The organism is Bradyrhizobium sp. CCBAU 51753, from assembly GCF_015291565.1.
GTDB classification, from domain to species: domain Bacteria; phylum Pseudomonadota; class Alphaproteobacteria; order Rhizobiales; family Xanthobacteraceae; genus Bradyrhizobium; species Bradyrhizobium ivorense.
Genome location: NZ_CP030037.1, coordinates 7,920,362 through 8,146,052, shown reverse-complemented (window position 1 = coordinate 8,146,052; position 225,691 = coordinate 7,920,362). Strand labels below are relative to the sequence as shown.

Below are 225,691 nucleotides of genomic sequence, written 5' to 3'. Positions count from 1 at the left end.
GGGGAGAGGTCGGCGCATAGCGCCGGGTGAGGGGCCTCTCTCCGCTCACGCTGGCGTTGGTGGCCGCCCCTCACCCCGACCCTCTTCCCGTAAGAACGGGGAGAGGGAGAAGTGATCAGAGACTTCACCCCGTTGGTCCAGGACGCCCGCGCGCTGCAGGGCGAAGGAACATCCAAATGTCAAAACCCAAAGTTCTCATTTCCGACGCGCTGTCCCCGGCCGCCGTGCAGATCTTCAAGGATCGTGGCATCGAGGTCGACTTCCAGCCCAACCTCGGCAAGGACAAGGAAAAGCTTGCCGAGATCATCGGCAACTATGACGGGCTGGCGATCCGCTCGGCCACCAAGGCGACCGCCAAGCTGATCGAGAAGGCGAACCGGCTGAAGGTGATCGGCCGCGCCGGCATCGGCGTCGACAATGTCGAGATCCCGGCGGCGACCGCCAAGGGCATCATCGTGATGAACACGCCGTTCGGCAATTCGATCACGACCGCCGAGCATGCCATCACCTTGATGCTGGCGCTGGCGCGCGAGATCCCGCAGGCCGACGCCTCGACCCAGGCCGGCAAGTGGGAGAAGAACCGCTTCATGGGCGTCGAGATCACCGCCAAGACGCTGGGCGTGGTCGGCTGCGGCAATATCGGCTCGATCGTCGCCGACCGCGCGCTCGGCCTGCGCATGAAGGTGATCGCGTTCGACCCGTTCCTGTCGCCGGAGCGCGCCAAGGACATCGGCGTCGAGAAGGTCGAGCTCGACGAGCTGTTGAAGCGCGCCGATTTCATCACGCTGCACACGCCGCTCACCGAGAAGACCAAGAACCTGATTGACGCTGCCGCGATCGCCAAGATGAAGCAGGGTGTGCGCATCATCAACTGCGCCCGCGGCGGCCTGGTCGACGAGCAGGCGCTGGTCGACGCGCTGAACTCCAAGCATGTCGCGGGCGCCGCCTTCGACGTGTTCGTCGAGGAGCCGGCGACCTCGAACGTGCTGTTCGGTCATCCCAACGTGATCTGCACCCCGCATCTCGGCGCCTCCACCACGGAAGCGCAGGAGAACGTCGCGCTGCAGGTCGCCGAGCAGATGTCGGACTATCTGCTGTCCGGCGCGATCTCGAACGCGGTGAACTTCCCCTCGATCACGGCGGAAGAGGCGCCGAAGCTGAAGCCGTTCATCGAGCTCGCCGAGAAGCTCGGCTCGTTCGCCGGCCAGCTCACCGAGAGCGGCATCATCAAGACCCAGATCACCTATGAGGGCCACGTCGCCGAGATGAAGATCAAGGCGATCACCTCGGCGGTGCTGTCCGGCCTGCTGCGGCCGATGCTCGGCGAGGTCAACGTGGTGTCGGCGCCGGTCGTCGCCAAGGAGCGCGGCATGGTGGTGGACGAGATCGTCCGCGCCGCGCAGAGCGACTATGAGAGCCTGATCACGGTCACCGTCACCACCGAGCGGCAGGAGCGTTCGGTGTCGGGCACCGTCTATGCCGACGGCAAGCCGCGCCTCGTCGACATCAAGGGCATCCGCATCGACGCCGAGTTCGGCAAGTCGATGATCTACGTGACCAACGAGGACAAGCCGGGCTTCATCGGCGCGTTCGCGGGCCTGCTCGGCGATGCCAAGATCAACATCGCGACCTTCCATCTCGGCCGCGTCAAGCAGGGCGGCGACGCCATCGCGCTGGTCGAGGTCGACGGCTCCGTGCCGGCCGATGTGCTCGCCAAGGTGCAGGCGCTGCCGCAGGTGAAGCAAGCCAAGGCGCTGACGTTCTAACCCGGATCGTAGGGTGGGTTAGCGCAGCGTAACCCGCCGTTCCAACATCGAAGAGGTGGGTTACGCCTTCGACTAACCCACCCTACGAAAACGGAGAGCGTTTCAAACAGACCGATATTCCGATCTGCGGAACACGACGCCGTCTCCGGCCCCGGAGGCGGCTTTTGCCGTTCCGGGGCCGCTGGTATTCCTGTTGTGCCGGCCGAAATTAGGTGTACGAAGGCGTCAAGACGCGCCACTATCCGGCGATCTCAGAGGGAGAAAACAATGCGTGAAGCCGTAATCGTTTCCTATGCGCGCACCGGCCTGGCGAAGTCCGGCCGTGGCGGATTCAACATCACCGCGCCGATGTCGCTGGCCGCGCACGCGATCCATCATGCCGTCGATCGCGCCGGCGTCGCCAAGGACTATGTCGAGGACTGCTATCTCGGCAATTGCGCGCATGGCGCGCCGAACATCGGCCGCCAGGCCGCGCTGCTCGCCGGCCTGCCGAAGACCACCGCCGGCGTCTCGGTCAATCGCTTCTGCTCGTCGGGCCTGCAGACCATCGCGATGGCCGCCAACAGCATTCGCTCCGACGGCTCCGACTGCATCGTCGCCGGCGGCGTCGAGAGCATCTCGATCCCGGGCGGCGGCACGCCGAAGGAATCGATCGATCCGGACCTGCTGAAGACCGCGCCCGACATCTTCATGGCGATGATCGACACCGCCGATATCGTCGCCGAGCGCTACAAGGTCTCGCGCGAATACCAGGACGAGTATTCGCTGGAGTCGCAGCGCCGCATGGCCGCCGCGCAGCAGGCCAACAAGTTCACGGACGAGATCGTCCCGATGAAGACCAAGATGAAGGTGGTCGACAAGGCGACCAAGGCCGAGTCGATCGTCGACTACGTGGTCGATCGCGACGAGTGCAACCGTCCCGAGACCACGCTGGAGGGCCTCGCCAAGCTCGAGCCGGTGAAGGGTCCGGGCAAGTACATCACCGCCGGCAATGCCAGCCAGCTCTCCGACGGCGCCGCCGCTGTGGTGCTGATGGAAGCCAAGGACGCCGAGAAGCGCGGCCTCAACCCGATGGGCCGTTTCGTGGCCTGGGCCTCGGCCGGCTGCGAGCCCGACGAGATGGGCATCGGCCCGGTGTTTGCCGTGCCGAAGCTGTTGAAGCGCCACGGCCTGAAGATCGACGACATCGACCTCTGGGAGCTCAACGAGGCCTTCGCCAGCCAGTGCCTCTATTCGCGCGACCAGCTCGGCATCGATCCGGAGAAGTACAACGTCAACGGCGGCTCGATCGCGATCGGCCACCCCTTCGGCATGACCGGCGCCCGGCTCACCGGCCACCTGCTGCAGGAAGGCCGTCGCCGCAAGGCCAAGTGGGGCGTCGTGACCATGTGCATCGGCGGTGGCCAGGGCGGCGCCGGCCTGTTCGAGATCTACAGCTGAGCGCCTGACCGCGCCTGTTGTCTGAGACGTTGCGGCCCGGCGGATCACGCCGGGCCGTTTTCATTGTCACAGGGTGACGAGATTAGGTTGAGCCGGAGCGACATCGGAGGTTTACCTCTCCCCGCCGGGGAGAGGTGGACCGAACCCGCGGTCAAACAGATTCAACCTAACTTCATCCCGCCTTGGTCGTTATGATGCCGGCTCTACCCGGCCGGAGCTGCCGGCGGCAGCTCGCCGAATTCGAGCGCGGCGACCAGCTCGAGCGTCTGCCGCAGTTCGGCCGCCTGCCGCGCACCAAAGGCGGCCTCGAACCGGTCCTGGGCCTGCCGCCAGGCGTCCTGCGACTCCGCAAGTTTGCTCTCGCCGCGTTTGGTCAGCCGAACCCGCTTGCTGCGGCGGTCATCCTTGTCGGCAGCAACGGTGACGAGGCCGTCGCGCTGCAGCGGCTTGAGATTGTGGGTGAGGGCGGTGCGGTCGAGCACCAATGCAGCGGCGAGCTCGCCGATCGTCGACGATTGCGATCGCGCAACATGGACCAGAATGGCCCGCTGCGTACCGCGCAGCCCTGACGGCGCAAGGATCTCGTCATAAAGCTGCGACACCCGCCGCGTCGCCTTGCGGAACGCGGTCAGATTGCACCTGGTCGTGTCCATCCTTGCCATCGATTGTCTCCAAAGCGTGCTTGACAATTACATGCATATGCACCTATTGGCAATAGATGCATATGCACATAAATTGGAGGCCGTGATGTCGGAAGTGGATGCGGAGACGATCGAACTGCCGGCGGCTCCCGCGGAACGGCCGCGCCGGCGTAGAGCAACGGCATCCCCGCGGCTGGTGCTCGCCATCGTCTCGGTCGGCATCTGCCTCGCCAACCTCGACCTCTTCATCGTCAATGTCGGGCTGCCGAACATCGCCCAGGAGTTCCGCGCTGCCTCGCTGGAGGACCTGTCCTGGATCCTCAACGGCTATGCGATCGCCTATGCCGCGCTGCTGGTGTTCTTCGGCCGGCTCGCCGAGCGGCACAGCCGCAACTTAAGCTTTCTGCTCGGCGTTGCGCTGTTCACGGCCGCGTCCGCGGCGTGCGCGCTGGCGCGCAATGTCGAATTTTTGGTGATCGCGCGGGTCGCGCAGGCCGCCGGCGCGGCGTTGATGACGCCGACGTCGATCGGCCTCTTGCTGGCCTCATTCCCCGCCGAGCAGCGTGCCGGCGCGGTGCGCACCTGGACCGCGATCGGCGGGCTTGCGGCGGCGCTCGGACCGCTGGTCGGCGGGCTGCTCGTGACCTTCGACTGGCGCTGGATCTTCATCGTCAACGTTCCGATCGGCATTGTTGCGATCGTAATCGGCTGGCTGAAACTGCCCGAGGTGCCCGGCCACGACGTGCCGCGGCCGAACCCATGGGCGGCGCTGCTGGTGACCTGCGGCATCGGTGCGCTGACCTTTGCGATCGTGAAGGCGAACGACTGGGGATGGGGCTCGCGCGGCATTGTTCTTGGCTTTGCCGTTGCGGCAATCTGCCTCGCCGCGTTCATTCGGCACTGCTTCAGCTCGAAGAATCCGTTCGTCGATCCTGCGCTGTTCGCGGTGCGGCCGTTCACTGGCGCGTCGCTGGTGATGGCGCCGTATTCGGCGGCGTTCGGCGCCATGCTGTTCTCCGTCGCGTTGTGGGATCAGACGGTGTGGGGCTGGTCGGCGCTGCAGACCGGGCTTGCGATCGCGCCGGGTCCGCTGCTGGTGCCGGTCACCTCGCTGCTGTTTGCCGGGCGCCTGATCGCGCGATTTGGCGCGGCCGCCGTGGTTGCCGCCGGCATTTTCTCCTTCGCGACCGGCGTCGTCATCTGGGCCACCCTGATGGGCGCGGAGTCCAACGTGCCGGCGGTTGTCGTGGGCATGATGCTGATCGGCGTCGGCGTTGGATTGACCTTCCCGACCCTGATGGGCGTCGGTGCCGGATCGCTGCCGCCTTCCTCGTTTGCGACCGGCTCCGGCGTGATCAACATGATCCGGCAGGCGGCGCTGGCGATCGGCGTCGCGATCGCGGTCGCGATCCTGGCGACACCGGTCACGATGACTGACCGGATCGCCGCATTCCAGCGCGGCTGGTGGATCATGGCGGCCATCACCATTGCCGCCCTCGTGCCGAACTATCTCTTCATCCGGCGCAAAACGGGACACTGACCGGCAAAACCATCGCGGCGCCACGCCGCGGCCGCGGCGCCGCCTTGCCGGCGCCGCACGGAATCCTCAATCGAACCAGTTCCTTCCTCGCCGCGTCTCACGCACGAGAAGCGGTGCGCCTGCGCAGCCGGCGCATCCCGACATCTCGCGCGATGCGTACTTCGGAGGGATATCATGCGATTGATTGCCAACTGTCTCGTGACCACCAGCCTGGCGCTGGTGACTGCGCTGGTTGCCGGCCCGCTGCAGGCGGCCGATCTCGATGCGGCGTCGCAGGTCGACGCCGTGACCGTCTATCCCGATGGCGCGAGCGTCACCCGCGTCATCACCCTCGACCTGCCCGCCGGCGACAACACGCTCGTCGCCAGGGATTTTCCTGTCGGTCTCGATCCGTCCTCGCTGCGCGTCGAAGGTGACGCGGGCGCAAGGCTCACGATCGGCGCGATCGACGCGCGCCCGCCGCGTCCAGTACCGCCGGCGAACCTGCCCGAGATCGACAAGCGCATCGAGGCGCTGAAGGATCAGCGCGATGATCTTGAAGGCATCATCAAGTCGGCAGAGGCGCGCCGCAAATTCGCCGAGCGCTTTGCCGAGGTCTCGCCGGTCGGCATCGGCGAGAAGGGCGAGGCGCGCCCGGTGAGCGAGTGGCGTGCCGCGTTCTCCGCCGTCGGCGACGAGGTCGCCGCCGCCGACAATGCGATCCGCGACGCCCGGCGCAAGCAGCGCGAGATCGACCGCGACGTTCAGCGGCTCGAAGCCGATCGCGCCGCCAAGCCGTCGAGCAAGTTCGAGGTCAGGATCGAGCTCGCTTCCGCGGCTGCGACCCGCGCGAACCTGCGCGTGACCTATGCGGTACGCGGCGCCCGCTGGGTCCCGCTCTACGACGCCCGCCTCGATACCGGCGCGAAGGATCGCAAGCCTGCGATCGAGTTGGTGCGCCGCGCCGAGATCACCCAGTCGACCGGCGAGGACTGGTCGAATGTGGCGCTCGCCGTTTCCACCGTGCGCGTCGCGCGCGGCGGCAACGCGCCGGAGCTCGGCTCGCTGGTCGTGCAGTACCCGCAGGTGCCGCGGCCGATGGCGGCGGGCAAGCTCCTCGACAGCGTGCCGCAGCGGGCCATGCCGATGTCGGCAGCCGAGCCGGCCGAGAACGCCATGGCGAAGCGCGCGGACGAACGCGAGGCGGTGGCCGAGGTCGGCGCGTTCCAGGCCACCTTCAAGATTCCGGGCCGCGTCAGCGTCGCGGCCAATATGGGCCCGAAAAACCTGCGCATCTCCACCGCGACGATCACCCCCGATCTCGCGATCCGTGCCGCGCCGGCGATCGATCCGACCGCGTTCCTCGAAGCCAGCTTCGTGCAGGCCGACGACGTGACACTGCTGCCGGGGCAGGTGTCGATCTACCGCGACGGCATCTTTGTCGGCCGCAGCCGGATGGCCGCGACCGCCAAGGACGAGACGGTGCGGCTCGGCTTCGGCGCCGACGACAAGGTCAAGATCGAGCGCACGGTGGTGAAGCGCAACGAGGGCTCAGCCGGGCTGATCGTGACGACGTCGAAGACCGACGAGCGCGCGTTCAAAACCACGGTGCGCAACGGCCACGATTTCCCGATCAAGGTCGCGATCCAGGACCAGCTGCCGGTCAGCGAGAGCGAGGAGATCGTAGTCGAGATGCTGTCCTCGTCGACGCCTGCAACCAGCACCAACCTGCGCGACAAGCGCGGCGTGCTGGAATGGGCATTCGAGGCCAAGCCGGGCGAGGTCAAAGAGATCAATTTCGCCTGGCGGATGCGCTGGCCCAAGGACAAGGGCGTCGTGATGGTGCCGGCGGGCTAGAGGGGCGCCCTCAGACGCCGTCATTGCGAGGAGCGATGAGGCAATCCATGTCTGCGCTTGCAGCGAGATGGATTGCTTCCGCCTTCGCCAAGGCTACGGCGAACAAGTCGCTTCGCTCGCAATGACGTGGATGGAGCCGCGTAAGAACTCCATCACCGTCATCCTGAGGTGCGAGCCTCTTCGGCGAGCCTCGAAGGATCGACGGCCACCAGCCGGGCCGTGCATCCTTCGAGGCTCGCCCAGCGGCGCAAGTGCGCCGCAAGGCTCGCACCTTCAGCGACAGAGGCGACGCCTTTTGCGCGGGGATGACGGGTTTGGTAGTGGAGCGCTTAGTTTGCACCGCGTGACGGGATGTGGACGAGGTGGCGCGATTCACCTCGCCCCGCTTGCGGGGAGAGGTCGGATCGCATCGTCAGATGCGATCCGGGTGAGGGGGAGTCTCCGCGAGTCCGTCCGGCAGTATTGTTGCGGAAGTAGCCCCTCACCCCGACCCTCTCCCCGTGAAGAACGGGGGAGAGGGAGTGGAGAGAGCGAACCTCACTTCGCCTTCAGGAAATCGCCGACCTCGAGCAGCACGAACTCGTCGTCATCGGCCTTGTTGGGATCGCGGCTCGAGGAGAACGGCAAGTTGTTGTCGTTGCCGACGATAATGTGGGTGTCGTCGACCCGGTCGACGTTCTCGATGGTGAAGAACGGGAAGGTGTAGACGCCGTCGTTGAGCGGCTTCTTCGCCTTGTGGTCGGGATCGCGGATCTTCAGGAGGTCGATATAGGCGATCTTGCGCACCGGCTTGCCGACATTGGCGTCGGACAGCTCGATCTTGTAGACGCGCTTGAATTTGGCGAGATCGGGAAAGCAGCTCTCGCCGCGCTGGCCTTGCGGGCACGCCTTGTCGGCGGTGCCTTCGCCATTGTCGCGCTCGATCACCAGGCCCGCCGTCGGATCGATCATGTTGAAGTCGCCGATCGCATTGCCGTTCTGCTCGAACACATACTGCCAGTAGCGGCCGGTGAATTTTTCCGCGGCGACGTCGAATTCGAGGATGCGCGAGGCTTCCTTGCCGTCGACCTTCTCCCAGTCCTTCTTCTCGGCATCCCACAGCGGTCCTTCAAGAAGACCGTACAGGAACTTGCCGTCCTTCGAGGCGGCAAAGCCCTCATAGCCCTTGGAGCGGCGCAAATTGACGTTGGTGTAGCTGGCGCCCGGCGCACCGGGCGACTGCACCGCCCAGTGATCCGGCGAGCGCACCGGCTTGCCGTCGGCGACGGTCTCGAACACGGCGAGGATCTTGCCGGTCTTGTCCGCCTTCAGCACGTAGGGCCCGAACTCGTCGCCGATCCAGAACGTGTCGTTGATGATCTGGAATCCTTCGGTGTCGAAATCGGCGCCGGTGAGGTAACGCTTGGCGGTGTCCTCATGCACGATGCGGAACGGCACCTTCTTGTCGGGATCGTGCAGGAACACGGTCTCCTGGCGCTCGATCTTGCCGCTCGCCCAGTCGATCTTGTGCCGGTTGAGATACAGCATCGAGTCGGCCGAGTTGTAGCGCGAGCCCATGCCGTTGTCGGTGATCACCCAGAACGAGCCGTCGGGCATCACCTTGATGCCGGAATGGCCCTGCAGCGGCTGGCCCTTGAACGGCAGCGACACGCCGGTCGGCCGCTCATAGGATTTGCCCATCACGGTGCCGATCGTGTCGACGCGCTTGCCGGTGGTGTATTTGCCCGACGTCTTCAGGTCCGCGGGCGCGTCCGCCGGCGCCTCGATGAAGCTCTCGGCCGGCATCACGGCGTGTCCCGCCAGCGTCGCCGGAAATTCGCCTTCGCCTTGCGCGAACGCGGCGGTGGCAAGCAGCACGGATGCGACGGAGCAGAGCAGTGACAGGCGCATGGTTGATCTCCCCAGAGGATAAACGATGCGGTGTTCTCGGAGGTGGCTGTGACAGCCGCCTGACAGATTTATGAACGGCGCCGCTTGTCACCGAATAAGGGTTGCGGCGTTAGGTCGCCTCCCATCTATCCAACGTGGGTTGGGGATTCAGACCGGCCGCATGGTCTGCGGCAGCAAGAACGGCACTCCCTGCTCGGTGTGCGCGATCGCAGCGTCGATCTCGAAGATCTGCCGGATGGTTTCCGGCCGCATCGCGGCGGCGCGGTCGCCGTCGATGGCGAGCCGGCCGCGATGCAAGAGCAGGATGCGGTCGGCAAACCGCATCGCCAGGTTGAGGTCGTGCAGGATCGCGATCACGGCGGTGCCTTGGGCGGCGCGCCGTCGCGCAGTCTCGACCAGATCGATCTGATACCGCAGATCGAGGCTCGACGTCGGCTCGTCCAGCAGCAGCAGGCCCGGACCGTGGCGCGCCTCGCCGCAGGCCAGCTGCACCAGCACGCGGGCGAAGTGCGCGCGCTGCTGCTCGCCGCCCGACAGCGTCGGCAATTGCCGCGCGCGAAAATCTGCAAGCCCGACCTCGTCGAGCGCCGCCTCGACCAGCCCGCGCGCCGCGGCGCGTGAACGCTCGCCGGCGCCCATCGTGACGATTTCTTCCACCGTGAACGGGAAGCTGACGTGGACATGTTGCGACAGCATGGCGCGATGCTGCGCCAGCTCGCGCGGCCGATAGGCGTGGAGCTCGCGCTGCTTGAGCCGGATCGTGCCGCGCGAAGGTCTGAGATCGCCGGACAGCATCCGCAGCAAGGTCGACTTGCCGGCGCCGTTCGGTCCCACAATTGCGACCATCTCGCCGGCGCCGACCTGCAGCGAGATGTCATCGACCAGCGTGGCGCCGCCGACCGTCATCGATACCGATTGCGCCGCGAGCAGCGCGCTCATAGCGCGACCAGGGTGCGCTGGCGCAGCAGCATGGCGAGGAAGAACGGGGCGCCGATCGCCGCGGTCAAAATGCCGATCGGCATTTCCGCGGGCGCCACGATGGTGCGGGCCACCGTGTCGGCGCCGACCAGCAGGATCGCGCCAAGAATCGCGGAGGCCGGCAGCAGCAGGCGATGCGCCGGCCCGATCACCAGCCGCAACAGATGCGGCACCACGATGCCGACAAAGCTGATCACGCCGCAGACCGAGACCGCGACGCCGGTCATCGTCGACACCAGCACGATCGAGATCCGCTTCAACCGCTCGACGTCGACGCCGCTGTGAAACGCTTCGGCCTCGCCGAGCACCAGCACGTCGAGCCCGCGCGCGATCGAGAGGCAGGCGATCAGCGCGATCGCCAGCACCGGCGCCAGCGTCGTCAGCTTGCTCCAGGTCGCGCCGCTCAGCGAGCCCAGCAGCCAGAAGGTGATGTCGCGGAGCTGGCGGTCGTCGGCGACGAACACCAGAAGCCCGATGCCGGCATTGGCGATCGCGGCGAGCGCGAGGCCCGCCAGCAGGAAGATCGCGATCGAGGTGCGCCCGCCGCGGCTGGCGATGCCATACAGCACGATGGTGGTGATCAGCGAGCCGGCGCAGGCGGCGACCGGCAGCAACTGGTGCTGGATGAACTGCAGGCTTGCGCCGAGGTGGCTGTCGGTGAGCACGATCGCCGCTGCCGCGGCAAACGCGCCGCCGGAGGAGACGCCGACCAGCGCGGGATCGGCGAGCGGATTGCGGAACAGGCCCTGCATGATGGCGCCCGACATCGCCAGCAGCCCGCCGACCATCGCGGCGGCCGCGATGCGCGGGATGCGGATCGACCACACCACGAGCTGGTCGCGCGCCAGCAGCGGGCCCGCCGCGCCATCGCTCCACAGCCCGAGCGCGGCCGGCAGCCGCGCCAGCGGAATGCCGGCGGCGCCGACAGTCAGCGCAATCAGCGCGGTGCCGATGAGTGCCGCAAGCAGGCAGAGCAGGGTGAGCGCCGCCGCCGGCCGCAGCGATAGTCCGGCCCGGCGGTGTCCCTCGTGCGCGCCGCGCTCGGCCACCACGCTCATTGCCGGCAGTTCGCGGTCAGCGCGGCCGGCCTGAAACTTTCAGCCTGCGACGCCAGCGCCGGATAGAGCTTGATCGAGAGGTCGCGCGCCGCGGCGGCGGTGCGCGGGCCGAAGCCGAGCAGATAAAGTCCTTCCATCGAGATGAAAGCCTTGTTGGCCGCGACCGGCGTCAGCGCAAAGGCCGGATGCGCGAACACCGCATCGGCATTGAGCGAATCCTTGCCGCGCTCGATCGACAGCACGACGTCGGGCTTCGCCGCCACGATGGCCTCGTCGTTGAGCGGCTTGTAGCCGTCATAACCGTCGATGGCGTTGACGGCGCCGGCGAGCTGGATGATTTCGTCCGCCGCGGTCTTGTGGCCCGCCGCCATCGCGCGGCCGCCCACCATCGACATCACGAACATCACCCGCACCGGTTGTGTCACTCTGGCGCGCAGCGTGCGCAGCTGCGCGAGATCGCCTTCGACTGCCGCGGAGAGACAGGCGGCGCGCGGATCGGCGCCCATCGCGTGGCCGACCAGCCTGATCTTCTCGATCAGCCCGGCCTCGGAGAATGTCTCGGGCACCAGCACCAGCGGCACCTTGGCGGCCTCCAGCACGTCCATGGTCTCTTTCGGCCCGGAGCCCTGCACTGCCAGCACCAGCGAGGGATGCAGCCCGAGCACGCCCTCCGCCGAGAGCTGGCGCATGTAGCCGACGTCCGGCTTGTCGCGCAGCGCCGACGGCGGATAGAGGCTGGTCGCATCGACGCCGGCGATGCGGTCCGCGAAGCCGAGCGCATAGAGGATCTCGGTGATCGCGCCGCCGATCGAGACGATCCGCGACGGGTCGTTGATCACGACGTCGCGGTCGCGTGCATCGTGCACCGTGATGCCTTCGGCGATGGCCGTGCCTGGTGGCAGCAGGCAGAGAGCGAGCAAAGCGAGCGTGCGGCAAATTGTCATCGATGATGTCACTTGGTCAGGATCAGCTTGTTTTGCGAGGTCAGCCGCAGCCGGTAGCTTTCCTCGCCATGTGCGATGATGATCTCGCGCTCGGTCGTGAACAGGTCGCGGCTGTCGAGACGATTTCCCCGCATGATGAGCGTCTTGGTTGCCTCGGATGGGTTCTCCGCATGGCCGCCGGCTGCGCCGATATTGTCTCCGGAAGTGGCCGACATTGTGCTGGTGCTGCGCCTTGAAATCTTCAAATGTTGCCTGCTTGTATAAGCGGGCAACGCCGCATTCCAACGGCCGCACTTTACAATCGATGTAAACAGCGCCGCCGCATTCTTGACCGTTCTGTTGCCGGCCCGTAACCAATCATGACGCAATGCGGGCGGGTGGCTCGCACTGCAACGCGGTAGCCAGCAAGCCGCTCGTGAGAGCGCCAGCCAGCCAGACCAGAAGTGTGATCATCGGGTTGGGGCTATGGCTGACGGGGCTAGGTATTCGCGCGCCTTGATTTTGGGCGCGTCGGTGTTTTCATTTGCGGCAATGTCGGAGAGCGCTCTTGCGCAGACCGCCGATCCCTCCGCCGCGCGTTCCACTTCCGAACGGCCGAAGCAGGCCAAGCGCAAACCGAAGCCGCAAGCCGAACAGGCGGCCGCAGCAGTGCCGGCGACGAGTGCGCGCGCACAGATCGGCGCGGTGCCGGTGCAGTCGCTCGACACCATCACGGTGGTGGCGACCAAGACCGAGGAGCGCGCGATCGATGCGCTGGCGCCGGTCAGCACGGTGACATTGGAAAAGATCCAGGGCCTGCAGCCTAATCGGCTCTCCGACATCTTCTACAACGTGCCCGGCGTCTCGTTCCAGGAGCGCGGCGACGATCCGTCGACCGTGATCAACATCCGCGGCCTGCAGGATTTCGGCCGGGTCGCGGTCGTGGTCGACGGCGCGCGGCAGAACTATCAGCGCACCGGCCATAATGCCAACGGCTCGTTCTTTCTCGATCCCGAGCTGATCGGCGGCGTCGACGTGGTGCGCGGCCCGACCGCGAACATCTACGGCTCCGGCGCGATCGGCGGCGTGGTCTCGTTCCGCACCAAGGACATCGACGACGTGCTGCGTCCCGGCGAGCGCTGGGGCGTCGACACCTCGGGCTCCTATGGCTCGAACAAGGATCGCGGCATGGCCTCGATCTTCGGCGGCGTACGCGTCGATCCCAATGTCGACGTGTTCGGCGGCGCGGTCTATCGCACTCAGAGCAACTACAAGGACGGCGCCGGCACCGAGATCGGCAACACCGGCAACGACATCGCCGCCGGCCTGATGAAGGTGACGGTGCGTCCGGCCGAAGGCCACGAATTCAAGCTCGGCGCGATCTTCCAGGACTACCAGTACAATATCGGCCAGCAGAACCGCGGCCCGACCACGACCGCGGCGCCGCTGGCAGCGATCGCCGGCTCCTCGGTCTACGCCTCCGATGCCAAGAACTACACCGGCACGCTGACCTGGAAATACGCCAAGCCCGACGACATGCTGTTCGACTGGAACATCTCGGTCTACGGCAACCGCACCGACAACGACCAGGTCAAGACCTACAACAACCGCATCACCACCGGCGGCGGCGTCTGCACGCTGGCCAATCCCGGCAACAACATCTCCGGCTGCGTCGGCGACAAGCGCGGCTACTCGCTCGACACCGTCGGCCTCGACGTCAACAACACCACGCGCTTCAACTTCGGCGACTGGCGCAACGCCGTGACTTACGGCTTCGATGCCTTCCGCGACGATGTCCAGACCTTCGATGCGCGCGGCAATTCCAACATCACGACGCCGGGCGGCCAGCGCACGGTGTCGGGCGGCTTCGTGCAGCTGAAGCAGAACTATTCGAGCTGGCTCGAGATCGTCAGCGCGCTCAGATACGACCGCTACGAGCTCGACTCAGTCAAGACGTCGACCGACGGCGATCGGCTGTCGCCGAAGATCACCGTCGGCGTCACGCCGATTGCGGGCTTCACGCCCTATCTGAGCTATGCCGAGGGCTATCGCGCGCCGTCGATCACCGAGACGCTGATTGCCGGCGGCCATGCCACCGGCGGCGGACCTGCGCTGTTCAACTGCCCCGACGGCACCTCCGGCCTGTTCTGCTTCCTGCCCAATGCGGGCCTGCGGCCCGAGGTCGGCAAGAACAAGGAAGCCGGCGTCAACCTGAAGTATGACGGCATCTTCTCCGCGAGCGACTCGTTCCGCGGCAAGATCAACGTGTTCCGCAACGACGTCGACGGCTATATCGATCTCGTGGCGTCGGCGCCGACCTTGACGCCGTTCGGCCGCTTCAGCCAGTTCTACCAGTACCAGAACATCGCCCATGCCCAGATCGAGGGCGTCGAGCTGGAGACGATGTACGACGCGGGCGACTGGTTCCTCGGTGTTGCCGGCCATCTGATGCGCGGCAAGAACACCCAGACCAATGTTGGCCTCGCCACCATCACGCCGCGCAAGGTGACGGCCACCGCCGGCGTGCGGCTGCTCGACCGCACGCTGATCCTGTCGATGCAATGGGCCTCGTTCGGCGCCAACAACGACCTGCCGGCGGGCTATCTGCCCTCGACCGCCTATGATCTCGTCAACCTCTATCTGACCTGGAACGCCACCAAGGACATCACCTTCACGGCATCGGTCGACAACCTCCTGAACCAGTACTACCGGCCCTATGCGATCCCGGGCTCCTCGACCGACGGCACGACGCAGAACGACGTGCTGTTCTCGAGTCCCGGTCCGGGCACCGTCTACAAGGCCGGGCTGAAAATTCACCTAGGTGGAGCGTAACGCGACGAGCCGATCATTCCATCCAGGTTGCTCCGGCCGCGCTGGTGCCCCCAGCGCGGCCTTGGCGCGTTCATGCTATCAACGAGATCAGCCGGCAGGATCAAAAGTCCGCCGCCAACAGGAGAAGACATTCATGTTCATCGCAATGAACCGGTTCCAGGTGATCAAGGGCAAGGAGCAGGCGTTCGAGACCGTGTGGAAGACCCGCGAATCCTATCTCGGCGACCTGCCGGGCTTCATCGAGTTTCACCTGGTGAAGGGGCCCGAGGCCGAGGACCACACGCTCTATGCGACGCACACGGTGTGGGCCAGCAAGACCGCGTTCGAGGACTGGACCAGGTCGGAAGCGTTCCGCCGCGCCCATTCCCGCGCCGGCAACGAGACCGGCGGCAGCCTCTATCTCGGCCATCCCAAATTCGAGGGATTTGAGGTGCTGATCACCGAGCGGGCAAAGAGCGCCGCATGACCGAGGCTGCCATGCTCAACCCGGCGCTCGCCGAGCTCAAGGCCACCATGGCCGACAATCCCGGTGCGGTGATCGAGGATGTCGCGCGCGAGCGCCAGGTGACGCCGCGCGCGGTGCTCGAGGCGCTGCCCGCGAGCATGGTGCGGATCGGGCCGGGTGAGTTCGCGGATGCGATGGGCGACATCGCGGAGTGGGGCGAGGTGACGCTGATCGTGCACACCATTGATGCGATCTTCGAATTCACCGGCGCCATTCCGAACGGCGAGGTCGGCCGCGGCTATTTCAACCTGATGCAGCCGAAGGGCCTGCACGGCCATCTCCGCCATGAGCGCTGCGCTGCGATTGCGTTCGTCGAGCGGCCGTTCATGGGCAAGGTGTCGGCGTTCATCGCGTTCCTCAACCGCGACGGCGGCATCATGTTCAAGGTGTTCGTCGGCCGCGACGAGACGCGTGCACTGCGCGGCGATCAGCTGGCGCGCTTCCACGCGCTGGCCGACCGCCTCGCGCCGAAGGCGGCTTGACAGTCTTCTCCCTCTCCCCCGCCTGCGGGGAGAGGGTTCGGGGTGAGGGGGACTCTCCGCGAGCGCGGTGCCTGGAGAGTCCCCCTCACCCGGATCGCATCTAACGATGCGATCCGACCTCTCCCCGCAAGCGGGGCGAGGTGACACAGGTGCGTGGAGGCGAATATGCTTGGCAGGACGTTCGACAGGGGGAGCGGGCTATCGATCGCGATCGCTTCGTTCGCAATTGCATTTCTCCCAACCGCCAGCCTCGCCGCATCGGACCACGCCCTGTTGCCGCACAACCTGTCGCCCTGGGGCATGTTCCAGAGCGCCGACATCGTCGTGAAGGCTGTCATGGTCGGGCTCGCCATCGCCTCGCTCGTGACCTGGACGGTCTGGCTCGCCAAGACCATCGAGCTGCGCCGCAAGACCGCGCTCGCGCGGCGGCGGATCTCTCTGCTCGAGCGCGACACAGAGCTTGCCGAGGTCGAGCAGGCGAGCCGCGAGGCCAGCGATGCGGTGGCGCAGATCATCCAGTCGGCGTCGCGCGAGGCCGCGCTGTCCGGCGGCATGTTTGACGACGGCTTCAAGGAGCGGATCGCGCTGCGGCTCGAGCGGGTCGAGGCGGCGATGTCGCGGCAGATCGCGCACGGCACCGGCGTGCTCGCCACCATCGGCGCCACCGCGCCGTTCGTCGGCCTGTTCGGCACGGTGTGGGGTATCATGAATTCCTTCATCGGCATCTCCGAGGCCCACACCACCAACCTCGCCGTGGTCGCGCCCGGCATCGCGGAGGCGCTGCTCGCGACCGCGCTCGGCCTCGTCGCCGCGATCCCGGCGGTCGTGATCTACAACCATCTGACGCGATCGATCGCGGCGTATCGCGCGCTGCTCGGCGATGCTTCGGTCATGGTGATGCTGTTGGTCAGCCGCGAGGGCGATCGCAGCCTGTTCCGCCTGGCGCGGGCCGCGGAGTAGGCGATGGGCGCAAAGCTCGGCTCAGGCGGCGGGTTCGGCGGGCGGCGCCGCGGCGACGACGATCTGGTCGAGGCGCATGAGATCAACGTCACGCCGTTCATCGACGTGATGCTGGTGCTGCTGATCATCTTCATGGTGGCGGCGCCGCTCGCCACCGTCGATCTGGGCGTCGATCTGCCAGCCTCGACCGCCGAGCCGCCGCCGCGGCCGGACAGGCCGGTGTTCGTTACCGTGAAGCCCGATCTGTCGGTCGCAATCGGCGAAGACGTGATCGCGCGCGACACGCTGAGCTCGGCGCTCGACGGCGCCACCCAGGGCAAGAAGGACGAGCGCATTTTCCTGCGCGCCGACAAGGCGGTCAGCTATGGCGAGCTGATGGAGGTGATGAACCTGTTGCGCAACGCCGGCTATCTCAAGATCGCGCTGGTCGGCCTCGACGGCCGAAGCTAGCAATGAAGTGGAGAAGCCGCCACGTCGGAGATTCACCTCTCCCGCTTGCGGGGGAGGTCGCAGCGCATCGAAGATGCGATGCGGGTGGGGGCTCTTTCCACACGATCGGTCCGACTCGCGGTGATACCCCCACCCTAACCCTCCCCCGCAAGCGGGAGAGGGAACGCGATCTATCGTCATGAGCGACTATGCGCTTCATCATGCGGGCGACGAGGTTCGGCTGCGGCGCTGGGGCCTGTCGGCGGCGGCGATCCTCGCGGCGCATGCGGCACTGCTCGCGCTCGGCATGACCTGGGTCGCGGCGCCGATGCCGGGCGTCGCGGTGCCGGCGGTGCTGGTCGATCTGGCGCCGATCACCTCCGCGCCTGCGATTTCGCAGACCGAGGCGCCGCCGGGGCCGGCGATGCAGGAAGCGGATGCGGCGCCGCCGCAGCCGGTCGCCGCCCAGCCGGTGCAGGACGAGATTGCGCCGACGCCGCTGCAAGAGAAGCCTGAAGTCGTGGCGCCGCCGGAGCAGAAGCAGCAAGCCGTGCCGTCGAAGGAGGAGCCCGCAAACGTCGTTCCTGAGCGCAAGGTGGAGCCGGTCAAGCCCAAGGTGGTTCGCCGTGAGGCCAAAAAGCCATCGGAGGCGACGCCGGCGCCGCGCACCAGCGCGCCGAGCCGCGCCGAACGGCAGGCACCGGTCGCCTCCGCGATCAGCGCCGGCGCGTCCGCCTCGGCGCTCGCGGCCTACAATGCGCGGGTCCGCGCGCATCTGATGCGCTTCCAGTCCTATCCGCCGGAGGGCCGCGGCCAGCGCGGCGTGGCCCGGCTGACCTTCACGCTCGGCCGCGGTGGCCAGGTGCTGGCGAGCCACATCAGTGGCTCCTCGGGCAACCCCGCATTCGACGCCCGCGCGCTGGCGATGGTGCGCCAGGCCCAGCCGTTCCCGCCGATTCCGCCGGAGGTCACCCAGGGCGCGATCGGCTTCAGCGTCCCGGTCGCATTCGTGCCGCGGTAGGGACCATCCGTCATTGCGAGGCGCCAACGGGTCGCGCGAACGCGCGCCCGATGACAGGCTCCGCGACGAAGCAATCCATGCTTCAGCGTGTGCGGGGCGATGGATTGCTTCGCTTCGCTCGCAATGACGGGGAAAGAGCGACGCGCTTTATCCATCACCGTCACCCTGAGAGCTTGTGAAGCTTTGTCCTCACCTACCGTTGTCATCGCCCGGCTTGACCGGGCGATCCAGTACGCCGCGGCCTCTCGCTTCTATCACCGGCGTCTCTGGAATACTGGATCACCCGGTCAAGCCGGGTGATGACACCGAACAAGCTGAGCAAACCATCACCGTCACCCTGAGGTGGCCGCTTCTTCAGCGGCCCTCGAAGGGTCGACGGCCCGGCTGGCGGCCGATTCATCCTTCGAGGCTCGCAAGAGCTCGCACCTCCAGCGACAAAGGCGAAGCCTTTGCGCGGGGATGACGGGGAAAGAGCGCCGCGCTTCTATCTATCACCGTCACCCTGAGGTGGCCGCTTCTTCAGCGGCCCTCGAAGGGTCGACGGCCCGGCTGGTGGCCGATTCATCCTTCGAGGCTCGCCCAGCAGCGCAATTGCGCTGCAAGGCTCGCACCTCAGGATGACGGATTTGGAAGCGCGCCCCCCGCTACTCCTTCACCGCACCCGTCAGCGACGACACGTAATAATCGACGAACAGCGAGTAGAACAGTGCGACCGGCAGCGAGCCGAGCAGGGAGCCGGCCATCAGCGCGCCCCACTGGTAGACGTCGCCGGTGATCAGCTCGGTGACGATCGCGACCGGCACCGTCTTGTTGGCGCCGCTCTGGATGAAGGCGAGCGCGTAGATGAACTCGTTCCAGGACAGCGTGAAGGAGAAGATGCCGGCCGAGATCAGGCCGGGCACCGCGAGCGGCAGCGTGATCCGGCGCAGGATCTGCAGCCGGGTGGCGCCGTCGACCAGCGCGCATTCCTCGAGCTCGTAGGGGATCGACTTGAAATAGCCGATCAGGAGCCAGGTGCAGAACGGCACCAGGAAGGTCGGATAGACCAGGATCAGCGCCATCGGTGAATCGAACAGGCCGAACTGCACGATCACGGTGGCGAGCGGGATGAACAGGATCGACGGCGGCACCAGGTAGGCGAGATAGATGCCGAGGCCGACATAGGGACTGCCGCGGAAGCGCAGCCGCTCGATCGCATAGGCCGCCAGCGTCGAGGCGAACAGCGACAGGAAGGTGGAGCCGATCGCGACCATCATCGTCGTCTTCAGCCAGCGCGGATAGGACGTTTCGAACAGCAGATGCTTGATGTGCAGCAGCGTCGGCGAGGTGATCCAGAACGGGTTGTGCTCCTTGTAGTTCAACAGCTCTGCGTTCGGTTTGAACGACGTGATCGCCATCCAGTAGAACGGGAACAGCAGGATCAGGATGAAGCAGGCGAGCGGCAGATAGATCATCATCACGCGCCGCGCCCGCGAATCCCACGCCATGGTGTCGGGCGTGGCGCTGGCGACGTTGCTGCTGCCCGGTGAGGCGGTGACGTCAGTCATTGGCTTCTCCCTGCTGCCATTTGCGGCGCGCGAGGCCGAAGTAGGAAAACAACGTCGCGAACACCAGGAACGGGATCATCGACACCGCGATCGCGGCGCCCTCGCCGAGCTCGCCGCCGGCGATGCCGCGCTGGAACGCCAATGTCGCGAGCAGATGGGTCGAATTGACCGGGCCGCCGCGGGTGATGGCGTAGACCAGCTGGAAGTCGGTGAAGGTGAAGATGATCGAGAACGTCATCACGATCGCGAGAATCGGCATCATCATCGGGAAGGTGATGTAGCGGAAGCGCTGCCAGGAGGTGGCGCCGTCGAGCATCGCGGCCTCGTAGAGCGAGGGCGAGATGGTCTGCAGCCCCGCCAGCAGCGAGATCGCGACGAAGGGGATGCCGCGCCAGATGTTGGCGACGATCAGCGAGAACCGCGCCGGCCACGGCGAGCCGAGGAAGTCGACATTGCTGTCGCGGATGTGCAGCACCTCGACCAGCAGGTAGGAGATGATCGAGAACTGCGGGTCGTAGATCCACCAGAACGCCAGCGCCGACAGCACCGTTGGCACGATCCACGGCAGCAGCACGATGGCGCGGACCAGGCTCTTGAACGGGAAATGATTGTTGAGCAAGAGCGCCAGCCAGAAGCCGAGCGCGAATTTCCCGAAGGTCGCGACCGCGGTGTAGAAGATCGAGTAGAACACCGCGTTCCACCACAAGGGATCCTTGAGCAGGTACTGGAAGTTCTCCAGCCCGATGAAGATGCCGCGCTGGCCGATCGTGGTGTCGGTGAAGGCGAGCCAGATGCCGAGCCCGAGCGGATAGGTCAGGAACACCGCAAGCAGGCCGATCGCCGGCGCAAGGCACATCACGATCAGGAACGGCTTGTAGTCGAACAGCCGCACCAGCCAGTTCGGCTGGCGCTGCGCGTAGGTACGGGCGGATATCGTTGTTACGGACATTGAATGCTCGTCGGTTCGTCATTGCGAGGAGCGAAGCGACGAAGCAATCCATTCTCCCCTGTGGCGCTATGGATTGCTTCGCTTCGCTCGCAATGACGGTTGATCTTCAATGATCGCGACTTACCGGCCCTGCCGGCGGAAGTACCGCTTGCAGCGCTGCTCGGCTTCCGCGGCGGCGGCTTCCGGCGTGGCTGCGCCGGTCGCCACCGAGGCGAACATCTGCACCGTCACATAGTCCGCGCGCACCGCGCCGGTGGCGGTCGAGATCGGACCCTTGTAGCCGGCGTAGTATTTGCTGTTCATGGTGTCCTTGAAGATCGCGACCTTGGGATCGCCGGACCACACAGCGGAATCCGCATAGGCCGCCAGCGGCTGCGACCAGTAGCCGCTGTTGGCATTGAGCCACGGCTCGTATTGGTCCTTCTCCAGCATGAACTGCAGGAAGGCCTTCGCGGCATTCGGATACTGGCTGTGCTTGAACACCATGGCGTTCAGCGTCAGGCCCGACATCGGCGAGGCCGGCGCCAGACCCTTCGGCAACAGCTGATGCTCGGAGTCTTCGGCGATCGCCGCGGTCGCCGGATCGTTCTTCAGCGAGAAGTACAGCGAGACGCCGTTGGCGGTCAGGCCGATTTCCTGCGAGGAGTAGGCGCGGTTGTTGCTGACGTCGTTCCAGGACGGCGTGCCGGCGATGAAGGTCGGGTAGAGCTCCTTGACGTAGTTGAGCGCCGCGATGGTCTCCTTGCTGTTGATGGTGACGTTGCCTTCCTCGTCCAGCAGGGCGGCGTTATGCGACCACATCATCCAGTCCGCAAAGCCGTTGCCGTCGCCGACCGCATTGCCGAGCGCGAAGCCGGCGGGCTTGCCGGCCTTCTGCAGCTTCTTGCAGAGGTCGAGGAAGCCGGGAAGGTCGTCCGGCGCCTTGTCGAAGCCGACCGATTTGAGCAGCGACTTGCGATAGATCAGCGGGCCGGCGGTGGCGCCGAACGGCAGCCCGATCCAGGTTTCGCTCTTGGCCTTCTTGCCGTAGGCCTTGGCAAGGTTCAGCCAGCCGCCGTACTTCTTGCCGAGATAGTCGGCGACGTCGGTCAGCTCGACCAGCTTGTCGACATAGATGTGCGGTGCGTCGGAGAAACCGATGATGATGTCGGGGCCGGCGCCGGAATTCGAGGTCACCGCGGTCTGCTGGTTGATGTCCTCCCAGCCGACGAAGTCGACCTTGACCTCGACGCCGGTCTCCTTGGTGAACTTGGCCGCATTGGCGCGGAACACGTCCTCGTCGGCCTGCACGAAGCGCACCGGGCGCAGCATGCGCAGCGATGCGCCCTTTTCGATCGCAAGCTTGGGCGCCGGCACGTCGGCGGCCTTGACCTTGGATGCGGTTTGCGCCGAGGCGCCGGTGGCGGCGAGCGCCGCGGCGGATACGCCGAGCACCAACGCGTCACGACGGGTGATGATGTTGGTCATGCAAATTCTCCCTGCTGTTTGTCCCCGGCGTTGAGCCGCCGGTGAACGCCCCGATCCCAGCCGAAACCGGGGGCTTTGCGTCCGTGTTGTTATGCCGTCCGGCGGGCACGGACCGTTCTCCGTGTCGCCCGCGGACGTGTTGTTGCCGCCTTAGCTGTTCGGACCGCGATCCATGCTGACGGGTTGCCAGCGGCGCAGCGCGGTGTTCTGCAGCACCGACGGGTTGACGCAGCTTACCGGCCACATGCCTTGCAGCACCAGTGACAATTCGTAGCCCACCCGGCGCTTGCGTGCCTCGTCGAAACGTGCCGACGCCGAGGCGACATGCGCGGTCAAGGTAACATTGTCCATCCCGAGCATCGGATTGTTGTGCGACGGCGGCTCCTTCTCCAGCACGTCGAGCGCGGCATGCGCGATCCAGCCCTCCTGCAGCGCCTTGATCAGCGCCTCCTCGTCGACCGTGGCGCCGCGGCCGGTGTTAATGAAGATCGCGGATTTTTTCATCTGGCGGAAATGCTTCTCGGTCAGCATGTGATGCACCTCGGGCCGCGCCGGCGCGTGCATCGAGACGAAGTCCGACTGCGACAGCACCTCCGACAAGGTCGAGGGGATCACGCCGTGGTCGTACATCAGCGTTTCCTGGATGAAGGGATCGTAAGCCATCATGCGCAGGCCGAACGGCGCGGCGCGCTTGGCCACCGCACGTGCGACCCGGCCGAACGAGATGAAGCCCAGCGTCTGGCCCATCAGCCGCGGAATCTTCAACAGCGCCGGCCGGCCCTCGGCCCAGCGGCCGCTGCGCACCATCTTGTCCTGCTCGATCAGGCGGCGGAAGCCGGCGAGCACCAGCATCATGGCGTGGTCGGCGACCTCCTCGATGAAGGTGTCGGGGATGTTGGTGACCGGGATGCCGCGGGCGGTCGCGGCCTTGACGTCGACGGAGTCGACGCCGACGCTGCCGAGCGTGATCACCTTGCAGTTCTCCAGTGCATCGATCACCGCCTTGGTGATCGGCATGCCCTTGGCATAGATCGCGTCGGCGGTTTTCGCCGCGGCGATGAACTCGGCCTCGTTGGCCGGGGCCTCGATGATCTCGGCGCCGATCGGATCGAGCGCCTCCCGCTCATAGTCGTAGCCGCCGCCGGCCACGGTGAAGCTTGCGCCCTTCGGCGTGACCACCCTGAATTTCGACATTGTGTGCTCCCGATGTGTTCTGTTCTTGCTTCTTGCTCGTTTGCTTCTTGATTGGGCAGAGCGGCATTGCGCCGCTGCCTCCACAATTCCCGGTTGGTCGCCGTCGCAATTCTCCGGCTTTCTACGGGGAACCAGCGTAACCATCGGGTAAAGGGTCTCACATTACCGTGCGGCGAATCAATCCGCCAATCGCGTCGCGTTCCCCGCCTCCTGGAGATCCCCGTGAAGCTGTCAAATCTGAAGATCACCCCCAAGCTCGGCATTCTGGTGGGGGTGACCCTGCTCGGCCTGTGCACCGCCGGCTTTCTCGCGGGTCATCTGATGCAGCGGGAGATGGTGCAGGCGCGCATCGACCAGGCCAAGGCGATGGTCGAGATGGCGAAGAACATGGCAGCAAGCCTGAAGAAGGACGTCGACGCCGGCAAGATGACCAAGGAGGCGGCGCTGGCCGAGCTCGGCAAGCGCGGCAACGCCATGACCTACGACAACGGCGCCGGCTATCTGTTCGGCACCTCCTATGACGGCATCACGGTGATGGCACCCGATCCGAAGCAGGTCGGCACCAACCGCATGGATGTCGTGACCAACGGCCGCAAGCTGTCGCAGGAGCTGATGAACGGCGTCAAGGCCAATGGCGAGATCCTGCTGTTCTATGAATATGTCAAACCCGGCCAGGAGACGCCGATCCGCAAGCTCGGCTATGCGGTCGCGGTGCCCGGCTTCGACATGTATCTCGGCACCGGCGCCTATCTCGACGACATCGAGACCAAACTGCGCCCGATCACCTGGCTGCTCGGGCTTGCGATCCTCGGCATCGGCATCATCTCGGGCTCGGTGGCCTGGCTGATCGGCCGCAGCATCTCGCGGCCGCTCAACCTGCTCGGCGCCCGCATGCGCGAGATCGCCGACGGCAAGCTCGACGGCGAGATCCCCGGCGTCGGCCGCGGCGACGAGGTCGGCGCGATGGCGGCCACCGTTCAGGTCTTCAAGGACAATGCGGTGCGGATCCGCGGCCTCGAACAGGCCGAGGCGGAGACCCAGGCCCGCGCTGCGACCGAGCGCCGCAACGCGGTGGAGAACATCGCCAGCGACTTCGAGCGCAGCGTCAACGGCATCGTCCGCACCGTGGCGTCGGCCGCTGCCGGCATGCAGACCACCGCGCAGTCGATGACCGCGACCGCGAGCGACGCCAGCGCGCGCGCCGCGACCGTCGGCGCCGCCTCCGACAGCGCCTCCAACAATGTCGGCACCGTTGCGGCTGCGGCCGAGGAGCTCTCCTCGTCGGTCGCCGAGATCGCCCGCCAGGTGGCACGCTCCAGCGAGGTCGCGAGCCAGGCGGTGGCCGATGCCGAGCGAACCAACGCGACCGTGCAGGCGCTCTCCACCGGCGCCGAGAAGATCGGCGAGGTGGTCAAGCTGATCCACTCGATCGCGGCGCAGACCAATCTGCTGGCGCTCAACGCCACCATCGAGGCGGCGCGCGCCGGCGAATCCGGCCGCGGCTTTGCGGTGGTCGCCTCCGAGGTGAAGGCGCTGGCCAATCAGACCGCGAAGGCGACCGAAGAGATTTCCGCGCAGGTGGCGGCGATGCAGGCCTCCACCGGCGAGGCCGTGACCTCGATCGGCGGCATCACCGCGACGATTGCGCAGATGAGCGAGATCACCGCCTCGATCTCGACCGCGATCGACCAGCAGGGCGATGCGACCCGCGAGATCGCGCGCAACATCCAGCAGGTCGCGGCCGGCTCCAGCGAGATCTCCGCCCATATCGGCGGCGTCACCTCGGCCGCCGCCGCCACCGGCACCGCAGCCGGCGACGTGCTGTCGAACGCCCGCGAGCTCGACACCCAGTCCGGCAAGCTGCGCAACGCGGTGGACGAATTTTTGCAGAAGGTGCGGGCGGCGTAACGCAACTATCTCCACGCGTCGTCCCGGCGAAGGCCGGGAGGACACTGATAAGTTGCGCCGCTGTTTGACCCGTCATCCTGAGGTGCGAGCCTTGCAGCGCAATTGCGCTGCTGGGCGAGCCTCGAAGGATGAATCGGCCCGGCTGGTGGCCGTCGACCCTTCGAGGGCCGCTGAAGAAGCGGCCACCTCAGGGTGACGGGGATAGAGCGGGCGCCCGCTACTGCTTCTCGATCCCCGCGGCGGTGATCAGCTTCTCCCACAGCACGAGCTGCTCCTTGAGGAACGCCTCGAATTCCTCCGGCGTGCCGGAGAACGCCTCCATGCCGCGCTCGGCGAGCTGGCTCTTGATGTCCGGCCGCTCGACCACCTTGCGGATTTCGGCGTTCAGCTTGGTGACGATGTCCTTTGGCATGTTGGCCGGGCCGAGATAGCCCTGCCACGAGGTGATATCAAAACCCTTCACCGTCTCGTCCATGGTCGGCAGCTCCGGCAGCAGCGCCGACTTGCGCTTGGTGGTGACGGCGAGCGCCTTCAGCGCCTTGGCGTTGACATGCGGCAGCCCGGTCGGCACGTCGATGAACGTCATCGAGACGCGGCCGGCGATCACGTCGGTCAGCGCCGGCGGCGAGCTCTTGTAGGGCACGTGCAAAAGATCGATGCCGGCGAGGCGGGCGAAGGTCGCGCCCGAGACGATCGCCGACGACGAGCCGCTGGCATAGGAGTATTTGCCCGGCTCCTTCTTGGCGAGCGCGATCAGCTCGGCGACCGAGTTCGCCGGAATGTCCGGATGGATCACCAGCATGAACGGCAAATCGCCGGTGCGCGCGATCGGCGTAAAATCCTTCAGCGGATCGTAGCTCATGTTTTTGAGCAGATACGGATTGGCCGAGTGCGTCGTGTTGGTGGTGACGAACAGCGTGTAGCCGTCGGGCGCCGAGCGCGCGACATAGCTCGCGGCGATCGAGCCGTTAGCGCCGGCCCGGTTGTCGATCACCATGCCGACGCCGAGCGCGACCCCGAGCTCCTTGGAAATCAGCCGCGTCGTGGTGTCGGTGCCGCTGCCGGCGGCGAACGGCAGCACCAGCGTGATGTTGCGGGTCGGGTAAGTCTGGGCGAGCGCCGCGCCTGATATCGCCGCGAGCGCGGCGGCGGCTGCGGCCACCACGCAGCAATAGTGTCTCAATCCCTCGATCATGTCGTCGTCCCCCCGCACAGCCCCTGAACAGGCCTATTGCGGGCGAAACTAGCCCGGCCGCCATGCTTGCGGAAGCATCTTTTCGCCGCATGGCCATGCGGGTCGCGGGTGGCGACGCTACGTTCCGGCCGGGAACACCTGCGCGACGTGAAACGCCTTGGTGGTGACCAGCCACTTGCCGTCGATCCGGTGAAACACGAGATGGTCGATGAAGCCGGTCTGGCCGTTCCTGACCCGCACCTTGGCGATGGCAAGGTCGGGCGCGGTCTGCTCGATGCTGATGATGCCTTCCTCGCGCGGTGACTGCATCGACGCCGGCGAAGGACGGCTGCGGATGAAGTCGCGGAATTCGGCCGCCGACCGCACCGTGTGCTTGCCGTTCCGGATGCCGTGCACGATGCAGGCATCGGCGAACACCTCGCGGAACCTGTTATCGTCGACGTCATACATCAGGTTGAAATATCCATCGATCGCGGCTGCGATGGCCTGGATGTCGCTCATTGCAAGGTCTCCATTGCGGATGATGTGGCGGTTGCGTCACCGGATCGAACCGGTGATCTGCAGCGACAGTGGCCGATATGGCAGCAAGGTGCTACGACTGGGCGGTCATCTCTTGGATGACTGAGAGGCATCGGCATGGACGAAGTTGACGGTCGGCTGGTTGGCGGCCTGGTGGTGCTCGCGGCGCTGGCGGATGCGCGCAGTTTTGGCAAAGCCGCCGAGCGGCTCGGCATGACGCAGTCCGGGGTCAGCAAGGCGATCGCCAAGCTCGAGGCGCGGCTCGATGCCCGGCTGGTCCACCGCACCAGCCGCGCCGTCGAGCTCACCGAGGAAGGCCGCGCGCTGGTCGAGCGCGTTGCCGGGCATCTGGCAGGGATCGGCGAGGCGGCAACGGAGACCGCGAAATCGCGCGATGCAGTCCGCGGCCGGCTGCGCGTCAACGTCGATCCGCTGTTCTCGCGCCTCGTGCTGGCACCGAAGCTGAGCGCGTTTCTGCTGCACAATCCCGCCATGGAGCTGCGCATCGAGACCCGCGACCGCATCGCGGATCTGGTCAGCGACGGCTTTGATCTGGCGGTGCGGTTCGGCGAGCCGGCACCGTCGGCGCTGATCGCGCGCCGCGTGCTCGATACGCGGGTGCTCACCGTGGCCTCGCCGATCTATCTCGAGCGCCACGGCCGGCCGCTCGATCCGCGCGAGCTGGCGAGCCCCGAGCACCAGTGCATCCACGCGATCGACCCCGCGACCGGGCGTCCGTTCGACTGGGAGTTTTGCCGCGGCGGCGAGGTCGTGCCTGTTACGGTCAACGGGCGGCTCACCGTGACCGATTCCGGCACCAAGCTCGGCGCGTGCCTCGCCGGCTTCGGCATCGCGCAGGTGATCGATCTCGGCCTCGACGATCACCTGAAGAGTGGCGCGCTGGTCGAGCTGTTTCCGGACTGGCCCGACGAGCGCTATCCGCTCTACGTCTATTACGCCTCGCGCAACCACGTGCCGGCCAAGGTGCGGAAGTTCATCGACTTCATCACCGACACGCTGGCGGCAAAACTCCAGTCGCCGCGCAAGGCCGCCGCCTTGCGCAAGGTGGGCTAACGCTTCGCCGATCCTTGCCGCGAGGCGATGATGACGCCGGCCAGCACCAGCGCGTAGCCGATCAGATGGAACGGCGCCAGCGTCTCGCCGAGCAGCAGGATCGCCATCGCCGAGCCGAACACCGGCACCAGGTGGAAGAACGGCGCGGCGCGGTTCGGGCCGATTAGCGCGACGCCACGGTTGAAGAACAGATAGGCCAGCGTGGAGGGAAAGATCAGCGTGTAGGCCAGCGTCGCTCCGGTCAGCAGGTCGAACTTCAGTGTCGTGCCGGCGGTGAATTCCCAGATCGCGACCGGCAGCAGCATCAGCGCGCCGCAGCAGGTGGTGAACGAGATCAGCGAGAGCTGATGGATCTTTGGCCGCCGCGGGATCAGCGCCGAATACAGCCCGAACGACACCAGCGAGGCGCCGAACATCAGGTCGCCGCGGTTGAACGAAATGCTCGCCAGCGCGGAAAAGTCGCCGCGCAGGATGATGGTGAGCACGCCGGCCAGCGAGATCGCGATGCCGGCGAGCTGCGCCGGCGTCAGCCGCACGCCGAACAGGATCAGCGACCACAGCGCCACGAACAGCGGCCCGGCCGACTGGATCAGCAGCGCATTGAGCGCCTCGGTGTACTGCATCGCCCAGTACGAGATCGCGTTGTTGAACGCAAAGCCGACCGCGGACAGCAGCAGCATCAGCGGCAGCGTGCCGCGCAGTTTCGGCCAGTCCTCCTTCAGATGCGGCCAGGCGAACGGCAGCAGAATCAGGAACACGCCAAACCAGCGGATCGTGGTCAGCGTCACCGGCGGCACATGGCTGCCGACATGCCGCGCCAGCACGATGTTGGCGGCCCAGAACAGCGACGTCAGGCTGAGCAGCAGATAGGGCTGGTTGTTGAGCCAGTGCAGCGGCGAGCGGGGGGTTGCAGCGGGGGCGGACGGCAAGGCGGTCATTATCGGCCGATGTTGTGCCGGAAATTGGCGCCGCGGCAAGGCGAAAGAGCGGATTGGTGCCATGCGCGGGGGCCTCAAGCCGCAGCCGCTACTCTGCGCGCGATGTCCGCAGCATCAGGATACTAAATTCCGTCATCCTGAGGTGCGCGCCTTGCGGCGCAATTGCGCCGCGGGGCGAGCCTCGAAGGATGAATCGGCCCGGCTGGTGGCCGTGCATCCTTCGAGGCTCGCCGAAGAGGCTCGCACCTCAGGATGACGGGGAGAAATGTGCGCCGTCCTGCCTACGTCTGCGGCCCCGACAGCGAGATGTCGCGTTCGGCGCGAAACACGTTGCTGTAGAGGTTGGCGATCCATTGCCGGCCGTTGGAGGTGACGTTGAGGAAGCGGATCGCGCGCTGCACGTGCGGTGCGACGCTGTCCCAGTAGAAGTGCGGATAGCGGTTGACGAGGTCGGCCGGCGAATCGTAGCCGAGCTGCTTGTTCAGCCCGGCCTCCTCGAATTCCAGATACAGCGCGTTGGCCTTGCGGATGTAATGGGGATCGCCGAGTTGTCCGATCAGGTCGGCGGCGCGCAGCAACGTCGCCTCTTCGCCGAATTCCTCGGCCCCGTCCGCGCCATCAAGCGGAAAGCGGGTGCCCTCGATGGCGCGCGCGATGCGCTCCTTGTCGAGCTGGGCGATGCCCTTGATCCGCTCCATCACGAACATTTTCGAGCGGTCGATGTGATAGGGCAACAGCCCGGCGTCCGACGCGCCGCGCGGCAGCGTGATCTTGGCGCCGCTGGTGTCGATCACATAGCCGTTCTCATCGTCGGCCTCGAACAGCCCGCGCACATAGCCGATGTCGTGGGTCAGGCAGGCGATGATGACATGCGCATAGTCCTCCGCCGTCATGTGCGAATGCAGCGCGCGGCCGCGCAGGATGTCGTGGCCGGCCAGCGTCACCAGCATGGTGTGCTCGACATTGTGGTACAGCGCATCGCTGTTGCCGATGCATTCGAGCGCGATCCGCGCGATCGAGGGCACCATCTCGACCAGCTGGGTCTGCGACGAGCCGAACCGGCGCCGCATGTAGTCGCCGAGAAACTTGCCGAGCGAATCGGCCGCAAGTTCGGGAAGGGTCATCACGGCCTTGACCTCCGAGATCGCGCGGCCTCGCAAAGATTGAGGCCGATGCATTTCAGGGTAGCCCGGCCATGTGACATAATCGTTGCGAATGGACCGCGGCTGGGTGCGGCCTCGATGGAGCCGATCATGGGCGTCGACCTGTTGAATGTCAAAGGCTTGGCCGAGCTGGACCGCCAGGCGCCGGTGGTGATGGTCAATCTGATGCGGTTTCGCGAACGCTCGCTCGACGGCGACGGTTCAGGCTGGGACGCCTATCTGCGCTACAGCGCGCTCACCGTGCCGATGATCAAGGCCCGCGGCGGCACGCTGCTGTGGACCGGCAACGCCGAGACGGTGGCGCTCGGCGAGCCGGCCGGCCAGCAATGGGACTATCTCGCGCTGGTCTACTACCCGAGCGTCGCCGCCTTCATCGACATGATGACCTCGGCCGACTACGAGACCCAGTGCGACCCGCACCGCCGCAACGGCTGCGCCGAGCACGTGATCATCGCGACGCGCGAGGCCTACAGCAAGTTCAAGCTGTAGCTATCACCGTCACCTGAGAGGGTGTGAAGCTTTATCCTCACCCACACCTGTCATCGCCCGGTTTAACCGGGCGATCCAGTACGCCGCGGCCTCTCGGTTCATTCACCACTGCCTCTGGAATACTGGATCACCCGCCTGCGCGGGTGATGACACCGAGCAAGTTGAGCAAATCAACCCGTCACCCTGAGGTGGCCGCTTCTTCAGCGGCCCTCGAAGGGTCGACGGCCCGGCTGGTGGCCGATGCATCCTTCGAGGCTCGCCGAAGAGGCTCGCACCTCCAGCGACAAAGGCGAAGCCTTTGCGCGGGGATGACGGGTTTGTTAGCGTGACGGTTCTTGCAGCGGCGCAACCGCCGCGTGGCAGGCCGTCTGCACCACTGCGCAGATCTCCTCCTTCGACCGGCCCGTGCTCAGCGCGGCGAAGGTCGGATAGCTCGTCAGCGCGAAGATGAGGTCGACGGCGTCCTTGCGGGCCCGCGGCGGCGCGGACTTGTCGGCGAGGCGGTCGATCAGTGCGGTGAGCAGCTTGCGGCGGCGCTCGTTGCGCTCGCTGATGGCTTCGGCAAATTCGGGATCGGTCGCCATCGCGGCGTGCAGGCCGCCGACCGCGGAATCGCGGCTCCAGAACGCGCAGAAGATCTCGACCATGCGGTCGAGCGCGGCGCGCGGATCGGCCATCGTCATGGTCTCGGCGAGCCGGTGCAGTCCGCCGCTCTGCGCGATCCCGTCGAACACGGCCTCCAGCAGCCCGCGGCGCGAGCCGAACTGGTTGTAGACCGTGAGGCGGGTGACGCCGGCGGCCTTGGCCACCGTGTCCAGCGAGAAGCGCGCGATGCTCTCCTCGCGCAGCGTGCGCAACGCCGCCGCGATCACCCGCTCGCGGGTCTCGGCCGCGGCGGCGCTGCGCCCCGGGCTCACATAGCTGCGCGGCGGCATCGGCTTGCCTTGCTTTCGTCGAATTGATTATACATATTGTATATCTAATTTTCAGCGTCAGTTTGGAGCGACATCATGCAGACCGCCCTGATCATAGCCCTGTCCCTTCACGTCCTGTCATCGGTGTTTTGGGCCGGTTCGAGCTTCACGCTGGCGCGCACCGGCGGCCTCGGCGGCGAACGGCTGCTGGGCCCGCAGATCGGCGCCGCGACGGTCGCCATCGTCACCGGCGCCACGCTCTGGCAGCTCGCCCACGAGGGCTCGTTCGCGCGCTCCGAGCAGATCCTCGCCGCCGGCGCCATCGCCGCGCTGGTTGCGGTCGCGGTGCAGATCATCGTCGGCGGCTCCGCCGTCAGGCAATTGCGCGGCGCCGGCGACACCTCGGCCGCGCGCTCGCAGCTCGCGGTCGCGCAGCGCATCGCGGCCGGACTGCTCGCGATCGCCGCGCTCTGCATGGGCGCGGCGCGTTATGCCTGAGGGATCTTACCTCTCCCGCTTGCGGGGGAGGTCGCTGCGCCCGAAGGGTGCAGCGGGTGGGGGCTCTCTCCACACAACGACTCTCTCGCAAGTGGACACACCCCCACCTCATAGCCGATGCTTCGCATCGGCGTCCTATTCAAGTACGGCGGCCGAAGGCCGCCTATGCCTCCCCCGCATGCGGGAGAGGGAGAAGAGCTCCGTTGCATCAAAACTTCCGCACCAGCTCCGGCGTGATCTCGCTCAGGCTGCGGATGCCCAATAGCGCGAGGTCGCGGTCGATCTCGTCGTACAGCAGCGAGATCGCGCGCGCCACGCCGGCCTCGCCGGCAACCACGGCGGCGTAGAGGAACGGGCGGCCGACCCAGACGAAGTCGGCGCCGAGCGCCAGCGCCTTGATCACGTCGGTGCCGCGGCGGACGCCGCCGTCCACCATCACCGTCATGTTGCCCTTCTGCGCCGCGATCTCCGGCAGCGTGCGCAGCGCGGAGACGGTGTAGTCGAGCTGGCGGCCGCCGTGGTTGGAGACCATCACGCCGTCGCAGCCATGCTCGCGCGCCAGCCGCGCGTCTTCCGGCGAGATCAGGCCCTTGACCACGAGCTTGCCCTTCCAGCGCTTGCGGATCAGTTCGACATGTTTCCAGGCGAGCTGGTCGCGGCTGCCGATGTTGCGCATCAAATTCTTCGACAGCACCGGCGGGCCCTGCTTGGCGTCCATGTTCTCGAAATGCGGCATGCCGTGGTTGAACACGGTGCGCGCCCAGGTGTTGAGCAGCCAGTCGGGATGCGTGATGGTGTCCCAGAACACGCGTGGCGTGATCGCGAGCGGCACCTGGAAGCCGTTGCGGATGTTGTTCTCGCGGTTCGGCGGCACCGGCACGTCGGCGGTGACGACGAAGGTGTCGTAGCCGGCCGCTGCGACGCGGTCGACCAGCGGCTCGATCCGCGCGTCGATGCCGGCCAGATAGGCCTGGTACCAGGCGTCCTGGTTGTTGGCGCGGACGTCCTCCAGCGTGATCAGCGAGGAGGCCGACAGGATCATCGGGATGTTGGCAGCAGCCGCGGCGCGGGTCAGCACGATATCGCCGCGATAGGCGCACAGCGCCGACGAGCCCATCGGCGGAATCCCGAACGGCGCGGCGTAGCTCTTGCCGAACAGCGTCGTGGACTGGTCGCGGCCGGAGACGTCGTTCAGCACGCGCGGCACAAAACCGTATTCGTCGAACGCTTTGCGATTGTCGGTCCGCGCCGCGTCAGTCTCGGCGCCGCCGGAGATGTAGCCGTAGAGGAACTTTGGCAGCATCCGCCGCGCCTGCGGCTCGAAATCGTCGAGCGTGAGATAGCGCCGCAGCCGGCGCGGCACGGCGCTGGCGGCGCGGTTGACGGTGGCGGGAGGCGGAGAGGGCGCGGCGGTCCGATCGTGCACGGTGAGCGTTTCCGTTGTTGTTCTTGTTTGCGAGAAGATTAGCGCCTGCCGCCGGGCCCGACAAATTTTGCGTTGAAATTGTTGACGGACTGGTTGACGTCGCCGAGGGTCCGGCGGGTTTCGGCGATGAACACGCCGGAGCGCTTGTCAAAACTCTGGATCAGCTCGCGCAGCGAGATCACGGTCGGCAGCAGCTCGCCGCCATATTTGTCGCTGCCGAGGGTTTTCAGGAACTTGTCGGCGGCCACCATCTTGTCGTCGGCCGCGCTGACGCCGGCCTCGGCGGCGTCGATGAAGCCGGCGATCAGTTCGCCATTGCCGGACAGCGAATTGGTAAAATTCTCGAGGCCGAGCAGCGCATCCTTGATCTCGGCCTCGTTCTCGGTGATGACGCGATCGACATTGCGCAGCGCGACGCGCAGCTTCTCCTGGACGCCCATGGTGCCTTCGGGATCGGCGGTCAGCTCGGGAATGCCGTCGGCACCGGCTGGCGCCGGCTGCGCCTCGTCGGTGCCGCCGGTGAAGGAGATCGCGGCGATCCCGGTCAGCCCCTGGAATTCGAGGCCGACCTGAGTGTCCTTCTTGATCGGCGCATCGGCCTCGATCCGCGTCATCGCGACCACGCGGTGGCGGTCAAGCTTGATCGAGACCACCTCGCCGATGCGCACGCCGGCAAAATTGACGCTGCCGCCGCGGCGCAGGCCGGAGGCCGAGCTCTCGAAGATCACGCGGAACGGCACCTGCCGCTTGATGCCGGCATAGCGCTGATAGCCCAGCCAGCCACTGAGCGAGCCGGCGATCAAAGCCAGCGTCAGGGTGCCGATCATCACATTGCTGGCGCGCGCCATCTGGTCCGGATCTGTGAGCGAAGCAGGGAAAGGAGATTAGCGGATTTGCCCAAAATAGTCACCGCGGCGCCCTTCGCCTCTCCCCGCCTGCGGGGAGAGGCCGGATCGCATGAAATGCGATCCGGGTGAGGGGGAGCCTCCGCGAGTCCGTCTGTCACCACCCTCGCGAAAAAGAGCCCCTCACCCTGACCCTCTCCCCGTAAGAACGGGGGAGAGGGAAAAGAAAGGTCACGCACTCTGCTTCCTCGACGCCGCGAACACGCCGGCCAGCACCAGCGCGAAGCCGATGACGTGGAAGGCCTGCGGATGCTCGCCGATGAACACGATCGACATGATGGTGCCGAACACCGGAACCATGTGGAAGTAAGGCGCGGCGCGGTTGGCGCCGATCAGCTGGACGCCGCGGTTGAAGCAGAGAAAGGCCAGCGTCGAGGGGAACACCGCGACGTAGAACAGCGACAGCAGATTGCCGATCGTGAGTTGCATCACCGGCCGCGCGGTCAGTTCCCAGACGAAGAGCGGGATCAGGACCAGGGCGCCGCAGCCGAAGGTGAAGGCGGCCATCGACAGGCCGTGGATCTTGGGCCGCTTCAAGGTCAGCACCGAGTACAGCGCGAAGATCGCCAGCGCGACGATGAAGATCAGGTCGCCCTTGTTGAACTCGACTTTGGACAGCGTGGTGAGGTCGCCATGCAGCAGGATCACCAGCACGCCGCACAGCGACAGCAGCACGCCGAGCAATTGCGCCAGCGTCAGCCGTGCCCCGAGCAGGATCAGGGACCACAGCGCGACGATGAGCGGCGCCGCCGATTGCAGCAGCATCGTGTTCAGCGCCATGGTGTACTCGAGCGCCCAGTATTGCAGCGTGTTGAAGGCGGAGATGCCGGTCACCGACAGCAGCACCATGATGCCGAGATTGTTGCGGATCGTGGCCCAGTCGCGCACCAAGTGCTTCCAGGCAAATGGCAGGATGATCAGGAACGCCGCCGCCCAGCGCAGGAACGAGAGCGTCACCGGCGGAATGTGGCCGGCGGCGAGCCGGCCGACGATCGCGTTGCCGGCCCAGCACATCGCGGTGATGCACAGCAACAGATAGGGCTGGTTGGCGATCCAGGCGGTGGACGCAGGCGTGGTGGTGGACTCGGAGGCAGACATTCAAAAGGGCCCGGTTCATGGCGCCGCGGCCCGCCCGGCAGGCGTCGCCGGGCCGGAGAAAAAGTTGCCCGGCCCGCGTCACAGACACGGATTCTAGCATGGCAGCAACGGCGGTGGACGCATCCCGACCATGCGCGAAGTCGCCGTTTGCGGCACGCGAGGGGGGCCTGCGTCAGTTGCTCACGCAGCGAAGAGAGAGAATTTGCGTGCGCCGCACGGACGTGCGGCGACACAGTGGTGACGCTCTCCATGTAAGGGGGCCACCGGCGAAAGGGTTCCCTCCCCCCTTGCGGGGGAGGGTTAGGGAGAGGGGTACCACACGGCACACACCCTCCGTTCAACATTCACGCGGCGGGTGTTACGAGTGAGGCTGACTTCAATCATCTCGCCCGGGGCCACCCCTCTCCCCACCCCTCCCCCGCAAGGGGGGAGGGAGCCTGACGAGCGTGCTCACCTCACGTCAGTCGCAGAGCGGGGGTGCTTGGCACGGTTTCGGAATAATGGAAGAGTAATGGTGAGTTGCCCGACGTGTCAAGTGGCCGTATCGAACGCCGGCAGCCCGCCCGGCTACTTTGCATGGGGTTGTTTTTCGGCATTTTGCTTGGCGGCCGGATCAGGTCCTAGCCGGCCTCGGGCGGCGTCACCTGGCGGCGGACGATCTGCGCGGCGAGCTCGATCAGGATCCGCTTGGTGTCGGAACTCTGCACCTCGCGGAACACCCGCAGCATCCGCAGCTCGAGCAGGGACTGCAGCGACGGCGTGACATCCGCAGGGAGCTCGGTCGACGGTCCCAGCATCCTGGCGAGCGCCGTCAGGCGGCGATCGTCGATCCGGGCCGCGCCGCCGGCGCCGACCTTGGCTGGAGTCGTGCCGAGCACCTCGGCGACGTCGCGCTGCGACAGCCCGATCGCGCGCCACCGCTCCTGCACCAGCCGATCGATCTGTTCGTCCTGCGATGTGCTCATGGCGCGCCCACCCGATCTTCATCAAGCGATCCCCGGCGCCCGGAGATGAAGCCGGCGAACATGTTGATCAGCTGCTCGCCCTGATACGACTTCAGGAGATCGTTGGGATGGACGAACTCGTCCCGGAACCAGGGATATTTGCGGCCGTCGAAGGCCTGGATGATCCAGTCGATCAGCTGCCGCACGCGCGGAATGCGGTGCGCGTCGGGATGATAGGCGAGCCAGATGTCGAACTCGAACTTGAAGCCGATATCGAGCGGCAACAGCGGATCGCCGAGGGTGGGAACGTAGGTCGGCAGCCAGCCGATCCCGGCGCCTTTCGCGACCGACCAGAAATGCGCCGTCGAGACGTTGTTGCGCATCGCGACGAAGCCGACCTGCTCGCGTCCGAGATGCTTCTCGTACAATTCCCGGCCCTTGGTCTGCTCGGCGTCCTGCAGCACGATGCGGTGGTTCTGCTTGATGTCGTCGGCGCTCTTCGGCATGCCGTAGAGGTCGACATAGGACTGGCTGACGAACGGCATGATGTGCAGCCGGCCGAGCTTCAGCCGCTTGATATCCGGTTGCTCGGGTCGTTCGAGTTGAATGGCGGCGTCGGCTTCGAGCCGCAGCAGATCGGCCGGGCGCATCTCGCATTTCAGGTCGACCAGCAGCCCGCGATGGGCGCGCTGGAATTCGACCAGTCGCGGCACCAGCCAGAACGTGCCGAGACCTTCGGTGACGGCAAGCCGGACCTCGCCGTTGAGCGCCGGCGCCACCTGGTTGAGCATGCGGTCGAGCCGGAACGACGCCTCTTCCATCTGCCGTGCTTCTTCGAGCACGCGGGCGCCTTCCGGCGTCAGCCTGACGCCGTCGACATGGCGCGTCAGCAGCCGTGTTTGATAGGTATCCTCGAGTTGAGAGATGCGCTTCTTGAGATAATTCGCGGAGACGTTGAGCTCGGCCGCGGCGGCCCGAAAGCTGCCGATCCGGGCGACCTGCAGAAAGATCCGCACTGTGTCCCAATCGGTAAGCCGCGCCTGGCGCGCACCGGAGTGCGCACCCATGGTCTGAGATGTTCGCATACAATTCATCCGGGCTGCACCTTATTATCAAGACCGCGCGCGAATGCAATCAGGGGGTGAAGCGTGAGACGAACCCAGCCCGGACCTGCGGCCTCGACCTCTATCGAAGCGTTCCCTCTGCTCGACAATCTTGCGACATGCGCGGACGCATGGGTGGACGTGATGCAACTGCAGGCACCGGCCGACGAAGCCGAAGACCGGCGCGCACGGTTGGCGACGCGCGCCGGTACAATTCGGACCGTTACGGAATGTTCCGGGCGATCGCGGCCGAATTTGCACGATGCGGTTGTCGAGGCGATGCCGCCGGCGCGCAAGCAGCTGTAAGGGTGCGGTGTGGTCGTGCAGCCGATGTCAGAAATCGATAATGCCGAGCGCGATGCTCTTGGCGACGCCATGTGTCTTGTTGGACGCATCGAGCTTGCGCAGCGCCTGCTCAGCAAGCTTGCCAGGCAGCGTTGCTGCGCGGCTATCAGGGGGTGATGCGTGAAGCGAGTTCAGCCCGGATACGTTGTCTCGGCATGCATCGAAGCCTTCCCACTGGTCGCCGACCTCGCGACGAAAAGCGAAATCCTGATGGACATCCTGAAAGACCCGGCGCCGGACGACGAGGCGCTCGACCGCCGCGAGCGCTATGCCGCCCGCGCCAATGCAATCCTCGCGCTGATCGAATGCTCGAGCGAGGTGCGGCCCAAGCTGCGCGAGGCCATCGTCGAAGCGATGCTGTGGGCGCGCACGCAGCCGTGACGTTGCAGCCGTGACTTGCCGCGGTGACGTGAAGGCCTGCGCCGCTGTCTAGTCATGCGTCGCGGTCAGGGCCTTCATCGTCGCGCCCGCGGCAAGCGCGGCGTCGTTCGGATCGATCTCGATCTGCAGACCGCGCTGGCCGCCATTGACGAAGACGGTGACGTGGGTGAGGGCGGACTCGTCGATCGCGGTCGGCGCGCGCTTCTTCTGGCCGAACGGGCTGATGCCGCCGACATGGTAGCCGGTGAGCCGCTCGGCGTCGGCCGGGCGCATCATCTTCGCCGACTTGCCGCCGAACGCTGCGGCGAGCTTCTTCATGCTGAGCTCGCAGTCGGACGGCACCACCGCGCAGACCGGCTTGCCGTCGACCTCCACCATCAGCGTCTTCAGCATCCGGTCCGGCTCGACGCCGAGCGCCTCCGCCGCCTGCAGCCCGATGCTCTCGGCATCGGAATCGTAGACATAGGTGTGAAGCTTGAAGGCGATGCCGAGCCTGCGCAGGGCCATGGTGGCGGGTGTGGAATTGGGCATGGATCAAACTGATTTCATGAAAGCGGAATGATCGCCGCAACGGGCAGCGCGATCAATGATCCATATGGTCCACCGCGGCCGCCCCAACATTAAATTCTCGCCAGCGTGGGGCGGGCGTGCCTGCCCCGGGATATTCAGGGGATATCAAGGAGTTGGACCCTATCCAAAAGGCCTAAAAGGCGGCCTTCTTGCTTGCGCAGCCGGGCCGCTTCCTTTATCCGGTAGGCGCCTTGCCTGCGCGTGGCCTGGCCGCGGATTGGGCTGGGCATAAGCGCATGATCGAACGCGAGCGGACGCGTTTTCGCCGCGATCATGGTCTGAAAACACCTGAAGGGAACAGCTTCGAAATGGCCAATGTTGTCGTCGTCGGCGCCCAGTGGGGCGACGAAGGGAAGGGCAAGATCGTCGACTGGCTGTCGGAACAGGCCGACATCGTCGTGCGCTTCCAGGGCGGCCACAATGCCGGCCATACGCTCGTGATCAATGGCGAGACCTACAAGCTGGCGCTGCTGCCGTCCGGCGTGCTGCGACCGCACAAGCTCGCCGTGATCGGCAACGGCGTGGTGTTTGACCCGCAGGCCTTCCTCGACGAGGTGGCCAAACTGAAGGGGCAGGGCGTCGCGGTGGGGCCCGAGAACCTGCGCATCGCCGAGAATGTGACCCTGATCCTGCCGCTGCATCGCGAGCTCGATTCGCTGCGCGAATCCTCCAATGCCATCACCTCGATCGGCACCACCCGCCGCGGCATCGGCCCGGCTTATGAGGACAAGGTCGGCCGGCGCGCCATCCGCCTGATGGACCTCGCCGACCTCGACACCCTGCCGCACAAGATCGACCGCCTGCTGGCGCACCACAACGCGCTGCGCCGCGGCCTCAATCTGGAGGAGATCGACGGCAGGGGCATTCTGGCCGAGCTGTCGGCGATGGCGCCCAAGCTCTTGCCCTATGCCGAGACGGTGTGGCGGCTGCTCGACCTCAAGCGCCGCGAGGGCAAGCGTATCCTGTTCGAGGGCGCCCAGGGCGCGCTGCTCGACGTCGACCACGGCACCTATCCCTATGTCACCTCGTCCAACACGGTGGCGGCGCAGGCCGCGACCGGCACCGGCATGGGGCCGGGCGCCGTCGGCTATGTGCTGGGGATCTGCAAGGCCTACACCACCCGGGTCGGCCAGGGCCCGTTCCCGACCGAGCTGAAGGACGAGATCGGCGAGGAGATCGGCCGCCGCGGCAAGGAATTCGGCGTCAACACCGGGCGCAAGCGGCGGGTCGGCTGGTTCGACGCCATGCTGGTGCGACAGACTGTCCGGACCTGTGGAATTGGCGGGCTGGCGCTGACCAAGCTCGATATTCTGGACGGGTTCGACAGCATCCAAGTTTGCGTCGGCTACCGGCTCGATGGCAAGGAAATCGATCATTTGCCGGCCGGCGAGGGCGCGCAGGCCCGCGTCGAGCCGATCTACGAGACCATCGAAGGATGGAAGCAGCCGACGGCCAACGCCCGGTCCTGGGCGGATCTGCCGGCCCAGGCCATCAAATACGTCCGCCGGGTCGAGGAGCTGGTGGGGTGTCCGATCGCCCTGTTGTCCACCAGCCCGGAACGTGAGGATACTATTCTGGTACAGAATCCGTTCGAGGCTTAACGGGATATTACCTATATCCCACCAATTGTGTGGAAATGGCTGACTACTACCCGCTGATCGCCCGTGCCATTGCCGGATTGGACCCCAACGCCCCCGGCGAAGCCCGCCGCGCGCTGTACGCGCGGGCGCGCACGGCGCTGATTCAGCAGCTCCGCGGCGTGCAGCCGCCGCTGTCGGAATCCGAGATCACCCGCGAGCGGCTGTCGCTGGAGGAGGCCGTCCGCAAGGTCGAGGCAGAAGCCGCCCAGCGCGCTCGCGAGGCCTCCCGTCCGGGCGGTGCCGCCCGCGGCAATGATGCGCCGCGCCGGGCCAATGCCCGGCCGCCGGAGGGTACTTCCGCCGAGCCGGTGCGTCCGCGGCTGTCGAACCCGCCGCCCGGCGAACCGCGCCCGCCGCGCAATCTGCGGCCCGATGCGCCGCCGACCCCGCCGCGCCCGCAAAACCCGCCGCTCCCGCCGGCTCCGGAGTCGCAGTCATCGCCGCCACGGCCGGCTGGTCCGCCGCGCCGTGGCCCGGAGGGGGCGCCGCCGCCGGCTGCCCCCGGTGTCCGCGGCTTCCGCGACATCACGGCCGACGCCGACGATCTCGGCCGCGCCGCGGCGCAGGCCAGCCGCAACGCGCGCAAGACCTACGCCAACGTGCCGTCGCCCTCGCCGGAATTCGACCGGCTCGAGCCGAGCCTGGAGAACCGCGGCGCCGATCCCGACGCGCAATACGCCTACGACGAGGCGGCCGAGGAGGCCGAGCGCTACGCGCCGCAGCCATCGCAGGCGCCGCCGCCGCGGTCGCGGATCGGCAACGGCGAGCGTGAGCCGAAGAAGCCGCGGCTCGGCTCGACGTTCCCGTTCAAGAGCGCGATCGTGATCGGCATTCTGCTGATCCTGGTCGGTGTCGGCATTCTCTATCGCCAGGACGCGATGATCTTCGCCAGCAGCCTGTTCAAATCGCAGCCTGCCGTCGAAGCGCCGAAGGATGCCTCGGCGCCCGCGACCAAGCCGAAGATCGCCGACCGCGTCGGCCAGCCCTCGGCGTCGGGCGAGCCGATCGCCCCGGTGGCGCAGCGCGTCGTGCTCTATGACGAGGATCCGTCCGATCCGAAGGGCAAGCAATATGTCGGCTCGGTGGTGTGGCGCACCGAGCAGGTCAAGGCGTCCGGCAACCAGAAGCCTGATATCGCCGTGCGCGCCGACATCGACATCCCCGATCGCAAGTTCAAGATGACGATGTCGTTCCGCCGCAACACCGATTCATCGCTGCCGGCGAGCCACACCGCGGAATTGACCTTCATCCTGCCGCAGGATTTCGCCAATGGCGGCGTCGGCAACGTGCCGGGCATCCTGATGAAGTCGAACGAGCAGGCGCGCGGCACGCCGCTGTCCGGCCTCGCCGTCAAGGTCACCGACGGCTTCTTCCTGGTCGGCCTCTCCAACGTCGACCTCGACCGCTCGCGCAACTTGCAGCTCCTCAAGGAGCGCTCCTGGTTCGACGTGCCGCTGGTCTACACCAACCAGCGCCGCGCCATCATCGCGATCGAAAAGGGCGCCCCGGGCGAGCGCGCCTTCAACGAGGCCTTCGCGGCATGGGGAGAGTGAGGGGCCTCGCCTCTCATTCTGCGCAAACGCGGCCTGGCAGCGCGGAACGAATTTCCCCTAGAACCGTCGTAGGACTGCGCTACACTCGTTTGACGTCGGGCGAGGGCAGGCCATGAAACGCTACATCATCTTCGCAGCCATCGGGCCGTTCATCGCCGGCTTCCTGCTGTTGCTGGCGAACACCTACCAGTCCGGCTACTGGACCGAGACCAACAGCGGCGAGGTGGCAAAGCTGTTCGCCGTGTTCCTGAAATCGCTGCAATACAACTATCTGTTCGGCATCGTGCCGGCGCTGATGCTCGGCGCGATCGACGACATCCTGATGCATGTCAGGCGCGTCGCGCCGGTGGTGCGGATGCTGATCGTCGCGGCGCTGGCGTTCACCGGCACGGCGCTGATGTATGCCTCGCACGGCTCCGAGAGCGGGCCGACGCAGTTCATCCTGTACGGGCTGGTCGGCTTCATCCCGGCCACGCTCACCTCGTGGCTGGCGCACAAATATGCCGAGGAACTGTATCAGCCGGCGGCGGCGGCGCAGCACTGATCCCATCATGCGAGAAGCGGGGTGTACCTCGCCCCGCTTGCCGGGAGAGGTCGAAATTCAAGCGCAGCTTGAATTTCGGGTGAGGGGGACTCTCCGCACAAAGTCTCTCACCGACTTCGCGGAAAGTCCCCTTCATCCCGACCTTCTCCCCGCAAGCGGGGAGAAGGAGCAGAGCAGATGACACAGTGGTAATGTGCCGCAACTTGCAGCGGCGGAATGCGTTACCCATGTGATGGCCATGCCCGAGGACGACATTTTTTCACCTAACGCCACGCGATCGCGGCCGCCGTTCGGCGGAACGCAGGCGCGCGGCAAGGTCATCGACCAGGACGGGCGCGAGCTTTCCGATGCCGCGCCGTTTCCACCGTTCGAGGGCTTTCAGTTCGACTTTCGCAACTCCACCACCAATCCGTTCGGCAATCTGACGCGCGAGCAGCGGCTCGAGCGGCTGGAGATGATCGCAAAACTGCTCGACGTCGCCTTCATCGTGCCCGGCACCAATGTGCGCTACGGCATCGACGGGCTGATCGGCCTGATCCCGGTGGTCGGCGACATCATCACCACCGCGATCTCGCTGTGGCTGGTGCGCGAGGCCCGTTTGCTCGGCGCACCCTGGCACATCACGGCGCGGATGCTCGCCAATGTCGCGGTCGACGGCGTGGTCGGCATGGTGCCGGTGGCGGGCGATGCGTTCGACGTCATGTTCCGCGCCAACGTCCGCAACGTGCGGATGCTGCGGCGCTGGCTCGACAAGCAGCCGCGCCTGTAACGCGCCACCTTCACCCGTCAAAACAAAAGCCCCCGGATCGATCCGAGGGCTTTTCGTTGAAGAGGGACGAAGCCGTTATGCGGCGTCGGCGTCGGTCTGGCTGGCGGCAGGGCGCGGACGGCGCGGCAGCGGGAAGGCCTCGCTCTCATAGAGCGAGCGGATGCCGTTCTGGTCAAAGCGCGCTTCCTCGACCTGCAGATAAGCGCCGTTCAGCGAATCCGCCGGCAACTGCTCCATCGCGAACTGCACGGCTTCGGCAGCGGTGCCAAAGCGGCGATAGGCGAAGCCGGCCCGCTTCTTCTTGCGGATCGCGGCAGGAAACAGCTCGGCGGACGTGTTGTAGTTGAACGGACGCAGGGGACGCATGGTCGACGACCTCTTTGTGTTTTTGGCGCTAGGGCGGTGAAAGGGATTTTTGGCACGACAGGCGGCAAACGGCGGCACGCCGACGTGTCATTTCGCCCTCTAATATAGGCCCATTTGACAGAAATGCGACCCCAGAACTGGCCCGGCAAGGCACATGATGAATCTGCGCATAGCGCCGGAACCGGCCGGATAAGTCATTTTATTTCAATAACTTAAGGCGGTCATATCTTGTCGAGCCAGGCCAGGATCGCTACCACGATCAAAATCACCCCGAAAAGCCCCATTCCGGAGTGGCCGAGCCCATAGCCATAGCCGCGGATCCGGCCGCTATAGCCGCCAAGCAAGATTATCACCAGGAGGATGATCAGGATCAGTCCGAGCGACATGGCGCCCTCCTCGTAAGGAGGCGGCAGCCGCCCGGCGAGACGCCGACGGCCCCCGCGGACCTCAGCAAAGCACATTCCGCACGGCGGGACGAGGACTTCGTCATCATTCCGGGGTGTGTGAGTCCGCCGTCATTCCGGGCGATGCGCCGCATCGACCTCCGGTGCGCAGTTGCGCACCTGAGAATCTCGAGATTCCGGGTTCAGTCCTGCGGACTGCCGCGGAATGACGATCGCGACGACAATCCCGTCGCCGTCACTTCTTGCTGTCGTCGATCGGCAGCACCTTCAGCGTCGTCGCATACGGCTCGACGCGCAGCGAGTCGCTGGCGATCAGGCCGACCTTGTGCAGCGGCGCCTGCTCGAGGTCGCCGGCGGCGGATTTGTGCACGGCATATTGCCAGACGCTCATCGAACCCTTGGCGACCAGCATCTTAGCCACCCCACCGGCATTCTGGCCCTCGACCTGCGCGAGCTCGGTGTCGGTCAGCCCGATCACGATCTCATCCTTGCTGGTGATAACCTTGAACAGCGAGACCTTGTCGGCGGCAAAGGCAGGTAGGCTCACGACGCTCTCCATGATGAGGCTGGCAAGTCCGAGACCAATCAAAAGCTTTCTGGGAATGCTGGGCATCAAACTGTCCTTGAAATTGTCTTTGGGTTTCGCGCGGGGAGCCGCGCGGCCAAAACAAAGCCCCGCGCGACCGGTTCTTGGTCGCACGGGGCGGGCAATACGTTCGACGCGATGGCCGAATATTCAGGGCTGCTTTCGTCATTGCCGGGCTTGACCCGGCAATCCATCGCAGCAAGAGATTCAATTGTTTGATGGATGCGCGGGTCCCGGCTACGCCAAGAGGCTTCGCCGAGGCGCTGCAAGCCCGCGCATGACGGGTGGTGGTACTGGGCCTACTTCTTCTCGTTCAGTTTCAGCGCCGCCGAGTTGATGCAGTAGCGCAGGCCGGTCGGGCCGGGGCCGTCATTGAAGACGTGGCCAAGATGGCCGTCGCATTTCGAGCACAGCACCTCGGTGCGGATCATGCCGTGGCTGACATCGCGCTCCTCGTCGACATGGCTCTCCACCGCGGGCTTTGAGAAGCTCGGCCAGCCGCAGCCGGAGTCGAACTTCTGGTCGGACTCGAACAGCGTCTGCCCGCAGCCGGCGCAGACATAGGTGCCCTTGCGGGGATCATGCTCGTATTCGCCGGTGAACGGCCGCTCGGTCGCCTTCTCGCGCAGCACGGCATACTGCATCGGCGTCAATTCCTTGCGCCACTCGGCCTCGCTCTTGCGGATCTTGCCGTCGGTCTTGGTGTCGGACATGGAAACTCCGTTGTTGGTCGTCATTGCGAGCGAAGCGAAGCAATCCAGTGTCAGGGACGCAGAATGGATTGCTTCGTCGCTTCGCTCCTCGCAATGACGGAGACTGTTCTCCTAGTTGGTAGCTTTGGCGGCATTCACCAGCGTCGGCTTCTCGATGTAGTTCTCCGCAAAGATCTTCTTCAGGTTCTCGACCTTCGGGATGTCGTTATAGGCAATATAGGGCTGGTTGGGGTGCAGCGTCAGATAGTCCTGGTGATAGCTCTCCGCCGGATAGAACGCCTCCAGCACACCGACCTTGGTCACGATCGGCTTCTTGTAGACCTTTGCCGCGTTGAGCTGGGCGATATAGGCATCCGCCACCTTCTTCTGCTCGGCATTGGTGGTGAAGATCGCCGAGCGATACTGCGTGCCGCTGTCGGGACCCTGGCGGTTGAGCTGGGTCGGGTCGTGCACGACCGAGAAGAAGATCTGCAGGATCTTGCCGTAGGAAATCTTCTGCGGGTCGTACTTGATCTCGACGGATTCCGCGTGGCCGGTCGAGCCGGTCGAGACCATACTGTAGTCGGCGGTCGCCTTGCTGCCACCGGAGTAGCCCGACACCGCGCTGGCGATGCCGGCGGTGTGCTGGAACACGCCCTGCACGCCCCAGAAGCAGCCGCCGGCAAGCACCGCGGTCTTGAGCCCGGTCTCCTGCACGTCCGCCGCGGGCGGCGGGATGATCACGGCGTCCTCGGCGGCAACCGAGGGCGCAACGGCAAAGGCGGCAACGGCCAGCGCGCCGATCGCGGCGGCGCAAAGCGTGAGGCGGCTGAGGGAACGGCTGGGCATGGGTTCCTCGTGGGATCGGATCTAAGGGCCAGTTTAGAGCGGAAGCCGGCATTCGCAATCGGGCCGGCTCGCTCCGACGCCTCCAAGATACGGGGCAAAGGGCGTTTTGTTACGGCCGCAGCCACACGGTTCCGTGAGGAAAAGGCCCGCGATTCAAGCAAGTAGCGGGCCGTTCAAAAAGCGTCATTCCGGGATGGTCCGAAGGACCAGACCCGGAATCTCGAGATTCTCGGTGCGCAATCGCGCACCTGAGGGTTCGATGCTAACGCATCGCCCCGGAATGACGGTGGCTACACCACGATGCTGAGCCGCTTCGCCGCCCGCGTGATTCCCGTGTACAGCCACCGCGCCCGCGAATCCTGGAACGCAAAACTCTCGTCGAACAGCACGACGTCGTCCCATTGCGAGCCCTGCGACTTGTGCACGGTCAGCACATAGCCGTAGTCGAACTCGTCATAGGGCTTGCGCTGCTCCCACGGGATGCCCTCGATGCCGCCGTCAAAGCATTCGCCACGCACCGACACCTTTGTGACCTTGTAGCCAAAATCCTCGTCCGGCATCACGCGCATGGTGATGATCTTCGATTTCGACTGCGCCCGCGCCTTGACCCGCCACAGCCCGCCGTTGAACAGGCCCTTCTTGCGGTTGTTGCGCAGGCAGACCAGCTTGTCGCCGGCCACCGGCAACGGATCCTCGATGTTCTGCCGCTGCCGCACCCGCATGTTGTAGGCGCGGCGGGTGTTGTTGCGGCCGACCAGCACCTGGTCGGCGCCCATCACCCGGTCCGGATCGAGCTCCTTGCGCGACACCACCTCGCTCTCGCCGTGACGGCCGATCTCGAGCTCGCGGCCCTCGCGGATGTCCATCGACATCCGCACGATCGGATCGTCCTGCGCCTGGCGGTGCACCTCGGTCAGCATCGCGTCGGGCTCGGCGTCGGTGAAGAAGCCGCCGCCCTGGATCGGCGGCAATTGCGCGGGATCGCCGAGCACCAGGAGCGGGCACTCGAACGACATCAAATCGCGGCCGAGCTCGGCATCGACCATCGAGCACTCGTCGATCACGATCAGCTTTGCCTTCGACGCCGGCGCGTCGTCCCAGAGCTCAAAGCTCGGTTGCTCGACGCCGGACTCGCGGGCGCGGTAGATCAGCGAATGGATGGTGGAGGCGTTGTCGCAGCCCTTGTTGCGCATCACCAGCGCCGCCTTGCCGGTGAAGGCCGCGAACTTGACCTCGCCGTCGACGCCCTCGGCGATGTGGCGGGCCAGCGTGGTCTTGCCGGTTCCGGCATAGCCGAACAGCCGAAACACCGGCGGCGTGCCGCCCTGGCCCGGCTTGGCCTTGAGCCAGTCGGCGACGGCTTTCAACGCGATGTCCTGATGCGGCGTAAAGGTGGTCATGAGCTTTCGGAGGAATGAGCACGCGACGGGTAACGCCGCGACTCAGGCGAACACAAGCTAAACATTCATGCGTTTCGATCAAGTCAGCTTCCGCTGCGCGGAATTGGAGTTTCGCGTCCGAGGCTAGACTTGGGTCGAGGCGGCACTACACTTGCCGAAAACAACAAGAGGTCGGGACCGCAACAAGACGCGACCTTGGGAGTGACCTGATGAAATTCGGCATCTTTTACGAGCTGCAACTGCCGCGTCCCTGGAACGACGGCGACGAGCTCCGCCTCTACCAGAACGCGCTGACCCAATTGGAGACCGCCGACCGCCTCGGCTACGACTATGCCTGGGTGGTGGAGCATCACTTCCTCGAGGAATATTCGCACTCGCCGGCCCCGGAATCCTTCCTCGCCGCGGCGAGCCAGCGCACCAAAAACATCCGGCTCGGCCACGGCATCTTCCAGCTCACCACCAATCACCCGGCGCGCGTCGCCGAGCGTGTTGCGGTGCTCGATCTCCTCAGCAACGGCCGCTGCGAGTTCGGCATGGGCGAGAGCGCCTCGATCACCGAGCTGACACCGTTCGGCCGCGACATGGAGACCAAGCGCGAGGTGTTCGAGGAAGCCGTCGAGGCGATCTTCCCGATGTTCACCAAGGTCGGCACCGAGCATCACGGCAAGTACTTTGACATCCCCTTGCGCAACGTGGTGCCGAAGCCGGTGCAAAAGCCGCACCCGCCGCTCTGGATGGCGTGCTCGCAGCTGCCGACCATCGAGCGCGCCGGACAGAACGGCTTTGGCGCGCTCGGCTTCCAGTTCGTCAGCGCCGACGCTGCGCATGCCTGGGTGCACGCCTATTACAACGCGATCACCAAGCGGCTGAACAAGCTCGCCGACTACCAGATCAACCCGAACATGGCGCTGGTCTCGTTCTTCATGTGCGCCGAGACCGATGAGGAGGCGCGCCGCCGCGCCGACGGCGCCACGTTCTTCCAGTTCGCGTTGCGCTATTACGGCCAGGCGCAGAACCGGCAGCGGCCGGCGCCGGGCACGGTCAACATGTGGGACGAGTACAACAAGTGGAAGCGCGAAAATCCGGAGGCGCAGGAGGCCGCGCTGCGCGGCGGCCTGATCGGCTCGCCGGAAACCATCGCCAAGAAGCTGCGGCGCTTCCGCACCTCGCATATCGACCAGGTGATCCTGCTCAACCAGGCCGGCAAGAACACCCACGAGCATATCTGCGAGTCGCTCGAACTGTTCGCCAAGGAAGTGATGCCGGAGTTCCAGCACGATCCCGAGCACGACGCCTGGAAGCGGGGCGTGCTGTCCGGCGAGATCCAGCTCGAGGAGATCGACACCGAGGCGTTCACCGATCGCTACGGCAAGCTCGCGGTCAGCGTCGCTCCGAAGTCGGCCGCCGCGGGCTGATCGGTTGCTGAAGCATCGGCTCCGATCCCCCTCCCCTTGCGGGGGCCTGGAGGGGGAGGGTCGGTTCGCATGAAGCGAAGCGCAATGCGAACCGGAGTGGGGTGATCTCTCAACACGACGACTGTTCGGGTGGAGAGACCGTCACCCACCCCGCCGCTCATTTTATTCGCGTCGACCCTCCCCCTCCAGGGCAGGGTGAACCGAGCGCCGCTTCAGATTCTTATTCTGTCTTCGCTCGAACCGGCGACCGCTCCGCTCGAAAACGTTTCTGTGCCGCAACCTCGCGATCTCGTGAGGAAAATAATTCGCTACACCCACACAGCGGCTTGAAAGAAACGACACGCGCGATGCCCGGACCGAAGCGCTGGCATCGCTATTTTTGTGCAGCGCTCGACAGCTTCATTCGCGCGTCCCATCATCCCTGACATCGCATGATCGCGCGGCCATCGCGCTTGATCGTCAGGAGAGTTTTGGAATGAAGCGTCGTGAGTTCCTCAATCTGTCGCTCGGCTCCGTTGCGGCCGCCGCGCTGTCGGGGCGCGCGCAGGCACAGGCGGACTCGAAGGAGATTCGTATCGGCTATCAGAAGAACGGCGTGCTCGTCATCACGCGCCAGCGCGAAGCCTTGGAAAATCATTTCAGGCCGCAGGGCATCAGCGTGAAATGGGTCGAGTTCTCCTCGGGCCCGCCGATGATGGAGGCGATGAATGTCGGCAGTGTCGATTACGGCGCCGTCGGCGATTCCCCGCCGATCTTCGCGCAGGCCGCCGGTGCCGCCATCGTTTATGCCGCGGCGCAGCCCATCATCAACGGCTCGGGCATCCTGGTGCCGCAGAACTCGACGATCAGCACCATCGCGGATCTCAAGGGCAAGCGCGTCGGTTTCACCAAGGGGTCCAGTGCGCATAACGTCGTGATCCAGACGTTGGAGAAGGCCGGACTGACCTATGACGACATCACGCCGGTCTATCTGACGCCGCCGGACGCCGGCCCCGCCTTTGCGAATGGCGGCATCGATGCCTGGGCGATCTGGGATCCCTACTTTGCAATCGCCGAGACCAGGCAGAACGGTCGCATCCTGGTCAAGACGCGCGACATCACCAAGACCAACTCGTTCTACATCGCCAATCGCGACTTCGCGAAGACCCGCGGCCAGGTCCTGCAGCAGATCGTCGATGTCACGACGGCGACGGCGGCATGGGCGCAGGCGCATCCCGACGAGGTCGCGCAATCGCTCGCCGCGGTCACCGGCGTGCCGCTCGATATCCAGACCATCGCGGCGCGGCGGGCCGGCTTCGCGGTCGGTCCGGTGACCGCCGACATCATCGCGACCCAGCAGGGCGTCGCCGACCGCTTCTTCAAGCTGGGCCTGATCCCGCGGCAGATTGCCGTCCGCGACATCGTCTGGCGCAACCCGCAGACCTGATCCCGCACTCATTGATCCGAGGACCTCACATGACGCGTTTGTTTCGACGCTGGATTGCCTACGCGGTGCTGTCGGTCAGCATGGTCGCCGCGACCGTCGGCGCCTCCTATGGCGAGGACAAGGTCGTCCGCATCGGCTACCAGAAATACGGCAAGCTGGTGCTGTTGAAGAGCAAGGGGACGCTTGAGGAGAAACTCAAGGCGGTCGGCTACAAGGCGGTCTGGACCGAGTTTCCGTCCGGGCCGCCGCTGCTCGAAGCGCTCAATGTCGGCGCGATCGATTTCGGCAACACTGGGGAGGCGCCGCCGGTCTTCGCGCAAGCCGCCGGCGCGCCGATCCAGTATGTCGCCTATGAGCCGGCCGCGCCGAAGGGCGAGGCGATCCTGGTGCAGAAGGACAGCCCGATCAAATCGGTCGCTGATCTGAAGGGCAAGAAGGTCGCGCTCAACAAGGGCTCCAACGTCCACTATCTCCTGGTCAAGGCGCTGGAGAAGGCCGGCGTCAAATATTCCGAGATCGAGCCGGCGTTCCTGGCGCCCGCCGATGCCCGCGCGGCGTTCGAGCGCGGCGCTGTCGACGCCTGGGTGATCTGGGATCCGTTCCAGTCGGCGGCGGAAGCCGCCACCGGCGCCCGCATTCTCGCCGACGGCACCGGCATCGTCGCGAACTACCAGTTCTATTTCTCCTCGAAGAAGTTCCTGCAGAGCGATCCGAAGGTCGTCGACGTCGTGCTGGCGCAGCTCAGCGAGGTCGATGACTGGGCGAAGCACGATATCCACGCCGTCGCCGAGCAGCTCGCGCCGACGATCGGCCTGTCGGTGCCGGTGGTCGAGGTCGCGCTGAAGCGCCAGTCCTACGGCATCAAGCCGCTCAACGATACCGTGATCGCCGACCAGCAGCAGATCGCCGACACGTTCTTCGCACTGGGCCTGATTCCCAAACAGATCAAGATTTCCGACGTCGCATGGAGGCCGGGCACGTGAGCAGCAAAGACAACGCCAACATCCTCTGGTTCCTGCCGACCCACGGTGACAGCCGCTATCTCGGCACGTCGATCGGCGGCCGCGAGGTGAATTTCAACTATCTGCGCCAGATTGCGCAGGCCGCCGATCAGCTCGGCTATTACGGCGTGCTGCTGCCGACCGGGCGGAGCTGCGAGGACTCCTGGGTGGTGGCCTCCGCCGTCGCGCCGTGGACCGAACGGCTGCGCTATCTCGTGGCGGTCAGGCCCGGCCTGCAGTCGCCCAGCGTTGCCGCACGCATGACCGCGACCCTGGACCGGCTGACGAACGGCCGTCTGCTGATCAACGTCGTCACCGGCGGCGATCCGATCGAAAACAAGGGCGACGGCATTTTCCTCGACCATGACGAGCGCTACGCGGTCACGCGCGAGTTCCTCAACGTCTACAGCGATCTGCTTGCCGGCAAGACCGTCAACGTCGAGGGCAAGCACATCCGCATCGAGGACGGCCGCCTGCTGTTCAATCCGGTGCAGTCGCCGCGGCCGCCGCTCTATTTCGGCGGCTCGTCGGACGCGGGCATCGACGTCGCGGCCGACACCGTCGACAAGTACCTCACTTGGGGCGAGCCGCCGGCGCAGGTTGCCGAGAAGGTCGCGAAGGTGAAGGCGATCGCCGCGCAGCGCGGCCGCAAGCTGTCGTTCGGCATCCGCCTGCACGTCATCGTGCGCGAGACCAACGCGGAAGCGTGGCGCGCCGCCGACGAATTGATCCAGTACGTCACCGACGACACCATCGCCGCCGCGCAGAAGATCTTCGGCCGGATGGACTCGGTCGGCCAGCAGCGCATGGCCGAGCTGCATGGCGGCCACCGCGACAAGCTCGAGATCAGCCCGAACCTGTGGGCCGGCGTCGGCCTGGTGCGCGGCGGGGCCGGCACCGCGCTGGTCGGCGATCCCGAGACCGTCGCCGCGCGGATCAAGGAGTATCAGGAGATCGGCATCGATACCTTCATCATGTCGGGCTACCCGCATCTCGAAGAGGCCTATCGCTTCGCCGAGCTGGTGTTCCCGCTGCTGTCGCTGGCGCAGCCGAGCAACGTGACGCCGATCCGCGTCAACACCGGGCCGTTCGGTGAAACCATCGGCAACGACTACCGTCCGCAGAAACAGGCATCGCAATCATGAGCTTGATCGACAGTCTTCCGCGCCGCAGAGCGTTTTCGAGCGAAGTGGATGCCGGTTCGCGTGAAGAAAACGCGCCAAAACAAGAATCTAGAGCTCCGTTCCGATTTCGTCGGAACGGAAACAGCTCTAGCGCACCGAAACTTCCGAAGGTCGATGGCCTCATCCCGTGGATCGTGCCGCTCGCCATCATCCTGATCTGGCAGCTTGCCTGCGTCACCGGCTTTGTGCCCTCGCGCGTGCTGCCGGCGCCGACCGATGTGGCGCTGGCCGGATGGAAGCTGCTGCTGTCGGGCGAATTGATCAAGAACATCTGGGTCAGCTTCTGGCGCGCCTCGATCGGCTTCCTGATCGGCGGCAGCATCGGCTTCGCCTTCGGGCTCGCCAACGGCCTGTCGCAGCTGTCGGCAAAGCTCACCGACACCACGCTGCAGATGGTGCGCAACATCCCGCATCTGGCGCTGATCCCGCTGGTCATCCTGTGGTTCGGCATCGACGAGTCGGCCAAGCTGTTCCTGGTCGCGCTTGGGGTGTTCTTCCCGATCTATCTCAACACGCTGCACGGCATCCGCACCGTCGATCCGCAGCTGATCGAGATGGGCCGCATCTACGGCATGAGCGATGGCGAATTGTTCCGCCGGGTGATCTTTCCCGGTGCGCTGCCGTCGATCTTCGTCGGCCTGCGCTTCGCGCTTGGCATCATGTGGCTGACCTTGATCGTCGCCGAGACCATCGCGGCCTCGTCCGGCCTCGGCTACATGGCGATGCAGGCGCGCGAGTTCATGCTGATCGACGTCGTCGTGCTTTCGATCCTGATCTACGCCTTGCTCGGCAAGCTCGCTGACAGCGCCTCGCGGGCGCTGGAGCGGCTGACGCTGGCCTGGCACCCCGCCTTCCAGAACAAGTGAGAGTTGAGAATGCAAGAAGCGCTTCGTTTCCAACCCGTGGATGCCCGGCCGGTTGCGCGTGCCAACCTCATCGCCGAGGTGCAGCATCTGCGGCGCGCTCCGGACAATGCGGCTCGCGGGCTGTCGCTGACCATCCGCGGCCTGCGAAAGTCGTTCGGCGACAATGAGGTGCTGCGCGGCATCGACCTGCACATCCCCGCCGGCCAGTTCGTTGCGATCGTCGGCCGCTCCGGCTGCGGCAAGAGCACGCTGCTGCGGCTGATTGCCGGCCTCGACAAGCCGACGGCAGGCAGCATCGCCTTCGGCGAGGAGCCACGGGCGCAGGACATCCGCGTCATGTTCCAGGAGCCGCGTTTGCTGCCCTGGGCGCGCGTGCTCTCCAATGTCGAGGTCGGCCTCGGGCGCGAGCGCGCGTCGGCCGATGCGCAGGCGCGCGCCGAGCACGCGCTGGTCGAGGTCGGCCTCGGCGACAAGCGCGGGCAGTGGCCCTCGGTGCTGTCGGGCGGCCAGAAGCAGCGCGTGGCGCTGGCGCGGGCGCTGGTCAGCCAGCCGCGCGTGCTGGCGTTCGACGAGCCGCTCGGCGCGCTCGACGCGCTGACCCGGATCTCGATGCAGCAACTGCTCGAGCGCGTCTGGCGCGACCAGGGCTTTTCCGCGATCCTCGTCACGCATGACGTCGCCGAGGCGGTTGCGCTCGCCGACCGCGTGCTTGTGATCGAGGACGGCCGCATTGCCCAGGATGTCACCGTCGACCTGCCGCGGCCACGCCGTCGCGGCTCGGCGGAGCTTGCCGCGCTGGAGGGCGAGATCCTGAAGCATCTGCTCGAAGGCAGTGAAGACACGCAGTGAGGCCGTCATGAACCCCGTCGTCCGCAACATCGCGATCGAGCCTGCGGTCTCCGCCGCCGAATTTCGCGGCGCGATGCGCCACCTCACCGGCGGGGTCAGCGTCATCACGGCCGGGCGGGGCAAGGACATTTCGGGGATGACGGTGAGCTCGGTGTCGTCGCTGGCGGTCGATCCGCCGTCGTTGATGGTCAGCATCAACCGCGCTGCCTCGTCCTATCCGCTGATCGCGCGCCATGGCGTGTTCGGCGTCAACATCCTGACCGCAGATCAGCTCGACATCGCCGAACGCTTCACCGGCAAGGGAGGCCTGAAAGGCGCGGCGCGGTTCGCGGGCGCCGAATGGACCACACGTGCCTCCGGCGTGCCGCTCCTGGCCGGCGCGCTGGCCGCGCTCGACTGCGCGGTCGAGGAGATCATCGAGCGGCATTCGCATGCGATCGTGATCGGCCGCGTGCTCGAGGTGGTGGCCTCGCAGCGTACCGCCGCGCTGGCGTACTGGCACGGCGAATATGTCGCGATCGACCGTGAAGAGGACGCCGCCAGGCTGGCCGAAGTCAGCCTGCCGTCGCGTCACGTCCATGCGCGAGGCCTGCGCTAGGACTCAATTCGCGATCACGACCCGGACCAGTGCGACCAGGAGACTGTGGAACCAGATGATGGGACCACAGGAAGACCCAGTCGTCCCGGGTCATGGGGCCGAGAACCGCCGCCCATGCGTGGCGACAGCCGGACGCGAGTTGTGACATGAGGCGTGGACGCATGACACTCGCTTAGCGGAATACGCTCTGCCGAGTCTTGCTATTCGTTGCCAGAAGTTTGAGGTTTTGTGTCAGCCATCGCTGTTCGAGCCACGATATGCCCGTGGCGTGTCGCCGGTCCAGCGGACGAAAGCATGTGTAAACGAGCTGACCTCGCTATAGCCCAATAGCCATGCGATTTCAGAAATCGGCAGTTCGGCTTCCTTGAGGTAACGGCGCGCAAGCGCAATCCGAAAAGCCTCGAGGACATTCGAAAAACTCAGTCCCTCGGACGACAATGCCCGCGCAAGCGTTCTCCGGCTCATGCCAAGGCGGCGCGCGATCTCCACGGCGCTGACTTTGCCGTGCGGAAGCAACCGGGCGATCTGATCTTCAACGCGGGATCGCACACTGGTCCGTCGTGATGCGCGGTCGCCGAGCGCCTGGTCGGCATATTGAAGCAGCATCTTGTTGAGGTGCAAATCCGCTCCCACGACGGGCAGCGCGCCGATCTGGGAAGGAAACAGGACCTCATCCCTGTCAGCCGCAAATTCGATTTCGCATCCCAGTTGAGATCGGACATCCAACGGGATTTCGCGTCTGTAGTGCTTCAATTTGATTTGCGTCGGGGCCAGCCTGCCGCCGGTCAGCGCGCGGCAAATACGGACCAGCGCAATCAACCAAAATTCCGCGTGGTGACGGTCCGACGACCTGTCGATGTTGACATACTCGAATTGAATGCCGAATCCGTGCTCCAGAGACATCCGTAGCCGCACCCCCTCGTTGTTGATCGCGCAGTAGCGTCCGCCGATGTGCAGGGCGTCGCCGAGCTGCTCCGATGAAGCCATGACATAGTACAGAAGCCCGATCTCCCCCAGCTCGAAACCCTGAGCCAGGCGGAATCCGAAGCAGTCGTCCTGCAACTTCGCGGCGGCGAGCTCGAGGATTCTGATCTGCGCTCGTGCAGCGATGCGACGCTTGCTGTCGGCGATGTCGTCGACCGTCAGGCCTGCGGCCGACAGGATCGGGGCGAGGGCAACCTGCTCATCCCGGAGCCGGGCACATGCGAGACGCGCGATCCCGCCGGTCGAGCTTGGTATCGAGGGCAGGGTGCTTGCAGGGCGTCTGACGGTCTTCATTTGGCACCGATGTGTGTTCTCGGCAAACGTCGAGAGCTTCCCGGATCGCATTTTGACCTATGTCAAATGACCTCGCGGGTTCGAGACAATCCGTTTTGACAAGATCTCCCAATTAGCTGACCCAGGATCACAAGACGTGACGAAGGCAATCATCTAGCCGATGGCCTCGCGGCCGCTCCACTGCCCTGAACCGACGGCAGCTGGCTCCAACTGGCCGGCGCAAGGGCAAATTCATGAAGGACATCGTCACGCATTGGGAGCCGCTGCAGGCTGCTGCGGCCGAGCGCACGCCGACTGGGAAGCCGTGATGACCGGACCAGAACGAGCTCAACAGAGCGGCACGCACCGGTCAATTCGTTTCCTGATCACGGAAGACGAGACCGCAGGCGCCTGGCGTTACTCGTTTTCGATCGGTAATCGCAACTTCGCGGGCAAGATCCAGGCGGTCCTGGGATTGCTGGCCGCGCGCCGCGTCAAGATGAAAATCGATCGGGTGTTGAGGCTGGATGCGTTAATGAAAGCTCATGCCGACGCTGTCGTCGAGCCGGGTGCTGATCGCAGCCCGATCGCGCCTTCGCCGGCGGTCCGTCGTGCCTCTGCGTCCGGCGAACGGCTGGAGAAAGATGTCGAGCCGCGCCCTCCGCTCAGCCCACCGACCGATCACGAGGATTAGCGCAGAAGAGCTCGCCCGCGAAGGCTTGACATTGGCCAATATCGTACGCGCCACTCACGCGAGGCTCCACCAGGCCATGTTGCTGACGCAATCTCTGTCTTAGTCGCTGACAATTCAAAACACTGGTGAGGACCACACCGGTCCACACAACGGTTCCTTGAGCCAGGGGTCGGCTCGAATCCGCAAAGGATTGGCGCAAGTCCATGAACGCGCTTTCGCGTTCGCTTGGTCATGTTTGCGATTTCGGGAACCGGACGATCGAGAAAATCACAGGAGATATGATGTTGTTCCGCTCGAGCGCCGCGGTTTGCGGCGCCCTGGCCGCGCTTGCCGTTTTTGTTACCGTTGCTCGAAGTGAAGAGCGTGGAGTTCACTCAAGCGCCGTCGTCAATGCCGCCTCCGGGGATGCCATCGTTGGTGCGGCATCCACGTACAACCCGTTCAAGCCCGGCAAGGAGGAGGGCGGTCCGAGCACAGCCTCCGGCGAACGCTATGATCCCTCTGTCTGGGCGGCTGCCATCAAAACGAGTTTGCGCCGGAAATTTGGTGGGGTGCAATTTGGCGCACGGCCGAAATATGCCCTCGTCGAGGCCGTCGGCAAGAAGGTCATCGTCAAGATAAATGACGTGGGGCCGTTAAGGCCGGGCCGTATCATTGACCTCAACGAGCGAACGATGCGCTATTTCGATCCGAGCCTGGACCTCGGAGTCATTAACGACGTGAAAGTTAGCCCGCTTGCAGGAGACTATTGGGTCCCGGGACCGGTGGGCTGAACGTTGCTTGCAGCGGCGGTGCCGCCCTTGATTGGGGCAGCCGCCGCCGTGCAGCGCGTGCGTGTTGGCCTGACGACGCCAGGCGTTAGCTCATGATCGCGGTCAGTGTCGCCGGGGTGTCGATGATCACGGTGCTGCCGCGGACGCCGGACCAGACCGCCTGGATGGTCTGGGGGGTATTGCCGAGCGGGATGCCGGCCACCAGCGTGGTCGGGACACGGCCGGAGGCTTGCGGGAGCTGCTCGTTGTAGGTGAAGCCCGTGACGACGCCGGACATCACGCCGTTGACGGTGATCCCGAAGCTGCCGCCAGGGAAATTGTTGCCCTGGGCGTAGGGGAACGGAACGTTCAGGATGATGATGGAGGTGATGCCGACGCCCTCCGGGATCGTGATCGACAGGCCCGGGATCGCCACGAACGAATCGGAATTGGTTGTCAGGGTGCCGCTGGTCTGCGCGTAAATAGTCATATCTCTCTCCAGTTGTTTGAAAGTTTAAAACAATGAGAGATTGAGTACGGCACCTCGCCTCAAGATTCAAGGGATGAAACGGCGGCGTCACCGCGGGCCTGCGGCGGCAGGCGCGGCATGTTGCCGGTGGCGCTTTGCCGGCGGACGGATTAGAAGCCTCCGATGTTTCGGAGGCGTGACGGTTCGATGAAGCGCGTGGGAACCTGGCTGTTCTATCTCGTCGGCGCGGTCGCCGTCGGCTATCTCGCGCTCTATGCGTATATGATGTTCACCGGCCACGATATCACACCCGGCGATCCGATCCACATCTTCCGCAAGCCCGACGCGCCGAGCTATTCGTGAGGCGAGGCGGCCGCATGGGCCTGCCTCGCTGTTTGCGTTACTCAACCAGCGGTTGCGATGCGCTGGTAATCGCTGCCGCCATTGCCGGCCGGGGTGATCGGGATGCCGCCGTCGGCATATTCGTTCAGCTTGTTGCGCAGGGTGCGGATCGAGATGCCCAAAATGTTGGCGGCGTGGGTGCGGTTGCCGAGGCAATGCTTCAGCGTCTCCAGGATCAGATCACGCTCGACGTCGGCGACGGTGCGGCCGACCAGCGCGCGGGTGACCTGCTCGGCGGCCAGCGTGGCATGGGCGACCGCGGGCGCGGTCTTGGCGAGGTCGAGCCGGTCGCCGTCCGGGGTGATGATCGCGTCGGGGCCGATCTCGTCGCCCTGCGCCATCAGCACCGAGCGGTGGATGGTGTTTTCGAGCTCGCGGACGTTGCCCTGCCAACGGTTCGCGGTCAGCACGCGGCGCGCCTCCGCCGAGAGCGGCCGCACCGGCAGGCCGTTGGCCTCGGCATATTTCTTGGCGAAGTGCTGCGCCAGCTCGAGGATGTCGGCCGGGCGATCGCGCAGCGGCGGGATCTTCAGGTTGACGACGTTGAGACGGAACAGCAGGTCCTCGCGGAAGGTGCCGGCGCGCACCGCTTCCGACAGATTGCGGTTCGAGGTCGCGATGATCCGGATGTCGACCGGAACCGGCTTGGTGCCGCCGACGCGGTCAATCACTCGCTCCTGGATCGCGCGCAGAAGTTTGGATTGCAGGCGGACGTCCATCTCGGAGATTTCGTCGAGCAGCAGCGTGCCGCCGGTCGCCTCCTCGAACTTGCCGATGCGGCGCGCGACGGCGCCGGTGAAGGCGCCCTTCTCATGGCCGAACAGCTCGGATTCCAGGAGGTGCTCGGGGATCGCCGCGCAGTTGATCGAGATGAACGGCCGCTTGGCGCGGGCCGAGCGGGAATGAACGTAGCGCGCCAGCACCTCCTTGCCGGTGCCGGACTCGCCGGTGATCATCACCGACGCATCCGAGCCTGCGATCTGCTGCGCGAGCTTGATCACCCGGCCCATCGCCTCGTCGCGCCAGATCAGGTCGCGGGCGTCGTTGGCGACGGCGGCGAGCACGGCTGCGATCAGCTCGGGATCGGGCGGCAGCGGGATGTATTCCTTGGCGCCGGCGTGGATCGCGGCGACCGCGGCGCGGGCGTCGTTGGAGATGCCGCAGGCGACGATCGGCACATGGATGTGCTCGGCCTCGAGCCGCATCACGAGGTCGCGGATGTCGAGCCCGACATCGACCAGCAAGAGATCGGCGCCCTTGCCGCCGCGCACCACGTTCATCGCCTGGTCCGAGGTCTCGGCGTGCGTGACGGTGGCGCCGTTCTCCATCGCGATCTTGGTGGCGGTCGTGAGCTGGCCCTTCAGGGTGCCTACGATGAGAAGCCGCATGAAAAATCTCCTGTTCGTCTGGCCGCGCGGCTCGTGCGCGCTGCCGCAAAATTGTTAAGAGCGTTCCGCCTTGATGATTTCGGTCATGGTCACGCCGAGCTTGTCTTCCACCAGCACCACTTCGCCACGCGCCACCAGGCGGTTGTTGACATAGATGTCGATCGCCTCGCCGACCCGGCGGTCGAGCTCCAGCACGGTGCCGGGCCCGAGCTTCAAGAGATCGCCGACGTCCATCTTGGAGCGGCCGAGCACCGCCGAGACCTGCACCGGCACGTCGAACACGGCCTCGAGATCGGCGGCGATGCGCGAGGCATTTTCGTCCTCGTTGTAGCCGATGTCGTCGATCGTAGGCGCATCGGTCGCGTTGAGATCGGGAAGCGGGACGTGGGTGTCGGTGTCGCTCATGGTTCAGCCCTCAATCGCCGTCAGCCAGCCTGACCGCGGGACGCCAGATAGCGCCCGACCAGTTCGTTGATCTTCGCCTCGATGGCGGCGCGCTCCAGCACCACGCCGCCGTCGGCCCATTCGATCCGGCAGTCGCCGGTTGCAATCGTCGGTTCGGCCAGGATCACCAGCCGGCCCTGGAAGCCGCTCTGCGCCGCCATCCGCTCGATGCTGCCGCGCGCCGCGTCGTACAGCGCGTCGTTGATGCGGACCACGAGATGCGGCGTCGCCACCAGATGCGAGAAGCAGTCGCTGACCAGCGCGCTGATCTCGCCGAGCGGCTCGCGGGCCACCAATTCGGTGCAGAGCTTGCGGGCGACCGCGACCGCGACGTCGACCGCCTCGGTTTCCATCCGCATCTCGATGCCGGCAAAGCGCGCCGCAATGCCCCGGATCGACGTTCCGATCTCCTCCAGCGCCTGCGCGGAGCGGCGGTCGCTCTCGACCTTGGCCTCGCGCAGCGCGGCGTCGTAGCCGGCGCGATAGGCCCGCGCTTCGGCATCGGCGATCTTCTGCGCGATCTCCGCCGGTGTCGCCGCGCGCTCGCGGGCACGGTCGGGTGCCGAGAAGTCGGTGTCGAACATGAATTTCGCGGGCGCGGCCATCAGTACACCAGCTCGTCGTCGGCGCGGTTCTTAGTCAGCGTGATTTCGCCGCGGGCGGCCATGTCCTTGGCGAGGTTGACCAGCAGTGCCTGCGCCTCGTCGACGTCGCGCAGCCGCACCGGGCCCATCGCGGCCATGTCGTCCATCAGCATCTTGCCGGCGCGCGAGGACATGTTGCCGAGGAAGAAGCTGCGCACCTCCTCGTTGGCGCTCTTCAGCGCGACGCCGAGCTTGTCCTTGTCGATATTGCGCATCAAGGTCTGCGCCGAGGCAGCGTCGAGCTTGATCAGATCGTCGAAGGTGAACATCAGCGCCTTGATGCGCTCGGCGGATTCGCGGTTCTCTTCCTCCAGCGAGGTGATGAAGCGGGTCTCGGTCTGGCGGTCGAAATTGTTGAAGATTTCCGCCATCACCTCATGGGCGTCGCGGCGGCGGGTCTGCGACAGGTTCGACATGAATTCGGTGCGCAACGTCTGCTCGACGCGCTCGATCACTTCCTTCTGCACCGCTTCCATCCGCAGCATGCGGCCGACGACGTCGAGCGCGATGTCCTCGGGCAGGATCGCCAGCACCCGCGCGGCGTGCTCCGGCTTCAGTTTCGACAGCACCACGGCGATGGTTTGCGGGTACTCGTTCTTCAGGTAGTTGGCGAGCACCTCTTCCTGCACGTTGGACAGTTTCTCCCACATGTTGCGCCCCGCAGGGCCGCGGATCTCGTCCATGATGCCGGAGACGCGCTCGGCCGGCAAATACTGCTGCAGCAGCCGCTCGGTGGCGTCGAAATTGCCCATCAGCGCGCCGGAGGCCGACATCCGCGAGACGAATTCGAGCATCAAATCCTCGACCACTTCGGCCTCGACGGTGCCGAGGGTGGACATGTGGACCGACAGCTCGCGCACCTCGTCGTCGTCGAGCATCGACCAGATCTTGCCGCCATACTGCTCGCCGAGCGCCAGCATCAAGATCGCCGCGCGCTTCGGGCCGGCCATCGGCTTGGCCTTGGGGCGGCCGTTCTGCCGGCTCGCCAGCGTCGACAGGACGCTAGTGATGTCGTTGGCATTGGTGGTCTGCGGTACGCCGGCCATGTCAGCTCTCTTGAGGCTCGCTCAGCCATTGACGGATGATCGAGACGGTCTCGTTCGGATTGCGGTCGGCGAGCTCGCCGACCCGGTGCACGGCCTGGGCGTGGACCTGCCCTTGGATCTGGGCGACGTCGATCAACTGCGCCGCGCCGCTGCCGCTCGGGATCAGGGCCTGGCCGGTGGCGGCTTCGGAGCGCGCCTCGGCGAGGGCAGGGACCGCGGCCGCGCCGGTCAGGACGGGAATCACGTCGGCGGCGACGATGCGCTTGACCAGCGGGCGGATCACCATGAACAGCACGACGAGGCCGAGCATCATCATGACGCCGAGCTCGATGACGTACATCACGTCATCCTTGGTGAATTGCAGCATGCCGAGCAGGCCGGTCGGCTCGGCGATCGGCTGGCTCGCCGGCGGCTCGGCGAAGCGCAGATTGACCACCTCGACCTGGTCGCCGCGCTTCTGGTCGAAGCCGATCGCGGAACGAACCAAAGCGGCGATGCGGTCGAGCTGCTCCTTGCTGCGGTCCTGGTAGACCATCTCGCCTTTTTCGTTCTTGGCATAGGCGCCGTCGACCAGCACCGCGACCGAGATGCGATTGACGCGGCCGGCCTCGGTCACCTCGGTCTTGGTGGTGCGGGAAATCTCGTAATTGTTGGTTTCCTCGCTCTTCTTGCTCTGGTCGCGGGCGCGGGCGGCGTTGTCCTGGTTCTGGTTGCCGGGCAGCTCGTTGTTGACCGTGACCTGGCCGGAATTGTCGGCGGTGAGGCTCGATTCCTCGCGGGTCTGGGTCGAGCGCAGCACCCGCCCTTCGGGATCGAACCTGTCGGAGGTCTGGGTGATCTTGTTGTAGTCGAAGTCGGCGGAGAGCTGGACGCGGGCGCGGCCGGCGCCGACCACCGAGGAGACGATGTCCTCGACCTGCTTGCGCATCCGTTTCTCGAAGGCGGCTCGGCGCTCGTCGCCGACCGCGGCGTCGGCATCGGATTGCGCGCCGTCGGCGAGCAACTGCCCGGCCTCGTCGACGATCGAGACCCGCTGCGGCTTCAGCCCGTTGACGGCGGAGGCGACGACATGGCGGATGGCGCGGATCTGCTGCGCCTCCAGCGCGCCGCGGACGCGGAGCACGATCGAGGCCGACGGCTCCGGCGTCTCGCGCGAGAACAGCGGCTTCTCCGGCAGCACCAGATGGACGCGCGCGGCCTGGACGCGGTCGATGGCGCGGATGGTGCGGGCGAGCTCGCCCTCCAGCGCCCGCAGATGATTGATGTTCTGGACGAAGCTCGTGGTGCCCAAGGCGTCCGACTTGTCGAAGATCTCGTAGCCGACGCCGCCGCCCTTGGGCATGCCGCCCTCGGCCAGCTTCATGCGCAGCCGCGTCACCTTGTCCTTCGGCACCATGATCGCGGCGCCGTCATTGCGCAGCTCGAACGGGATCGCCTGGCGCTCCAGCTCCTTGATGATGGCCGAGGAGTCCTCGGTCGACAGGTCGGTGAACAGAGTGGTCATCTGCGGCGTGGTGACGCGCATGATGACGAAAGCGAAGAATCCGATCAGCGCCGCGGTGACCGCCACCATGGCCGCAAGGCGGGCCGCACCAAGACCTCTCAGGAAAGCAACCAGACCTTGCACGCACGGCCCCCAGGGATTCGGCCCCAAGGGAAGAGCGGGTCCGACTGGGCAAATATTGCCTAGGGTATGGTTTCCATCTGGTTAACGACCATTAAGGACCGCGGCAAAATGCGGACATGAAAAAAACCGGCTTCGCGAAACGAAGCCGGTTTTGTTCAAATGCCGCCTTTGGGGCGAGATTTATTGCCGATACTGCTGGATCCGTGTGGTGCGCAGCCCGGCCAGACCGTGCTGGTCGATCGAGAACTGCCAGGAAAGGAATTCGTCGACGGTCAGCGTGTAGCGGCTGCAGGCTTCCTCGAGGGAAAGCAGGCCGCCGCGGACCGCGGCTACCACTTCGGCCTTGCGCCGGATCACCCAGCGCTTGGTGCCGGGCGCCGGCAAATCTGCGATCGTCAACGGGCTGCCGTCAGGCCCGATGACGTACTTCACCCTCGGGCGATGGGGTTCTGTCATGGCGTACTCACAAACTCTCGACCACTGAACTCACAGGTCGAACCTACGCCCGCCGGCTTAAAATTTGGCTAAGCCCAAGGGTTCAATACGATTCTCGTTGGAATGGCCGGGAACAAGCTCCTTTGAGAGGCGTGAGCAGCCGCGGAGCGCGTCGCGCGTGGCCTTCGTCCGGCAGCGGAGCAAGCGGTACCCCTCTCCCTAACCCTCCCCCGCAAGGGGGGAGGGAACCCGTCTGCCGGTGGCTGCCTCACCGGTGTCGCTGATGAATCTCGAAAATGAACGAGCAACAATCGGCAGTAAGGTGAGTGCGCTGGTCAGGCTCCCTCCCCCCTTGCGGGGGAGGGTTGGGGAGAGGGGTAAGCCCCGGGCGCGATGATCATTGAAGACGTCGGTCTTGCAATCCTGCGCATCGCACGCACTCAAATCGTCGGCCGCAGCGGGCCGCGCGCCAGCGCGAGCAGTGCAGTCGCCAGCGCTTCCGCGGCCTTGTCCGGCCGGCGCTTTTCGTAGATTGCGAATTCGAGATCCGGCAGCGGCGGCAGGCCGTCGCCCGCGCCGAGCACGCGCAGCCCGGCGGTGACCGCGCTCAGCGGCAACGGGGTAACGGCAAGGCCGGCGACCGCGGCGGCGCGGACGCCGGTCAGGCTCGGGCTGGTGTAGACGATCTCCCAAGTGAGCTCGCCGTCGCGCAGCGTCGCCAGTGCTGCATCGCGCGACACCGAGCGTTCGCGGTACAGCGCCAGCGGCAGCGGCGCGCCGCGCACGAAATCGAACGACTCGGCCGCGGCCCACACCAGCGGCTCGCGCCACACCAGCCGTCCTTTCGATGTTCCCAGCGGCCGCTTCGCGAACACCAGGTCGAGCCGCCCGGCATCGAGCTGCTCGATCAGCTCGGCGCTGACCCCGATCTGCACCTCGAGCTTGACGCCGCGATGCAGCGCCGAGAAGCGGCCGAGCGCCGAGGGCAGCGAACCGCCGGCCACTTCCTCGACCACGCCGAGCCGCACCGATCCCGACAGCCGCGGCGCCATCAGCCGCTGCCGTGCCGCCTCCTCGAGCTGCAGCAGGCGGCGCGCATCGCCGAGCAGCATCTCGCCCTCGTCGGTCAACGCGACGCTGCGCGTGGTGCGGCGGAACAGCGGCCGTTTGGTTTCGAGCTCGAGCCGCTTGATCTGCTGGCTGATCGTCGACTGGGTCAAATTCAGCTGCTCGGCCGCGCGATGAAAGCCGCCGCAATCCGCCACCGCGACGAAGGCCCGCAGGAGTTCAAGCTCGAGCATCGGATTGATTCAATTTCATAATCAATCATATTATAGAATATCGTTTCTCTTATCAATGCCAGCCTCCTACCTTCGCGTCAGATCACGAAGCGAAACGAGGCTCATCATGTCGGAGACCACACACCCCACTGATCGCACATCGCGCCTGGCGCGCGCCCAAGCCGTCCTTGGCGGCAGCGGAAAGATCTGCCCGCCCGACCGCGCCACCGCGCTGCTCGAAGCAGTCATCGTCCCCGGCGACCGCGTCGCGCTCGAAGGCGACAACCAGAAGCAGGCCGACTTCCTGGCGGCGTGCCTGGCAAAGGTCGATCCGGCGCGGGTCCATGATTTGCACATGGTGCAGTCGGTGCTGGCGCTGCCGGATCATCTGGCCGTGTTCGAGCGTGGCATCGCCAACCGGCTCGACTTCTCCTTTGCCGGTCCGCAGAGCCGCCGGCTCGCCGAACTGGTCGCCGCCAAGGCGCTCAAGGTCGGCGCGATCCACACCTATCTCGAGCTGTACGCGCGGATGCTGGTCGACCTCACGCCGCAGGTCGCGCTTGTTGTCGCCGACAAGGCCGACCGCGACGGCAATCTCTATACCGGTCCCAACACCGAGGACACGCCGACCATCGCCGAAGCCGCGGCGTTCCGCGGCGGCGTGGTGGTGGCGCAAGTCAACGAGGTGGTCGACCACCTGCCGCGCGTCGACATCCCCGCCGGCTGGGTCGATGTCGTGGTGCCCGGTCCAAAACCATATGCGATCGATCCGCTGTTCACGCGCGATCCCGCCAAGATCAGGGACGAGAACGTCCTGATGGCGATGATGGCGGTCGCCGCGGTCTACGAACCCTATCAGGTGACCCGCCTCAACCACGGCATCGGCTACGCCACCGCCGCGATCGAATTGATCCTGCCGACCTTCGCCGCCCAGCGCGGGCTGAAGGGCAAGGTCGCGCGCAACTTCGTGCTCAATCCGCATCCGACGCTGATCCCCGCGATCGAGGCCGGCTTCGTCGACAATGTCTATTGCTTCGGCTCTGAGCTCGGCATGGAGCGCTATGTCGCGAGCCGCCCAAGCGTGTTTCCGGTCGGCGCCGACGGCAATCTGCGCTCCAACCGCGCGCTGGCCCAGGTCGCCGGCCAATATGCCTGCGATCTCTTCATCGGCGGCACGCTGCAGATCGACCCGCAGGGCAACAGCTCCACCGCCACCAAGGGCCGCATCACCGGCTTTGGCGGCGCGCCGAACATGGGCGCCGACCCGCACGGCCGGCGTCACGACAGTCCGGCCTGGCTGCGCGCTGGCGAGGAAGCGGGCGAGCGCCTGCGCGGCCGCAAGCTCGTGGTGCAGATGGTGCAGACCCGTCAGCCGAACGGCGCGCCGAGCTTTGTCGAGCGTCTCGACGCGTTCGATCTCGCCGCGGCGGCCGGCTTCGCGCTGCCGCCGGTGATGATCCATGGCGACGACGTCACCCACGTCATCACCGAGCACGGCGTCTGCAACCTGCTGCGTTGCCGCTCGCTGGAGGAGCGCGAGGCCGCGCTGCGCGCGGTGGCCGGCGACACCGAGTTCGGCAAGCGCCAGAACAGGGACATGACCGAGGCCCTGCGCCGCCGCGGCATCGTGATGCGGCCCGCCCATCTCGGCATCGACGCCGCGACCGCAACCCGCGACTGGCTCGCCGCCAAGTCGATCGGCGATCTCGTCACCGCATCGGGCGGCCTCTACACGCCGCCCGCCAAATTCCGGAAATGATGGAGGTTGTCATGCCCCATGCAACGCAGACTTCGAACGCAACACCAGCCTCGCTTGATAGCGCCAGGCAGCTTGCCGCGGCGCTGCTGTCGGAGCGCGGCGAAGCCTCCGGTGCGCTGATCGCGCGCGAATTGCAGCAGACCATGCGCCGGCTCGACGCCGACGGCCGCCACGGCTTTCAACGCTATCTGGCGGCGCACTTTCAACCTGATGCTGCGGCGCTGCGCGATGCGGCGCAGCGCTACCTCGCCGACAGCACGGCGGCAACCGCCGCGGCGCTGGCGCAGGCCGCCGATCCGCCGCGGCAGGAGGTGCTGCGCCGGATGAACATGGCCCCCGGCGGCACCGCCTCCTTGATTGCGATGCGCAGCGAGATCGCGAAGCGTTTTGCGACCGAGCCCGAGCTGAAACTGCTCGATGCCGATCTCAAGCATCTGTTCGCGTCCTGGTTCAATCGCGGCTTTCTCGAGCTGCGCCGCATCGACTGGGACTCGCCGGCCGCGGTGCTCGAGAAGCTGATCGCCTATGAAGCGGTGCATGCGATCAAGGGCTGGGACGATCTGCGGCGCCGCCTCGCGCCCGACCGGCGCTGCTTTGCCTTCTTCCATCCCGCGTTGCCCGGCGAGCCCCTGATCTTCGTCGAGGTCGCGCTGGTCGAGGGCCTCGCCACCGCCGTTCCGCCGCTGCTGGTGCAGGACACCGATGCCGACGCCGCGCAGAGCAGGGCGGCGCACGCCGACACTGCGATCTTCTACTCGATCTCGAACTGCCAGGACGGGCTGCGCGGCGTGTCGTTCGGCAATTTCCTGATCAAGCAGGTGGTCGAGGAATTGCAGGCCGAGTTTCCGCAATTGAAGCGCTTCTCGACGCTGTCGCCGATCCCGGGCTTTCGGCGCTGGCTCGGCCAGCAGCCTGCGGCGGCGGAGGACGCCGCGATGCTGCGCGAGCTTGATCGCGATAGCTGGTGGCGCGATGCGTCGACCAGCGAGCGGCTGCGCCCGTTCCTGATGAAGCGCTGCGCGCAGTATCTGACGCGCTCGCCGGCATCAGGCAATCGCATCGATCCCGTCGCGCGCTTCCATCTCGGCAACGGCGCGCGGCTGGAGCGCATCAACTGGCTCGGCAACACCGCCGATCGTGCGATGCAGGAATCCTTCGGCATCATGGTCAACTATCTTTATGATCACGACAGCATCGAGCGTAACCACGAGGCCTTCGCGCGCGAAGGAGAGATCGTACGTTCACCGCAGGTGGACGCCCTTCTGTAGTCACTCACCCCCGCCAAAGAAACGATGGAGTAAATGTCATGATGATGAACAGACGCACCTTTGCCTCCGCCCTACTTGCCGGCGCGGCGGCCTCGCTGATCTCCACACGCAGCATGGCCGCCACCACGCCGCCGGTGAAGGCACGCAACGTCGTGCTGGTGCACGGCCTGTTTGCTGACGGCTCGTGCTGGACCGAGGTCATTCCGCTGCTGCAGGCCGCCGGCCTCAACGTGACGTCGGTGCAGAATCCGCTGACCACGCTGCCTGACGCGGTCGCCTCGGCGCAGCGCGTGCTCGATCGCCAGGACGGCCCGACGGTGCTGGTCGGCCACTCCTTCTCCGGCATGATCGTCACCGAGGCCGGCGTGCATCCGAATGTCTCGGCGCTGGTCTATGTCGCCGCGCGCGCGCCCGATGCCGGCGAGGACTACACCGCGCTGGCGAAGACTTACCCGACGCCGCCGGCGAGCGCCGGCATCATATTCGATGGCGACGAGGGCCGGCTGACCGAAGAGGCTTTTCTGCGCGACTTCGCCGGCGATATCCCGGAGGCAAAGGCAAAGGTGCTCTATGCCGTGCAGCAGCCGTTCCACAAGGCGCTGTTGACCGGCAAGACCACCCACGCCGCCTGGCGCAGCAAGCCGAGCTTCTACGCGGTCTCGACCGAGGACCGCACCATCAATCCGGATCTCGAGCGCTTCATGGCCAAGCGGATGGGCGCGACCACGATCGAGGTGAAGGCGAGCCATCTCGGGCTGATCTCGCAGCCCGGCGCGATCGCAAAGCTGATCCTCGATGCCGCGGGCGCGGCGAAATAGTGCGTGGAAATCGGGGCGGTCTGCGACGGCCGCCCCGGACCCGGCAACTACCCGGCCACCGGCATAAACCTTAACGCCGAGATGCCGCCGCGCTCGGCTTGTCCCAATAAAGGAATTCGCATACTGGCTTTAGTTAAGTTCGAGTAAATTATTTCAGGTTCGTGTGGGAATGCGCGTCGATCCGGATAGCAGCGATGTGCTCAGCTTTACCTTTTTCGACAGCGGCACCGCTCTTCCTCCCGTCATAATCGAACCCAACAACGTCGTGGTCGAATCCGGGGCGATGGAAGCCCCGCTTGCCGATCCCAACGTCGCTCCCCTGAATCTGACGCTTCCGGTCGATCCGAACGGCCGTCCCCTGACGTTTCAGCTCATCGCGGTTCAGCCGTCGGCCGGCCACCAGGCCGGCACGGTCATGCTCAACAGCGCTGCGGTCGGTGTGGGCACGCAGGATCTGTCTGCGGACGACATGCAGCACCTGATCTATCTCGCGCCGGTCACTGGTGATGCATCCGTTGAAGTGGTGACCCTGAACTTCACGTTCACCGACGGTGTCGATACCGGCAACATGGTCGTGTTCGTCAATGTTACGCCTGCGGTCGACGGCACCTACACCGGGACGCCCGGCGCCGATCTGTTCGACGGCGGCGCCGGCAACGACACCTACACCGTCAACCATGCCGGCGACGTGGTGCTGGAGCAGGCCAATGCCGGCATCGACACGATCACCACCGCGCTCGGGACCTATCATCTCGGCGCCAATGTCGAGAATCTGACGCACACCGGCAGCACGGCGTTCACCGGCATCGGCAATGATGACGGCAACGTCCTCGCCGGCGGCCTCAGTGACGACTATCTGATCGGCCTCGGCGGCAACGATACGCTGATCGATGGCAGCGGCTTCAACACCCTGCAGGGCGGCACCGGCGACGACATCTATGCCGTCCAGTCCAGCGCCGATACCGTGTTCGAGTTCGCCAACGAGGGCACCGATGAGGTGCAGACGTTCCTGGCGTCCTATCACCTCTCGGCCAATGTCGAGAACCTGATCTTCATCGGCGCGGGCAATCACACCGGGATCGGCAACGAGCTTGCCAACGTTCTCACCGGTAGCAGCGGCAACGACACGCTCGATGGCGGTCTTGGCGCCGACACGCTGATCGGCGGCGCCGGCAACGACAGCTACATCGTCGACGATGCCGGCGACGTGGTGATCGAGAACGCGGGCGAGGGCGTCGACACGGTGACCACCGCCCTCGCGATCTGGCATCTCGACCCAAACGTCGAGAACCTGACCCATGCCGGAAGCAACGACTTTGTCGGCATCGGCAACAGCCTCGACAATGTCCTGACCGGCGGCGCCGGCACCGACTATCTGATCGGCGGCGATGGCAACGACACCTTCATCGATGCCAGCATTGCCAACACCTTTCAGGGCGGCGCGGGTGACGACACCTACGTCGTTCAATCCAATCTCGACAGCATCTACGAGGTCGCAGGCGAGGGCACCGATCAAGTGATGACGTCGCTGTCGGCCTACGTGCTGGCGCCCAATGTCGAAAATCTCACCTTCGTGGGTTCGGTCGGCCACACCGGCATCGGCAATGACGGCAACAACGTCATGGTCGGCAACGGCGGTGACGACTTCCTCAACGGTCTGGCCGGCAACGACATCTTGACCGGCGGTGCCGGCGCCGACCTGTTCGTGTTCACGACGTCGATCGCCGGCGGCAACAACGTCGACACGATCACCGACTTCGCGTCAGGCACGGACAGGATCGTGCTGGATCATGCGATTTTTGCCGGGGTCGCGCCCGGGGTGCTGGAGGATGCGGCCTTCGCTTTGTCCACCGCCGCGGAGACCGCGGCCACGCGCTTCATCTACGACCCCAATAGCGGCGCCCTGTCCTACGATGCGGATGGCAGCGGCGCCGGCGCCGCGGTTCAGTTTGCGATGCTCGGCACCACCACGCATCCGGCGGTTTCGGCGCACGATTTTCTGATCGCCTGAAGCGTGGGCGTTTCGTTCCGGCTGATCCGGCGGGATGGATGAAGGGAACAGGAACGCGGCATCGCCGGCGCACGCCGTGGGCGCGCCGTGACCCGCGGATTTCTCGATTGGAGAGGAAACGATTTCCGGCCGGGGTGTTGAGTCCGCTGAAGCAGCCTGAGGAGGAAGCTTATGCGGACCAGTACCATCGCCCTGCTGATCGCCGGCGCCGCCGCGATCGGCCCGGTGGCCATGCTGCAACCGGCGCACGGCCAAAATCTGCAGAATGACGCCGACAAGGGCGTCAAGACCCGGAACTCCGGCGAGTCGGGTTATGTCGGTGACCAGGAAAGGCCGGGGGCCAGTGCCAAGCCGCCTGGCCGCCCCGATAATGCTGCGGGCTCCGCGGACGCCACGACGTCCCCGAGCGCACAAAATTCCGGAACCGGAATTAGCGGCGCGCCTGGGAGCAAGAGTGGACCGGCGAAGGGCACGGTGGGATCCAATTCGCAGAACACGCATGTGCGTCAGCAGGACCCGTCGAACATCAAGGGATTGCCCGGCAACAAGAGTGGCCCGCCGGCAAAGCGGTGAGGCCGGAGCGTAGGACGGATATCGTTGCACGCCCGGAATGACGAGGGGAGAGGCTTCGCTCTAAAAGTGAGTTGCCCGCCCCGTCAATCCCTCCGTGCAAAAATATTTCGCTTTTTCGGAAGGGCAACTCAGTGTAGGGTTTACCCGTCTCACCCGATCGAGGGGCGCTGGCCATCGTCGCGGTGTTTGCGGTGAGATGCGGTGGACGCCGCGCATGCCAGTGACGACAGCATGCGAGGCGGACGGTGAAGTCGTGCAGGCCTGACGCCCTAGTGGCAGGTGTCTTCTCGCAGGATGGGAATGCGTCTTGCGAGGACGGTGACAAAAAAGCCCAGTCTCGCCGGGGAGAGCACGTATAAGCCGTAACCCATCGCGCAGGGAAAGCCGGGTTGTTTCCGGTTACACCTGTGGTCCTACCCCGGTGCTTTTTTGTTGCACCGGGCCCATGGGTGCAATCGGCACCCGGCTTTCCCTGCGCCCTCTGTTCTCAGAGCGGCGAAACGAAATGCAAAGCTCGGACAAATCATGTCGCGAGATGGCGCAACTGCGTCCCCACGCACACCTGTCATCGCCCGGCCTGTGCGCAAATGCGCACATGGACCGGGCGATCCAGTACGCCGCGGCCTCTCGGCTAAACAATGACTGTCTCTGGAATACTGGATCACCCGCCTTCGCGGGTGATGACACCGAACAAGTTGTTTGAAGCGTGAAGCCGATCGGCACCAACACCGTCATCCTGAGGTGCTCGCCTTGCGGTGCATTTGCACCGCAAGGCGAGCCTCGAAGGATGAATCGGCCCGGCTGGTGGCCGTCGATCCTTCGAGGCTCGCAAGAGCTCGCACCTCAGGATGACGGGACCAAGGTTGGCGCGTGTTGAGCAAGATTGTCCGCGGCATGCGTGACGCCGCCTTTGCTCGTCCTACAATCGCGCGACGTCCACAACGATCAGCTGCTGCTGGTCGACGGGCGCACCACGCGCTTGATCTTGTCGGTGGTGTAGGTCTGGCCGCCGATCGAGAGCAGCGGCGGCGAGGCGGTGAGGTCGACGGAATCGACCACGCCCTGCACCTCGGTCGAGATCGCGATGTCGTTGCCCTTGGAGTCCTTACCCGTCGCGGTCAGGGTGTAGGTGCCGGGCGGCCACTGCGCGCCGTCATTGCCCTTGCCGTCCCAGACGAAGCTGGAATTGCCCTGGCTCATGGTGAAATTGCCGGAATAGGCGAGCTGGCCGGACGCGTTGGTGATGCTGATGGTCGCGCTGGTGTTCGCCGGCGCGTTCAAATTCCAGGTCGCCGACTTGTCGAACTGCGCCTTGCTGCCGTCGACCGCCACCGTGTTGCCGACATAGACCAGCGCCTGGGTCGACTGCGCGCTCTTCTCGATCTCGATCAGCGACTTCAGCTGATCGTTCGACTTCAGCTGCTGCTCGACGCCGGCGAACTGCACGAGCTGCTGGGTGAACTGGTTGGTGTCGAGCGGATCCAGCGGGTTCTGGTTCTGCAGCTGCGTCGTCAGCAGCGTCAGGAAGGTCTGGAAATTGTCGGCAATGCCCTGCGTCGAGGTCGACGAGCTGTTGCTGCTGCTGGAGCTCGATCCGTTACTGGGGGCCGGTGCGGAGACGACCGGCGTCGGCATGGTTGCATCGACTGACATGGCAAACTCCTCACACTCTGATGTCGACGCCGCCGATGGCGCCGGTTGCGCGTCCGTAGGAGCGGCCCGCCACGGCAGCGGGGACGTTTTCTTCCTCGCTGACGATCAGGCGGTGGGCATTTGGATTGGGTTGCTGGCCGTTGTTGTTCTGGCCCGACTGCGACTGGTCGCGCAGGCTGAACTGCAATCCGCTGTTGCCGGTCGAGAGGCCGGCATTGTCGAGCGCGCGCTGCAGCTGGTTGGCGTCCTGGCGGAGCATCTGCAACGTTTCCGGACGCTCGACGGTGAGATGCGAGGTCACCTGGCCGTTGCGGTCGACGTCGATGCGAACATCGATGCGGCCGAGCTCGGCGGGATCGAGCCGGATCTCGAAGCGGCTCTTGCCGCTCTTGGCGGAGGCTGCGATCTGCACCGCAAGCCCGCTGAGCGGCCCGGTCGCGGCCTGCGCCGCATTCGTCACGGTCAGTTGCGCGGTCGCGGCAGGCGTTGCCTGCGTGGTCGGCAGTTGCGGCTGGATGGTGTTGGCTGCCTGCGCGCTGGGATCGGGCGTGGTGAGCTGAGCCTGCGCAGCCGCGTGGCCGCCTGCGGGCGTCGCGGGCGCGGGAGCCGCCGCGTTGCCGCCGGCGTCGGGCTTGATGGCATCGGCGGCGCCGTCTGCCGTCTTCGGCTTGCCGGCCACATTCGCGGGTTGGGCAACGGCGGGAACGATCGTTGTTGGCGCCGTCGCGGCGGCGTTGCCGGATGGCGTCGCGCCGTCCGAATCGGCAGGCGTTGCGACGGTGCTGTCCTTCGCTGCTGCTTGCGGGATGGCCTGCGCCGTCACCTTGCCGGGATGAATTCCAGTTGCGACCGTCGCGGCGAGCGTTGCATCGCCGGTCGCAGTCGCTGTCGCGGTGCCTTGAGTGGTCGTCTGAACTGTTCCCTGAGCAGCGGGCTCGGCCGTCGCAGCGTCGGCACTGGCCACGAGCTGCGCCGCAGTCTTGACGCCCGCCGCCTTGGCAACGTTAGCGGCATTCGCAGTGGTGGTCGCTGCCGTTGCGGTGTCGGCGCCGGACGGGGCGCCGGTGCCGGCGATGGCCGCGCTGGCAGCAATCGCTGCGGCGGCGATCGCCAGCGGCGCGGTGGCCTTGTCGGATGGTGCAGTGGCCACCGCCGGGTCGGTCGGTGTGGCGGCAACAGGAAGCGGCACGGCGGGGGCAGTCGCCGTGGTCGTCGTGCTGGACGTGTCCGGCTGCACGGCGGCTGGCGCAGCGGCCGTTTGATCGTCGGTGGCTTTGCTATCGCCGGCCGGCTTCGAATCGTGCGACTTCGACTCGTCGGATTTCGGTTTGGTCTTGCGCGGCGCATCGCCGTCGGCGGCGACCTTGCTGTCGTCAGGCGCGCTGGCGGGATCGCGCGAGGTTCGATCGGGGGCGGGCGCGGTGTCGCGCGCGCGGGTGTCGGTGGTTGGCGGCGCGGAATCGTCGGAGCGGCGCGGCGGCGGCGTGTCGTATGGGCGATTGTCGCTCCGGGGCGCGGCATTGCTGTCGACCAACGCGGCAAAGCTGTCGTTCCCGGGCCGCTCGCTCGGGTCCGGCCGGGACGAGCGCTGTGGGGCGCTCTGAAGGGACAGGCTTGCCAATGCTTCCGACGTGACCACAACCAACCTCGCAATGAGACTTCCGGCCTCAAAGTCAGCAAGGACCGGGCCAATCCCCAAGGCCAAATAATGTCTAGTAATTTCAGTCACTTGCCGCGACGGAATGCGGTTCCCGAGCGGGTTCCCGGCGGTCTCGTTTTTGCCCGGCGGCAAGATTTGCCGTCCGCGCGCGGCACCTCGTCGCTTCCGCCTGATTGCCTCGCTCGAATCGGCCCTATATTAAAGAGAGCCCGCAGCGCGTCCCGAACCGGCCGATCCGGCCTTGGACGTGTTCCAGGGCTCTCTGGACAAAGGCTTTTTCAAATTCCGTCGCGGGAGGCCGCAAGCTCGCCGCGACACTGATCGATGACCGCTTAGGATGCTCAACAGTCTGGATCTCGAAGGCCGCCCTGAGGATACACGAATCGTCGTCGCCATGTCCGGCGGCGTCGACTCGTCGGTGACGGCTGCGCTGTTGAAGTCGCAGGGCTACGACGTGGTCGGGATCACGCTGCAGCTCTACGACCATGGCGCCGCGACCCATCGCAAGGGCGCCTGCTGCGCCGGCCGCGACATCCACGACGCGCGCAACGTCGCCGAGCGGATCGGCGTTCCGCATTACGTGCTCGACTATGAGAGCCGCTTCAAGGAATCGGTGATCGACAATTTCGCCGATAGCTACGCGCTCGGCGAAACGCCGGTGCCGTGCATCGAGTGCAACCGTTCGGTCAAGTTTCGCGATCTGCTGGCGACCGCTCGCGAGCTCGGCGCGCAGGCGCTTGCCACCGGCCACTATGTCGCCTCGCGGCGGCTCGGCGACGGATCGCGCTCGCTGGTCTGCGCGGCGGATGCCGACCGCGACCAGAGCTATTTCCTGTTCGCGACCACGCGCGAGCAGCTCGATTTCCTGCGCTTCCCGCTCGGCGACATGACCAAGCCGCAGACCCGCGAGCTGGCGCGGCGCTTCGGCCTCGAGGTTGCCGACAAGCAGGACAGCCAGGACATCTGCTTCGTGCCGACCGGCCGCTACACCGACATCATCGGCCGGCTGAAGCCCAGCGCGATCGCGCCGGGCGAGATCGTCGATCTCGACGGCCACGTGATCGGCCAGCACCAAGGCATCGTTCATTTTACCGTCGGCCAGCGCAAGGGCCTCGGCATCGCCGCGGGCAGCCCGCTCTATGTGGTCAAGCTCGATGCGGCGACGCGCCGCGTCGTGGTCGGGCCGCGCGAGGCGCTGCGGATGGATCGCATCGTGCTGCGCGACGTCAACTGGATCGGCGACGGCGCGCTCGATCGCGTGATCGGCGACGGCATCGAGATCTATGTTCGGGTGCGCTCGACCCGCGCGCCGCAGCCGGCGTGGCTGCGCGCCGCCGACGGCAGCTACGAGGTCGAGCTCGTCGCCGGCGAAGAGGGCGTGTCGCCCGGCCAGGCCTGCGTGTTCTACGACGCGCCGTCAGGACAGGCGCGCGTGCTCGGCGGCGGTTTTATCAGGAGCGCGAGCGCAAGCCGCGTCGCGCGGGCTGTGCCACGCGATGCGCTGGAAGCGGTTCGCGGCTAGAAAAAAGAGGCGTCGGGGCAGGGGATGGCTGGGGACATCGACCGCGAAGGGGTCGAAAAGGCGTATGGCCGCTGGGCGCCGGTTTACGATCTGGTATTCGGCAAGGTGTTCGATCAGGGCCGGCAGTCCACGATCGCGGAGGCCGACCGGATCGGCGGCCGCGTGCTTGATGTCGGCGTCGGCACCGGGCTGTCGCTGTCGGAATATGCGCGCACCACGAAGCTTTGCGGCGTCGATATTTCCGAGCCGATGCTGCGGCGCGCGCAGCAGCGCGTCCGCGCGCTGGGGCTCTCCAATGTCGAGACGCTGGCGGTGATGGACGCCAAGAACCTCGCCTTCCCCGACGCGTTCTTCGATGCGGTGGTCGCGCAATATGTCATCACCGCGGTTCCGGATCCCGAGGCGACGCTGGACGATTTTGTCCGGGTGCTGAAGCCCGGCGGCGAATTGATCCTCGTCAACCACATCGGTGCCGAGAGCGGACCGCGCCGCGCCTTCGAGCTCGCCTTCGCGCCGCTGGCGCGGCGGCTCGGCTGGCGCCCGGAATTTCCCTGGGCGCGGCTGACCGATTGGGCGGCGCGGCATGGCGGCGTCAGTCTCGCGGAACGGCGGCCGATGCCGCCGATGGGGCACTTCTCGCTGATCCGCTTCCGCAAGACGTGAAACTCTCGCGATGATGGGTGGGAACATCAGCGCATCGGCGTCGTTGGTTTCCTATGCAGATCACTCGCACACTCGCGCTGTCCTGCGCCCTGATGACGCTGCCGGTTTTGGCCGTAGCCCAGGCGCCGCCGACGCCCGCGACGCCGCCGGCACAGACCGCGCCGCCATCGCCGACGCGCGCCGCGAACTGCGCGCCGATGCAGCAGCCCCCGCAGCCCGGCACCAAGGCGCCGGATGGAACCACCACCGGCCAGAGCGGCCAGTCGCTCGGCGACAAACTTGCCAAATCCGACGGCGTACTGTGCCCGCCCGCCGGCGTCGATCCCGAGATGCGCGCGCCGACCCCGGAGGGTGGCACCACGCCGGTGATCCCGCCGCCCGGCAGCCCCGGCGGCGATCAATCGCTCCGGCCAAAATAGCCCCTGCCGCCAATAAGTTGCCGGCAGGGCCGGGTTTGCTTGACAGGCGCATCCGCACCTCATTATATCCCGCGCGTTCGCGCCCGCGGCCATCTGCCGCCGGCCGCGATGCCGTGGCGGGGTAGCTCAGCTGGTTAGAGCACGGGAATCATAATCCTGGGGTCGGGGGTTCGAGTCCCTCCCCCGCTACCATCTGTCACCCCCCCACTCGAACGTTTCAGCAACGGTCCCGGCAGCGTCAATTCCGACAAGGATGCCTTGATCTCGATTGCGAGTTCGTCGGTCACCGGCGGCGCATGAACGACGACAGCTTGGACCAGCTGGCGCAGTGTGGCGACGAGCTCGGGCTCGTCGAGTTCCGCGGCCTCTGCGGCGACGTCGGCCAGGCGCCTGATGTCGGCGAGATAGCGCTCAATCGCCGCCGGGTGCACGGTGACGATCTCGGAAGCGGCTGCGATCTGTGCGAGCTCGGCCTTGACGCGCTTCCGTTCGGCGGCGAGCTCATTGACTTTCGGGTTGTAGGTGTCGAAATCCGCGCCCTTCGCAATGTTCGTGATCAGGCGATCGATCTCGCGGTCGAGCTCGCCGTTGCGGCGCTGCAGATGCTTCTCGCGGTCGCCACTCTCCTTGGCCAAGCGCCGCCGCTCGGCGTTGTAGGTGCGGATATATTCGGTGATTGCCTCGGGATTGGCGAGCTCCTCGCGCAAGCCTTCAAACACCAGGGTCTCGATAGCCGGGCGCGAAACCTTGCGGCCGTTGCTGCAGACGCCGCTCTCGCGAAATGCCGAGCACTGCATGCGGTGAGGCTTCCCCTTCCTCTGCGCGCCGATCGCCGACATACCTGCGCCGCAGGATCCACAGCGCAGCAGGCCTGACAAGGGCCGGACAGCCTTCCGCGATTGCGAGGCGCCCTGGTGACTGCGGCCAGCCTTGATCACCTGTGCGGCCTTGAACGTCGCGTTCTCAACGATCGCCAAGTGCGGCGCGTCGACGCTGCGATATTGGTCTTTGCGGTTCGGGCGTGGCACGCGTTTCCCGGTCGCAGGATCCTTGACCATGCGGACCTTGTTCCAGACGATGCGGCCCGCATAGAGCTCGTTGATCAGCATACCATGCCCGCGCGCGGCATTACCGTTGATCGTCGACGCGTTCCAATTGTTACCGCGGGGCGGCTTGATACCGTCGGCATTAAGGCCCGCGGCGATCTCGCGCGGCGTCTTGCCCTCGACAAACTCGCAAAAGATCCTTCGCACGATCTCGGCTTCGGCCTGATCGATCTCGAGTTCGCCTGGTTTGCCTGCGATCGCCCGATAGCCGTAGGCGCGGCCCCCGGCGTGGCGGCCGTCGCGGATCACGCTCTCGAGGCCGCGGCGGGTGTGGACGACCAGGTTCTCGAGAAACATCTCGCCCATGAGCGCGCGTAGCGCGCCATCGAGCTTGCCCACCTTGCCGCTCGCCGTGTGGATCGCGATACCGAGGAAGTCGAGCCGCTTGCGTGCGGTATGCCAATCGCCCTGGTCGCGTGAAATACGATCGACGTCCTCGGCGACAATGACATCGAAGTGGAGCGCTTCGGCTGCTCGCATCAAGTCCTGGAAGCCGGGACGATTGACTGTCGAAGCACCGGAGATCTCGCGATCGCAGAAGGTCAGCACGACCGTAAACCCTTCGCGGGCACAGAGCTCGCGGCAGGACGCGATCTGATCGTCGACGGATCTATCGTTCTGACGATCGGACGAGAAGCGGGCGTAAATGGCTGCGCGGATCATTTAGCGTTGCCTCCAGCTCGGCCCGGCGGACGAGCTCGGCCGCATGATCCTGCCTTGCGTGCAGTAATGCAAGAGCGCGCGCAACGGCCAAGGCGGCCGCGCCAGGGCTTTCCGCGGATAACTTGCGCGGCGAGTTGGTCACCGGAAGCCGGGCTCCTGTTCCATCATTTCGGCATTGAGCGGTGCCGTGAGGCTTTCGTTGGCGAGCGCCGCCGTGTCGCCGACGCCGGAGCGGATGATGGTTTCGCAGTCGACGCGGCCGATCGAGAAGACAGCACGTTCCTGCAGCTCGCGATCAAGGATGGCGGCCATGACGACGAACACCGTCACCTCATCGTCTCCATATTTGCGGCGATCCAGCATCCGTTGCGCCGCACGCTCTTATGATGTTACCTTCGGGCAAATGCCGGAAGCGTTGATCATCCCGAACATCATGCTCAGGCGAGGCCAAAATGGAATAAACGTTATGAGCTCGTCGTGCGGTGGGATGCGACAGCGAACGAAAAGGACAGCAGGTTGCCGGTCGCGTCTTCAGCTCGCGGTAATCAGAGCCTCCGCTATCGCAAACGGGGCGGTTGACTTTCCTCGCTTCGGCAAACACTTTGAGACGCACGAGCGCACCTTCAACTGGGGTGCAACACTTCGAGAGGTCACGGCCTGTGCCCGCGAGTTGGCAGTCAAGCGCATCAATAAAGCGATTACCGACTATATGAAGGTCTTCGCGCATTTCGGCTTATTTGAAGAGGCCGAGAAGAAGCACGTCTATCGACTAACCGACCTGGGAGTATCCTATTATGAGCGACTTGAAGCGCAGAGTATTCGTTTGGGCGATGACGCTTCCACTGGCGAGTTCGATCTTCCTAGCACTGAGCGAATCGGCGTGGTGCCTGCCGGCGGGAGTCATTCTCCGGTAACCCTGCACGATCGTTGATGCGCGGGTGAATGCGCCCCGAATTCATGTCAGATCTTTGTTCCAAGAGTCGTACAGCGATCGGATCGATGCGTGTTCCATAGTCACGTACCTGCTTGAACGCGCTGCGCCGTTCCATGCCCGGAGGAAGGCGCACCCGTTGCCTCGACTAGAGCAAAGAACTGCTCGAACAGGCTGTCTAGCTCGCCTAAGCTCTCCATTCCTTTCTATGCGACGGGAGTGCGGAGAGGTGCGGACGATCTCCGCGCCTCTTAGCCTTCGCAGATTTACAAGAACCCGATGGAAATCCATGGCACTGCTGCCACTACAAGCGTGCCGAGGAGCAAGGCCACTATGTACACGACGATCGGTCCCATGCCTTCGTCGGGATGTATGCGACTGATGGCGCAGGCCGCGTAGTAGCCGACCCCGAAGGGTGGCGCGAAAAGGCCGATACCCATCGCCAGAACAACGACCATGGCGTAGTGGACCTCATGAACGCCGACCTGGCGCGCGATAGGGAAGAGCAGGGGACCGAAGAGCACGATGGCGGGAATGCCTTCGAGTACGCTTCCCAAGATCACGAAAGCGACGATGGTGACAACGAGAAAGACAGGTATGCCACCCGGCAAGGAAGTCATGAACTTCGCAAGCGATGCCGAGAAGCCCGACTGGGTCAGTGCCCAGGCCATTCCCGTCGCCGCACCGATAATGAAGAGGATCGCACCGGAGAGGGCCGCGGTCTCAACTAACATCGGATAGAGGCGACGCCAATCAAACTGCCGATAGATGAGAAGCCCCGCCAATATGGAGTAGACGATACCTATCGTCGAAACCTCGGTGGCAGTCGCGACCCCTTCGACAACCGCGGCGCGGATCACAAAAGGAAGGGCGATGGCGGGAATCGCGATCAAGAACGCACGACCAATTTCTCGGCCCGTCGCCCGCTGAACGTGTGATAAGTCCTCCCTACGGTATCGCCACCACACGACTGCGCACAGCCCGATTGCGAGCACGATGGCTGGCAATAACCCGCCGGTGAACAGAGCCGCGATCGACACTCCGGTCACCGATCCGATCGTGATCAGCACCAAGGACGGCGGGATTGTCTCCGTCTGAGCGCCGGTGGCTGCCAGGAGTGCGACGAGGTCACCGCGTTTTGCGCCGCGCTTGGTCATTTCGGGGAAAAGCACGGGCGCTACCGCCGCCATATCGGCCGCCTTGGATCCCGAAATACCCGAGACCAAGTACATCGCACCGACCAGCACATAGTGGAGGCCACCCCGAACGTGGCCGAGCAGACTGGCAAGGAACCCAACCATGGCGCGGGCCATGCCAGTCATTTCGATCAACAAGCCGAGGAACACGAACAGAGGCACTGCAAGCAGGATGAGATGGCTCATGCCTTCGTCCATGCGGCCGATGACAACCACGTCGGGTGTGCTGGTCGTCAGCGTTATGTAGCCAATGGTCGCCAAGCCGAACGCGAAGGCGATCGGCACGGCTGCGAAAACCATGGCGCCAACTATGAACACGAAGAAGATCAGCAGATTGAGATTGCCGAGCGGCTTCAGGACTGGCGCCAGTAGCGCGAGAGCTGCGATCAGCGCTCCCACGGTAGCGACGGCTGCGACGAGGTGCTTGACGTTCGCGACGGCCGCCAGCCTCAGCGTTGCGACGATCAGCATCAAGCCAATGCCGACCGGCAGCGCGGCGGCGCGCCAAGTGTTGACGATCGCCAAAGCAGGAGTGGTGACAAACAATTCGTCGGCCGCAAATTCGTACGCTGGGTGGATGACCAAAAGCAGGAACGCGAACGATGCGGCCGTAGCGAAGACGTCAAGGAACAATCTGGCTTCCGGGCGGATCATGCCAACGATTGCCGTCATCCGCATATGCTCGGCTCGCTGGAAGGCGACGACCGATCCCAACATCGCGAGCCATAAGAACAGAATGCCGGCAAGCTCGTCCGACCAGACAATCGGCGCGTGGAGTATGTAGCGGGAGATGATGCCTACAAAAAGGACGATCACCTCCGCAACAACCAGCAGCGCGGCAGGAATGGCGACGACAGGCTTGAGAGCTTTGTTCAGGCCCACAATGGCCTTACGCCACCCGGAAGCCGGCTCTGGCAGGGCAAGTGTCGCTCCGTCTATGTGTGCGTGTTCCATGGTGCTCACCCCAGCTTGCCGGCGGCTTTCTCGAGTTGAACCCAGGCTTCATCACCGAACTTGGCTTTCCAGTCGGCATAGAAGCTTGTCTTCGCCAGCGCCTGGCGGAAGACGGATCGGTCGACGTCGAGAAATTGCATCCCCTTAGCGGCCAAGTCGGTGCGCAGCGACTCACTGAGCTTCGCGATGTCAGCTCGTTCATCTTCGGCCGAGCGATCGAACTCGCGCGTCACGATTGTCTGAACGTCTGTCGGCAGCTTCTGGAACGCGCGCTTGTTGCCGAGGATCCAGTAGTTGTCCCAGACGTGGCCCGTCAGGCTGCAAGTCTTCTGCACCTCATAGAGGCGTGCCGTCGCGATGATCGGAAGGGGGTTCTCTTGGCCATCGACGACTTTGGTCTGCAGAGCAGAATAGACCTCGTTGAAGTTGATCGGCGCCGGTCCTGCCCCAAGCGCAAGGAACAACGAAGTCAGATTTGGTGCGGCGGGTACCCTGAGCTTGAAGCCCTTGAGGTCTTCCGGGGTCTTGATTTCCCGACCCGATGACGTGATGTGGCGGAAGCCGTTGTCCCAGGGCTTGGAGACCGTCATGATCGGAGTCTTGGCGATCTGCGCCCGGATGTAAGCACCGAGCTCACCATCCATGGCTTTCCAGACCGCATCATAGTTGGGAAAGAGAAAGCCGAGATTTACGATGCCGGCTGCCGGTACAAGGGTGGCGAGGACAAGAGAAGACAGGTTGAAGAACTCGACGCTACCGTTGCGGACCTGCGTCAGGAGATCAGTATCCGAGCCGAGCTGATTGGCCGGAAAGAGATTGATCTCCAGCCGCCCGCCTGTCGCCTCCTTGATGCGATCGGCGGCCTCCTTGGCTCGAACGTTCACCGGATGCGTCGGGTCCTGCCCGGTCGCGAGCTTGTAGGTAAACTCCGCCGCCGCAGCGGAGCGGCAGAGTACGGCGCACAGCGGAACGGCTGCGCCGGCCAGGAGCAACTTGCGACGAGTTATGGCAGTCGGTTTGCGTTGGGTCATGGCTTCCTCCTTGTTGAGACGAATTGGTACGTTCATCGGCAGCGGCACTTGTCTGCAGCTCCGGCCGGTTTTTGGGCGCCGGCCGTCAGGCAGCAGCCATCGTTCTCCGCGGCGATGCCGCGCAGACGACGTTTTCCTCAGTCGAACTTGGCGAATGGCGCTGCGTGCTTAGCGCAGCCACTCCTTGATCTGCCTGGCAACTTCGGCAGTAGAAATGCCGTAACGATCATGCAGCGTGGGAAGCGCCCCAGCGGCAAGAAACTCGTCGGGCAAAGCGATTTGACGGAAGGCCGGATGGATGCCGGAGCGCATCAGCGATGCTGCAACAGCCTCTCCAAGGCCGCCGATGATGGTATGGTTCTCTGCGACGACGACGAGGCGTCCGGGCTTGCCGGCTTCGCGCAAGATCGCTTCGTGATCGAGCGGCTTGATCGTCGGTACGTGCAATACGGCTGCATCTACGCCGTCGCCGGCGAGTTCCTTTGCAGCTTCCAGCGCCCGCATGGTCATGATCCCGGAGGAGATGATCAGGACTTCCCGGCCGCCGCGAATGAGGGATGCCTTGCCGAGCTTGAATTGATAGTCGTACTCGTCCAGCACAAGCGGCACCTGGCCACGCAAGAGCCGCATGTATACCGGCCCAAGGTGGGCCGCGATGGCCGGAACGATCTGTTCGATTTCATGAGCATCGCAGGGATCGATCACGGTCATGTTCGGCATAGCGCGGAACAGGGCGACGTCTTCCGCCGCCTGGTGGCTCGGGCCGTAGCCGGAGGTGAGACCGGGCAGGGCACAGACAATCTTTACGTTGCGGTCTTCTTCCGCGATCGTCTGATGGATGAAGTCGTAGGCGCGGCGCGAAGCGAACACCGCATAGGTCGTTGCAAAGGGCATGAACCCTTCAGCTGCCATGCCCGAGGCCGCACCATAGAGCAGTTGTTCCGCCATGCCCATCTGATAGTAGCGATCGGGGAACTCCCTCGCGAAAATATGTAGGTCCGTATACTTGCCGAGGTCGGCGGTGAGTCCCACGACCTCGGGACGGTTTCGGGCCAGTTCGACGAGTGCGTGACCGAACGGTGCCGGCTTTGTCTTTTGGCCTTCTGCCGCGATCGACGCGATCATCGCAGAGGTGGTGAGCCGCGGTTTCCCGGGCGTTGCTGAGATTGCCGACTTCATGACCTGTCTCCTGCATCAAGTTCTGCCAACGCCAGTTTCCATTCGTGCGCCTCTACCCGAATGAAGTGGTTCTTTTCGCGCTGCTCCAGGAAGGGAACACCTTTTCCCATCAGGGTGTCAGCGACGATCACTCGCGGTTGCGGTTCGGGGTGTGAGCTCGCCGCGTCAAAGGCGGCCACGACGGCGCCGAGGTCATTGCCGTCTACGCGGCGTACGAACCAGCCGAAAGCCTCGAGCTTGTCGACCAGCGGCTCGAATCCCATCATCTGCTTCGAGGGGCCGTCGGCTTGTTGGTTGTTCACGTCGATGATCGCGACCAAATTGTCGAGCTTGTGGTGTGCAGCCGACATCATCGCTTCCCACTTCGAACCTTCGTCGAGTTCTCCATCCGAGAACAACGTGAAGACGCGACTCTTGGAACCCTTTCGCTTCAATCCGAGGCCCATGCCGACTGCGATACTCAGTCCGAGCCCCAGCGACCCGCCGGACATTTCCATGCCGGGCGTGTAGGAGGCCATGCCAGACATCGGAAGGCGGCTTTCGTCGAAGCCGTACGTCTCGAGTTCGGCTTCGGGGACAATGCCAGCCTCGATCAGCGCGGCATAAAGGGCAATGGCGTAGTGGCCATTGGAAAGAAGGAAACGGTCGCGATCTTCCCAAGTGGGCTCCTCCGGCCGGTAGCGCATCGCGTGAAAGTACGCGACCGCCAGCACGTCGGAGATGTCTAGCGCTTGGGCGATATAACCCTGGCCTTGAACTTCGCCCATGCGCAGGGCGTTACGGCGAATATTGCGCGCGCGCTGTGCAAGGGTAGGCGCGTTGACAAGCGTGTTCGTGGACATCCTTCTCTCCATCGCTCCCTTAGTGAATGAGCATCCCGCCGTTGACGTCGATCACGGCACCGGTGACATAGGCGGACAGGTCCGAAGCGAGGAATGTATAGATTCCGGCCACATCCTTGGCTTCACCGAGCCTGCCGAGCGGAATGCCTTCGAGGATTTTGGTCCTCATTTCGTCCGTGAGTTTTCCGGAGGTGATGTCGGTGCCAATCAATCCCGGCGTGACGCAGTTGACGCGAATTCCATCGGCGCCGAATTCCCGCGCCATCGCCTTGGCAAGTCCAAGGACGCCCGCCTTAGCTGCCGAGTAGTGTGGACCACCGAAAATGCCGCCACCGCGCTGGGCTGATACCGACGACATGCACGCAATCGATCCGGCTTTCTGCTTCTGCATGTGCGGAATCACCGCCTGCGAGAGGAACAGTATGCCCTTGAGGTTGACGTCCTGGATTCGGTCCCAGTCGCCCGGTTTGATCTCGAGGAATTTCACTGGCTGGGTAATGCCGGCGTTGTTGATCAAGATGTCGATCTGACCGAAGACGCCAACGACAGTTTCAACTGCCTTCGCGCAAGAGGCCTGGTCGGCGACGTTGCAAGCAACTCCGATATGAGCGTCGCCAAGTCCTTGCGCGGCGGCTTGTGCTGCGGGGCCATCGATATCGAGAATAGCTACCCTGGCACCTTCTTCGGCAAACCGTCTGGCGGTTGCGAGGCCAATCCCGCGGGGCGAAGCCGCACCTGTAATAATTGCTGTTTTGCCGCGAAGCAGCATTCGATCCTCCCTGTGTCTATTCATTCAGGCGCTGCGGTGGCAGCCGGCCTTCTGGATCCCATTCCTAGGTCCGAGGCGCTTCCGGGACAAACGCGCTGTTGTCTTGGATATGTGAATCTGGTTCACTTATGGGCATGCTGCTGTCGAGTATCCCGATCTCGGCGATCCGAGCCTTCGAAGCGGCTGCGCGCACCGGCTCCTTCAGCGACGCGGCCGACGAATTGCATTTGACGCCGAGTGCCGTCAGCCACGCTATCCGCAAGCTCGAAAGTACAATGAGCACCATTCTGTTCGAGCGGAGCGCTCGTTCTGTCCGTCTGACGCCCGCGGGCGAAAACCTGATGCGTCACGCCGGCGCGGCTTTTGACAATCTGCGACGTGGTATTGAAGAGGTTGCCGGTCGCGGGCCGCAGCTCCTGAGGGTGCACTGTGCGCCAAGCTTCGCAGCGCAATGGTTGGCCCCGCGCCTGACCAAGTTTCTAGCTGCCGAACCGAAACTTGAGGTTCGCCTTGCTGCCAACACCGAGTACGCCCGCTTCACGAACGACGATTTCGATCTGGACATCGTCTATGGTTTGCCTCGCGGCGAGGGCCTCGAAGTAATCCCGCTTGGCGAGGAAACCGTCACCCCGCTGTGCGCTCCTCAGATCGCGAAGAGAATTCGGCAGCCAAAGGATCTGCTGAGCCAGGTGCTAATCCGCTCAGACGTGAAGCGGGTTCAGTGGCATCAATGGTTCACCGCGAACGGACTTGAGCTTCCAGCGATCCACGGAATGCGATTCGACCGCAGCTTCCTCGCAATTGCTATGGCGTGTGGCGGCGTTGGCGTGACGTTGGAATCAACTCGCTTAGCCGAACGCGAGATAGAGTCGCGGCGGCTGATCGCGCCGCTGGCCGGTCGCTCCACCGACATCCGCTATGTCGGCCATCATCTCGCCTTTCCTCGCGCGGGCCGTCAGCGCCGCGCCCTGCGAACCTTCGTGGAATGGATCACGTCTGAACTCGCGCAGGCCGATAAGAAGGCGTAGCGCAAGCCTGGCCCACGTCAATGCCGGCCCAAAGCCTTCTGGCTCTTAGCGGACAAAGGGGAGGGCTGAGGTCCGCTACTGACCCCATAGCTGACCTACCCCTTAATCCTGAATTTTTTCAGCATCATCTCGGCGTCACCCCGGACCGCCGCCGCTCGAATTTCAAATGGCGATCCGTTCACATTCACATTGATGAGTGAGACAAACTCCCCCAAGGTCCTCCCAGAATTGATGCCATTGCGGCCACGCCGCTCCTATCGGCTCACCGGCCATTATAGTTTCAAGGTCTGCGTGAGCCGTCAGTTTGTTTCGTGCGTCTTTAATGCGTTCCCGATGTTTTTCCAAACTCTTTTGGAGTGCGGTGAGACGCTGATGCAGAAGCTCAAACCTGCTCAACAGATTTGTGAAGAACCCGATGGTGAGGTTTCTATTACCGAACTTGTCGATCCAAGGATCGGTGACGCGGCAGGCGGAAGAAATTGTGAACTCGCTATAAACCTGCGCCAAATCCTCGAAGAGCCTAGGAGCGACGGCATCCATCGCTGCGTACTCGGCGTCAGTACCCTCCTTGAAAATCCTATGATAGTATTCGAACACGGACCGTATGTAGACGCAGTGCTCGGCAAAGAGCCTGATCTCATCACGCGAGACCCACTGCCGCTTGAGATGACTGTCGTCGCCCTTGACGATATTCTTGCTTAAGTAGCCGTCAGAACATCTGAGCCGTCACTAGATCGGTAAATACGAAGCGGTGCCAATCGTCCGGCTCCGGAATCCACCAAAACCAGCAGCCGTTCTCTTTCGCCATGCGCGACGCGTCGCCCAATACGACCTGGAAATTGTCTCCCAGCCGCTGAACTGATAACGCGTAGCTCGCGGCCATCCAGATCTCCTGTCGATCAATGCGGCTGATCGATTCCGAAGCGCTTGAAGAATTCCTGCCAATAGTCTCGCGCACGGCTGAACAAGCCGATATCTGAATACGTCGTTTCTCCATCCTGAATGAAGACGCCGATGTCGGGAACTACGCGGCTTTCAGCTCCATCCTTCGAGATGTAGAGCGAGACCCCGGGAAGCCTATGCGATGCCACATTTGGATCATTGTGCCTGTCTTTACGAAAATGTTTGGCGCCATTCGCAAGTTGCTGGCAAATGGCGAGAGCGCGGCACTCCGAACGAAGTAGCGCTGCGAGGACCTCTGAGTCGCTCGCCCTCGGATTGGGGCTCGCAGCGCGTAGGGCCGCCTTAAGCTCAGGACTTCCGGCATTCCACACCCAGTCGCAAATCGACCACGCCGTGACGGCGCAATTGAATGCGCGATAGGACGATAAGATTTCGTCCTGAAGATTTGGTTCGTTGAACTGATCTAGTTCCCAGTCCAGTTTCGCCAGCAGATCCGACGGGTGCTCTAATCCTAGCCGTTCTCTATCAGGCACGATTCAATAGCCTCTTTGCATGGCCAGTCCGCTCGCTGAAGGCCGATTACACAACTACAATTCGATTGGCGTCGTCAATCACGAATGGTACGCGCTCCGGATCAGGTGACTGCACATGCGCAACCAATTGCTTTGGGTTCCACAGATTCCAAAAGGGGCCCTCAATAGCCTTCCATTGCGCGACCGGAACCTGCGCAATCATAGTGGCCAAAGCCTCAGCGGCGCGGCGCACCCAAAGACGTTCGTCAGGCATTGCATAGGCAGAATCAGCTCGCTCCAATATGGCGCGTGCAAGCTCTGATTCCTCCAAGGGACGTTCGTTCGACCTTGTCACGTCGGAAGCCGCGAGCGCGATCGCTGATAGAACGGAAACTCCCAAATGATCGCGGCGAAGGTTAACGATGACCTCGTCTTTCAATGAGCGGTGCTCATGTCGAGCCAATATAGTGATTAGCTGGCGATAGTCTCCGTCCCAGATGCCAGCATTGATGAAGTCGTCTTCATTGAAGCGAGCATAGACATCATCGTCGAAATGGTCACGGCCGTAATAGAAGTTGCCGCTTGCGACAAGATCGGACAGCAACGGCTCCCAAGACCTGAAGTGAAGACAGAATACGTCTATGTGAGTAGCGAAGATATCTCGAGGTAGGGGTAGGCTCACGTACACAGAGGTGCAGCCGGCCGTATAGTGATCGTATCCCGAAACCCACAATAGACGGCTCACGGCGGCACTTACCGGAGCACGTACTTGGCCGGGGCCTTCGTGAATTATCGCTTCTAGAGCCTTTCGCGCCCCGGATAGAACGTCATTGGCGACCTTGAGACGTATCTGAGCGGAAGGGTTATGCTTTGCAGCGTTGTACAGCTCGCGCAAGGCATGAATGCTATCCCGCACTTCTCGGTTGATGCCAATCGACTTCAGCCTATTGATCGCCGTATCAAACGGGGCTTTTGCGTCAAGGTCAGGAAAGATGGCTGCTTTGAAAAACCATTCAGTGCACGACCCTGCATCTTCAACTCGGCGGATATCGTCGGCCGTGTAGTGTGCAAGGAAGAGCGCTTCAATTTCCTTGATCGCGCCGTCTAAGGCGGACAATATCTCATCACCGCGGGTCATTGCGAACTCCGGGCTTCGAAAAATCGACCAGAAGGACGATCATCGGTGCCTGCGGCCCATCTGCTCGCCGACTGGCATGTAGCGTAGGCAAACTCCGGCCGCACGCGTCAAGAATGTCGGATCGAGACTCTCGAGTGTAGCCGCCACGCTACTCGATACCCCGCATGTCGATCACGTTTACATGCTGCAGGCGATCGCCCTCGAGACAACCCGAGATCGACGATATGAAAGCCTCGTGATGCTCCTCTACGAGCCCTGGCCTCCTGTCCTCGATTGAATTTAGCTTGTCTTCGAGCTTTCGGTCGACGATGACATATCGAACACTGAGGTCTGGGGGGACGATCGACGCGCTCCGCACCCGGTCAGCTTTGCGAAGGTGGCTGGCATCAAGAATCGCATCAGATCCTGCGCGCATCAGAGAAGCAATCTTCCCCCGCGCTGACCTAAAGACCGGCCCTTAACTGCCTGAAACGGACAAGCTGCCGTACCGCTGCATTCGAAGGCTAAGCGGGAAATGGTTCGCTCAACGAATGGCAAGAACGGGGCGCTGCGACCCGTCGCAGCCACCGATTCTTGCGATATTAGTTACGAAAAAGTCTGCGTTGTCTTTCGTAGCCGATTCTTTTCTGGCACTTCCAGACGTTCGCTAAGCCCCTCCCTTCTGCTCCTTTGCTTCCGTTGACGGGGAATGCGGCGCGCCTCAGGGTAGCTCCTTCGATTATGGAGGAGACGTAATCTTGATACGGCGTGGTCAGGACCTCGAAAGCAGTGTCCAAGTTGAACGTAGTGCGGCCGCAGATATGCCGATGCCCAGCCATCTGCGTCGCCTCCCGTTTGCGGAGCGGTTGACCTGCACCGTCGCGGAGGCCTGTGAAGCGACAGGTCTCGGGCGAACCAAGATTTATGAACTAATCGGGGATGGTCGAGTTACCACGACGACGGTCGGCCGCCGTCGTCTAGTCATTGTGCAGTCTCTGTTGGCTCTGGTTGGTGTCAATGCGATACCAACTGACCTTGGACGGGTTCGCGGCTCCTGATGACAGTCATGCGAGCAGGTGCGGAAGCTGACGATGGCACGGCTACCGTATCGACCGTGAATTGGCTCTTAACTTGGTTGTCGTGTCAGCCTGGAAGAGCCGCGATTCTTGAAGCCTGATACATTGTCAGTCGTGTGCTGGCCACTATAGAGTGTGCGTTCGCGGGCGAGCGCGTGTTATGGATCATCCGCGCCCAACCGAATTTTCGCCGTGTCGCGGGACCAGGGGGACAACTGCCGCCCGCGCGAGATCTTCCAAGGCTGTTGAGATATATTTCGCGTAATGCCGCTCGATCATTTTCACGGAAGTGTTGTGCAGCTTAGCAACGTGTTGAATAGGGAGTCGGTTTCGCAAGCCGCGAACGATGCTGGAATGTCGCAACGCGTAAGGAATGGCTTCTGGTAGCGGTGCGCGATCGCGGATGGCGTGCCACGCACGGGTAAGTTCTGCCGTCTTCCACGGACCACGTTCTGACTTTCTCCAAACGATGCTGCCGGCCTCCTGCTCGTAGCTCCATCGCTCGAACAACGGCGCCTCTTTTGGACGATCTAAAATGGCTGGCAACAGGACTTCGATGACATCTTCGCCCACCGGAACTGGAACGGAGCCGCCGTTGCCACCACGCCCCTTGTAGGAACCTGGTACCATCAAGCGCAGCTCTTCCCGTTGTGTATCACTGACGCGCATCCGCCTTGCTGCGCAAATCGCGCGCCCGTGGCTGCAAGGCACACGACAATGCGATGTAGGTCGCCTTCAAATCCCTGCTCATCGTCGAGCTCGCACGCGGCTCGAAGTAGAGTGCCGATTTGCGCATCCGTAAGGACTTGGTTATCTCGGGCGACTGATGTCTCATCATCATCATCGATGCGCTCAGCTTTAAACCCGTCTTTCACAATCGAAGGGAATGTCGGGTTCAGCTTCTTTTGTTCCGCCGACAGGCGGGGCCATGCTGCATTCAGCCCAGCCTTCAGGTCGCTTATGAGCCGCTGTTTTGTCGTGGCCTTCAATTCTACAGGGAGGTCCTCTCGCCACGTCAAAAGATCATCCCGTAGCGCGTGCAGATGGACTGCGGCGAGGGGGGGCGGCCTCAACGGCTTCCTGGCGACCACGCTCCTCTTGACCAAGAATGTAACGCCGCAAGCGGTGACCAGCATCGGATCGAACCTCGCGACCGGCCCTTCGGCTATCACGGGCGTTCCCTGGTGTATGTCTCTACAGCCGTCCGCACGGTGGGTGCCGGTCCGGCGGCTTGGGCCGCCGCTTCTATTCTGGACCGGGTGACGTGTTCCCGCGCTTGTGTCACCGCCTGCTCGAAAGTCAGCGTGCCTTCGGCAAGTTTATCGTTGACGTCGTTGGCGATGCCGACCGGCGCCTGCTTGTAGTTGGCTCCTTCATGGTGATTGCGCCAGCGCACGAACCAAATGCCGCTCCGCTTGCCCTTGCGATAGCCAAGATGCGCCTCGGCATCGAGGCGGCGCCAATGGACGCCGGGCTCCAGTTTCGAGCGCGCCTTGGCAGTCGTGATCTGAGCCTCAGTGAGCGTCTTTGTCATGGCATACGAACCCAGAGTCGTCGAATATCCGTCGAATAAGCGTCGGCGTACAAGGCCGAACAACGAAGAACGACGTCTATCTAAACTATTGAAAAGTCTATATTATGACGAACGAGTGCGAACCCCGGCGGCTCTCAACGGGTTCGATTCCCCTAGGGAGCGCCAGCCAGATAAATTCTGCACCCTTCACGCCAATGAGATACCGCGCACCGACCCATTGGTACAGGTCGATTGCGCGCGCGTCGTAGATTTGGATATTGAGGCGAGCAAATCGGACAGGGCGTTCAGAGTTGTCATCGTCTGCTCCTGGAAGAGTTCGTGCGACATTCCTTGGAAACTGGCTCGCCCTTGCTGTCTCCTTCGGCACGAGGATGGATGACGAGGGAGCGGTTATGACACCAGCCTCGCCTGGCTGCCGCCGGACCAACTGGTGAGAAGACTTTCGCTGGGTGTGTACTCTACTTTCAAGATCTCACCGCTCCTACCGTGTCGGCCATCTTGGCGCCTCTGATGCCGAGCGGCTTGGGTCTTCCGGTCGTGGTGTCGCGGGCCGTCTGATGTTCCATCTCTGCATTGAGCTCGGCGCCCATTAGGATCACGATGGCGGAGATCCACAGCCACGTCATGAAGCCGATCACAGCACCTAGAGATCCGTACGTCGCGTTGAAGGTGCCGAAGTTTGCAGCGTAGAACGAGAACAGCCCGGACGCAGCGAGCCAGAGTAGGGACGCTGCGGCGCTGCCCCATGTGATCCAGGTCCACCTCGGCGCCTCACGGCTAGGCCCGAAGCGGTAGATGCAGGCGAGCGCAAGCGCCAGTGCCACGAAGAGAGCGGGCCAGCGTCCAATGCGGATGAGAAGGTCGGCGGCATTCGACAGGCCGACGTACTGGAGCACCACAGGGATGACGACGACCCCGCCGAGCGCCACAAGGACGAAGGCGATTCCGCCGACGGTGAATCCCAGCGATATCGCATTTAGCTTGAGAAATCCTCGCTTCTCCTCCTCGCCATAGACGATATTCAATGTGTCGAAGAGCGACTTCATGGCGGCGTTCGCGCTCCACAGCGAGATCACCAGACCCACCGCGAAAGTGAAGCCCAGGGTCCGGTCGCCCTTCGTGGCGACACGTATCAGCTGCTCTCGCGCGACGTTGACGGCGCCGCCGGGGATGAAGCCGGAGATGTCGTCCAGATGCTTGGCGATGCTGCCGGGATCGGAGAACAGGCCGTAGACGGCGACGAGCGCTGCGATCGCGGGGAAGATCGCGAGAAGGCTGTAGTAGGTCGTGCCGGCGGCCAGCGCCAGAACCCGGTGCGCGCCGATATTGCCGTACACGCGCCTCAGGATGTCCTTCCATCCTCTCGCCGGGATCTCGGCGGGCGAACTCGCATGTCGTCCGCGATCTCCGCCTTCGGTCGCCATCTCGTCGGGCGAGGCGTCCCGATCGGCCTCTCGATTTTCGGGGAAGTCGCGATCGCTTTTGGGGCGCGCGGCGCGATCGGGCGGGTCCAGCCGATCCCACAGGAAAGCGACGACCAACAGCCCCAGCGCCGCTGCGAGACTCCATTTTTCGCTCTGCGAGCTTCCTGCGCGATTTTTCCTGAGTTCGGCCATCGATCTCCTCCGCGGACTCCAATCGCCGCGGAAGAAGCCGGTTCCTGTTCGGGAGCACCCTCAGCCTGGCAAAGCGCAGAGGCCACGCTTCAGCCATTCGCGCGCGATCTCGCCGCCGAGGCTTTCGATAGTCGTCTCGACGAACTTCGTGTTGAAGCCGGTCGGCAGGCGCCTGCAGGTCGCTCGCACCATCTTCGGTTCGCCCGCTTCGAATGCAAATCGTAGCCCGCCGGCTTGGTTGGCGACGGCATCTTTAAGGAGGTCGATAGGCGGGCGGAGACCTTTGTCCCGCGAAGCCGGGCTAGGAACCGCGCATTGACCCTTGGGTTGATAGCATGCGCCAAATGCGGCGCGGAGGGGCAGAATTGACCGACGAAGCCATCACCACCACCGGCATAGCCGCCCATGGCGCCTCGCGCCTTCCGTCGGTGGAGATCGACAGCTTCAACATCGAATTAAAGGACGACGAAGGATTCATCGGCGACCGCGCCAGCAAGGGCGCCTTCCGCGATATCCTCGAGAAGTGGCGCAAGCCTTTGCGCAAGACCGGCGAAGACCCCTTCGGCAAGGAGCCGTCCGAAAGCATCAGCAAGAAGGTGCTCGACGCGATCCTCGTGGGCGACGACACCGAAGCATCAGCGGTGGTGCACAGCGCGATCGAGGAGTTCGCGCAGGAGCTCGCCTACATCACGCGTCGTTTTCTCAAGTCCAAGGCCTGGGAGAAGACGGAGCGCATCGTCGTCGGGGGCGGCTTCCGCAACAGCCGGCTCGGCGAACTCGCCATCGCCCGCACCGAGATCATTTTAAAGGCCGAAGACTTCAAGATCGAGATGCTGCCGATCCGCAACCACCCGGACGATGCTGGCCTCGTGGGCGCCCTGCATCTTGCGCCGTCCTGGATCTTCGAGAGTCACGATTCCATCCTCGCCGTCGACATCGGCGGCACCAATATCCGTGCGGGCGTCGTGGAGACGCGAGGCAAGAAGTCACCGGACCTGGCGAAGGCCTGCGTTTGGAAGTCCGAGCTCTGGAAGCATGCCGACGACGAGCCGAGCCGAGAGCAGGCCGTGAAGCATCTGGTCAGGATGCTCAAAGACCTGATCGCGAAGGCGGGCAAGGAAGGATTCAACCTGGCGCCCTTCATCGGAATCGCGTGTCCCGGCGTCATCAAGAGCGATGGCTCGATCGACAAGGGCGCTCAGAACCTGCCCGGCAATTGGGAGAGCAGCAAGTTCAACTTGCCGGCCAGCCTGGTCGAAGGAATCCCACAGATTGGCGAGCACGATACTGCCATCGTCATGCACAACGACCGTGTCGTGCAGGGCTTGTCCGAGATGCCGTTCATGCAGGACGTCAAAGCGCTGGGCCGTGTTGACCATCGGCACCGGGCTCGGCAACGCCCGCTTCACCAACCGCGGTAATGGCAAGAACTAGGCGCTCGGTGGCAGCCGTCCGGACGTCACCTCCCGGATAGCCTCGACGATCTGGTCCGGATGATAGGGCTTCTGCAGCACCCGGCTGCCGGGAACCGGACGCGGCGCCACGGGCGAGAAGCCCGTCGCGTAGATCACCGGAAGGCTGGGGTCGTGCTCACGACAGCGCTCCGCGATCTGCCATCCGTCAACATTGCCCGGCAGCTTGATGTCGGTAATCAAGACGTCCGCGATCTTCCGTCTGCACCATATGAGCGCCTGCTCACCGTTCGCGGCGTGGATTACTTCGAAGCCTTCTTCGCGAAGACCTTCGACTACGAACTCGCGGATCAAGGGGTCGTCCTCGACGATTAGTACTCGCAACGTAGAACCTCAATTGCATCATTCCTTTTTCGAAACTGTCCAGTCCTGGGGCTGTTCCGAATTAACCTAAGATACTTTTTGGGAGGCTCGGCAGCTGTCGCTGCCGCGCGTGATCGACCGCATTTCGAAGGCCACGACGACCTCCACTACCTGCAAGGACCATCCGCGAGTTGGAGAAAATCGGCAGCCGTCGCGTGGCGCTGACTAGCCGCGAGCACGTCAAAGCGCTCGAGCGAGGGACAAGGGCTGGTCGGGACGCTGCTCTGTTACCCTACGAGCTTCACGATCGGAAGGTAAATTAGGCGAGATCCAGCACGTGAAGTCACGAAGGACATGCTGGATATTGCCAAACCCATCGGGACTCAGAAGGCAGGGCGCTTCGAACTCGACGAGTTCGAAGACCAGTACGAGGCGGCGCTGGTCGACCTCACACGTGCCCTTCCGACGATGGCGTGCGGCGAAGCATGGATCAGGAGGCTGCTGCGGCGAAGGCGCCAAGCCTGCGAAGGAGGCGGGGAAAAGTCGGCGGCCAGGCTTGGAGGTCGGGGGTTCGTGCCGCGCCTTTGGGTGCGCGTTGTCAGCTACGTCACCTACTTCGATGACGCCGTGGGAACTAACCAAGCCTCAATCTCGGCCGAGTGCTCAGTCAGTTCAGCCTTCTGCAACAGCTTCTTGCGTTCTTCGCCTTCAGGAATCTCTTCAGCTCGCCGTCTGGCCAGCTCGGCCATCGCTAAGAGACGCTCTTGCAGCGAGCCTGCAGGCCGCTTCCGGTTACGTTTGCCGGGCACGACTGAATCTCCAATTTCCAATTTCTGACGCGCCAACGATTTAGGAACATCGAGGTTCCTATGGGATTGGTAGGCAATTGGACCTAGATTTTTGGCTATCCGCCGGGGGAATATCCAATGAAACAACTCGATCGACGCACCAAGGCCGCCCTCGACGCCGTGCTCGAAGACGCCTGCCGCGACCTGCCGCACGGTGGAGATCATCTTTTCCGAAAGCGATTGCCCAGAAGCTCATCCACAGCGCGCGCAAGGGCAACACCACAATCGAAGGCTTGATGATTGTCGCCCACAATGCCATTCGTGAGACGACGGAGCGCAAGTTGGCTTAGAAATAATGCGCGGGTGACGAGCGAGTGCCATGCCGCATGTCTTCGTGTTCGGAACGCTAAAAAGAGGGCGGCCTCTTCACAAATGCGGTCTCGATGGGGCCTTGCTGCTCGGCGAGTACCGAACGGTCGAGCGTTTTCCGCTCGTCATTGCCGGACCGTGGTTCGCGCCAATGATGTTCAATGAACCTAGTTGCGGACATTGGATCACCGGCGAGGTGTATCGCATTGATGCGCACCGGCTTCAGAAGCTTGACAGGCTGGAATCGCTCGGCAAGCCAGGCAACTTCCGCATCGCCATAGAGGTCGTCCCACTTAGTTTCGGCCAAACAGTCAGGGCCTTCGCCTATATGAAATCGCGCGATCTCGCCGAAGGGGGCATATCACAGCGATTTCCTTGAAATTTACGAGGACGACCGATTTGTCGCTCCATGGCGACGATAAGATCAGACGACGCGTTTACGATGCGCAACAATCGTCGCCCGCGGCAGGGTGATTTGAGGATAGATCCGCGCTTCTCCGCGCGCGGCGCGCGATCATGACTGCGATGGCAGTTCGCCGAATAGTGTCCGATAGGCGCGCCAAAATCACCGAGATGCCAGAAGCCATTTTCAAGCGCGACAGCCTCGACGCTAGGCGTCACCTCGCAGGAGGCTGCGCTGCACGGCCAGAAGCCTTTTCCGGCGTACGTAGTCGTGCAAGCGCATCCCCAGCACGGACCATGTAGCTTCTCGCAATGTGCGCACGGAGGTGCCGAGAGATCGGGCCAAGTCGATACAATAGACGGGAGACGCTAATCCGCCCAGATTGAATGGACGCTTAAACGGCGGTCAAGTTGGAACCAGCAACCGACGATCGCGTTGCGCCTGCACAATCCAATGGTGGGAGCGCAGCATGGCAAAGCCGACGGACGAGCAGATACGCGAGCGCGCTCACTTGCTGTGGCAAGCGGCGGGCGAGCCTGAAGGGCAGCAGGATCGGTTTTGGTTCGAAGCCGAGCGCGAGCTGACGCTGTCCGATCCGGCGCTCAATTCGGATGAGAAGTCTGGTACCTTTACTGAGTAGGAGGCGTTGGCAACGCACGCCGCATTCTCCACATGCACACCGCGATGGCGAACCAGGTCAGCGACGCGGCAGCCAGGCAGAGCGCTGGATTAAGACGGGGTGTCTGCCACCAGATCACCAGCGCGAACCCGGCCATGCCGATGCTGCCCCAGCCAGCTCCGGCGGCATCAAGCGCGGCGGCGCCCTTGCCGCGCTGCTCGCCCCGCAGGCCCTTTTGTTGCTTGCGCTCGCGTTCATGCTTCTCGATCAAGGTCGCACTGGCGCAGAAAATCGCCGGAAAGGCCAGCATCAGCCCGCCGGCCTCGGACCCTGCCCAGTCCGCTACGAGACCGGCAACGACAGTCGCCAACCCGCCGTGAATGAAGCGCACGACATATTCATAAGGTCGTCCCTGCTTGAGCGCGGAAAACTTTAAATGTACCGCCATGACCGTTACCCGATGAGGGCTTGCTTGAGGCCTGCCGCCATCACGATCCAGACCGCGAGAGCCGTGAGAGTGGATTTGAGCGCCGACCAGTCGGCCCGCATCAGCAACTGGCAAACAACCATGCTGTAGGCGGCCAGCGCAACCGAACCGAGGATCATCGAGCGAGCTTCGACCGCAACATAGTCCCCGCCATGCTTCCAGAAAGCGAGGCCGAGCGTGGCAAGCGCCACCGAGGGCGCGGCGCCGAACAATCCCGCGAAACTCTTGGGCCGCAGGACGTCGCCTATGACCGCGAACAGTGAGACCACAAGGCCGCCGATGATGAATCGCAGTGCGTAATCCACGACAGCTCCTTGCCTCTAGCTTTTAGGACGTTGTCGGCATCAGCATGCTGACGGCCATGCCGACGATGCAAAGAGCCATCGCGGCTGTTGACGCCCAGCCGAGCCAGTACAGCCAGCCTTCGACGACAAGCTTGCCCATCACGTCACGGCGCCTGACTAGCAGCATCAGCATGGTCATCACCGGCGCCGCCAGCACGCCATTGATGACCGCGCTCCAGTAAAGCGCCTTGATTGGATCGATGGGCGTGAAATTGAGCGCAACACCGAGGCCGACCGAGAGGGCAAGCACCGAATAGAAAGCCACCGCCTGCTTCGGTTTGCGCGCGAGACCAACCGGCCATTTGCGGCCTTCGCCGATGGCATAGGCGGTCGATCCGGCTAGCACCGGCACGGCGAGCAAACCCGTGCCAATGATGCCGAGCGCAAAAACCAGTTCGGCCAGCGGCCCCGCAATTGGCTTCAAGGCGGCGGCCGCCTGCGCCGATGACTGCACATCGGTCACCCCCTGCTGATGCAGCGTGGCGGCTGTCGTAATGATGATCGCGATCGCAATGATGTTCGAGAAGGCCATGCCAATCATCGTGTCAAGCCGAATGCGCCAGAGCTCGCGCGCTTCAGTACGCGCGTCCTCCTTGAGCGGTTTCTTGTCGGGATGAATGCGCTGCTCCTCGGCTTCCTGCGAGGATTGCCAGATAAACAGGTACGGCGAGATCGTGGTGCCGAGGATGGCGACCAGCGTCGTCAGAAAGGCACCGCTCCATTCGACCTTTGGGATGAACAATCCCTTGAGCGCGTCAGCCCAGGGCACTTTGACGACCGCCAGCGCAACCACATAGGCAAAAAGCACCAGCGTCAGCCATTTGAGGATCGCGACATAGCGCTTGTAGGCGATGAAGATCTGCGCCAGTACCGAGCCGACCGCGAAGGCAACGACATAGATGATCGCCGAGCCGCCAATCACCAGCTTCGCGGCATCCGCCATGGCGCCGAGATCGGCCGCAACATTGATTGTGTTGGCGACGAAGAGAAGACCGACGAGCGACCAGATCACCCAGCTGGGATAATTGCGGCAGACATTGCCGGCGATGCCGTGACCGGTCACCCTTCCGATCCGGCCCGAAATCTCCTGGATCGCTACCATTAATGGATAGCTGAGAAGCATCGTCCAGCCGATGCCAAAACCGAGCTGCGCGCCGGCCTGGCTGTAAGTGCCGATGCCGGACGGATCATCGTCCGATGCGCCCGTAATCAGTCATGGACCGAGCCGTTTCAGAAGGCCATTCTTCTCATCCGGCTTTTTGGCATCCGGCGTTTTGGCCTCGGCTTTTGCCATGTGCTCCTCGGGATCAGGGCTGCGCGGCGTCCCGTTTGCCACGTCAAGAAGCAACGAGGACTTCTTCGGTCAGAATTCAACGCGCGATAGGGGGACGCCCGCGCCGCCGGGGACGCGGCTCGCCAGCCTAATGGTGCCAGAAGATCGCCAGCAGCAGAATGATCGGCAGCGGGATACCCAGCAACCACAACAATGCGCCTCGTCCAAAACCCATGGCTCTTTCCTCCAATCGTCTGTCCCACGCTTTCAACGCCACCGTCCGCCGCACAGTTCCTCGCTGGGAACGGTTTTCTCGGCCGTTGATTGAGAGACCGAGACGACCGGCTCCGCTTGCCAATCGCTATTTTATGGAGCTTGCGGCAAGCCAATCGGGAAAGGAGGTCAAAGCGATCGATGACAACACGCGTGCACCCTCTCCCCGCCGACACCGCGCTCGCGCGTGCGATCGCGCGCAACACCGGGCCAGCGCCCGAAGACGTATCTTCGATCATCACCTGGGGAGCCGATGGACACGTCCTGACGGCGCTCGCCGTCGGATGGTGGCTCTGGTCGCGCTCCAAGCCGCCAGCGCAGCGACGGGCAAGCGACCATGTTCTTCTAACGACGCTTGCCGCGGTCGTGTTGCCTCATCTTTTGAAAACGCAGTTCGATCAGGTGCGGCCCGATCGCCGTACCCTGCGCGGCCATCTGCATGGCATTCCGCTCTCGGGCAACGCGCTTGATGCGTTTCCCTCGGGTCACGCTGTGCATGTCGGCGCCCTTGCTTCCGCCGCAACCGAGTTGCCGCCAGCCAAGAGAAACCTTGTCTTGGCCATTGGTGCCGTTCTCGTCTCGACGCGCATCGTTTTGCTCGCGCACTGGGCAAGCGACGTGATCGCGGGTCTGGCGATCGGCGCGGTCCTCGAGCGCCTGATGCGGCGGCTGACCGGCTTCGGAAGGTCGCGCTAGTCATGGGGCAACTGCTCTCACCGCCTGGCCCGCATGCCGTCCATCTCTGCATCGATATGCAAGGATTGTTCTCGCCCGGTGCTCCATGGGCAACGCCTTGGCTTGAGCGTGCGCTACCCGAAGCGGTCAGGCTGATTGCACATGCGCCGCAGCGTACCGTCTTCACGCGATTCATACCCGTCCGCAACAAGGCCGAGGCGCGCGGCGTCTGGAAGGCCTATTACGAGAAATGGGAATGCGTAACACGTGATAGGATTGATCCGGCGCTGCTGGAGTTGATGCCGGCCCTGCTACGCTCCGTGCCGCCTGCCACTGTCATCGACCGCCAGACCTACTGCGCTTTCGCCAATGGGCGGCTGCAAGGCTTCCTTGATGGGCATCAGGTGGATACGCTGATCGTTTCCGGCGGTGAGACTGATGTTTGTGTGCTGGCCACCGTGCTTGCCGCGGTCGATATTGGCTACCGCGTGATCCTTGCCGAAGACGCGCTATGCAGCTCATCCGATGAGAGCCACGACGCGCTGATCGAGCTCTATACCAAGCGCTTCAGTCTGCAGATCGAGGTGGCATCGGTTGACCGCATTCTAGCGAGTTGGGCGATCGACGACTGAGCGCGTAGGATGATGGAACTTCTAGGGCGCGCTTAACATAGGTTAGACTTGCGCTTGCAAAGCAAACACTTCGATTAACGGGCTTGAATTGAAGCCGATCGCATGGCCCGATGGGCGGGCGTTCCGCCAATCAGGATCGAAACTGTGAGCCGTACCAAAAGGCGCCTTTACCAATTGCTTCTCGCCGCCGCTCTGCTGGCGGCGGGGGCAGCGGCCGCCCAGGAAAACAAGAAGACCGACGACGATAAGCCGGCCGATCCCGATACGGGCGAAAGTACCGTGGAGGAAAAGACCCTGGCCCTGCTTCCCAACCCTTTCCAAAAATACGGCGTTAAATTCGCAGCCACCTATATCGGCGAAGTGCTGGGCAATCCTTCCGGCGGACTGAAACAGGGTTCTGTTTACGAGGGTCGGCTGAACCTCGCCGTGGACCTAGACCTGCAAAAGCTCGCCGGCCTCGACCAGCTGACATTTCATGCCAACGTGTTCCAGATCCATGGCGGCGGGTTGTCTCGCGGCAGTCTCCAGAATTACTTTGTGGTCAGCGGGATCGAGGCGTTGCCGTCCACGCGTCTTTACGAGGCGTATTTTGAAAAGCAGTGGGGCAACAAGAAAGTCTCGCTCAAGGTGGGGCAACTTGCGGCCGACAGCGAGTTCTTCAATACCAAATACACCGACGTGCTGACAAACGCCTCGATGGGCTGGCCGGCGATCACCTCGCTTGATCTGCCAAGCGGCGGTCCGTCGCCTCCCTTGGCTGCCATGGGAGCCCGGCTTCTGGTGAATGTAACTGAGCAGTTGTCCGTTCTCGGCGCCATTTTCGATGGCGATCAGGCTGGACCCGGCCCTGGCGATCCGCAAGAGCGTAACCGCTATGGCGTCAACTTCCGCGTCAACGATCCGCCACTGCTGCTCGGCCAGATCCAGTATGCCTGGAATAACAAAAAGGGCGATCCGAACCCGGCCGGCCAGATCAAGGTTGGCGGCTGGCGTCATTTTGGGTCATTCGCCGATCAGAGATTGGCATCCAATGGCGTCTCACTCGCTTCACCCGTTAGCAGCGGCGAACCTCTGCTCTTGTTCGGTGACGTCGGCGGCTGGATGGTATTCGAGCAGAAGCTCTATCGTGTGCCGAAAAGCGATGATCGCGGCATCGGCATCTTTGCGCGCGTCTCGGGTGCGCCCGTCGACCGCAATCTCATCGATCGCTACGCCGATGCCGGCATCGAATTCATCGGACTCGACGACCGCCGTCCGGACGACAAGTTCGGAATCGCGGCCGGCTACGCGCATGTATCGAAGCGCGCGCAGACGCTCGACGCGGACTATCGCACATTCGTCAATCCAACCTGGCCCATGCGAAGTTTCGAAGGCCTTCTGACCGCCGTGTATCAATATCAGATCAGGGACGGGTGGACGCTACAGCCCAATCTTCAATACATCATCCATCCGGGCGGAGGCGCCACCAGCCCTTCCAGTGCAATGCCCGGCAAGGCGCTTCACAATGCGACCGTGCTTGGCCTGCGAACGACCCTGAAGTTTTAAGCCGTGTGCCTGTAAACCTGGTGCCGCGCGTTGCAGGGAACGCTGAGACGGCCCGAATGGCGCGTGACTGCGCAGTGACTGCATACTGCCCGTTACTTCTTTTTCTTGGGAACTTTCTTGCCTTTTTTGCGGGCCTTGGAAAGGCCGATCGCGATTGCCTGCTTCTTGCTTTTGACCTTGCCGCCCTTTCCGCCACGGCCGCTTTTGGCGGTCCCCTTCTTGTACCGTCGCATCTCGCTCTTGACGTCCGAGCCCGAGCTCTTCGAGGTGCGACGCTTCTTCTTTGCTTTCTTTGCCATGGGTTTCTTCCTTTCCGTGTTCGGATAACGACAGACGTTGTCAAGACGGCGGGCTGTCACCCCCACCGACCATCCAATCCTCGATGCCTTCGTCGTCTTCCTCAGTACTCAGCCGCCAAGTGCGTCGGCGGACTCGGTTGGACATCTGTTGCTTCAGCTGAGTTCTGGTGCGGCGCATCGATCAAGGGTTCTCCACGCCATCAACCATGCAACATCTGGCGGCGTTCCTATGCGGTCAATCCTATTCAGCGTGTGCTAGGTCGGATGCGCGGAGCTGTACCTTGGAATTTGCCCGCGCCATCGAAATGTGTCGCCACACAGCTTAGCCGCGCGACAGATCAGCAAGACACACGCTCTAGTCACCAGTGATGAGTACGATGGCGATGACTGAGAGTGCAGCTCAGCGGGCCAGCCGTTTGATGGCCTTGGTCGCACGGTTTGGTCCATGCCAGCCGAGAAACTTCAGATCCTTGTTCTCCAGGGCATTCGTTGCCCGGAAGAACTGTTCGAGATCATCGCGCGCATGCGATGGAAGATTGCGGATATCCTTGAGATCCGTTTCGAGCGGTGACCGGTCCGGTACCGCAAAAATGCGATCGTTTCGCTCGCTCTTGCCCTTTTTCTTCTGCTCCACTTCGAGAATGCCGATCGGCCGGCAGCGTAGCACAACACCGGGATAGGTTTGCGCGTCGTGCAGGATCAGCACATCCAGTGGATCGCCATCCTCGGCCTTGGTCGAGGGAATGAAACCCCAATCGTAGGGATAGGTCAGGCCCGCCATCAACGGCTTCGCCAGAGCAAAAGCACCGAGCTTAGGATCGAAATCGAGCTTGCACGAACTGCCGCGCGGCGTCTCGACCACGGCGAAGATGTTTTTATCGTCAGCCCAACTCGGCAGTTTTGTCAGATTGGTCATGACGGATGACTTGGCCTCGAAAGGAGTAGCAGGCCCGATGGAAACGATCCGTAGGGCCCTGCCTGGATCATGCGGCGGTGGAGGCCTTCTTGTTGACGCCCTTGCGCAACGCGACTGTGTTGAGCTTGGTGTTCGCCGCCTTCTCTTCGTTGAGGTTCGTCGTCAGGAAGCGCACGATATCGTCGTGGCCGAGCTCTTCCGCCCAGGCGATCAGTGTGCCATACCGGCAAATCTCGTAATGCTCGACGGCCTGCGCGTTGGCGACGATCGCCGCATCCAGCACCGTCTTGTCTTCGATCTCGCCGGCCGTTTCGTCGGCTTCCTTGATGATGCCGTCGATGGCGGGACATTGCGTGCCGCTTGGCGACTGGCCAAGTTTCTCGAAGACCTTGTCAAGCCGTTCGATCTGTTTGTTGGTTTCCTCGAGATGATTCTTAAGGCCGGTTGCCAGATCACGGTTGGTGGCCTTGTCGATCATTTTCGGCAAGGCCTTGGTGATCTGCTGCTCGGCATAATAGATATCCTGCAAGCCATGCAGCAGCAGGTCGTCCATCGTCTTGATGTCTTTGGTGAATAGTCCCACGGCTTACTCCTCGCTCTAAAGCGGGGAAACGCACGCTCAGCATGCTGGTTCCTATGCGACAACGCCGCAGCCGGCCGGGAGGATGATGACGTGGTGTCTCGCGCGTCCGCAGGAACCCGCGCAAAGAGCCCGCGTTTTGCCTCTTTGGGTTGGAGTTCAATATGGTCAGCACCTCGCTCTGGATGGAGACGGAGATCCTGCCGGAAGCGGGAGCGCTTAAAGGCGATGTGCACTGCGATGTCGCCGTGGTCGGCTCCGGCATCGCCGGGCTCTCGACGGCATACGAACTCATGAAGCGCGGCCAGTCGGTCGTCGTCATCGACCGCAAAGGCATCGCAAGCGGCATGACGGCGCGCACGTCGGCCCATCTTGCCCCGCTCTGCGATGATCTGATGAGCGAATTCCAGAAGCTGCGCGGCGCCCATGCCGCCAAGCTGTTTTACGAAAGCCAGGCTGCCGCCGTCGACCGGATCGAGGACATCCAAGCCAGCGAGAATATCGCCTGCGCCTTCCTCCGTCTTGACGGCTATCTGTTTCAAGGCAACGGCATGCCGGCCGATATATTTGATGCGGAGCTGGAGGCGGTGCGCGAGGTCGGCGCACCGGTTCACCGGCTGGTCGGCGTACCGCTCAGGGGCTGCGAAGACCGGCATGTCCTTCGATATCCAAGCCAAGCAAAATTCCACCCTCTTAAATATCTCGCCGGACTTGCGGCCGTTTGCGAGAGCGGCGGCGTTCGTTTCTTTGCCAACAGTCCAGTGGAAGAAGTGGTCGAGCAGGACGGCGCCGTCTCGCTGCGAACATCGCAAGGGCAGGTCACGGCTAGCCACGCGGTGATCGCGACCAACGCATCCATCGCCGATCGCTTTCAACTGCACACGAAGGTGGCTCCCTATCGCACGTATGTCCTCGCTTTCGCCATTGAACGGGGCGAACTTCCCGATGCGCTCTATTGGGATACCGAAGATCCCTACCACTATGTACGGCTGCAAACCGGCCCAGACGATCACGATTTCGTTCTTGTCGGCGGCGAAGACCAGAAAAGCGGCGAAGCCAACGACGCCGACAAACGCTTTGTCGGGCTGGAAAGCTGGGCACGCGACCTGATCCCGGCCCTTGGCCGGATCACCCATCGCTGGTCTGGCCAGGTTCTCGATACGATCGACTATGCCGGCTTCATCGGCCACGAGCCCGGCAGCGAGCGCATCTACCTTGCCATGGGCGATTCAGGCCAGGGTCTGACCCATGGCGTGATGGGGGCGATGTTGAATACAGCGCTTATTCTGGGCGAAGATCATCCGTGGAGGTCTGTCTATGCGCCGGATCGCAAGCCGCTCGCGGCGGCCAAGAATTTCCTGCGCGAGAACATGACGATCCTGCAAAATCTCGCGGAATACGTGGCGCCGGGTGAAATCGCTTCGCTTGAGGAGCTTATGCCGGGTGAGGGAGCCATCCTGCGGCGAGGACTCGAAAAGATCGCCGCCTATAAGGACAAGGCCGGTGAACTACATCTTCATTCAGCCAGCTGCACCCATATCGGCTGTCATCTGCACTGGAACAGCTTCGAGAACTGCTGGGACTGCCCGTGCCACGGTTCGATCTTCGCCCCCAACGGACAGCCGATCAATGCCCCGGCCGTGGCGGCTTTGCGCCCGGTGAAGGTCTAGCGGGTCAGGGCACTTGGGAGCGTTCTATCTTCAAGGACGATGACATCGAGCAGGACGATCTGCGCAGCCCGCACACGCCGTGGGCCGTCCTGCCACTGCGGCCGGTTGAGCCGGTCGCTGGCAGCTTTCGATGCGAGGTGTTGATCATCGGCGCCGGCATCACAGGCGCGCTGGTGGCAGAGCGCCTGACACGGCAAGGCCGCCAAGTTGTCATTATCGATCGCGAGCTTCCCAGTCTCGGCAGCACGGTGGCCAGCACCGCCATGCTGCTCTGGGAAATCGACCGGCCACTGTTCGAACTCGCGCAGCTCTACGGCTTCGAGAAAGCCGTGCGCTGCTATCGGGCCAGCCACCATGCCGCGCAAGACCTCCTGTCCCTGGTCGCACAGCATGGAATTGCGTGCCAGATGCGTCCGCGTCTCTCGCTCTATCTCGCTGTCGATGACAGTCCGAAGCTCGTTCAGGATGAATACGCGCTGAGAAACCGCGCCGATCTGCCATCCCGCTATCTCGATCATGCCGCGCTTCTGAAGCGCTTTGGCATCGCGCGGGCGGGCGCCCTTTTGTCAGGGGACGCGGCTGACGCCGATCCGGTGCTGCTCACGCATGGCCTGCTTAATATCGCCCTTCGGCGCGGCGCCCGCCTTCTCAAGGCTGATGCGGTTGCCTTTGATAGCGCGGGCCAGAGCGTAACCGTCGGCCTCGAAAGCGGGCTTTCGATCGAGGCGCGCCGTGTCGTGCTCGCGACCGGCTATGTAATACCCGACATCGTGAAGCCCACAGCCCGACCAGCCTCTAGCTGGGCCATTGCGACGCGGCGCCAGCCAGGCAATCTATGGCCAGAGCAGGTGCTGATCTGGGAAGCGAGCCGGAACTATCATTATGCGCGGACCACCGCTGATGGCCGCATCATCCTTGGTGGCGAGGACGATCCTGCGCTGATCAAGCCCGAGGCTTGTAATCACGCCACACCGGCAAAAGTTGCGGCACTCAAAAATTATCTGACGACACTTTGGCCGCAGGCATCGGACCGGGTCGACTTCACCTGGTCCGGCGCTTTCGATACCACCCATGACGGCCTGCCGTTGATCGGCGCGGTGCCCTGCTGCAAGAATATCTTCGCCGCCTTTGGCTATGGCGGCAACGGAATTACCTTTAGCTTCCTCGCGGCGGAACTTCTGGCTGCGTTGCTTGCCGGAGGCTCTTCGCCCCTGCTCGATGATCTTGCAATTGACCGCGATATTCCTGGCTAACGGCGCGCGATCAGGCAGCCTAGCGTGAAAGCGACGAGTAGCGAGGGCAGCGGGGCCTCTCGCACCACGTCGCGCAGAAAGGCGAGCGCTTGGCCTGGCTGCTGCCCTTCTTCCAGGCTTTTCCGCACCGTGCGGGCGGTCTCACGCACGCCTTCCGAAACGTCCTTCACTTTTGCCATGGCGTCTTCGCTATCCATTTGATCCTCCTGCGGCGGGCCACCCGCACAATGAATGTGCTGGGCAACCATCCGTTCCTGCCAGCACGAGGCGCGGATCGTTCTCGCCGACAAACCGGGAAGCTGAATCCGAGCACTGCAACGGGCACGGCAAACCCTTGGACCCGCCACAGCGACACTTGTCCCGATAGGAACGACCGCAGCGTCAAGCCGTTCGGGACTAATCTCCCTTCAAGCCCGAGGCTCTTCCATGTATCACCACGTCAAGAAGTTGATGTTCACCGTCCGCGTTGATGAGCCGGACCCGCGCTTTGGCAATATGCTTCTTGAACAGTTCGGCGGCGCCAACGGCGAACTTGCAGCCGCGATGCAGTATTCGATCCAGGGCCTCAATTGCGAGGACCCCGATCGCAAGGACCTCCTGATGGATATCGGCACCGAAGAGCTGAGCCATCTGGAAGTCGTCGGTACGCTGGCCCGCATGCATCTCAAGCCGGCGAAGTTTGATCGCCAGGCGGCCGAGGCCGACCCGCTGATCGCGATCGCGGGTGGGGGCGGCGTGAACCTCTTCAATTCGCAAGGCAATGCCTGGACCGCCGATTACCTGAAGATCACGGGCGAACTGGACGTGGATCTGCGCAGTAATATCGCCGCCGAAGCGCGGGCGAAGATCGTCTACGAACGCCTGATCAACTTTACTGACGACGCCGGCACCAAGGACGCCTTGCAGTTCCTCATGACTCGCGAAATCACCCATATGAAGGCATTCTCGCTCGCCCTCGAGAGCATGAGCAAGCCGGCCTTCAGCATTGGCCGCATCGCGCCCACACCGGGTCTCGTCGACCAGTTCTTCAACGACTCCACGGGCACCGGCGATCATGGTGAGATCGACACCCGCGGGCCCTGGAACGAGGGCGGCGAATGGGTCTTTACGGAATCGCCGGCCATTCAGGCCGGGGAACCAGGACCCGCGTCGGCTATCGTCACCGAAAGCTCACCGCCGGTCGACGAGGCCGGTCTTGGCGACCTGCTGATCGACGAGCTCCGCGACATCCTTCACGCCGAGAAGCAGTTGACGAAGGCGCTTCCCAAGATGGCGGAAGCGGCGCGATTCGACCAGTTGCGCGAGCTGTTCGAGCTGCATCTCGGCGAGACCGAAACCCAGATCGAGCGCATCAATGAATGCTTTGAGTTGCTCGGCAAGTCCGCGCGCGCCAAGCCCTGCAAGGGCATGATGGGTCTTGTCGAAGAAGGTCAGGAAGTCATGACCGAGGGCGAGGAGAAGGAAGACGCCGCGGCCGACCTCGCCCTGATCGGCGCGGCGCAGCGGGTCGAGCATTATGAGATTGCCGGCTACACGACAGCGCGCAACCTCGCCCAGCAGCTACGCCATAGCGCCGTCGTCAGCCTCCTATCGAAGTCACTGGCAGAGGAGGAAAACGCTGACCAATTGCTCAACCAGGTCGCGCGGTCCCTGATGTCCGTCGCCAAGATGCCGGCCGCCGTCGAACAGACCGAACAGTAGGCGGATGAGGGCGGTCCCGGGCAATGCCACGGTAACTGCGTGCGTCAGCCGCAGTGCCTTGCTGTAGTCGGAGGCGTTGCTGATGTCGTCCATCGTCGCTCGGCATGACGAGCAGGATATCTATCTCGTTGAAGACGATCGTGGCGCCTCGGGCCCTGTTTGGTGCGAGGCGCCCGTCCTTGGCAACGACTTCGAAGTCGTTGTGATGGATCTGCTGGAGGGAAACTATCAATGCCCGCGCCGGGTCGTAGTCTTCAATATCGCTCAAGGCCGGGTGCGCGATGCGTCGGCCGAGGTGGTTCACGAATTGCGGCGGCGCTGCGATCTCCAGCTCCGCGATATACCGGAGGCCCTGCACGCCTTTGCCGACCGCTATGAAGGACGCTTCGCGGACGTGCAATTGCCGTTGCCAATACCAATAGGCATTTAGGCCTTCCACACGCGCCATGACACATCCTGTCACCCCCGCCACCTTTCTAGGCCTCCCTGCGGCGGCGCCCGACATATTCTCAAGCGCGGATGTCGTGATCTTTGGTGCGCCGGACGCGACGCCGCATGTTCCGGGCGCCACCAGCCACGCCGCAGCGCTCCTTCGGCTCTACGGGAAAGTACCCAGCAAATTGCGCGTGATCCCTTGCGGTGGGATTTCGATCAGGACGGCCCTTTGATCCCGGAAGGACTGCGGGCGGTTGATCTTGGCGACCTTCCAAACGATCCGGCAACACCGCAGGAGAACCGCTCGCTGATCACGTCCACAACCGCGAGCATTCTGAAGGCGGAAGCCGTGCCCCTGTTGCTCGGCGGGGATGACTCGGTTCCCATTCCATTCTTCGCGGGGTTCGAGCGGTTTGGCCCCGTCACCATCCTGCAAATCGATGCGCATCTCGCCTGGCGTGGCGAGCGGGATGGCCTCAAACATACGTCCTCCGGTACCATGCGCCGCGCCAGCGAAATGCCATGGGTGGCGCGGATCATTCGGGTTGGACAGCGCGGCATCGGTGGTTCGCGGGAACGGGATCTTGCCGACGCCCAAGCTTGGGGCGTGACACTGTTCAGTGCGGCGACCGTGCGCCGACATGGCGTGCAGCCGGTCATCGACCTCATCTCGCCGGGCAGCCAATGCATCGTTACGCTCGATTGCGACGGCCTCGACCCGACTGTCATCCCCGCGGTACTGATCCCACAGCCGGGTGGTCTCGCCTATCTCGATATCGTCGAGCTGTTGCTGGCGTTACGCAGCGGGCGCGGATCGTTGGTTTTGATCTCGTGGAACTGGTGCCGGATACGGATGTACGAGGCTTAGGCGTACTCGCCGCCTCGCGCATCCTCTGCGTTGCCCTCGGATGCATGGCGCGACAGCGATCCGCATGACGCTAGCGGAACCATGACAGCATGAGACGTGCTCAGGATTTTGCGGCGCCGGGCTCCGCCTGTCTGCGATGCTGCTTGGCGAGTGTTTCGGCCGGCGTCACATTGGCAACCGCCGACTGGATCTTGTTCTTGAGGCCGGTCACGACATCGCCGTCGCCATTTATCATGGCCTCGAAACCCTTGCGGGCGACCATCGCCGCATCGTCCTTGTCCTCGGAACCCACTTTGGCGTCGAGCATATCTGCTCGTGCGAAGAACTCGGTCTCGGTGGCGCCCGGCATCAGGCAGGTGACCGTCACCTTCGTGTCGCGCAGTTCCTCGCGCAGCGCAAAAGAGAGCGAGTTCAGGTAAGACTTCGACGCGTTGTAGACGGCCTGGAAGCTACCCGGGGTGAAGCCGGCGATCGAACCGGTAATAAGGATCTGTCCCTCATTGCGTCGGCGCATGTCCTGGCCCACGCGATGGAGCAGATAGGTCGTTCCCATGACGTTGGTGTCGATCACCTGGCGGATGCGCGCCCAGTCCTGATCAAGGAAAGCGTGGCCCAGGCCGCGGCACGGCAAAAGCGACATCCGCTGTGAATCCGTTCCCGATCCCAAGATCCAGGACAGACGTGACGCGATCATCAAGGTGACGGCCTGCGCGATCTGCGGCTCGGATTTGCATCTGTTCGACGGCATCATGCCCACCATGGAAAAGGGCGATGTGCTCGGCCACGAGACCATGGGCGAGGTTGTCGAGGTCGGCAAGGACAACACCAAGCTCAAAGTCGGCGATCGCGTGGTGGTGCCCTTCACCATAGCCTGCGGCGAATGCTTCTTCTGCAAGAACGGCTTCTACTCAGGCTGCGAACGTTCCAACCCCAACGCCAAGGAAGCCGAGAGGATGTGGGGACATTCGCCCGCGGGCCTGTTTGGCTATTCGCATATGCTGGGCGGTTTTGCCGGCGGTCAGGCCGAACATATGCGTGTGCCTTACGCCGATGTCGGCCCCTATAAGATCCCCGAGGGTCTCACGGACGAACAGGTCTTGTTTCTCTCGGATATTTTCCCGACCGGCTATATGGCCGCGGAATTTTGCAACCTCAAAGGCGGAGAGACAGTCGCCGTCTGGGGCTGCGGACCAGTCGGCCAGTTTGCCATCAAGAGCGCATTCCTGCTGGGGGCCGAGCGCGTGATCGCTATCGACACGGTGCCCGAGCGGCTGACGCTGGCCACGCAATCGGGCGCGATCACGCTCGATTTTATGAAAGAAGATGTCTACGAGCGCATCCAGCAGCTCACGCAAGGCCGTGGCGCCGATGCCTGCATCGATGCGGTCGGTACCGAGCCAGAGACCATGGCAAGCAAGGATTCTGTGATCGACCGCATTAAGGTCGCGACCTTCATGAGAACCGATCGCCCGCATGTTTTGCGGCAGGCCATCCAATGCTGTCGCAACTTTGGTACCGTCTCGATCGTCGGCGTCTATGGCGGGATGCTCGATAACATCCCGATGGGCAGTGCCATCAATCGCGGACTTACCTTCCGCATGGCCCAGACCCCTGTTCAGCATTACCTGCCCATGCTTTTGCAGCGCATCGAAAAGGTCGAGATCGATCCAAGCTTTGTCATCACCCATCGTGCAACACTCGAGAAAGGCCCGGAACTCTACAAGACGTTCCGTGCCAAGCAGGATGGCTGCATCAAGGTCGTGATGAAGCCGTTCGGCTGATGGGTGAGGGCGTCGCGAAAGCGACGAAGTCGAATTGGCTGGCGGCCGCTCAGCTCGGGCTCGTCAGCAGCACGTTCTCGACGCTCATCAGCCAGCTTGCGGCGTCACAGTTGGGACGGGACGCGGCGGTTGACTGGATGACGGTCGCGGCCATTCCAGGTCGCGACGCCATGCTGAGCGCGTCGCCTTCGGTTCACGCGATTGCCCTTGGCATCGCCTTTCATCAATGGGCGGACTTTTCCTGGGCGCTGGCCTTCTTCGGTCTGTTTGGGCGCTGGACCAGCCGTCTCGCGCCCGGCACTCTTTTTTGGCTAGCGATCCCGTGGGCCGCCTTTACTTCGGCGACCGAGTGGTTCGGACTGGTGCCGCTGTTTCCGTTCTTCCAGCCGATCTTCACTTTGCAGCAACCCTACTGGATCGGCTTTCTCGTTCATCTCTCGTCCGCTTTGATGTATCCCCTGTTCGCCTGGCTGCGTTGGCCGCTGGGGCGCGCGCCATCGACAGCCGCGGTGCGCTTTGCCAGACGCTGGGCGGCGGGTGCGCTTCTCCTGCTTGCAACGTTCGGCCTTGTTGCTGTGGCTGATCGCACAGGTTGGCCGTTGCCAATCCTCAGCCGCGATGTCGCCGGTGATCAGCGCTATATCCGCCATATGGTGACGCATCACGAACAAGGCATTGAACTTGCAAAGCTCGGCCAGCAGCGCGCACAGGACCCGCACCTGCTCGCGCTCGCGGCCTTGATGGTCGCCAGCCAGCAAGGCGAAAACCGCATCTTCGATCGTTGGTGGGCGCGGGTGGTTCAGCGAACCGATGGCGGTATGCTCCAGCGAGGAGCGGGCGGCCATGCCCGGCTATCTGACGCCGGCGCAAATGGCAGATGCACGCAACGCGGCCGATGGGGAGTTTGATGCGGTGTTTATCCGTCTGATGAGCCTGCATCATGCCGGCGCCGTCCAGATGGCGGATAACCAATGGCATTCTTCCGGCGATCTCCGCCTGCGTCTGATGGCGCATGCCATACGACATGAGCAGCAAGGCGAGATTGCTCTGATGAACAACGTCACAGGCATCGAAGCCGTGCGGCAGGCGACGCGCAACATGCTGGCCAACAATTTCTGGCCAACCTTAATATTTCTCCCAGGAACGAGCTTCTGATCTCGTCATTAGCCTTCATGGGCCGGGCAACAAACAAGGAGAAGATTGATGGCAGACGAACAACGTGGTGGCTCCGGAAATTTCGCCAACGATCCGCGGCGCGCGTCGGAGGCCGGCAAGAAGGGTGGCGAGCAAAGCCACGGCCAGCAGGGACAGCAGACCCAGGGCGGAAGCAAGCCCGGCCAGCAGGGCGGCAGTTCGACGGACAATCCGGGCAATTTCGCCAATGACCGCGAGAAGGCCAGCGAAGCCGGACGTAAAGGCGGCCAGTCCTAAGGCTCCACTGACCCAGCAAGGCCAGGTCGTCGATGAGATGTCCTGGCCTTTGTTAAAAGCGCGCCGCGCTACGTCGCTGCTCGCAAGGTTTGTGTGGCCGCCCTCTGCCGAAGCTGATCCATGCAACATTGCGAGGGCTTCTTGTCAGGACGCCAGCGGATGACTTTCGTGCCGTGCCGAAAGCGGTCGCCCGTCACATGGTCATAGGATACTTCGACCACGAAAGTTGGACGCACGGCTTTCCATTCAGCCGATCGCTTTGTCGACCAGCGGCTTGGACCGCCGGGTGAGTTGCCGGTGAAGCTCTGCAACCTGACGAGTTTCTCCAGCCGATCGGTGAGAGCCAGTCGATCGGACGATCGGATGCCGGACGTAAATCCGACATGGTGCAGAAGGCCACCCTTGTCATAGAGGCCGAGCAACAACGAGCCAACGACTTTTCGATTGCCCTGCTTCTTCTCGGCATAACGAAATCCGCCGACAACGCAATCAGCCGACCTCAGCAGCTTGATCTTCTGCATGCCGTCTCGGGTGCCGCCTCGATAGGGTAGGTCGAGGCGCTTGGCGACCACGCCGTCATGATCTTCATTTACGCTGTTGAGCCAGGCCTCGACATCCGCATAGTTTCGGCTTGCCGGTGACAGTCGGAAAAGCCCGCCCGCCTGGAAAGCCTTTCCTGCAAGTGTTTCAAGGGCGGCGCGGCGCTTCATAAGCGGCAGATCCGAAAGATCTCTCGCGCCCGATCGCAACAGGTCAAAAACCATGAAGGTTGCGGGAGTTTCTTTGGCAAGGTGCTTGACCCGGCTGGCGGCCGGATGAATGCGTTGAAGCAACGCATCAAACGAATAGCCCTCATCAAGCTCGATAATCAACTCACCATCCAGGGTGAGTGTCTTCGGCGACAAGGCGGCCGCGGCTGCGGCAATTTCCGGGAAGTAACGAACAAGATCGCGGCCGCTTTTGGATTGCATGCTGACCCGGCTGCTGTCGCGGATCAAAAGACAACGGAATCCATCCCATTTCGGCTCGTATTGCCACTGGGCCCCCCGTGGCAGTTGGGCGACGGACGCGGCTTCCATGAGCTGCATTGTGCGGTTCAGGCCTCTGGGAGGGGGCGCAGGACACTGATCGTGAAGCCCTGGCTTTTCACGGCATCAAGCGAAACCGTCCAGAAATGTTCCTCCGTCACGGTTATGCCGCGACCGACATGCCGACGTTCTTGGGACTATGGCTATAGCAGTTCTCTCAGAGCCTGCGCGTCGGCCGGTGCGGCCCTCTTCTGGTTGGCGGCAGCCGCTTCGTGCCGGCAGCGTAACGCCGACTGCAAAAGTGACCGCGCGCCCCACCGACCGCTGGCGTTGTGCCGAGGGTTAGAGGGCGGCTTCCCCGCCGAATGTCTTGATCAGCGGCTTCCTGCTCCAGAGCGGCCGGCAATAGGAACCTTCGATCCTTCCTGCGTATTTCCTCTTGGAACTGCGCGGAGATGGTCCAATGCCTGAGACAATTCGAGAGACCGAAATCACTGAGACCGGCGTCCCCGGTGTTTCGTGGGCGGCCGTTGCGGCTGGCGCCGTTGCGTCCCTGGCCTTGACGCTTGTCCTGCTTTCATTTGGCGCCGGCATGGGCTTCGCCGTCGTTTCGCCGTGGGGCGACTCCGGCATTTCGGCAAAGACGTTCGAGATCGGCACGGGATTGTTCTTCATCGTGATGGCGATGATTTCGTCGTCCCTCGGAGGCTATCTCGCCGGACGACTGCGCTCGAAGTGGGTTGGCTTACGAGGCCCAGAAGTGCTGTTCCGTGACAGCGCACACGGCTTTCTCGCTTGGTCCCTCGCTTCCGTCCTTGGCGCCGCTCTGCTCGCGGCGCCTGCAAGTTCGCTGATCGGAGGAACGCTCAGCGGAGCGACCCAAGCAGCCGCAAGTTCCGCGCAATCATCACCCATGGACGGCTATGTCGATAGGCTGTTGAGGCCCGATAACCCGTCTTCGCAAGCTCAGCAAAATTCATTGGACGTGCGAGCCGAGATGGTCCGCTTGTTCACCTCGAGCTTTCGCGATGGAAACGATCTGGCCGCCGGCGATCGTTCCTATGCGGCCAAATTGGTCGTGGCTCGTACGGGGCTAAGCCAGCAGGACGCGGAGAAGCGCGTCAGTGATGTCGTGACACAGGCCAAGGCAGACATGGACAAGGCCAGGAAAGCTGCCATGCACACGGCAATCTGGCTAACGCTCTCGCTTTTCATCGGCGCGTTCTGCGCCGCGTTTGCCGCCACCGAAGGGGGCGGGCTCCGAGATGGCACGTGGAGCAGCCATCCATTTCGGGCACCGGCCATCAATCGCTAACCTAAGTCTGACGAAAGGAAAATCATCATGCCGATCCTACTGTGGCTCCTTGGCATCCCGATCCCGCTCATCATCCTCATCATGCTCCTTCATCACTAGGTAAGGGGCGCCATAGCCTGCGCTGCTTGTGATTGCCCGGCAGCGCGGGCCGAGTGCTCTGTTCGCGATTAAGGGAGACGGCCTCTACTCAAATCGAGCTGCGGCTCAGCCTCATGTCAACCCAAGAAAACAGACCGCGATATTCGCCGGTCCGCCGCGTTCCGCTCGGGCCGAGTGGAGAACTCCTGCTCCTATCGGGCATTCTTTGCGCCGATGAAGACGCGCGCGACTACATAGAGCTCCAGACCCGTCGCATCTTCGACCGCATCGCCCACGGCGCCTCGCTGTCGGACGTCGAAGACCACAGCATTCCTGACCGATCTCGCCGACTATGACGGCTTCAACCGGGCCCGCGTCGAAATATTCATGGACGCCAAGGAGCCACCGGCCAGCACCGCCGTCGGAGCCGGGTCACTCCTTGGCTCGAGGACGCGAATTGAGATCGAGGTCGTGGCGTTCGTGCCTGCACGCTGACCCGCCGAGACGACATCAGCATATCCGCTGAGGCCATTTCCTTGTTGTTGGCTAGTTGGACAGGAGACAGGCCACATCTTGAGCCTCTTCGGCCGTCCTCCCCTGGCGCAACGGGCAGAGCGGGACTCGGTTACCGCGTCAAGGAAGGCACAAACCGCGTGATACTGTCCTTGTTAGGGTATTCGGAGCCGGAATTAGGACAGCTACTCTGACATTCATAAGCTAATGCGGAACTAGTTTCGCGGGTGCAAACTGCATTCATATTTCAGTTCGACATGAACGGCGTTGAGCACGATTTCAAAGGCTTTGCGGCGTTCTCCTTTATGGCGCTTATTGTTGGCCAAGAGACCTTTGATCGGCTGATCTGCCCTAGCTGCTCGGTCAGCGGGTGTCAGGTCGTTCGAATCGACAATCGCGATGATTTGAGCCTGCCGCAGCACAGAGCGGTCACATACTTAAGTGATTGGGGGCTCCTGTGACGAATTTGCTCCGAGAGAACGCGGATTCGCCCCGCGTAATGTCCTCCAAGAAAAACTCGTCCGCTTCCTACGGGACCGAATCCGAAACCCGTTGCACGCTAGGCCAAGTCATTCGTCGGGCCGCCAGTCGGCTTCCACGTCAGCCTGCCATCGTCTGCAGGACGTTCGCACCTCTGACATACGGCGGGCTCCAATTCCAGTTGGACAACATCCGGCGGCGGCTGCGTTTGGCTGGGTTCGATTGCAACGCACGGATCGGAGTACTCATGCCAAATGGCCCGGAGGCGATTCTCGCGATCGTGGCAGTGGCCTGCTGCAGCATCGCGGTTCCTCTTGATCCGCGGCTGTCCCCGGCCGAGATCGATCAGCGCCTCGACATGCTGCGCCTGCGTGCGCTTCTCGTGCCGCAAGGCAGTGCCTCCGAAGCTCGACAGGCCGCTGAGCGGAGAGGGATTGTCATCGTCGAAGCCGTCTCGGTGGGACACGGCGAGCTTGGATTCCATGTCGTCTTGCGGGCTGCCGATGCCCCTGCGATCGACGCTGAACCTGATCCAGACTCGCCCGCCTTCATCCTGCAGACGTCGGGCACGACTGCGCAGCCCAAGCTCATTCCCTTCAGCCATAGCAACATGTTGGCGGCAGCCGCACGGCTTCAGGTCTGGTTCGGCCTCACGCTCCAAGACCGTTGCCTGAGCGTGTCGCCACCGTTCTATTCCCATGGGCTCAAAGCAACGGTTTTCACACCGCTATTGACGGTCGACGCCTCCTTCGGGGTTGCGCGTCACCAGTGACATGCCCGCGAAGGCGAGCAGCTGAGGGTCTCCGGCCCCGCGATCCGCCTGCAGCCCAAGGCCGCCGAGACGTTCGCGCTGGCGATCCACGAACTCGCAACCAACGCCCTGAAGTATGGTGCGCTCGCCAAGGCGGCCGGACGTGTCGAGGTTTCATGGCGCATCGATGCTGTGGCCGATCCGCGGCAGCTGGTATTCGAATGGCACGAGCGCGATGGCCCCGCGGTGAAGGCGCCTGCCCGCAGGGGATTTGGATCCGAGCTGCTGGAGCGGACGCTGACGTTCGAGTTCAAGGGCAAGAGCACGCTCGATTTCAATCCGTCGGGACTTCACTGCACGATCGCAATACCGATGAGGCCGCAGGCCATCCATACGCCGAGTACGGGGAGCTAAATGTATCCCCACATTCTCGAGGGGAATTTAGTGCAGCCGGTGATCCGGCGGCTCAACGCCTTGCGGCAGTTGTCCGAGCGAGGGATCGCATTGCTGCAGCAGGCCATCCAGGATGGGTTGCAGCGAGCCCGCGCGGGTGAAGACCTCGTCAGCGAGGGTGCCCCTGTCGATAGCGTCAGGATCATCCTGTCCGGCTGGCTCTGCCGCTACAAGATGCTGGAGGATGGCCGACGCCAGATCGTCAACTTCGTCCTGCCGGGCGATTGCTGCGACGCTTGCGTCTATCTGTTGTCAGTGATGGATCACTCGATCGGACTTGAGGGCTCTCAAGGACATGGCGATCATGCAGGAACTCAGCGAGGTCAGTCGCGATTACGCCGTCGTCCACCGCAGCTGAGAACAATCTTTCCTGCGCGTCGCGCGGAAGTTCTGCCCAAACCTTTAGCGCCGCGTGTCCGAGCAGCGCGGCAAATCGGACTTCGTCGCTAGGTGAAAGGTCTAAAGCGGGGGGCCGTCGCCTTTCTGAGTCGGCGGTTGCGCCGGCGGCCGCGAGCCGGACCCCGTGGCTTCGGCCGGGGCCGCTGACGTTCCCGCGGTCGCTTGACGCTTTCCTTCGTCTGCAAGGCGGCCACCCCCGATGAGCTCGCCAACGAGCCGCTTGGCCGTACCTGCCATAGAATCCTTTACCGTCATCTGGATGTCCTTTCCGCATGTTCTTGGCGCTGTCCCCGCCGGTGACCTCATGCTCCGATGCTAGTAACGACGTTGGCGTCGAACCCGAGGAAGTCCGTACCCGGCGAGATGTTGTCCGGCGGAGCTAGCCGACCTTGAGCGGCACCGTCGGGGCGCGGATATCCCACACCTTCTTTGGTATCGGGTGCGCGATCTTCCGGCCCAGCTCATCCATGGTTTTGCGGAGGCGCTGTCCGTAGCGAGCTCCTTCGAGCTGCTTGCGGTCCGACCGCGGCGGATGCTCCTACTTTGACGGTGACCGCTTTCGGCACGACCATCGCCTGCCATTCGGACGACCGTCGTCGACCATCGGCTTGGCCCGCCCGGCACGTTGCCGATGAAGGTTTTAGCCGTCGCAACTGCCTCGAGTTTTTCGGTCAGTGCGGGCTTGTCCTTTGCTTTGATGGCAGACGAAAAGCCGACGTGGTGCAAGAGCCGTCTGCATCTTTGAGCGGTCGTCGGAACTGGCCGGGCTTTCGCAGACGGCCCGCGGTAGGAACGGTTCCGCCACCGGTCCGTTGCCCAGATAGGCGGGCCAGTGCATCATGGAACAGGTGAAGCAAAAGATCGCGCAGGACCTTATGAGGGCGATCGAGCCGACCTGACGGTGAAGGAATTTATCGCATGTCGCGGAACTTGCACGCTAATACAACGCCCGCTAAACCGGCCCCGATCGCGTTCGCGCCGACGACAACCCAGTCTTGGCGCAGCAGGCCGTAGACGACCCACAACGTAAGCCCAAGGGTGAGGGCTGCGAGCATCCCGAGCGAGAGGTCGCCCGTCGATCCACGCGGCCAAGCCTTCTTCAACTGAGGGATGTAGGACAAAGACGCCAGAAAGGCCGCGATGCCGCCCACATAGGATGCGAATTCACCCACGGTCTATGGTTTCTCCCCGCCCGCCGACAGTGTAGGATGCGCAGAGCGAGCCGGCTGCCAGGACGGGCGGCCGACGCTCGCGTTGGCAACGATCAGCGGCGCGCTGGTTCAGCCATGTCGTTGAGCTTCTTATCCGTCGCCTTTTCTTCGTCGAGATTCTCCTGGAACGGAGGCGCAGTCGTCGCGGCCGAGCTTCTTCGCCCATGCGATCAGCGAGCCGTAGCGCGTGGCGAGCGCGATGAGGGCCGCGTCCAGAACGGTCCTGTCGTCGACGTCGTCGGCCACATCACTCGCTTCATCGAGGATGCCGTCGATGGCCGGGCAATTCACGTCCTTGGCCTCAGCGCCGTGCATCTTGAATACAGTCTCGGGCCGGCTGATCTGCTTCTTGGTCTCGGCGAGCTGCGTTTCGAAAGCCGCTCTTCAGGGATGGGTCACTTGCCTTCTCGATCATGTCTGGGAGGTTCTTGGCGATCTGCTTGCCGTAATAGATGTCCTGCAGTGTATGCACGAAGACGTCGTTCAGGGTCTTTATGTCCTTGGTGAAGAAGCCCATGGATGTCTGCTGTCTATGATTGCCGCACGGCAAACAGAGGAACAACAAGCGTTCCTTACGCCCAACGATCGTCACGCGATCCACGCGGCCATCAGCGTTTCCGTCGTCACGCACTCGACCTGCTCGCCGAACCTGTTCAAGTAGACCGCCATCATCGCGTCGTGGGTCTCGTCCGCGGAACTGCATAGGGCATCGGTCACCAGGATGACGCGGAAGGCCCAGTCGATCGCGCCGAGCGCGGTAGCGAGCACGCAGACGTCCGTCTCGCCTCCCGTAACGACGACCGTGTCAACCAGCTTCTCCGACAAGCGAAGGTGCAGGCCGGATCCCGCCCATGGAGAGTAAACGTTCTTGTCGTAAATCGTGGCGGGGGGAACGAATCGGGCGAGCTCCGGGACGAGATCGACCATGTCCGGGCCAAGACGGTCGATGGTCGTCGAACTCCATCGCTCCTAGTACCGCCGCCACATGCCCGCACCTTGGCCAGGGGAGCGAGGCGGGATGAAGCGGGTGAAGACCGTCCGCTCGAGATGCCTTGCGGTGATGGCGACGATATTAGGAAGTACTCGATCGAACCAGGGCGTCCTCCATTCGGTGTCCTCTGCTAACATCCGCTGCATGTCGACGCAGATATGGATCGTGTTGGCGCTGGGTGCGCCCAGCCGTGCAGATCTCTCTTGGCCATTCTTCTGTCGTCTCGACGACTTTGCCGCACTATCGGACGAACAAGCGTATCCTTTTATGGTTCCTTGGTTGACGCACGCTGGTGATCCGACCTGCCGCTATGGGAGAGGTGTAGTTGGTAATTCCCGGGAACCACGAGATGCGGCCGGGCTTTTACCTCTCGATGGACGAGAAAGCCGAAAGAAGTGAAGAACTGACTTCCGCGACGGCCGACGGTTTTGTCCGTGTCCGTGGAGCGCGGGAACATAACCTCCGAAATGTTTCGCTCGCCATCCCGCGCAATGAGCTCGTGGTCTTCACGGGCGTGTCCGGATCCGGCAAGTCCTCCCTAGCGTTTGGGACGTTATACGCGGAGGCCCAACGTCGTTACCTCGAATCCGTGTCACCTTACGCACGTCGGCTATTCCATCAGATGCAGGTGCCCGACGTCGACGAGGTCGACGGGTTGCCGCCGGCCGTCGCCCTTCAGCAGCAGCGCGGATCGCCGACAACCAGGTCGTCGGTGGGAAGCGTCACTACCCTGTCCAACCTCTTGCGAATGTTGTATTCGCGGGCGGGGAAGTATCCGCGCGGGCAGTCCTTGCTTTATGCGGAGTCCTTCTCGCCTAATACGCCGGAAGGCGCTTGTCCGAACTGTCACGGCATCGGGCGAATTCATCAGGTTGTCGAACGAAGTCTGGTACCCGACGACACTCTGACAATCCGCGAGCGAGCCATCGCGGCGTGGCCTTCGGCTTGGCAGGGCCAGAACCTTCGGGACATTCTCGTCACCCTGGGGTATGACATCGACAGGCCGTGGCGCGAGCTTTCGAAAAAAGATCGCGACTGGATTCTCTTCACGGAAGAGCAGCCTACCGTACCCGTGTATGCCGGGTACACGCCAGCCGAGACGCGAAGAGCCCTGAAGCGCAAGGAGGAGCCAAGCTATATGGGCACCTTCATCGGCGCCCGCCGGTACGTGCTCCAGACATATGCCACAACGCAGAGCGCAATGATGAAGCGGCGTGTAGCGCAGTTCTTGTCGAGCGACGATTGCCGGGTCTGCGATGGGAAGCGGCTAAAGCCGGAAGCACTTTCGGTCAAATTCGCAGGAATCGACATCGCCGAGATGTCTCGCTTGCCGTTGGGAAAACTCGACGAATTCATCAAACCATATATCGAAGGAAGCAAACTGGATGAGGCCGACGGTCATCCAGAAAAGGCGCTTGTCGTTCAACGAATCGTCGGGGATCTCGTCGGGCGTCTCGAAGTTCTGCTGGATCTAGGCCTCGGCTATCTGACCTTGGAGCGCAGCACGCCGACGTTATCGCCGGGCGAACTGCAGCGGCTGCGGCTCGCGACGCAAGTCCGATCGAACCTGTTCGGGGTCGTCTACGTGCTGGACGAGCCCTCCGCTGGCCTGCACCCGGCGGACACCGAGGCGCTCTTGCGGGCGCTCGGACGCCTGAAGGCATCGGGAAACTCGCTTTTCGTCGTCGAACACGAGCTCGACGTGGTGCGCGAGGCCGACTGGATCGTCGATGTCGGGCCCGCTGCCGGCGACCAGGGCGGGCGAATACTCTATAGCGGGCGCCTTGCCGGTTTGGCAGAAGTGGAGGCTTCCCAAACACGCCGCTATCTGTTCGAAGATGCCGCAAGACCGCAACGCAAGATACGTTGGCCGAGCAGCTGGCTGAAGCTGCGAAACGTGACGCGGAATAACTTGAACAGTCTCGATGCGGACCTTCCTCTCGGCGTGCTTACCTGCGTGACCGGCGTCTCGGGCTCGGGCAAGTCCACGCTCATCAGCCAGTTTCTCGTCGAGGCGATTGCGGAGAAGCTAGGTCAGCGCCGCGAATCCGATCCGGATGAAGCCGAGCTGCAGGAGAGCGTGCGTACGCTGAGTGGGGAGATCACGGACGGGTCGGATCGTGTCAAACGTCTCGTCGTGGTCGACCAGAAGCCGATCGGGCGGACTCCGAGGTCCAATTTGGCGACCTACACTGGCTTGCTCGATCACGTGCGTAAACTGTTCGCCGGGACGAAACAGGCGCGTGCCAGACGCTACGACGCGGGTAGATTTTCCTTCAACGTGGCCAAGGGCCGTTGCGAAACTTGCGAGGGCGAAGGCTACGTGTGCGTGGAGCTGCTGTTCCTTCCGAGCGTTTATACTCCGTGTCCGACGTGCAGGGGCGCTCGCTATAACGCGAAGACGCTCGAGATCAAGATACGGGGCAAGTCGATCGCCGACGTTCTGGCGATGACCGTCGACGCGGCTTTTGAGTTCTTTCAAGGCGATGACATTCTTGTGCGTTATCTGGGCGTCCTGCGCGAGGTTGGACTCGGCTATATCAGGCTCGGTCAGTCGGCCACTGAACTTTCAGGAGGAGAGGCACAACGCGTTAAACTCGCCACCGAGCTCCAACGCGCCCATCGTGGCGGCACATTATACGTTCTCGATGAGCCGACAACCGGACTGCATCCGTTCGACGTCACAAAGCTCAGTAAGCAGCTGCAAGGCCTCGTTGAAGCTGGCAACACCGTCGTTCTGGTCGAGCATGATATGTCTGTTGCAGCGGAGAGCGACTGGATCGTGGATGTCGGCCCTGGCGCCGGAAACAACGGAGGCCGCATCGTGGCGTCCGGACCGCCGGAGCAAGTTGCCGCCTCCGGCAGCCCGACAGCAGAATATTTGAAGCGGGCGCTCTGACCTGCTCGCGGAACCTCGCTGCGACGGTCCGCCAGCGAGAGGAGCAAGTCGGGCGATGCGCATCGATGGTCCTTTAGATAGGTATCGCTCGGAGCAGTAAGATGATAACCGCCGAACCGAGTTGAGCAATGACCAGCAGCGTCCACGCCGGCCTTGCGGTGCCGATCACCGCATGCCTGACGAGCTCCTCCATCAATCTCAACATTCGTCCTTGGGAAGACGGTCGAGGTAAGCTAAGCCGAATCCGGTGAGTTCATCCGCTTCGCTCACGTGCGCTTCCCATTTCCCTTGAAGATAGCGCTCAAGCAGATAGCGACGACTGTCTGCATCGTCGACATCGCGATGTTTTGCCCGAAAGAGGCACCAAACCGTATCCACCACGTTTTTGACCGGAACGTTATCGACCATGTTCCGCCTCCAGCAAGAACAATGCTTCGGCGGCAACTCACGTTCGGGCCGATGTTTCCAGTTCATCCTGACACTGCGCCTAATGACTTAGTTGGACGCGTCGCGGCGGAGTCGAGAGGCTCTCCGGAGTGCCGACCATTGGCTAGAGTTTGCGCCAACCTGAGGATTCTCGCCGCTGATCTCGGCTTCTTTTAGGGCTGCTCAGGCCGTCACCTCTTGTCGGGAGCGGACTGCCAGTCCTAGCCATTGTCGCCTGACAAACGAGAGCCGCTCCGAAAAGAAGCGGCCCAGAGAATCTGTACCGGCTACCAGCCGCGCGCGCCAAAGCTGAAGCCGACGCCGGGGCCGCCACCGTAATAACCATAACCGGGACCATAATAGGCGGGTCCGCCGTAGGAGCCGTAGCTCCGGCGCACCACGTAAGCGTCGTCGCCATAGTAGCGCTGGTCGTAGCTGGGACCGCGGCTGCGGAAGCAGCGACTGTACTCGTCGCAGGCGAGCCGAACCTGCTCAATGCCGGAGAATTCGGGCGAGGTCACGGCGGACGGGCTGAGAGGAGCCGCAGTCGCAGCCGATCCCAAAATGGTGGCGCCGATAATGCCAAGGGCGATGGTCTTCATGATTCGCTCCTCTTCTAATGAGATCAGTCGATCTCTTCGATAATGCGACGTTCGTGCGGCTCGACGATGTAGGTACGGCTGTCGCGATTAATGTACCGATATTCCCGCAAAGTCGGCGCATCCCGGTAGACCTCGTCTGGGAATGCCTCAATCTCAACGCCGTCCGGAACGAGTTCGCCGGTACGGATTTCGGTGCGAACCGAAGTGCCGGTGGTCCGCCGCTCCCGCTCAACGGGACGGGCCTTGGCGTGCTTTCGGATCACTTCGCGATCGCGATCGCTGAAGGTTGTCTTGCGCTGCTCGGAGCGCGCCGGCGCTGCCGCGGTGGCGCGGCCTGAATACGGTATAACCGAAACGATTTTGTAGCTGGACGGCTCCACGATCACGATCTCGTCCTTCACCAGGACAAAGTCATAGCCGCGATACTGCGGGACAATCTCCACGACCTCCGCCGGCAGCGGCTGCAGGCGGACGTCCCGAGGCACGGCCGTGCCGACTGACAGTGAGAAGTTCACATTGGTCAGCGGCTGAACGTTGAGGTGCGAGATCGACGTGCTGATGCGGGTACGCTGCTGGTCGTTGATGTTCACCGCAGCGTTCACGTTGGAGTTCGACGAGCGGTCGGCCTTGTTCTGCTGGCTGCTGGGTTGTTGGGCCGTATTAGTCGAGCTGCTACCGGTCGGCGACTGGACCTGATTGCTGTTGTTCGACGCCGGCGGATTCGCGTTCGGGGTCTGTCCGGTCGAAGGTGAGTTGGTCTGCGCCTGGTTCGACGGCGGGTTGGTCTGCGCGGGCGGCGGACTGGTCCGCGCCTGGCTGGGCGGGTTGCCCGAAGCAGGTTTCTGCGCAGTGTTCGCGCCGGTGGGGGATGGTTGACCGGTCGCACTCTGGCCCGCGGAAGGGGACGACTGAGTTTGAGCGGAATTGGTCGAAGTGGCGTCGCCCTGAGCATGTCCCGACGTCGTGGCAGACGACGACGGCGTCGTGCTTGAGGAGGGCGTCGTCGTCGACGTGGAATCCTGCTGACGCTGCGCGGCTGGCTGATTCGAGTTCGAAGTGCTCGGAGAGGTCTGCGCAAAAGCCGATGTCGCGATCGCCGCGGCCGCAGTCGTAACCAACAATAAACGCCTGTTCATCTGAAACTCCTGAATGTGGTGGCCAACAACCACGCGTGACGAGGCTTAGTTCCAATTCGGAATATTTCGGCAATTGGCGCGACTTGTTCGAAAATCCTCCGGTAGTAGAAGCGACCGGTCAAAACTCGCCGGGAGCATCGCGACGGGAAAAATTGGAACTTCCCTCGAAATCCGTCGTTTGGAACGCGCCACGAGCATCCACTGGAGGAGGACATTATGAAGAAGCTGATTGTATGCGGCGTTCTCGCCGCCTTTTCTCTCGGCGCCCAGGCCGCCAGCGCCGCCGAGTTCTACATTGTGCGCGACGCATCAACCAAGAAGTGCACCGTTGTCGACACCAAGCCGACGACCACCACAACGACGGTTGTGGGTGACGGCGTTTACAAGACCAAGACCGAAGCTGAGTCTGCCGTGAAGACCACCAAGGTCTGCACCGAACAGTAAGTTCGCGCTGAGACGGCCTGGAGTGCTAACCACGTCGTTACATGCGCTGAGTTGCCAAGTTGCACACGCGAAAGGCCCGCTTCCCGTTAGCGGGCCTTTTTGCGAGAGAGGTGGCCAAAGGCGTGCTGTCGCTCTTGACGGCGTTGTAAGAGCTGGCCCATCTCGCTCGGGCCTGTCGTTGCTCGAGGGGGCGCGATCTCCTGTCAATTAACCTGTGTTGCGGCAGAGGTTCGTCGAGCTTGCCATCCTTGGCGCATCACCACGCAGCGCCTTGGCATATATCGGTGACGCGAACGCCGAAGCACGCCCGCGCATCGTCGATGGAAATAGCAGAATGATCAAACGCTGTAATCGAATCAAACATACCGGGACATTCGAACAGAGATTCGCCGATGAGGCCGCACGCTTCAGAAAAGCCGCAGCCGACCTGCCTCAATGCACCCAGCGAGAGCTATATATGAAGCATGCTCGTCAGGCCGAAATCGCTTGGACGTCAGCGAACGCTCGGCGGCACTCGAGGTGTAGCCGCTGAGCCTGCCGAACAATTTGTCGGACGCTCGCTCGGGCAACATAGGAGGCCGGAGGGGCGGTTGCTTGCCGAACGCTTGAAGGAACAAGCTTGCGGGGAGGAGCACGGTCGCTGGTGTCCGCGATCAGGGCCCGGCGCGGTCAGGAAAGACCCCGGCGCGCTGAGGAGCGCGCGCCGGGGCCAAGCGATGTCGGGACCGGATCGCGGTCAGCGTCGCAACCCCGTTCCTTCACCGTAAAGCTCGCGTTCACGCTGGATCTGGTCGCTGGTGAGCGGCTGGCCGGCCGGATCAAAGCGCGTCCAACCTGACTGCTGCCACGTCGTTGTGCGCTTGGTCATGTCGACCGACGCCCGATCGAGCGCAGTCTCAACCCGCAAACGATCCTGCTCGTTGACGCGCGCCGAGACGAGCGTGCCGCCGCGGCGAACGCCTTCGGCATATCGCGAGGCTTCATCTTCAGGCACACCCGCTTGGGTTAGCGCGCCGATGACACCGCCCGTCGCGGCGCCGCCGACGGCGCCCGCCGCAGTGGAAACGAGCCATCCGGCTGCAACGACTGGACCGAGGCCTGGTATCGCGAGCAAGCCGAGGCCCGCGAGCAGACCCGCCGCACCGCCCAGACCGGCGCCGATGCCTGCACCTGTACCGGCTCCTTCGGCCCGGTCGTCAACGCCGTCGCGGTCCCGATCAACCTTGCTACCCCCGCTCGTACCAGCCCTCGCCGTTGTTTGCGACGATGCTGATGTCCGAGCGTGGGATGCCGTTCTGCTCCAACTGCCGGACAGCGCGCTCAGCATCGGCATAATTGTCATAGAGACGAGAAATCGTCGTGGTCATTCTGGTTTCCCTTTCTCAGTTCGCTGGGTTCACGTTGCCCTGGAAGTCCAGGCTGACATCGGTCTGCTTGTCTCCCTTCTTGGCCTTACCTCTCCAGACCCCGTTGTCGTCCTTCTTGAGATCAGAAACATCGGAATAGCCGGCAGCCTCGATGCGCGTTTTTGCCTGTCCCTCCGTGAAGCTGTTCCGGCCGGCAACAGGAGCGTTGGAGTTGTTTTCACTCGAACTGTTAACGGCCTTGTTGCCGGGGGCGCTCTGCGCAGGCTGTGTTTGAGCAAAGGCCGGCGCTGCGCTCAGCAAAATTGCTGCAGATAGCAAGGCGATCACACGTATCATTTGTCGTTGTCCTCTTTGGAATGATTGCGAAGGACAAATGACGGTGACGTCAATTAGTTGCTACGGCCTCGCGCTATTGCCCCAGTCGTAACTAACGCATGTTAATGTCTCACAACTTCAAGCCGAGCTTGCAGGCATGCACGAGCATCGTCGAGCTCTTTGCTGAGCAGGATGATCAGTGCCGTTGGCTTATTGCTCGGCCTTGAGCTCGCTCAACGACCGCTGAAGCTTCGGTCATCTTCCGAGCCAACAATCTTGACCATCAAGGAGCTTAAGACAAGATGTCACGCTACCGGAACGATTCATGCGTCGGCAAACTCATCCTCTATGGGCAAGTTTTTTGTTGGCATCATCCTATTGAGCCCGCGATTATTGCGGCGATGTATTTCCATGTCCTCGGTCTGGAATAATCGCGGTCTGTCCGGCGCTTGCGGGCGTCCATCGATGATGGGCGGCTGGTGTCGATGGTGACCACGCCAAAAAAAGGACCTGCACGGCGGACGCCTGATTATTTTCCACTTAAGGAAAGGCTGATGCGAGTGACGATGCTGTTCCAATCGTGCTCTTCATTCGCCGGATAGTTGATGAGGACGCAGTGGACCAAACCGCTCGAGAAATTGCAGCGGTCGTACCAGATCTTGTCACCCTTATAACTTGAGACGGCAAAGAATCGGGATGTCACTCGTTTGTACTGTATGCGGGCAGGCGGATGCTTCTTTGCAAGAAAAGCAGCTGGCGAATCGTTCGAGACGTTGGGTGCCGCCTGTATCGTAAGATTGGCTCGACCATCCGGAGTCTGAAGCCGTCGTCCATAGCCCTCGGGTTTTTCCGCTTCCTGAGTGAAAATCGAGGCTGGTACGTCGACCGAGGTGCCGGTCTTTGGAATGGTGTAGTTGGTCCATTTCACTGGCTGCGCGGTCACCGTGCAAGTTGAGGCAGCGAGAATTAATGACATAGCAATAAGAGTATTTTTCATCGCACTCCCTACTCACGTTGAGAAACCAATTGCTCGCAGCGCTATGCGACTTCCACGTCCACCTTCTTTGAGGAAGTCGTCGAACCGACGTAGCTTTGTGCGGGAGCTGCGCCTCCCTTGAAGTTTGCTCAAGCTGGGACGATTCGGCACAGCAGAGGCAGCCGAACGACTCGCGAAATCTAGAAAGGTTCCCCGAATGGTATGCTGACAGTTGGAGGCCAATGGGCACTTAACATGCGATAAGAATACGCCCATACGGTGAGCAAAGCGTGTGAGGCAGAGCGGCGTTCCTCAATTCTGAGATCAGCATCATAGTAACCGAGGCGAAGGCCATACGATCGAGCGGTGAAATCGATCGTGATCGGGATGGTGTCGACGATCGAGCGAGGGTGGCGATGCAGGTGCATGCATACGGTTTCGCCTAAACGAGGCTTAACGCCTTCGGGCAACCCATGCGCCTAGTAGGAACACTACGAAAAGCGACTGCAGCGGTGCCTTTACGGTTATCTCACGCAACAGGTCCGCCCATCGCATCGCAGCATCAGATGAAGACGACCGGAGCGGCTGACGGCGCCCTGCCGCTTCTGTCTCGGCATTGAGCCTACTTGCAGAGCCGATGCCTTCTTGCTCATTCGGCAGCCCCGAGGCTTCCGTCATCGCCGAGGCTTCCTTCATGTCCATGCGGTTCTTCCTATGCGTTGTTGCCTCAATGCAGCAACCGATCCTGCTAGCCCCAGTTCCTAACTTCAACCACTGCTGAGGGCGCTAGCCAAGCCGGAGACCAGCACCGGCATTTGGCGGTCAGTACTCCGGCATGGCCTCGGCGCACCCACGCGCTGAGGCCTTGCCATCGGGGGATGAGATCACGCAAAGAGGTCGGCGCCCCCTCATATGTTCCGCTTTCGTGAATCTAGGCGCTGACCTGTTTCAGGACCGCCCCATCAACTCCGCCTCTTCCGGCTGATCTTAAAGGAAAAGCGAACGGTCATCACCGGGCCGTCGTCGTCGCGGACCGCGATCTCCATTTGCTCCGCTCCGCTGCCGTGAGCGTTGGCCGCGGCGTCGCGGGCCATTCCTCCTAAGGCGTGCGCGGCCTCGTCTTGCGCGGCTTCTATGTCCCGCAGGTCAACGCCTTCCTCGTCAATGGCAGTGCCCGCTCTGTCTTTTAGGTCGAAGTAATATCGCGGCATCGGACGCGCTTCATCTTGGTCTCTTAAAAAAGCAACTGGTCGGAATGCGTTCCTAGTGGCTGGTTTTGAAAAGGACGGTGCGGCCGGTACCTGAATCTCCCAAGCCTCATGGTGAAGGAACGGTCGCCCACGACGCGGGTTTACTCAAAGTTCATGCTGACTGACAGCAGCAGAACGTTCCCGCAAGCGGTCTCAGCGCGTCCCCCGTGCTGAGACCGTTTCCATTTCGGGAACAAGTAGCAATCTGCGGCGTTGCAGCGGCGGTCGGGTTGAGGAGTGGGACGACCAACGGCCTCAGTGCTCTCCCCGGGCGCTGGGGCCGTCTCGCTTTGGACGTCCGGCCATGACGGAAGAGCACAGGGGCTGGACCATCATCATCGCGTTTCTGACGATCCCTGTCGCGGTGTTAGTGCTTAGCAATCGTCAAGAGAGCCACCGGCGTTGCCTCCGCTCGCGTGCATGGGCGCTCCCGGCGGAGTGCCTAGCAGGGACGGCTCCCGCGCACGTTGCCGGCCCGGTGGCTTTTCTTCTGATTGATTGAGGCCGCTCATAGGAACATCGGGATGGCTTCCGTGTCGATTCTTGCTCCCGGTCCCCAACCCTCAAGCCCAACCGGGAGAAAACCTGTCCACCCAGGTTGGCGATCCTTGGCGCTCCTCTATCGCGCCTGAAGTCGTTTGAACGCTGCAGCCGATTTCAACATACGTTAGTTGATTGTTATAGGTGGCCCCAAAATGCTGCGTGCTCGTTCTCCAATGGCAACACTTTACAGCTTAGGAACCGCATCATCGTGCCCGCGTTTTACGTGCCAACATTGAACCCAAGGAGAAGTGATGGCAGAACGCGAGACAGGAAATCTTATCGGCAGTGACAAGGTTGAAGGCACCGCCGTTTATGGAGCCGACCAGCAGAAGATTGGCAGCATCGAGCGCGTCATGATCGACAAGGTGTCGGGCAAAGTCGCCTACGCGGTTCTGAGCTATGGCGGCTTTCTCGGTATCGGCGATGATCACTATCCGACGCCATGGTCAAGCCTAACCTATGACACTAATCTCGGCGGGTACCGGACCAATATCACCAAGGACCAGTTGGACAAGGCGCCGCGCTACAGCAACGACAACGACTGGAACTGGAATCGCGAGAACGACCGGCGGGTCTACGACTACTATCGGGCCTCGCCCTACTGGTGAGACGCGATCGTCGGTACTGCTCTTGAAAACGCCTGGCGCGATCCGCGCCGGGTTCTTGCGCGATTTCGGCTTACATCCGATGATGCTGCCTGTGGTATTTGTGAGAGTGGCTCGACCTCATCATGGCATTTCCGCCGCGCTCCTTTGTATCGTTGAGAGTGGCGGCGGGGTTGGCGTAGCGTGGGCTGCTGCTGGCTCCTTGGCCGCTCTTCGCCGCCGGCGAGTCACCACCGCCACCGCCGCTTCCACCACCCGCGCCCTGTGCGGAAGCCGCTGCAATCGATCCAAGGACAAAGGCTGCACCCAAAACAACTTTAATGCCTCTCATTGAGCATTCCTCCGACCATGAGCCCCAGATGCCCAAGACATGGAGGAGGAGTGCGTTCCTAGGCGTCGATGGACCGACGCCTTTAACTGTCGGGCATTTTCTTCTATGATCCGCCGCCGCTCCGCGATCAGGGTATGCGCCAGAGCCATTGCGCTTTCTGCACAGTCGTCCAATCCAGTTGGCGCGAATCCCGGGCTCTAATCCGGCCAGGACGTGGAATAGGAACCAACCGGGAAGTGATCTGTTTTTCCGTCCGGGTGCCGAATCTGTTGGGTACGGCATCCGCGACGACAAATGGTCAACTCATGGCCCCGGCGCGCCCCCCGCGTTGGGGCCAGTTCTTTTTCGGCGGCAGCGCCGTCACTTCGGAGATCCGTAATCGAAGCTCATCATCAGGCGAACAAGTCAGCGCCCGCCTGCAGCATCCTGACATAGGTCCCGCTCTCGTGAAGCTCTAGCCAGCCGCGCTCGACGCTGATGCAGCGTATGCCGGCGGTTCTGCCGGTCGGTGTGCACGTCCTCTCGACTGAGAGCCAGGCTGCACTGGCGCGCACGAAGGCGAAGGGCGATGCCGTCGCGGCACGACCGCGAAACCGGAGCGGCTGCCCTGGCGCTGCAGGCCCGGAAGGGCCGACCCTGCCATGTCGTGAACAAGCTGCCGCAGTTCGTCCGTCAGTGACTGGCGACATTCTCCTGGCTCGATCCGGTGGCTACGGCCCTCGGTGACCCTGACCTCAAAGCGCAGATCATGAATGTGCTGAAGAACAATCCGAGCAGCGTGAGGCGAAGAAAGAAGAAAGATGCCCGCATTCAACTGCTCGAAAACCAGCTTACGGAAAGCTATGACGAGCGCGTGTTGGCAGCCGATCGGCTAGCTGAAGCAATCCACAGTACTAAGACTGCGTTGGAAGCCCTCACTAGCGAGATAAGGGCGAAGCGATGAACCAGGTCATCAATCAGTTCAAGCGCCTCTTTTCTGACGATGGGCGTAGCGACAAGGACTTCTCCGGGCAGGAGGAGCGGCTGCGAAGAGCACAGGAGGAGTTAAAGGAGGCGTCTGCGTCGATCGCGCGCGCCGCCAACTATCTCGCCGACTTCATCAAGGCGCAGCTTTGATCGACTTCTGGATCAAGTGGCGCGCGCCGGGCTTTCCCAACTCATTTTATCGACGGCTGGCAGTCGATCTCGGCACTATCAATATCGGGGTGCCGTTTGAGATGCTCGACTACATCTTCCAGCAAACGATCGAACTGAGGCCCCGATGGCTCGAGGTTAGTTTTGACGACCATCGTCCGCACAATTTTGCCATGGCGGTCAATCTTGACGGATATCCGCTTCTGCAAGACGTGAGGATGCTCCAGCATGATTCACTTCCTGGCTTCAACGCCTTACCAAGCAGCAGGGATCATATTTCCACTCGGCAAAGCCCGTTACCGGATTTGGCTTTTCAATCTTTGCGCTAAGCTGTCAGCTTGTTCCTTGGTCAGCTTCTCAGCGAATGGGCCACCTTTTTCTGGTTGCGCTGGGCCTTTGCGTTCGCTGTCGTAGACCATCCAGCCAGTGTTTCCTTTCCGAACAAGAAACCGGCCCTGCATCGGGCGTCCAACATACTCCATCGCAAACCACCTCTGAAAATCTTCGCAATAGTAAAGCGCAGGGCGGGCCGCCCGCCATTGAGTTATGTGAATCCGGGTCCTTCAACTTTAGGCGAAGAAAAGAACGCGAGGTTTGCCCAATCGCGTCGTCGGCATTGGCCCGTTTTCGTGTTCCGGAGAGTATGCGTTGGGGCCGTTTCTTTCCAGCCGAAGAGCTGGGTCGATCAGAACTCCCGTGACATCGCTGGATGCGTGCGGTTCTTGGCCTCGATCCAGTGCGGGGAGCGACCACCGCGATAGGGACGGTCGGCGCGCTTCGACACGAGGCCCTCGAATCCGAACTCGCAGGCCTTCCGAAATAGATCCGGGCCGATCTCACCTTGCTCAAAATCCGAAACGAAGATGCCGGCCGGCCGCTGGGCGAGAAGCCGTTGCAGGTTGATCTTTCGCATCGATAGCGGGAGCTCCCGCAGGTCGTCGCCGTCGAGCGCCAGGATATCGAAGGCAAGTAACTCGACGTCGGCATTGTGTTTTCCGGAGTGCAGGGCGTTGAAATCTGAGTAGCCGTCCACACCGCGCACGATCGCCTCGCCATCGATGACGAACTGCTTCACGCGGTTCTTTAGGGCGTTCTCAACGATCCACGGGAAGCGTTTGGTCCAGTTGTAGCCGCCCTTGGTGAGCAGCCGGACACGGTCTCCGTTGCGCTCGAGGCGCAGGCGGTAGCCGTCGAATTTGATCTCGTGATACCACTCAGGGCCAGCCGGCACGGTTTTCCCAACCGTAGGCAGGCAAAAATCGAATTTAAGCATGCCTAGTATCTATGTGCGGCTGATCGAGATGCGAGTCCTCACGGTTGGAGCGGGAGCGGAAGCTGCACACCGATCTTGCGCCCAAGCTGGCCTTCGATGAAGTCTTTCAGCGCGTCTGAGACCTCAAGGCCCCCGGCGCCAATCCGGTGCTCCAGCTCCCGAGCGACGTCTTCTGAATCGTCTCTTGACCATCCCTCTGCGGGATTGAACGCCACGACGCGAAGCACCTTGTCGTACTGGCCTGATAGAAGGTCATTGATCAGAGTGTCGTGGTCGAATCCTTCGTCGGTCTTCCGGAAGGCCGCGCCGCTCCGGAAGTCTTCCAGGACCAAATAGAAATGCTTGTCCAACCGGTCATTCGGAATAATGGAAGGCGAGGCCATACGCTGAACTCCATGACCGGGAGTAAAGGTAGGTCGCCGGCCGCTAAAATGCGAATCGTTAATTTAAGGACAGATTCACACGCGTTATTTCGGACCCCCAGTGGCCTTCATACGGCTATGGCCGTGTTCTCCTCAGCGGTCAGCAATCCGGCTTGGCCTCGGCGCTCCCACGCGCTGAGGTCTTGCCGTCGAGGGACAAGATTCCTGGGAACGAGACCGCTGGGTGCTGTCCTAGTTAGGACACTCGCAGCCGGGAATTAGGATACCTTTGCATCCCCTGGTGCCCGCGCTTGATCTGGGTCAATTATCGCCACCCTGAGCAAGCTTTCTTCGTGAAATGGTTGAGGAGCGGCATGCTGCGCATTTGCCTTGGTTCGTCACTGAGCCAGGTCAAACCGATGCGCTCATGCTGGGGATGGGTGTTTTCCTAGTCCTGTTCATGGCAGCGGTTGGAGTCGTCCTATTCCGCATCTTGTACATGCCGGCGCAAATGGTGCCAGCGGAACAGAAGACAAAAGCCACGTTCGTCGCGACGCTTTGCGTGCTCGCCATGTTTCACCCCGGTACCTTCCTTCTGGGGCGGGGCCGTGCTGGTCGCGATGGCTGACATTCCCGACTTCAGCCCGGTATTCCGCCGGATCGCAGAGGCCGTGAGGCGGATCGAAAAGCGGCCGAAGCGCGCCCCGCGTTAACCTCGCAGCCGGGAATTAGGACACCGGGCTCACGGATTGAAAGCCGCGAAGACGAGAATCGCCACGGTCAACAGGGCCAAGATGGCGTAGGCAATTGTGATGCGGTCGAACATTACGCCACTCTGCATGGGACCCGCGCGGACCGTCCCTTGCGAGACGGCCGCGCGAGCTTGGGCCGGCCGTCCCGTGCTGAGTGAGTTGGCCGACCCACCTCCGGTCGTAGCACGACCCCCGTGGGGTACAACAACGGGGTTAATCGGGATAGGAACAAATGCTTGGGGTCGGCGGTTATCATCGCCTGTTCTAACGACCGATACGCTCGACGCTGTAGCCGATCGCGGTTACTTCAACAGCACGGAGATCCTCGCGTGCCACGAAGCCGGCATCACGGTAACGCTGCCCAAGCCGCTGACCTCGGGCGCCAAGTCGGACGGACGCTTCGGTAAGCAGGACTTCGCCTATTTGCCAGCGGAGGACGCCTACCGCTGTCCAGCTGGGGAACGATTGCCCTATCGCTGTACAAACGAAGAAGACGGCAAGACGCTGCGGCGCTACTGGACCACTGCGTGTGAAAATTGTTCGCTCAAATCGCAGTGCACGACCAGGGCCAGAGCGGCGGATTACACGATGGGAGCACGAGCATCTGCTCGAGGCTGTGCAGCGGCGCCTTGACGCAAACCCAGAAGCCATGCGTCAGCGTCGGGAGACGGTCGAGCATCCGTTCGGCACGATGAAGGCCCGCATGGGAGCGACACACTTCCTCACCAAGACGCTCCCCAAAGTCGCGGCCGAGATGGCACTCTCGGTCTTGGCCTACAATCTGACACGGGTCATGAACATCGTCGGGACCAAGTCACTGATTGCTGCGAACGCGGCCTGAGACAGGCGCGGTTCCTAGCTTCCGGACCGACGCCCTTTGAGGCCGTTTTTACACGGCCAAGACCCAGAGCAGACCTCAGGACCTTTGCACCATTGCAACCAACCTCGGCTGGTTTGGTGCTGGCCGCACCAAAAATCCGGGAACTCCAAGCTATCGGGCGAGTTACAGAACCGCCGAGAGGATTGAACGATGAGCGGCAATCTAGTCGAGTTCGCAGCAGCACGCGGATTTCTGTTCGTCGCGCTCATCCTCTATTCGGCAGTACTTGAATAGAGAGGCGACAATGAAAGCACCCCTACTTCTTGCTGGCGCACTAATCATTGGATGCGCCGCCCCAGCACTGGCTGATGAGTACTACGTCGTACAAGGACCCAGCCGTAGCTGCACGATTACCACCACGCGCCCGGCGGACAAGGAAGTCGTGACGCAGATCGGTCCAATGGCCTTCAAGAGCCGCGTGGAAGCTGAAGACCGCATCAAACAGACCAAAGTCTGCGACGAAGGCACTGTTGGTAGCACTAGTGGCACTAGCAGCACGACCGTTATCAAAGAGAAGTAATCGACGGCCTCGTTCCTGTTCGAATTCTGCGATGCCGAGAAAGGTCGCGCCCATTCTGTCGGCGCGACTTTTTTGTTTGCAGACTACCTTGTTTGAGCCCGGTTTCATTTGACCTGCTCCGCAGGGGGGCTGGAAAGGTGGATTGAGTGTCGCCTCTTGGCCCTTTTCGGAAGTGCCGCGCTGGCTATCGAAAGTCCGGTGTCGGGAAGTGAAGCGGACGTTACGGGTGCGCGTTCCGACTTCCGAGTTTGACCCATTACGGACCTGGCCGCTGCCGGAGACCAGTGAGCGGCCGTTGATCCAAGTCAATGGCCGTCAGCCGTTCGGGTCAAATCTCCATGCATGAATCAGCCCAAGCCAGAGAAACGCTCGGCCCCCAACGCGACCTCGCGCGCCCTGTTCATGGTCCCGCGCGATCCGAGTTGGTTCTATTACCCGAACTCGTCGTGGTTCAACTTCCTGTTCATGAGCGGTTACGAGTTCGAGACGCCGATCCCGGAGATCACGCGCGAGGGAGTCAAACCCTTCCCGGCCACCGGCTATCGCACCATGGATGCGCGCACCAACTTCTTCTACGGGGTCACGGGCATCACGGCAGCAATGGCGATGCGCCTGCCCGGCATCGGCTCGCAATATCTGCTGGCGATGACCGACGCGGAAAGGAATTATTTCGACGGCGCCAAGACCTACAAAGTGACGCTGCCCGAGGGCATCCCGGAAGAAAACTTCTGGTCGTTCACGGTTTACGACAACATGACGCGCTCGATGCTCGACACACCGCAGCGCTATCCGCGCGCCGGTAGCCAGAGCTACCCGTCGCCGGCGGCAGAGGCGGATGCCGACGGCTCCACGACCATCTACTTCGGCCCGACACAGCCCGCAGGAGTGAAACGCGGCAACTGGATACAAACCGATCCGAAGAAGGGCTGGTTCGTGATCCTGCGCCTCTACAGCCCGCTTGAGCCGTTCTTCACGAAATCCTGGCGGTTGAGCGAAGTCGAACAGGTCAAGTAACATGCCGGGACGGCAGGTAGGAGAAGCCTGCTGTCCCGCCGTGTTCGCGACTATGTCGCGTATTGGCCCTTAGCCGACCTTTGCTCGGAACGTTGCAACGTCCGCCGCCGGGAATGAAGCCGACCAAGGTCCGGCGGGCTGCCGAATTCGGCTTTTGGCCCTGAGCCGAAAAAAGGCTAAAGCCGCCGCCATGTCGGCTATCTGCGGGAGACCGGACGTTGGACGATGGTTACGGTGACCGCCGTTCGTGACCCTACTGACCAACAGCAGGAGCGGTCAGATGCCGCGGAACCACACTAGACGCGATCAGCGCTGTGGGTGGGTACGCGTCTGCGACATAGTCCAGAAACTGGACTACCTTGCTTGCGCTCGTGATGCTAAAGTTCTCGCCATGAAAGGCTATGGATCATTTTGCCCCGTAGCCAAAGCTGCGGAAATTCTCACGGAGCGGTGGACTCCGCTCGTGCTCCGCGAGCTGTTGCTAGGTTCCCACCATTTCAACCAGCTTCGCCGCGGCATCCCACAGATGTCGCCGACCCTCCTTTCCAAGCGCCTGCAAACGCTAGAAGAGGCAGGGCTAATCTCACGCCAATCCGGCGATAATGGGCATTGGGAGTACCATCCAACCCAGGCGGCCAGAGAAGCCCAGCCAATTATCGACGCACTGGGCTATTGGGGTCACAGGTGGGCGCGCAGTCAGCTCACGCCCAACGAACTCCACGCGGGCCGGCTCATGTGGAATATGCGCCGTTCGTTCGATCTAGAGCACATTCCATGCGACTTCGTGCTGTACATCGAGATTGCGGACGCTCGGCCGAAGTGCTGGTGGTTTGTTGTGAAGAAGGAGGAAGCCGATCTCTGCTGGGATGATCCCGGCTTCGAGGTCGATATCAACCTCTACGCGAGCCTGCTGACGCTTGTGCAGATCTTCATAGGCGAGCTGCCGCCGCTACGGGCGTGTGAGCTCGGCAAGATCCAGATCGACGGTCCTAAGCATCTCGTGAACAGTTTGCCCACTTGGTTCCCACGCAGCAAATATGCCAATGAGGCGCCTGCGGTCGCAGATCAAGTCTCAGCCAGCTGACGACGTCCTCTCCAGTCCACTTTTTGGACTAGTGGCCCAGCTTCCCTCAGCGGTAGCATTTGCGAATGCGCTCATGCGCTAAGCACCTTGGCTAAGCCAAGCATCTCAGCTCAAGGAGGCAAAGATGAGCCGACCTTCTTTTCTTTCATATGCCGTGCTGTTGATCTTGACGTGTGCTTGCGTTGGTCCTGCAGGAGCAGACCCACTTGCGGACGAAATTTCCTCGGTGGCTGCCAAGTGGGATGCCGCTATCAACAACGCAGACTTCGATGCTCTACTTCCATTGTATACCGCCGACGGCAGATTGATGCCCCCTGGCGCTCAGCCCGTCACCGGCCCTTTGGCAATCCGTAGCTTCTTTGCTGGGCGGGGAAGAAGCGTCAGAGATCACAAGGTTGAGCTGGTCGATGTGTTGCCCATCGGCAACTACGCCTATACCACCTCCCATTTCACGGCCACGTTAGTGGTGAATGAGAAGGCGGCGCCAATTTCTGGCAGCACCGTGAGGCTCCTTGAACGTCAACCCGACGGACAGTGGAAGATAAAGTCTCATATCTTCGTTAGAGAATAAATGGGTGCTACAGCCATACGATCAGGCACCCACAGACCTGACACGGGTCGCAAGCGATAGATGGTCATGCACCCTATTGGCCCTTCGCTTCAGTTGACGCGGTGCAGCTACATTTCGGTTAATGGGCGCCGAGCGGAAGTTTACTGCTGAGCGCTAAACCAACGCTTTTGACCCTGGCTGTGTGAAAACGCGGTGCCGCGGTTATGATTCTCCCGTGATTCTAGGGAGAAATTGATGGGTCGCTTCGTTGAAGAGGCGGATCGCGGGCAATGGACGCTATTGCCCGAATGCCTCGATGATTTCATTGACGAGAGCAACCCCGTTCGCGTGATCGACGCGTTTGTCGATGCGCTCGATTTGGCTGAGATGGGCTTTGAGGGGGTGGAGCCGGCGGCAACGGGTCGACCGTCGTACCACCCCTCGGTTCTCTTAAAGCTTTACATCTATGGCTATCTGAACCGGGTGCAGTCGAGCCGACGGCTCGAACGAGAGTCCGGCCGCAATGTCGAGGTGATGTGGCTGCTGGGTCGGCTCGCTCCGGATCACAAGACGATCGCGGATTTCCGCAAGGACAACGGCCTGGCGCTGCGCAAGGTCTGTGCGCGCTTCATCGAGCTCTGCCGAGAGATGGGGCTTCTCGCGACGTCGAGCGTCGCCATCGACGGCAGCAAGTTCAAAGCGGTGAACAACCGGGACAGGAACTTCACCCGGGCGGTGGAGCGGCGGCGTGCTCGGCTCGAGGAGAGCGTCGCGCGCTATCTGAGCCAACTCGACACCGCCGACCGGCAGGAGCCGACGGAGGCGCTGGCTGCGAAGGTCACGAGGCTCACCGAGAAGCTGACAAAGCTGAGGGAGGAAATGGGCAAGCTTGCTGTCTACGAGAAGCAGATGCTTGCGTCACCCGATCAGCAAATCTCCCTGACCGATCCCGACAGCCGTTCGATGGCAACCAGCGGGCGCGGGTCCGGCGTCGTCGGCTACAATGTGCAGGTCGCGGTCGACACCAAGCATCATCTGATTGTGACGCACGAGGTAACGAACAGCGGCTCAAATCGGGCACAACTGGCCAATATGGCCAAGCAGGCGAAGGCTGTTCTAAAGACCGAGACGCTGGAAGCTGTGGGCCGACCGTGGCTACTTCAACAGCCCAGAAATCCTCGCGTGTCACGAAGCAGACATCACGGTAACCCTGCCCAAACCGCTGACATCGGGTGCCAAGGCAGATGGGCGCTTCGGTAAGCAGGACTTTGCCTATTTGCCAGAGGAGGACGCCTATCGATGCCCGGCTGGGGAGCGATTGCCGTATCGCTATACGAGTGAAGAAGACGGCAAGATGCTGCGGCGCTACTGGACCACAGCCTGTCAAAATTGTGCGCTCAAATCGCAATGCACAACCGGGCCGGAGCGGCGAATTGCGCGGTGGGAGCATGAGCATCTGCTCGAGGCCGTGCAGCAGCGCCTTGATGCAAACCCAGAAGCGATGCGCCAGCGTCGCGAGACAGTCGAGCATCCGTTCGGCACGATGAAGGCCCGCATGGGAGCGACGCACTTCCTGACCAAAACGCTTCCAAAAGTAGCTACCGGGATGGCTCTCTCGGTTCTGGCCTATAATCTGACACGGGTCATGAACATCGTCGGGGTCAAGCCGCTTATCGTCGCGATCGTGGCCTGAGATTCGCCAGGCTCTGGCTGCCAGGCCGGACATCCCTAAGGGCCGTTTTTACACGGCCAAGACCCAAGGCGGACATCAGCGGCCAAACAACGCGCGCGTTCGGGAAGATCAGCACCGTTGAACAATGTGAGTGCAAACCGTCGATGACATAGATCAAGCCGTGGACGTATAAAGCGAATAACCTTTGATCTTGGGGCGATCCAGTAAAGGAGGAAGTCATGATCTCTCGACGGAAGCTTCTTTCTTCTTTGGGCTTGGCTACCGCAATAGCAGCGTTCCCGACTGTGCTGATGGTCCCTGATGCCGAGGCGCAGACCGCTGGCATGGAAAGGCGTCAAGATCGACGTGAGGGGCGCCGCGAGGATCGCCGTGACGCGCGCCAAGTGCGCCGTGAGGGTCGCCGTGAAGCGCGCCAAGTGCGGCGCGGCGTTACGTCGGCGCCAGGAGTTACGACAGGGACAGCTAAGTAGCTTGGCCAGAGCGTAGTGGTCGATAGGTCATCATCTCCGCTCATCGTCTCGGTGCAGCGCGTGCAGTCGCTTGCGTCCGGACATAGGCGCGTGGCTGAAGTCACGCCATGAGAACGCTCCACGTGCCACCGTTGATCTATGTCAACGTCAAACAACTGCTGGCATTCAGGTTGGCTTCAGCCACACCGCGAGGCGGCTTCAGTCGTGTATGAGGAGGATTACCATGCATCAGCGAAAGGATCTCTCGACCAAATCAGTGACAGTTACGGGGATTGCAGCCAGCATCCTGATGGGGCTCGCAGGGGCTACCCTCGCTCCGGCACCCGCCGAGGCGGTTATATATTGCACGTATGTCGGCTATCCGGTCGGTTGCGTCGCAAGGGCCGGTGTCGTGCTTAGGCCTCGTCCGGTGGCGCGTGCCGCGGTCCGAGGGGCTACGGCGGGCCCAGGCAATTGGAACGGGGGCGTCAATCGCGTTGGAGTGCGGCGGTAAAGACCCGATGTGCCGGGGCGTGGGATGCGGCGACGGGATTTTCTCGGGTTGATCGGCGGCGTGGCGGTGGCAGCGTCGTTGTGCCCGGCCCGCGCGCAGCAGCCGAACGCCGTTCGGCTGGGTTCTCTCAAATTGACCGAACCTAATGGGAAGTCGGTTCATATCAACATTGCACTAGTGACCTTCGTCAGACCTGACACACAAAATACAGGTGCTAACGCCGAACTCGGTTTGACGAGCGGGAAGGCCCAAGGGGTCCAGGAGAGTGTCGACGAGATCATGCGGTTGGTTATGGCGTCACACCGTGGCGAAATGGCTTGGATCAAATTGACTGAAACCAACGGTAAGCCGATCCACGTCAACGTAACACAAGTAACCTCCGTCAGGTTTGATACTCAAATTCCCGGCGCAAACGCCGAACTCGGTTTTGCGAGCGGGAAACTTCAGGGCGTGCAAGAGAGTGTCGATGATGTCATGCAACTGATTGCAACCATCGCAGGCAACAGGTGAAGCCATCATGAAAGAACGTGCAACGTCCCCATCTCACGCATAGCGGATTTATGGTCGTCGCCTTTTGGCCCAAAGGCGACCTGACCACTAGTCTGCGCAAACGTCAGCTATCCGGGGCTAAGCAGACTAGATTTGCTCGCCTCGAGCTTTTCGCCGTTTGACCCTGAACCGACATTCGCTCTTGCGCCACGCCCCGCCGGGTCTGATCCGGCGGTGGCTATGTCCGGAGATCCTTACGGGACCTTGCAATCCATCTCAGGTCGCAGGGACCACACTTTCCTGAGCCGTGGCCTCGCTGCGCGCGCCGATGACTACGGCGGGTTGTGCACCTGGATTCACCGCAACGTGCAACATGTTTGCAGGAATGAAGATATAGTCCCCCGGCCGCACGATGTCGCGATACTGAAGTTGATCGCCGGTCCACAATTCCATTTCGTCGCCGCTGAGCATGTAGAGCGCAGTTTCGTGATGCTCATGCACGTGTGCTCGGGTTCGCTTCCCAGCCGGCAGCGTGATCCTCCCGAGCCAGATCGATTTTGAACCGACGGTTTCTGCGCTTACGCCGGGCTCGTAATCGCTACCCTGTTCTGCGCGGTAGCCCGCGCCGCTCTGGACAACCGAGCCTTTATACGGTGCAGCAATCGCATTGTCATTGCTCTAGCTTCAACGATCGTCATTGAACCCTCCTGTTGGTGGACGGACCGAGGCGCGCAAATTCGACCATTAGCTGCCGAAAAGTCTTAAACGCTGGGCCGAAATATTCCGAAAGTTTATAAAATCCGCTAGTCTCGGAGCATGTCCACGAACTTCACCTTTGGCCCGTTTGTGCTTGATGGGCAGCGCGGAAGGCTTCTTCGCGGGGGCCGGCCGGTAGCCGTCAGCAGCAAGGGTCTTCGGTTGCTCGAGGCGCTGGTTGGCTCACCCGGCCAGACGCTGACGAAGACCGAATTGATGCAGGCGGCCTGGGGCGACACCGCGATCGAGGAAAGCAATCTTTCGGTTCAGATCGCCGCGCTGAGAAAGCAGCTGGGGCCCATCTCGGAAGGTGGAGATTGGATCACCACAGTTCCGCGGGTCGGTTATCGTTTCGTCGGACTTCCGGCAAGAGAGCCGATGGAAAGCACCGCTGAGCCGAAGGCGTTGTCGGCTGAGCATCGGCCATGGATCGCGGTTCTGCCGTTCGTCAATTTGAGTGGCGAAAGGGAACAGGAGTATCTCGCCGACGGTATTACCGAAGATATCATCACCGCCCTGACGCGGTTTCGTTGGCTGTTCGTCATCGCCCGAAATTCAAGCTTTGCCTACAAGGACAGATCGCTTGATGCGAAGCAGATCGCGCAAGAGCTTGGCGTAGAGTATTTGATCGAAGGAAGCGTGCGCAAGTCCGGCCAGAGGATGCGGATTTCTGCACAGCTCGTCGAGGCCACATCGCGAAAGCACATCTGGGCCGAACGCTATGACCTCGAATTGACCGACGTGTTCGCTGTTCAGGATGAAATTGCAGAGCGTGTCGCAGGCGCGATCGAACCGGAGCTACTCAAGACGGAAGGCGCACAGGCAGCGGCACGGCACACCGGCAATATGACAGCCTGGGACATCGTGCGGCGGGGAACATGGCATTTTCATCAAGTCACCCGTGAGAACCATCACAAGGCTCGGGAACTGTTTCGACAAGCCGCCAAGCTCGATCGCGAGCTTCCGGAGGGGCATCTGTGGCTCGGCCGGGTCAACGCAGCCTGGTCGCTTATGGCTGGTCGGACAATCGTGTTGCCGACCTGCGGGAGGGCACGGAAGCGGCCTTGAAGGCGGTTCAACTGGACGAACGAAATCCTTACGCACACTATTCGCTCGCGATCATCAGCGCGTATGCGGACCAGCTCGAGCAGTCGATCAGCGCCGCCAGAAAAGCGATTGAAATCAGCCCTAGCTTTGCATTGGGCCACCTGGTCCTGGGAATGGCGCTGTTGTTTAGCGGAAGTGCACCTGAAGCAATTTCGCCGCTTGAATATGGCCTGCGGCTAAGCCGCCACGACCCACAAGGCTTCGCCTGGTTCAACATGCTCGCGCTGGCACGACTCTTCTCCGGACGCCCTGAAGCGGCTCGTGAGGCTGCAGCACGTGCGCTGCAGGTACGACCGAACTGGCCGACAAGTCTGGAAGTTCTCGTCTGTTGCTATGGCGCGCTTGAAAAATGGGACGAAGCACGCCGCTGGGCGCAACAGATAGGTGGCTTCACAAGCCCTTCGGACTACGTACTGGCACCGCTTAAGGCCCACAACCCGGCATGGACAGAGCAGATGGCCCGCAGCCTTCGTAGGGCGCAGGCTTAGTACGCCGACGTGCATCGCTGACGTCGCGTTTTGGCCCTTAGCCGACGCTTGCTCAGGTTGCCGCGATGTCCGCAGTCGGGAGGGAGCCGACCAAGGTCGAGTGGGGGCGTCGTGGTTGAGTTTTGACCCTTGTCAGTCCGTTCAGGGATCGCCGTTTATTTCCATTCAACGGCGGGTCCCGGCCGAATATGTTGCTGTCGCCCTCAGTCCTCTATGGGGTACGCTCAGAGAGGACATCATCGCCTTCGGCTGATCCAAAAGAAACGGCCCCAGCATCCTTGGAGGGTGATGCTGAGGCCGTTCCTCATTCCAGCCTTCCCGATCCGCCGATGCAATAATTAGGCGTCTCTCTGGGCCATCAGTAAATTGTCCTTAATGAAAAACGCCTGCCCAGTAACCGCATCTTCAATCAGCTCGGTTGTTCCGGCTATAGCAAAAGTGAATCGAATTGCTGGAATGTCCTAGTACGATGGTCGGACTGCCTAACAAGGACAGCAGCCAACGGCGGTACTGTCTAGGTCCTAAGTTGATGTGCTGACAGTCCTAATTCGTTTTTGGCGCAAATGACATGATTTACTGAACTGGAGTATTTCCTGTATAGTTCCGCGCGGGGAACGAAAATATATCACTGGCGTGATCGGCGTTCAGACTGCACCCTGAATTCACCACCGACCGGGCCCCGCGGCTTTTGTCGGTGATGAGAACGCACAGCAGCTCCCGCAGGCGAGCAACGCCATGACCCAGCGTCGGCGTCGTTTCAAGCAAACCGAACGTTGAAAGAACGGATAGGCAAGGAAGAAATACCCATGCGTGAAGAGGCCAAACGTGTTCCGGATGGCGCCATGCGGGAGGACCGGTCTGCGGAAGGCCCGCCAGTGCGAACCGGCTCGCATATTAGCGAATGGCTGAAATTGCCTGGCCTGCAACCTCCGGCTCGTGCCGAGCGCTTGGCCAGTCTGCTCGCCTCCATAGTTGAGTCCAGCGACGACGCCATCGTCAGCAAGTCTCTAGAGGGTGTTATTACGAGCTGGAACAAGGGCGCTGAGCGCATTTTCGGCTACTCGGCGCTCGAGGCGGTCGGACAGCCCATTACGCTTGTGATCCCTGAGGACCGGCAAAGCGAAGAACGTGAGATTTTAACCCGCATTCGACGCGGCGAGCGCATCGACCATTTTGAGACTGTTCGGCAGCGTAGGGATGGTAGCCCAATTATCGTCTCGCTCACCATTTCCCCTGTCAAAGATGGCTTCGGCAACATCATTGGGGCATCAAAGATCGCGAGAGATATTACCGAGCAGAAACGAAATCAGGAGCGGATTAACGTTCTGGCTCGCGAGGCAGAGCACCGAAGCAAGAACATCCTCGCGAACGTACAGGCCATCGTAAATCTTTCTCAGTCTGACTCTTCCGAGGGCCTCAAGGAAGTGATCAGCGGGCGCATCCAGGCGATGTCAAATGTTCACTCGTTGTTTGTTGAAACGCGGTGGATAGGGGCAGAACTCTCGGCCATCGCCAGGCAGGAGCTTGCCCCCTATCTCAGTGAGGACGACACGCGGGTTCGGATGGAGGGCCTGCCGACCGTCCTGGAGCCCACGGCCGCGCAGGCGGTGGCGGTGGTCTTGCATGAGTTAGCGACCAATGCTTCCAAATATGGAGCGCTATCTAGCGCGAAAGGCCAGATCAGATTGGCGTGGTCGCGCAGCGAGCAGAAACACCTTGCGATCCGCTGGACCGAGTTTGGCGGCCCGAGGGTCAATATGCCCAAACGCAAAGGCTTCGGTAGTCGCCTCATCGAAGGCACGATCAGCCCACTTGGCGGCAAAGTGCTCTTTGACTGGCGCGCGGAAGGGCTTGATTGCGAAATCGCCGTTCCGACATGAAATCCAATCGACCTTCTTCGCTGCTCTTCCGCCGTGGCATTTCTGCTCATGGCCCGATGGACCTGTTCCTCCACGCGGCTCGCGCCGGGCGGGGCTGAATGTCGGCTCGTGGCCCTTTTCGGATGTGCCGTGCTTGCAACCGAAAGTTCCGGCGTCGGGGTGGAGCGGACCTCACGACTGCGCGGTCCGACTTCCGAGTTTGACCCCAAGCGGACATTGACCTCGCTGACGAGCATACGTGAAATGTGTTAGGGAAGCGGACCCTGTCATCAGCAGAGTGGTGGCACCCGATCACTGGTACCGCCGGCTGCGCACTTGTGGCGAGCGGCCAAGCCGTTGCCGCCGCACCGCCCATAACGGTGATGAACTCTCGTCGCTTCATGCCCGCCCCAGAGCTGAGGAGAAAGCATTGGTAGCGGTTTTGTTAGGGGGCTGGAACCGGAATAGAAGAGTTGTCGCGGTGCGCGGCTAAAGTCGGAGTTGGGTCATTTTCGACGGACTTAGCGAGGGTTGTCAGTCGATTGGATTTGGCATCACCTTGCGTTCTTCCCACTTGCGGGCGCACGTAACCACGAACCTGTTCCTTATAGCCGCCACGCGTTAAGTCGCGCACGCGCACCGCCGTCCAGGCAACTTACGCTTCACCTTTGCACCCTCACCGCAGCGACCAAATCAGGCCTCGACCCAACCACTGAGGAACCTCTCCTTCAGAATTTCCGGCAGAGACATTCTGGTAACTGGAGCTGAAGTCGGCCCCTCGTTGTTGTTCGTCCTTGTGGAGTCGATATTCACCTTCGGTGCCGCCCGATGGATATAGCGACTTTCTTCAATGGTTCACGTTTGCGGGGCTCTGTTTTTGTAAAACGTCGTTACCTGCTTTAAGAGTTGCTGGCGCGGGGTCGGGCGTAATCTCTGCAACGGGCGCCTGTGGCTGTTCGGCAATTCACTTGTAGCGGAACGATCGTCGGCAAACTGGTGTCGATAATTGCTGATGGCGGATCCTAAGCTAAACGCTGAGGCTCGATCGGGGTTTTCTTTTTGCAGCCGGTTCGCTTTTCATACTGCCACTGCGAAATCCTAGCGCCGGTTTGGGTTGCCTTCGCCGCGAAGCCTTCCCAAGGCCTGAAGATGAACTGCTTGGCAAGTTCGCTGTAGAGTTCACAAATTTTCTGCGACTCAGCGACAAAGTTTGCATAAGCCTGCCTCGCGAATTCGGTCTGAACCTCGATCGCCTTATCAAACGACCGCGCAGCCATGAGCTTCTCGACGAAGGACCCGGTCTCCTCGAGCGACCTCTGGGTATAGTCTCTGTAGGCATTTGCGATAGTTCGAATACTGACTGGCCAGTTGTCCGCCGGTGTGACTGCGCCGATTGGGGGAGCATCGGTCGGTGCGACTTCGCCGATCAAGGGCGCATCGGCCGGGGCGGGTGCTCCGCTTGAGGGAGGCTCCGCCGGCGCAGTTGCGCCGTTCGTGACGGTGTCAATTGACGCGACCATTGCGCCGATTCGATCCTCATCCCGCTGGGCGAGCTTCGGGCTCTGCTGTTGATCATCAGGTTTCTGGTTTCGCTGGTCCGCCTTCCGGCTGCGCTGGCGTGGCTTACCGCGCGGCTTATCCTTGTGAGTCGTCGCCATTGCTGAACTCCGCTGTTCTGAATCAAACCAGACGCCAAGATACTCCGCCATGTTTGCGATGAAATCGCGGTTCTGCCTTGTTCGTTACGCGGCGTTGGTGTGGTGAACGGAACTCTGAATGGAATGCGGGCGGACCTGACGCGCTCCAAGGCAGTCGAGATCGTTCATTTTTTCTTCGCCTTCAACTCCGACAGTCTCGTGGCTAACTGCGCGCGAAATCGGGCGACGTCTCGAAGTAGTTCATCGCGCTCCGGGCTCGGAGCAAGCTTGCGCGCGGTGGATTCTAGCTGCACCGCCATGTCTGCTAGCTTCTCCAGGCCGACGACTGTCGTTTCTTTGCCTCAACCGATTCTCAACCGGGCCGGAACGTCGCCCTAATCACTGCTTCTCTGCAGGGGCGCTGAGGCCGCTAGGCGGTGCAGGCGGGGATGTTGGCGGTGGTGGAGTTTCCGCGGTGGGTGCCGCAGCAATGCAGTCGCCCGCCCAGATCTTGGTGCCTCTGACCGTGCCGACCAGTTTGCAACCCATTGGCGCTTGCGGCCTGACCTGGACGGGCGGCCTTTTAGGTGCCTTCGGTGGAGCGGCTTGTGCAAAGCGAGCATGTCATCGTCAGTGCGAGGAGATGGTGCGCATCATCACGATGCGGCGCCCGGAGAAGAAGAACACGCTGACCCAGGACATGTATCTGGCGATGAGCGGTGCGATCGAGTCCGCGCAGCGCAACCCGGCGATCAGATGCCTGATCCTGACCGGGCAGTCCGGCGTGTTCACGCCCGGCAACGATCGGCGACCATCTGCAGGCCGCGACCGCGACGAACGAGATGGCGCAGCACGCGAGCTTGCCCGACGTCTTCACGAACTTTCGTACGAACGAAAAGAGCACGTGTCTGGTGCGATTTCTGGTGCGCTCGGCCCGCTACGGGCAACGAAGACCCAGTAAGATATTGATCTTCATGGTGGGCCCGGCAGAACGAACACATCGACCTAGATCAATCACTTAACCTGGCTCACCAGCCTAAAGAGCGCAATTGCGATCTAAGTGGAATTTCTGACACTGGCTCACCGGCCGATCCATGCCAGGAGATCAACATTTACTTGGTCCCGGTGAGGGGAGGGCAACGGAAGGAAAACTATGGCCAATGCGCAGTCATTGGGGATCAGGCCTTGCCGTCCCAACGCGGGAATACCAAGCTTTTCGCAGTTATGAGCTCTTGCGTCTTGATTTAGATCAACCGTTCAAAGCCGAATATGCTGCGGGTATCGCCGAGAGCCGGCGATCGTTGGCCTGCCTTCACAAGAGCAACTCTGGTGAAGCCGTTCGTGCCGCTCTTGGTCACCGTCCGGCTGACAAACGCAAAGTTGCCTATGACAGAGTTTCTCACATCCCGCTGGCTGGGGATTTCCTGTTCGGCTTCGCTGCCTTGTTTGCCATCATCAATCCTTACGGCCTGGCCTTCATCTTCCACGATAGAACGATCGGGCTGACTGATCGCGAGCGCGCCCGAATCGCTGTTCGCATTGCGTTGTATGCGTTCGCGGTCATTCTCATGTCTCTCTTTGTGGGAGGTCATGTTCTTCGTTTCTTTGGCATCACCATGCCGGCGCTAGGGATCGGAGGCGGCCTTGTTGTGGCAGCGAGTGGCTGGTCGATGCTGCACGCGCCGCCGGTCGCGCACGACATGCATCAGACGCCGACCGCGGGCTATTCGGCGATCCGTCGAATGGCATTTTTCCCGATGACGATCCCCTGACGACGGGGCCGGGAACGATCGCCACTGCGATAGCAATCGGCACCAATCGCCCTGACGATCTCGACGGCCTCTTTTATTCCTCCGTCGTGCTCCTGTTCGTCACGGCATGTGTGACCGCAACGATTTATCATGCCTATCGAAGGTCGAGCGCGATGGCTCGGCTCTTCGGGAGGAGGGAACGAGCGTGGTCACGAAGCTTTCGGCTTTTCTGCTATTGTGTATTGGAGTTCAGATCATGATCACCGGGGTGGTGGAGGTCGCGCGGTCGGCTACCGCCCATCTCCGTGTAGACTCGCTTCGATCGATTGCGTCGTTTCACCCAAGGTTGGCCTGTAAACGGTGTCGGTGCAGCCATAAGGCGAATTTGAGCAGCTGGTGCCATCCTTAAGGGCCAAACTGGCCGCCCTGCTTGGACCGGAATGGTCGTTCACGGAAGCGCGAGGGCTATTCCAGTTAAGGGGAATATCGCTCACGGGCGCTGGCACAACTTGCACTTTAACGAGAAATCCTCCTGGCTTAACATATCCAAGTGCCGCACTGTCGAGGGAGCCATGAGCTATAGGGCTGTCATCGCAAATGCTCGGCGTCGCACCGCAACAAGAATTTCCGAGACTGCAGGATGGGTCGTCGACACTCTCATCGTAGTTTTGGGGATCGCTCCAATTGTTATTGTCGGTATCTCATTGCTGATGCGAACGTTTGCCTATGCGTCCCGGAATCGAACAGGTAGATCGGCACTCAAATCTGCCGATCCACAGATCGCTACGTTGCCAGAACCGCTGTCCTGAGCCCTGAGCCTTTCGAGGACTTCCTCAGCGAGGGGCCCTGGAAGGCGCTGGTCAACAACTGTTCCGTGGTGGCTTCCTTAAATGGACTTGCCACACGCCATTTTCACGAAGCCAGTCAGTTATGTTGACGGTCGCGCAATCCCAAGGCTCGATGGTTGGCGGAACGTCGTTGCTTTCCGCCTTCGCTTCTTCTGGATGTGGCTTAGGGAAGCCGCTTTCGGCTCGTTCTCGAGCGTGTGACTTTGCCATGACATTGTCCTCCGGAGCAATGAAGCTGCCTTCCGATCGTTGACGCTTGGCTGGGAAGCGCCAAATTCGTGCATTCGTGATCATCGCAGCGGTAGCGCCAGGCAAATGACCTGCGGGTCGCTTCCACGGCGGACCTGAAAGCCGAACCTGGCAAAAACCTTTCGCATCGCCGTGTTCTCCGGGAGGACCTCGGCAACGAACTCCTTGAGTCCAGCTTGGCGTGCGAGGATCGCAAGGTGGTGCATCAGCAAGGTGCCGACTCCCTGTGCCTGATAGTCGTCTATGGTGACGAAGGCGACCTCCGCCGTTCCGGGGTTCGTGACGACGTAGCGACCACCGCCGATAATCACCTCGTGTCCGTCCTCGTCGGCAAGCGCGATCAAAGCGACGTGATTGGTGAAATCGATGTTCATGAAGAAATCGACCTCCTTCGCCGAGAAGCTACGCTTGGGGACAAAGAAGCGACGCTGCAGCGATTGGCTGCTCGTGCGGCCGATGGCGGCCAACATATCGTCCCGATCGTCAGCCTGTAACATGCGGATCTCGACCCTTCGGCCGTCGCGCAGGCGTTCGCTCGCTGCATAATTCTCAGGCGCGGGCATCGACCTGTCCTCCCGGCGCCAGAAAGGCGCATGGTCGCGCTCGCGGCTTGACCTAAATCAACGATCCGGGCGCGCCAGACGCTTTCATCGGTGCGTCGGCTGAAGGACCTAAACGATGTCGCTGGACAGTCCGCAACTCCCGGGCGGCCTCATGTCAGGGGTCGTCGCCAAGGCCGTGGAATATATGGTGGATGCCGGGCAGCGCAGCGTGCTGCTTCTGGATATTTTCCGCCAGCGCGGCGACCAGTATCGTGAGCACGTTGCCCAGACGGCGCCCCACGTCCTGAGCTATGCAGCCGAACTCATCCTGGACGGTCGCACGCTCGAGCAACCCGTCAACTACGCGCTGGTGCGCATCGTCCCGCCCAAGGATGTGGAAATCGACCTCAAGCGCCGACCATTTGTTGTCGTCGACCCGCGGGCGGGTCATGGACCGGGGATCGGGGGCTTCAAGGCCGACAGTGAGATTGGCGTCGCGATGAAAGCGGGGCACCCCTGCTATTTCATCGGCTTCCTGCCCGAGCCGATGCCGGGTCAGACCATCGAGCGCATTGCCCACGCCGAAGCAATCTTCATCGAAAAGGTCATCGAGCGGCATCCCGAGGCTGATGGCAAACCGTGCGTGATTGGCAACTGCCAGGCTGGATGGGCGATCATGATCCTCGCCTCGTTACGGCCGGAACTATTCGGGCCGGTGATCGTGGCGGGCGCGCCGCTCGCTTATTGGGCCGGCATCCACGGCAAATATCCGATGCGCTACTCCGGCGGACTGCTCGGCGGAAGCTGGCTGACCGCGCTTTCGAGTGACCTCGGCGCCGGCAAGTTCGACGGTGCCTGGCTGGTACAGAACTTCGAAAACCAGAATCCGTCGAACACGCTGTGGACCAAACAGTACAACGTCTATTCCAAGGTCGACACCGAGGCCGATCGCTATCTCGAATTTGAGCGCTGGTGGGGCGGGCACGTCAACCTCAATGCCGAGGAGATCCAGTTCATCGTCGATGAACTATTCATCGGCAACAATCTGGCTGCCGGCCGCGTCAAGCTGTCCGACGGAACCGCGGTCGATCTGCGCAACATCCGTTCGCCGATCGTCGTGTTCTGCTCGAAAGGCGACAACATCACGCCGCCGCAACAGGCGCTGCACTGGATCCTGGACCTCTATGCTGATGTCGATGAGATCAGGGCGCACGGGCAGACCATTGTCTATACCGTTCACGAGACGGTCGGCCATCTCGGCATCTTCGTGTCCGGCGGCGTGGCCAAGAAGGAGCACGCCGAGTTCTCAAGCAACATCGACTTGATCGACGTCCTGCCACCCGGCCTTTACGAGGCGACCTTCGAGGCGAGGGGATCCGACACGCTCAACGATGAGCTGGCGGTCGGGCAGTGGGTGATGCGTTGCGAGGCCCGCACGCTCGACGACATCCGTGCGATGGGCGGAAATTCGGCGGAGGACGAGCGGCGGTTCGAGACTGCCAAGCGCGTATCGGAAATAAATCTCGCCGCCTATCAGAAATATCTGCAGCCCTGGGTCAAATCGATGGTGACGCCGCAAATGGCGGAGATGATGCGCAACTGGCATCCGCTTCGCCTGCAATACGAGGCGTTCAGCAGCGGCAATCCATGGATGAAGATGGTGGAGACCGCAGCGGAGAAGGCGCGCGACGAGCGCAAGCCGGTCGCCAAGGACAATCCCTTCCTGGCGTTCCAGGAGCAGGTGTCGAAGCAGATCGTTAGTTCGCTCGATCGGTGGCGCGACTCGCAGGAGGCGCTGAGCGAGGCGATGTTCCTTGCCATCTATGGCTCGCCGGCGCTGCAAGCCGCAGTCGGGGTCGATCCGGAGGCGGCACCCTCCCAACGCCGCGACATGGATCCAAAGCACCGCGAGTTCCTGCAAGCCCGGATTGCGGAGCTGACATCCAGGATCGGCTCCGGCGGTGTGCGCGAGGCCGGCATCCGAGCCTTGCTTTACGTCGGATCGGCCCGGGGCATGGTGGATGAACGCAGTCTCGAGGCGCTGCGTCGGCTTCGCCAGGCCGACGAGGCCGCGCGCGTGACGCTCGCAGAGTTCAAGACGCTGGTCCGCGAGCAGTTCTTCATGCTGCTGCTTGATCGGGAGGGCGCACTCGCGGCGATTCCGAAGCTCTTGCCGGACAATATGGACGAGCGCCGCAGGGCGTTTGCCGCCATTCAGGACGTGCTGTCGGCAAGCGCGGAGATATCCGGCGAGGTAGCCAGGCGATTGAAGCAGGTCGCCGGGCTGTTCGGGCTCGAGGCTCACGACAACACCGTCCCTTTCGATCCGAAAGCCCGGGCATCATAACAATTCAGAGCGGAGCGATGGGGATGGCAGCCGGACCGAACGAAGCCCAGCCGGGATCGAAATATGATCGCCTCATCGTCGCCGCGAAGGGCGTTCCCTCGGTCTCCACGATCGTCGTGCATCCCTGCGACGAGAGCTCGCTGCGAGGTGCGATCGACTCTGCCGAGACCGGCATCATCAAGGCGGTTCTGGTCGGTCCGGCCGCGCGGATCCGGGATACCGCGGCGAAGCACGATATTGATATTGCCGGCTATGAGATCGTCGATACGCCGCCAACCGAGGCTGCTGCCGCGGCCAGAGGCGTCGAGTTGATTCATGAAGGTCGAGGCGAGGTCCTGATGAAGGGCAGCCTCCACACCGATGAACTGATGCGCAGCGTGACGGCAAAGGTCGGCGGGCTGCGCACCGACCGGCGCATCAGCCACGTGTTCGTGATGGACGTGCCCGCCTACACCGAAACGGTGTTCGTCACCGATGCCGCCATCAACATCTTCCCGGACCTCGATGCCAAGCGCGATATCATCCAGAACGCCGTCGATCTCTACAATGTGGCCGGCTTCGGCACGACACCGCGGGTCGCGATCCTGTCGGCGGTCGAGACCGTGACGTCAAAGATTCCATCGACGATCGAAGCGGCCGCGCTCTGCAAGATGGCGGACCGCAAGCAGATCACCGGCGCGCTGCTCGATGGTCCGCTTGCCTTCGACAACGCGATCGACATGGAGGCGGCCCGGATCAAGGGCATCAGGTCCGAGGTCGCTGGCCGGGCGCAAATCCTGGTCGTGCCCGACCTCGAGTCCGGCAACATGCTGGCGAAGAATCTGGCCTATTTCGCCAAGGCGGATGGTGCCGGCATCGTGCTCGGAGCACGGGTGCCTGTCGTGCTGACGTCGCGCGCCGATTCGGCGCGGTCGCGGATGGCATCCGCTGCAGTGGCCTGCCTCTACGCGGCGGCCCGGCGTCGCAGTGCTCCCATCGCCGCTGCGTGACCGCCATGGATACGATCCTCGTCGTCAATGCCGGCTCCTCAAGCGTGAAATTCCAAGTTTTCGCGGTGGAAGGCGATGGTCGGCTGCAGCGGCAATTGAAGGGCCAGATGGACGGTATCGGGAGCCGGCCGCGGTTGCGTGCCAGCGGCGCCAGTGGCGAACCGCTGGCCGACCGTGCGTATCCTATCGAGGCGGTTGCCGATATTCCCGCCGCAATGTCCGTCGCGGGCGCCTGGCTCAAAGATGAACTCAACATCCGTCCCATCGCCGTAGGGCACCGGGTGGTTCACGGCGGCGCGGATTACGCGCACCCGGTGCTGATCGATCCCGTGGTCGTGTCGCGGCTGGAGCGGTACGCGCCGCTGGCGCCGCTGCACCAGCCGCACAATCTGGCGCCCATTAAGTCCCTGCTGAGCAATTTTCCGGCCCTGCCGCAGGTGGCCTGCTTCGATACGGCGTTCCACCGCGATCATGACCCGCTGGCGGATCACTATGCCATTCCGCACCAGCTGCACGCCGAAGGCGTCAGGCGCTACGGCTTCCATGGTCTGTCCTACGAATATGTGGCCAAGCGGCTGCCGCAGGTGGCGCCTGAGGTCGCGGTCGGCCGTGTGATCGTGGCCCATCTCGGCAGCGGCGCCTCGATGTGTGCGATGCGGGCAGGGCGGAGCGTCGAGAGCACGATGGGATTCACGGCGCTCGATGGCCTCGCGATGGGAACGCGGCCGGGCCAGATCGATCCAGGCGTCATCCTGTACTTGATCGCTTTTAACGGAATGTCGGTATCGCAGGTGCAGGACTTTCTGTACCGCGATTGCGGCTTGAAGGGGCTTTCCGGCGTCAGCAACGACATGCGCGAGCTGGAGGCCAGCGCCGACCCGCGCGCCGCATTCGCAATCGACTATTTCGTCTATCGCATCGGTCTCAGCGCCGGAATGCTGGCCGCCGCGCTGCAGGGGATCGACGCCTTCGTCTTCACGGCGGGGATCGGCGAAAACTCCGTTTCGATCCGTGCCCGGATCGCCGAAAGGCTGGCATGGCTCGGGATCGTGCTTGACCCGGCCGAGAACGCGCGACACGCGACCAGGATTTCCCGATCCGACAGTCGGATCCCCGTCTACGTCGTGCCGACCGATGAGGAACTGATGATCGCGCAGCATACGCTGACGCTGCTCATGAACCAGACATTGCCAAGTCCAAAAAGCGAGAGAATATGATGAACATTCCGGTTTATCCTGAGACCAGTGTCGCGCTGAAGGGCAAGAAGGGATTGATCGTCGGCATAGCCAATGACCAATCGATCGCCTGGGGCTGTGCCAAGGCGTTTCGGGCGCTCGGCGCCGAACTCGCCGTCACCTACCTGAACGAGAAGGCCAAAAAGCACGTCGAACCATTGGCCAAGGCGCTGGAGTCGCCGATCTTCATGCCGCTCGACGTGATGGTCGAGGGCGAGACCGAGAAAGTGTTCGAGCGAATCGGGAAGGAGTGGGGGCAGCTCGATTTCCTGCTTCACTCGATCGCGTTCTCACCGAAGGACGCCTTGCATGGCCGGGTGGTCGATGTCGATCGCGCCGGCTTCCAGAAGACCATGGACGTGTCCTGCTGGTCGTTCATGCGCATGGCTCATCTGGCCGAACCGCTGATGAAGAACGGCGGTACGATGTTCACTATGACCTATTATGGCAGCCAGATGGTGGTGAAGAACTACAATGTGATGGGCGTCGCGAAGGCGGCGCTTGAGGCCGCGGTGCGCTACATCGCGGCCGAGCTCGGGCCGAAAGGCATTCGGGTCCACGCCATCTCGCCAGGACCACTTGCCACGCGCGCAGCATCCGGCATTCCGGAGTTCGACGAACTGATGGACAAGGCGCAGTCGCAGGCGCCGACCCGCAGCCTCGTTAGTATCGACGACGTCGGCAAGGCCACGGCATTTCTTGCGCTCGACGGTGCCAAGCTGATCACAGGCAGCGTGCTCTATATCGATGGCGGTTACCACATCATCGATTGAACGCCGCGAGATCCGGCTCAGCTGTAGTGCAGGCCAATGACCTCCGCGACGCAGGCAGGGCGGGCGCCGCCCTCCATCTCGATAACGACGCGGTAGTGTACCCTCAGCCCATTCGGCGGCACGTCTTCGGCTTCCGCGATGCCGACGCGGCCGCGCAACTTTGATCCGGCGGGTACCGGCGCCAGATAGCGGATCCGGTCTGCGCCATAGTTGAGCGTGTTCTTCAACCCCTTCAGGCCCATCACCGAGCGGATGAACATCGGCGTCAAGCTCAGCGACAAGAGGCCGTGGGCGATGGTCTTGCCTCCGGGCATTTCGGCCTTCGCGCGTTCCTGGTCGACGTGAATCCACTGCTCATCGCAGGTCGCATCGGCGAATTTGTTGATGCGTTCCTGGGTGATCTCGATCCATTCGCTGATGCCGACTTCGGTGCCGACCGCTGATTTGAGCTCGTTGAACCCGTTGAAAATCCTCATGGCATCGACTCGCTTTGGTCAGAACGTCATTTCGGGGACGGTATCGGGAATCGCGAGTTCAGCTTCAGTCACCGCCAGCACTTCGGCGACTGTCAGGCCCGGCGCGGTTTCCAGAAGGGTCGCCTTGCCGCCGGGAAACGCGATGACCGCCATATCGGTCACGACAAGGTCGACCGGCCGCGCCGATGTCAGCGGCAGGTTGCATTTGGCCACGATCTTCGACTTTCCTTTTGCCGCATGCTGCATGGCGACGATGACGCGCTTGGCGCCGCTGACGAGGTCCATGGCGCCGCCCATGCCCGGCACCATCGTGCCCGGGATCATCCAATTGGCGAGATGGCCGGCGGCGTCGACCTGCAAGCCGCCCAGTACCGTGATGTCGACATGGCCGCCACGGATCAAGCCGAACGACATCGCACTGTCGAAGGTGGCCGCGCCGGGCAACGCACTGATCGGCTTGCCGCCGGCATCGGTCAGCAGCGGATGGGCCATACCCTGTTCGGGGATTGGGCCGGTGCCGATCAAGCCGTTCTCGGACTGGAAGAACACGTTGAGCCCTGCAGGAACGTAGTTCGCAACCAAGGTCGGAATCCCGATGCCGAGATTGACGAGGTTACCTGACCGCAGTTCCTTCGCTACGCGACGCGCAATGATGGTTTGTGCATCCATGGCTCACCCGTTCGCAACGAGATAGTCGACCAGTGGTCCCGGCGTGATCACGTGATCTGGCGCAATCACACCGATCGGAACGATGTGCTCGGCGGTCACGATCACCGTGTCCGCCGCCATCGCCATGACTGGGTTGAAGTTCCGCGCGGTGAGGGCATAGGACAGGTTGCCGGCGTAGTCAGCCAGGAAGGCGTGCACGAGCGCAAAATCGGCGCGCAGCGCGGTCTCCAGCAGAAACGGCTTGCCGTCGACTTCGATCTTCTGCTTGCCTTCCTCGACAAGCGTGCCGACGCCGGTGGGCGTCAGGACACCGCCAAGACCGCAGCCGCCGGCGCGAATGCGTTCGACGAAAGTGCCCTGCGGAATAAGGTCGACCGTGATCTGCTTGCCCAGCATCTGCTGCTGGGCTTTCGGATTCAGCCCGATATGGGTGCCGATCATGCTCGACACCTGGGCGCCGTCGAACAGTTTGCCGACACCCTTGCCGGGTGTAGCCGCATCGTTGCTGATGAGCGACAGGCCCGATTTCCTCTGTCGGACCAGTTCGTCGAGCAGGCGCTCCGGCGTTCCCACGCCCATGAAGCCGCCAACCATGATGCGCGCGTTGTTCGGGATCATCGCAACAGCTTCTTCGGCAGACACGGCCTTCATGATTGGGCTCCGGCGATTGGTCCGAGGCAGGTAGTTTCAGCGAACACTGTCGTTTGGCGTGGTGCTCACCTTGATCTGGGTCAAGGCCCGCGTCATTCGTCGTCTGCGCGGTGGCTAATCCCAATGTTGCCTAGCATCTCCGCCCACAACTTGCGCACCTGTCGATGGCGATCGTTCACGGCCGCGCTGACGGCGTCGCGGACGGGCTTGAGATCGTCCCCGGAGCGGCTTGGCCGGGTATTCGCGCTCGATCCCGTGACGCCACTCGGGCTCGCGTTCAACGCGGAGCAGATCGGGCTGTTCCGCGCGATGATGGCGAGCCGCGAGGTGACGCGCATTATGATGGCGACGGCGGCTTCTTCCTTGTTCCTTCCGGACAGCATGGCGCCGAATGCGGTGCCGGTGTTCCGCGAAGGGTTGGGCGCGATCCCAGCCCTGTTCGAGCGCGTCCTGGAGCAGACGTTTGGCGTCTCCGAGGGAATATGGATCGGCACGCCCGTCAATCTGACACGCGAGCGGCGGATGCTCGAAATCCGGCATCCACATCTCGTCGTCTAGGGGAAAGCGATGGCTGGATCGCGCCCGCCGACCTCCGGACCATGGCGGCGGCGATGCCGAACTGCCGGCTGGTCGTCGTGCCAGGCGTCGGCCACTTGATGAATTTGGAAATGCCGCCACTCTATGCCGGCTATTTGGGCGCGTGGTTTGGTGGCCTGAACGACCAGCGATGGTGACTCATGAAGATCCAGAAATCTTGGATTCGGTCGACGGCCGCTTGGAAGCGACTTTGCGTAGGAGAAGGGGCTTCTCGTTTGGAACCTCAACTGACTGTAGCTCAAATTCAAACAGATCGCTTCGGAGGATCGATGGCTAACACTCCAAAACTCTCGGTCGAAAAGGCGCTAAAGAAATTGCAAAAGAGGGATGAGCCAAAGTCGAAGAACGAACGCTACGACGAGAAGATGAGTGCGCTCGACGAAGAAATAAGGCGCATGAGAGCGCAGAGGCTGCGCTTGGATCGGCCCAAACGCACACGCGACTAAGGGAACTCGTTGTTGTGGTGGCCAAACGAACCCCCGTGACGTCGCTGGGCTCCGGAGCTTTTGGTCGGAAACAAGTCAGCGATGCTCAACGCGGTTGACAGACCCGCGCGCTCGGGCGAGTGAACTGGCGATCCGGCAAGTTTCGAACCTGCAACCCGAAGTAGAAATTCGCTACTCGGCCATTTGGCCTACGGCGCGTTGAGCGGGCGGGTGCGGTGGTGGGTCAGTTTGAAAACCCACCCCGAAAGATTTCCCTTGGTTAATTCAAGGCCGCGTCCATCCCACCCGTAGAACTACGGGCTCTCGGCGATTGGGCCTTTTTGGTTGTATTCTCCAGCAGCCGGCTCTGTGATTTCGGCCTAAAAGGCACCCAAACGCCGGAAATGCTCCCTGCGACGTCGCCGCTTCCGGCAAAGCATTGAAATCGCGGCAAAATGCGAACGCCCTCCGAGCGCACCATAAACCCAGATTGCCACACGATCGGGATCGGGAAGCGCGTTCGCGGAAAGATCGAGCGGAATCATTTATCAGCAAGGGCGCTCCGCAACGCGCGAGGGATTAGCCGAGCGGAGGAGCGAATGGACTGATAAAGCTTTCATACGAAGCGGAGTCAGTCGTCGACTGACAAGGAATTGCACAAAGCTGTAAGTTGTCAGGGCGCAGCACTACAATCTCCAAGGGCCTTTCGGGCGGATGACGCACAAGCGACCTGAAGTGCGTGACCCCGTGGGCCGCGAGAGTGCGCCGGGAGGTACTCACTCATTTGTGCTCCGTCGCCGCTGGCCGCGGAGGCGCCGCCGGTAGCAAGCTGACCGAGGAGCGCACGCGCCTGTGGCCGCAAAACGTCGCCGCGAGAAGCGTCAGGACGCCGTTGAGGCTGGCCAACTTGTGCAGCTTGACACTATCTGCCGCAGTCTAGAGCAAACTCTCCTTGGTGTGCGCGATCGATTGCTCAATCCGGCCGGCGAGACTTCCTATCTGCTTGCCATGCGTCGTCGGGAGGAGTGCTTCGAGGTCGTGAACGATGCCATTCGCAGCTCTCGAAGAAATCTCTGATCCGGCCTGGACCGCTGCACGTATCGCTGCTGCGGGAATTGTGAGCAAGGGTAGTGAAATTCGCCCAGTAGATCATGATGACAAGCAAGAAGATGATCGCGCAGAGGTCGCTTGAGGTTTGGGGTCAGTGTGCTGGAGTCCGAATTCACTTCGAACGGCGAGATGGAGGCATTGATTGAGGCTAAAACGCGCGCCGTGTCCAGTGGGCGATCGGGGTTTTCCTAGCTCATGCCAGCGCCCTCGCGCTTATGTCACCGGCTTCTGCCGGCGCAGTGATCGCCGCGCCATCGTCTTCGGCCTAACCGCCGGTAGGATCGAAAACGGCCTGGCTGTTCAGTCGTGGGATTCGTATTCCTCTATTCTTCCTGTCACGCAGCACGACGTACATCATTGCGCTCATTAGCGCGTCGTTGAATGCCTCATGTTGAGGAAGCGGAGGAATCTCGAGGTCCGCGAGAATTGCGGAGAACGAGAGATCGATGGAGATGTTCGGGGGGGCATCACCGTACTTCCGCTCATAATAGAGGCTGGAGATTTCAATGCGGCGGTTTGGCAGTTCGATCCCGAGGAATGGAAGGATATGCTTGTCCAGCATCGCGATGTCGAAATCGACGTAGTATCCGACCAGCGGCCGTCCGCCGACGAAATGCAGGAAATCAGGTAGCAACTTCCGGATCGGGACTTCATGCTCAACGTCGACCTGACGCAGGCGGTGAATCTTGATGGCGTCTGCCCGCATGCTGGTCTCCGGGCGTACCACCCTCTCGAAGCGCTCGCTGGCCAGAATGCGATTGTCTCTGATCTTGACGGCGCCGATGCTTATGATGTCATCCGTGCGCACATTTAGCCCCGTGGTCTCGCAATCAATGGCGACAACTTCATCTGCGGGTCCGTGCTTGAACATGAATCGATATGATTGGTCGCCGATCGACGCTTGATGAAACAGGCGTTTGATCGCGCGCGGGATCACGTCAGAAGACACCGAGATTGAAGTGATGGCGAATGAACTCGCGGAACCTCTTGACGACATAGAATGCGTCACGCAGGAGGTCACGCTCCATGCTAGACAATGATGATGGTCGTACCAGCGTGCCGGTGGCGCCGGCAGACTCAGCCAGTTGCCCGTCGAGACGCAGCATCAAGATGAAGTTGAAGGCCTGGTGAAGCTCGCGGGCGAATTCAGCGTGCAAGACACCCATATCGCGTAGACGACTAATGCGCTTATCCGTCGCGGTTTCCATCAACCCATGCTCGAGAGCAAGGCTGCGAACGCCATGCACAATCGGAAACAGACCGCCCTTTTTTAGGTCGATCGCGTCGCCATTGCCCGCAGATGTGATCAAGTTCTTGAACAAGCCAATCGGTGTCGTGAAGAGGTCTGTGGCCCGCGCGAAATGTGCGAGGAACGCCTGTTCCCCGCGCGCCATCTCGATCAGCGTGGTCTTCGCTTCGCTGAGCAGAGCGGCATTGCCGGCAACGCACCGCGCATCGAAAAGGATCGCGACGTTCATGTGAGCGGTATCGTCTGGCAATGTTAGCCAACTGCGTATGTCGGTGATATAATCGGGCAGCGGTTTGGACCACGCTGGATTGCTCACCATCACGTGTCCGGGGCAGGGCGGAAAGCCGAAGTTCGACAGCGCGCCGGAGAATGCAGCGCGAAACGCATTAAGCGTCACCTCCTCGACTGCGCCCGACAGGATGAGGCCGTTGTCTTGATCGGTGCGGGCAGTCTGCTCACCTCTGCCCTCACTTCCCATGACCATCAGGCATCCGCCCGTGCGAATGTCCGCCGGCGCCACGAGATCGAACAATCTGGAAAGCAGACGCTGATTCAAATCAGAGACGATCTCGCCAATCAACTCGACATCGATCCCCTGGCGCCGCAAAGTCCGCACTTGGTTCGCTGTCTGGCGGGCGGCCGCCGCCAGCTCGTCTTGACTCGCAGCGCGCTCTATGCGTCCGGCAATGACCTGGGCGCTGCCGGCAAGGAATCCCAGTACATCGATGTCCTCCAGGATGCCGACGAGGCGTTCGTCGTCGCGAATGGCGATGCGACGCTTGTTGAGCTTGGTCATAAGGACGAGCGCTGAGGAGACGAAATCGTCGGGCCGCAGTGTAACCAGGTCAAAGTGCGCGAGATCGCGAACGGATGTCTGAATGGACTGGCGTCTCAATACGACGGCCTTCGACAGGTTCATGCCGGTGATGATGCCGGTCCGATGGCCGTCGCGAACAAACAACGCGTTGCTGTTAATCTCCTGCATCTTGCGGCCTGCCGTTTCCACGGTGTCGTCGGCGTCAACAAAGGCGGCCGGGTGCAGGAAAAGCTCGGAAATGCGGGCCCGCATCACCGATCCATGCCTCTGCTCATCCTGATCCCTGACGAATTCATCCAGCTTGCGTGCGATATCGCCGTAGAAGAACGCGGCAAACCTTGGATTGCTCTGAATCAGGTCGAGCACTGTATGCCTGGCCGCCGAGTAGCACAGCGCTTCATCTCGCGCGACGAAGGCGTGTCCGCTCTTGCCGTGCAGGAGGGCGCGGCTATCGAAGGTGTCCTTTGGGCCGAGCAAGGCCAGCAGATCGGCGCCGTCACGCTCCTCTATGGTGCCCTTGATGACTACAAAGAGCGCCTGAGAAGGGCTGCCTTGATCGATAACGGGTTCATCTGGACGAAAGTAGACAATGTCCAGCGCCGCACGAAGTGTCTCCACTTCGTGCGGCGTCAGGCGATCAAACGGTGGATTCGCGGCGTCGAAAGCCTTGGGCATTCGCCATTGCGCCTATTTTCCACGGAGTGGAGGTCTCAATGACTGGTGGCGCTTGCTGCTCCGATGCCGGTCTGGCTCCGCACGAATTGCGCGTCGAATCCGTCGCGGTCGGTGTCGGCGCGCGCGCTCCGGTCCAGGACGGAGATCAGCCAGATGGAGACGAATGCAATCGCCATCGAGAACAAAGCAGGGTTGTCCAGCTTGATGGGGGCGGATCCCTTCGCGAAACCGAGGGTCACCTCCCAGACCGCTGGCGATAGGATGACGCCGACCACGGCACTTGCCAGGCCGAGCAAGCCTCCAATCAGCGCACCTCTCGTGGTTAGGTTTTTCCAGAAGATCGACATCACCAGCACAGGGAAGTTGCAAGAGGCCGCGATGGCGAACGCAAGGCCAACCATGAAGGCGACGTTTTGGTTCTCGAAGATGATGCCAAGCACGATCGCGAGCACGCCCAAGAACAGGGTCGCTATCTTGGAAACACGAACTTCATCCTGCTCGTTGGCATGCCCCCCCTTGACCACCATGGCGTAGATATCGTGGCTGATGGAGGAAGCGCCTGCGAGCGCCAAGCCGGAGACGACGGCCAGGATCGTGGCGAAAGCGACGGCCGAAATGAAGCCGAGGAACAGATTGCCTCCCACCGCGTCGGCCAGATGGATCGCCGCCATGTTCGATCCGCCTTTGATGGCTGCGATCCCGCTTTTGGCTTTTTCGAGGATGCCCGCGTCGAGGAACGCCAGATCGGTAGAGACAAGCGTAATGGCTCCGAATCCGATGATGAAGGTCAAGATGTAGAAATAGCCGATGAAGCCGGTTGCATAGAACACTGACTTGCGAGCGGCCTGTGCGTCTTTCACCGTGAAGAAGCGCATGAGGATGTGCGGCAGTCCGGCGGTACCGAACATAAGGGCCAAGCCGAGCGAGATGGCCGACAGCGGATTTGAGATGAGGCTGCCGGGCTCCATGATTGCGAGCTTCTTGGGATGTACCTCGGTCGCCTTGGCGAACAATGCTTCCGGGCTAAATCCGAACTTGTAAAGGACGGCTCCGGCCATGAACGTCGCGCCGAATAGCAACAGCACAGCTTTGATGATCTGCACCCACGTCGTGGCCTTCATGCCGCCAAAAGTTACGTAGATCATCATAAGGCCACCCACCAGGATGACGGCCATCCAATAGTCCAAGCCGAAGAGCAGCTGGATCAGCTTGCCGGCGCCGACCATCTGCGCGATCAGGTAGAAAGCGACGGTCACCAGCGAGCCGCACGCGGCCAGGATGCGTATCCGCGTCTGGCCGAGCCGGAATGAAGCGACATCGGCGAACGTAAACTTGCCCAGGTTGCGGAGCTGCTCGGCAATCAGGAATGTGACGACAGGCCAGCCAACAAGCCAACCGACCGAGTAAATCAGGCCATCATACCCTGAAGTGTAAACAAGACCTGAAATGCCGAGGAAGGACGCGGCCGACATGTAATCGCCGGCGATCGCAAGCCCGTTCTGGCCGGCCGAGATGCCGCCCCCCGCCGAGTAGAAATCCGCCGCCGAAACCGTCCGTTTCGATGCCCAATAGGTAATTGCAAGTGTCAGGGACACGAACCCCATGAACATGCCTATGGCGGCCCAATTGACCGCTTGCTTCGTGCCGCCATCGATCGTCCCGGCTGCAAGTGCAACCGAAGGAAAGCAAAAGAAAATCGTCACCAACAGGTAGGGCATCTTTTTCATTAGCGGCGTGCTCCAACAATCTTGCGGATCAGAGGGTCATATTTGGAATTCGCTTTGCTGACGTAGATGCCTGTCAGCAGGAATGCCGAAACGATGACTAATAGCCCGATCGGAATGCCAATTGTTGTGACGCCTGCTCCTATGGGTGTGCCCAAGAAGTGTGGCGCGTAGGCGACGAGCAGGATGAAGCCGAAATATACGATCAACATGATCGCCGATAGCGTCCAGCCCAGCGACGAACGCCGACGAACTAGTTCTTGATAGTCCGGGTCTTGCTCAATCTTTTCGTAGCTGTTCAATTTTTCGATCCCTTCAGGATGAACGGAAGTACCTCTGGCCAGGGCGCTGCGTTCACTTCCAGCGTATTCAACGTCAGGTATGGATGAACGTGATGCGGATAAACTCGCGACAAAGTCGCCAATGAAGCGGCGTTAAGTATGCACGATCGGGGAAGAGAGGCTCTTGATGCAGATCAAATGTCGCAGGTGCGCATCGATCTGCGGTCTTGGACGATGATGTCTCTGGCGCGGTGACTAGAATGCAAGCTGCAGACGAGCTTCTTGATGGAGATCAATCCGGCGTCGAATACATGATCATATATGGCGCTTCAGTAGGGAGTTGAATAAAGCAGCCAGGTGGCCTCCGAGAAGAGAGAACAGACTTCCCTAGTGTAGTGGTAATGGCGTCACACAGAAGACAATCTCGGAGGAACTCCAATGGATGCGAAGTCCGTAAATGCCAGTTCGCCGAAAGCAATCTACGACGTGTCGGCCGACTGGGCCAAGCGCGCCTATATCGATGACGCCAAATATCGCGAGATGTATGCGCGCTCGGTCACGGACCCCAACGGCTTCTGGGCCGAACACGGCAAGCGGGTCGACTGGATCAAGCCCTTCACCAAGGTCGAGAACGTCTCCTTCGCGCCGGGCAACATCTCGATCAAATGGTTCGAGGACGGCGAGCTGAACGTCGCCTGGAACTGCATCGACCGCCACCTCGACAAGCGCGGCGACCAGACCGCGATCATCTGGGAGGGCGACGATCCCTCCGAGTCCAAGCACATCACCTACCGCCAGCTGCATGACGAAGTCTGCAAGATGGCCAACATCCTGCGCATCCGGAACGTGAAGAAGGGCGATCGCGTCACGATCTATCTGCCGATGATTCCGGAGGCGGCCTACGCGATGCTGGCCTGCGCGCGGATCGGCGCAATTCATTCGGTGGTGTTCGGCGGCTTCTCGCCGGACAGCCTCGCGCAGCGCATCAAGGACTGCGACTCCAAGGTGATCATCACCGCCGACGAGGGCCTGCGCGGCGGCAAGAAGGTGCCGCTGAAGGCCAATGTCGATGCGGCGATCGCCAAAACCGGCGGCGTCGACTGGGTCGTGGTGGTCAAGCGCACCGGCGGCAAGGTCGACATGAATCCGACGCGCGACCTCTGGTATCACGCCGCCGCCGAGATGGTGACCACCGAATGCCCGTGCGAGCCGATGAACGCCGAGGATCCGCTGTTCATCCTCTATACCTCGGGGTCGACCGGAACGCCGAAGGGTGTGCTGCACACCTCGGCCGGCTATCTGGTGTTCGCGTCGATGACGCATCAATACGTCTTCGACTATCATGACGGCGACATCTACTGGTGCACCGCCGACGTCGGCTGGGTCACCGGCCACAGCTACATTCTCTATGGGCCGCTCGCCAACGGCGCGACCACGCTGATGTTCGAGGGCGTGCCGAACTACCCGGACAATTCGCGGTTCTGGCAGGTGATCGACAAGCACAAGGTCAACACCTTCTACACCGCGCCGACCGCGATCCGCGCGCTGATGCAGGGCGGCGACGAGCCGGTGAAGAAGACCTCGCGCGCCTCGCTGCGGCTGCTCGGCTCGGTCGGCGAGCCGATCAATCCGGAAGCCTGGGAGTGGTACCACCGCGTGGTCGGCGACGACCGCTGCCCGATCGTCGACACCTGGTGGCAGACCGAGACCGGCGGCATTCTGATCACGCCGCTGCCCGGCGCGACCAAACTGAAGCCGGGATCGGCGACGCGGCCGTTCTTCGGCGTGGTGCCTGAAATCGTCGACGCCGACGGCAAGACGCTGGACGGCGAGACCTCGGGCAATCTCTGCCTGACGAAGTCGTGGCCAGGCCAGATGCGCACCGTCTATGGCGACCACGACCGCTTCGAGCAGACCTACTTCTCGACCTACAAGAACAAGTACTTCACCGGCGACGGCTGCCGGCGCGACGCCGACGGCTTTTACTGGATCACCGGCCGGGTCGACGACGTCATCAATGTCTCCGGCCACCGCATGGGCACCGCCGAGGTCGAGAGCTCGCTGGTCGCGCATGAGGCGGTCTTCGAGGCTGCGGTGGTCGGCTACCCCCACGACATCAAGGGCCAGGGCATCTATGCCTATGTCACCTTGATGAAGGGCACCGAGCCGACCGAAGCGTTGCGCAAGGAGCTGGTGGCCTGGGTTCGCAAGGACATCGGCCCGATCGCCTCGCCGGACCTCATTCAATTCGCGCCCGGCCTGCCAAAGACCCGCTCCGGCAAGATCATGCGCCGCATCCTGCGCAAGATCGCCGAGGACGATCCGTCCAGCCTCGGCGACACCTCGACACTGGCCGATCCGGCCGTGGTCGACGACCTCGTGCACAACCGGCAGAACAAGAAGGGCGCGCCGGCGTAGGAGGCGCAACCGAGCAGCAGCAACAGGAACACGCCAGACAGGCCGATGGAGATAATGCGGTGAGAATAGTTCTGTTGGGACCCCCAGGGTCCGGGAAGGGGACCCAGGCGATCCGTCTGGCGAAGCAGTTGGGCATTCCTCAGTTGTCGACTGGCGATATGCTGCGCGCTGCAGTGCCGGCGGGAACATTGATCGGCGCAAAGGCGAAGGAGATCATGGAGCGCGGTGAACTCGTTCCCGACCAACTCGTCGTCGCCATAGTGGCCGAGCGCATCTTGGAAGCCGACGCGAAATATGGGTTTATTCTGGATGGCTTTCCCCGCACTATTGCCCAGGCCGCCGCCCTCGATGATATCTTGCGAGCAGCGGGCCTCCGACTCGACTCCGTGCTGGAGTTGGACGTTGACGAAGCCGCCCTGCTAGGTCGAATCCTTAACCGAGCCAAGGAAGCGACGGCGAACGGCCATGCCAGAGCCGATGACACTGAAGCTGCATTGAGAGTGCGCTTGGAGGAGTACCGAGGACAAACCAAACCGCTCTCGGATTACTACCGCGAGCGAGGCATTTTGAAGAGGGTTGACGGCTTGCAACCGATAGACAAGGTAGCGAGTTCACTTCTGGAGGCTATCGCTTCGCAAGCAAGAAGGTGTGCTCGTACTGCAGCCTCGTCCTCGCCGTAGAGTGGGTATCTCGAGCAAACCCAACGACGCGCCGATCATGCCGAACAGTTCCTCGGTGCGAGGTCGTCCACGCAGGGCGATGACGGCCGAGCGGAGCGGCCGTAGCCTCTACGCGATTGTACGTAGGTCCTCGTGCGAAGGAACCACACCGAACGTCCTGAGCACCGTCGTTCTGGATTCGGGATATCCGGTGCGGACGATTGCGACGGCACCGGTATGGCCGAGGATCTTCCACAGGTGCTTCGCATGCTCAATCGCCGAAGAAGGAGTGGCGCACTTGAGCTGTTGGCCGGCGACGAACCGCCGATCGGCTAGGTCGTACGGCACCGCAACGAACTGGTTGAGCTCAGTCATTTTGTTAACCTCCCAGTTGAAGGCCAAACAATACATCAGCCCCGAAGGGACGTATTGACCTGCCTCAAGGAGCCTCTTTGTGGCCCGCACGGATGGCGAGCGAAATCGATCCCACCGCCACGGTGCGTGGCGACATCTCGGTGGGGATCTGCTTGAGCGAGATCAACCCCGGAGCTGTGTACGTGGCGCAACAATCCAGGTGAGAGAGCATCGGCTAAATTGTCTGGCAATTCTGCCATTCTGCTTCGCTCCATTGACGTGGCTCAAACATTCCCTCTGCCGCACTCGTTAGGCTGCGACCGCTCAAAAAGAGGAGCCAGGCATGCAAGCGCGCGATGTGATGGTTTGCAGCGTCATCTCGGTTGGTCCCGATATCCCCGTTCAAATCGCGGCCAATGCGATGGTTCGCAACTGTGTCAGCGCGCTCCCGGTCATCGATATATATGCAAAGCTGGTCGGCATCGTTTCGGAGGGCGATCTGATCCGGCGCGTCGAGATCGGCACCGATCGGCACCCTTCCGGCGTTGGCGAGGCACTCATGTCGAGCGATGCGCTGGCGGCGGATTTCGTCAGATCGCACGCCAAACGCGTAAGCGACGTAATGACGCGTGAGGTGGTAACGGCGCAGCCTGAAACACCGCTGCCGGAAATCGTAAATTTGATGGAGAAGCATAACATTAAGCGGGTGCCGATCGTTCAGGGCGAACAGGTGGTCGGCATCGTCAGCCGCGCGAACCTGTTGCAGGTCCTGGCACGCGCCAACGACGATACGGATTGGGTCGAAAGCGACCGCGCGCTGCATCAACGCTTCGTCGAGAGCATCAAGAATCAGCCGTGGGCAAGCAGACCCTTCAATATCATCGTTAAGGATCGTCGCGCCGATCTCTGGGGATTTGTTCATAGCGTCGATGAAAAGACAGCTGTTCGCGTTGCGGCCGAGGCGACGCCGGGAATCGAGTCGGTATCTGATCATCTGGGCATTGCGCCCCAAGGCTCCGAGACTTGATTATCCATTCATCGCTCGTGCTGCGGATATCAAACGCGCTCTTGGCGAGTCAATTGGCTCCCTCAGGGCCCTCCCCAGGCGGTGCGCTTGAGGTGCCGGTGCGCAGCGCCGAGGCCCCGGGCCCTGCGCAAGGAGGTCGAGACCTGCGGCCGCTGCCATGCCCGCCGGAGCCAGCTCTCGGAGGACTGGACACCGGGACTTGTGCGGCTTGACACCGTCTGCCGCTGTCTCGAGCTGACGCTTCTTGGTGTGCGCGATCTATTGCTCAACCTTGCTGGCGAGACCTCCTATTTGCCTGCCATGCGTCGGCGGGAGGAGTGCTTCGAAGTCGTGGACGATGCTGTTCGCGCAGCACTCGAAGAAATCTCCGATCCGGCGTGGACTGCTGCACGGGTCGCCGCGGCAGGCGTCGAAAGTGGAAACGGTAAATTGCGCGGGGCAGACGACGATGACTGTAAGGAAGAGGAGCTCGGTGTGGGCTGAGAGTACCGTCCAGCCGTGGCTTTCGAATCAGTCCAAACGGTGAAGTGGAAATGATGACGGAGGCAGAGACTCTGGCCGTGGTTGCGCAAGCCATCCGCGACGCGTTACGCAAAGCGAGCTGGCGGCGAGTTGAGCGGACGTTGCATTGAGGGACCGAGGCATAGGCCGGTCGCGTGCTGCGACTCCGCGGCGGCCGTCCATTGACTGACTTGCAGTCCGTTGACTTACGTCAAAATAAACCAAATTCATCGCTGCTAGATGGAGTTTTACAAAAGCCCGAGGGCGCGAAAATGATGACCCCTTACCTGAAGCCGTTGATGATCGTCAGTCTGACCGTTGCTTTCGCCACGGCCGTTCATGCTCAAGATGCGGACGTCGGCAAGGCCGAATTTCAAGCGTCCTGTGCAAGCTGCCATGGTGCGGATGGAAGGGGCAAAGGACCGGTCAGCGTACTACTAAAGGCGCCGCCTACCGATTTGACGAGCCTGGTCAAGGACAACAACGGGGTCTTCCCCATTAATACCGTTTACGAAACCATAGACGGACGCAGAGCAATTTCCGCGCACGGCACTCATGAGATGCCAATTTGGGGGGAACGGTTCAACCCCGTCAAAAGCTTGCCTCACACTGTTGATCCGCCGTACGACGCGCTCGATCCTTCGCGGGATCTGCGGGAAGTCGTCGTGCGAACACGCATCCTCGCCGTTATCGATTACTTGAACCGCATTCAGCAGAAGTAGCAACTGAGAGGCGATCGGGACGGCGTGCCGCCGGCGCGCTGCGCCGCAGCGACGTGATCTGCCGCAATGGATAAGCGCAGCCTAAGCTGCCATGATTGATCCCCATCAAGGTCGCCGTTACCGAAGTCGTTAATAGTTATACGATTAGCGAAGGATCAACGATGACCAGCATAATGCTTGATGCCAAGCAAATTCAAAGCGCCCCGGCGCCAGTTCGTCTCTGGCTTGAGCAGCAAATATCGGCGGTTCTCGGTCCGGGATCGTCAGCAAGCGTGCAACCGCCGCACCTTGTCGCCTGCACAGAAGCCCAGGCCGCAAGCCTTCTTAATCGAATTAGGCAGGTACCATCGGCTGTCGAAGTGTTCTTCGGGCTTGCCCATCCTGATATCTCCTACGGATCGCCGCCCGTCGTGACTTTCCGACTTCTCGACCTTCAGCATCGTGCCGGCCTGGAGAGCATCACCAAACTCCTGGAATGTCTCGATCTCATCAATCGGTCGTTTGCGGAAATGTCCGACGAACCGGCGGCGCGGCTCTGCGATTTCGACACCGCAGGACATTGCTCGACCCTGCCAGCCACGCAGAACAGCATCGCTACATTATGGAAGGCGATCATTGCGGCGGAGCGGCCTGGCGTGCTGCCGATTGCGGCGGCCGAATAGTGCGAATCGAGCACGAGACGGACCCCAAGAGCGTCTGCCGTCGGGCAGCGAAAAGCTGGGCCGATCACATGTCGCTATTCATTGCCGTTGCGACGTGGATACTCCTGGTATGGCCCGGACATGCGCAAACAGGAGAAATGCGGGCCAACCAATCGCTCGCGCCTCTGACGGAGAAAATCGTCCAGAGTGTCGTCGGTATAAAGGCCAGTGCGGAGATACCGACGGCCCTGGGATCAATGTACCCTGGTATCGAGCTCACCGACGGTCCATCTCCCAAGACGAAGGACGTGTATGGCGCGGGCGTCATCATCAAGGCGGAACCCGGCTTGATAGTCACGACTAATCAGTTGATCAACGGCGCGAGAAGACTTTCGGTCCGAATGGCGGACGGGCGCCAGTTCGACGCCGAGTTCGTGGTTGCGGACGAGCGGTATGGCCTGGCAATGCTGAGAATTTCAGCATCCGGCCTGACCGCGGCCCCCGTCGGTCGGTCGATCGACGTCGAGCCGGGCGATTTCGTCCTTGCCATCGGCAGCTCCCCGGGGCTCGCTCAAAGTCTCAGCTTCGGTATCGTCAGCGCTCTGCATCGTTCGCGGCCGGGCATCCCGTGCCAAGATCTCATTCAGACCGACGCATTGCTGGACCGCGGCAGCTCGGGCGGGCCGCTGTTCAATCTGCGGGGCGAAGTGATCGGCATCGTTACCGCCAGCAACGGCGTTACAGATTCCGAACGTGCTTTCGCGATTCCCTCAGATGCCATCGATCGCCTCTTCGTCAGAATGAATTAGGCGTTTCCTGGGATCGAGATCGATTCGAGGTGAGGCCGCTTGATCCGCAGAGTTATCAGCTGTCTTTGTCCGGCTGCCGGGATCAGTAGACCATGATCGGTGTTTCCAAGAGGTGATCGTTCACAGCGACGCCGGGGATTGCCTCGGCCGCAATCCGGATCGCCGCGCGCTCGGCGGCAGATGGCGCGTATCCCCACAGATCGACGATGCCGTTCTGCACGATCGCGGCCAGATTCAAGGTGTGTACCCATGGCTGCCTGCGAAGCTCGCCGAGTAATTTCCCTCTGATGACGGAATCGGCGGGTGATATCTCCAGTTTCGGCCGGGCGCTCGCGACCGCCTGAATCAGGTTGGCCCGGCTAACGATGCCGAGGAGATGGCCGGCCTCATCGACGATGGGTACACGCTTGATGTCGTGCTTCTCGAGCAGCATAGCAATTTCGTGAAGGGGGGCCTCCGGCCTTGCGGTCACGACTTTTCGGGTCATGATGTCAGCGATCTTGACGGCATGGGATTTCACATAATCGGACGCCATTTGCGCGTCACCGACCAGAAGCTGCAGCCACCACGAATACGGGCGCTCGGTGCCCGCTTCGGTTCGATGCATCAGGTCGCTTTCCGAGATGATCCCGACGAGCCCGCCTTCGTTGCTGACAACGGGAACGGCGCTGATGCGGTGTTGGAGCAGAAGGGAAGCTACCCGCTGCACCGTTGCGTTGGCGCCACCGTGATGACAGGCGATATCATGACGTCACGTGCTTGCATGATCGTGCTCTCTGTAGTCGGAAGATGTCACATTCTGCGGGATGGCGTGCATGCGACGTTTGACGCCGATCAACTGATCTGGCTCCTCCCGGCATTAGAGAGGGGGCGTTGAAAGCGGGAGGGGTCGATGGCGGGAATTCCAAACAATACGATCGTATTTGTCGGAGATGGACGCAAGGCACTATTGCTTCGCAACGAAGGCGACAATCGGTTCCCCAACTTGAAGGCGGAGGCTGCCTTCGAAGATCAGAACCCGGCCACGCATCTGCAAGGCACAGACCGGCCGGGACGCTACACAAAGGGGATTGTCTCCGGTCGGAGGGGAGCGTTCGAACCGACGGACTGGCACGAGCTTGAAGAATATCGATTTACGAGGCGACTAGCGCGAGCTGCAGAGGAGATTGTCCGGAGTAGAAAGGCGACGGCGCTCGTCATCGTCGCTCCGCCGCGCACTCTCGCCGAGTTTCGGTCGACACTACATCCAGAAGTCAAGCGCCACGTCATTGTAGAGATTGCCAAGGATCTGACCAGGCTTTCTGTCAGCGAAATCGAGCGGCACATTCTGGATGCGCTTGCGTCACCCACACAGTAGAAGCGTGCGCGGCAAGATGCTGCAATGCGTATAGGATTTTGAAAGCTCGCCAAATGGTCTCGGTGCAAAAAGGACCGCAAGAACTGCAGGATCTATTGATCCAGGTCAGCTTGGCGGGCCGTGGCATGATCCATGCTGATTTAGCTCAACCCGTACGTCAAGGCTCCGGGAGTATGTCATGTTGGCTCTGGAACTTATGCGCACGTCTTTCGCGACGATCAAACCAAGCGCTCCGTTGCTCGATGCTGTTCGCACGTTGCTGGAAACCGACCAGCGGGGTTTGCCTGTGCTCGGAGACTCAGGCTCGCTGGTCGGTGTTATCTCCGAAGGAGACTTCCTTCATCGTCGTGAGCTAGGCGTGCATTGGCCGGAGGGCCCCTGGCTTGAATGGTTGCTCAGCAAGGAGGAGGGGCGGCTGCTCCGGGAGCGCACCCGGGCCCTTCGCGTCGACGCGGTGATGAGCCGCAAACCCGTTTGCGTCGACGTATCCGCGACTGTGGACGAGATCGTCGCCGAAATGGACAGTCATCAGATATCGCAGGTCATGGTTCTCCGGGATGCGAGGGTCGTCGGCATCGTTGGCCGCGTGCAACTGCTGCAGGCGCTTGAGCGGATACTCGCACGATCCGGGGGCGGCTGATGTGAAAAGCCGCGCCTGGCTAAATCGCCTCGTAAGGCTGCGTCGATCAATGCGACATGAGTGTCGGGAGCGGCATGCATTGCAGCATCCTGCGCGTGACCCCTCCGATAAGCCGTTCCTGGAAGCGTGAATGGCCGTAGCCGCCCATCACCAGAAGGTCGAGCCTCTGGTCCGCCGCAACCGACAGAAGGGTCGGCTGAATTTCTGAATGCTGCGCGCAAACCTTCACGACTGTCGCCGACAGGGCCGCGCGTGCCAGATGCAGGACGAGCCGTTCCGGACCAGCCTCGTCGGATATGTTTTCGGTGTCGTCAATCGTGATGATGGTGATCGCCTCCGCGTTCTTGAGCAACGGCCTTGCGTCGCGCAAGGCGCGACTGGCGAGGCGGCTCCCGTCCCAGCAGATACCGACACGTCGTGGCGAGAGCGGCCCCCGGAACGTATGGGGTATGAACAGCACCGGGCGGCCCGACTGGAACAAAACTTCCGTCGAGAGATCGTTATCGAACGTGGATCGTTCGAAATCAGGCTGGGATACGATTGTCAAATCGTGGAGTCGTGCGGCCGCGGATGCGAACGGAACGGCCTCGGCAGGAATTGCGCTAATGGTGCGGCATGTGAAGGTGAGGCTCGTCGTCCTGACTTCGTTCTCAAACACGGTGACAGCGGTCTCCGCGCGCTCCATGGCACGAAGCCGCTCTTCCTCGAAAATGATCGGGGTCGCGGGAGATACGAATGCCGCGATCGGGATGTTGGCCGACTCATAGCCTATGGCCAGCGCGGAAATGCGTGCGCTGCAAGCGAGGGCAAGGGAAATGGAGCCATCCACGACGGGGCGGACCGGTCGTTCAGACGGGATCAGAACCAGCATATTCTTGAACATGAGGTGCCTCCTTCCAACCGGGTGGCGACTGCCTGTCTTGACTGTTAAGCAGCGCCCGGGCTGACGCGCATTGATCCATGTCAGGGTCCGGAGCCGTTCACTCCACGGCGGAGTCGAGAATGGTCGCGATTTTCGAAAGAAGCCGATCGCTTGTCGCCAATCAATTGACCTTGCTCAAAGCGCCTGTGCAGGCGGTCGCGCATGCTGGGCAACGCCCATCGAATGCTGACGAGGCCTTGCCATGACTGATAAAGTGAAGTTGCCTGTCGTCGATCAACCCGCGACGCATGGAACGGCTGTCGGTTGCGAAAAGGCGGTCGATCGCCGCTGGCTTCTGGATGCGTTGGAAGACGACGAAGTTCGTGAGGCCCATAAACACGATGCAGCACTCGCTGTCTCCAAAGCAGACGATCGGACGGCGCATACTGACGAAGGAGATCCGCCGGCAACGCGTCCGAGTTCTAACTCAAAGGCGGTCTACCGTCTCGACAGGGCTGGGGCGCTCTGGGGTGAGCAGCCGAAGGGCGCCGAGGAGGACAGCCATTTACCCGGCGCATTGCGCAAAATCCTGCAATCGCCGAGCTATCTAGAGGCGGATCAGGACGAGAAGTTCCTGCAGAGCGAGGCCACTCGCGGCATTCGTCTGCAACTCGATTTCCTCAAGGCCGAAACCCTGCTGCGAGAGCATCAGATCGCGCATACCATCGTCGTCTTTGGCAGCACGCGCATTTGCGAGGCAAAAGCAGCACGCCGGGCCGTCAGCTCAATAGCCGATTCGCTGTCGTTGAATCCCGACGATGAAGGCCTGCAGCGCCGTCTCAAGACGGCACGAAGCATTGCGGCGAAGAGCAAATATTACAGAATTGCGCGCGAGTTCGGCCAGATCGTCGGTTTCGCAAGCGAACAAGCCATCGGCGGCCGCCTCGTGATCATGACCGGAGGCGGCCCTGGCATCATGGAGGCGGCCAACCGTGGTGCGTACGATGTCGGGGCCCAGTCGATCGGACTGAACATCACCCTCCCGAACGAGCAGTACCCCAACCCATACGTCACGCCCGAGCTTTGCTTCAGGTTCCACTATTTTGCCATGCGTAAGTTGCATCTCCTGATGCGCGCCCGGGCGCTGGTGGCATTTCCGGGCGGATTAGGCACGATGGACGAACTGTTCGAAGTGCTGTCATTGGCGCAAACCCGAAAGATTGCACCGGTGCCGGTCGTGCTGGTTGGCGAGTCGTACTGGCGTCGCGCGTTTGATCCGGACTTTCTCGTCGATGAGGGGATCATCGATCCGGAAGACCAAAACCTCTTTTGGTTCGCAGAGTCTGCCGAGGAGGCCTGGCAGGGTATCCTGCGTTGGCACCAGTTAGCCGGCCAACCGCTGCTTCCGGTCGGATACGGCTGCTCGCGGGACAAGCCGGTTAGTCAAGAGGCCGGATCGTGAAATTGTCCTTTCATGGCGCCGATCGAGCGGTGACCGGGTCCTGTCACTTGGTCGAGTGCCTGAACCGGCGCATTCTAATCGATTGCGGTCTCTTTCAGGGAAGTCGCGACCTGGTGGAAGAGAACATCGCCGCCTTCAGGTTCGATCCCGCAGCCATAGACTATGTTCTGCTGACCCATGCCCACCTGGATCACTGCGGCAGGATTCCGTTGCTCGCCAAGCGAGGGTTCAGGGGGGAGGTGATCACAACTGCGGCCAGTCGTGAGCTGATCCGCCTCGTGCTGGTCGATGCCGCGCATCTCCAGGAGGAGGACGCGCGGCGGAGAGTCCGCCAAAAGCGCAGGCGCGGCGAGGAAGATGCGTCGCAGCCGCTTTTTACCGTTGTCGATGTGCTCGATTGCTTTGATCGGTTTGGGAGGACGGCTGAATATGGACAACCGTTACAGCTCGCGGAAGGACTTCGCGCGACCTTCTTCGATGCCGGCCATATCTTGGGCTCTGCAAGCATCCTGATCGAGGCAGCAAATCACGGCCGCACGCGTTCGGTTCTGTTCTCGGGTGATCTTGGCAACACGGGTCGCCCGCTGCTACGGCTTCCGAGCCCGCCGGCTCGCGCCGATGTTGTCGTCATGGAATCGACATATGGCGACAGACGCCATCGGTCGCTGAAAGACTCCATCGAGGAACTCTGCGGCGCGATCAGCAGCACGCTGGCGCGCGGCGGCAACGTCATCATCCCGACTTTCGCACTCGAGCGCGCCCAGGAGATCCTCTATGTCCTGCGCGAGGGAGTGGAGCGGAGCAGGTTGCCGCCGACCATGCAGATCTTCCTGGATTCGCCGATGGCGATCTCGGCGACGGAGATATTCAAGCGGCACTCCGAATCTCTGAGCTCCGAGGCCGCTTCGATGTTCCGTGAGGGGCTGGATCCATTGCGGCCGGCCAACCTGCGCCTCGTCCGCGAGAGCGCCGATTCGATAGCGATCAACAGAATAACCGGCGGTGCGGTCATCATGGCCGGGTCCGGGATGTGCACCGGCGGCAGAATTCGCCATCACCTTCGGCACAATATCTGGCGCAAGGAATCGGCGATCATATTCGTCGGATACGCCGCCTCGGGAACGATTGCGCGACAGATCATCGATGGGGCCAGGTCCGTGCGGCTGTTCGGCGAGGACGTCGCGGTTCGCAGCAAAATTTACACGATCAACGGATTTTCCGCTCACGCAGATCAGCAGGAGCTGCTCGCATGGCGACGCATGATCGATGGATGCGAGGCAACGTTCCTCGTCCATGGCGAGGAGCCCGCAATGTTGGGGCTTGCTGCACACTTGGAAAGACAGCGGGTCGAGCTGCCGCGTCTGGGCGACGTCTTTGATTTGTAACATTCGTGGGAGCCGTCCTCGCGACGATGAGCGCGGCGTAGCGCCTGCGGCCGAAAGCGACAAGAATAGGAAAAATCATCGAGATGGCTTGCGCCGTTTCGCTCCATCAGCGGTCCCGAAAAATCGCACCAAGTCGCCTTCAGTGAGCGCGCTTTTCCTCCCACTCCTGGTCTTCGCGAGATTTCAAGTAGTTTCCGAAGAAATCGCTCCAGCAGAGGTGGTCATGCACCTCTCGGACGCCGGGAACGTTCTCGGCTACCACGATCACGGCTTTGCGAAATTTACTTTCGGTGATAACGCCGCTCAAGTGGACCATGCCGTCTCGCACGTTGACGCTGAATCCCAACGGGCACCAGGTGTTCCGTTCGATCTCGTCCAAAATGCGTCGTCGGATCTGATCGTCATTATCGGTCGGAGCGGGCGCGTCGCGTGCGGCGCTCGCCACCGCTCGCAGTAAATTGCTGCGGGTGATGATGCCGACAAGCTTGCCGCCGCTGACCACCGGCAGCCGCTTGACGTTGTTCTTCTCCATCAGTTCGACGACCGTCGTCAGTGGGGCATCCTCGGCCACGGTGACCGGCATGCGCGTCATAATCTCAGAGACCTTGCGCCCATGCTCGAACACGTAGTCCTCGGCCCACTGTTCGGGTCCGAGAATAAAGGTCATCAACCAGTTGCGCTTCCGTTCGGTGCCGATCTCGCTGCGATGAAGAAAATCGCCTTCGGTGACGATGCCGACGAGCGTCCCGTCGCGATCGACCACTGGAAGCCCGCTGACACGGTGCTGGAGCATGATGTTTGCTGCGTCGAGGATGGTGCTATCCGGCGTCGCCGAGAGCACCTTACGGGCCATGATCTGGTGCGCGTACATCCCAATCTCCCATCGTTCTGGAACGTGGTGTTCAGCTTAGTTCCGGATGCGAGTGACGTGTTTGATCTGACGCAAGCAGAAAACTGCACGCGGTTTGATCTGGCGCAAACGTCATGAACGATCGCTACGCTAAAAGGTCAGAGTCCTTGCAGGCCGAACGCGCACGTCCTTCAAAGAGGCCAGATCGCGTTGCCGGGCTGCGTTGGATGAGGGGCGGCGTTCGCCGTTGCATCCCATCGGGGGAGCCGCCCTTCCCAGACTGTTCCAATGGCGAAGACCGAGGGTCGCATGCAAAAGGACTATGCCGACGTCTGCAAGCACATCTCCAACAATCTGGGCCAGCTGCGCAAGGGCATTCCTGAAACCATGCGAGCGTTCTCGGCCATGGCGCAGGCGGCCTCCAGAAATGGCGCGCTAGATGCCCGCACCAAGGAGTTGATCGCGCTCGCGTTAGGCGTCGCCGCGCACTGCGACGGCTGCATCGGCTTCCACGCCGAGGCCCTGGTCAAACTTGGCGTCGGCCGCAAGGAGGTCGAGGAGACGCTCGGAATGGCGGTCTACATGGGTGGTGGACCATCCCTGATGTACGCCGCTGACGCGCTTGGAGCTTACGATCAGTTTCTGGAGCGTGCGGTGGTTTCGGAGCCGGCGATGGATTGACCCGATCAACCTCAGGCGCCGGTCACGTCGTCTCAAATCCCGAGAGGAACGCATCATTTGAGAAAGTTTGCTATTTCGAGCTGGCTCTGTATTGGCATCGCAAATGATCGCGGCGAGCAGCTCGGCAGCCGCCGACACCATCGGTCGCTACAATGCAACGTCTTCGGTACGACAGTGCAGCAGCCGGCGGTCGATCGGACGGGACACGTGCTCGCCAGCTTTCTCTATTCCTGCTTTGGGGTCGATGGATTGCTGAAAGGCGCCGTCGTGACTGCAATCAACGTCAGCGAGTGGGACGGCCCGAAGGGAATACAGCTAGCGGCGGTCGGCATTCATCGCGCGCCGGGAGGCGAGGCGGTTGGCGAACTGCTGGAAGGGACCGGAGCCGTTGTCATGAAGGACGGCAAGCCGATCGGGACTGAGGCTGCGGGCAAGATGGTCTTCAAGTTCGGATCGGGTACCTTGGGCTCGCTCTCCGGAAAGACTGCCAGGTTCGTCAGCAAGCCGGCCGGGCCTGGTCGTTTCACGCTCGATATCGTCGAATAATCGAAAGCGGGGACTGCGCGCGGATTGCGGACAGCCCCTTTCGATCTATCGGACTTCGATGGCCGGGAGGTTTGCCATGTGCTCCGGATCTGCCAAGCCGCTCGCGCGGTCGGCGCGGAGCGTCGGACGAGTAGGCTGGTTTGACCTTGCTCAACGATAGCGCCGCAACCATGCGTAACAATGGACCATCACTTCAGCTAGAGGAGCGAGCAGATGTTTTTGGCCAATGTCATGGTTTACGTTGACCCTCAGCAACAGGATGAGGGACCGGTTCGTGTCGCCGAAGGTATTGCGGACAGGTTTCATGCATCGATGATCGGCGTCTCGGCGTCCGCCATCGATCCGCCGTTCGTCGCCGAGGGGGTGATCATCGAGCAGACCACCGAAGACGATATCAAGCGGATGCGGGCCGATCTCGTGGCGAAGGGCGAGTGGTTCAGGAAAATCACGGGGCGAGAGCGCCATAAGTTGGAATGGCGGTGGGCGCTGGGATCCCCGACCGCGTTCCTGGCCGAGCAGGCAAGGGCAGCAGATCTGGTTGTTTTCAAGCGCCGGAAAGTCCAATCCGATACCTTCCACTATATCGATTCGGCCGAGGCCATCCTGCGGATGGGACGTCCCATGCTGTCGGTGCCGGAAGGCGTGACCGGCTTATCGGCGGACCGCATCGTGGTCGGCTGGAAGGACACCCGCGAGGCCCGTCTGGCGATCCGGGACGCGCTGCCGTTCCTGACCCGGGCGTCCAAAGTGACCGTCGCCGAAATCTGCACTTCGGACGAACAGGACGCTGCGACCCGCCGCTTGCGCGATGTTGCCAGCTATCTCGAACGGCACAGCGTCAATTGCCAGTTCGACGTTCGCGTCCACACGAGCGAACCGGACGCAGGGTATCTTGTCAGACTGGCAAGGAACGAAGGCGCCGACCTCATCGTCACCGGAGGCTATGGCCATAGCCGGCTCGGTGAATGGATGTTCGGCGGCATGACGCGCGGCTTGCTGCAGCACGCTCCAGTCTGCCTGCTGATGTCGCACTAGATCGCCGAATCGCCAAGGGCGCACTGGGAGTGGCCTCAGAGGATGTCGGTCTTGGGTCGCGCCATGGTGGATCAGTGCTGCCTGGCGCACCGGCGCAGCCCAGTCGTTTGTGGGCTTGATCGATGTTCTTTCGCGAATTGATTACGATCAAGGACCGTGAGCCGGAGTGCGTTCAAAATAGTCGGTACCAAAGGAGGCTCACTTCCATGATACGCAACATCGGACTCATTGATCGGTACGCCCGGATCGTCATCGGTCTTGCTCTGATCGCATATACGCTGAAGGATGGCTCGCTTGGAACGGGATGGCTGTTCGCCGGGACTCTCGGATTGATCCTGATCGCGACAGCATTCTTCTCTTTCTGTCCGCTCTACACGCTGTTGGGAATCAACACTCGGCAGAAGTCCAGCTCGGTCTAGGAATAACTTAGCGGCAATGAATGAGAATCTTACTCTTGCGGAGTTGCGATCGCGGCTTGATCGACTCGGCGCAAGCGGTGTCTTGAGAGTTTCCGATCATGACTATGCGCGGCTATTTGGCATCAACGAGGTCGCGGCCGCCAAGGCCGCACAATTTGCTGCAAAGCATCGTTGTGTGAGCGTGCCAGGAGAGGACGCGGTGTATTTTCGTAAATCGAATTCTGACGCGTATGGCTCGGCCAAGTTGGTGCAGGACGCCGCCGCAATGTCCCGCTGACTCGACGTCAATCAGCGAACCCTTTAATCCATGGTGATGATGGTCAGAAGCAGCCGGAAGATCTCCCAGCCGGCGGCGACCAGCAATGCGCCAACGATCAGCAGGCGGCCGTACCATGAGATGGTCGGACCGCGCCGGAGATGCCGGCGTCGGACCGGTTGGTCGATGGTTGGCGTTGGCGCTGAGGTTGCAACGGCGCGAGCATGGCTATCTCTCGCGTCGTTGAGTCTCTGCTCGTTGGTTTGCCGTGATCGATCCATTTGTTCGTCAAGCCATGCATCATGCCAAGCCAAAGCATCGCATTCAGGACGAGGAAAGTCCTTGATGAGGATCAACTCTGCAGCGGTTCGCCGATGTGTGGCCCCTCTGGGTCATCCATGTGGTGCGGGATCACTGGCGGGATGTTGCTGCCTCAGTGCAGCGTGATTTGGCTCGCGATGGGCAGCGGCTGGGAGCGCAAGATGCTTTCCGGCCTCGGCCATGGCGAGGTAGCTGATCGTGATCAAGGTTATCGCACCCAGAAGCACAGGCGGCAGGTCCGCGAAACCGAACGAGGAACCGGATGGTCCCAGGACCAGAAAAATGCCCGAAGCAAGCGCGCCCAGCGAGCCCAACGCCAGGATGCGATGCGGGTGGCTGGCGCGCCATGGCGGCCGCCGCGAGCGGATCAGGAAGATCACGAGGATCTGCGTAGCGATCGATTCCAGGAACCAGCCGGTCTGGAACGCCGCCGCGTCGGTGTGGAAGACCTTCAGCAGAATGGTGAAAGTCGCAACGTCGAACAGCGATGAAATCGAGCCCATCACGAACGTGAACCGCAGGATATCCGCCATGTTCCATGATTGGGGTCTCTCCGCATCCTCCGCGTCGATTTCATCGAACGGGATACCGATCTCGGAGAGGTCGTAGAGCAGATTGTTTAGCAGGATCTGCAGCGGCAACAGTGGCAGGAATGGCAGCGCAATAGACGCGAGTGCCATCGATAGCATGTTGCCGAAATTCGAGCTGGTCCCCATGCGAACATATTTGAGGATATTTGCGAACGTTCGCCGTCCCTCGATAACGCCCGCACCTAGGACCGAGAGGTCAGGAGCCAGCAGGATTATGTCCGCGGCGGCGCGGGCCACTTCGGTCGCACCGGCGACGGAAATTCCGACATGGGCGGCGTGAATTGCCGGAGCGTCATTGACGCCATCACCCATGAAACCGACGATGTGACCGCGCCGACGCAAGGCCCGGATGATCCGTCTCTTCTGCTCAGGGTCGATCCTGGCGAACAGGTCGACATCCTCGATCCGCGCGGCGAGTGCCCGATCACTCAAGTCGGCGATCTCGCCGCCGGTCAGGATGCGGCTGGAGCGAAGACCGACGGCGTCCGCGACATGCGCGACCACCGCTGCATGGTCTCCGGAAAGCACCTTGATGCCGACGCCGCGTGCGCTCAGGTCTCGGATCGAGGCGGCCGCGTCGCGCTTGGGAGGGTCCGCGAAGGCGCAGAAGCCAACCATCGTAAGGACGGCTTCGTCCTCGGTCGTGACGGTAACTTGATCCGGCGCCATGGTCCGAATGGCGACGGCGAGCAGCCGAAAACCCTGCCGGGCATGGTCATCCTGCAGGCGGACGAGCTGGGCGCGGCGGCTATCATCCAGCGGTCGGGCCAAGCCGTCGACCTCGACCGCGACGACGCGGGCCATGATCGCTTCCGGGGCGCCCTTGACGATCAGGAATCGGTCGTTGTCCTGGGCCGCTAGGACCGAGAGGCAGCGCCGCTCAAAGTCAAACGGGATCTCGGCGAGCCGGGTCCAGGCGCTGCTCCCCGGCGGGTTGTCTGCGGCAAGCAGCGCCTCATCCAGCGGGCTGTGGATGCCGGTTTGGAAAGCGCTGTTCAACCGAGCCAGCTCAAGCACCCGATCGTTGGGGCGTCCCGCGGGATCAAAATGGGCCGCGAGCGTGATCTTAGCTTCTGTCAGTGTGCCTGTCTTGTCGACGCACAGTGTGTCCATCGCACCGAGATCGTGGATCGCGGACAACCTCTTGACGATCACCTGACGCTTCGCCATCCGCTGCGCTCCGCGCGCCAATGTCACCGTCATCACCATCGGCAAGAGCTCGGGCGTCAGGCCGACAGCGAGCGCGACGGCAAACAGGAACGATTCCATGGCCGGCCGATGTGCCACGAGATGGGCGAGCAGCACGAACAGCGTCAAAAAGAGCGTCAGCTTGAGAATGAGCAGGCCAAGCTTCTGGACACCCTGCTCGAGCGCGCTGGGAGGATCGTTCGCCAGCAGCTCGGCGCTGATCATGCCGAAGCGTGTGCGATGCCCGGTCTCGACGACAAGCATGACTCCGCTACCGCCAACGACGCTGGTGCCGGCGAACAGAGCATTGCTCGCTTCCGCGGGCAGAGTGGTGGCGCATGGTTCGGTCGTCTTGGCGGCCGGAAAGGGCTCACCGGTCATGAGGGCTTCGTTCAGCTGAAAATCGTGAGCCACAAGCGCGACGCCGTCGGCTGGCACGAGGTCGCCGGTCCGCAGCTCCACTATGTCTCCGGGGACGAGCTCGCTTACCGGCAGCGCGACAATTGTGCCATCGCGAAAGACATCGGCCTGAATCGCAACCGAGCGCCGCAACGCATCGGCGGCGACCTCCGCGCGATGTTCTTGCAGGATATCCAACATCAACGACAGACCCACCATAAGCGTAATGATTGCGAAGCTCGCCATGTCGCCGCTGAATCCTGACACGGCGGCCGCCACGATCAGGATGGCAATCAGTGGATTGACCAAGCGATGTGCGATTTTCCGCAGAACCGATCGCGTCCGTGACGGCTCTGTGAGGTTTGGCCCGATCCGGGCGAGGCGCTCTTCGGCCTCTTGCCGACGCAGGCCGCATCGCTGGGTGTCGAGCCTGCGCAAGAGCGAATTAGTTGGCTCCCGCCAGAACGCTTCAACGGCTGGCCCATACGAAGACGGCTTGAGCGGCATGAGGGTTCTCGTGATGTCGGAAAGGATCGGCGCAAATCGTAGTGCGACCGTATGGATTCGAGGTTGATGTGGCTCAACCCGATCGCGGTAGCGTAAGACCTCTTGTCCGACCGCAGCGGCCTGAAGGTCGGCCTCAATAGAACGGAGGTGCTGACGTTTGACCGACAACGAATTTCGTAACTGGACACGTAGTTGACGCAGTTTCTCGACGCAATGCACGCGCCAGTAGCACAAGAATCCACGCCTATCGCACGCCTATAGTGGCTGATCATCTTCCGTTGGGGTCTCTTCCTGCAGCGAGACAAAGTCTCCGCCGCCATAATCCTCCTCCGGAGGCGGGTGGATGACCTTCACCAGCTGATCATCGACACGCTTCACGCCGGCAACGTTCTCCACCGCAACGATAACCGCTTTGTGCGCATTGTCGCTCCGGACGCTGCCGCGCAGGTTGACGATCCCGTCGCGCACGCTCAACTGCAGCGCGGCGGGCCGCCAGGGGGCATGCGCCAGTGCGGCAAGGACCGATGCCCGGATCTGGTCGTCGTTACCGGAAGTGATGGGTAGGTCGAGGCGAAGGGCCGCAACGGCCGTCATGAAGTCCGTGCGTGTGACCATCCCGACCAGCTCATTGTCTCGCATGACCGGGAATCGCGTGACGCCGTGCGATTCCATGAGTTGGACGACCTGCTCGAGGGGGGTGTCCTCCTCGACGGCGATCGGCTTGGGCGACATGATCTGACGAACCTTGCGGCCGTGTTGGCGTGCGAAGTCGAGCGCGACCCGGTTCGTGCCTGCGAGCATCGCAAGCCAGCGGCCGCGGCGCTTCTCCGTTCCAACTTCCACACGCCGGATGAAATCTCCCTCCGACAGGATCCCGATGAGCGCTCCGTCCTGATCAATGACAGGAAGGCCGCTGATGTGATGAGACAGCATCGTCCTGATGGCATCGATGACGGACGCGTCGGCATCGATTGTGATGACGTTCCGCGACATGATCTCGCGCACGCGCACGGCGTAAATCCTCCGACATAAACCGATAAGTTTAGCTAACTCCTGGAAGAAACGATCCGTGTTGATCCTTATCAATCGGACGGTGGTGCAGTTGCGCTGGAATGTTTGATATTGGGTAGGCAAGCTAGTTTGGCGAGCCGACGACAGGTGGTGGCGGTCCATGCTTTCTGATTGTTCGGCCGGCCGCCTGAATGGCGGGAATCTTCACCGAAACCCCGCGCCCTTGACAATTGGTCCGGGGAAGATCGACAGCGTGCCTTTTGATCGCGATCTCCGGCTGGATCTGTGCCGAGGTCTTGCGCTCTGGTGCGTCTTCCTCGATCACATCCCCAACAACGTCTTCAGCTGGTTGACCTTGCGCCATTATGGCTTCAGCGACGCGACCGAAGTTTTCATGTTCGTCTCCGGCGTGACCTGTGCACTGAACTACAGCGATGTCCGCCGTCTCGACGGATGGCCCTCGGTCATTGCGCATACGCTGCTGCGATGCTGGCAGATCTATGCAGCGTTTCTCATCCTGACCGTGGCGCTTGCCGTGGTCGCGTACGGCTCGGGTAGCGACCGGCTGGCGGACGAAGCCAATGTGAAGATACTGCTGCAAGAGCCAGGTGCTTCGCTGGTCCATGCCGCCATCCTGATGTATCGCCCCGTGAATACGGACGTCTTGCCGACCTTCGTGCTGTTTCATTTTTCGTTTGCGCCTGCCCTCTGGGGAATATTGAAGTTTCCGAATGGGTCACTGCTGATCTCCGCGTTCATCTATGCACTGGTCCAATTGTACGGCTGGAACCTGCCGGAGTGGCCGGTCAATCAGTGGTACTTCAACCCGCTTGCCTGGCAGTTCCTGGTCGTTATTGGGGCATGGTGGGTAACACATGGCTACCGGATATTCGGGCGAGACATCGTCTCGTGGCCCGTCGTTGTAGCCGCGATAGCGTACCTTGGTATTAGCCTCGTGATCACATTGAGCTGGGAGATCGAGCCACTGGCAGCCGCAATCCCGAGCTACTTTGCGCGCCTGATCTATCCGATCGACAAGACAGATCTGGACCCGCTGCGGCTCTTGCATTTCCTGGCGATCGCCATCGTCGTGGCGAGGTTCGTGCCGCCGAATTGGCAGGCTTTTGCTAGGGGCGGCCTGAAGGGCGCAATTCGTTGCGGCGAGCGTTCGCTTGAAACTTATTGTGCGGGCGTCGTGCTATCCCTGTTGGCGGGCGTGTATCTCACCGAAGTGTCCAACAGCATCACGACGCAGTTCGTGGTAAGCGCAGCTGGGATCGCCTTGCTCGTTCTGCTCGCGACATGCACGACCTGGATCAACAAGCGAAGCAGGCAACATCCAAAGCTGCTCTAAAGGAGCGGGCCCGCCGTCGTCGCAACCTAGACAACTCGGCTGTGCCGGGCCGCGGCACGATCAAGGTGGGCGTCGAACGCCGAGGCGACGCTGCGGACCAGGAATTTCGCGTCATCGCTGATCAGGAGGTGGTCTTCCATCATCGTCACGGCGCCGTCCGCGATCAACCTGTCGAGCCGTGACCGATCGACGACGGCCGAACTCTGGTCCCAGCGGTGCTGGTGGCAAATTTGCGGCAGGTTGACGGCCATATCGCACATGATGCGCTCGATGATGTCGGCACGGAAGCGATCCTCCGCCGTCAGCATGTAGCCCCTGACGGTGGCAAGTCGGTCCTCGGCGATGCGTGCAAGGTAGTCGCGCGTCGCAACTGCGTTCTGCACGAAGCCCTGCGGCATGCGGCCGATTGCGCTGGCGCCGAGGCCTATCAGGGTCTCGGCAGAATCGTCCGTATAGCCCTGGAAGTTACGCCGCAGCCGGCCCTCGCGCTTTGCGATGGCCAGATTGTCGCCGGAGAGCGCGAAATGGTCGAGACCGATGCGGATGTATCCGGCATCGGTCAGCGCTTCCGCGATTGCCTCGGACTGACGATGCCGTTCGAGGCTATCCGGCAGCGACGCTTCATCGATCATGCACTGATGCTTCTTGAAGGAGGGAATATGGGCGTATCCGAACACGGAAAACCGGTCGGGCCGCAGCGCGACGCATGTTTCGACGGTATCAAGGCAGGAAGCGACAGTCTGAGCGGGGAGGCCGTAGAGCAGGTCGAAGTTGATGCGGCCGACGCCGGCGCCGCGCAGCCGCTCGACCGCTCGACCGCTTCCGCGGTCTGCTCAAGGCTCTACGACCGATTGATGGCGTGCTGCACGGCAGGATCGAAGCTCTGGACGCCGAGGCTCGCGCGGTTGACGCCGCTGAAGCCCAATGCTTCCGCCATCGGCTCGGTCAGGGTGCGGGGATCGATCTCGACCGCGATCTCGGCATCGGGCTGCACGAAGAACGAGTAGCGCAGCGCGCTGACGAGATCGGCAAAGGTCTCGGGCGTCATGATCGTCGGGGTGCCGCCACCGAAATGGATATGGGAGACGGGCAATCGCACACCGACCGTTTCCGCAACGAGGTGCACTTCGGTGCGAAGACCGGCGGCGTAAATGGCGATTGGTTCGTTGTGCTTGGTGATGGAGGTGTGGCACCCGCAGTACCAGCACATCGATCGGCAAAACGGCACATGCAGGTAGATCGAGGCCGGCCGCCGAGCTGGAACCGACCTGAGCCATGTCCGGTAATCAGCCTCGCCGACCGACGCAGAAAAATGCGGAGCCGTGGGGTAGCTGGTGTATCGCGGTAGCCTGTCCTGCCCATAGGTGTTTGCCAGGCTCGACCGCATTGGATTTCCTTGCCTCTCACTCGCCGCCGATCATCGGAGCCTGGCTCGCGCTCTCACGCCGCCATGATCCGGTTCGACATCGCGCGGTTGCGAAGCTCTACCCGGCGCGAGCTCGGAAGCGAGATCACGCCGTTCTGCTCGAGCTGGGTGAAGGTGCGCGACACCGTCTCGATCGTCAGACCTAGATAGTCGGCGATATCCTGCCGCGACATCGGAAGCTCGATGGCGGCGTTCTTGACGGTTCGGTGGGCCATGTCGTGGAGGAAGCCGATGACGCGATCTTCCGCGCTGCAGATCAGCAGCATCAGATGCTCCTGGAAGCGCCGTAATTCCTGGGCCGTTGCATCCCAGAGCTGCCGCGCCAGATCCTTTTCATGTGTCGCGCGGACCATGAGCGCGGCGCGCTTGACCACGATGACCCGCGTCTCGGAGACGGCCTCGGCCGAGGAGATATGGGTCTCGCCGGCTTCGAAGCCGAAGATATCGCCGGCTAGATAGAAAGCACCGATCTGGCGGCGTCCGTCTTCCAGGATCTTGTAGGTTCGGACCGCGCCGGAGACGACCTGGTACAGGTATTCCGCGGCCTCGTCCTCGCCGTAGATCTCGCTGTTGCGTGCGAACCGCATCGGCATCCCGATCATGCCGAAAGGCCCTTCGACGCGCGCTTGCCGGCTGAGGATGCTGGTTGGGTGACGGCTGTTCTCGAGAGAAATGGCGTTCTGGGTCTGCATGGCGACGCTCCATGGATGCGAAGATCGATGGAGGCAGATTGATCGCATCTGCTCGATTGGGAAATTTGGATATTTCCCCTAAGTAGAAGCCACTTACGTAATTATACGTAGGCGCCGGGCATTCCTTAGGCGAGACCGGCCTCCGCGCGCCGCGAGACGGCTGTCTCGCAACGCGCGAATGAGGGAGCTGGGTCAGGCGACATGCTTATCAGGAAACGAGGCTCGTGTGCTGGCACGATCCTCGTCATGGCCCTGACGCTGCCAACGCGTCGTGCTGCGATCGGTCAGTGCGAGAACAAGCGCGAAGATCGCGAAGATGGTGCAGACGGCTCCGACGACAAGTAGCGTACTCACTGCCATGTTCGACTCCTCGATATCAGCTGGCCGCCTTGATGTCCTCGGGCGATTCCACGTAGTAACCGGAGTAACCGTCGACAAAGCAGAGATGATCGTGGACCCCCCTAACGCCGGAGGTATTCTCGGCGAGCACGATCGTGGCCTGACGTGCTCGCTCATCGAAAATCAAGCCATACAGATGTACGACGCCCTTGCGTACCCAGACCTGGAAGCCGGCCGGGCGCCAGCCGGTGGCATTGATTTCCCGCAGGATCCGTTCACGGATGTGGGTGTCATCGGCCGTCGGATCAGGCACTTCGCGCGCCAGCGAGGCAACTGCCTGCAGGATGTCCGCCCGGGTGACGATCCCGACCATGGTCTTGCCGCTCACGACGGGCATCCGCTTCACGCCATGCTTGTGCATCAGGTGCACGATCTCATCGAGCGGCGTCTGCTCGTCCACGGTGATCAAGTTCGTGCTCATGACATCCTCGACCTTGCGGCCGCGTTCGTGCACGAAATCGGTCGCGGCGCGGCCGACGCCCGTGAACAGCTCGATCCAGGCCGAACGCCTGTGTCCTGTACCGATCTCGGCGCGTTGCAGGAAATCTCCCTCGGACACCATGCCTCTGAGCGTGCCATCTTCGTCCATCACCGGCAGCCCGCTGAGGTGACATCGCAGCATGATGTTGGCTGCATCCAGGATCTTCGTGTGCGGACTGACTGCGATGATATGTTTGGTCATGATCTGATGCGCGCGCATGTCGGACCCTCCGTGTTGATAATTGAATAATAAGCCCGGTGACGTCCTGCACATTGACCTGGCTCAATGGCCCGTTTGGCCGCGCTCCAGGGATTTCAAGAACAGCATGAAGTCACCCACCTGGTCCGGCTCGAAGCTGAACTGGGGCATGGTCGGATGGCCGGTGACGATCCCTTCCGCCAGCGCCTCCTGCAGCATCTCGACCGAATAGCGTTCGTGCAGTATCCGGAACGGGGGGGCGATTTTCAGCGGGCTCGGCCCCACCCGGTCGATGGAATGGCAGCGGGCGCAGTAGAGTTGCGCAAGGCGACGGCCTTGCTCCTGGTCTGCAGCGGCTGGGCTCAGCGCGGCGCAGGTCGCGCTGATGACCACGAAGCCACGAACGATATGGCTCTGAAATGTCCCGGCTGGATGCTTCACAGTCCGGCTCGCGCTCAGTGAGACATCAGGACTGGGACGGTCATCGCGCGCAGCATGTCGCGCGTCACGCCGCCGAGCAGGGTTTCCTGCAGCCGGGAGTGGCCATATCCGCCCATCACCAGGAGGTCGAGGCCCTCATCTGCCGCGATCGACAGCAGAATCGACTGGATTTCTGACCGGGACGCCGGCAACGACGTGATCTTGGCCGGAAGCCCCACCTTGGAAAGATAGCGCACCAGATGGTCAGTGGAGCTTTCGGCGGGAGTTGGATCGGGTCCTTCGATGGTGATGACCGTGAGCGCATCGGCTGCGCGCAGCAGCGGCATTGCATCGTGCAGCGCGCGAGCGGCAAGCCGGCTGCCATCCCAGCAGATCCCGATGCGTTTCGCCGAAAATGCACCGCGGAACGTGTAGGGCATGAACAGGACGGGACCGCCGGCCTCGAACAAAAGTTCCCGCGGGATCACGTTGTCGTAGCTGTGGTACTCGCCCAGCGGCTGCGACACGACCGTCAGGTCATGCAGTCGCGCGCTCGCGCAGATAATCTCCCGCGCGTCGATCGGAACCGCCGCTACGGCGCGGTTCGCGTACGAGATTCCGGCATTCCGCGCCTCGACATCGAAGACGCGCAGCGCCGCCTCGGCGCGCTCGAGGGCTTGTGCATGTTCGACCTCGAACAGCGAAGCGACCGCCGCGCCGCCCTCAGCGACGAACGGCACGGCGGCCGTCTCGTAGCCGATTGCCATTGCGTCGAGATGCGCGCCGGTGCTGAGCGCGAGCGAGACCGACCCATCGACTGCAGGACGTGGCGACAGCTCCGTCGGAATGTGGACGAGGATGTTCTTGAACATGGACCGTTCTCCAAGATGGCCAAAGAGACACGCTATCGAAGCACGAGACGGCACGGCGCAATTTGATCTGCCTCATAGGCCGGTAGTTGATTGTGATTGAGCGAGATCAATCCGTTGAACGTATTTCGCGCAATTGTCGTGCCGAGGTTAGAGGGAGCCGACATGTCGCGCGTCGCACTGGTTACGGGTGGAAGCAGGGGAATAGGTGCAGCGATTTCGCGCACCCTCGCGGGCGCGGGTTACCGGGTGGCCGCCAGCTACGCCGGAAATGCGGACGCCGCTCGGCGGTTTCACGAGCAGACGGGAGTTCCCGCCTTTCGGTGGGATGTCGCGGATTTCGACGCCTGCGCAGCCGGTGTGCGCGAGGTCGAAGCTGCGCTCGGACCGATCGATATCCTGGTCAACAATGCCGGCATTGTGCGCGACGCCACGCTGCACCGTATGACAAAACCGCAATGGGACGCGGTGCTCCGGACTGATCTGGACTCGCTGTTCAACATGTGCCGGCCGCTGGTCGAGGGCATGCGGGCGCGCAAGTTCGGGCGGATCATCAACATCTCGTCCATCAACGGGCAGAAGGGCCAGATCGGCCAGACCAATTATGCCGCGGCGAAGGCCGCCGAGCTCGGCTTCACCCGTGCGCTCGCGCTCGAAAGCGCGCGCTTTGGCATCACGGTCAATGCGATCTGCCCGGGTTACATCAACACCGAGATGCTTGCCGCGGTGCCAGCCGATGTCATGCAGAACGCCATTTTGCCGCAGATTCCGGTCGGGCGACTGGGCGAGCCGGAAGAGATTGCCCGTGCCGTCGTATTTCTTGCCGCCGACGAAGCAGGGTTCATCACCGGATCGACGCTTTCGATCAATGGCGGCCAGCACATGTCCTGAATGGGAGGGATGACAATGCTCGCAACCGACGTGATGCGCAGTTCCTTCGCGACGATCAAGCCGACCGACACGGTGCTCAATGCCGTCCAATTGCTGCTCGAGACCGATCAGCGCGGTTTGCCTGTCATCGATGATGCCGGCGATCTCGTCGGCGTGGTTTCGGAGGGCGACTTCCTTCACCGTGACGAACTCGGCATCAGCCCGCCGTCCGGAAACTGGCTGGAATCGCTGCTCGGTATCGCGGAGAACACGCCTGAGCGCGAACGGATGCGCACGCTGCGTGTCGGTACGCTCATGAGCTCGTCTCCGATCACCGTCGGCGCCGAGGCCTCGCTTGAGGATGTCGTCGCGCAGATGGATATCTACGACGTTGCCCAGGTTCCGGTGATCTGCGCCGGAACCGTCGTCGGAATCGTTAGCCGCCGGGAACTGCTCGCGGCATTGGCGATCCGATTGAGAGAAACCGAGAAAGCAAGCACCGGAGCTACGACATGAGCGAGACAACCATCCAATCGCATGCACACGCGGTCGTGTGGATCGACCACCTCATTGCGAAGATCTTCGGCATCGGGTTGACAGGCGTCAGCGCGACAGCCGTCCACGCTCACTTGCCCTCGCAGCACCTGCATCACAAGGCGAATACCGTCGGCAATGGCCGGGTGCAGGCCGATGCAACATTCGTCGCCCGGGTAGGGGAGGCCGTGAGCAATTGCAGCGATCTACTCGTGATCGGGCCGGGCACGGAGAAGATCGAGCTGATGGAGTATCTCAAGGCGGAAAGGCCCGATCTCAATCTGCATGTCGAGCCGAGCGATCATCCGACGGACCGCGAGATCGTGGCGTTGGGGCGGAAGCGATTTCGTTTCGATTGAGTGGCGACGCTTGGCATTCGAACAAGCCGACGGGCCACAAGTCAAGACAAGGCTGGAGTTCATCCGGCTCAAGCAGGAAGGCGAGCGATGACAGTTCACGCAGTTCTCGATCAACCCGCATCCCCCGCCAACGACGATTCGTCGGTTGCCGGAACGCCTGCTTCCGCGACATCCAAGAGCGAGGCACCGACGAGCGCCGAATCGATCGACCATCTGGTTCACGCGGCGATGGCGCGATGGACCGGTGGGCTCTCGCCAGCCAGCCTAGCGCTCGCATTCGCCGATTGGCAGCTCCACCTCGCGGCATCACCTGGAAAACGGCTTGAGCTCGCACTCAAAGCTCTTGGTGACGGTTTGCGTTTCGCGCGCATGGTGTCGACGCCGCATGCTGTCTGGCAGGCTTGGTTGATGGTCAAGCCTCAACCGGGCGATAGTCGGTTTGCCAGCCAGGAGTGGACATTGCCGGCCTTCAACGTCATGGCGCAGGCGTTCCTGTTGGGGCAGCAATGGTGGCATTCGGCGACGACCGGCCTGTGCGGCGTCTCCAGGGAACATGCGGCAATAGTGGATTTCACGATCCGCCAATGCCTTGATGTCATGGCGCCGTCCAACTTCGCGTTCAGCAATCCCGAGGTGGTGCAACGTGTCATGCGCTCGGGTGGCGGCAACTTTGTATCAGGTTGGCACAACTGGCTGGATGATTGCCGGGACCTGTTGCGCGGCTACCCGGGCGCGCCCGGACCGTTCGTGGTCGGCAAGGATGTGGCCGTGACCAAGGGAAAGGTCGTCTACCGCAATGAGCTGATCGAGCTCATTCAATACGCGCCTGCAACCTCGGATGTCTGCCCCGAGCCGCTGCTCATCGTGCCGGCGTGGATCATGAAGTACTACATTCTCGATCTCTCGCCCGAGAAGTCGCTGGTGCGCTTCCTGGTCGAGCGCGGCTTCACGGTGTTCATGATCTCCTGGCGAAACCCGGGGCCAGCCGATCGCGACCTTGGTCTCGAGGACTATCGCAAGCTTGGGGTCGACGCTGCCGTCGATGTGATCAATCAGCTCGCCCCGCAACGCGCAATCCATGTGGCGGGCTATTGCCTCGGCGGCACCCTGCTGGCAATTGCGGCGGCCCGATTGCAAAGGGAGCGGCCCGGCTGCCTCAGGTCGGTGACGCTGTTGGCAGCCCAGGTCGATTTTACCGAGGCGGGCGAGCTGACGCTTTTCATCAACGAAAGCCAGGTCGCGTTCCTCGAGGACATGATGCGGCAGCACGGCGTGCTTGAGGCGGGACAGATGGCCGGAGCATTCCAGCTGCTTCGGTCAAACGACATGATCTGGTCACGCCTGGTGCGTGACTATCTCATCGGCGAGCGCGCGCCTCCAAGCGACCTCATGTCGTGGAATGCCGACGCCACCCGCATGCCGTATCGGATGCATTCGGATTATCTCCGCAAGCTGTTTCTTGACAACGACCTTGCCGAAGGCCGCTATTTGGCGGACGGGCAGCCGGTCGCGCTTTCGGATCTCCGTGCTCCGATGTTCGTCGTCGGCACGTTGCGCGATCACGTCGCACCGTGGCGCTCGGTCCACAAGATCCATCTGCTCGCGGACGCTGACGTCACCTTCGTGCTTGCGAGCGGCGGCCACAACGCCGGCATCGTTGCTCCGCCTTCTGAGGACGGACACAGCTATCAACTGATGGAGAAGGAAGTAGATCGGCCCTATGTCGGTCCCGACGAGTGGCTGCAGAAGGCGGCTCATCGGGAGGGAACCTGGTGGCTGGAGTGGGTTCGCTTTCTTACGACGCATTCGGATGCCTGGGTGCCGGCGCAGACGTCGCTTCATGCGGCCCAGGGCGGGCCGCCCCTCGATGATGCGCCAGGGCAGTACGTCCTGCAGCATTGAGCCGCCTATACAGGAACTCAAGCAGTTTGATTTGCCGCAACTGCTCCCTTGGCGCGAAACCCTACAGTAAATGCCGAACCATCAGGATCGAGCTACGCACCCTGCTTGGCGAGTTTCGAACAACGCTTGATCTCTGGGAGAGAGCCATGAGCGTCATCCTTCGCATCCTCTTCGTCCTCGTGGGATCCATCACCGCGCTATTCGTTGCGCGGGATTCCCTGAACTTTGACGTCATTCAGACATTCGTGGCCATTCTGCTCGTTACGGCACTTTTGCTGGGCGGAAGCTTCTGGAGCATGTGGCGGAAGACGTGAGTGCCGCAGACCTCATAGGACTGAGCGAAGCCGAAGCTGCAACCCGCCTTCGGGTCGAAGGGTACAACGAGCTTCCGAGTCCTGAGCGGCGCACGCCCGTACGTATCGTGCTGGAGGTGCTGCGCGAGCCGATGCTCGCGCTCCTTCTGTGCGGCGGGCTGATCTACCTCCTGCTTGGTGATCTCCAGGAGGCGTTGCTGCTTCTTGGCTTCGGCGCCATGTCGATCGTGATCACGATCGTGCAGGAGACACGAACCGAACGCGTCCTGGAAGCCTTGCGCGACCTGACGAGTCCGCGAGCCCTCGTGATCCGGGATGGGGTACGCCGACGTATCGCCGGCCGGGACGTTGTGCGAGGCGATCTCGTCATTCTGGGCGAGGGGGATCGCGTTCCCGCCGATGCCGTGCTCGTCGACGGCCGCGACCTGCAGGTCGACGAGTCCCTTCTCACGGGCGAGTCGGTGCCCGTTCGCAAGCAGTTGCTCGAGACAGTCGCTGCGGCTGAGCACCGGCCGGGCGGCGACGATCAGCCATTCGTGTACTCCGGTTCGCTTGTCGTGCGGGGCGAAGGCTCCGCGCGGGTCACGGCCACCGGGTCACGAACCGAAATCGGAAAGATCGGTGTATCGCTACGTACGCTGCAAGCGGAACCACCTCGGCTGCAACAGCAAACAGCGAAGCTGGTCCGGCTCTGCTTCTTCGGCGGCGCTGCAGTCAGCATCGTTGCCGTGCTGCTTTACGGGATGTTGCGCGGAGACTGGCTGCAGGCGTCGCTCGGCGGCGTCGCAATCGGCATGTCCATGCTGCCAGAAGAATTTGGTGTGGTACTCACCGTGTTCATGGCGATGGGCGCGTGGCGCATTTCGAAGGCCCGCGTGCTGACGCGCCGGGCGGCCGCAATCGAGACGTTGGGTTCAGCCACGGTGTTATGCACCGACAAGACCGGCACTCTCACGCTGAATGAAATGTCAGTCATAGAACTGCGCCTGCCCGATGGTTCATGCATGCGTCCCAAGTCTACGAATCCGGATTGCGTACGACCCGAATTCTCGGAGGTGCTTGACTATGGCATCCTTGCCAGTTCGCCTCAGCCACTGGATCCAATGGAGCGGGCGTTGCATGCCCTTGCGGGCGACATCCGGAGGGAAACCAGCGGACGGGATGCTCACGCGCAACTGGTGCACACCTATGGACTCCGGCCCGAGCTCCTGGCGATGGCGCAGGTCTGGCGCTCATCTCTTGCGGAGGAACACATCGTTGCAGCTAAAGGAGCGCCTGAAGCGATTGCAGGTCTCTGCCGGTTGAGCAATGCAGATCAGGAAGCGATGAGAAATGCCGTCGGGTTGATGGCGGAGCAAGGGCTCCGTGTGCTCGGGGTCGCGGCGGCCGTGTATGAAGGCAACCAGCTTCCTTGCTCGCAGGAATCCTTCGCATTCCGCTTCCTCGGTCTGGTGGGATTCGCCGATCCGCTTCGCTCCGGCGTGCCGGGTGCGGTGCGCGAATGCCGTTCAGCGGGAATACGCGTCGCCATGATCACAGGCGATTATCCGGTGACCGCGACCGCAATTGCAAAGCAGGCGGGGCTGAACGTCCATGACGTGATCACGGGGGATCAGATCAAGCTCATGAACGACTTGGAGCTTGCGGAGCACGTCAAGCGCGTGAACGTATTCGCGCGCGTATTGCCGGAGCAGAAGCTCCGCATCGTGCAGGCCATGAAGCGGAACGGCGAGATCGTCGCGATGACCGGCGACGGTGTCAACGACGCGCCGTCCCTGAAAACGGCTCACATCGGCATCGCGATGGGCGGACGCGGAACGGATGTCGCGCGTGAGGCATCGTCGATCGTGCTGCTTGACGACGATTTCAGTGCGATCATCTCCGCCATCCGCCTGGGTCGTCGAATCTACGACAACCTGCGAAAAGCGATGGCCTTCATCTTCGCAGTCCACGTTCCCGTCGCGGGACTCGCCCTGCTGCCGCTGGTTTTCGGACTACCTTTGATACTCGGTCCGGTTCACATCGCATTTTTGGAGCTGATCATCGATCCGGTATGCTCACTCGTGTTCGAGGCCGAGCGCGAGGAGCGCGACGTCATGGCACGCCCACCCAGGCAAGCCGACAGCCCCTTGTTTACTTGGGCGCTGGTTGGTTGGAGCGTTCTTCAAGGCGCTCTGATCTTTGCGCTGGTCGCGATCCTGTTCGTCGTTGCACTTCATGTCGGCATGCCTACAGATGAGGTGAGGGCCTTGACGTTCTTCGCGCTCATCGGGTCCATTGTCGGCCTTGTCCTGGTCAACCGATCGTTCAGTTCTTCATTCCTGTCGGCGTTCTTCCGGCCGAACCCGGCGCTGGCGGTAATCCTGGTTTCAATCGCCGGCGCTCTCGGGACCGCGCTGCTTTGGCCCCCGGCGTCCAGCCTGTTTCGGTTTGGGCCCCTTCATTCGGACGATCTGATGATCGCGCTCGGACCGGGGGTGGCGCTGCTCGTCGTGCTCGAATTGCTCAAACCGCTGTGGGGCATGCAGCTCCGGAATTAGCAAACGAGGATTGTCGAAGCGACGCCGGCCGTTTGGCGCGGAGACTTATTGCATTCTGTCGGCAGCCATAACGTCGAAAGTCGGCTCCAATGAACCGACTTCGAGGTTACGGTAGACTTTGAGGCAAGACGTGCGAGTCGATGGCCTTGGGAACATCAGCCGGCGTTCTGGCGCCTCGAGGCGGTGGCGTTCGGGGTGGTGAAGGCCGTCAGCAACAATGACAGCCCCGACGCGGCTGCTACAAAGGCCGCGGTCCAGGCAATCGCGGATACGACGAAAGCCGCCTCAAATCGCCAGATCACCTGCGGTTCCGTGGAGGCAAGCGGCAGGACGTCTGGGAAGAACCAATTGTAGAACAGAACGAGCGCCACCGTTGTGACGGCGCTCCCGGCAAAGAGAAAGGCCAAGGCGCGTTTCATAGCATCCTCCTGCTTAAGCAGGAGGATGCTGACACACATCAATTGATCCACCAATTCCGGATGTTTCCTTAGGGGATGTTCCGTCGTCCTAATCTAGCGACGCGTCCGGCAGATGGGACGCGCTGCATTGGAGCGTCGTCGCAGGTGAGCCGGAGGCGTCCACGATCTGCCAATCGATATTTCCGGTATCGATACTGTCCTGGAAAAGGACCACGTCGGCAGTCGCATCAGAGGCATCGCGTTGGCGCGAGGCTACGCGTTGCAGCCGGATGGTGCGATCGGCAGTCAGGAATAGTCCCGTGAATGCAACCTTGGCTGTGCGGGCAACCGCTCTTGCCGCACCACGCTCCGCCTGTGTCAGGAATGCGGCGTCGAGAATAACGGAGAGCCCCTGAGCCAAGACGCGTCTGGCTCGGTCGAGCATGGCTTGATAGACCCGGTCGGAGGCCTCGGAAGTGTAGGTCTCGGGCGGCAATCTCGCGCATTCGGCCGCGTGGTAGAGTTGCTTTCGCATGACATCCGATCGCAGGACCAGGGCGCCCGGCCGCGGTTCAATCAGATGTGCCATGTCGCGCGCGAGCACGCTCTTTCCGGTGCCGGACTTCCCGCCAATTGCGAGCAGGCGAGACGGTTCCGGTTCAATGAGCCGACATGCAAGCTCGAAATAGCGGCTCGCTTGGGTGCCGATCGTGTGGTCGTGCTGGCGTTGCCGCCGCTTGGTGAATAGGACGTTGGCACGTATTGCGGCGCGCATCGACAGAAACAGCGGAAGCAAGGACAGCGCATCCGATTGCGTGTCCCAGTCAGTCTGGACGTAGCTGTTGAACAGCCGGTTGGCTGTCGCCTTCCGCCCGAAGTACAGCATGTCCATCACGGGGAATGCGAGGTCGTAAAGAACGTCGGTTGTCGCGATGACCGGATCAAACTCGATCGCATCGAACAGAACGGGCTCGTCGTCGAGCAGGACGATATTGCCGAGGTGGGCATCACCGTGACAGTGCCGTACTTGTCCTGCGGCGGCGCGTGAACGCAGGAGCTCGATGTTTCGTGCGCGGGACTGATGGCTCAGCTCGTGCAGTCTATCGATACTTTCGCGGGAAAGATCCGGCTCGGCGAGAAATTGCCCGGTGTTGCGATCGATGATGAGAGGGAGCGAGGCAAGCCAGTGCGATCCATCGCTGCCGCTCATTGCCCGATGGGATTTGAGCAAGACGCCGGCCAGGCTCTCGCCAAGCTCCGGCCCGAAAGCATCTTGCGCAGCTAGGTGATCGAGCGTCTTTCGTTCGTCGAACCGAGCCATTTCGACGGCCCATTCGACAACTTGCCCGGTCCCTCCGATCGCGAAGCCATCGCCACGGCGTGTGATCGGCACCACACCGCGATAGATCGAGGGGGCGTGGCGCCTGTTGATCGCAATTTCGTCCTCGCAAGCGCGTCGCCGCTTCTCCAGCGTCGAGAAGTCGAGATAGGGGAGCTTGACCGCCCGCTTGATCTTCAGGACGCGCGAAGGCCCGAGAAAAACGATCGAGCAGTGGGTGTCGATCCGTTGCGCCGGCGCGTTCGGTTCGCCAGATCCGGCCAGGAACGACAATACAGCCGCCTGGCCGGCTTCGCCTGAGGCCTCGTCGGTTGATGCTGCCGGCGTCTTCATGGTTTTAGAACGGCCGCGCCGACGAGTTTGCCGCCGCGCAGGCGCGCGAGCGCTTCGTTCGCCTGATCAAGGGGGAAGACGGTGACGTGTGTCTGGACTCCGACCCTCGCCGCTATCTTGACAAAGTCGACGCCATCCTGTCGGGTCAGGTTGGCGACCGAGACGATCTGCCGTTCTCCCCAGAGGATATCGTAAGGAAAGCTCGGAATATCGGACATGTAGATGCCGGCGCAGACCACGCGTCCGCCCTTGCGCAGGGCGCGCAAGGCAAGCGGGATCAGTGGGCCTGTGGGCGCATAGATGATTGCGGCGTCGAGCTGGTCCGGCGGCCGGTCCTCGGAGGCTCCGGCCCAGCATGCGCCGAGCGACAATGCCAGGTGCTGGGCCCCGGTGTCGCCCGAACGGGTGAAAGCGTAGACATCCCGCCCTTGCCAACGCGCGACCTGCGCGACGATATGTCCCGCCGCGCCAAAACCGTAGATGCCGAGTTTGCGACCGTCGCCAGCCATCACCAGGGAGCGCCAGCCGATCAGCCCCGCGCACAGCAGGGGTGCAAGCTCGGCATCGTCGCGGTCCTCGCCGAGCGGAAAGCAGTAGCGCGCGTCCGCCACCAGATGGGTCGCAAAGCCGCCGTCCCGCGTATAGCCCGTGAACAGGGGATCGTCGCAGAGGTTTTCCTTACCCTCCCGGCAGTACGGACATTGTCCGCAGGTCGACCCGAGCCAGGGAACGCCCACGCGCGTACCGAGATGCTCATCATCTACGCCGTCGCCAATTGCGTCGATACGGCCAACTACCTCATGCCCGGGTACGATCGGATAGGCGATGTTTGGCAGCTCTCCATCGACGACATGGAGGTCGGTGCGGCAGACGCCGCAGGCGCTGATCTTGACCCGAACCTTACCTGGGCCAGGTATCGGGTCCGGCCGTTCCACATATTGCAGCCGCGCGCCACGCGCAGGCAGGATCATGGCATGCATGACGGAACTCGCTCAGGGTCTGTGACCTTTTCTTTGATCACGTGACATTGGCCTTGTTTTGATCCCAGTCAACGCCGGTTGGGTGTTCCGGATTAGCTTTGCTTCGCGAGCCGAGACTTAAAGGCCAAGACTCAAACAGGAGCCACCGATGATCAAGGACATGATTCCCGTTGGAACCCAGCGCGCCGTGGCGCCGCGGGAAGCCAATCCATTTACATTTCTGCAGCAGGAAATCGACCGGCTGTTCGATGGATTCGGTCGCAATTTTCCGCCCTTCGCAACGCTGGCGGCGATGATGCCGCGGATGGACGTCAGCGAGACCGACAAGACCATCGAGATTTGCGCCGAACTGCCTGGCCTCGAGACCAAGGACGTTCAGCTCAACCTTGCCGACAACACGCTCACGATCCGCGGCGAGAAAAAGAGCGAGCGCGAGGAGCAGAACAAGGACTATCACCTGGTCGAGCGCAGCTTCGGCGCGTTTTCGCGGTCCGTTGCATTACCCGAGGGCGTCAAGGCGGAAGACGTCAGCGCCGAAATCGCCAGGGGCGTACTCAAGGTCACCGTCAAGAAGCCGGCTCCCAAGCAGAGCAGGCAGATCGACATCAAGACGGCGGCGTAACCGTCTTGTGGGGCGCGTCGCTCGTCAAGCGGCGGCGCGTCCGCCAAATAGCCATTTATCCAAGGGGATCAGCCATGTACGAGTTTCTCCAGGAAACCGTCGCGAGCAACATGACGAAGTCGGTGCGAAGTGTCGCCCCCGAGATGACCGTCGGCGACCTGTACCGGTTGTTCGCAAAAGACGACTATGACGCCTATCCCGTGCTCCGTGACGATGTCGTGGTGGGTTTCGTTACGAAACTCGACGCCCTGAAGGTGTTCACGCTCACACCGGATGAGATTTTGCCGCACTATGACGATCGTATGGGGACCACCGTTGACGAGATTATGTCGTCCGACGTGATCGCGGTCGAGCCGGACACGAACCTGCAGCGGGTTCTGCAGCTGATGGTCGCACATCGCCTGAAGAGCCTGCCCGTGATTGACAAATATCACCATCTGATCGGTATTATCGCTCGCGAGGACGTCATGCGAGCCTTGGCGCGCTGCACGAAGCGGCAGGCGCCACCGCTCGTTCCCTGCGAGACTGTTCGATGTCTACGTTTGGCTTAGAGAGGGTTTTTGCGCCGCGAGCCATAGCCTTGGTCGGTGGCAGTTCACGTGCATCTTCGCTGGGGCTCGCGGTTCTTTTGAACCTCAAGGCGACGGGCTTCGCCGGCCGGATTGCGGTGGTCAATCCGAACTACGCCGTGGTCGACGGCGAGCCGACTGTTGCGAATATCAAGTCCCTCCCATTCGTTCCGGATCTCATCGTGATCACGGCGCCTGCGGCTGCAATCCCCGAGATCATCGCGGATGCGGCCTCGGCCGGCGTCGCCGGCGCCGTGATCCTGTCGGCAGGTCTCGGCCATGGTGTAGATTCGCTAGCGGAAGGGGTCGCGCGGACCGCGCGTATGCATGGCATGCGTCTGATTGGCCCCAATTGCATTGGTGTGATGGTCCCCCGGGCCAGGCTCAACGCAAGTTTCGCGGCTCATCGTCCCGCCGACGGCCACGTGGCTCTGATCTCGCAGTCTGGAGCCATTGCGGCGGCGATGGTTGAATGGGCCGCCGAACGGCGGCTTGGTTTTTCCGGTATCGTATCGATCGGCGACCAACTCGATGTCGACGTCGCCGATCTGCTCGACTATTTCGCGCAGGACGAACACACTTATGCAATCCTGCTCTACATCGAGGCTGTCAAGGATGCGCGCAAATTCATGTCTGCGGCGCGCGCCGCAGCGCGGATAAAGCCCGTGATCGTTGTCAAGTCTGGGCGGATGGCCCAAGGCGCTAAGGCTGCCGCGACCCATACCGGCGCGTTGGCTGGTGCGGATGCCGTGTATGACGCCGCGTTCCGCCGTGCCGGCATCTTGCGCGTTTACGATTTACGCGAGTTGTTCGATTGTGCCGAACTGCTGGGCCGAGGCTTCGTCCCACGCGGCAACCGACTTGCAATCCTGACCAACGGCGGCGGGCTCGGAATTCTTGCGGTCGACCGGCTAACCGAGCTCGGAGGTGCTCCCGCGAGCCTGACGGCGGAGACGGTGGGGCGGCTCGATCAGGTTCTGCCACGGGGCTGGTCGCGTGCGAATCCGGTCGATATTTCCGGCGACGCGGATGCCGCCCGTTATGTGTGCGCGCTCGGCGCACTACTGGATGACGCGAACAGCGATGCCGTGCTGGTCATGAACGTCGAGACGGCGGTGGCACCAACCGAAAGCATCGCCCAGGCGGTGGCGCAATGCGTTGGCGAGCGCCGGGACAAGCGGAGCGCGGTTGCACCGCTGGTGCTTGCGGCGTGGGCCGGCGCCGACGATCGCACCGCGGCGATCTTCGAAGGTGCCCGCATGCCCCATTTCCCGACCGAGGATGATGCGGTGCGCGCCTTCATGTATCTCGTGAGGTACCGCGAAGCCTCCACCGCGCTGGCCGCAACCCCGCCAAGCATCGCTTCGACATTTTTGCCGGATACAGCAGCCGCGCGGCGGGCGATTGCAAACGCGCAGTTGGAAGGGCGAGATTGGCTCGATCCGGTCGAGATCGTCGCATTGTTTGAGGCTTACGACATTCCGATCGTGCCGACGGTTGCTGCCCGCGATGCCGACGATGCGGGGGACAAGGCCGCGCCATTCCTGGCCCAAGGGCACGCAATTGCGGTCAAGCTGTTCTCCCGCGATATCAGGCACAAATCAGATGTCGGCGGGGTCATCCTTGGCTTGCGGACCCGCGAAAGTGTAGCCGACGCGGCCAGGACGGTTCTGGCACGCGCCCGGAACGCGCGTCCCGATGCCGGCCTCCGGGGGGTAACGATTCAGCCGATGATCGAGCGCCGAGCGGCGCGCGAATTGATCCTCGGCATTGCCGACGATCCGACCTTCGGCCCTGTGATCGTGTTTGGGCGCGGCGGTACGGCCGTCGAGGTGATCAACGACAAGGCGCTGGCGCTGCCGCCCCTCGACATGAATTTGGCGCACGAGCTGGTGGCTCGTACCAGGGTCTCGCGGCTGCTCGCAGCCTATCGCGATGTGCCCGCTGTCCCTTCGGACGTCGTGCCGCTCACACTCGTCAAGTTGGCACAGATGGCGGCCGATATTCCGGAAGTCGCCGAGCTCGACATCAATCCGCTGCTGGCGGACGAGACGGGTGTGCTGGCGCTCGACGCACGCGTCGCGATCCGCAAGCCGGCGCGGCTGTTTGCTGGTCAGACCCGGCTCGCTGTGCGGCCCTACCCATCGCAGTGGGAGGGTGAGCTCGCCTTGAGGGACGGGTCGCGCGTGGTAGTCCGGCCGATGCGGCCGGAGGATGAGCCCATGGTCGACAGCTTCTTCAAGCGGGTGACCGCCGAGGATCTCAGGCTGCGATTCTTCCATGCGATGAAGACCTTTTCGCACTCGTTTATTGCGCGGCTAACCCAGCTGGACTACGCGCGTGCGATGGCCTTTGTGGCACTGGACCCGAATACCGGCGCGATGATGGGAGCGGTTCGGCTGCATTCGGATTCGCTCTATGAAAACGCTGAATATGCGATCCTGCTGCAGTCCGACCTCAAGGGCAGAGGACTTGGTTGGGCCCTGATGCGGCTCCTGATCGACTATGCAAGGTCGGAGGGGTTGAAGCGCCTGTCCGGTCAAGTTCTGGCTGAAAACACCACCATGTTGGTCATGTGCCGCGAACTCGGCTTCACTGCTACTACCGATTCGGCCGATCACGGCATCGTCGATGTCGTGCTCGACCTTTCCCTACCCGTAGTGAATGCCATTAATGCCGACCTCCTGATCCGACCCTAGGGAAATCAAAGCGGGCTGACGGCCAGAACACGATAGGGGTGCATCCCGTCCGCCTCGTGGACCGAGACATATTCACCGAGCCGGAAACGCTCATTGCCGAAATGATACCCGGCTTCATCGGCGGCGGCGCCGGCCACATCATAGTGGAAGCGCCAGCTGTCACTCGGACCACGGACGAGGTGACCGAGTTGCTCGTGCTCGCCAGGCCGCTTGCGAACGACGCGGCAGGCCTCGCGATGGGCTTTCCAGGTCTCGACATCGATCCGCGACATCGTGTCCAGCGGAGCGATGATGATATAGCCGATCGTCGGCTCTCCCTCAGGGTGATCATGCTCGCGCGCGCGCCCGAGCCGGATCAGTCTAAACGAGTGCGGCAACGCAGTGTTTTGCGGAGGCTTGAAGGCGGCTCTGTTCATCGAACTCTCCCAGAATGCCACCCGGTGCTGCCAGGCTAACGTATCATAGGCGCTCGGCCCGGCATGTCGTTGATCTGGGTCAAGAACGGCTGCCAAGGGAACGGCTGGAGCTAAATTGCGGTGGGTCAAACACTGCCTGCACTGAGCCGCTATGCTTAGTAATTGAATTTGGAGTGGGTCCCTTGCTCAACGCACCGGCATTGACGGTAAATGCAGAAGATCCGCGCATACTTTCCGCATGCGGGGCCTGGAACGTTGCTAATGTCGAGCTGCTGGAGCGGTTGTGTGAGCGTGCGGCAAGCGCCGAAATCGGGTCGATCGATCTGCGCCGTGTCACCTCGCTCGACACTGTCGGCGCTTGGCTGCTCGAAAGGCTGGTCCGCCGCGGCGCGACCAGGGCGGCCTTCATCGGTGTCGACGGTCCATATGGCGATCTGCTGCAAGAGGTGCGAGGACTGAACCGTGGTGGCCCCGCCGAACGCAAATCAGTCAACCCCTTGCTGCAGAGGCTCGATCAGCTCGGTCGGAGCAGCAGGCGGCTCGCGTCCGATTCGGCGGCATTCCTGGATATGCTCGGCGCCTTCAGCGCAGCGCTGCTTGGTATTCTGAGGCATCCGCGATCGTTCCGATTGACGTCGACCGTCTATCAGCTCGGCCGGGTGGGCTGGCAGGCGGTGCCGATCATGGTGCTGATCACGTTCCTGATCGGTGCCATCATCGCCCAGCAGGGCATCTTCCATTTCCGCCGCTTTGGCGCGGAATCCTATGTCGTGGACATGGTTGGCATCCTCGTGCTGCGCGAGATTGGCGTGCTGATCGTGGCCATCATGGTGGCCGGACGATCCGGCAGCGCCTATACGGCCGAGATAGGCGCGATGAAGATGCGCGAGGAGATCGACGCGCTCAGCACCATGGGGCTCGATCCTGTCGCAGTCCTGATCTTGCCGCGGATCCTGGCGCTGGTGGCGGCGTTGCCGATCCTCGCCTTTCTCGGCTCGCTGGCGGCGCTCTATGGCGGCGGGCTCATCGCTTGGCTTTATGGCGGCATGAGCCCCGCAATCTTCATTGCGCGACTCCACGAGGCGGTCTCCGTCACGCATTTCGAGGTCGGGATCATCAAGGCGCCGTTCATGGCGCTCGTGATCGGGCTTGTCGCGGCGGTGGAAGGATTGAGTGTCAAGGGCAGCGCGGAGTCGCTGGGACAGCAGACCACTGCGTCGGTCGTGAAGTCGATCTTTCTGGTGATCGTGCTCGACGGCCTGTTCGCGGTTTTCTTCGCGTCGATCGGGATGTAGCCATGCGCGAAACTCCAGCCATTCACATAAGCAACTTGGTGGTCGGCTTCGGCAAGAAGATCGTCCTCGATCACCTCAACCTTGACGTTAACGACGGGGAGATTCTCGGTCTCGTTGGGGCGTCCGGGGGCGGAAAGTCGGTGTTGATGCGAACATTGGTCGGCCTGCTGCCGAAGCGGAGTGGGCAGATCGATTTCGCGGGCACCGGCGACACCGAGCGCCGCTGGGGCGTGCTGTTCCAGCAGGGGGCGCTGTTTTCGGCCCTGACGGCTCGCCAGAACATCCAGTTTCCGCTGCGCGAGCAGGCGCGGCTCTCACCAAGGCTGCTGAACGAAGTCGCGGACGCGAAGCTCGAGATGGTTGGCCTGACCCGCGAAGACGGGGACAAGTATCCGTCCGAGCTCTCGGGCGGCATGACCAAGCGGGTTGCGCTCGCGCGGGCACTGGCGCTCGACCCCGCGCTCTTGTTTCTCGATGAGCCAACGTCCGGTCTCGACCCCATCGCTGCGGGTGAATTCGATACCTTGATCCGAACGCTGCATCGGACGTTGCGTTTCACGGTGTTCATGGTGACGCACGACCTGAACAGCCTGCAGGCCATTTGCGACCGCGTCGCCGCGCTTGCCGACGGCAGGATCGCAGCAATCGGGCGGCTGTCATCGGTGCTCAAGTCCGATCATCCCTGGGTTCAGGCTTACTTTCATGGCGCCCGGGCGCAGAAGCTGGGTCTCGGCAACTAGGCAAAAAGAGACGCACATGGAAATTCGCGCGCCCTACATCGTTGTTGGTGCATTCGTGTTGTCGGCGATCGTCGCCGTGTTCGGCTTTGTCTACTGGCTGAACAATGTCGGGGGGATCGGAAAACGGCAGACATATCAGCTCGTTTTCACCGATCCGGTGCACGGGCTGCTGGTCGGGGCGGGTGTTCTCTTCAATGGCATTCGCGTTGGCGAAGTGACCGCGCTTGAGCTGGTTCCGGACCGTCCGCGCGAGGTTCACGCCACGATCGCGGTCGCCGAGCGCACGCCGGTGCACAGCGATACGCACGTCGGCCTCGATTTCCAGGGACTGACCGGTGTTCCGGTGATCGCGCTGGAAGGCGGTGACAATCCCGAGGCGCCGCCGGCGCGTGAACCGCTGGTGGCCGAAAAGGGGGCCGGACGGAGCATGACGCAAGCAGCCCGAGATGCGCTACGACGGGTCGATGCCGTCCTGTCCGAGAATGCCGCGCCGTTACACAGCACGATCGACAATCTCAGCACCTTCGCCGAAGGACTCGCTCGCAACACGCCGAAGCTCGAGGGAATTGTGGCCGGACTCGAACGCATGACCGGCAGCGGTGCGCCCGCGCCGCGCAAGGTGGCGTACGACCTTCACGCGGTGGACAGTTTCGGGGGGCAGCGCCGTGCTAATCTGCCTGAGCAACTGGTCATGGCGGAGCCGACCGCGATCGCACGCTTGCAGACCCAGCGCTTTTTGTTCACCCCGGATCAGGAAACTCAGGGATTCGAAGGTGCGCAGTGGAGCGATAGTCTCCCGGTGCTGGTGCAGGCGCGGTTGCTACAGAGCTTCGAGAATTACGACGTCGCGCATGCGCCGCTGCGCGCCGACAGCGGCGTAGAAGGCGCGCCGCGTCTGCTGATAGACCTGCGTCGGTTCGAAATTGCGCAGGGAACCCAACCACGCGCCACGATCGCGTTCTCCGCCAAGATCGTGGATCGAACTGGTCAGGTGAAAGCCGCCAAGATTCTCGAAGGATCCGAAGGAATTAACTCGCTCACACCGTCGGAGGCGGCGGCCGCATTCGATCGGGCTTTCGGCACTCTCGCAAGGGAGCTCGTGATGTGGGTTGCCGCGACGGATTAGTGATCAGTGCGCAGCAGGCCGCGGCAGTGCCGCGCAATAGTGACCTCCTCGTTGGTCGGAATGACCAGCACATCTACGGGACTGCCCTTCGCGGCGATACGTTGTTCGCCCCGCGCATTTGCGACCGGATCGATGCTGACGCCGAGCCAGGAGAGACGATCGCAGACGCGCTGCCGTATTTCCGCGGCATGCTCGCCTATGCCGCCGGTGAACACGAGGCCATCGAGGCCCGCAAGGGTATTTGTCATCACGGCGACACTTGCGGCGACACGAAATGTGAAGAGATCGACGGCTTCGCGAGCCGCAGGCTCGTGGCTCGCCAGCAGGGCACGCATGTCGGCTGACACCCCCGAAACGCCGAGCAGGCCCGATCCTTCATACAGCAAATGTTGCACGTCATCGACCGACATCTTTTCTGCCTGCATGAGATAAAGCAGCACACCGGGATCGATCGTTCCACAGCGTGTGCCCATCACGAGACCGTCGAGCGGGGTCAGTCCCATGGTGGTGTCGACGCTCTTTCCCTTCTGCAAGGCACAAAGGCTCGCGCCGTTGCCGAGATGCGCCACGACGACGCGCTTCTCGGCCCATTGCGGTGCGATCGCGGCGAGCTGGCTCGCGACGTATTCGAAGGAGAGGCCGTGGAAGCCGTAGCGGCGGATGCCGCGCTCCTCAAACTGCCGCGCGATGGCAAAGCGGTTGGCCGGCGGCGCCAGGCCGTGATGGAAGGCCGTGTCGAAGCAGGCGATCTGCGTCAGCTCCGGCTGCAGCGACTGCACCGCGCGGACCGGCGCCAGGCAGCGCGGCTGGTGCAGTGGCGCAAGCGGCGTCAGCGCCTCCAGCGCGGCGACAGTCTGCCCTGTGATGACGACCGGCCGATGGAACGCGCGTCCGCCATGGACGATGCGATGGCCGACGGCGGCGAGCCTGCCGCCGGCGAGATAGTCTTCGATCCAGGCAAATACGTCGCTGAACAGGCCGTTGTCCCTTGACGAGCCGCTCGCGCGACGCTTCTCGAACAGCTGCTTGCCCGAGGCGTCGCTCATCACGATGCGTGGGGCTTTCTCCTGCTCATCGAGCAAGCCCCTGCATTGCAGCTTTGGCTCGGCCGGCGCGATGTCGAACAGGCCGAACTTGATGCTGGACGAGCCGGCGTTGAGCACCAAGACGCTGTCGGACATGGACGGTCTCTCCCGCGTGTTCGCTGCCTCAGTCAACGGATTTGTGGTCCGTAGTGCCGTAGGGCCAGACCCAGTCACGGATCTGCGGCATGTCCTCACCATGCTCGCGCACGTAGCGGGTGTGCTGGGTCAACGCGTCGCGGAACTGCTGCTTGACGTGGGCTGCGGCGATGTCGAGCCCCGGCACGCGCTCGATTACCTCGATGGCGAGATGGAAGCGATCGAGGCCGTTCAACACCACCATGTCGAACGGGGTCGTGGTGGTGCCTTCCTCCGCGAAACCTCGCACGTGAATTCCGTCGTGATTGGTGCGGCTGTAGGTCAGGCGATGGATCAGATAGGGATAGCCGTGATAGGCGAAGACGACAGGCTTGTCGCGGGTGAACAGGCTGTCGAAGTCGCGCTCGGACAGGCCGTGCGGATGCTGCTCCATCGGTTGCAGCGTCATCAGGTCAACCACGTTGACGACGCGGATCTTCAACTCCGGCAGCGCCCTGCGGAGCAGGTCGATGGCCGCGAGCGTCTCCAGCGTCGGAACGTCGCCGGCGCAGGCCATCACCACGTCGGGCTCAGCGTTGGGAGGCTCGGTGCCGGCCCAATTCCATATCCCGATGCCGGCTTCGCAATGGGTGATTGCTGCACGCATCGAAAGCCATTGCGGGGCAGGCTGCTTGCCCGCCACGATCACATTGATGCGATCATAAGTCCGGAGGCAGTGATCGGCGACCCAGAGCAGGGTGTTGGCATCGGGCGGGAAATAGACGCGAACGATGTCGGCCTTCTTGTTGGTGACGAGATCGACGAAGCCGGGATCCTGATGACTGAATCCGTTGTGGTCCTGACGCCAGACATGCGAGGTGAGGAGATAGTTCAGCGACGCGATCGGCCGTCGCCAGGGCAGCGCGCGCGAAACCTTCAGCCATTTGGCGTGCTGGTTGAACATTGAATCCACGATGTGGATGAAGGCCTCATAGCAGGAGAAGAGGCCGTGGCGGCCGGTGAGCAGGTAGCCTTCGAGCCAGCCCTGGCAGAGATGCTCGCTCAGGACTTCCATCACGCGGCCGTCATGGGCGAGGTGGACGTCGTAAGGCTCGATGCCTTCCATCCAGACCCGGTCGGTGGCCTCGAATACCGCGTCGAGCCGATTGGACGCGGTTTCGTCCGGACCCATGATGCGGAAATTGCGGGTCTCCGCATTCAACTCCACGACCTCGCGCAAGAACTTGCCGACTTCTCGCGTGGCTTCGGCGACGGTGTCGCCCGGAGCGGTGACCTCGACCTCATACGCGCGGAAATCCGGCAGCTTTAGCTCTCGCTTCAGGAGGCCTCCATTGGCGTGCGGGTTGGCACCCATCCGACGGTCGCCTACGGGCGCAAGGACTTGCAATTCAGCTAAGAGCCGCCCGTTTGCGTCGAACAGGCTTTCGGGCTCGTAGCTCCTCATCCACCGATCGAGCAGTTTCAGATGCTCGGGGTTGCCGCGCGGATTGGCGATCGGCACCTGATGTGCACGCCAGAAGCCTTCGACCTTCAGCCCATCGACCTCCTTCGGTCCCGTCCAGCCCTTCGGGCTGCGCAGCACGATCATCGGCCATCGCGGCCGCTTGGGGCCGCCGATCTGTTGGCGCGTGGCCTGCTGGATCGAGCGGATGCGGCCAAGCGCGGTGTCCAGTGTGTCGGCCATCAAGCGATGCATGGCATGCGGATCGTCGCCCTCAACGAATAGCGCCTCGTAGCCGTAGCCGCTAAAAAGGCTACGGACTTCCTCGTCATCCATCCGCCCCAGCACGGTGGGATTGGCAATCTTGTAGCCATTGAGGTGCAGGATTGGCAGCACTGCGCCGTCATGCACCGGGTTCAAGAACTTATTGGAATGCCAAGACGCCGCGAGCGGGCCGGTCTCCGCCTCGCCGTCGCCGACGACGCAAACGGCGATCAAATCGGGATTGTCGAACGCCGCGCCATACGCGTGAACCAGCGCATAGCCGAGCTCACCGCCTTCGTGGATCGAGCCGGGCGTTTCCGGCGCCGCGTGGCTCGGAATGCCGCCGGGGAAGGAGAACTGGCGGAACAGCTTGCGCAAGCCGTCCGTATCGCGTGTCACTTCCGGATAGACTTCAGTGTAGGTGCCTTCGAGATAGGTGTTCGCGACCATGCCCGGACCGCCATGGCCGGGCCCACAAATGTAGATGACGTTGAGGTCGGAACCGCGGATTGCGCGATTGAGATGAGCATAGATGAAGTTGAGCCCCGGCGTGGTGCCCCAATGCCCAAGCAGGCGCGGCTTGACGTGCTCTGGCTTCAACGGCTCTCTGAGGAGCGGATTCGCGAGCAAATAGATCTGTCCAGCAGAGAGATAATTGGCGGCTCGCCAATAGCGATCGAGCAGCTCGAGCTCGTCAGCGCGTGCTTGCGTGTTTGCGGTGGTCGCAGATTGCATATCGCTCCTCCGGGATTCAGGGATGACCTCGGACGCCGCCATCCGTTCCATGTTAGAATGTGAATGTGACCGGGATGGCTTGAGCCAGCTCAAGAATGCCGGCCGATTTCCCTTTCGGTTGCCCAGCTTGTCGTGTTGTTCGAAAGCGGAACAGGACTCCTTCGAGGCGAGGTTTGCTCGCGCGTCCCGGGAGTTCCGGCGGTGGTTGCCGCGGGCAATCCAAGGATGCCTCACACTGATACGGCTTGGCACCACGCGATTCGTGGGCAACACCCGAATGGCTCAGCCGGACAAAAAGATGCCAGGCGAAAGCGGGCCGGGCATTGAATATCGAGACAACCTCCGGGCAGGAGGGGTTGCTCGTTTTAGCATCTCTATTCAAGCATGCTGCGGCCCGCCATGATTTGAGCCAGCGCAAAAGAACCGCAGATCGGTCTCTAGCGGAAATGGGGGCGGACAATTCCTGCTCCAGGTCGTCCGGCACCATGCCGTATGTCCTCAGTACGGTAATGTTCGTCTCAGATGGCTGGATCGGACGATTGCCGCCGCACCAGCGTGGCCGAATGTTTTCCATAGATGCTTGGCGTGCTCGATCGCTGCGGCTGGGCTGGCGCATTTGGCTTGCTGATCGCCAACTGTCCGGTCGTATGGCAGGGCAATGAATTGCAAATTGAACTAAGGCGTGTACCCATCAACCTGCCATGTCGGCCTTCCCCTAAAAGCTGGGTGACCACGACATGTCGGTTTTGAGCCGGATTGAGACATCAAGCACGCCGCAAATAACGGGCTTCGATGAAATACTTTAATACTCGCCGCCCAGGTCAGGGCGAAACCCAGCAAAAGCCACTTGAAGTCGGAATCGATCGCGAAGTTGATAGCAGCCATCCAGCCAATCGAGGTCACGCCCGCAATGGTGGCGCCGCTACCGCCCAAGGTTGACGATGCCGGAACGACGTGACCGCCAGAGTGAGCGAAAGCACGCCGGTTGCCGTTACACAATCGCCCATCACGCGAAACACATATCTGAGCCACGAGACCAATCTAGCGCCCACGGACTGAAGCTCGGCCGACGACAGAGTCATGTAGCGAACGCCTTCCGGCAGCAGCGCGGGTCGGAGAAACAGGAAATAGAAGCCGACGACGATCAGGACGATTCCCGAAACGGCCAGTAGCACGGACGAAGCTGGCCAGTCCCGCTTCTTGCTATGCATCGGGTTCCGCCGTCAGTCGTGGTGGAGCTCACTTCGGCGGTGCTTACCGTGCATGAAGAAATGCATCAGTGGGCACGCCAGGAGAGGCAGCCAAAGCAGCACGCCGATGACATGAGCCTGATGCTGCGTGAACAACAGTGCGCCCACGATCGCGGCGGTGACGGCAATTACCAGTGCAACAACGAAGCTACGCGACATCGAGAAGCGTCCGTTCTGAACTTGATCTGAGCATGTCGCGACAACAGCTTTTGCCATGCTCGCTGCTAACGGAACCTGCGACCAACCTATCTGATCCAGCCGAAAGGTAGTTGAGCTGGGTCAAGGATTAGTGAAGCATCTCCGAGCGTCGGCAGTTGAGGCACATCAAATGCCGAACCTTCTTCCTGTGATTTGATCGCAACATCCTCAACTCGGAGAGCACGCTCGCGACCAAGACTGTTCTTATCGCTCTCGCCTTCGCTTCACTGTTAGCCGCTCCGGCGGTTGGCCAGACCTCAGCGAAGGACACCGAAACGAACAGTCATCATTATCAGGGTGGGCCGAAGACCGAAGTGCCCATCATATGGGCAAGAAGGAAACGGCCGGAAAGAGCACCGTCGGCACGTCCGGCGGGCATCATTACACTGGCGGACCGGCGTCACCTTCGCCGCATCACGTGGGCGATAAACAGTAAACGCCGAAAAGCCAAGGCGCCTTACTCGCTTGAACGGGTCGTGGAAGCTGTGGGCGCACGGATGGGAGAAACCGGCATGATCAAGCTTCCCTACGTTCGGACCATGTTCGCAACCTGCATGCTGTTCCAGTCGATCTACGTCCTGTGCGTCCTTCTGTGGTTGATCGCACCGGACCTGAGAGGCCACGAGCTGCTGCCGACCATCTTTCCCTCCTTCAAGCTGACTACCGTTGGCAGCTTCATTTACGGCCTCGTCGCCAGCATGCTATACGGGTGGGCAACCGCCGTCATCTTCGTCTTCTTCTTCAATCTTTGGCCGCGGTTCGCTGCAGCCGTTCTTGGAGAAGGAGTCGTACGGCCCACTTAGCAAGCGCCGGACGGGTGCAGCGAACAAGAGACGCGCGCGCTTATGCCAAAAAGAATGGAAAATCGGCTGTACGGCAGCCGATGCTTAAATCTCACAAGGCCGCGCGCCGAATGCGACATTCGACGTGCACACGTTTGGCGCAACTTTGGCTCACAGTTCAGACTGTCTGTCAGGAAGCCTCGATGTCGTTCCTCCAAGCCTGGCCCCCCTTGGGGTATCGCTTGCAGGATGGAGGCGTCAATGGTCGCCCAGGAGAGCCGAAATTCCGGGGAGAACCGCGGGAGCTGCTGCGGGCACCCGCATTCGAGCGCCCATGATCATGCCGGGCGCGCTCACCATCCCGATCAGGCTTCAGGAACCGCAGTGGACCCGGTCTGCGGCATGAAAGTTGTCCCATCGACCGCTCACCGCACGACGGCAAGAATCATTATTTCTGCTCGGAGCGCTGCAGCACGAAATTCGAAGCCGATCCCGTGAAGTACGTCCACAGGAAGGTGCAGCAGGCGCCGCCCGCCGTCGTGCCAGAAGGCACCATTTACACCTGCCCGATGCATCCGCAGATACGCCAGGTCGGACCAGGCAACTGTCCGATCTGCGGAATGGCGCTTGAACCCGAGCTCGCCACTGCGGATACGGGTCCCAACCCTGAGCTGATCGACATGACCCGTCGCTTCTGGGGCGGTCTGGCGCTCTCCATTCCGGTGGTGATCCTTGAAATGGGCGGTCACCTCATCGGCGGTCATGGCTGGATCGATCAGACGATATCCAATTGGATCCAGCTCGTTCTCGCCACACCAGTCGTGATATGGGCGGGCTGGCCCTTCTTCGGTCGCGGATGGCAATCGGTCGTGACCCGCAATCTGAACATGTTCACGCTGATCGCGATGGGCACCGGCGTTGCGTGGATTTACAGCGCCGTCGCAACCGCCATCCCTAGCGTCTTTCCCGCCACCTTCAGAGACCATGATGGGGCTGTCGCCGTCTACTTCGAGGCGGCCGCGGTGATCACGGTTCTGGTCCTCCTCGGTCAGGTGCTTGAGCTCCGGGCGCGAGAGGCGACGTCCGGAGCGATCAAGGCTCTGCTCGACCTCGCTCCCAAATCGGCCCGCCGCATCCAGGCCAACGGGACTGACGAAGAGGTGGAGATCGCGGTCCTGGCGGTCGGCGACCGGCTTCGCGTCCGTCCGGGCGAGAAGGTGCCCGTCGACGGCGAAATCGTCGAAGGGCGATCTTCGCTCGACGAGTCAATGGTCACGGGTGAATCCATGCCGGTCAGCAAGGAAGTCGGTGGCAAAGTCATCGCGGGCACGCTCAACCGCTCTGGCGGCTTCGTAATGCGCGCCGAGAAGGTCGGTGGCGACACGATGCTGTCCCAAATCGTGCAGATGGTCGCACAGGCGCAGCGTTCACGCGCGCCGATCCAGCGCCTCGCCGATCAGGCCGCCAGCTGGTTCGTGCCTGCCGTCATCGTGGTCGCGATTGCGGCGTTCGCCGTCTGGGCGGTCTACGGTCCGGAACCTCGTTTTGCCTTCGGCCTCGTCGCCGCAGTCAGCGTTCTCATCATCGCCTGTCCTTGTGCGCTCGGCTTGGCCTCCCCGATGTCGATCATGGTCGGGGTCGGACGCGGCGCCCACGCCGGTGTCCTCATCAAGAACGCCGAAGCGCTAGAGCGCATGGAGCGCATCGACACGCTGGTCATCGACAAGACCGGCACGCTGACCGAAGGCAAACCGAAGGTCGTGGCCGTGATCCCGGCTCAAGGAATCACGGATGCCGAAGTGCTGCGCCTCGCCGCCAGCGTCGAGCGTGCCAGCGAACACCCGCTCGCCGACGCCATCGTCAACGAAGCTAAGGAGCGAGGCGTCCAGACCACCGATGTGCAGGACTTCGACTCGCCCGTTGGCAAGGGCGCGCTCGGAACTGTCGAGGGCAAGAAGGTGCTACTCGGCAACGCCGTCTTTCTCCGCTCGCAGGGAGTGGAAACCTCTGCAATGGAAGCCGAGGCGGAACGGCAGCGTGGCGAAGGCGCCACCGTCATCGATATGGCCGTGGACGGAAAACTCGCCGGCATCATGGCGATCGCCGATCCCGTGAAGCAATCTACGCCTGAGGCGCTGCGACACCTCGCAGCTGATGGGGTCAAGGTGATCATGCTGACCGGAGACAACCGGACCACCGCTCAAGGCCGTGGCTCGGCGACTAGGAATCGCTGACGTGGAAGCCGAGGTTCTGCCTGACCAGAAGAGTGCCGTGGTCGTCAAGCTTCAGCAGCAGGGGCGGATCGTCGCGATGGCGGGCGACGGCGTGAACGACGCGCCAGCTCTGGCCGCTGCCGAGGTCGGCATCGCGATGGGGACGGGCACGGACGTCGCGATGGAGAGCGCCGGCGTCACGTTGCTTAAAGGGGACCTGACAGGCATCGTGCGTGCACGCCGGGTGTCGCGGGCCACAATGAACAATATTCGGCAGAACCTGTTCTTTGCGTTCGCCTACAATGCCGCGGGAGTTCCAATCGCCGCGGGTGTGCTCTATCCGACGTTCGGACTGTTGCTCTCGCCGATCGTCGCGGCAGCTGCGATGGCGTTATCCTCGGTCAGCGTGGTCGGGAACGCGCTTCGCTTGCGATCTACCAGGATCTGAGCCGCCCATGCAGCAAATCGGTTGCACTTCGATTCGCAAGATGTCCGCTCAGGGTCATTCTTGACCGATTCAACTCCACGATGTCGCGCTTATTCGCGCGAAGAGGGACTTCGGCCGCTAGCATCTATGAGTACACGCCCTAGTACAATTACTGAGGCGTCTGACACGAGCGGTCCATGGCTACAGCCCGGCGGCGATCGCGATCCGCATCAGCTCCGACATGCTGCGCACATTAGTTTTGGCCATCAGGTTCGCGCGGTAGACCTCAACCGTGCGCGGGCTGATACCCAGGTCGTGGGCGATCACCTTGTTGATCTTGCCTGCCACGAGCCCCCGCAGAACATCACGTTCGCGCGGCGAAAGGTCCACCAGGCGAGCCTCCGCCTCGCGTTTGGCCGTAGCGCCGGTTGGCGCTGCCGACTGTGTTTGCAGGGCTTCGTTGATTGCACGCAGTAGCGCTTCGTCCTCGAAGGGCTTTTCGATGAAATCAACCGCACCAGCCTTCATCGCCTCAACCGCAAGTGCGACGTCACCATGGCCAGTCATCAGAATGACGGGACATGCGACCGCGTCGACCTTGAGCCTGCGGACCAGCTCAAGGCCGCTCATGCCGGGCATGCGGATATCCGATACGATACAGTCGACCGTGCTGCTCTCGAAATGATCGAGAAAATCGGTTGCGGTCTCATACGTCGTGACGGCAAAGCCGTTAACGTCAAGCAGGAAAGCGAGCGAATCCCGCATTGCGGCATCATCGTCGATCACAAGAATTGCGCGGCGCGTAGTCATTCTTCTTCTCCGTCCTCCGCCAACGGGAGGGTAAACTGGAAAGCCGTACCACCGCCGGTGTTTGGCAGCGCGACGATGCGCCCACCATGGGACTCGACGATGGTTCGGCAGATCGAAAGTCCGACGCCCATGCCGTTCTCCTTGGTTGTGATGAAAGGCTGGAACAAGCGGTCGGCGATATCGGGGCTGATGCCGGGGCCAGTATCCGCAACGGTGAATATTGCGACGCCATCCGCCTTGGTGACTCCGACCGTTAATTCGCGGCGCGAACTCGCGGCCATCGCCTCGATCGCATTCCGGACCAGGTTCAGTACCACCTGCTGGATCTGGATCTTGTCGACCAGGATCGGTGGAATGTCCCGGTCGCTGCGGATTGTCACCCGGACTCCCTGCTCCTTGGCGCCGAGCAGTGCGAGCGCGACGGCCTCTTCAAGCAGCGTGACTGGGCTTTCCAGAGAGTGCTGTGTTTCGCCCTTGGCAACGAATTCGCGCAGGCGCTGGATGATGTCACCGGCCCGCAGCGCCTGCCGCGCGGCCCGCTCGAGCGCGTCGCGTATTCGCTTTACGTCAGGTGTCTCCGACGCCAGCAGCGCGCCCGCGCCGCGCATGTAGTTTGTAATCGCTGATAGCGGTTGGTTGATCTCATGAGCGATGGATGACGCCATTTCGCCCATGGCGGTCAACCGCGATACGTGGACCAGCTCGGACTGCAGTTCCTGGAGCCTCCGCTCTTGCGCCCGACGTTCGGTAAGATCGCGGATGAAGCCGGTGAAGAACCGCTCACCACGTACCTTGGCCTCGCCGACGGCGAGCTCCATCGGGAAGGTAGAGCCGTCGCTCCGCTCTCCGACCACGATCCGCCCGACGCCGATGATGCGTCGTTCGCCAGTCGTAAGGTAACGCTTGAGATACCGGTCGTGCTCGCCGCGATACGGCTGCGGCATCAGGCTCGAGACGTTCTTTCCAACGACCTGGTCCGTTTTCCAGCCGAACAGGCGCTCCGCGGCCGCGCTGAAGGAGCGAATATTGCCGTGGTCGTCGATCACGATCATGGCGTCTGGAACGGTGTCCAGGATCGATTGTAGATGCGCTTGTCGATTTCGCGCTTGATCGCTTTCCCTCAACAACCGGTCGCCCATAAAGCCAAGGATCGGGCCGAGGATGGCAAAACACGCCATGTCGACCAGGTTCGCAGGTTCAGTAACCAGACTTTTGCCGAGGAAGTTGGCGCTGATGGCAAGGCAGAGCAGGGTGGTGAGGATCGCCGGACCGCGGCCACCGGCGAAGGCGGCGAACAACACGGCGGGAACGTAGATGATCGTGAACGTCCGGTCTTCGAAGTAGTTATTCAATGCCGCGCGCGCCACGAATACGAGCGCGGCCGCTGCCGCGGCAGTGCCATAGCGGTACCAGATGCGGTCAGACATATTCCCCCGGGCAACGCCCTCAAACCTGTTCGATAGTACAATGTTCGGGCGCCTGAAGCCACCGCCCGCCTGGTATGAGATCGTTCTTGGCGGCGAGAATGCGACCGGGAGTCCGGACTATCTGACCCAAGGGCGCCAATGGGTGGGTTGTACCACGATGCGCTCGGCGGTCTCCGCCTTGATCCAGCCGCCCAGAGTGCGGCGGCAGGGAAAGACGAGCCGGTGAATGGCGTTACCCTCGATCACGGCGAGCTCCAGGTCGCGGTCGTAAGGAGCGACCGCGATCCCTTCCCATGTCGGGCTGACGCCGCCTTTTGAGAGGTCTGAAGCGTCACGAGTCGTCACGTCAGGCAGCCTTTCGAGGCGTCTCCTCGGTAGCGCCGGTTCGCCGTGCAAGCAGGTTCAGCTCGATAGTGCCCAGCGAACGCGCGGTCTCGATCGCGTATGTCGCGTCCTCCGCGGCGCGCGCCGTCACGCCCTTGCTCCAGTCTTGCAGCGCCGTGATTTTCTCGGCGACCGAGGCGGTGGAATTGAATTTGCGGAAAAGCTCCCAGGCTTCGGTCGATTCGATCTGAATCTGCTCGAGCCAGTGTCGGTTCGCTTAGATCAGCTTTTCCGAGAACTCCGATTGGACGGCAATTGCGCGTTTCGCGCAGCTCTGGATGGCCTCGGCGACGGGACGGGCTTGGCTACGGTCTGTCATGTTCAGCTTCCTCAATTGCTAGTGGCCTCGTGTCTCACGATGGCGGTGCCTGCGTGTTGATTTGCGTCAACCGGGCGCATGCCCCTGACGCTGGCGCTAAATGCGCCTGGGAACGACAATCGTGCCGGTTCGCAGGTTGACGAAATGGATGCCGTCGCAAGCGGCACATGAGATCGACTGCAGGTCGTCGGCTTGACGATCGGATGTGTCCCCCGGAAGCAGGCCTTGAACTCGATCGCCGGTATTTGGGCACGAGAAGATAATTGGGCGCCAGGCCGCTATTTCTGTCATCTGCGTAATCCTGCCGGACGCGGCATCCTACGATAACGGAGTGCGGCTCCGTATTGATGCAGCTCAAAAATCCGCCCGCGCGGGCTAAAAAGGCCGGCGGTGATGGAGCGGAGGCCGAGCAGACGAATGCGCGGTTTGTCTTAACGGAGGCCGCCTTGCCCAGTAGCTCATCCGGGCGAGCGCCACGAGAACGACGGCGAGAACTCCGATTGAGGCGAGCAGGATCTGCAGCATGATTGTCTTCTCCCGATGTCGAGGCCAGCATCTCCGACAATCGGTCGCGGCGCCTTGATTCCAGTCAAGTTCGGGAGTTGAGCGAAATCATTACCGGCAGATTGATTTGGTGCAAGGAAGAACGGCAATGCGCCCGCATCAGGAGATGGTAGGATGATCGTTCGCCTCGCAGTTCTGCTGATTCCGTTGATTGTGACCGCCACGATCGACGCAAATGTGCTGGGATTCGCTGCAATGATGCTTACGATCGGCGTGATCGTCGGCTTTGCTATTGCTGCGGCCGGATGGACCATTGGCAGCGATACGTCATCACTGCCGTCGGTCCGGCCGCGATCCGTGGTCAGGAAGCTTCTCCACAAATAGTAGCTCTTGGCACGATCATCTTTGCGGATTTGGTAGGCCACGGGTCGCGCATGGTCGATGCCGGGGGCAGGACGCCGTCCATATTCGATGTCCTCCCGCGATATGACATCTCCACCGCGCGGCATTCAATTGCGACAGATCAAAGCGGGCGTCGCGCATCAATGGCAGCGTGGAAAACAAGGAATCAACCCAGGTGAGGGGGCCATGACATCATTCGACGTTCGCTTCATCAAGACCGTTTGCGACGATACCGGCCATGAACATCGCGCCTGTCAGGCCGCGTTCAAGGTCGACGCCGCCTCGCTCTCCGCAGCCGCGCAGTTGGCCGAAGCCGACTTCTGCAGACAAAAAGGTATCCGCGACTGGACGATCTTTGCCGATTCGATGGAGCTTCGAACGCCGCCGGCGCTGCCGTCCGCTTGGGGCGGCTGACGATCCTGCACGGCGATCACATTCGATTACCGCAACGTCACTGCTGACCAGAATCTATCCGGCAACCGCGAATCAATGAGGGGTATCGATGATGTCCGATCGAGCAGACGGCAATAGCTCACCGCAGTTTGAAAGTCTTCTCGGTCGCCTGCGTGCATTTCTAGCGCGCCGGCACGAGTTCGATCTGATGGCTGCTAGGGAGGTCGATGAGATCGCTCACGAACTCAATCTCTCGACGTCGGACCTTCGTGCGCTTGCCCGCGAGCAAGGCTCGCCGGAATTGCTGAGCAAGCGTCTCGAGCATGCGGGTTTGTCCGAGCAGAGTCTCGCTTCGTCCCATTGCGATGTGTTGCGCGATCTGCAGCGAGTGTGCGGTCTATGCCGCGAGAAGGCGCGCTGTGCTGCGGATCTCGCGCGGGAAAGGCGGGCCAGTCCGGCCAAATATTGTCCGAACGAACTGACCCTGACCGCGCTGGGCCGCGGCGCCGGTGGCGCGCGGCAGGGCGCAGGAATTGATGCCGATCAAGCAGCTGCCGGCAAGATCGTGCTTTCCATGACGTCATCGCATTCAGAGAAAGCTTCCACATGACAAGTCCGTCTTCCGTTTCAAAGGCGATGACGATGGGCGAAGCCGGCCTGGCGTTGGGCTTCGTTGTTTTTGCCTTCGTTAGCTTTCTCGGCATGGCGATGGGGCACGATGCGGCGTTCAGTTTTTACGCGGCGCTCGCTTGCGCCGCCAGCTTGATTTCCGTGATCGTGATCTGCAATCGCTATCTTGACCGTCCGGCCGAGCTGCCTCCGGCGGAGATCGGTGGGCGCCCCAATTACAATCTCGGCCCGATCAAGTTCGCCTCGGCGATGGCGATGTTCTGGGGTATTGCGGGCTTCACCGTGGGTCTGATTATCGCCATGCAGCTGGCGTGGCCCGCACTCAACTTTGATCTGCCCTGGACGACATTCGGTCGTCTACGACCGCTGCACACGTCTGCAGTCATCTTCGCGTTCGGCGGCAACGTTCTGATCGCAACCTCGTTCTACGTTGTGCAGAAGACCTGCCGCACGCGCCTTGCAGGCGACCTTGCGCCCTGGTTCGTCGTGGTCGGTTACAACTTTTTCATTCTGATTGCCGGCACCGGCTATCTGTTGGGGGTCACCCAGTCAAAGGAATACGCCGAACCGGAGTGGTATGCCGACTTCTGGCTGACGATCGTCTGGGTGACGTATCTGCTCGTGTTCCTGATGACGCTGGTGAAGCGCAAGGAACCGCACATCTTCGTCGCCAACTGGTTCTATCTCGCGTTCATCATCACGATCGCAGTGCTCCATCTCGGCAACAACCCCGCGCTGCCGGTCTCCTTCCTGGGCTCGAAGTCCTACATCGCCTGGGGCGGCGTGCAGGATGCGATGTTCCAGTGGTGGTACGGCCACAACGCGGTCGGCTTCTTCCTGACTGCCGGCTTCCTGGCGATCATGTACTACTTCATCCCGAAGAGGGCGGAGCGTCCGGTCTATTCCTACCGGTTGTCGATCATCCACTTCTGGGCGCTGATCTTCCTCTACATCTGGGCCGGCCCGCATCATCTGCACTACACGGCGCTGCCGGATTGGGCGCAGACGCTCGGCATGACCTTCTCAATCATGCTCTGGATGCCGTCCTGGGGCGGCATGATCAACGGCCTGATGACGCTGTCGGGAGCTTGGGACAAGCTGCGCACCGATCCCGTGCTGCGCATGATGGTGGTGTCGGTCGCCTTCTACGGCATGTCGACCTTCGAAGGCCCGATGATGTCGATCAAGGTGGTCAATTCCCTGAGCCACTACACCGACTGGACCATCGGCCATGTGCATTCCGGTGCACTGGGCTGGGTCGGCTTCGTCTCCTTCGGCGCGCTCTACTGCCTGATTCCCTGGCTGTGGAATCGCCAGCTTTACAGCCTGAAGCTGGTCAACTGGCATTTCTGGATCTCGACCATCGGCATCGTACTCTACATTTCCGCGATGTGGGTGTCGGGAATCCTGCAGGGCCTGATGTGGCGTGCCTACACCTCGCTCGGCTTTCTCGAATACTCGTTCATCGAGTCTGTCGAGGCCATGCATCCCTTTTACATCATCCGTGCAGCCGGCGGCGCGCTGTTCCTGGCCGGCGCCCTGATCATGGCCTTCAATCTCTGGATGACGGTCAATGCCGGCCGAGCCAGCGAAACCGAAGGTGCCGCTGCCCTCCAGCCCGCCGAATAGGTCACGCAATGTCCTTCTGGAATCGACACAAGATCTTTGAGAAGAACTCGATCATCCTGATCGCCGGCATTCTCGTCGTCATTGCCATCGGCGGGCTGGTCGAGATCACGCCGCTGTTCTACCTGAAGAGCACGATCGAGGCGGTCGACGGCGTGCGGCCCTATACGCCGCTCGAACTCGCCGGCCGCAACATCTATGTCCGCGAGGGCTGCTATCTCTGCCACTCGCAGATGATCCGGCCGCTGCGTGACGAGGTCGAACGCTACGGCCACTATTCGCTCGCCGCCGAGAGCATGTACGACCATCCGTTCCAGTGGGGTTCCAAGCGCACCGGGCCGGATCTGGCGCGCGTCGGCGGCAAGTATTCCGACGATTGGCACGTCACGCACCTGATCAATCCGCGGTCGATCGTCCCGCAATCGGTAATGCCGGGATATCCGGCGCTCGCGAAGACGGAACTCGATCCGTCCGATGTCGCGGCTCATCTGCGGACGAACCGCGCGGTCGGTGTGCCCTATACCGAGGAGCAGATCGCCAATGCGGCCGCCGATCTCAAGGCTCAGGTCGATCCCGACAACCCCGGCTCCGATGCGCTTCAGAAGCGCTATCCTAAAGCCCTGGTCCGCAACTTCGACGGCAAAGGCGGCAATCCGACCGAGCTCGACGCATTGATCGCC

Annotated in this window: 219 protein-coding genes, 1 tRNA gene and 17 pseudogenes (1 of these 237 only partly in view); 125 read left to right on the top strand and 112 right to left on the bottom strand. The window is 62.4% G+C overall.

The annotated features are described in order from the left end of the window. Positions 1-176: 176 nt before the first annotated feature. A complete protein-coding gene (serA, locus tag XH93_RS37370; protein WP_194471306.1) occupies positions 177-1,766 on the top strand; it encodes a phosphoglycerate dehydrogenase in 1,590 nt (529 codons plus the stop codon). Between the two features lie 267 nt (positions 1,767-2,033). Beyond that, complete coding sequence (locus XH93_RS37365; RefSeq protein ID WP_194471305.1) at positions 2,034-3,206, top strand: acetyl-CoA C-acyltransferase; 1,173 nt, start codon at positions 2,034-2,036, stop codon at positions 3,204-3,206. 203 nt (positions 3,207-3,409) lie between these two features. Here the strand turns inward: XH93_RS37365 and XH93_RS37360 are convergent, their stop codons facing one another. Continuing rightward, positions 3,410-3,868 (bottom strand): MarR family winged helix-turn-helix transcriptional regulator, encoded by a 459-nt coding sequence (locus tag XH93_RS37360; protein WP_194471304.1) that lies wholly within the window; start codon positions 3,866-3,868, stop codon positions 3,410-3,412. Between the two features lie 85 nt (positions 3,869-3,953). On the opposite strand from XH93_RS37360, the gene XH93_RS37355 reads away from it, so the two are divergent. Next, positions 3,954-5,387: an MFS transporter gene (locus XH93_RS37355; RefSeq protein WP_194471303.1), complete on the top strand. Its 1,434-nt coding sequence runs from the start codon at positions 3,954-3,956 to the stop codon at positions 5,385-5,387. Between the two features lie 174 nt (positions 5,388-5,561). Beyond that, on the top strand, positions 5,562-7,223 hold the full coding sequence (locus tag XH93_RS37350) for a mucoidy inhibitor MuiA family protein (RefSeq protein ID WP_194471302.1): 1,662 nt from the start codon (positions 5,562-5,564) through the stop codon (positions 7,221-7,223). A 537-nt stretch (positions 7,224-7,760) separates the two neighbouring features. Here XH93_RS37350 and XH93_RS37345 read toward each other — a convergent pair. The 5 genes from XH93_RS37345 to hemP form a co-directional block, all read right to left on the bottom strand. Next, on the bottom strand, positions 7,761-9,113 hold the full coding sequence (locus XH93_RS37345) for an esterase-like activity of phytase family protein (RefSeq protein ID WP_194471301.1): 1,353 nt from the start codon (positions 9,111-9,113) through the stop codon (positions 7,761-7,763). Positions 9,114-9,260: 147 nt separating this feature from the next. After that, the gene (locus XH93_RS37340; protein WP_194471300.1) at positions 9,261-10,052 is read right to left on the bottom strand and encodes a heme ABC transporter ATP-binding protein; all 792 of its coding nucleotides are present in this window, start codon (positions 10,050-10,052) and stop codon (positions 9,261-9,263) included. Then, complete coding sequence (locus XH93_RS37335; protein WP_194471299.1) at positions 10,049-11,149, bottom strand: iron ABC transporter permease; 1,101 nt, start codon at positions 11,147-11,149, stop codon at positions 10,049-10,051. The genes XH93_RS37340 and XH93_RS37335 overlap by 4 nt, the downstream gene beginning before the upstream one ends. Next, complete coding sequence (locus XH93_RS37330; protein ID WP_194471298.1) at positions 11,146-12,093, bottom strand: hemin ABC transporter substrate-binding protein; 948 nt, start codon at positions 12,091-12,093, stop codon at positions 11,146-11,148. The genes XH93_RS37335 and XH93_RS37330 overlap by 4 nt, the downstream gene beginning before the upstream one ends. 8 nt (positions 12,094-12,101) lie before the next feature. After that, positions 12,102-12,308: a hemin uptake protein HemP gene (gene hemP / locus XH93_RS42625; protein ID WP_139486347.1), complete on the bottom strand. Its 207-nt coding sequence runs from the start codon at positions 12,306-12,308 to the stop codon at positions 12,102-12,104. Positions 12,309-12,558: 250 nt separating this feature from the next. On the opposite strand from hemP, the gene XH93_RS37320 reads away from it, so the two are divergent. From XH93_RS37320 to XH93_RS37295, 6 genes are all read left to right on the top strand, one after another. After that, positions 12,559-14,904 carry a TonB-dependent hemoglobin/transferrin/lactoferrin family receptor gene (locus XH93_RS37320; protein WP_194471297.1) on the top strand — a complete coding sequence of 782 codons (2,346 nt, stop codon included), beginning with the start codon at positions 12,559-12,561 and terminating at the stop codon, positions 14,902-14,904. 133 nt (positions 14,905-15,037) lie between these two features. Then, positions 15,038-15,370: an antibiotic biosynthesis monooxygenase gene (locus XH93_RS37315; RefSeq protein ID WP_139486344.1), complete on the top strand. Its 333-nt coding sequence runs from the start codon at positions 15,038-15,040 to the stop codon at positions 15,368-15,370. A gap of 11 nt (positions 15,371-15,381) precedes the next feature. Continuing rightward, positions 15,382-15,891 carry a heme utilization cystosolic carrier protein HutX gene (hutX, locus tag XH93_RS37310; protein ID WP_194475488.1) on the top strand — a complete coding sequence of 170 codons (510 nt, stop codon included), beginning with the start codon at positions 15,382-15,384 and terminating at the stop codon, positions 15,889-15,891. Positions 15,892-16,056: 165 nt separating this feature from the next. After that, on the top strand, positions 16,057-16,851 hold the full coding sequence (exbB, locus tag XH93_RS37305; RefSeq protein ID WP_194471296.1) for a tonB-system energizer ExbB: 795 nt from the start codon (positions 16,057-16,059) through the stop codon (positions 16,849-16,851). Between the two features lie 3 nt (positions 16,852-16,854). Further along, positions 16,855-17,301 (top strand): TonB system transport protein ExbD, encoded by a 447-nt coding sequence (exbD, locus tag XH93_RS37300; RefSeq protein ID WP_194471295.1) that lies wholly within the window; start codon positions 16,855-16,857, stop codon positions 17,299-17,301. A gap of 178 nt (positions 17,302-17,479) precedes the next feature. Continuing rightward, entirely contained in the window at positions 17,480-18,301 is an 822-nt protein-coding gene (locus tag XH93_RS37295) for an energy transducer TonB (protein ID WP_194471294.1), read from the top strand. Between the two features lie 644 nt (positions 18,302-18,945). Here XH93_RS37295 and XH93_RS37290 read toward each other — a convergent pair. The 4 genes from XH93_RS37290 to XH93_RS37275 all read right to left on the bottom strand — a co-directional run bounded on the left by XH93_RS37290 (position 18,946) and on the right by XH93_RS37275 (position 23,458). After that, complete coding sequence (locus XH93_RS37290; RefSeq protein ID WP_371815138.1) at positions 18,946-19,788, bottom strand: carbohydrate ABC transporter permease; 843 nt, start codon at positions 19,786-19,788, stop codon at positions 18,946-18,948. 52 nt (positions 19,789-19,840) lie between these two features. Then, positions 19,841-20,797: a carbohydrate ABC transporter permease gene (locus XH93_RS37285; protein ID WP_194471292.1), complete on the bottom strand. Its 957-nt coding sequence runs from the start codon at positions 20,795-20,797 to the stop codon at positions 19,841-19,843. A 120-nt stretch (positions 20,798-20,917) separates the two neighbouring features. Further along, positions 20,918-22,264 (bottom strand): ABC transporter substrate-binding protein, encoded by a 1,347-nt coding sequence (locus tag XH93_RS37280; protein ID WP_194471291.1) that lies wholly within the window; start codon positions 22,262-22,264, stop codon positions 20,918-20,920. Between the two features lie 150 nt (positions 22,265-22,414). Next, on the bottom strand, positions 22,415-23,458 hold the full coding sequence (locus XH93_RS37275; RefSeq protein WP_194471290.1) for a C-terminal binding protein: 1,044 nt from the start codon (positions 23,456-23,458) through the stop codon (positions 22,415-22,417). 222 nt (positions 23,459-23,680) lie between these two features. Between XH93_RS37275 and XH93_RS37270 the strand changes: the two genes are divergently transcribed. After that, on the top strand, positions 23,681-25,366 hold the full coding sequence (locus XH93_RS37270) for a methyl-accepting chemotaxis protein (RefSeq protein ID WP_194471289.1): 1,686 nt from the start codon (positions 23,681-23,683) through the stop codon (positions 25,364-25,366). A 217-nt stretch (positions 25,367-25,583) separates the two neighbouring features. On the opposite strand, the gene XH93_RS37265 is transcribed toward XH93_RS37270, so the two are convergent. Together XH93_RS37265 and XH93_RS37260 are read right to left on the bottom strand one after the other, a co-directional pair. Beyond that, complete coding sequence (locus tag XH93_RS37265; RefSeq protein ID WP_194471288.1) at positions 25,584-26,561, bottom strand: tripartite tricarboxylate transporter substrate binding protein; 978 nt, start codon at positions 26,559-26,561, stop codon at positions 25,584-25,586. Positions 26,562-26,678: 117 nt separating this feature from the next. Then, positions 26,679-27,062 carry a nuclear transport factor 2 family protein gene (locus tag XH93_RS37260; protein ID WP_194471287.1) on the bottom strand — a complete coding sequence of 128 codons (384 nt, stop codon included), beginning with the start codon at positions 27,060-27,062 and terminating at the stop codon, positions 26,679-26,681. Positions 27,063-27,197: 135 nt separating this feature from the next. Here XH93_RS37260 and XH93_RS37255 point away from each other — a divergent pair, with 135 nt between their 5' ends. After that, positions 27,198-28,154 carry a LysR family transcriptional regulator gene (locus XH93_RS37255; protein WP_194471286.1) on the top strand — a complete coding sequence of 319 codons (957 nt, stop codon included), beginning with the start codon at positions 27,198-27,200 and terminating at the stop codon, positions 28,152-28,154. On the opposite strand, the gene XH93_RS37250 is transcribed toward XH93_RS37255, so the two are convergent. Then, a complete protein-coding gene (locus XH93_RS37250) occupies positions 28,151-29,092 on the bottom strand; it encodes a DMT family transporter (protein WP_371814857.1) in 942 nt (313 codons plus the stop codon). The two genes, XH93_RS37255 and XH93_RS37250, sit on opposite strands and share 4 nt — an antisense overlap. A 281-nt stretch (positions 29,093-29,373) precedes the next feature. After that, positions 29,374-30,219: a metal-dependent phosphohydrolase gene (locus tag XH93_RS37245; protein ID WP_194471285.1), complete on the bottom strand. Its 846-nt coding sequence runs from the start codon at positions 30,217-30,219 to the stop codon at positions 29,374-29,376. 126 nt (positions 30,220-30,345) lie between these two features. On the opposite strand from XH93_RS37245, the gene XH93_RS37240 reads away from it, so the two are divergent. Then, positions 30,346-30,744, top strand: a complete 399-nt coding sequence (locus XH93_RS37240) for a DUF1330 domain-containing protein (RefSeq protein WP_194471284.1) — start codon at positions 30,346-30,348, stop codon at positions 30,742-30,744. Between the two features lie 320 nt (positions 30,745-31,064). Here XH93_RS37240 and XH93_RS37235 read toward each other — a convergent pair whose 3' ends face one another. Continuing rightward, positions 31,065-31,679: a TetR/AcrR family transcriptional regulator gene (locus tag XH93_RS37235; protein ID WP_194471283.1), complete on the bottom strand. Its 615-nt coding sequence runs from the start codon at positions 31,677-31,679 to the stop codon at positions 31,065-31,067. 75 nt (positions 31,680-31,754) lie between these two features. Here XH93_RS37235 and XH93_RS37230 point away from each other — a divergent pair, with 75 nt between their 5' ends. Then, a complete protein-coding gene (locus XH93_RS37230) occupies positions 31,755-32,156 on the top strand; it encodes a hypothetical protein (RefSeq protein WP_194471282.1) in 402 nt (133 codons plus the stop codon). 208 nt (positions 32,157-32,364) lie between these two features. Here XH93_RS37230 and XH93_RS37225 read toward each other — a convergent pair whose 3' ends face one another. From XH93_RS37225 to XH93_RS37205, 5 genes are all read right to left on the bottom strand, one after another. After that, positions 32,365-33,519 carry an alpha-hydroxy acid oxidase gene (locus tag XH93_RS37225; RefSeq protein ID WP_194475486.1) on the bottom strand — a complete coding sequence of 385 codons (1,155 nt, stop codon included), beginning with the start codon at positions 33,517-33,519 and terminating at the stop codon, positions 32,365-32,367. A 101-nt stretch (positions 33,520-33,620) separates the two neighbouring features. Next, positions 33,621-34,430, bottom strand: a complete 810-nt coding sequence (locus XH93_RS37220) for an MlaD family protein (RefSeq protein ID WP_194471281.1) — start codon at positions 34,428-34,430, stop codon at positions 33,621-33,623. Positions 34,431-34,658: 228 nt separating this feature from the next. Then, positions 34,659-35,585, bottom strand: coding sequence for a DMT family transporter (locus tag XH93_RS37215; protein WP_194471280.1), 927 nt, complete (start codon positions 35,583-35,585; stop codon positions 34,659-34,661). Positions 35,586-36,205: 620 nt separating this feature from the next. Then, positions 36,206-36,550, bottom strand: coding sequence for a hypothetical protein (locus XH93_RS37210; protein ID WP_139486316.1), 345 nt, complete (start codon positions 36,548-36,550; stop codon positions 36,206-36,208). Further along, the gene (locus XH93_RS37205; RefSeq protein ID WP_229177296.1) at positions 36,547-37,614 is read right to left on the bottom strand and encodes a LysR family transcriptional regulator; all 1,068 of its coding nucleotides are present in this window, start codon (positions 37,612-37,614) and stop codon (positions 36,547-36,549) included. Before XH93_RS37205 ends, XH93_RS37210 begins: the two co-directional genes overlap by 4 nt. Before the next feature lie 483 nt (positions 37,615-38,097). On the opposite strand from XH93_RS37205, the gene XH93_RS37200 reads away from it, so the two are divergent. Then, positions 38,098-38,358, top strand: a complete 261-nt coding sequence (locus XH93_RS37200) for a hypothetical protein (RefSeq protein ID WP_194471279.1) — start codon at positions 38,098-38,100, stop codon at positions 38,356-38,358. Positions 38,359-38,406: 48 nt separating this feature from the next. On the opposite strand, the gene ybaK is transcribed toward XH93_RS37200, so the two are convergent. Beyond that, positions 38,407-38,889 carry a Cys-tRNA(Pro) deacylase gene (ybaK, locus tag XH93_RS37195; RefSeq protein WP_194471278.1) on the bottom strand — a complete coding sequence of 161 codons (483 nt, stop codon included), beginning with the start codon at positions 38,887-38,889 and terminating at the stop codon, positions 38,407-38,409. 347 nt (positions 38,890-39,236) lie between these two features. Here ybaK and XH93_RS37190 point away from each other — a divergent pair, with 347 nt between their 5' ends. The 4 genes from XH93_RS37190 (at position 39,237) to XH93_RS37175 (ending at position 43,434) form a co-directional block, all read left to right on the top strand. Beyond that, entirely contained in the window at positions 39,237-40,529 is a 1,293-nt protein-coding gene (locus XH93_RS37190) for an adenylosuccinate synthase (RefSeq protein WP_139859723.1), read from the top strand. A 35-nt stretch (positions 40,530-40,564) separates the two neighbouring features. After that, on the top strand, positions 40,565-42,121 hold the full coding sequence (locus XH93_RS37185) for a hypothetical protein (RefSeq protein WP_194471277.1): 1,557 nt from the start codon (positions 40,565-40,567) through the stop codon (positions 42,119-42,121). A 112-nt stretch (positions 42,122-42,233) separates the two neighbouring features. Next, positions 42,234-42,665: a DUF5413 family protein gene (locus XH93_RS37180; protein WP_139859719.1), complete on the top strand. Its 432-nt coding sequence runs from the start codon at positions 42,234-42,236 to the stop codon at positions 42,663-42,665. 232 nt (positions 42,666-42,897) lie between these two features. After that, positions 42,898-43,434: a DUF4112 domain-containing protein gene (locus XH93_RS37175; protein WP_194475485.1), complete on the top strand. Its 537-nt coding sequence runs from the start codon at positions 42,898-42,900 to the stop codon at positions 43,432-43,434. A gap of 75 nt (positions 43,435-43,509) precedes the next feature. On the opposite strand, the gene XH93_RS37170 is transcribed toward XH93_RS37175, so the two are convergent. The 6 genes from XH93_RS37170 to XH93_RS37145 all read right to left on the bottom strand — a co-directional run bounded on the left by XH93_RS37170 (position 43,510) and on the right by XH93_RS37145 (position 47,731). Further along, positions 43,510-43,800, bottom strand: a complete 291-nt coding sequence (locus XH93_RS37170) for a hypothetical protein (protein ID WP_016844322.1) — start codon at positions 43,798-43,800, stop codon at positions 43,510-43,512. Between the two features lie 221 nt (positions 43,801-44,021). Further along, positions 44,022-44,186 carry a DUF3309 family protein gene (locus tag XH93_RS37165; RefSeq protein ID WP_139486309.1) on the bottom strand — a complete coding sequence of 55 codons (165 nt, stop codon included), beginning with the start codon at positions 44,184-44,186 and terminating at the stop codon, positions 44,022-44,024. Between the two features lie 253 nt (positions 44,187-44,439). Next, positions 44,440-44,751 (bottom strand): hypothetical protein, encoded by a 312-nt coding sequence (locus XH93_RS37160; protein ID WP_246799418.1) that lies wholly within the window; start codon positions 44,749-44,751, stop codon positions 44,440-44,442. Positions 44,752-45,089: 338 nt separating this feature from the next. Further along, complete coding sequence (gene msrB, locus XH93_RS37155) at positions 45,090-45,503, bottom strand: peptide-methionine (R)-S-oxide reductase MsrB (RefSeq protein ID WP_139486308.1); 414 nt, start codon at positions 45,501-45,503, stop codon at positions 45,090-45,092. A gap of 111 nt (positions 45,504-45,614) precedes the next feature. Continuing rightward, positions 45,615-46,331, bottom strand: coding sequence for a peptide-methionine (S)-S-oxide reductase MsrA (msrA, locus tag XH93_RS37150; protein ID WP_194471276.1), 717 nt, complete (start codon positions 46,329-46,331; stop codon positions 45,615-45,617). 290 nt (positions 46,332-46,621) lie between these two features. After that, the gene (locus XH93_RS37145) at positions 46,622-47,731 is read right to left on the bottom strand and encodes an ATP-dependent RecD-like DNA helicase (RefSeq protein WP_139486306.1); all 1,110 of its coding nucleotides are present in this window, start codon (positions 47,729-47,731) and stop codon (positions 46,622-46,624) included. Positions 47,732-47,940: 209 nt separating this feature from the next. Here XH93_RS37145 and XH93_RS37140 point away from each other — a divergent pair, with 209 nt between their 5' ends. The 7 genes from XH93_RS37140 to XH93_RS37110 all read left to right on the top strand — a co-directional run bounded on the left by XH93_RS37140 (position 47,941) and on the right by XH93_RS37110 (position 55,070). Next, positions 47,941-49,146, top strand: coding sequence for an LLM class flavin-dependent oxidoreductase (locus XH93_RS37140; RefSeq protein ID WP_194471275.1), 1,206 nt, complete (start codon positions 47,941-47,943; stop codon positions 49,144-49,146). Between the two features lie 475 nt (positions 49,147-49,621). Then, positions 49,622-50,572 carry an aliphatic sulfonate ABC transporter substrate-binding protein gene (locus tag XH93_RS37135; RefSeq protein ID WP_194471274.1) on the top strand — a complete coding sequence of 317 codons (951 nt, stop codon included), beginning with the start codon at positions 49,622-49,624 and terminating at the stop codon, positions 50,570-50,572. Positions 50,573-50,601: 29 nt separating this feature from the next. After that, complete coding sequence (locus tag XH93_RS37130) at positions 50,602-51,555, top strand: sulfonate ABC transporter substrate-binding protein (protein WP_139859706.1); 954 nt, start codon at positions 50,602-50,604, stop codon at positions 51,553-51,555. Continuing rightward, positions 51,537-52,718, top strand: coding sequence for an FMNH2-dependent alkanesulfonate monooxygenase (gene ssuD / locus XH93_RS37125; protein WP_194471273.1), 1,182 nt, complete (start codon positions 51,537-51,539; stop codon positions 52,716-52,718). The genes XH93_RS37130 and ssuD overlap by 19 nt, the downstream gene beginning before the upstream one ends. Positions 52,719-52,762: 44 nt before the next feature. Beyond that, positions 52,763-53,623 carry an aliphatic sulfonate ABC transporter permease SsuC gene (ssuC, locus tag XH93_RS37120; protein ID WP_371815137.1) on the top strand — a complete coding sequence of 287 codons (861 nt, stop codon included), beginning with the start codon at positions 52,763-52,765 and terminating at the stop codon, positions 53,621-53,623. A gap of 9 nt (positions 53,624-53,632) precedes the next feature. Beyond that, the gene (locus XH93_RS37115; protein ID WP_194471272.1) at positions 53,633-54,472 is read left to right on the top strand and encodes an ATP-binding cassette domain-containing protein; all 840 of its coding nucleotides are present in this window, start codon (positions 53,633-53,635) and stop codon (positions 54,470-54,472) included. Between the two features lie 7 nt (positions 54,473-54,479). Then, the gene (locus XH93_RS37110; RefSeq protein ID WP_194471271.1) at positions 54,480-55,070 is read left to right on the top strand and encodes a flavin reductase family protein; all 591 of its coding nucleotides are present in this window, start codon (positions 54,480-54,482) and stop codon (positions 55,068-55,070) included. A gap of 231 nt (positions 55,071-55,301) precedes the next feature. On the opposite strand, the gene XH93_RS37105 is transcribed toward XH93_RS37110, so the two are convergent. Further along, a complete protein-coding gene (locus tag XH93_RS37105; RefSeq protein ID WP_246799417.1) occupies positions 55,302-56,348 on the bottom strand; it encodes an AraC family transcriptional regulator in 1,047 nt (348 codons plus the stop codon). 307 nt (positions 56,349-56,655) lie between these two features. Between XH93_RS37105 and XH93_RS37100 the strand changes: the two genes are divergently transcribed. Together XH93_RS37100 and XH93_RS37095 are read left to right on the top strand one after the other, a co-directional pair. Further along, positions 56,656-57,021, top strand: coding sequence for a hypothetical protein (locus tag XH93_RS37100; protein WP_194471270.1), 366 nt, complete (start codon positions 56,656-56,658; stop codon positions 57,019-57,021). Positions 57,022-57,299: 278 nt separating this feature from the next. Then, a complete protein-coding gene (locus XH93_RS37095; protein WP_172628030.1) occupies positions 57,300-57,794 on the top strand; it encodes a septal ring lytic transglycosylase RlpA family protein in 495 nt (164 codons plus the stop codon). Between the two features lie 85 nt (positions 57,795-57,879). On the opposite strand, the gene XH93_RS37090 is transcribed toward XH93_RS37095, so the two are convergent. Next, the gene (locus tag XH93_RS37090; RefSeq protein ID WP_194471269.1) at positions 57,880-58,263 is read right to left on the bottom strand and encodes a hypothetical protein; all 384 of its coding nucleotides are present in this window, start codon (positions 58,261-58,263) and stop codon (positions 57,880-57,882) included. A 186-nt stretch (positions 58,264-58,449) separates the two neighbouring features. On the opposite strand from XH93_RS37090, the gene XH93_RS37085 reads away from it, so the two are divergent. Further along, positions 58,450-58,605 carry a hypothetical protein gene (locus XH93_RS37085; RefSeq protein WP_172627124.1) on the top strand — a complete coding sequence of 52 codons (156 nt, stop codon included), beginning with the start codon at positions 58,450-58,452 and terminating at the stop codon, positions 58,603-58,605. 41 nt (positions 58,606-58,646) lie between these two features. Here the strand turns inward: XH93_RS37085 and XH93_RS37080 are convergent, their stop codons facing one another. From XH93_RS37080 to XH93_RS37050, 7 genes are all read right to left on the bottom strand, one after another. Further along, positions 58,647-60,032: a sigma-54-dependent Fis family transcriptional regulator gene (locus tag XH93_RS37080; protein ID WP_194471268.1), complete on the bottom strand. Its 1,386-nt coding sequence runs from the start codon at positions 60,030-60,032 to the stop codon at positions 58,647-58,649. Positions 60,033-60,086: 54 nt separating this feature from the next. Next, positions 60,087-60,437, bottom strand: a complete 351-nt coding sequence (gene fliN, locus XH93_RS37075; protein WP_194471267.1) for a flagellar motor switch protein FliN — start codon at positions 60,435-60,437, stop codon at positions 60,087-60,089. 20 nt (positions 60,438-60,457) lie between these two features. Beyond that, a complete protein-coding gene (gene fliH / locus XH93_RS37070; RefSeq protein ID WP_194471266.1) occupies positions 60,458-61,081 on the bottom strand; it encodes a FliH/SctL family protein in 624 nt (207 codons plus the stop codon). After that, complete coding sequence (gene fliG, locus XH93_RS37065; protein WP_139486294.1) at positions 61,081-62,166, bottom strand: flagellar motor switch protein FliG; 1,086 nt, start codon at positions 62,164-62,166, stop codon at positions 61,081-61,083. The genes fliH and fliG overlap by 1 nt, the downstream gene beginning before the upstream one ends. Before the next feature lies 1 nt (position 62,167). Next, complete coding sequence (gene fliF / locus XH93_RS37060; protein ID WP_194471265.1) at positions 62,168-63,793, bottom strand: flagellar basal-body MS-ring/collar protein FliF; 1,626 nt, start codon at positions 63,791-63,793, stop codon at positions 62,168-62,170. 180 nt (positions 63,794-63,973) lie between these two features. Further along, the gene (locus XH93_RS37055; protein WP_002714638.1) at positions 63,974-64,249 is read right to left on the bottom strand and encodes a DUF1153 domain-containing protein; all 276 of its coding nucleotides are present in this window, start codon (positions 64,247-64,249) and stop codon (positions 63,974-63,976) included. Positions 64,250-64,668: 419 nt separating this feature from the next. Further along, on the bottom strand, positions 64,669-65,529 hold the full coding sequence (locus XH93_RS37050) for a LysR substrate-binding domain-containing protein (RefSeq protein ID WP_194471264.1): 861 nt from the start codon (positions 65,527-65,529) through the stop codon (positions 64,669-64,671). Positions 65,530-65,635: 106 nt separating this feature from the next. On the opposite strand from XH93_RS37050, the gene mdcA reads away from it, so the two are divergent. The 5 genes and pseudogenes from mdcA to XH93_RS42620 form a co-directional block, all read left to right on the top strand. Beyond that, on the top strand, positions 65,636-67,267 hold the full coding sequence (mdcA, locus tag XH93_RS37045) for a malonate decarboxylase subunit alpha (RefSeq protein WP_194471263.1): 1,632 nt from the start codon (positions 65,636-65,638) through the stop codon (positions 67,265-67,267). A gap of 11 nt (positions 67,268-67,278) precedes the next feature. Continuing rightward, the gene (locus XH93_RS37040) at positions 67,279-68,535 is read left to right on the top strand and encodes a malonyl-CoA decarboxylase (RefSeq protein WP_246799415.1); all 1,257 of its coding nucleotides are present in this window, start codon (positions 67,279-67,281) and stop codon (positions 68,533-68,535) included. Positions 68,536-68,573: 38 nt separating this feature from the next. After that, positions 68,574-69,353: an alpha/beta fold hydrolase gene (locus XH93_RS37035; RefSeq protein WP_194471261.1), complete on the top strand. Its 780-nt coding sequence runs from the start codon at positions 68,574-68,576 to the stop codon at positions 69,351-69,353. A gap of 169 nt (positions 69,354-69,522) precedes the next feature. Continuing rightward, entirely contained in the window at positions 69,523-71,364 is a 1,842-nt protein-coding gene (locus tag XH93_RS37030) for a calcium-binding protein (RefSeq protein WP_194471260.1), read from the top strand. Positions 71,365-71,757: 393 nt separating this feature from the next. Then, a pseudogene (locus XH93_RS42620) lies at positions 71,758-71,937 on the top strand (hypothetical protein); the annotation flags it as partial. 945 nt (positions 71,938-72,882) lie between these two features. On the opposite strand, the gene XH93_RS37020 reads toward XH93_RS42620, so the two are convergent. After that, positions 72,883-73,590, bottom strand: a complete 708-nt coding sequence (locus XH93_RS37020; RefSeq protein WP_194471258.1) for a flagellar hook assembly protein FlgD — start codon at positions 73,588-73,590, stop codon at positions 72,883-72,885. Positions 73,591-73,600: 10 nt separating this feature from the next. Beyond that, a complete protein-coding gene (locus XH93_RS37015) occupies positions 73,601-75,229 on the bottom strand; it encodes a flagellar hook-length control protein FliK (protein WP_246799414.1) in 1,629 nt (542 codons plus the stop codon). 358 nt (positions 75,230-75,587) lie between these two features. Here XH93_RS37015 and mnmA point away from each other — a divergent pair, with 358 nt between their 5' ends. From mnmA to XH93_RS42615, 5 genes are all read left to right on the top strand, one after another. Beyond that, the gene (gene mnmA / locus XH93_RS37010; RefSeq protein WP_194471256.1) at positions 75,588-76,772 is read left to right on the top strand and encodes a tRNA 2-thiouridine(34) synthase MnmA; all 1,185 of its coding nucleotides are present in this window, start codon (positions 75,588-75,590) and stop codon (positions 76,770-76,772) included. A 24-nt stretch (positions 76,773-76,796) separates the two neighbouring features. Next, the gene (locus XH93_RS37005; protein ID WP_139482256.1) at positions 76,797-77,435 is read left to right on the top strand and encodes a class I SAM-dependent methyltransferase; all 639 of its coding nucleotides are present in this window, start codon (positions 76,797-76,799) and stop codon (positions 77,433-77,435) included. A 53-nt stretch (positions 77,436-77,488) separates the two neighbouring features. Beyond that, positions 77,489-77,854 (top strand): hypothetical protein, encoded by a 366-nt coding sequence (locus XH93_RS37000; protein ID WP_194471255.1) that lies wholly within the window; start codon positions 77,489-77,491, stop codon positions 77,852-77,854. 115 nt (positions 77,855-77,969) lie between these two features. After that, positions 77,970-78,046: transfer RNA gene (locus XH93_RS36995), tRNA-Met, on the top strand. Positions 78,047-78,150: 104 nt separating this feature from the next. Then, positions 78,151-78,729 (top strand): hypothetical protein, encoded by a 579-nt coding sequence (locus XH93_RS42615; protein WP_246799413.1) that lies wholly within the window; start codon positions 78,151-78,153, stop codon positions 78,727-78,729. Here the strand turns inward: XH93_RS42615 and XH93_RS36990 are convergent. Then, a pseudogene (locus tag XH93_RS36990) lies at positions 78,616-79,623 on the bottom strand (recombinase family protein); the annotation flags it as partial. The gene XH93_RS42615 and the pseudogene XH93_RS36990 overlap by 114 nt on opposite strands. A gap of 138 nt (positions 79,624-79,761) precedes the next feature. Next, entirely contained in the window at positions 79,762-79,953 is a 192-nt protein-coding gene (locus XH93_RS36985; protein ID WP_194471254.1) for a hypothetical protein, read from the bottom strand. Between XH93_RS36985 and XH93_RS36980 the strand changes: the two genes are divergently transcribed. Continuing rightward, complete coding sequence (locus tag XH93_RS36980) at positions 79,934-80,554, top strand: hypothetical protein (RefSeq protein ID WP_194471253.1); 621 nt, start codon at positions 79,934-79,936, stop codon at positions 80,552-80,554. The two genes, XH93_RS36985 and XH93_RS36980, sit on opposite strands and share 20 nt — an antisense overlap. A gap of 266 nt (positions 80,555-80,820) precedes the next feature. Here XH93_RS36980 and XH93_RS36975 read toward each other — a convergent pair whose 3' ends face one another. From XH93_RS36975 to XH93_RS36955, 5 genes are all read right to left on the bottom strand, one after another. After that, a complete protein-coding gene (locus XH93_RS36975; RefSeq protein WP_194471252.1) occupies positions 80,821-82,704 on the bottom strand; it encodes a TRAP transporter large permease subunit in 1,884 nt (627 codons plus the stop codon). A gap of 5 nt (positions 82,705-82,709) precedes the next feature. After that, the gene (locus XH93_RS36970; protein ID WP_194471251.1) at positions 82,710-83,735 is read right to left on the bottom strand and encodes a TRAP transporter substrate-binding protein; all 1,026 of its coding nucleotides are present in this window, start codon (positions 83,733-83,735) and stop codon (positions 82,710-82,712) included. Positions 83,736-83,903: 168 nt separating this feature from the next. Next, on the bottom strand, positions 83,904-84,914 hold the full coding sequence (locus tag XH93_RS36965; RefSeq protein ID WP_194471250.1) for a transketolase family protein: 1,011 nt from the start codon (positions 84,912-84,914) through the stop codon (positions 83,904-83,906). Next, positions 84,911-85,756, bottom strand: coding sequence for a transketolase (locus XH93_RS36960; protein ID WP_194471249.1), 846 nt, complete (start codon positions 85,754-85,756; stop codon positions 84,911-84,913). Before XH93_RS36960 ends, XH93_RS36965 begins: the two co-directional genes overlap by 4 nt. Before the next feature lie 19 nt (positions 85,757-85,775). Further along, entirely contained in the window at positions 85,776-86,525 is a 750-nt protein-coding gene (locus tag XH93_RS36955; protein ID WP_194471248.1) for an SDR family NAD(P)-dependent oxidoreductase, read from the bottom strand. 137 nt (positions 86,526-86,662) lie between these two features. Here XH93_RS36955 and XH93_RS36950 point away from each other — a divergent pair, with 137 nt between their 5' ends. Then, positions 86,663-87,553: a LysR substrate-binding domain-containing protein gene (locus XH93_RS36950; RefSeq protein WP_194475482.1), complete on the top strand. Its 891-nt coding sequence runs from the start codon at positions 86,663-86,665 to the stop codon at positions 87,551-87,553. Between the two features lie 162 nt (positions 87,554-87,715). On the opposite strand, the gene XH93_RS43220 is transcribed toward XH93_RS36950, so the two are convergent. From XH93_RS43220 to XH93_RS36930, 4 genes are all read right to left on the bottom strand, one after another. Next, positions 87,716-88,150 (bottom strand): hypothetical protein, encoded by a 435-nt coding sequence (locus tag XH93_RS43220; protein WP_194471247.1) that lies wholly within the window; start codon positions 88,148-88,150, stop codon positions 87,716-87,718. A 112-nt stretch (positions 88,151-88,262) separates the two neighbouring features. Then, positions 88,263-88,436 (bottom strand): hypothetical protein, encoded by a 174-nt coding sequence (locus XH93_RS36940; protein ID WP_194471246.1) that lies wholly within the window; start codon positions 88,434-88,436, stop codon positions 88,263-88,265. A gap of 16 nt (positions 88,437-88,452) precedes the next feature. Continuing rightward, a complete protein-coding gene (locus XH93_RS36935) occupies positions 88,453-88,989 on the bottom strand; it encodes a hypothetical protein (protein WP_194471245.1) in 537 nt (178 codons plus the stop codon). A 46-nt stretch (positions 88,990-89,035) separates the two neighbouring features. After that, positions 89,036-90,106, bottom strand: coding sequence for a hypothetical protein (locus XH93_RS36930; RefSeq protein WP_194471244.1), 1,071 nt, complete (start codon positions 90,104-90,106; stop codon positions 89,036-89,038). 800 nt (positions 90,107-90,906) lie between these two features. On the opposite strand from XH93_RS36930, the gene XH93_RS43215 reads away from it, so the two are divergent. Beyond that, complete coding sequence (locus XH93_RS43215; protein ID WP_371815136.1) at positions 90,907-91,143, top strand: excisionase family DNA-binding protein; 237 nt, start codon at positions 90,907-90,909, stop codon at positions 91,141-91,143. Between the two features lie 183 nt (positions 91,144-91,326). Here XH93_RS43215 and XH93_RS36920 read toward each other — a convergent pair. The 3 genes and pseudogenes from XH93_RS36920 to XH93_RS42835 all read right to left on the bottom strand — a co-directional run bounded on the left by XH93_RS36920 (position 91,327) and on the right by XH93_RS42835 (position 94,503). Continuing rightward, positions 91,327-92,695 (bottom strand): annotated as a pseudogene (locus XH93_RS36920) (integrase). Positions 92,696-93,159: 464 nt separating this feature from the next. Further along, positions 93,160-94,311, bottom strand: a complete 1,152-nt coding sequence (locus tag XH93_RS36915) for a YihY/virulence factor BrkB family protein (protein ID WP_194471242.1) — start codon at positions 94,309-94,311, stop codon at positions 93,160-93,162. A gap of 60 nt (positions 94,312-94,371) precedes the next feature. Continuing rightward, entirely contained in the window at positions 94,372-94,503 is a 132-nt protein-coding gene (locus XH93_RS42835; protein WP_256436568.1) for a hypothetical protein, read from the bottom strand. Positions 94,504-94,655: 152 nt separating this feature from the next. Here XH93_RS42835 and XH93_RS36910 point away from each other — a divergent pair. Further along, positions 94,656-95,745, top strand: a pseudogene (locus XH93_RS36910) (ROK family protein). Here the strand turns inward: XH93_RS36910 and XH93_RS36905 are convergent. Continuing rightward, positions 95,742-96,107: a response regulator transcription factor gene (locus XH93_RS36905; RefSeq protein WP_194471241.1), complete on the bottom strand. Its 366-nt coding sequence runs from the start codon at positions 96,105-96,107 to the stop codon at positions 95,742-95,744. The pseudogene XH93_RS36910 and the gene XH93_RS36905 sit on opposite strands and share 4 nt — an antisense overlap. Positions 96,108-96,697: 590 nt before the next feature. Further along, the gene (locus XH93_RS42605) at positions 96,698-97,099 is read right to left on the bottom strand and encodes a hypothetical protein (protein ID WP_246799410.1); all 402 of its coding nucleotides are present in this window, start codon (positions 97,097-97,099) and stop codon (positions 96,698-96,700) included. A gap of 154 nt (positions 97,100-97,253) precedes the next feature. Between XH93_RS42605 and XH93_RS36895 the strand changes: the two genes are divergently transcribed. Beyond that, positions 97,254-97,622: a gamma-glutamylcyclotransferase family protein gene (locus XH93_RS36895; protein ID WP_246799409.1), complete on the top strand. Its 369-nt coding sequence runs from the start codon at positions 97,254-97,256 to the stop codon at positions 97,620-97,622. Positions 97,623-98,115: 493 nt separating this feature from the next. Then, positions 98,116-98,286 (top strand): DUF2934 domain-containing protein, encoded by a 171-nt coding sequence (locus XH93_RS36890; RefSeq protein ID WP_194471240.1) that lies wholly within the window; start codon positions 98,116-98,118, stop codon positions 98,284-98,286. On the opposite strand, the gene XH93_RS36885 is transcribed toward XH93_RS36890, so the two are convergent. The 3 genes and pseudogenes from XH93_RS36885 to XH93_RS36875 form a co-directional block, all read right to left on the bottom strand. Then, positions 98,276-98,713 (bottom strand): DUF3147 family protein, encoded by a 438-nt coding sequence (locus XH93_RS36885; RefSeq protein WP_194471239.1) that lies wholly within the window; start codon positions 98,711-98,713, stop codon positions 98,276-98,278. The two genes, XH93_RS36890 and XH93_RS36885, sit on opposite strands and share 11 nt — an antisense overlap. Positions 98,714-98,718: 5 nt before the next feature. Beyond that, positions 98,719-99,057, bottom strand: a complete 339-nt coding sequence (locus tag XH93_RS36880; RefSeq protein WP_194471238.1) for a DUF3147 family protein — start codon at positions 99,055-99,057, stop codon at positions 98,719-98,721. A gap of 22 nt (positions 99,058-99,079) precedes the next feature. Beyond that, positions 99,080-100,390 (bottom strand): annotated as a pseudogene (locus XH93_RS36875) (NRAMP family divalent metal transporter). 393 nt (positions 100,391-100,783) lie between these two features. Between XH93_RS36875 and XH93_RS36870 the strand changes: the two are divergent. The 3 genes from XH93_RS36870 to XH93_RS36860 all read left to right on the top strand — a co-directional run bounded on the left by XH93_RS36870 (position 100,784) and on the right by XH93_RS36860 (position 103,494). Beyond that, complete coding sequence (locus tag XH93_RS36870; protein ID WP_194471237.1) at positions 100,784-101,338, top strand: phosphatase PAP2 family protein; 555 nt, start codon at positions 100,784-100,786, stop codon at positions 101,336-101,338. 2 nt (positions 101,339-101,340) lie between these two features. After that, the gene (locus XH93_RS36865) at positions 101,341-101,949 is read left to right on the top strand and encodes a cysteine hydrolase (RefSeq protein WP_194471236.1); all 609 of its coding nucleotides are present in this window, start codon (positions 101,341-101,343) and stop codon (positions 101,947-101,949) included. Between the two features lie 144 nt (positions 101,950-102,093). Continuing rightward, the gene (locus XH93_RS36860; protein ID WP_194471235.1) at positions 102,094-103,494 is read left to right on the top strand and encodes a carbohydrate porin; all 1,401 of its coding nucleotides are present in this window, start codon (positions 102,094-102,096) and stop codon (positions 103,492-103,494) included. Positions 103,495-103,595: 101 nt separating this feature from the next. Here the strand turns inward: XH93_RS36860 and XH93_RS36855 are convergent. The 3 genes and pseudogenes from XH93_RS36855 to XH93_RS36845 all read right to left on the bottom strand — a co-directional run. Then, positions 103,596-103,793 (bottom strand): annotated as a pseudogene (locus tag XH93_RS36855) (DUF6496 domain-containing protein); the annotation flags it as partial. 400 nt (positions 103,794-104,193) lie between these two features. Further along, positions 104,194-104,709 (bottom strand): inorganic diphosphatase, encoded by a 516-nt coding sequence (locus XH93_RS36850; protein WP_194471234.1) that lies wholly within the window; start codon positions 104,707-104,709, stop codon positions 104,194-104,196. 67 nt (positions 104,710-104,776) lie between these two features. Continuing rightward, positions 104,777-105,292 (bottom strand): ferritin-like domain-containing protein, encoded by a 516-nt coding sequence (locus XH93_RS36845; protein ID WP_194471233.1) that lies wholly within the window; start codon positions 105,290-105,292, stop codon positions 104,777-104,779. Positions 105,293-105,453: 161 nt separating this feature from the next. On the opposite strand from XH93_RS36845, the gene XH93_RS36840 reads away from it, so the two are divergent. Together XH93_RS36840 and XH93_RS36835 are read left to right on the top strand one after the other, a co-directional pair. Beyond that, complete coding sequence (locus XH93_RS36840) at positions 105,454-106,959, top strand: FAD-dependent oxidoreductase (RefSeq protein WP_194471232.1); 1,506 nt, start codon at positions 105,454-105,456, stop codon at positions 106,957-106,959. Positions 106,960-107,096: 137 nt separating this feature from the next. Further along, positions 107,097-108,212: an FAD-binding oxidoreductase gene (locus XH93_RS36835; RefSeq protein ID WP_194475480.1), complete on the top strand. Its 1,116-nt coding sequence runs from the start codon at positions 107,097-107,099 to the stop codon at positions 108,210-108,212. Here the strand turns inward: XH93_RS36835 and XH93_RS36830 are convergent. Then, a complete protein-coding gene (locus XH93_RS36830) occupies positions 108,209-108,409 on the bottom strand; it encodes a hypothetical protein (protein WP_194471231.1) in 201 nt (66 codons plus the stop codon). The genes XH93_RS36835 and XH93_RS36830 overlap by 4 nt on opposite strands. 229 nt (positions 108,410-108,638) lie before the next feature. On the opposite strand from XH93_RS36830, the gene XH93_RS36825 reads away from it, so the two are divergent. The 3 genes from XH93_RS36825 (at position 108,639) to XH93_RS36815 (ending at position 111,216) form a co-directional block, all read left to right on the top strand. Then, the gene (locus XH93_RS36825; protein WP_027561366.1) at positions 108,639-109,913 is read left to right on the top strand and encodes a DUF892 family protein; all 1,275 of its coding nucleotides are present in this window, start codon (positions 108,639-108,641) and stop codon (positions 109,911-109,913) included. 82 nt (positions 109,914-109,995) lie between these two features. Continuing rightward, a complete protein-coding gene (locus tag XH93_RS36820; RefSeq protein ID WP_194471230.1) occupies positions 109,996-110,343 on the top strand; it encodes a hypothetical protein in 348 nt (115 codons plus the stop codon). Positions 110,344-110,547: 204 nt separating this feature from the next. After that, complete coding sequence (locus XH93_RS36815) at positions 110,548-111,216, top strand: arginase family protein (protein ID WP_246799407.1); 669 nt, start codon at positions 110,548-110,550, stop codon at positions 111,214-111,216. Positions 111,217-111,316: 100 nt separating this feature from the next. Here the strand turns inward: XH93_RS36815 and XH93_RS36810 are convergent, their stop codons facing one another. Continuing rightward, positions 111,317-111,964, bottom strand: coding sequence for an SDR family oxidoreductase (locus tag XH93_RS36810; protein ID WP_246799406.1), 648 nt, complete (start codon positions 111,962-111,964; stop codon positions 111,317-111,319). Here XH93_RS36810 and XH93_RS36805 point away from each other — a divergent pair. The 4 genes from XH93_RS36805 to XH93_RS36795 are packed head-to-tail and all read left to right on the top strand — an operon-like array spanning position 111,855 to position 114,428. Further along, positions 111,855-112,997, top strand: a complete 1,143-nt coding sequence (locus tag XH93_RS36805) for a zinc-dependent alcohol dehydrogenase (RefSeq protein WP_194475479.1) — start codon at positions 111,855-111,857, stop codon at positions 112,995-112,997. The genes XH93_RS36810 and XH93_RS36805 overlap by 110 nt on opposite strands. After that, positions 112,997-113,905, top strand: coding sequence for a DUF305 domain-containing protein (locus tag XH93_RS36800; RefSeq protein ID WP_246799405.1), 909 nt, complete (start codon positions 112,997-112,999; stop codon positions 113,903-113,905). Before XH93_RS36805 ends, XH93_RS36800 begins: the two co-directional genes overlap by 1 nt. Further along, positions 113,841-114,152 (top strand): DUF305 domain-containing protein, encoded by a 312-nt coding sequence (locus XH93_RS42600; RefSeq protein WP_246799404.1) that lies wholly within the window; start codon positions 113,841-113,843, stop codon positions 114,150-114,152. Before XH93_RS36800 ends, XH93_RS42600 begins: the two co-directional genes overlap by 65 nt. Before the next feature lie 48 nt (positions 114,153-114,200). Then, positions 114,201-114,428 (top strand): KGG domain-containing protein, encoded by a 228-nt coding sequence (locus XH93_RS36795; RefSeq protein ID WP_194471229.1) that lies wholly within the window; start codon positions 114,201-114,203, stop codon positions 114,426-114,428. Between the two features lie 68 nt (positions 114,429-114,496). Here the strand turns inward: XH93_RS36795 and XH93_RS36790 are convergent, their stop codons facing one another. Next, positions 114,497-115,507: an ATP-dependent DNA ligase gene (locus XH93_RS36790; RefSeq protein WP_246799762.1), complete on the bottom strand. Its 1,011-nt coding sequence runs from the start codon at positions 115,505-115,507 to the stop codon at positions 114,497-114,499. A 412-nt stretch (positions 115,508-115,919) separates the two neighbouring features. On the opposite strand from XH93_RS36790, the gene XH93_RS36785 reads away from it, so the two are divergent. The 5 genes from XH93_RS36785 to XH93_RS43205 all read left to right on the top strand — a co-directional run bounded on the left by XH93_RS36785 (position 115,920) and on the right by XH93_RS43205 (position 119,496). Continuing rightward, positions 115,920-116,771 carry a hypothetical protein gene (locus tag XH93_RS36785; RefSeq protein WP_194471227.1) on the top strand — a complete coding sequence of 284 codons (852 nt, stop codon included), beginning with the start codon at positions 115,920-115,922 and terminating at the stop codon, positions 116,769-116,771. 411 nt (positions 116,772-117,182) lie between these two features. After that, positions 117,183-117,344: a RidA family protein gene (locus XH93_RS43210; protein WP_194475478.1), complete on the top strand. Its 162-nt coding sequence runs from the start codon at positions 117,183-117,185 to the stop codon at positions 117,342-117,344. Between the two features lie 275 nt (positions 117,345-117,619). Next, positions 117,620-117,823, top strand: a complete 204-nt coding sequence (locus XH93_RS36775; RefSeq protein ID WP_194471226.1) for a hypothetical protein — start codon at positions 117,620-117,622, stop codon at positions 117,821-117,823. 38 nt (positions 117,824-117,861) lie between these two features. Then, the gene (locus XH93_RS36770) at positions 117,862-118,614 is read left to right on the top strand and encodes an AMP-binding protein (RefSeq protein ID WP_246799403.1); all 753 of its coding nucleotides are present in this window, start codon (positions 117,862-117,864) and stop codon (positions 118,612-118,614) included. A 393-nt stretch (positions 118,615-119,007) separates the two neighbouring features. Then, positions 119,008-119,496 carry a cyclic nucleotide-binding domain-containing protein gene (locus XH93_RS43205; protein ID WP_371814854.1) on the top strand — a complete coding sequence of 163 codons (489 nt, stop codon included), beginning with the start codon at positions 119,008-119,010 and terminating at the stop codon, positions 119,494-119,496. A gap of 543 nt (positions 119,497-120,039) precedes the next feature. On the opposite strand, the pseudogene XH93_RS43200 reads toward XH93_RS43205, so the two are convergent. The 4 genes and pseudogenes from XH93_RS43200 to XH93_RS36750 all read right to left on the bottom strand — a co-directional run. After that, positions 120,040-120,174 (bottom strand): annotated as a pseudogene (locus XH93_RS43200) (ATP-dependent DNA ligase); the annotation flags it as partial. A 182-nt stretch (positions 120,175-120,356) separates the two neighbouring features. Further along, positions 120,357-120,617 (bottom strand): SemiSWEET family sugar transporter, encoded by a 261-nt coding sequence (locus XH93_RS36760; protein WP_194471225.1) that lies wholly within the window; start codon positions 120,615-120,617, stop codon positions 120,357-120,359. 92 nt (positions 120,618-120,709) lie between these two features. Then, positions 120,710-121,173, bottom strand: a pseudogene (locus XH93_RS36755) (ferritin-like domain-containing protein). Between the two features lie 71 nt (positions 121,174-121,244). Beyond that, a pseudogene (locus XH93_RS36750) lies at positions 121,245-121,793 on the bottom strand (cysteine hydrolase family protein). A 227-nt stretch (positions 121,794-122,020) separates the two neighbouring features. Between XH93_RS36750 and XH93_RS36745 the strand changes: the two are divergent. After that, entirely contained in the window at positions 122,021-124,546 is a 2,526-nt protein-coding gene (locus XH93_RS36745) for an excinuclease ABC subunit UvrA (RefSeq protein WP_194475477.1), read from the top strand. Positions 124,547-124,744: 198 nt separating this feature from the next. On the opposite strand, the gene XH93_RS36740 is transcribed toward XH93_RS36745, so the two are convergent. The 3 genes from XH93_RS36740 to XH93_RS36730 form a co-directional block, all read right to left on the bottom strand. Then, entirely contained in the window at positions 124,745-124,954 is a 210-nt protein-coding gene (locus XH93_RS36740; RefSeq protein WP_194471224.1) for a hypothetical protein, read from the bottom strand. A 305-nt stretch (positions 124,955-125,259) separates the two neighbouring features. Then, positions 125,260-125,574 (bottom strand): hypothetical protein, encoded by a 315-nt coding sequence (locus tag XH93_RS36735; RefSeq protein ID WP_194471223.1) that lies wholly within the window; start codon positions 125,572-125,574, stop codon positions 125,260-125,262. A 23-nt stretch (positions 125,575-125,597) separates the two neighbouring features. After that, positions 125,598-126,710 (bottom strand): DUF1236 domain-containing protein, encoded by a 1,113-nt coding sequence (locus XH93_RS36730; RefSeq protein WP_194471222.1) that lies wholly within the window; start codon positions 126,708-126,710, stop codon positions 125,598-125,600. Between the two features lie 216 nt (positions 126,711-126,926). Between XH93_RS36730 and XH93_RS36725 the strand changes: the two genes are divergently transcribed. Continuing rightward, positions 126,927-127,154: a hypothetical protein gene (locus XH93_RS36725; RefSeq protein ID WP_194471221.1), complete on the top strand. Its 228-nt coding sequence runs from the start codon at positions 126,927-126,929 to the stop codon at positions 127,152-127,154. 736 nt (positions 127,155-127,890) lie between these two features. Here XH93_RS36725 and XH93_RS36720 read toward each other — a convergent pair. The 5 genes and pseudogenes from XH93_RS36720 to XH93_RS36700 form a co-directional block, all read right to left on the bottom strand. Further along, a pseudogene (locus tag XH93_RS36720) lies at positions 127,891-128,521 on the bottom strand (hypothetical protein). Positions 128,522-128,536: 15 nt separating this feature from the next. Continuing rightward, a complete protein-coding gene (locus XH93_RS36715) occupies positions 128,537-128,857 on the bottom strand; it encodes a PepSY domain-containing protein (RefSeq protein WP_194471220.1) in 321 nt (106 codons plus the stop codon). Positions 128,858-129,365: 508 nt separating this feature from the next. Further along, complete coding sequence (locus tag XH93_RS36710) at positions 129,366-129,833, bottom strand: hypothetical protein (protein WP_194471219.1); 468 nt, start codon at positions 129,831-129,833, stop codon at positions 129,366-129,368. Between the two features lie 432 nt (positions 129,834-130,265). Then, entirely contained in the window at positions 130,266-130,514 is a 249-nt protein-coding gene (locus tag XH93_RS36705) for a hypothetical protein (RefSeq protein ID WP_194471218.1), read from the bottom strand. Between the two features lie 260 nt (positions 130,515-130,774). Next, on the bottom strand, positions 130,775-131,023 hold the full coding sequence (locus tag XH93_RS36700) for a hypothetical protein (RefSeq protein ID WP_194471217.1): 249 nt from the start codon (positions 131,021-131,023) through the stop codon (positions 130,775-130,777). 833 nt (positions 131,024-131,856) lie between these two features. Here XH93_RS36700 and XH93_RS36695 point away from each other — a divergent pair. The 4 genes from XH93_RS36695 to XH93_RS36680 all read left to right on the top strand — a co-directional run bounded on the left by XH93_RS36695 (position 131,857) and on the right by XH93_RS36680 (position 134,004). Next, positions 131,857-132,213 carry a PRC-barrel domain-containing protein gene (locus XH93_RS36695; protein ID WP_194471216.1) on the top strand — a complete coding sequence of 119 codons (357 nt, stop codon included), beginning with the start codon at positions 131,857-131,859 and terminating at the stop codon, positions 132,211-132,213. A gap of 1,034 nt (positions 132,214-133,247) precedes the next feature. After that, complete coding sequence (locus tag XH93_RS36690) at positions 133,248-133,484, top strand: hypothetical protein (protein ID WP_194471215.1); 237 nt, start codon at positions 133,248-133,250, stop codon at positions 133,482-133,484. Then, entirely contained in the window at positions 133,481-133,657 is a 177-nt protein-coding gene (locus tag XH93_RS36685) for a hypothetical protein (RefSeq protein WP_194471214.1), read from the top strand. Before XH93_RS36690 ends, XH93_RS36685 begins: the two co-directional genes overlap by 4 nt. Beyond that, positions 133,654-134,004 (top strand): hypothetical protein, encoded by a 351-nt coding sequence (locus XH93_RS36680; RefSeq protein WP_194471213.1) that lies wholly within the window; start codon positions 133,654-133,656, stop codon positions 134,002-134,004. The genes XH93_RS36685 and XH93_RS36680 overlap by 4 nt, the downstream gene beginning before the upstream one ends. A 356-nt stretch (positions 134,005-134,360) precedes the next feature. On the opposite strand, the gene XH93_RS36675 is transcribed toward XH93_RS36680, so the two are convergent. Together XH93_RS36675 and XH93_RS36670 are read right to left on the bottom strand one after the other, a co-directional pair. Then, complete coding sequence (locus tag XH93_RS36675) at positions 134,361-134,948, bottom strand: RNA ligase family protein (RefSeq protein ID WP_194471212.1); 588 nt, start codon at positions 134,946-134,948, stop codon at positions 134,361-134,363. Between the two features lie 38 nt (positions 134,949-134,986). Continuing rightward, complete coding sequence (locus XH93_RS36670) at positions 134,987-135,331, bottom strand: hypothetical protein (RefSeq protein WP_194471211.1); 345 nt, start codon at positions 135,329-135,331, stop codon at positions 134,987-134,989. Positions 135,332-136,335: 1,004 nt separating this feature from the next. Here XH93_RS36670 and XH93_RS36665 point away from each other — a divergent pair. The 8 genes and pseudogenes from XH93_RS36665 to XH93_RS36635 all read left to right on the top strand — a co-directional run. Continuing rightward, positions 136,336-136,903 (top strand): annotated as a pseudogene (locus tag XH93_RS36665) (transposase); the annotation flags it as partial. 283 nt (positions 136,904-137,186) lie between these two features. Beyond that, complete coding sequence (locus tag XH93_RS42590; protein ID WP_246799402.1) at positions 137,187-137,462, top strand: hypothetical protein; 276 nt, start codon at positions 137,187-137,189, stop codon at positions 137,460-137,462. Between the two features lie 378 nt (positions 137,463-137,840). Then, a pseudogene (locus XH93_RS36655) lies at positions 137,841-138,476 on the top strand (DUF1214 domain-containing protein); the annotation flags it as partial. 391 nt (positions 138,477-138,867) lie between these two features. Continuing rightward, a complete protein-coding gene (locus tag XH93_RS36650) occupies positions 138,868-139,560 on the top strand; it encodes a winged helix-turn-helix transcriptional regulator (protein ID WP_194471209.1) in 693 nt (230 codons plus the stop codon). Between the two features lie 124 nt (positions 139,561-139,684). After that, complete coding sequence (locus XH93_RS36645; RefSeq protein WP_194471208.1) at positions 139,685-140,131, top strand: DUF4440 domain-containing protein; 447 nt, start codon at positions 139,685-139,687, stop codon at positions 140,129-140,131. 234 nt (positions 140,132-140,365) lie between these two features. Beyond that, positions 140,366-141,803, top strand: a pseudogene (locus XH93_RS36640) (IS1182 family transposase). A gap of 693 nt (positions 141,804-142,496) precedes the next feature. After that, the gene (locus XH93_RS42585; protein WP_246799401.1) at positions 142,497-142,766 is read left to right on the top strand and encodes a hypothetical protein; all 270 of its coding nucleotides are present in this window, start codon (positions 142,497-142,499) and stop codon (positions 142,764-142,766) included. Positions 142,767-142,814: 48 nt separating this feature from the next. Continuing rightward, positions 142,815-143,276 carry a hypothetical protein gene (locus XH93_RS36635; RefSeq protein WP_194471207.1) on the top strand — a complete coding sequence of 154 codons (462 nt, stop codon included), beginning with the start codon at positions 142,815-142,817 and terminating at the stop codon, positions 143,274-143,276. 255 nt (positions 143,277-143,531) lie between these two features. Here XH93_RS36635 and XH93_RS42580 read toward each other — a convergent pair whose 3' ends face one another. Beyond that, complete coding sequence (locus XH93_RS42580) at positions 143,532-143,756, bottom strand: cupin domain-containing protein (protein ID WP_246799400.1); 225 nt, start codon at positions 143,754-143,756, stop codon at positions 143,532-143,534. Positions 143,757-144,071: 315 nt separating this feature from the next. Here XH93_RS42580 and XH93_RS36625 point away from each other — a divergent pair, with 315 nt between their 5' ends. The 3 genes from XH93_RS36625 (at position 144,072) to XH93_RS36615 (ending at position 147,486) form a co-directional block, all read left to right on the top strand. Beyond that, positions 144,072-145,079 carry a winged helix-turn-helix domain-containing protein gene (locus XH93_RS36625; RefSeq protein WP_194471206.1) on the top strand — a complete coding sequence of 336 codons (1,008 nt, stop codon included), beginning with the start codon at positions 144,072-144,074 and terminating at the stop codon, positions 145,077-145,079. Continuing rightward, the gene (locus tag XH93_RS36620) at positions 145,076-145,606 is read left to right on the top strand and encodes a hypothetical protein (RefSeq protein WP_194471205.1); all 531 of its coding nucleotides are present in this window, start codon (positions 145,076-145,078) and stop codon (positions 145,604-145,606) included. Before XH93_RS36625 ends, XH93_RS36620 begins: the two co-directional genes overlap by 4 nt. Before the next feature lie 806 nt (positions 145,607-146,412). Further along, positions 146,413-147,486, top strand: coding sequence for a PAS domain S-box protein (locus tag XH93_RS36615; protein ID WP_246799399.1), 1,074 nt, complete (start codon positions 146,413-146,415; stop codon positions 147,484-147,486). A gap of 1,001 nt (positions 147,487-148,487) precedes the next feature. Here XH93_RS36615 and XH93_RS36610 read toward each other — a convergent pair. Next, a complete protein-coding gene (locus tag XH93_RS36610) occupies positions 148,488-149,174 on the bottom strand; it encodes a phasin family protein (RefSeq protein WP_246799398.1) in 687 nt (228 codons plus the stop codon). Positions 149,175-149,577: 403 nt separating this feature from the next. Between XH93_RS36610 and XH93_RS36605 the strand changes: the two genes are divergently transcribed. Together XH93_RS36605 and XH93_RS41965 are read left to right on the top strand one after the other, a co-directional pair. After that, positions 149,578-150,063: an enoyl-CoA hydratase/isomerase family protein gene (locus XH93_RS36605; protein WP_371814851.1), complete on the top strand. Its 486-nt coding sequence runs from the start codon at positions 149,578-149,580 to the stop codon at positions 150,061-150,063. Positions 150,064-150,262: 199 nt separating this feature from the next. Further along, on the top strand, positions 150,263-150,874 hold the full coding sequence (locus tag XH93_RS41965; protein WP_210340427.1) for a MarC family protein: 612 nt from the start codon (positions 150,263-150,265) through the stop codon (positions 150,872-150,874). A gap of 1,117 nt (positions 150,875-151,991) precedes the next feature. On the opposite strand, the gene XH93_RS36595 is transcribed toward XH93_RS41965, so the two are convergent. After that, positions 151,992-152,513 (bottom strand): GNAT family N-acetyltransferase, encoded by a 522-nt coding sequence (locus tag XH93_RS36595; protein WP_194471204.1) that lies wholly within the window; start codon positions 152,511-152,513, stop codon positions 151,992-151,994. 115 nt (positions 152,514-152,628) lie between these two features. On the opposite strand from XH93_RS36595, the gene XH93_RS36590 reads away from it, so the two are divergent. The 4 genes from XH93_RS36590 to fabI are packed head-to-tail and all read left to right on the top strand — an operon-like array spanning position 152,629 to position 157,836. Further along, a complete protein-coding gene (locus tag XH93_RS36590) occupies positions 152,629-154,839 on the top strand; it encodes a DUF3141 domain-containing protein (RefSeq protein WP_194471203.1) in 2,211 nt (736 codons plus the stop codon). 23 nt (positions 154,840-154,862) lie between these two features. Next, positions 154,863-155,828, top strand: coding sequence for a phosphate acetyltransferase (locus XH93_RS36585; RefSeq protein ID WP_194471202.1), 966 nt, complete (start codon positions 154,863-154,865; stop codon positions 155,826-155,828). Positions 155,829-155,833: 5 nt separating this feature from the next. Further along, positions 155,834-157,045: an acetate/propionate family kinase gene (locus XH93_RS36580; RefSeq protein WP_194471201.1), complete on the top strand. Its 1,212-nt coding sequence runs from the start codon at positions 155,834-155,836 to the stop codon at positions 157,043-157,045. Beyond that, positions 157,045-157,836, top strand: coding sequence for an enoyl-ACP reductase FabI (gene fabI, locus XH93_RS36575; protein WP_194471200.1), 792 nt, complete (start codon positions 157,045-157,047; stop codon positions 157,834-157,836). Before XH93_RS36580 ends, fabI begins: the two co-directional genes overlap by 1 nt. Positions 157,837-157,853: 17 nt before the next feature. Here fabI and XH93_RS36570 read toward each other — a convergent pair whose 3' ends face one another. The 3 genes from XH93_RS36570 to XH93_RS36560 are packed head-to-tail and all read right to left on the bottom strand — an operon-like array spanning position 157,854 to position 159,632. Beyond that, positions 157,854-158,312, bottom strand: coding sequence for a MaoC family dehydratase (locus tag XH93_RS36570; protein WP_194471199.1), 459 nt, complete (start codon positions 158,310-158,312; stop codon positions 157,854-157,856). A gap of 18 nt (positions 158,313-158,330) precedes the next feature. Further along, positions 158,331-158,981: a 3-oxoacid CoA-transferase subunit B gene (locus XH93_RS36565; RefSeq protein ID WP_194471198.1), complete on the bottom strand. Its 651-nt coding sequence runs from the start codon at positions 158,979-158,981 to the stop codon at positions 158,331-158,333. 3 nt (positions 158,982-158,984) lie between these two features. Next, the gene (locus XH93_RS36560; RefSeq protein WP_194471197.1) at positions 158,985-159,632 is read right to left on the bottom strand and encodes a CoA transferase subunit A; all 648 of its coding nucleotides are present in this window, start codon (positions 159,630-159,632) and stop codon (positions 158,985-158,987) included. Positions 159,633-159,839: 207 nt separating this feature from the next. Here XH93_RS36560 and XH93_RS36555 point away from each other — a divergent pair, with 207 nt between their 5' ends. The 4 genes from XH93_RS36555 (at position 159,840) to XH93_RS36545 (ending at position 161,731) form a co-directional block, all read left to right on the top strand. Next, positions 159,840-160,190, top strand: a complete 351-nt coding sequence (locus tag XH93_RS36555) for a hypothetical protein (RefSeq protein WP_246799397.1) — start codon at positions 159,840-159,842, stop codon at positions 160,188-160,190. Positions 160,191-160,231: 41 nt separating this feature from the next. Then, positions 160,232-160,366, top strand: coding sequence for an alpha/beta fold hydrolase (locus tag XH93_RS42830; RefSeq protein ID WP_256436567.1), 135 nt, complete (start codon positions 160,232-160,234; stop codon positions 160,364-160,366). Positions 160,367-160,369: 3 nt separating this feature from the next. Further along, positions 160,370-160,675: a hypothetical protein gene (locus XH93_RS36550; RefSeq protein WP_194475550.1), complete on the top strand. Its 306-nt coding sequence runs from the start codon at positions 160,370-160,372 to the stop codon at positions 160,673-160,675. A gap of 831 nt (positions 160,676-161,506) precedes the next feature. Continuing rightward, the gene (locus XH93_RS36545; RefSeq protein WP_194471196.1) at positions 161,507-161,731 is read left to right on the top strand and encodes a hypothetical protein; all 225 of its coding nucleotides are present in this window, start codon (positions 161,507-161,509) and stop codon (positions 161,729-161,731) included. Between the two features lie 298 nt (positions 161,732-162,029). On the opposite strand, the gene XH93_RS36540 is transcribed toward XH93_RS36545, so the two are convergent. The 4 genes from XH93_RS36540 to XH93_RS36525 are packed head-to-tail and all read right to left on the bottom strand — an operon-like array spanning position 162,030 to position 166,531. Then, positions 162,030-162,701 (bottom strand): 3'-5' exonuclease, encoded by a 672-nt coding sequence (locus tag XH93_RS36540; RefSeq protein ID WP_194471195.1) that lies wholly within the window; start codon positions 162,699-162,701, stop codon positions 162,030-162,032. 1 nt (position 162,702) lies between these two features. Continuing rightward, positions 162,703-164,505, bottom strand: a complete 1,803-nt coding sequence (locus XH93_RS36535; RefSeq protein ID WP_246799396.1) for a putative nucleotidyltransferase substrate binding domain-containing protein — start codon at positions 164,503-164,505, stop codon at positions 162,703-162,705. 35 nt (positions 164,506-164,540) lie between these two features. Next, positions 164,541-166,232 (bottom strand): cation acetate symporter, encoded by a 1,692-nt coding sequence (locus XH93_RS36530; RefSeq protein ID WP_194471194.1) that lies wholly within the window; start codon positions 166,230-166,232, stop codon positions 164,541-164,543. Further along, a complete protein-coding gene (locus XH93_RS36525; protein WP_194471193.1) occupies positions 166,232-166,531 on the bottom strand; it encodes a DUF485 domain-containing protein in 300 nt (99 codons plus the stop codon). Before XH93_RS36525 ends, XH93_RS36530 begins: the two co-directional genes overlap by 1 nt. Before the next feature lie 417 nt (positions 166,532-166,948). On the opposite strand from XH93_RS36525, the gene acs reads away from it, so the two are divergent. Both acs and XH93_RS36515 read left to right on the top strand, forming a co-directional pair. After that, complete coding sequence (gene acs / locus XH93_RS36520; protein ID WP_194471192.1) at positions 166,949-168,928, top strand: acetate--CoA ligase; 1,980 nt, start codon at positions 166,949-166,951, stop codon at positions 168,926-168,928. Positions 168,929-168,987: 59 nt separating this feature from the next. Beyond that, positions 168,988-169,608, top strand: a complete 621-nt coding sequence (locus tag XH93_RS36515) for an adenylate kinase (RefSeq protein WP_194471191.1) — start codon at positions 168,988-168,990, stop codon at positions 169,606-169,608. Positions 169,609-169,716: 108 nt separating this feature from the next. Here the strand turns inward: XH93_RS36515 and XH93_RS36510 are convergent, their stop codons facing one another. Continuing rightward, a complete protein-coding gene (locus XH93_RS36510; protein ID WP_194471190.1) occupies positions 169,717-169,962 on the bottom strand; it encodes a hypothetical protein in 246 nt (81 codons plus the stop codon). Positions 169,963-170,284: 322 nt separating this feature from the next. Between XH93_RS36510 and XH93_RS36505 the strand changes: the two genes are divergently transcribed. The 5 genes from XH93_RS36505 to XH93_RS36485 all read left to right on the top strand — a co-directional run bounded on the left by XH93_RS36505 (position 170,285) and on the right by XH93_RS36485 (position 173,641). Next, the gene (locus XH93_RS36505; protein ID WP_194471189.1) at positions 170,285-170,968 is read left to right on the top strand and encodes a CBS domain-containing protein; all 684 of its coding nucleotides are present in this window, start codon (positions 170,285-170,287) and stop codon (positions 170,966-170,968) included. A 201-nt stretch (positions 170,969-171,169) separates the two neighbouring features. Beyond that, complete coding sequence (locus tag XH93_RS36500) at positions 171,170-171,451, top strand: hypothetical protein (protein ID WP_194471188.1); 282 nt, start codon at positions 171,170-171,172, stop codon at positions 171,449-171,451. A gap of 200 nt (positions 171,452-171,651) precedes the next feature. Beyond that, the gene (locus XH93_RS36495; RefSeq protein WP_246799395.1) at positions 171,652-172,191 is read left to right on the top strand and encodes a cytochrome c; all 540 of its coding nucleotides are present in this window, start codon (positions 171,652-171,654) and stop codon (positions 172,189-172,191) included. Between the two features lie 95 nt (positions 172,192-172,286). Further along, positions 172,287-172,853, top strand: coding sequence for a hypothetical protein (locus tag XH93_RS36490; protein WP_246799394.1), 567 nt, complete (start codon positions 172,287-172,289; stop codon positions 172,851-172,853). Positions 172,854-172,921: 68 nt separating this feature from the next. Continuing rightward, a complete protein-coding gene (locus tag XH93_RS36485; RefSeq protein ID WP_246799393.1) occupies positions 172,922-173,641 on the top strand; it encodes a S1C family serine protease in 720 nt (239 codons plus the stop codon). Positions 173,642-173,723: 82 nt separating this feature from the next. Here the strand turns inward: XH93_RS36485 and XH93_RS36480 are convergent, their stop codons facing one another. After that, the gene (locus tag XH93_RS36480; RefSeq protein ID WP_371814850.1) at positions 173,724-174,350 is read right to left on the bottom strand and encodes a CBS domain-containing protein; all 627 of its coding nucleotides are present in this window, start codon (positions 174,348-174,350) and stop codon (positions 173,724-173,726) included. Between the two features lie 183 nt (positions 174,351-174,533). On the opposite strand from XH93_RS36480, the gene XH93_RS36475 reads away from it, so the two are divergent. Both XH93_RS36475 and XH93_RS36470 read left to right on the top strand, forming a co-directional pair. Beyond that, the gene (locus tag XH93_RS36475; RefSeq protein ID WP_194471187.1) at positions 174,534-174,998 is read left to right on the top strand and encodes a host attachment protein; all 465 of its coding nucleotides are present in this window, start codon (positions 174,534-174,536) and stop codon (positions 174,996-174,998) included. Positions 174,999-175,176: 178 nt separating this feature from the next. Beyond that, positions 175,177-175,638: a CBS domain-containing protein gene (locus tag XH93_RS36470; RefSeq protein WP_194471186.1), complete on the top strand. Its 462-nt coding sequence runs from the start codon at positions 175,177-175,179 to the stop codon at positions 175,636-175,638. A gap of 46 nt (positions 175,639-175,684) precedes the next feature. Here the strand turns inward: XH93_RS36470 and XH93_RS36465 are convergent, their stop codons facing one another. Next, complete coding sequence (locus tag XH93_RS36465) at positions 175,685-176,521, bottom strand: universal stress protein (protein ID WP_194471185.1); 837 nt, start codon at positions 176,519-176,521, stop codon at positions 175,685-175,687. Positions 176,522-176,762: 241 nt separating this feature from the next. On the opposite strand from XH93_RS36465, the gene XH93_RS36460 reads away from it, so the two are divergent. Beyond that, on the top strand, positions 176,763-177,962 hold the full coding sequence (locus XH93_RS36460; protein ID WP_246799392.1) for an LOG family protein: 1,200 nt from the start codon (positions 176,763-176,765) through the stop codon (positions 177,960-177,962). After that, on the top strand, positions 177,959-179,347 hold the full coding sequence (locus XH93_RS36455) for an MBL fold metallo-hydrolase RNA specificity domain-containing protein (RefSeq protein WP_194471184.1): 1,389 nt from the start codon (positions 177,959-177,961) through the stop codon (positions 179,345-179,347). The genes XH93_RS36460 and XH93_RS36455 overlap by 4 nt, the downstream gene beginning before the upstream one ends. Before the next feature lie 139 nt (positions 179,348-179,486). Here XH93_RS36455 and XH93_RS36450 read toward each other — a convergent pair whose 3' ends face one another. Then, on the bottom strand, positions 179,487-180,218 hold the full coding sequence (locus tag XH93_RS36450) for a CBS domain-containing protein (protein WP_194471183.1): 732 nt from the start codon (positions 180,216-180,218) through the stop codon (positions 179,487-179,489). A gap of 288 nt (positions 180,219-180,506) precedes the next feature. On the opposite strand from XH93_RS36450, the gene XH93_RS36445 reads away from it, so the two are divergent. The 5 genes from XH93_RS36445 (at position 180,507) to XH93_RS36425 (ending at position 183,155) form a co-directional block, all read left to right on the top strand. Then, entirely contained in the window at positions 180,507-180,878 is a 372-nt protein-coding gene (locus XH93_RS36445; protein ID WP_194471182.1) for a carboxymuconolactone decarboxylase family protein, read from the top strand. Between the two features lie 57 nt (positions 180,879-180,935). Next, entirely contained in the window at positions 180,936-181,424 is a 489-nt protein-coding gene (locus XH93_RS36440; protein ID WP_246799391.1) for a hypothetical protein, read from the top strand. Positions 181,425-181,637: 213 nt separating this feature from the next. Continuing rightward, a complete protein-coding gene (locus tag XH93_RS36435; RefSeq protein ID WP_194471181.1) occupies positions 181,638-182,459 on the top strand; it encodes a universal stress protein in 822 nt (273 codons plus the stop codon). A gap of 206 nt (positions 182,460-182,665) precedes the next feature. Beyond that, positions 182,666-182,878, top strand: a complete 213-nt coding sequence (locus XH93_RS36430) for a DUF2892 domain-containing protein (protein WP_194471180.1) — start codon at positions 182,666-182,668, stop codon at positions 182,876-182,878. A gap of 16 nt (positions 182,879-182,894) precedes the next feature. Next, the gene (locus XH93_RS36425) at positions 182,895-183,155 is read left to right on the top strand and encodes a hypothetical protein (protein ID WP_194471179.1); all 261 of its coding nucleotides are present in this window, start codon (positions 182,895-182,897) and stop codon (positions 183,153-183,155) included. Positions 183,156-183,178: 23 nt separating this feature from the next. On the opposite strand, the gene XH93_RS36420 is transcribed toward XH93_RS36425, so the two are convergent. The 3 genes from XH93_RS36420 to XH93_RS36410 form a co-directional block, all read right to left on the bottom strand. After that, positions 183,179-183,490 (bottom strand): hypothetical protein, encoded by a 312-nt coding sequence (locus XH93_RS36420; RefSeq protein WP_194471178.1) that lies wholly within the window; start codon positions 183,488-183,490, stop codon positions 183,179-183,181. A gap of 36 nt (positions 183,491-183,526) precedes the next feature. After that, positions 183,527-186,139 (bottom strand): magnesium-translocating P-type ATPase, encoded by a 2,613-nt coding sequence (gene mgtA, locus XH93_RS36415; protein ID WP_194471177.1) that lies wholly within the window; start codon positions 186,137-186,139, stop codon positions 183,527-183,529. A gap of 255 nt (positions 186,140-186,394) precedes the next feature. Further along, complete coding sequence (locus XH93_RS36410; RefSeq protein WP_246799390.1) at positions 186,395-187,312, bottom strand: CBS domain-containing protein; 918 nt, start codon at positions 187,310-187,312, stop codon at positions 186,395-186,397. Between XH93_RS36410 and XH93_RS36405 the strand changes: the two genes are divergently transcribed. Next, entirely contained in the window at positions 187,311-188,504 is a 1,194-nt protein-coding gene (locus tag XH93_RS36405) for an OpgC domain-containing protein (protein WP_194471176.1), read from the top strand. The two genes, XH93_RS36410 and XH93_RS36405, sit on opposite strands and share 2 nt — an antisense overlap. A gap of 26 nt (positions 188,505-188,530) precedes the next feature. Here XH93_RS36405 and hemN read toward each other — a convergent pair. The 6 genes and pseudogenes from hemN to XH93_RS36375 all read right to left on the bottom strand — a co-directional run bounded on the left by hemN (position 188,531) and on the right by XH93_RS36375 (position 192,992). Beyond that, a pseudogene (gene hemN / locus XH93_RS36400) lies at positions 188,531-189,891 on the bottom strand (oxygen-independent coproporphyrinogen III oxidase). 53 nt (positions 189,892-189,944) lie between these two features. Next, the gene (locus XH93_RS36395) at positions 189,945-190,622 is read right to left on the bottom strand and encodes a helix-turn-helix domain-containing protein (RefSeq protein WP_194471175.1); all 678 of its coding nucleotides are present in this window, start codon (positions 190,620-190,622) and stop codon (positions 189,945-189,947) included. 192 nt (positions 190,623-190,814) lie between these two features. After that, positions 190,815-190,982, bottom strand: coding sequence for a hypothetical protein (locus XH93_RS36390; protein ID WP_194471174.1), 168 nt, complete (start codon positions 190,980-190,982; stop codon positions 190,815-190,817). Positions 190,983-190,998: 16 nt separating this feature from the next. Continuing rightward, entirely contained in the window at positions 190,999-191,721 is a 723-nt protein-coding gene (locus tag XH93_RS36385; protein ID WP_194471173.1) for a CBS domain-containing protein, read from the bottom strand. A gap of 63 nt (positions 191,722-191,784) precedes the next feature. Then, complete coding sequence (locus tag XH93_RS36380) at positions 191,785-192,093, bottom strand: c-type cytochrome (protein ID WP_246799761.1); 309 nt, start codon at positions 192,091-192,093, stop codon at positions 191,785-191,787. A 62-nt stretch (positions 192,094-192,155) separates the two neighbouring features. Continuing rightward, positions 192,156-192,992: a universal stress protein gene (locus tag XH93_RS36375; protein ID WP_194471172.1), complete on the bottom strand. Its 837-nt coding sequence runs from the start codon at positions 192,990-192,992 to the stop codon at positions 192,156-192,158. 162 nt (positions 192,993-193,154) lie between these two features. Here XH93_RS36375 and phbB point away from each other — a divergent pair, with 162 nt between their 5' ends. The 6 genes from phbB (at position 193,155) to XH93_RS36345 (ending at position 199,508) form a co-directional block, all read left to right on the top strand. Further along, positions 193,155-193,880: an acetoacetyl-CoA reductase gene (gene phbB / locus XH93_RS36370; RefSeq protein WP_194471171.1), complete on the top strand. Its 726-nt coding sequence runs from the start codon at positions 193,155-193,157 to the stop codon at positions 193,878-193,880. A gap of 15 nt (positions 193,881-193,895) precedes the next feature. Continuing rightward, the gene (locus XH93_RS36365; protein WP_246799389.1) at positions 193,896-194,375 is read left to right on the top strand and encodes a CBS domain-containing protein; all 480 of its coding nucleotides are present in this window, start codon (positions 193,896-193,898) and stop codon (positions 194,373-194,375) included. After that, the gene (locus tag XH93_RS36360) at positions 194,372-194,752 is read left to right on the top strand and encodes a hypothetical protein (RefSeq protein WP_194471169.1); all 381 of its coding nucleotides are present in this window, start codon (positions 194,372-194,374) and stop codon (positions 194,750-194,752) included. The genes XH93_RS36365 and XH93_RS36360 overlap by 4 nt, the downstream gene beginning before the upstream one ends. An 87-nt stretch (positions 194,753-194,839) precedes the next feature. Then, positions 194,840-196,654: an alpha/beta hydrolase gene (locus tag XH93_RS36355; protein WP_194471168.1), complete on the top strand. Its 1,815-nt coding sequence runs from the start codon at positions 194,840-194,842 to the stop codon at positions 196,652-196,654. A 146-nt stretch (positions 196,655-196,800) separates the two neighbouring features. Further along, positions 196,801-196,968 (top strand): hypothetical protein, encoded by a 168-nt coding sequence (locus XH93_RS36350; RefSeq protein WP_194471167.1) that lies wholly within the window; start codon positions 196,801-196,803, stop codon positions 196,966-196,968. Beyond that, positions 196,965-199,508: a cation-translocating P-type ATPase gene (locus tag XH93_RS36345; RefSeq protein WP_246799388.1), complete on the top strand. Its 2,544-nt coding sequence runs from the start codon at positions 196,965-196,967 to the stop codon at positions 199,506-199,508. Before XH93_RS36350 ends, XH93_RS36345 begins: the two co-directional genes overlap by 4 nt. Before the next feature lie 155 nt (positions 199,509-199,663). On the opposite strand, the gene XH93_RS36340 is transcribed toward XH93_RS36345, so the two are convergent. The 3 genes from XH93_RS36340 to XH93_RS36330 all read right to left on the bottom strand — a co-directional run bounded on the left by XH93_RS36340 (position 199,664) and on the right by XH93_RS36330 (position 202,558). Next, positions 199,664-199,927 carry a hypothetical protein gene (locus XH93_RS36340; protein ID WP_194471165.1) on the bottom strand — a complete coding sequence of 88 codons (264 nt, stop codon included), beginning with the start codon at positions 199,925-199,927 and terminating at the stop codon, positions 199,664-199,666. Positions 199,928-200,015: 88 nt separating this feature from the next. Beyond that, positions 200,016-201,578, bottom strand: a complete 1,563-nt coding sequence (locus XH93_RS36335; RefSeq protein WP_194471164.1) for a bifunctional aminoglycoside phosphotransferase/ATP-binding protein — start codon at positions 201,576-201,578, stop codon at positions 200,016-200,018. Beyond that, entirely contained in the window at positions 201,575-202,558 is a 984-nt protein-coding gene (locus XH93_RS36330) for a zinc-dependent alcohol dehydrogenase family protein (RefSeq protein WP_194471163.1), read from the bottom strand. The genes XH93_RS36335 and XH93_RS36330 overlap by 4 nt, the downstream gene beginning before the upstream one ends. Positions 202,559-202,706: 148 nt before the next feature. Between XH93_RS36330 and XH93_RS36325 the strand changes: the two genes are divergently transcribed. The 3 genes from XH93_RS36325 (at position 202,707) to XH93_RS36315 (ending at position 206,448) form a co-directional block, all read left to right on the top strand. Further along, positions 202,707-203,180 (top strand): Hsp20/alpha crystallin family protein, encoded by a 474-nt coding sequence (locus XH93_RS36325; RefSeq protein WP_194471162.1) that lies wholly within the window; start codon positions 202,707-202,709, stop codon positions 203,178-203,180. Positions 203,181-203,254: 74 nt separating this feature from the next. Continuing rightward, entirely contained in the window at positions 203,255-203,731 is a 477-nt protein-coding gene (locus XH93_RS36320) for an HPP family protein (protein ID WP_194471161.1), read from the top strand. Beyond that, complete coding sequence (locus XH93_RS36315) at positions 203,713-206,448, top strand: bifunctional acetate--CoA ligase family protein/GNAT family N-acetyltransferase (protein WP_194471160.1); 2,736 nt, start codon at positions 203,713-203,715, stop codon at positions 206,446-206,448. Before XH93_RS36320 ends, XH93_RS36315 begins: the two co-directional genes overlap by 19 nt. 5 nt (positions 206,449-206,453) lie before the next feature. Here XH93_RS36315 and XH93_RS36310 read toward each other — a convergent pair whose 3' ends face one another. After that, entirely contained in the window at positions 206,454-206,864 is a 411-nt protein-coding gene (locus tag XH93_RS36310) for a hypothetical protein (protein ID WP_194475466.1), read from the bottom strand. A gap of 182 nt (positions 206,865-207,046) precedes the next feature. On the opposite strand from XH93_RS36310, the gene XH93_RS36305 reads away from it, so the two are divergent. Genes XH93_RS36305 through XH93_RS36295 form a run of 3 tightly spaced genes read left to right on the top strand, consistent with a single transcriptional unit; the run spans position 207,047 to position 210,025 of the window. Further along, on the top strand, positions 207,047-208,159 hold the full coding sequence (locus tag XH93_RS36305) for an MlaE family ABC transporter permease (RefSeq protein WP_371814849.1): 1,113 nt from the start codon (positions 207,047-207,049) through the stop codon (positions 208,157-208,159). 2 nt (positions 208,160-208,161) lie between these two features. Further along, on the top strand, positions 208,162-208,899 hold the full coding sequence (locus tag XH93_RS36300; RefSeq protein ID WP_194471159.1) for an ABC transporter ATP-binding protein: 738 nt from the start codon (positions 208,162-208,164) through the stop codon (positions 208,897-208,899). Between the two features lie 16 nt (positions 208,900-208,915). Next, positions 208,916-210,025 (top strand): MlaD family protein, encoded by a 1,110-nt coding sequence (locus XH93_RS36295; protein ID WP_194471158.1) that lies wholly within the window; start codon positions 208,916-208,918, stop codon positions 210,023-210,025. A 16-nt stretch (positions 210,026-210,041) separates the two neighbouring features. On the opposite strand, the pseudogene XH93_RS43195 reads toward XH93_RS36295, so the two are convergent. The 5 genes and pseudogenes from XH93_RS43195 to XH93_RS36275 all read right to left on the bottom strand — a co-directional run. Continuing rightward, positions 210,042-210,098: pseudogene (locus XH93_RS43195) on the bottom strand (hypothetical protein); the annotation flags it as partial. A 7-nt stretch (positions 210,099-210,105) separates the two neighbouring features. Continuing rightward, a pseudogene (locus XH93_RS36290) lies at positions 210,106-211,206 on the bottom strand (acetate/propionate family kinase); the annotation flags it as partial. Positions 211,207-211,234: 28 nt separating this feature from the next. Next, a complete protein-coding gene (locus tag XH93_RS36285) occupies positions 211,235-213,646 on the bottom strand; it encodes a phosphoketolase (protein WP_194471156.1) in 2,412 nt (803 codons plus the stop codon). Positions 213,647-214,545: 899 nt separating this feature from the next. Continuing rightward, positions 214,546-214,857 (bottom strand): hypothetical protein, encoded by a 312-nt coding sequence (locus XH93_RS36280; protein ID WP_246799387.1) that lies wholly within the window; start codon positions 214,855-214,857, stop codon positions 214,546-214,548. Between the two features lie 12 nt (positions 214,858-214,869). Continuing rightward, on the bottom strand, positions 214,870-215,055 hold the full coding sequence (locus XH93_RS36275; protein WP_194475464.1) for a DUF2933 domain-containing protein: 186 nt from the start codon (positions 215,053-215,055) through the stop codon (positions 214,870-214,872). Between the two features lie 551 nt (positions 215,056-215,606). Between XH93_RS36275 and XH93_RS36270 the strand changes: the two genes are divergently transcribed. Together XH93_RS36270 and XH93_RS36265 are read left to right on the top strand one after the other, a co-directional pair. After that, positions 215,607-215,897, top strand: a complete 291-nt coding sequence (locus XH93_RS36270) for a hypothetical protein (RefSeq protein ID WP_194471155.1) — start codon at positions 215,607-215,609, stop codon at positions 215,895-215,897. 240 nt (positions 215,898-216,137) lie between these two features. Then, a pseudogene (locus tag XH93_RS36265) lies at positions 216,138-218,537 on the top strand (heavy metal translocating P-type ATPase). Positions 218,538-218,717: 180 nt separating this feature from the next. Here XH93_RS36265 and fixJ read toward each other — a convergent pair. The 3 genes from fixJ to XH93_RS36250 form a co-directional block, all read right to left on the bottom strand. Then, complete coding sequence (gene fixJ / locus XH93_RS36260; protein WP_194471154.1) at positions 218,718-219,326, bottom strand: response regulator FixJ; 609 nt, start codon at positions 219,324-219,326, stop codon at positions 218,718-218,720. Beyond that, entirely contained in the window at positions 219,323-220,753 is a 1,431-nt protein-coding gene (locus tag XH93_RS36255; RefSeq protein ID WP_139861689.1) for a PAS domain S-box protein, read from the bottom strand. Before XH93_RS36255 ends, fixJ begins: the two co-directional genes overlap by 4 nt. A 117-nt stretch (positions 220,754-220,870) precedes the next feature. Then, on the bottom strand, positions 220,871-221,098 hold the full coding sequence (locus XH93_RS36250; protein ID WP_139861688.1) for a hypothetical protein: 228 nt from the start codon (positions 221,096-221,098) through the stop codon (positions 220,871-220,873). Positions 221,099-222,134: 1,036 nt separating this feature from the next. On the opposite strand from XH93_RS36250, the gene XH93_RS36245 reads away from it, so the two are divergent. The 5 genes from XH93_RS36245 to ccoO form a co-directional block, all read left to right on the top strand. Then, a complete protein-coding gene (locus XH93_RS36245) occupies positions 222,135-222,344 on the top strand; it encodes a hypothetical protein (RefSeq protein ID WP_194471153.1) in 210 nt (69 codons plus the stop codon). Between the two features lie 87 nt (positions 222,345-222,431). Next, positions 222,432-222,776, top strand: coding sequence for a hypothetical protein (locus XH93_RS36240; protein WP_246799386.1), 345 nt, complete (start codon positions 222,432-222,434; stop codon positions 222,774-222,776). Positions 222,777-222,867: 91 nt separating this feature from the next. Continuing rightward, positions 222,868-223,365: a hypothetical protein gene (locus tag XH93_RS36235; RefSeq protein WP_210340426.1), complete on the top strand. Its 498-nt coding sequence runs from the start codon at positions 222,868-222,870 to the stop codon at positions 223,363-223,365. A 26-nt stretch (positions 223,366-223,391) separates the two neighbouring features. After that, positions 223,392-225,014 carry a cytochrome-c oxidase, cbb3-type subunit I gene (gene ccoN, locus XH93_RS36230; RefSeq protein WP_371815135.1) on the top strand — a complete coding sequence of 541 codons (1,623 nt, stop codon included), beginning with the start codon at positions 223,392-223,394 and terminating at the stop codon, positions 225,012-225,014. Between the two features lie 8 nt (positions 225,015-225,022). Next, positions 225,023-225,691, top strand: partial view of a cytochrome-c oxidase, cbb3-type subunit II gene (ccoO, locus tag XH93_RS36225; protein WP_139861684.1) — the 5' portion only. Its footprint extends 66 nt past the window's final position; only the first 669 of its 735 coding nucleotides appear in the window; it begins with the start codon at positions 225,023-225,025; the stop codon falls past the right edge of the window.

Coding starts and splice junctions, on each gene's coding strand:
- XH93_RS37365 (WP_194471305.1), top strand. CDS start 2,034: ATGCGTGAAGCCGTAATCGTTTCCTATGCGCGCACCGGCCTGGCGAAG.
- XH93_RS37165 (WP_139486309.1), bottom strand. CDS start 44,186: ATGTCGCTCGGACTGATCCTGATCATCCTCCTGGTGATAATCTTGCTT.
- XH93_RS36785 (WP_194471227.1), top strand. CDS start 115,920: ATGCCTGAGACAATTCGAGAGACCGAAATCACTGAGACCGGCGTCCCC.
- XH93_RS36320 (WP_194471161.1), top strand. CDS start 203,255: ATGTACGAGTTTCTCCAGGAAACCGTCGCGAGCAACATGACGAAGTCG.
- XH93_RS37220 (WP_194471281.1), bottom strand. CDS start 34,430: ATGGCGCGCGCCAGCAATGTGATGATCGGCACCCTGACGCTGGCTTTG.
- XH93_RS36330 (WP_194471163.1), bottom strand. CDS start 202,558: ATGCATGCCATGATCCTGCCTGCGCGTGGCGCGCGGCTGCAATATGTG.
- XH93_RS36280 (WP_246799387.1), bottom strand. CDS start 214,857: ATGCATAGCAAGAAGCGGGACTGGCCAGCTTCGTCCGTGCTACTGGCC.
- XH93_RS37205 (WP_229177296.1), bottom strand. CDS start 37,614: ATGCGAACATCTCAGACCATGGGTGCGCACTCCGGTGCGCGCCAGGCG.
- XH93_RS37215 (WP_194471280.1), bottom strand. CDS start 35,585: ATGTCTGCCTCCGAGTCCACCACCACGCCTGCGTCCACCGCCTGGATC.
- XH93_RS36940 (WP_194471246.1), bottom strand. CDS start 88,436: ATGGCCGCGAGCTACGCGTTATCAGTTCAGCGGCTGGGAGACAATTTC.
- XH93_RS36590 (WP_194471203.1), top strand. CDS start 152,629: ATGTCGCTGGACAGTCCGCAACTCCCGGGCGGCCTCATGTCAGGGGTC.
- XH93_RS36685 (WP_194471214.1), top strand. CDS start 133,481: ATGAACCAGGTCATCAATCAGTTCAAGCGCCTCTTTTCTGACGATGGG.
- XH93_RS36825 (WP_027561366.1), top strand. CDS start 108,639: ATGTATCACCACGTCAAGAAGTTGATGTTCACCGTCCGCGTTGATGAG.
- XH93_RS36410 (WP_246799390.1), bottom strand. CDS start 187,312: ATGGACCGCCACCACCTGTCGTCGGCTCGCCAAACTAGCTTGCCTACC.
- XH93_RS36240 (WP_246799386.1), top strand. CDS start 222,432: ATGTCCTCCCGCGATATGACATCTCCACCGCGCGGCATTCAATTGCGA.
- XH93_RS37005 (WP_139482256.1), top strand. CDS start 76,797: ATGGCTGGGGACATCGACCGCGAAGGGGTCGAAAAGGCGTATGGCCGC.
- XH93_RS36970 (WP_194471251.1), bottom strand. CDS start 83,735: ATGACCCAACGCAAACCGACTGCCATAACTCGTCGCAAGTTGCTCCTG.
- XH93_RS36645 (WP_194471208.1), top strand. CDS start 139,685: ATGAGCCGACCTTCTTTTCTTTCATATGCCGTGCTGTTGATCTTGACG.
- XH93_RS36315 (WP_194471160.1), top strand. CDS start 203,713: ATGTCTACGTTTGGCTTAGAGAGGGTTTTTGCGCCGCGAGCCATAGCC.
- XH93_RS36870 (WP_194471237.1), top strand. CDS start 100,784: ATGACAACACGCGTGCACCCTCTCCCCGCCGACACCGCGCTCGCGCGT.
- XH93_RS37185 (WP_194471277.1), top strand. CDS start 40,565: ATGGCTGACTACTACCCGCTGATCGCCCGTGCCATTGCCGGATTGGAC.
- XH93_RS37030 (WP_194471260.1), top strand. CDS start 69,523: ATGCGCGTCGATCCGGATAGCAGCGATGTGCTCAGCTTTACCTTTTTC.
- XH93_RS37340 (WP_194471300.1), bottom strand. CDS start 10,052: ATGAGCGCGCTGCTCGCGGCGCAATCGGTATCGATGACGGTCGGCGGC.
- XH93_RS36535 (WP_246799396.1), bottom strand. CDS start 164,505: ATGCCCAAGGCTTTCGACGCCGCGAATCCACCGTTTGATCGCCTGACG.
- XH93_RS37095 (WP_172628030.1), top strand. CDS start 57,300: ATGATGTTGTTCCGCTCGAGCGCCGCGGTTTGCGGCGCCCTGGCCGCG.
- XH93_RS36450 (WP_194471183.1), bottom strand. CDS start 180,218: ATGTACGCGCACCAGATCATGGCCCGTAAGGTGCTCTCGGCGACGCCG.
- XH93_RS36770 (WP_246799403.1), top strand. CDS start 117,862: ATGTCCTCCAAGAAAAACTCGTCCGCTTCCTACGGGACCGAATCCGAA.
- XH93_RS36465 (WP_194471185.1), bottom strand. CDS start 176,521: ATGTTCAAGAATATGCTGGTTCTGATCCCGTCTGAACGACCGGTCCGC.
- XH93_RS37190 (WP_139859723.1), top strand. CDS start 39,237: ATGGCCAATGTTGTCGTCGTCGGCGCCCAGTGGGGCGACGAAGGGAAG.
- XH93_RS42615 (WP_246799413.1), top strand. CDS start 78,151: ATGAACGACGACAGCTTGGACCAGCTGGCGCAGTGTGGCGACGAGCTC.
- XH93_RS36445 (WP_194471182.1), top strand. CDS start 180,507: ATGCAAAAGGACTATGCCGACGTCTGCAAGCACATCTCCAACAATCTG.
- XH93_RS37170 (WP_016844322.1), bottom strand. CDS start 43,800: ATGCGTCCCCTGCGTCCGTTCAACTACAACACGTCCGCCGAGCTGTTT.
- hutX (WP_194475488.1), top strand. CDS start 15,382: ATGCTCAACCCGGCGCTCGCCGAGCTCAAGGCCACCATGGCCGACAAT.
- XH93_RS36510 (WP_194471190.1), bottom strand. CDS start 169,962: ATGACTGAGCTCAACCAGTTCGTTGCGGTGCCGTACGACCTAGCCGAT.
- exbD (WP_194471295.1), top strand. CDS start 16,855: ATGGGCGCAAAGCTCGGCTCAGGCGGCGGGTTCGGCGGGCGGCGCCGC.
- XH93_RS36715 (WP_194471220.1), bottom strand. CDS start 128,857: ATGATACGTGTGATCGCCTTGCTATCTGCAGCAATTTTGCTGAGCGCA.
- XH93_RS37135 (WP_194471274.1), top strand. CDS start 49,622: ATGAAGCGTCGTGAGTTCCTCAATCTGTCGCTCGGCTCCGTTGCGGCC.
- XH93_RS37290 (WP_371815138.1), bottom strand. CDS start 19,788: ATGGCGTGGGATTCGCGGGCGCGGCGCGTGATGATGATCTATCTGCCG.
- XH93_RS36365 (WP_246799389.1), top strand. CDS start 193,896: ATGCTCGCAACCGACGTGATGCGCAGTTCCTTCGCGACGATCAAGCCG.
- XH93_RS36865 (WP_194471236.1), top strand. CDS start 101,341: ATGGGGCAACTGCTCTCACCGCCTGGCCCGCATGCCGTCCATCTCTGC.
- XH93_RS36530 (WP_194471194.1), bottom strand. CDS start 166,232: ATGAAAAAGATGCCCTACCTGTTGGTGACGATTTTCTTTTGCTTTCCT.
- XH93_RS36375 (WP_194471172.1), bottom strand. CDS start 192,992: ATGTTCAAGAACATCCTCGTCCACATTCCGACGGAGCTGTCGCCACGT.
- XH93_RS37320 (WP_194471297.1), top strand. CDS start 12,559: ATGGCTGACGGGGCTAGGTATTCGCGCGCCTTGATTTTGGGCGCGTCG.
- XH93_RS36830 (WP_194471231.1), bottom strand. CDS start 108,409: ATGGATAGCGAAGACGCCATGGCAAAAGTGAAGGACGTTTCGGAAGGC.
- XH93_RS36565 (WP_194471198.1), bottom strand. CDS start 158,981: ATGGATGCACAAACCATCATTGCGCGTCGCGTAGCGAAGGAACTGCGG.
- XH93_RS36285 (WP_194471156.1), bottom strand. CDS start 213,646: ATGCAATCTGCGACCACCGCAAACACGCAAGCACGCGCTGACGAGCTC.
- XH93_RS37255 (WP_194471286.1), top strand. CDS start 27,198: ATGGACGAAGTTGACGGTCGGCTGGTTGGCGGCCTGGTGGTGCTCGCG.
- XH93_RS36430 (WP_194471180.1), top strand. CDS start 182,666: ATGATACGCAACATCGGACTCATTGATCGGTACGCCCGGATCGTCATC.
- XH93_RS36335 (WP_194471164.1), bottom strand. CDS start 201,578: ATGAAGACGCCGGCAGCATCAACCGACGAGGCCTCAGGCGAAGCCGGC.
- XH93_RS37130 (WP_139859706.1), top strand. CDS start 50,602: ATGACGCGTTTGTTTCGACGCTGGATTGCCTACGCGGTGCTGTCGGTC.
- fabI (WP_194471200.1), top strand. CDS start 157,045: ATGAACATTCCGGTTTATCCTGAGACCAGTGTCGCGCTGAAGGGCAAG.
- XH93_RS37180 (WP_139859719.1), top strand. CDS start 42,234: ATGAAACGCTACATCATCTTCGCAGCCATCGGGCCGTTCATCGCCGGC.
- XH93_RS36915 (WP_194471242.1), bottom strand. CDS start 94,311: ATGGCCGAACTCAGGAAAAATCGCGCAGGAAGCTCGCAGAGCGAAAAA.
- XH93_RS36800 (WP_246799405.1), top strand. CDS start 112,997: ATGGGTGAGGGCGTCGCGAAAGCGACGAAGTCGAATTGGCTGGCGGCC.
- XH93_RS36960 (WP_194471249.1), bottom strand. CDS start 85,756: ATGTCCACGAACACGCTTGTCAACGCGCCTACCCTTGCACAGCGCGCG.
- mgtA (WP_194471177.1), bottom strand. CDS start 186,139: ATGCCGCTCAAGCCGTCTTCGTATGGGCCAGCCGTTGAAGCGTTCTGG.
- XH93_RS36625 (WP_194471206.1), top strand. CDS start 144,072: ATGTCCACGAACTTCACCTTTGGCCCGTTTGTGCTTGATGGGCAGCGC.
- XH93_RS37115 (WP_194471272.1), top strand. CDS start 53,633: ATGCAAGAAGCGCTTCGTTTCCAACCCGTGGATGCCCGGCCGGTTGCG.
- XH93_RS36650 (WP_194471209.1), top strand. CDS start 138,868: ATGAAAGGCTATGGATCATTTTGCCCCGTAGCCAAAGCTGCGGAAATT.
- ssuD (WP_194471273.1), top strand. CDS start 51,537: ATGGAGGCCGGGCACGTGAGCAGCAAAGACAACGCCAACATCCTCTGG.
- XH93_RS36725 (WP_194471221.1), top strand. CDS start 126,927: ATGAAGAAGCTGATTGTATGCGGCGTTCTCGCCGCCTTTTCTCTCGGC.
- XH93_RS36310 (WP_194475466.1), bottom strand. CDS start 206,864: ATGAACAGAGCCGCCTTCAAGCCTCCGCAAAACACTGCGTTGCCGCAC.
- XH93_RS37315 (WP_139486344.1), top strand. CDS start 15,038: ATGTTCATCGCAATGAACCGGTTCCAGGTGATCAAGGGCAAGGAGCAG.
- XH93_RS36965 (WP_194471250.1), bottom strand. CDS start 84,914: ATGAAGTCGGCAATCTCAGCAACGCCCGGGAAACCGCGGCTCACCACC.
- exbB (WP_194471296.1), top strand. CDS start 16,057: ATGCTTGGCAGGACGTTCGACAGGGGGAGCGGGCTATCGATCGCGATC.
- fixJ (WP_194471154.1), bottom strand. CDS start 219,326: ATGACTACGCGCCGCGCAATTCTTGTGATCGACGATGATGCCGCAATG.
- XH93_RS37330 (WP_194471298.1), bottom strand. CDS start 12,093: ATGACAATTTGCCGCACGCTCGCTTTGCTCGCTCTCTGCCTGCTGCCA.
- fliN (WP_194471267.1), bottom strand. CDS start 60,437: ATGAGCGACACCGACACCCACGTCCCGCTTCCCGATCTCAACGCGACC.
- XH93_RS36705 (WP_194471218.1), bottom strand. CDS start 130,514: ATGGACATGAAGGAAGCCTCGGCGATGACGGAAGCCTCGGGGCTGCCG.
- XH93_RS36505 (WP_194471189.1), top strand. CDS start 170,285: ATGCAAGCGCGCGATGTGATGGTTTGCAGCGTCATCTCGGTTGGTCCC.
- XH93_RS36675 (WP_194471212.1), bottom strand. CDS start 134,948: ATGCTTAAATTCGATTTTTGCCTGCCTACGGTTGGGAAAACCGTGCCG.
- XH93_RS36790 (WP_246799762.1), bottom strand. CDS start 115,507: ATGGAAGCCGCGTCCGTCGCCCAACTGCCACGGGGGGCCCAGTGGCAA.
- XH93_RS36300 (WP_194471159.1), top strand. CDS start 208,162: ATGCGCGAAACTCCAGCCATTCACATAAGCAACTTGGTGGTCGGCTTC.
- XH93_RS36560 (WP_194471197.1), bottom strand. CDS start 159,632: ATGAAGGCCGTGTCTGCCGAAGAAGCTGTTGCGATGATCCCGAACAAC.
- fliG (WP_139486294.1), bottom strand. CDS start 62,166: ATGGCCGGCGTACCGCAGACCACCAATGCCAACGACATCACTAGCGTC.
- XH93_RS43205 (WP_371814854.1), top strand. CDS start 119,008: ATGTATCCCCACATTCTCGAGGGGAATTTAGTGCAGCCGGTGATCCGG.
- XH93_RS36295 (WP_194471158.1), top strand. CDS start 208,916: ATGGAAATTCGCGCGCCCTACATCGTTGTTGGTGCATTCGTGTTGTCG.
- XH93_RS37055 (WP_002714638.1), bottom strand. CDS start 64,249: ATGACAGAACCCCATCGCCCGAGGGTGAAGTACGTCATCGGGCCTGAC.
- XH93_RS36475 (WP_194471187.1), top strand. CDS start 174,534: ATGGCGGGAATTCCAAACAATACGATCGTATTTGTCGGAGATGGACGC.
- XH93_RS41965 (WP_210340427.1), top strand. CDS start 150,263: ATGCGCAGTCATTGGGGATCAGGCCTTGCCGTCCCAACGCGGGAATAC.
- XH93_RS36350 (WP_194471167.1), top strand. CDS start 196,801: ATGAGCGTCATCCTTCGCATCCTCTTCGTCCTCGTGGGATCCATCACC.
- XH93_RS37040 (WP_246799415.1), top strand. CDS start 67,279: ATGCCCCATGCAACGCAGACTTCGAACGCAACACCAGCCTCGCTTGAT.
- XH93_RS36235 (WP_210340426.1), top strand. CDS start 222,868: ATGTCCGATCGAGCAGACGGCAATAGCTCACCGCAGTTTGAAAGTCTT.
- XH93_RS37140 (WP_194471275.1), top strand. CDS start 47,941: ATGAAATTCGGCATCTTTTACGAGCTGCAACTGCCGCGTCCCTGGAAC.
- XH93_RS36270 (WP_194471155.1), top strand. CDS start 215,607: ATGATCAAGCTTCCCTACGTTCGGACCATGTTCGCAACCTGCATGCTG.
- mdcA (WP_194471263.1), top strand. CDS start 65,636: ATGTCGGAGACCACACACCCCACTGATCGCACATCGCGCCTGGCGCGC.
- XH93_RS37000 (WP_194471255.1), top strand. CDS start 77,489: ATGCAGATCACTCGCACACTCGCGCTGTCCTGCGCCCTGATGACGCTG.
- XH93_RS36745 (WP_194475477.1), top strand. CDS start 122,021: ATGGACGAGAAAGCCGAAAGAAGTGAAGAACTGACTTCCGCGACGGCC.
- XH93_RS36895 (WP_246799409.1), top strand. CDS start 97,254: ATGCCGCATGTCTTCGTGTTCGGAACGCTAAAAAGAGGGCGGCCTCTT.
- phbB (WP_194471171.1), top strand. CDS start 193,155: ATGTCGCGCGTCGCACTGGTTACGGGTGGAAGCAGGGGAATAGGTGCA.
- mnmA (WP_194471256.1), top strand. CDS start 75,588: ATGCTCAACAGTCTGGATCTCGAAGGCCGCCCTGAGGATACACGAATC.
- XH93_RS37235 (WP_194471283.1), bottom strand. CDS start 31,679: ATGCCGCCGCGCAGCTATGTGAGCCCGGGGCGCAGCGCCGCCGCGGCC.
- XH93_RS36670 (WP_194471211.1), bottom strand. CDS start 135,331: ATGGCCTCGCCTTCCATTATTCCGAATGACCGGTTGGACAAGCATTTC.
- XH93_RS37110 (WP_194471271.1), top strand. CDS start 54,480: ATGAACCCCGTCGTCCGCAACATCGCGATCGAGCCTGCGGTCTCCGCC.
- XH93_RS36390 (WP_194471174.1), bottom strand. CDS start 190,982: ATGGCAGTGAGTACGCTACTTGTCGTCGGAGCCGTCTGCACCATCTTC.
- XH93_RS36550 (WP_194475550.1), top strand. CDS start 160,370: ATGAAGATCCAGAAATCTTGGATTCGGTCGACGGCCGCTTGGAAGCGA.
- XH93_RS37175 (WP_194475485.1), top strand. CDS start 42,898: ATGGCCATGCCCGAGGACGACATTTTTTCACCTAACGCCACGCGATCG.
- XH93_RS36585 (WP_194471202.1), top strand. CDS start 154,863: ATGGCAGCCGGACCGAACGAAGCCCAGCCGGGATCGAAATATGATCGC.
- hemP (WP_139486347.1), bottom strand. CDS start 12,308: ATGTCGGCCACTTCCGGAGACAATATCGGCGCAGCCGGCGGCCATGCG.
- XH93_RS37085 (WP_172627124.1), top strand. CDS start 58,450: ATGAAGCGCGTGGGAACCTGGCTGTTCTATCTCGTCGGCGCGGTCGCC.
- XH93_RS37100 (WP_194471270.1), top strand. CDS start 56,656: ATGACCGGACCAGAACGAGCTCAACAGAGCGGCACGCACCGGTCAATT.
- XH93_RS37035 (WP_194471261.1), top strand. CDS start 68,574: ATGATGATGAACAGACGCACCTTTGCCTCCGCCCTACTTGCCGGCGCG.
- XH93_RS42835 (WP_256436568.1), bottom strand. CDS start 94,503: ATGGTGCGAGCGACCTGCAGGCGCCTGCCGACCGGCTTCAACACGAAG.
- XH93_RS36775 (WP_194471226.1), top strand. CDS start 117,620: ATGAACGGCGTTGAGCACGATTTCAAAGGCTTTGCGGCGTTCTCCTTT.
- XH93_RS36385 (WP_194471173.1), bottom strand. CDS start 191,721: ATGCGCGCGCATCAGATCATGACCAAACATATCATCGCAGTCAGTCCG.
- XH93_RS37295 (WP_194471294.1), top strand. CDS start 17,480: ATGAGCGACTATGCGCTTCATCATGCGGGCGACGAGGTTCGGCTGCGG.
- XH93_RS36360 (WP_194471169.1), top strand. CDS start 194,372: ATGAGCGAGACAACCATCCAATCGCATGCACACGCGGTCGTGTGGATC.
- XH93_RS36955 (WP_194471248.1), bottom strand. CDS start 86,525: ATGCTGCTTCGCGGCAAAACAGCAATTATTACAGGTGCGGCTTCGCCC.
- XH93_RS37080 (WP_194471268.1), bottom strand. CDS start 60,032: ATGCGGCTTCTCATCGTAGGCACCCTGAAGGGCCAGCTCACGACCGCC.
- XH93_RS42600 (WP_246799404.1), top strand. CDS start 113,841: ATGCCCGGCTATCTGACGCCGGCGCAAATGGCAGATGCACGCAACGCG.
- XH93_RS36255 (WP_139861689.1), bottom strand. CDS start 220,753: ATGTCTGACCGCATCTGGTACCGCTATGGCACTGCCGCGGCAGCGGCC.
- XH93_RS36890 (WP_194471240.1), top strand. CDS start 98,116: ATGGCAAAGCCGACGGACGAGCAGATACGCGAGCGCGCTCACTTGCTG.
- XH93_RS36930 (WP_194471244.1), bottom strand. CDS start 90,106: ATGACCCGCGGTGATGAGATATTGTCCGCCTTAGACGGCGCGATCAAG.
- XH93_RS36395 (WP_194471175.1), bottom strand. CDS start 190,622: ATGCAGACCCAGAACGCCATTTCTCTCGAGAACAGCCGTCACCCAACC.
- XH93_RS37250 (WP_371814857.1), bottom strand. CDS start 29,092: ATGACCGCCTTGCCGTCCGCCCCCGCTGCAACCCCCCGCTCGCCGCTG.
- XH93_RS36325 (WP_194471162.1), top strand. CDS start 202,707: ATGATCAAGGACATGATTCCCGTTGGAACCCAGCGCGCCGTGGCGCCG.
- acs (WP_194471192.1), top strand. CDS start 166,949: ATGGATGCGAAGTCCGTAAATGCCAGTTCGCCGAAAGCAATCTACGAC.
- XH93_RS36435 (WP_194471181.1), top strand. CDS start 181,638: ATGTTTTTGGCCAATGTCATGGTTTACGTTGACCCTCAGCAACAGGAT.
- XH93_RS36425 (WP_194471179.1), top strand. CDS start 182,895: ATGAATGAGAATCTTACTCTTGCGGAGTTGCGATCGCGGCTTGATCGA.
- XH93_RS36840 (WP_194471232.1), top strand. CDS start 105,454: ATGGTCAGCACCTCGCTCTGGATGGAGACGGAGATCCTGCCGGAAGCG.
- XH93_RS36710 (WP_194471219.1), bottom strand. CDS start 129,833: ATGAAAAATACTCTTATTGCTATGTCATTAATTCTCGCTGCCTCAACT.
- XH93_RS36570 (WP_194471199.1), bottom strand. CDS start 158,312: ATGAGGATTTTCAACGGGTTCAACGAGCTCAAATCAGCGGTCGGCACC.
- XH93_RS36700 (WP_194471217.1), bottom strand. CDS start 131,023: ATGCCGCGATATTACTTCGACCTAAAAGACAGAGCGGGCACTGCCATT.
- msrA (WP_194471276.1), bottom strand. CDS start 46,331: ATGCCCAGCCGTTCCCTCAGCCGCCTCACGCTTTGCGCCGCCGCGATC.
- XH93_RS42585 (WP_246799401.1), top strand. CDS start 142,497: ATGCATCAGCGAAAGGATCTCTCGACCAAATCAGTGACAGTTACGGGG.
- XH93_RS37355 (WP_194471303.1), top strand. CDS start 3,954: ATGTCGGAAGTGGATGCGGAGACGATCGAACTGCCGGCGGCTCCCGCG.
- XH93_RS36245 (WP_194471153.1), top strand. CDS start 222,135: ATGATCGTTCGCCTCGCAGTTCTGCTGATTCCGTTGATTGTGACCGCC.
- XH93_RS36795 (WP_194471229.1), top strand. CDS start 114,201: ATGGCAGACGAACAACGTGGTGGCTCCGGAAATTTCGCCAACGATCCG.
- XH93_RS43215 (WP_371815136.1), top strand. CDS start 90,907: ATGCCGATGCCCAGCCATCTGCGTCGCCTCCCGTTTGCGGAGCGGTTG.
- XH93_RS37345 (WP_194471301.1), bottom strand. CDS start 9,113: ATGCGCCTGTCACTGCTCTGCTCCGTCGCATCCGTGCTGCTTGCCACC.
- XH93_RS36980 (WP_194471253.1), top strand. CDS start 79,934: ATGACGACGAACACCGTCACCTCATCGTCTCCATATTTGCGGCGATCC.
- XH93_RS37020 (WP_194471258.1), bottom strand. CDS start 73,590: ATGTCAGTCGATGCAACCATGCCGACGCCGGTCGTCTCCGCACCGGCC.
- XH93_RS37210 (WP_139486316.1), bottom strand. CDS start 36,550: ATGAGCACATCGCAGGACGAACAGATCGATCGGCTGGTGCAGGAGCGG.
- ccoN (WP_371815135.1), top strand. CDS start 223,392: ATGACGATGGGCGAAGCCGGCCTGGCGTTGGGCTTCGTTGTTTTTGCC.
- XH93_RS36850 (WP_194471234.1), bottom strand. CDS start 104,709: ATGACCAATCTGACAAAACTGCCGAGTTGGGCTGACGATAAAAACATC.
- XH93_RS37050 (WP_194471264.1), bottom strand. CDS start 65,529: ATGCTCGAGCTTGAACTCCTGCGGGCCTTCGTCGCGGTGGCGGATTGC.
- XH93_RS37090 (WP_194471269.1), bottom strand. CDS start 58,263: ATGACTATTTACGCGCAGACCAGCGGCACCCTGACAACCAATTCCGAT.
- fliH (WP_194471266.1), bottom strand. CDS start 61,081: ATGGCCGCGCCCGCGAAATTCATGTTCGACACCGACTTCTCGGCACCC.
- XH93_RS37280 (WP_194471291.1), bottom strand. CDS start 22,264: ATGACCAACATCATCACCCGTCGTGACGCGTTGGTGCTCGGCGTATCC.
- XH93_RS36975 (WP_194471252.1), bottom strand. CDS start 82,704: ATGGAACACGCACACATAGACGGAGCGACACTTGCCCTGCCAGAGCCG.
- XH93_RS37275 (WP_194471290.1), bottom strand. CDS start 23,458: ATGTCGAAATTCAGGGTGGTCACGCCGAAGGGCGCAAGCTTCACCGTG.
- XH93_RS36820 (WP_194471230.1), top strand. CDS start 109,996: ATGTCGTCCATCGTCGCTCGGCATGACGAGCAGGATATCTATCTCGTT.
- XH93_RS36740 (WP_194471224.1), bottom strand. CDS start 124,954: ATGGTCGATAACGTTCCGGTCAAAAACGTGGTGGATACGGTTTGGTGC.
- XH93_RS36485 (WP_246799393.1), top strand. CDS start 172,922: ATGTCGCTATTCATTGCCGTTGCGACGTGGATACTCCTGGTATGGCCC.
- XH93_RS36355 (WP_194471168.1), top strand. CDS start 194,840: ATGACAGTTCACGCAGTTCTCGATCAACCCGCATCCCCCGCCAACGAC.
- XH93_RS37360 (WP_194471304.1), bottom strand. CDS start 3,868: ATGGCAAGGATGGACACGACCAGGTGCAATCTGACCGCGTTCCGCAAG.
- XH93_RS42605 (WP_246799410.1), bottom strand. CDS start 97,099: ATGATCTCCACCGTGCGGCAGGTCGCGGCAGGCGTCTTCGAGCACGGC.
- XH93_RS36460 (WP_246799392.1), top strand. CDS start 176,763: ATGACTGATAAAGTGAAGTTGCCTGTCGTCGATCAACCCGCGACGCAT.
- XH93_RS37285 (WP_194471292.1), bottom strand. CDS start 20,797: ATGTCCGTAACAACGATATCCGCCCGTACCTACGCGCAGCGCCAGCCG.
- XH93_RS37145 (WP_139486306.1), bottom strand. CDS start 47,731: ATGACCACCTTTACGCCGCATCAGGACATCGCGTTGAAAGCCGTCGCC.
- XH93_RS36615 (WP_246799399.1), top strand. CDS start 146,413: ATGCGTGAAGAGGCCAAACGTGTTCCGGATGGCGCCATGCGGGAGGAC.
- XH93_RS42590 (WP_246799402.1), top strand. CDS start 137,187: ATGAAAGCACCCCTACTTCTTGCTGGCGCACTAATCATTGGATGCGCC.
- XH93_RS36810 (WP_246799406.1), bottom strand. CDS start 111,964: ATGCCGTCGAACAGATGCAAATCCGAGCCGCAGATCGCGCAGGCCGTC.
- XH93_RS36405 (WP_194471176.1), top strand. CDS start 187,311: ATGCTTTCTGATTGTTCGGCCGGCCGCCTGAATGGCGGGAATCTTCAC.
- ybaK (WP_194471278.1), bottom strand. CDS start 38,889: ATGCCCAATTCCACACCCGCCACCATGGCCCTGCGCAGGCTCGGCATC.
- XH93_RS37350 (WP_194471302.1), top strand. CDS start 5,562: ATGCGATTGATTGCCAACTGTCTCGTGACCACCAGCCTGGCGCTGGTG.
- XH93_RS36885 (WP_194471239.1), bottom strand. CDS start 98,713: ATGGCGGTACATTTAAAGTTTTCCGCGCTCAAGCAGGGACGACCTTAT.
- XH93_RS36695 (WP_194471216.1), top strand. CDS start 131,857: ATGGCAGAACGCGAGACAGGAAATCTTATCGGCAGTGACAAGGTTGAA.
- XH93_RS37335 (WP_194471299.1), bottom strand. CDS start 11,149: ATGAGCGTGGTGGCCGAGCGCGGCGCGCACGAGGGACACCGCCGGGCC.
- XH93_RS36580 (WP_194471201.1), top strand. CDS start 155,834: ATGGATACGATCCTCGTCGTCAATGCCGGCTCCTCAAGCGTGAAATTC.
- XH93_RS42830 (WP_256436567.1), top strand. CDS start 160,232: ATGGCGGCGGCGATGCCGAACTGCCGGCTGGTCGTCGTGCCAGGCGTC.
- XH93_RS36470 (WP_194471186.1), top strand. CDS start 175,177: ATGTTGGCTCTGGAACTTATGCGCACGTCTTTCGCGACGATCAAACCA.
- serA (WP_194471306.1), top strand. CDS start 177: ATGTCAAAACCCAAAGTTCTCATTTCCGACGCGCTGTCCCCGGCCGCC.
- XH93_RS37260 (WP_194471287.1), bottom strand. CDS start 27,062: ATGAGCGACATCCAGGCCATCGCAGCCGCGATCGATGGATATTTCAAC.
- XH93_RS36730 (WP_194471222.1), bottom strand. CDS start 126,710: ATGAACAGGCGTTTATTGTTGGTTACGACTGCGGCCGCGGCGATCGCG.
- XH93_RS37240 (WP_194471284.1), top strand. CDS start 30,346: ATGGGCGTCGACCTGTTGAATGTCAAAGGCTTGGCCGAGCTGGACCGC.
- XH93_RS36610 (WP_246799398.1), bottom strand. CDS start 149,174: ATGGCGGAGTATCTTGGCGTCTGGTTTGATTCAGAACAGCGGAGTTCA.
- XH93_RS37105 (WP_246799417.1), bottom strand. CDS start 56,348: ATGAAGACCGTCAGACGCCCTGCAAGCACCCTGCCCTCGATACCAAGC.
- XH93_RS36735 (WP_194471223.1), bottom strand. CDS start 125,574: ATGAAGACCATCGCCCTTGGCATTATCGGCGCCACCATTTTGGGATCG.
- XH93_RS36275 (WP_194475464.1), bottom strand. CDS start 215,055: ATGTCGCGTAGCTTCGTTGTTGCACTGGTAATTGCCGTCACCGCCGCG.
- XH93_RS37230 (WP_194471282.1), top strand. CDS start 31,755: ATGCAGACCGCCCTGATCATAGCCCTGTCCCTTCACGTCCTGTCATCG.
- XH93_RS36340 (WP_194471165.1), bottom strand. CDS start 199,927: ATGAAACGCGCCTTGGCCTTTCTCTTTGCCGGGAGCGCCGTCACAACG.
- XH93_RS37265 (WP_194471288.1), bottom strand. CDS start 26,561: ATGATCGAGGGATTGAGACACTATTGCTGCGTGGTGGCCGCAGCCGCC.
- msrB (WP_139486308.1), bottom strand. CDS start 45,503: ATGTCCGACACCAAGACCGACGGCAAGATCCGCAAGAGCGAGGCCGAG.
- XH93_RS36595 (WP_194471204.1), bottom strand. CDS start 152,513: ATGCCCGCGCCTGAGAATTATGCAGCGAGCGAACGCCTGCGCGACGGC.